The sequence below is a fragment of the Sphingobium sp. B11D3D genome, from assembly GCF_025961755.1.
Classification (GTDB): domain Bacteria; phylum Pseudomonadota; class Alphaproteobacteria; order Sphingomonadales; family Sphingomonadaceae; genus Sphingobium.
Genome location: NZ_JAOQOG010000001.1, coordinates 1 through 223,565 on the forward strand (window position 1 = coordinate 1; position 223,565 = coordinate 223,565).

General features: G+C 65.3%; 221 protein-coding genes and 2 tRNA genes (1 of these 223 running past the window's edge). 99 read left to right on the top strand and 124 right to left on the bottom strand.

Features of this window, described 5'->3' with window-relative positions:
- From M2334_RS00005 to obgE, 6 genes are all read right to left on the bottom strand, one after another.
- Positions 1-868, bottom strand: an 868-nt coding sequence (locus M2334_RS00005) for an LptF/LptG family permease (RefSeq protein WP_264604498.1), incomplete at its 3' end; no start/stop codon positions are given.
- Positions 869-1,080: 212 nt separating this feature from the next.
- On the bottom strand, positions 1,081-2,340 hold the full coding sequence (spt, locus tag M2334_RS00010; protein ID WP_264604499.1) for a serine palmitoyltransferase: 1,260 nt from the start codon (positions 2,338-2,340) through the stop codon (positions 1,081-1,083).
- A 4-nt stretch (positions 2,341-2,344) separates the two neighbouring features.
- Positions 2,345-2,593, bottom strand: a complete 249-nt coding sequence (locus M2334_RS00015; protein WP_181560908.1) for an acyl carrier protein — start codon at positions 2,591-2,593, stop codon at positions 2,345-2,347.
- Positions 2,594-2,694: 101 nt separating this feature from the next.
- Complete coding sequence (locus tag M2334_RS00020) at positions 2,695-3,618, bottom strand: NAD-dependent epimerase/dehydratase family protein (RefSeq protein ID WP_264595325.1); 924 nt, start codon at positions 3,616-3,618, stop codon at positions 2,695-2,697.
- Positions 3,615-4,745: a glutamate 5-kinase gene (gene proB, locus M2334_RS00025; RefSeq protein ID WP_264593459.1), complete on the bottom strand. Its 1,131-nt coding sequence runs from the start codon at positions 4,743-4,745 to the stop codon at positions 3,615-3,617. Before proB ends, M2334_RS00020 begins: the two co-directional genes overlap by 4 nt.
- A 262-nt stretch (positions 4,746-5,007) precedes the next feature.
- Positions 5,008-6,078 carry a GTPase ObgE gene (gene obgE, locus M2334_RS00030; protein ID WP_181560910.1) on the bottom strand — a complete coding sequence of 357 codons (1,071 nt, stop codon included), beginning with the start codon at positions 6,076-6,078 and terminating at the stop codon, positions 5,008-5,010.
- Positions 6,079-6,203: 125 nt separating this feature from the next.
- On the opposite strand from obgE, the gene M2334_RS00035 reads away from it, so the two are divergent.
- Complete coding sequence (locus M2334_RS00035; RefSeq protein ID WP_181560911.1) at positions 6,204-7,172, top strand: magnesium and cobalt transport protein CorA; 969 nt, start codon at positions 6,204-6,206, stop codon at positions 7,170-7,172.
- A 232-nt stretch (positions 7,173-7,404) separates the two neighbouring features.
- Here M2334_RS00035 and M2334_RS00040 read toward each other — a convergent pair whose 3' ends face one another.
- The 3 genes from M2334_RS00040 to rplU all read right to left on the bottom strand — a co-directional run bounded on the left by M2334_RS00040 (position 7,405) and on the right by rplU (position 8,931).
- A complete protein-coding gene (locus M2334_RS00040) occupies positions 7,405-7,977 on the bottom strand; it encodes a GNAT family N-acetyltransferase (protein ID WP_264604500.1) in 573 nt (190 codons plus the stop codon).
- A gap of 231 nt (positions 7,978-8,208) precedes the next feature.
- On the bottom strand, positions 8,209-8,478 hold the full coding sequence (gene rpmA, locus M2334_RS00045) for a 50S ribosomal protein L27 (RefSeq protein WP_181560913.1): 270 nt from the start codon (positions 8,476-8,478) through the stop codon (positions 8,209-8,211).
- Positions 8,479-8,568: 90 nt separating this feature from the next.
- Positions 8,569-8,931: a 50S ribosomal protein L21 gene (gene rplU / locus M2334_RS00050; protein WP_181561558.1), complete on the bottom strand. Its 363-nt coding sequence runs from the start codon at positions 8,929-8,931 to the stop codon at positions 8,569-8,571.
- Positions 8,932-9,158: 227 nt separating this feature from the next.
- On the opposite strand from rplU, the gene M2334_RS00055 reads away from it, so the two are divergent.
- Entirely contained in the window at positions 9,159-9,683 is a 525-nt protein-coding gene (locus tag M2334_RS00055; protein ID WP_264593462.1) for a hypothetical protein, read from the top strand.
- Here the strand turns inward: M2334_RS00055 and M2334_RS00060 are convergent.
- Genes M2334_RS00060 through hemB form a run of 3 tightly spaced genes read right to left on the bottom strand, consistent with a single transcriptional unit; the run spans position 9,658 to position 11,804 of the window.
- Positions 9,658-10,215: a gamma carbonic anhydrase family protein gene (locus M2334_RS00060; protein ID WP_264574117.1), complete on the bottom strand. Its 558-nt coding sequence runs from the start codon at positions 10,213-10,215 to the stop codon at positions 9,658-9,660. The two genes, M2334_RS00055 and M2334_RS00060, sit on opposite strands and share 26 nt — an antisense overlap.
- Positions 10,212-10,787 (bottom strand): GNAT family N-acetyltransferase, encoded by a 576-nt coding sequence (locus tag M2334_RS00065; protein ID WP_264574116.1) that lies wholly within the window; start codon positions 10,785-10,787, stop codon positions 10,212-10,214. Before M2334_RS00065 ends, M2334_RS00060 begins: the two co-directional genes overlap by 4 nt.
- Positions 10,788-10,808: 21 nt before the next feature.
- On the bottom strand, positions 10,809-11,804 hold the full coding sequence (hemB, locus tag M2334_RS00070) for a porphobilinogen synthase (protein WP_264604501.1): 996 nt from the start codon (positions 11,802-11,804) through the stop codon (positions 10,809-10,811).
- Positions 11,805-11,979: 175 nt separating this feature from the next.
- On the opposite strand from hemB, the gene M2334_RS00075 reads away from it, so the two are divergent.
- From M2334_RS00075 to M2334_RS00090, 4 genes are all read left to right on the top strand, one after another.
- Positions 11,980-13,344, top strand: coding sequence for an MFS transporter (locus M2334_RS00075; RefSeq protein WP_264604502.1), 1,365 nt, complete (start codon positions 11,980-11,982; stop codon positions 13,342-13,344).
- A 48-nt stretch (positions 13,345-13,392) separates the two neighbouring features.
- On the top strand, positions 13,393-13,878 hold the full coding sequence (locus M2334_RS00080) for a cyclodeaminase/cyclohydrolase family protein (RefSeq protein ID WP_264576904.1): 486 nt from the start codon (positions 13,393-13,395) through the stop codon (positions 13,876-13,878).
- 41 nt (positions 13,879-13,919) lie between these two features.
- Positions 13,920-16,211 (top strand): DNA topoisomerase IV subunit A, encoded by a 2,292-nt coding sequence (gene parC, locus M2334_RS00085; RefSeq protein ID WP_181560919.1) that lies wholly within the window; start codon positions 13,920-13,922, stop codon positions 16,209-16,211.
- A gap of 205 nt (positions 16,212-16,416) precedes the next feature.
- The gene (locus M2334_RS00090; protein ID WP_264604504.1) at positions 16,417-18,132 is read left to right on the top strand and encodes a putative bifunctional diguanylate cyclase/phosphodiesterase; all 1,716 of its coding nucleotides are present in this window, start codon (positions 16,417-16,419) and stop codon (positions 18,130-18,132) included.
- Here M2334_RS00090 and M2334_RS00095 read toward each other — a convergent pair.
- Genes M2334_RS00095 through M2334_RS00110 form a run of 4 tightly spaced genes read right to left on the bottom strand, consistent with a single transcriptional unit; the run spans position 18,096 to position 21,104 of the window.
- Entirely contained in the window at positions 18,096-19,316 is a 1,221-nt protein-coding gene (locus M2334_RS00095) for a CCA tRNA nucleotidyltransferase (RefSeq protein WP_264604506.1), read from the bottom strand. The two genes, M2334_RS00090 and M2334_RS00095, sit on opposite strands and share 37 nt — an antisense overlap.
- Complete coding sequence (locus tag M2334_RS00100; RefSeq protein WP_264574110.1) at positions 19,313-19,912, bottom strand: CoA pyrophosphatase; 600 nt, start codon at positions 19,910-19,912, stop codon at positions 19,313-19,315. Before M2334_RS00100 ends, M2334_RS00095 begins: the two co-directional genes overlap by 4 nt.
- Positions 19,909-20,535 (bottom strand): DUF1285 domain-containing protein, encoded by a 627-nt coding sequence (locus tag M2334_RS00105; RefSeq protein WP_264604508.1) that lies wholly within the window; start codon positions 20,533-20,535, stop codon positions 19,909-19,911. Before M2334_RS00105 ends, M2334_RS00100 begins: the two co-directional genes overlap by 4 nt.
- A 23-nt stretch (positions 20,536-20,558) precedes the next feature.
- Entirely contained in the window at positions 20,559-21,104 is a 546-nt protein-coding gene (locus M2334_RS00110) for a GNAT family N-acetyltransferase (RefSeq protein ID WP_264604509.1), read from the bottom strand.
- Between the two features lie 165 nt (positions 21,105-21,269).
- Between M2334_RS00110 and M2334_RS00115 the strand changes: the two genes are divergently transcribed.
- A complete protein-coding gene (locus tag M2334_RS00115; RefSeq protein WP_264593468.1) occupies positions 21,270-21,641 on the top strand; it encodes a dihydroneopterin aldolase in 372 nt (123 codons plus the stop codon).
- A 115-nt stretch (positions 21,642-21,756) separates the two neighbouring features.
- Here M2334_RS00115 and M2334_RS00120 read toward each other — a convergent pair whose 3' ends face one another.
- Positions 21,757-22,704 (bottom strand): isopenicillin N synthase family dioxygenase, encoded by a 948-nt coding sequence (locus M2334_RS00120; protein ID WP_264576911.1) that lies wholly within the window; start codon positions 22,702-22,704, stop codon positions 21,757-21,759.
- A gap of 151 nt (positions 22,705-22,855) precedes the next feature.
- Between M2334_RS00120 and M2334_RS00125 the strand changes: the two genes are divergently transcribed.
- Together M2334_RS00125 and M2334_RS00130 are read left to right on the top strand one after the other, a co-directional pair.
- Positions 22,856-23,263 (top strand): EVE domain-containing protein, encoded by a 408-nt coding sequence (locus tag M2334_RS00125; RefSeq protein WP_264593469.1) that lies wholly within the window; start codon positions 22,856-22,858, stop codon positions 23,261-23,263.
- A 67-nt stretch (positions 23,264-23,330) separates the two neighbouring features.
- Positions 23,331-23,483, top strand: coding sequence for a hypothetical protein (locus M2334_RS00130; RefSeq protein ID WP_264604510.1), 153 nt, complete (start codon positions 23,331-23,333; stop codon positions 23,481-23,483).
- Positions 23,484-24,192: 709 nt separating this feature from the next.
- Here M2334_RS00130 and pepF read toward each other — a convergent pair.
- From pepF to groES, 3 genes are all read right to left on the bottom strand, one after another.
- Positions 24,193-26,058 (bottom strand): oligoendopeptidase F, encoded by a 1,866-nt coding sequence (pepF, locus tag M2334_RS00135; RefSeq protein WP_264604511.1) that lies wholly within the window; start codon positions 26,056-26,058, stop codon positions 24,193-24,195.
- A 187-nt stretch (positions 26,059-26,245) separates the two neighbouring features.
- On the bottom strand, positions 26,246-27,892 hold the full coding sequence (gene groL / locus M2334_RS00140; RefSeq protein WP_181560931.1) for a chaperonin GroEL: 1,647 nt from the start codon (positions 27,890-27,892) through the stop codon (positions 26,246-26,248).
- Between the two features lie 38 nt (positions 27,893-27,930).
- Positions 27,931-28,218, bottom strand: a complete 288-nt coding sequence (gene groES, locus M2334_RS00145; protein ID WP_181560932.1) for a co-chaperone GroES — start codon at positions 28,216-28,218, stop codon at positions 27,931-27,933.
- A 451-nt stretch (positions 28,219-28,669) separates the two neighbouring features.
- On the opposite strand from groES, the gene mdh reads away from it, so the two are divergent.
- From mdh to lpdA, 7 genes are all read left to right on the top strand, one after another.
- Positions 28,670-29,632 carry a malate dehydrogenase gene (gene mdh, locus M2334_RS00150; protein WP_181560933.1) on the top strand — a complete coding sequence of 321 codons (963 nt, stop codon included), beginning with the start codon at positions 28,670-28,672 and terminating at the stop codon, positions 29,630-29,632.
- A gap of 70 nt (positions 29,633-29,702) precedes the next feature.
- Positions 29,703-30,044, top strand: coding sequence for a GIY-YIG nuclease family protein (locus tag M2334_RS00155; protein WP_264604512.1), 342 nt, complete (start codon positions 29,703-29,705; stop codon positions 30,042-30,044).
- Positions 30,041-30,925: a succinate--CoA ligase subunit alpha gene (gene sucD, locus M2334_RS00160; protein WP_181560935.1), complete on the top strand. Its 885-nt coding sequence runs from the start codon at positions 30,041-30,043 to the stop codon at positions 30,923-30,925. Before M2334_RS00155 ends, sucD begins: the two co-directional genes overlap by 4 nt.
- A 99-nt stretch (positions 30,926-31,024) precedes the next feature.
- Positions 31,025-33,844, top strand: coding sequence for a 2-oxoglutarate dehydrogenase E1 component (locus M2334_RS00165; RefSeq protein WP_264576918.1), 2,820 nt, complete (start codon positions 31,025-31,027; stop codon positions 33,842-33,844).
- Between the two features lie 33 nt (positions 33,845-33,877).
- A complete protein-coding gene (odhB, locus tag M2334_RS00170; protein WP_264593473.1) occupies positions 33,878-35,152 on the top strand; it encodes a 2-oxoglutarate dehydrogenase complex dihydrolipoyllysine-residue succinyltransferase in 1,275 nt (424 codons plus the stop codon).
- 67 nt (positions 35,153-35,219) lie between these two features.
- Positions 35,220-35,486, top strand: coding sequence for a GIY-YIG nuclease family protein (locus tag M2334_RS00175; RefSeq protein ID WP_264606007.1), 267 nt, complete (start codon positions 35,220-35,222; stop codon positions 35,484-35,486).
- A 50-nt stretch (positions 35,487-35,536) separates the two neighbouring features.
- Positions 35,537-36,940: a dihydrolipoyl dehydrogenase gene (gene lpdA, locus M2334_RS00180; RefSeq protein ID WP_264593474.1), complete on the top strand. Its 1,404-nt coding sequence runs from the start codon at positions 35,537-35,539 to the stop codon at positions 36,938-36,940.
- A gap of 145 nt (positions 36,941-37,085) precedes the next feature.
- Here lpdA and M2334_RS00185 read toward each other — a convergent pair whose 3' ends face one another.
- The 6 genes from M2334_RS00185 to M2334_RS00210 form a co-directional block, all read right to left on the bottom strand.
- A complete protein-coding gene (locus M2334_RS00185; protein ID WP_264604513.1) occupies positions 37,086-39,227 on the bottom strand; it encodes a transglycosylase domain-containing protein in 2,142 nt (713 codons plus the stop codon).
- 91 nt (positions 39,228-39,318) lie between these two features.
- Positions 39,319-39,729, bottom strand: coding sequence for a peptide-methionine (R)-S-oxide reductase MsrB (gene msrB, locus M2334_RS00190; RefSeq protein WP_264572327.1), 411 nt, complete (start codon positions 39,727-39,729; stop codon positions 39,319-39,321).
- Positions 39,730-39,931: 202 nt separating this feature from the next.
- Complete coding sequence (locus M2334_RS00195) at positions 39,932-40,915, bottom strand: DNA polymerase III subunit delta (protein WP_264604514.1); 984 nt, start codon at positions 40,913-40,915, stop codon at positions 39,932-39,934.
- Positions 40,912-41,424: an LPS assembly lipoprotein LptE gene (gene lptE / locus M2334_RS00200; RefSeq protein ID WP_264604515.1), complete on the bottom strand. Its 513-nt coding sequence runs from the start codon at positions 41,422-41,424 to the stop codon at positions 40,912-40,914. The genes M2334_RS00195 and lptE overlap by 4 nt, the downstream gene beginning before the upstream one ends.
- Positions 41,424-43,979: a leucine--tRNA ligase gene (gene leuS, locus M2334_RS00205; protein WP_413716420.1), complete on the bottom strand. Its 2,556-nt coding sequence runs from the start codon at positions 43,977-43,979 to the stop codon at positions 41,424-41,426. The genes lptE and leuS overlap by 1 nt, the downstream gene beginning before the upstream one ends.
- Before the next feature lie 47 nt (positions 43,980-44,026).
- On the bottom strand, positions 44,027-44,476 hold the full coding sequence (locus tag M2334_RS00210) for a DUF3576 domain-containing protein (protein ID WP_264574095.1): 450 nt from the start codon (positions 44,474-44,476) through the stop codon (positions 44,027-44,029).
- Positions 44,477-44,960: 484 nt separating this feature from the next.
- On the opposite strand from M2334_RS00210, the gene M2334_RS00215 reads away from it, so the two are divergent.
- Positions 44,961-45,584, top strand: a complete 624-nt coding sequence (locus tag M2334_RS00215) for a hypothetical protein (RefSeq protein ID WP_264604517.1) — start codon at positions 44,961-44,963, stop codon at positions 45,582-45,584.
- 153 nt (positions 45,585-45,737) lie between these two features.
- On the top strand, positions 45,738-47,033 hold the full coding sequence (locus tag M2334_RS00220) for an SGNH/GDSL hydrolase family protein (protein ID WP_264604518.1): 1,296 nt from the start codon (positions 45,738-45,740) through the stop codon (positions 47,031-47,033).
- Here M2334_RS00220 and M2334_RS00225 read toward each other — a convergent pair.
- Complete coding sequence (locus M2334_RS00225) at positions 47,026-47,562, bottom strand: thiamine phosphate synthase (protein ID WP_264604519.1); 537 nt, start codon at positions 47,560-47,562, stop codon at positions 47,026-47,028. The two genes, M2334_RS00220 and M2334_RS00225, sit on opposite strands and share 8 nt — an antisense overlap.
- Positions 47,563-47,656: 94 nt before the next feature.
- On the opposite strand from M2334_RS00225, the gene M2334_RS00230 reads away from it, so the two are divergent.
- Positions 47,657-48,334 carry a YggS family pyridoxal phosphate-dependent enzyme gene (locus tag M2334_RS00230; RefSeq protein WP_264604520.1) on the top strand — a complete coding sequence of 226 codons (678 nt, stop codon included), beginning with the start codon at positions 47,657-47,659 and terminating at the stop codon, positions 48,332-48,334.
- A gap of 2 nt (positions 48,335-48,336) precedes the next feature.
- Here M2334_RS00230 and M2334_RS00235 read toward each other — a convergent pair whose 3' ends face one another.
- A complete protein-coding gene (locus M2334_RS00235; protein WP_264604521.1) occupies positions 48,337-48,915 on the bottom strand; it encodes an NADPH-dependent FMN reductase in 579 nt (192 codons plus the stop codon).
- A gap of 131 nt (positions 48,916-49,046) precedes the next feature.
- Here M2334_RS00235 and M2334_RS00240 point away from each other — a divergent pair, with 131 nt between their 5' ends.
- On the top strand, positions 49,047-49,712 hold the full coding sequence (locus M2334_RS00240) for a trimeric intracellular cation channel family protein (protein ID WP_264604522.1): 666 nt from the start codon (positions 49,047-49,049) through the stop codon (positions 49,710-49,712).
- Here the strand turns inward: M2334_RS00240 and M2334_RS00245 are convergent.
- Complete coding sequence (locus M2334_RS00245) at positions 49,688-50,086, bottom strand: GFA family protein (RefSeq protein WP_264576930.1); 399 nt, start codon at positions 50,084-50,086, stop codon at positions 49,688-49,690. The two genes, M2334_RS00240 and M2334_RS00245, sit on opposite strands and share 25 nt — an antisense overlap.
- A 2-nt stretch (positions 50,087-50,088) precedes the next feature.
- Positions 50,089-51,984 carry a signal peptide peptidase SppA gene (sppA, locus tag M2334_RS00250; protein WP_413716453.1) on the bottom strand — a complete coding sequence of 632 codons (1,896 nt, stop codon included), beginning with the start codon at positions 51,982-51,984 and terminating at the stop codon, positions 50,089-50,091.
- A gap of 170 nt (positions 51,985-52,154) precedes the next feature.
- Between sppA and M2334_RS00255 the strand changes: the two genes are divergently transcribed.
- A complete protein-coding gene (locus tag M2334_RS00255; RefSeq protein ID WP_264604524.1) occupies positions 52,155-53,618 on the top strand; it encodes a glycosyltransferase family 39 protein in 1,464 nt (487 codons plus the stop codon).
- A 10-nt stretch (positions 53,619-53,628) separates the two neighbouring features.
- On the opposite strand, the gene M2334_RS00260 is transcribed toward M2334_RS00255, so the two are convergent.
- From M2334_RS00260 to M2334_RS00280, 5 genes are all read right to left on the bottom strand, one after another.
- Entirely contained in the window at positions 53,629-54,747 is a 1,119-nt protein-coding gene (locus M2334_RS00260) for a glycosyltransferase (RefSeq protein WP_413716454.1), read from the bottom strand.
- An 11-nt stretch (positions 54,748-54,758) separates the two neighbouring features.
- Positions 54,759-56,369: a hypothetical protein gene (locus tag M2334_RS00265; protein ID WP_264604525.1), complete on the bottom strand. Its 1,611-nt coding sequence runs from the start codon at positions 56,367-56,369 to the stop codon at positions 54,759-54,761.
- A gap of 142 nt (positions 56,370-56,511) precedes the next feature.
- Complete coding sequence (gene zapE / locus M2334_RS00270; protein WP_264604526.1) at positions 56,512-57,630, bottom strand: cell division protein ZapE; 1,119 nt, start codon at positions 57,628-57,630, stop codon at positions 56,512-56,514.
- A complete protein-coding gene (locus tag M2334_RS00275; RefSeq protein ID WP_181560956.1) occupies positions 57,627-58,091 on the bottom strand; it encodes a GFA family protein in 465 nt (154 codons plus the stop codon). The genes zapE and M2334_RS00275 overlap by 4 nt, the downstream gene beginning before the upstream one ends.
- A gap of 41 nt (positions 58,092-58,132) precedes the next feature.
- A complete protein-coding gene (locus M2334_RS00280; protein ID WP_264571563.1) occupies positions 58,133-58,918 on the bottom strand; it encodes a succinate dehydrogenase iron-sulfur subunit in 786 nt (261 codons plus the stop codon).
- A gap of 191 nt (positions 58,919-59,109) precedes the next feature.
- Here M2334_RS00280 and M2334_RS00285 point away from each other — a divergent pair, with 191 nt between their 5' ends.
- A complete protein-coding gene (locus M2334_RS00285; RefSeq protein ID WP_264604527.1) occupies positions 59,110-59,949 on the top strand; it encodes a diacylglycerol/lipid kinase family protein in 840 nt (279 codons plus the stop codon).
- A 94-nt stretch (positions 59,950-60,043) separates the two neighbouring features.
- Complete coding sequence (locus tag M2334_RS00290) at positions 60,044-61,333, top strand: dipeptidase (protein ID WP_264604528.1); 1,290 nt, start codon at positions 60,044-60,046, stop codon at positions 61,331-61,333.
- A gap of 22 nt (positions 61,334-61,355) precedes the next feature.
- Here the strand turns inward: M2334_RS00290 and M2334_RS00295 are convergent, their stop codons facing one another.
- Together M2334_RS00295 and M2334_RS00300 are read right to left on the bottom strand one after the other, a co-directional pair.
- Complete coding sequence (locus tag M2334_RS00295; RefSeq protein WP_264604529.1) at positions 61,356-62,867, bottom strand: YifB family Mg chelatase-like AAA ATPase; 1,512 nt, start codon at positions 62,865-62,867, stop codon at positions 61,356-61,358.
- A gap of 40 nt (positions 62,868-62,907) precedes the next feature.
- On the bottom strand, positions 62,908-63,630 hold the full coding sequence (locus M2334_RS00300) for a winged helix-turn-helix transcriptional regulator (RefSeq protein WP_264604530.1): 723 nt from the start codon (positions 63,628-63,630) through the stop codon (positions 62,908-62,910).
- Positions 63,631-63,715: 85 nt separating this feature from the next.
- Here M2334_RS00300 and M2334_RS00305 point away from each other — a divergent pair, with 85 nt between their 5' ends.
- The 7 genes from M2334_RS00305 to M2334_RS00335 are packed head-to-tail and all read left to right on the top strand — an operon-like array spanning position 63,716 to position 67,423.
- Positions 63,716-64,129 (top strand): VOC family protein, encoded by a 414-nt coding sequence (locus tag M2334_RS00305; RefSeq protein ID WP_264571581.1) that lies wholly within the window; start codon positions 63,716-63,718, stop codon positions 64,127-64,129.
- 23 nt (positions 64,130-64,152) lie between these two features.
- Positions 64,153-64,383, top strand: a complete 231-nt coding sequence (locus M2334_RS00310; RefSeq protein WP_264571582.1) for a DUF4287 domain-containing protein — start codon at positions 64,153-64,155, stop codon at positions 64,381-64,383.
- Between the two features lie 42 nt (positions 64,384-64,425).
- Complete coding sequence (locus M2334_RS00315; RefSeq protein WP_264604531.1) at positions 64,426-65,109, top strand: glutathione S-transferase family protein; 684 nt, start codon at positions 64,426-64,428, stop codon at positions 65,107-65,109.
- A complete protein-coding gene (locus M2334_RS00320) occupies positions 65,106-65,465 on the top strand; it encodes a DUF1428 domain-containing protein (RefSeq protein WP_264604532.1) in 360 nt (119 codons plus the stop codon). The genes M2334_RS00315 and M2334_RS00320 overlap by 4 nt, the downstream gene beginning before the upstream one ends.
- Before the next feature lie 23 nt (positions 65,466-65,488).
- Positions 65,489-66,259 carry a VOC family protein gene (locus tag M2334_RS00325; protein ID WP_264593494.1) on the top strand — a complete coding sequence of 257 codons (771 nt, stop codon included), beginning with the start codon at positions 65,489-65,491 and terminating at the stop codon, positions 66,257-66,259.
- A gap of 11 nt (positions 66,260-66,270) precedes the next feature.
- Entirely contained in the window at positions 66,271-66,762 is a 492-nt protein-coding gene (locus M2334_RS00330) for a VOC family protein (protein WP_264588228.1), read from the top strand.
- A 4-nt stretch (positions 66,763-66,766) separates the two neighbouring features.
- Entirely contained in the window at positions 66,767-67,423 is a 657-nt protein-coding gene (locus M2334_RS00335; RefSeq protein ID WP_264588227.1) for a glutathione S-transferase family protein, read from the top strand.
- A gap of 92 nt (positions 67,424-67,515) precedes the next feature.
- Here the strand turns inward: M2334_RS00335 and M2334_RS00340 are convergent, their stop codons facing one another.
- Together M2334_RS00340 and M2334_RS00345 are read right to left on the bottom strand one after the other, a co-directional pair.
- A complete protein-coding gene (locus M2334_RS00340) occupies positions 67,516-67,815 on the bottom strand; it encodes a hypothetical protein (RefSeq protein WP_181560968.1) in 300 nt (99 codons plus the stop codon).
- Positions 67,816-67,826: 11 nt separating this feature from the next.
- Complete coding sequence (locus M2334_RS00345; RefSeq protein WP_264604533.1) at positions 67,827-68,084, bottom strand: hypothetical protein; 258 nt, start codon at positions 68,082-68,084, stop codon at positions 67,827-67,829.
- Positions 68,085-68,168: 84 nt separating this feature from the next.
- On the opposite strand from M2334_RS00345, the gene M2334_RS00350 reads away from it, so the two are divergent.
- Positions 68,169-69,323, top strand: coding sequence for an L-lactate dehydrogenase (locus tag M2334_RS00350; protein ID WP_264593495.1), 1,155 nt, complete (start codon positions 68,169-68,171; stop codon positions 69,321-69,323).
- A 143-nt stretch (positions 69,324-69,466) separates the two neighbouring features.
- On the opposite strand, the gene M2334_RS00355 is transcribed toward M2334_RS00350, so the two are convergent.
- From M2334_RS00355 to M2334_RS00365, 3 genes are all read right to left on the bottom strand, one after another.
- Positions 69,467-70,330, bottom strand: a complete 864-nt coding sequence (locus M2334_RS00355) for a class III extradiol dioxygenase family protein (protein ID WP_264571590.1) — start codon at positions 70,328-70,330, stop codon at positions 69,467-69,469.
- A 3-nt stretch (positions 70,331-70,333) separates the two neighbouring features.
- Positions 70,334-70,723: a protocatechuate 4,5-dioxygenase subunit alpha gene (locus M2334_RS00360; RefSeq protein WP_181560971.1), complete on the bottom strand. Its 390-nt coding sequence runs from the start codon at positions 70,721-70,723 to the stop codon at positions 70,334-70,336.
- Between the two features lie 132 nt (positions 70,724-70,855).
- Positions 70,856-71,215 (bottom strand): MerC domain-containing protein, encoded by a 360-nt coding sequence (locus M2334_RS00365; protein ID WP_181561562.1) that lies wholly within the window; start codon positions 71,213-71,215, stop codon positions 70,856-70,858.
- Between the two features lie 135 nt (positions 71,216-71,350).
- Between M2334_RS00365 and M2334_RS00370 the strand changes: the two genes are divergently transcribed.
- The 5 genes from M2334_RS00370 (at position 71,351) to M2334_RS00390 (ending at position 74,628) form a co-directional block, all read left to right on the top strand.
- The gene (locus M2334_RS00370; protein ID WP_264604534.1) at positions 71,351-72,484 is read left to right on the top strand and encodes a COX15/CtaA family protein; all 1,134 of its coding nucleotides are present in this window, start codon (positions 71,351-71,353) and stop codon (positions 72,482-72,484) included.
- Complete coding sequence (cutA, locus tag M2334_RS00375) at positions 72,481-72,813, top strand: divalent-cation tolerance protein CutA (protein ID WP_264593497.1); 333 nt, start codon at positions 72,481-72,483, stop codon at positions 72,811-72,813. The genes M2334_RS00370 and cutA overlap by 4 nt, the downstream gene beginning before the upstream one ends.
- 145 nt (positions 72,814-72,958) lie before the next feature.
- The gene (rplM, locus tag M2334_RS00380) at positions 72,959-73,438 is read left to right on the top strand and encodes a 50S ribosomal protein L13 (protein ID WP_181560974.1); all 480 of its coding nucleotides are present in this window, start codon (positions 72,959-72,961) and stop codon (positions 73,436-73,438) included.
- The gene (gene rpsI, locus M2334_RS00385) at positions 73,438-73,962 is read left to right on the top strand and encodes a 30S ribosomal protein S9 (protein ID WP_264571594.1); all 525 of its coding nucleotides are present in this window, start codon (positions 73,438-73,440) and stop codon (positions 73,960-73,962) included. Before rplM ends, rpsI begins: the two co-directional genes overlap by 1 nt.
- Before the next feature lie 333 nt (positions 73,963-74,295).
- On the top strand, positions 74,296-74,628 hold the full coding sequence (locus tag M2334_RS00390; RefSeq protein ID WP_264593498.1) for a zf-TFIIB domain-containing protein: 333 nt from the start codon (positions 74,296-74,298) through the stop codon (positions 74,626-74,628).
- A gap of 15 nt (positions 74,629-74,643) precedes the next feature.
- Here the strand turns inward: M2334_RS00390 and M2334_RS00395 are convergent, their stop codons facing one another.
- Both M2334_RS00395 and M2334_RS00400 read right to left on the bottom strand, forming a co-directional pair.
- Positions 74,644-76,245 (bottom strand): ABC-F family ATP-binding cassette domain-containing protein, encoded by a 1,602-nt coding sequence (locus tag M2334_RS00395; RefSeq protein ID WP_264604535.1) that lies wholly within the window; start codon positions 76,243-76,245, stop codon positions 74,644-74,646.
- Positions 76,246-76,353: 108 nt separating this feature from the next.
- On the bottom strand, positions 76,354-77,085 hold the full coding sequence (locus tag M2334_RS00400; protein ID WP_264593500.1) for a hypothetical protein: 732 nt from the start codon (positions 77,083-77,085) through the stop codon (positions 76,354-76,356).
- A gap of 51 nt (positions 77,086-77,136) precedes the next feature.
- Here M2334_RS00400 and M2334_RS00405 point away from each other — a divergent pair, with 51 nt between their 5' ends.
- From M2334_RS00405 to M2334_RS00415, 3 genes are read left to right on the top strand one after another with little or no spacing between them, the layout of a single operon-like run.
- A complete protein-coding gene (locus M2334_RS00405) occupies positions 77,137-77,367 on the top strand; it encodes a zinc-finger domain-containing protein (RefSeq protein ID WP_181561563.1) in 231 nt (76 codons plus the stop codon).
- A 57-nt stretch (positions 77,368-77,424) separates the two neighbouring features.
- A complete protein-coding gene (locus M2334_RS00410) occupies positions 77,425-78,399 on the top strand; it encodes a TauD/TfdA family dioxygenase (protein ID WP_264604536.1) in 975 nt (324 codons plus the stop codon).
- Positions 78,400-78,429: 30 nt separating this feature from the next.
- Positions 78,430-79,626, top strand: coding sequence for a L,D-transpeptidase family protein (locus M2334_RS00415; RefSeq protein ID WP_264604537.1), 1,197 nt, complete (start codon positions 78,430-78,432; stop codon positions 79,624-79,626).
- 33 nt (positions 79,627-79,659) lie between these two features.
- Here the strand turns inward: M2334_RS00415 and M2334_RS00420 are convergent, their stop codons facing one another.
- The 9 genes from M2334_RS00420 to M2334_RS00460 form a co-directional block, all read right to left on the bottom strand.
- Positions 79,660-80,262 carry a murein L,D-transpeptidase catalytic domain family protein gene (locus M2334_RS00420; RefSeq protein WP_264604538.1) on the bottom strand — a complete coding sequence of 201 codons (603 nt, stop codon included), beginning with the start codon at positions 80,260-80,262 and terminating at the stop codon, positions 79,660-79,662.
- Positions 80,263-80,642: 380 nt separating this feature from the next.
- A complete protein-coding gene (gene dnaA, locus M2334_RS00425) occupies positions 80,643-82,160 on the bottom strand; it encodes a chromosomal replication initiator protein DnaA (RefSeq protein ID WP_264604539.1) in 1,518 nt (505 codons plus the stop codon).
- Between the two features lie 426 nt (positions 82,161-82,586).
- Positions 82,587-84,038, bottom strand: coding sequence for an efflux transporter outer membrane subunit (locus M2334_RS00430; RefSeq protein WP_264593505.1), 1,452 nt, complete (start codon positions 84,036-84,038; stop codon positions 82,587-82,589).
- Positions 84,039-84,043: 5 nt separating this feature from the next.
- On the bottom strand, positions 84,044-85,156 hold the full coding sequence (locus M2334_RS00435; RefSeq protein ID WP_264604540.1) for an ABC transporter permease: 1,113 nt from the start codon (positions 85,154-85,156) through the stop codon (positions 84,044-84,046).
- Positions 85,156-86,340, bottom strand: a complete 1,185-nt coding sequence (locus M2334_RS00440) for an ABC transporter permease (RefSeq protein WP_264593507.1) — start codon at positions 86,338-86,340, stop codon at positions 85,156-85,158. Before M2334_RS00440 ends, M2334_RS00435 begins: the two co-directional genes overlap by 1 nt.
- Positions 86,337-88,091 (bottom strand): ATP-binding cassette domain-containing protein, encoded by a 1,755-nt coding sequence (locus tag M2334_RS00445; protein ID WP_264593508.1) that lies wholly within the window; start codon positions 88,089-88,091, stop codon positions 86,337-86,339. Before M2334_RS00445 ends, M2334_RS00440 begins: the two co-directional genes overlap by 4 nt.
- Positions 88,092-88,140: 49 nt before the next feature.
- Positions 88,141-89,145: an HlyD family efflux transporter periplasmic adaptor subunit gene (locus M2334_RS00450; protein WP_264593509.1), complete on the bottom strand. Its 1,005-nt coding sequence runs from the start codon at positions 89,143-89,145 to the stop codon at positions 88,141-88,143.
- Between the two features lie 4 nt (positions 89,146-89,149).
- The gene (locus M2334_RS00455; protein ID WP_264604541.1) at positions 89,150-89,956 is read right to left on the bottom strand and encodes a CerR family C-terminal domain-containing protein; all 807 of its coding nucleotides are present in this window, start codon (positions 89,954-89,956) and stop codon (positions 89,150-89,152) included.
- Between the two features lie 103 nt (positions 89,957-90,059).
- Positions 90,060-90,227, bottom strand: a complete 168-nt coding sequence (locus M2334_RS00460; RefSeq protein WP_264577787.1) for a hypothetical protein — start codon at positions 90,225-90,227, stop codon at positions 90,060-90,062.
- A 110-nt stretch (positions 90,228-90,337) separates the two neighbouring features.
- Between M2334_RS00460 and M2334_RS00465 the strand changes: the two genes are divergently transcribed.
- Positions 90,338-90,412: transfer RNA gene (locus M2334_RS00465), tRNA-Thr, on the top strand.
- A 204-nt stretch (positions 90,413-90,616) separates the two neighbouring features.
- Entirely contained in the window at positions 90,617-91,057 is a 441-nt protein-coding gene (locus tag M2334_RS00470) for a DUF4168 domain-containing protein (protein WP_264571608.1), read from the top strand.
- Between the two features lie 58 nt (positions 91,058-91,115).
- Here M2334_RS00470 and M2334_RS00475 read toward each other — a convergent pair whose 3' ends face one another.
- Both M2334_RS00475 and M2334_RS00480 read right to left on the bottom strand, forming a co-directional pair.
- Positions 91,116-93,230 (bottom strand): malate synthase G, encoded by a 2,115-nt coding sequence (locus M2334_RS00475; protein WP_264604542.1) that lies wholly within the window; start codon positions 93,228-93,230, stop codon positions 91,116-91,118.
- Between the two features lie 18 nt (positions 93,231-93,248).
- A complete protein-coding gene (locus tag M2334_RS00480; protein ID WP_181560992.1) occupies positions 93,249-93,677 on the bottom strand; it encodes a GlcG/HbpS family heme-binding protein in 429 nt (142 codons plus the stop codon).
- Positions 93,678-93,929: 252 nt separating this feature from the next.
- Here M2334_RS00480 and dapD point away from each other — a divergent pair, with 252 nt between their 5' ends.
- Positions 93,930-94,772 carry a 2,3,4,5-tetrahydropyridine-2,6-dicarboxylate N-succinyltransferase gene (dapD, locus tag M2334_RS00485; protein WP_264593511.1) on the top strand — a complete coding sequence of 281 codons (843 nt, stop codon included), beginning with the start codon at positions 93,930-93,932 and terminating at the stop codon, positions 94,770-94,772.
- A gap of 46 nt (positions 94,773-94,818) precedes the next feature.
- On the opposite strand, the gene M2334_RS00490 is transcribed toward dapD, so the two are convergent.
- The 3 genes from M2334_RS00490 to M2334_RS00500 all read right to left on the bottom strand — a co-directional run bounded on the left by M2334_RS00490 (position 94,819) and on the right by M2334_RS00500 (position 97,289).
- Positions 94,819-96,069, bottom strand: a complete 1,251-nt coding sequence (locus M2334_RS00490; RefSeq protein WP_264593512.1) for a mechanosensitive ion channel family protein — start codon at positions 96,067-96,069, stop codon at positions 94,819-94,821.
- Between the two features lie 136 nt (positions 96,070-96,205).
- Positions 96,206-96,526 (bottom strand): DMT family transporter, encoded by a 321-nt coding sequence (locus tag M2334_RS00495; RefSeq protein WP_264574049.1) that lies wholly within the window; start codon positions 96,524-96,526, stop codon positions 96,206-96,208.
- Positions 96,527-96,656: 130 nt separating this feature from the next.
- Complete coding sequence (locus M2334_RS00500; protein WP_264606009.1) at positions 96,657-97,289, bottom strand: PilZ domain-containing protein; 633 nt, start codon at positions 97,287-97,289, stop codon at positions 96,657-96,659.
- A 236-nt stretch (positions 97,290-97,525) separates the two neighbouring features.
- Here M2334_RS00500 and M2334_RS00505 point away from each other — a divergent pair, with 236 nt between their 5' ends.
- Entirely contained in the window at positions 97,526-99,892 is a 2,367-nt protein-coding gene (locus M2334_RS00505; protein WP_264604543.1) for a ribonuclease R family protein, read from the top strand.
- A gap of 70 nt (positions 99,893-99,962) precedes the next feature.
- Here the strand turns inward: M2334_RS00505 and M2334_RS00510 are convergent, their stop codons facing one another.
- From M2334_RS00510 to hisC, 3 genes are all read right to left on the bottom strand, one after another.
- Positions 99,963-100,631: a hypothetical protein gene (locus tag M2334_RS00510; protein ID WP_264604544.1), complete on the bottom strand. Its 669-nt coding sequence runs from the start codon at positions 100,629-100,631 to the stop codon at positions 99,963-99,965.
- A gap of 112 nt (positions 100,632-100,743) precedes the next feature.
- A complete protein-coding gene (locus tag M2334_RS00515) occupies positions 100,744-101,652 on the bottom strand; it encodes a prephenate/arogenate dehydrogenase family protein (protein WP_264583903.1) in 909 nt (302 codons plus the stop codon).
- On the bottom strand, positions 101,652-102,767 hold the full coding sequence (gene hisC, locus M2334_RS00520) for a histidinol-phosphate transaminase (protein ID WP_264593515.1): 1,116 nt from the start codon (positions 102,765-102,767) through the stop codon (positions 101,652-101,654). The genes M2334_RS00515 and hisC overlap by 1 nt, the downstream gene beginning before the upstream one ends.
- Before the next feature lie 138 nt (positions 102,768-102,905).
- Between hisC and metX the strand changes: the two genes are divergently transcribed.
- The 5 genes from metX to M2334_RS00545 all read left to right on the top strand — a co-directional run bounded on the left by metX (position 102,906) and on the right by M2334_RS00545 (position 107,434).
- The gene (gene metX, locus M2334_RS00525) at positions 102,906-104,045 is read left to right on the top strand and encodes a homoserine O-acetyltransferase MetX (RefSeq protein ID WP_264593516.1); all 1,140 of its coding nucleotides are present in this window, start codon (positions 102,906-102,908) and stop codon (positions 104,043-104,045) included.
- Positions 104,046-104,050: 5 nt separating this feature from the next.
- Positions 104,051-104,506, top strand: coding sequence for a GNAT family N-acetyltransferase (locus tag M2334_RS00530; protein WP_264606010.1), 456 nt, complete (start codon positions 104,051-104,053; stop codon positions 104,504-104,506).
- Positions 104,499-105,092 carry a methionine biosynthesis protein MetW gene (gene metW, locus M2334_RS00535; RefSeq protein WP_181561002.1) on the top strand — a complete coding sequence of 198 codons (594 nt, stop codon included), beginning with the start codon at positions 104,499-104,501 and terminating at the stop codon, positions 105,090-105,092. Before M2334_RS00530 ends, metW begins: the two co-directional genes overlap by 8 nt.
- Before the next feature lie 136 nt (positions 105,093-105,228).
- Entirely contained in the window at positions 105,229-106,452 is a 1,224-nt protein-coding gene (locus tag M2334_RS00540) for a multidrug effflux MFS transporter (RefSeq protein WP_264577776.1), read from the top strand.
- Positions 106,453-106,567: 115 nt separating this feature from the next.
- Positions 106,568-107,434: a pirin family protein gene (locus M2334_RS00545; protein WP_264604545.1), complete on the top strand. Its 867-nt coding sequence runs from the start codon at positions 106,568-106,570 to the stop codon at positions 107,432-107,434.
- 16 nt (positions 107,435-107,450) lie between these two features.
- Here the strand turns inward: M2334_RS00545 and M2334_RS00550 are convergent.
- Positions 107,451-107,526: transfer RNA gene (locus M2334_RS00550), tRNA-Val, on the bottom strand.
- 73 nt (positions 107,527-107,599) lie between these two features.
- The gene (locus M2334_RS00555) at positions 107,600-108,655 is read right to left on the bottom strand and encodes a MarR family transcriptional regulator (RefSeq protein WP_264593518.1); all 1,056 of its coding nucleotides are present in this window, start codon (positions 108,653-108,655) and stop codon (positions 107,600-107,602) included.
- A 296-nt stretch (positions 108,656-108,951) separates the two neighbouring features.
- Here M2334_RS00555 and acnA point away from each other — a divergent pair, with 296 nt between their 5' ends.
- Positions 108,952-111,627: an aconitate hydratase AcnA gene (gene acnA, locus M2334_RS00560; RefSeq protein ID WP_264604546.1), complete on the top strand. Its 2,676-nt coding sequence runs from the start codon at positions 108,952-108,954 to the stop codon at positions 111,625-111,627.
- 166 nt (positions 111,628-111,793) lie between these two features.
- On the top strand, positions 111,794-112,471 hold the full coding sequence (locus tag M2334_RS00565) for a DsbA family oxidoreductase (protein ID WP_264604547.1): 678 nt from the start codon (positions 111,794-111,796) through the stop codon (positions 112,469-112,471).
- Between the two features lie 19 nt (positions 112,472-112,490).
- Here the strand turns inward: M2334_RS00565 and M2334_RS00570 are convergent, their stop codons facing one another.
- From M2334_RS00570 to M2334_RS00680, 23 genes are all read right to left on the bottom strand, one after another.
- Positions 112,491-113,297, bottom strand: a complete 807-nt coding sequence (locus M2334_RS00570) for a class I SAM-dependent methyltransferase (protein ID WP_264604548.1) — start codon at positions 113,295-113,297, stop codon at positions 112,491-112,493.
- 87 nt (positions 113,298-113,384) lie between these two features.
- Positions 113,385-114,881 (bottom strand): CpaF family protein, encoded by a 1,497-nt coding sequence (locus M2334_RS00575; protein WP_264571622.1) that lies wholly within the window; start codon positions 114,879-114,881, stop codon positions 113,385-113,387.
- Between the two features lie 58 nt (positions 114,882-114,939).
- Positions 114,940-116,436 (bottom strand): ArnT family glycosyltransferase, encoded by a 1,497-nt coding sequence (locus tag M2334_RS00580; protein ID WP_264604549.1) that lies wholly within the window; start codon positions 116,434-116,436, stop codon positions 114,940-114,942.
- 227 nt (positions 116,437-116,663) lie between these two features.
- Positions 116,664-116,918 (bottom strand): ATP synthase F1 subunit epsilon, encoded by a 255-nt coding sequence (locus tag M2334_RS00585; RefSeq protein WP_181561055.1) that lies wholly within the window; start codon positions 116,916-116,918, stop codon positions 116,664-116,666.
- A 149-nt stretch (positions 116,919-117,067) separates the two neighbouring features.
- The gene (gene atpD, locus M2334_RS00590) at positions 117,068-118,513 is read right to left on the bottom strand and encodes a F0F1 ATP synthase subunit beta (RefSeq protein WP_264571624.1); all 1,446 of its coding nucleotides are present in this window, start codon (positions 118,511-118,513) and stop codon (positions 117,068-117,070) included.
- 27 nt (positions 118,514-118,540) lie between these two features.
- On the bottom strand, positions 118,541-119,413 hold the full coding sequence (locus M2334_RS00595; protein WP_264577745.1) for a F0F1 ATP synthase subunit gamma: 873 nt from the start codon (positions 119,411-119,413) through the stop codon (positions 118,541-118,543).
- Positions 119,414-119,497: 84 nt separating this feature from the next.
- Positions 119,498-121,027 (bottom strand): F0F1 ATP synthase subunit alpha, encoded by a 1,530-nt coding sequence (gene atpA, locus M2334_RS00600; RefSeq protein WP_264574019.1) that lies wholly within the window; start codon positions 121,025-121,027, stop codon positions 119,498-119,500.
- A 30-nt stretch (positions 121,028-121,057) separates the two neighbouring features.
- Positions 121,058-121,612, bottom strand: coding sequence for a F0F1 ATP synthase subunit delta (locus M2334_RS00605; RefSeq protein WP_264577021.1), 555 nt, complete (start codon positions 121,610-121,612; stop codon positions 121,058-121,060).
- A gap of 152 nt (positions 121,613-121,764) precedes the next feature.
- Positions 121,765-123,540: a hypothetical protein gene (locus tag M2334_RS00610; protein WP_264604550.1), complete on the bottom strand. Its 1,776-nt coding sequence runs from the start codon at positions 123,538-123,540 to the stop codon at positions 121,765-121,767.
- Entirely contained in the window at positions 123,537-123,938 is a 402-nt protein-coding gene (locus M2334_RS00615; RefSeq protein WP_264606011.1) for a GtrA family protein, read from the bottom strand. Before M2334_RS00615 ends, M2334_RS00610 begins: the two co-directional genes overlap by 4 nt.
- 7 nt (positions 123,939-123,945) lie before the next feature.
- Positions 123,946-125,478 carry an NAD(P)/FAD-dependent oxidoreductase gene (locus tag M2334_RS00620; RefSeq protein WP_264604551.1) on the bottom strand — a complete coding sequence of 511 codons (1,533 nt, stop codon included), beginning with the start codon at positions 125,476-125,478 and terminating at the stop codon, positions 123,946-123,948.
- 87 nt (positions 125,479-125,565) lie between these two features.
- Positions 125,566-127,509, bottom strand: a complete 1,944-nt coding sequence (gene acs / locus M2334_RS00625; protein ID WP_264604552.1) for an acetate--CoA ligase — start codon at positions 127,507-127,509, stop codon at positions 125,566-125,568.
- A 105-nt stretch (positions 127,510-127,614) separates the two neighbouring features.
- Entirely contained in the window at positions 127,615-128,136 is a 522-nt protein-coding gene (locus M2334_RS00630; RefSeq protein ID WP_264604553.1) for an MmcB family DNA repair protein, read from the bottom strand.
- Positions 128,137-128,242: 106 nt separating this feature from the next.
- Positions 128,243-128,863, bottom strand: coding sequence for a cell wall hydrolase (locus tag M2334_RS00635; RefSeq protein WP_181561065.1), 621 nt, complete (start codon positions 128,861-128,863; stop codon positions 128,243-128,245).
- A 174-nt stretch (positions 128,864-129,037) separates the two neighbouring features.
- Positions 129,038-129,379, bottom strand: a complete 342-nt coding sequence (locus tag M2334_RS00640; protein WP_264577027.1) for a DUF1491 family protein — start codon at positions 129,377-129,379, stop codon at positions 129,038-129,040.
- Complete coding sequence (locus M2334_RS00645) at positions 129,376-129,888, bottom strand: PaaI family thioesterase (RefSeq protein WP_264574011.1); 513 nt, start codon at positions 129,886-129,888, stop codon at positions 129,376-129,378. Before M2334_RS00645 ends, M2334_RS00640 begins: the two co-directional genes overlap by 4 nt.
- Positions 129,848-130,315, bottom strand: coding sequence for a PTS sugar transporter subunit IIA (locus tag M2334_RS00650; protein WP_181561068.1), 468 nt, complete (start codon positions 130,313-130,315; stop codon positions 129,848-129,850). Before M2334_RS00650 ends, M2334_RS00645 begins: the two co-directional genes overlap by 41 nt.
- A gap of 188 nt (positions 130,316-130,503) precedes the next feature.
- Positions 130,504-131,091, bottom strand: a complete 588-nt coding sequence (hpf, locus tag M2334_RS00655) for a ribosome hibernation-promoting factor, HPF/YfiA family (protein ID WP_181561069.1) — start codon at positions 131,089-131,091, stop codon at positions 130,504-130,506.
- 67 nt (positions 131,092-131,158) lie between these two features.
- Positions 131,159-131,860, bottom strand: a complete 702-nt coding sequence (gene dnaQ, locus M2334_RS00660; RefSeq protein WP_264571633.1) for a DNA polymerase III subunit epsilon — start codon at positions 131,858-131,860, stop codon at positions 131,159-131,161.
- A gap of 27 nt (positions 131,861-131,887) precedes the next feature.
- Positions 131,888-132,448 carry a dephospho-CoA kinase gene (coaE, locus tag M2334_RS00665; protein WP_264604554.1) on the bottom strand — a complete coding sequence of 187 codons (561 nt, stop codon included), beginning with the start codon at positions 132,446-132,448 and terminating at the stop codon, positions 131,888-131,890.
- 67 nt (positions 132,449-132,515) lie between these two features.
- The gene (locus M2334_RS00670) at positions 132,516-133,340 is read right to left on the bottom strand and encodes a shikimate dehydrogenase family protein (protein WP_264604555.1); all 825 of its coding nucleotides are present in this window, start codon (positions 133,338-133,340) and stop codon (positions 132,516-132,518) included.
- Positions 133,337-133,942, bottom strand: a complete 606-nt coding sequence (locus tag M2334_RS00675; protein ID WP_264604556.1) for a Maf family protein — start codon at positions 133,940-133,942, stop codon at positions 133,337-133,339. The genes M2334_RS00670 and M2334_RS00675 overlap by 4 nt, the downstream gene beginning before the upstream one ends.
- Complete coding sequence (locus M2334_RS00680; protein WP_264604557.1) at positions 133,939-134,781, bottom strand: pyruvate, water dikinase regulatory protein; 843 nt, start codon at positions 134,779-134,781, stop codon at positions 133,939-133,941. Before M2334_RS00680 ends, M2334_RS00675 begins: the two co-directional genes overlap by 4 nt.
- A 307-nt stretch (positions 134,782-135,088) precedes the next feature.
- Here M2334_RS00680 and hemE point away from each other — a divergent pair, with 307 nt between their 5' ends.
- From hemE to M2334_RS00730, 10 genes are all read left to right on the top strand, one after another.
- Positions 135,089-136,120: a uroporphyrinogen decarboxylase gene (gene hemE / locus M2334_RS00685; protein WP_264606012.1), complete on the top strand. Its 1,032-nt coding sequence runs from the start codon at positions 135,089-135,091 to the stop codon at positions 136,118-136,120.
- A gap of 140 nt (positions 136,121-136,260) precedes the next feature.
- A complete protein-coding gene (locus tag M2334_RS00690; protein ID WP_264574951.1) occupies positions 136,261-136,701 on the top strand; it encodes a CopD family protein in 441 nt (146 codons plus the stop codon).
- 176 nt (positions 136,702-136,877) lie between these two features.
- Positions 136,878-138,134 carry a transcription termination factor Rho gene (gene rho / locus M2334_RS00695; RefSeq protein WP_181561074.1) on the top strand — a complete coding sequence of 419 codons (1,257 nt, stop codon included), beginning with the start codon at positions 136,878-136,880 and terminating at the stop codon, positions 138,132-138,134.
- Positions 138,135-138,162: 28 nt separating this feature from the next.
- Positions 138,163-138,843 carry a YjbE family putative metal transport protein gene (locus M2334_RS00700; protein ID WP_181561075.1) on the top strand — a complete coding sequence of 227 codons (681 nt, stop codon included), beginning with the start codon at positions 138,163-138,165 and terminating at the stop codon, positions 138,841-138,843.
- A 178-nt stretch (positions 138,844-139,021) separates the two neighbouring features.
- Complete coding sequence (locus M2334_RS00705) at positions 139,022-139,288, top strand: DUF6489 family protein (protein ID WP_264583883.1); 267 nt, start codon at positions 139,022-139,024, stop codon at positions 139,286-139,288.
- 24 nt (positions 139,289-139,312) lie between these two features.
- The gene (mnmE, locus tag M2334_RS00710) at positions 139,313-140,608 is read left to right on the top strand and encodes a tRNA uridine-5-carboxymethylaminomethyl(34) synthesis GTPase MnmE (RefSeq protein ID WP_264604558.1); all 1,296 of its coding nucleotides are present in this window, start codon (positions 139,313-139,315) and stop codon (positions 140,606-140,608) included.
- A gap of 72 nt (positions 140,609-140,680) precedes the next feature.
- Positions 140,681-142,555: a tRNA uridine-5-carboxymethylaminomethyl(34) synthesis enzyme MnmG gene (gene mnmG, locus M2334_RS00715; protein ID WP_264604559.1), complete on the top strand. Its 1,875-nt coding sequence runs from the start codon at positions 140,681-140,683 to the stop codon at positions 142,553-142,555.
- Positions 142,552-143,286, top strand: a complete 735-nt coding sequence (gene rsmG, locus M2334_RS00720; protein WP_264604560.1) for a 16S rRNA (guanine(527)-N(7))-methyltransferase RsmG — start codon at positions 142,552-142,554, stop codon at positions 143,284-143,286. The genes mnmG and rsmG overlap by 4 nt, the downstream gene beginning before the upstream one ends.
- Complete coding sequence (locus M2334_RS00725; RefSeq protein ID WP_181561079.1) at positions 143,283-144,065, top strand: ParA family protein; 783 nt, start codon at positions 143,283-143,285, stop codon at positions 144,063-144,065. Before rsmG ends, M2334_RS00725 begins: the two co-directional genes overlap by 4 nt.
- Entirely contained in the window at positions 144,062-144,994 is a 933-nt protein-coding gene (locus tag M2334_RS00730; protein WP_264604561.1) for a ParB/RepB/Spo0J family partition protein, read from the top strand. The genes M2334_RS00725 and M2334_RS00730 overlap by 4 nt, the downstream gene beginning before the upstream one ends.
- A gap of 16 nt (positions 144,995-145,010) precedes the next feature.
- Here the strand turns inward: M2334_RS00730 and kdsA are convergent, their stop codons facing one another.
- The 4 genes from kdsA to M2334_RS00750 form a co-directional block, all read right to left on the bottom strand.
- Positions 145,011-145,847, bottom strand: coding sequence for a 3-deoxy-8-phosphooctulonate synthase (gene kdsA / locus M2334_RS00735; protein ID WP_264604562.1), 837 nt, complete (start codon positions 145,845-145,847; stop codon positions 145,011-145,013).
- A 77-nt stretch (positions 145,848-145,924) separates the two neighbouring features.
- Positions 145,925-146,719: an SDR family NAD(P)-dependent oxidoreductase gene (locus M2334_RS00740; RefSeq protein ID WP_264604563.1), complete on the bottom strand. Its 795-nt coding sequence runs from the start codon at positions 146,717-146,719 to the stop codon at positions 145,925-145,927.
- A 27-nt stretch (positions 146,720-146,746) separates the two neighbouring features.
- Positions 146,747-149,545 (bottom strand): DNA polymerase I, encoded by a 2,799-nt coding sequence (gene polA, locus M2334_RS00745; protein ID WP_264604564.1) that lies wholly within the window; start codon positions 149,543-149,545, stop codon positions 146,747-146,749.
- Positions 149,546-149,588: 43 nt separating this feature from the next.
- Entirely contained in the window at positions 149,589-150,698 is a 1,110-nt protein-coding gene (locus M2334_RS00750) for a glycerophosphodiester phosphodiesterase (RefSeq protein WP_264604565.1), read from the bottom strand.
- A gap of 178 nt (positions 150,699-150,876) precedes the next feature.
- Between M2334_RS00750 and M2334_RS00755 the strand changes: the two genes are divergently transcribed.
- From M2334_RS00755 to M2334_RS00765, 3 genes are read left to right on the top strand one after another with little or no spacing between them, the layout of a single operon-like run.
- Entirely contained in the window at positions 150,877-151,620 is a 744-nt protein-coding gene (locus M2334_RS00755; protein WP_264604566.1) for a YebC/PmpR family DNA-binding transcriptional regulator, read from the top strand.
- Positions 151,621-151,639: 19 nt separating this feature from the next.
- Positions 151,640-152,131 carry a crossover junction endodeoxyribonuclease RuvC gene (gene ruvC, locus M2334_RS00760; protein ID WP_181561085.1) on the top strand — a complete coding sequence of 164 codons (492 nt, stop codon included), beginning with the start codon at positions 151,640-151,642 and terminating at the stop codon, positions 152,129-152,131.
- Positions 152,132-152,189: 58 nt separating this feature from the next.
- A complete protein-coding gene (locus M2334_RS00765; RefSeq protein WP_264588136.1) occupies positions 152,190-153,095 on the top strand; it encodes a YdiY family protein in 906 nt (301 codons plus the stop codon).
- Positions 153,096-153,118: 23 nt separating this feature from the next.
- On the opposite strand, the gene M2334_RS00770 is transcribed toward M2334_RS00765, so the two are convergent.
- Together M2334_RS00770 and M2334_RS00775 are read right to left on the bottom strand one after the other, a co-directional pair.
- Positions 153,119-153,457 carry a DMT family protein gene (locus M2334_RS00770; protein WP_264577726.1) on the bottom strand — a complete coding sequence of 113 codons (339 nt, stop codon included), beginning with the start codon at positions 153,455-153,457 and terminating at the stop codon, positions 153,119-153,121.
- Positions 153,458-153,537: 80 nt separating this feature from the next.
- Positions 153,538-154,641, bottom strand: coding sequence for a fatty acid desaturase family protein (locus tag M2334_RS00775; RefSeq protein ID WP_413716091.1), 1,104 nt, complete (start codon positions 154,639-154,641; stop codon positions 153,538-153,540).
- A 159-nt stretch (positions 154,642-154,800) separates the two neighbouring features.
- Between M2334_RS00775 and M2334_RS00780 the strand changes: the two genes are divergently transcribed.
- Positions 154,801-155,958, top strand: a complete 1,158-nt coding sequence (locus tag M2334_RS00780) for a GNAT family N-acetyltransferase (RefSeq protein WP_264593538.1) — start codon at positions 154,801-154,803, stop codon at positions 155,956-155,958.
- 91 nt (positions 155,959-156,049) lie between these two features.
- Entirely contained in the window at positions 156,050-156,484 is a 435-nt protein-coding gene (locus M2334_RS00785) for a TIGR01244 family sulfur transferase (protein ID WP_264571649.1), read from the top strand.
- Positions 156,485-156,506: 22 nt separating this feature from the next.
- Here M2334_RS00785 and M2334_RS00790 read toward each other — a convergent pair whose 3' ends face one another.
- From M2334_RS00790 to M2334_RS00805, 4 genes are all read right to left on the bottom strand, one after another.
- Positions 156,507-156,908 (bottom strand): MAPEG family protein, encoded by a 402-nt coding sequence (locus M2334_RS00790; protein WP_264593539.1) that lies wholly within the window; start codon positions 156,906-156,908, stop codon positions 156,507-156,509.
- A 201-nt stretch (positions 156,909-157,109) separates the two neighbouring features.
- Positions 157,110-158,441: an ammonium transporter gene (locus tag M2334_RS00795; RefSeq protein WP_181561092.1), complete on the bottom strand. Its 1,332-nt coding sequence runs from the start codon at positions 158,439-158,441 to the stop codon at positions 157,110-157,112.
- Between the two features lie 17 nt (positions 158,442-158,458).
- Entirely contained in the window at positions 158,459-158,797 is a 339-nt protein-coding gene (locus tag M2334_RS00800) for a P-II family nitrogen regulator (RefSeq protein ID WP_181561093.1), read from the bottom strand.
- A gap of 199 nt (positions 158,798-158,996) precedes the next feature.
- Positions 158,997-159,887, bottom strand: a complete 891-nt coding sequence (locus tag M2334_RS00805; protein ID WP_264593540.1) for a prephenate dehydratase — start codon at positions 159,885-159,887, stop codon at positions 158,997-158,999.
- A 185-nt stretch (positions 159,888-160,072) separates the two neighbouring features.
- On the opposite strand from M2334_RS00805, the gene M2334_RS00810 reads away from it, so the two are divergent.
- Positions 160,073-160,693, top strand: coding sequence for a c-type cytochrome (locus tag M2334_RS00810; RefSeq protein ID WP_264604567.1), 621 nt, complete (start codon positions 160,073-160,075; stop codon positions 160,691-160,693).
- Positions 160,694-160,827: 134 nt separating this feature from the next.
- On the opposite strand, the gene M2334_RS00815 is transcribed toward M2334_RS00810, so the two are convergent.
- Together M2334_RS00815 and M2334_RS00820 are read right to left on the bottom strand one after the other, a co-directional pair.
- Positions 160,828-161,703 carry an LOG family protein gene (locus M2334_RS00815; RefSeq protein ID WP_264593542.1) on the bottom strand — a complete coding sequence of 292 codons (876 nt, stop codon included), beginning with the start codon at positions 161,701-161,703 and terminating at the stop codon, positions 160,828-160,830.
- Between the two features lie 44 nt (positions 161,704-161,747).
- Positions 161,748-162,416, bottom strand: a complete 669-nt coding sequence (locus tag M2334_RS00820; protein ID WP_264593543.1) for an extensin family protein — start codon at positions 162,414-162,416, stop codon at positions 161,748-161,750.
- 262 nt (positions 162,417-162,678) lie between these two features.
- Between M2334_RS00820 and M2334_RS00825 the strand changes: the two genes are divergently transcribed.
- The 4 genes from M2334_RS00825 (at position 162,679) to M2334_RS00840 (ending at position 168,342) form a co-directional block, all read left to right on the top strand.
- Entirely contained in the window at positions 162,679-163,827 is a 1,149-nt protein-coding gene (locus M2334_RS00825; RefSeq protein ID WP_264571655.1) for a phosphoserine transaminase, read from the top strand.
- A gap of 113 nt (positions 163,828-163,940) precedes the next feature.
- On the top strand, positions 163,941-165,524 hold the full coding sequence (gene serA / locus M2334_RS00830; RefSeq protein WP_264571656.1) for a phosphoglycerate dehydrogenase: 1,584 nt from the start codon (positions 163,941-163,943) through the stop codon (positions 165,522-165,524).
- Between the two features lie 92 nt (positions 165,525-165,616).
- Positions 165,617-166,753 carry an ATP phosphoribosyltransferase regulatory subunit gene (locus tag M2334_RS00835; RefSeq protein ID WP_264573987.1) on the top strand — a complete coding sequence of 379 codons (1,137 nt, stop codon included), beginning with the start codon at positions 165,617-165,619 and terminating at the stop codon, positions 166,751-166,753.
- Between the two features lie 98 nt (positions 166,754-166,851).
- Positions 166,852-168,342 carry a DUF389 domain-containing protein gene (locus M2334_RS00840; protein ID WP_264604568.1) on the top strand — a complete coding sequence of 497 codons (1,491 nt, stop codon included), beginning with the start codon at positions 166,852-166,854 and terminating at the stop codon, positions 168,340-168,342.
- Positions 168,343-168,369: 27 nt separating this feature from the next.
- On the opposite strand, the gene M2334_RS16650 is transcribed toward M2334_RS00840, so the two are convergent.
- Entirely contained in the window at positions 168,370-169,485 is a 1,116-nt protein-coding gene (locus tag M2334_RS16650) for a DUF924 family protein (protein WP_319801024.1), read from the bottom strand.
- 67 nt (positions 169,486-169,552) lie between these two features.
- Here M2334_RS16650 and M2334_RS00855 point away from each other — a divergent pair, with 67 nt between their 5' ends.
- Together M2334_RS00855 and M2334_RS00860 are read left to right on the top strand one after the other, a co-directional pair.
- A complete protein-coding gene (locus M2334_RS00855) occupies positions 169,553-169,798 on the top strand; it encodes a type II toxin-antitoxin system CcdA family antitoxin (protein ID WP_181561102.1) in 246 nt (81 codons plus the stop codon).
- Entirely contained in the window at positions 169,798-170,094 is a 297-nt protein-coding gene (locus M2334_RS00860; RefSeq protein WP_181561103.1) for a CcdB family protein, read from the top strand. Before M2334_RS00855 ends, M2334_RS00860 begins: the two co-directional genes overlap by 1 nt.
- A gap of 30 nt (positions 170,095-170,124) precedes the next feature.
- Here M2334_RS00860 and tldD read toward each other — a convergent pair whose 3' ends face one another.
- Complete coding sequence (gene tldD / locus M2334_RS00865) at positions 170,125-171,567, bottom strand: metalloprotease TldD (protein WP_264604569.1); 1,443 nt, start codon at positions 171,565-171,567, stop codon at positions 170,125-170,127.
- A gap of 77 nt (positions 171,568-171,644) precedes the next feature.
- On the opposite strand from tldD, the gene M2334_RS00870 reads away from it, so the two are divergent.
- Both M2334_RS00870 and M2334_RS00875 read left to right on the top strand, forming a co-directional pair.
- On the top strand, positions 171,645-172,646 hold the full coding sequence (locus tag M2334_RS00870; RefSeq protein ID WP_264604570.1) for a ligase-associated DNA damage response exonuclease: 1,002 nt from the start codon (positions 171,645-171,647) through the stop codon (positions 172,644-172,646).
- Complete coding sequence (locus M2334_RS00875; protein ID WP_264604571.1) at positions 172,646-174,277, top strand: cisplatin damage response ATP-dependent DNA ligase; 1,632 nt, start codon at positions 172,646-172,648, stop codon at positions 174,275-174,277. The genes M2334_RS00870 and M2334_RS00875 overlap by 1 nt, the downstream gene beginning before the upstream one ends.
- A gap of 15 nt (positions 174,278-174,292) precedes the next feature.
- Here the strand turns inward: M2334_RS00875 and M2334_RS00880 are convergent, their stop codons facing one another.
- Positions 174,293-174,922, bottom strand: coding sequence for a TlpA family protein disulfide reductase (locus tag M2334_RS00880; protein ID WP_264604572.1), 630 nt, complete (start codon positions 174,920-174,922; stop codon positions 174,293-174,295).
- Between the two features lie 31 nt (positions 174,923-174,953).
- Here M2334_RS00880 and argH point away from each other — a divergent pair, with 31 nt between their 5' ends.
- The 3 genes from argH to pepN all read left to right on the top strand — a co-directional run bounded on the left by argH (position 174,954) and on the right by pepN (position 179,379).
- Positions 174,954-176,336, top strand: a complete 1,383-nt coding sequence (argH, locus tag M2334_RS00885; RefSeq protein ID WP_264606013.1) for an argininosuccinate lyase — start codon at positions 174,954-174,956, stop codon at positions 176,334-176,336.
- The gene (locus tag M2334_RS00890) at positions 176,333-176,623 is read left to right on the top strand and encodes a hypothetical protein (RefSeq protein WP_264604573.1); all 291 of its coding nucleotides are present in this window, start codon (positions 176,333-176,335) and stop codon (positions 176,621-176,623) included. The genes argH and M2334_RS00890 overlap by 4 nt, the downstream gene beginning before the upstream one ends.
- Positions 176,624-176,778: 155 nt before the next feature.
- Positions 176,779-179,379, top strand: a complete 2,601-nt coding sequence (pepN, locus tag M2334_RS00895) for an aminopeptidase N (protein ID WP_264604574.1) — start codon at positions 176,779-176,781, stop codon at positions 179,377-179,379.
- A 24-nt stretch (positions 179,380-179,403) separates the two neighbouring features.
- Here pepN and M2334_RS00900 read toward each other — a convergent pair whose 3' ends face one another.
- From M2334_RS00900 to M2334_RS00915, 4 genes are all read right to left on the bottom strand, one after another.
- Entirely contained in the window at positions 179,404-180,057 is a 654-nt protein-coding gene (locus tag M2334_RS00900; RefSeq protein ID WP_264577707.1) for an ABC-type transport auxiliary lipoprotein family protein, read from the bottom strand.
- Complete coding sequence (locus M2334_RS00905) at positions 180,054-181,016, bottom strand: MlaD family protein (RefSeq protein ID WP_181561110.1); 963 nt, start codon at positions 181,014-181,016, stop codon at positions 180,054-180,056. The genes M2334_RS00900 and M2334_RS00905 overlap by 4 nt, the downstream gene beginning before the upstream one ends.
- 74 nt (positions 181,017-181,090) lie before the next feature.
- Positions 181,091-181,891 carry an ABC transporter ATP-binding protein gene (locus tag M2334_RS00910; RefSeq protein ID WP_264571668.1) on the bottom strand — a complete coding sequence of 267 codons (801 nt, stop codon included), beginning with the start codon at positions 181,889-181,891 and terminating at the stop codon, positions 181,091-181,093.
- Entirely contained in the window at positions 181,888-182,997 is a 1,110-nt protein-coding gene (locus M2334_RS00915) for an ABC transporter permease (protein WP_264593552.1), read from the bottom strand. Before M2334_RS00915 ends, M2334_RS00910 begins: the two co-directional genes overlap by 4 nt.
- Before the next feature lie 116 nt (positions 182,998-183,113).
- Here M2334_RS00915 and M2334_RS00920 point away from each other — a divergent pair, with 116 nt between their 5' ends.
- On the top strand, positions 183,114-183,758 hold the full coding sequence (locus M2334_RS00920; RefSeq protein ID WP_264595336.1) for an HAD family hydrolase: 645 nt from the start codon (positions 183,114-183,116) through the stop codon (positions 183,756-183,758).
- 27 nt (positions 183,759-183,785) lie between these two features.
- On the opposite strand, the gene pgeF is transcribed toward M2334_RS00920, so the two are convergent.
- From pgeF to M2334_RS00940, 4 genes are all read right to left on the bottom strand, one after another.
- Positions 183,786-184,550 carry a peptidoglycan editing factor PgeF gene (gene pgeF / locus M2334_RS00925; RefSeq protein ID WP_264593553.1) on the bottom strand — a complete coding sequence of 255 codons (765 nt, stop codon included), beginning with the start codon at positions 184,548-184,550 and terminating at the stop codon, positions 183,786-183,788.
- Positions 184,547-185,566: a class I SAM-dependent methyltransferase gene (locus tag M2334_RS00930; RefSeq protein WP_319801182.1), complete on the bottom strand. Its 1,020-nt coding sequence runs from the start codon at positions 185,564-185,566 to the stop codon at positions 184,547-184,549. The genes pgeF and M2334_RS00930 overlap by 4 nt, the downstream gene beginning before the upstream one ends.
- Positions 185,556-186,419 carry a prolipoprotein diacylglyceryl transferase gene (lgt, locus tag M2334_RS00935; RefSeq protein ID WP_264593554.1) on the bottom strand — a complete coding sequence of 288 codons (864 nt, stop codon included), beginning with the start codon at positions 186,417-186,419 and terminating at the stop codon, positions 185,556-185,558. Before lgt ends, M2334_RS00930 begins: the two co-directional genes overlap by 11 nt.
- 125 nt (positions 186,420-186,544) lie before the next feature.
- Positions 186,545-187,045: a sterol desaturase family protein gene (locus M2334_RS00940; protein WP_264604575.1), complete on the bottom strand. Its 501-nt coding sequence runs from the start codon at positions 187,043-187,045 to the stop codon at positions 186,545-186,547.
- A gap of 314 nt (positions 187,046-187,359) precedes the next feature.
- On the opposite strand from M2334_RS00940, the gene M2334_RS00945 reads away from it, so the two are divergent.
- A complete protein-coding gene (locus M2334_RS00945) occupies positions 187,360-187,905 on the top strand; it encodes a peptidylprolyl isomerase (protein WP_264606014.1) in 546 nt (181 codons plus the stop codon).
- Positions 187,906-188,032: 127 nt separating this feature from the next.
- Here M2334_RS00945 and M2334_RS00950 read toward each other — a convergent pair whose 3' ends face one another.
- From M2334_RS00950 to sseA, 3 genes are all read right to left on the bottom strand, one after another.
- Positions 188,033-188,770 (bottom strand): TorF family putative porin, encoded by a 738-nt coding sequence (locus tag M2334_RS00950; RefSeq protein WP_264571674.1) that lies wholly within the window; start codon positions 188,768-188,770, stop codon positions 188,033-188,035.
- A gap of 320 nt (positions 188,771-189,090) precedes the next feature.
- Positions 189,091-190,335: a cystathionine beta-lyase gene (gene metC, locus M2334_RS00955; protein WP_264606015.1), complete on the bottom strand. Its 1,245-nt coding sequence runs from the start codon at positions 190,333-190,335 to the stop codon at positions 189,091-189,093.
- The gene (gene sseA, locus M2334_RS00960; RefSeq protein WP_264604576.1) at positions 190,332-191,177 is read right to left on the bottom strand and encodes a 3-mercaptopyruvate sulfurtransferase; all 846 of its coding nucleotides are present in this window, start codon (positions 191,175-191,177) and stop codon (positions 190,332-190,334) included. Before sseA ends, metC begins: the two co-directional genes overlap by 4 nt.
- A 75-nt stretch (positions 191,178-191,252) precedes the next feature.
- Between sseA and queF the strand changes: the two genes are divergently transcribed.
- Entirely contained in the window at positions 191,253-191,699 is a 447-nt protein-coding gene (gene queF, locus M2334_RS00965) for a preQ(1) synthase (protein ID WP_264604577.1), read from the top strand.
- 20 nt (positions 191,700-191,719) lie between these two features.
- Here queF and M2334_RS00970 read toward each other — a convergent pair whose 3' ends face one another.
- From M2334_RS00970 to hflK, 4 genes are all read right to left on the bottom strand, one after another.
- Entirely contained in the window at positions 191,720-193,321 is a 1,602-nt protein-coding gene (locus M2334_RS00970; protein WP_264604578.1) for a DUF853 domain-containing protein, read from the bottom strand.
- 116 nt (positions 193,322-193,437) lie between these two features.
- Positions 193,438-194,937 (bottom strand): DegQ family serine endoprotease, encoded by a 1,500-nt coding sequence (locus tag M2334_RS00975; protein ID WP_264577698.1) that lies wholly within the window; start codon positions 194,935-194,937, stop codon positions 193,438-193,440.
- 151 nt (positions 194,938-195,088) lie between these two features.
- Positions 195,089-195,934 (bottom strand): protease modulator HflC, encoded by an 846-nt coding sequence (gene hflC, locus M2334_RS00980; protein WP_264571680.1) that lies wholly within the window; start codon positions 195,932-195,934, stop codon positions 195,089-195,091.
- Entirely contained in the window at positions 195,931-197,055 is a 1,125-nt protein-coding gene (gene hflK, locus M2334_RS00985; protein WP_264588114.1) for an FtsH protease activity modulator HflK, read from the bottom strand. The genes hflC and hflK overlap by 4 nt, the downstream gene beginning before the upstream one ends.
- A gap of 124 nt (positions 197,056-197,179) precedes the next feature.
- Between hflK and M2334_RS00990 the strand changes: the two genes are divergently transcribed.
- From M2334_RS00990 to M2334_RS01010, 5 genes are read left to right on the top strand one after another with little or no spacing between them, the layout of a single operon-like run.
- Positions 197,180-198,193: an Mrp/NBP35 family ATP-binding protein gene (locus tag M2334_RS00990; RefSeq protein ID WP_319801332.1), complete on the top strand. Its 1,014-nt coding sequence runs from the start codon at positions 197,180-197,182 to the stop codon at positions 198,191-198,193.
- Positions 198,193-200,493 carry a molybdopterin cofactor-binding domain-containing protein gene (locus M2334_RS00995; protein ID WP_413716421.1) on the top strand — a complete coding sequence of 767 codons (2,301 nt, stop codon included), beginning with the start codon at positions 198,193-198,195 and terminating at the stop codon, positions 200,491-200,493. Before M2334_RS00990 ends, M2334_RS00995 begins: the two co-directional genes overlap by 1 nt.
- The gene (gene hemH / locus M2334_RS01000) at positions 200,490-201,512 is read left to right on the top strand and encodes a ferrochelatase (protein WP_264583840.1); all 1,023 of its coding nucleotides are present in this window, start codon (positions 200,490-200,492) and stop codon (positions 201,510-201,512) included. The genes M2334_RS00995 and hemH overlap by 4 nt, the downstream gene beginning before the upstream one ends.
- A gap of 34 nt (positions 201,513-201,546) precedes the next feature.
- Positions 201,547-202,269: an acetoacetyl-CoA reductase gene (phbB, locus tag M2334_RS01005; protein WP_181561125.1), complete on the top strand. Its 723-nt coding sequence runs from the start codon at positions 201,547-201,549 to the stop codon at positions 202,267-202,269.
- A complete protein-coding gene (locus tag M2334_RS01010; protein ID WP_264604579.1) occupies positions 202,266-202,517 on the top strand; it encodes a ribbon-helix-helix domain-containing protein in 252 nt (83 codons plus the stop codon). The genes phbB and M2334_RS01010 overlap by 4 nt, the downstream gene beginning before the upstream one ends.
- Positions 202,518-202,547: 30 nt before the next feature.
- Here M2334_RS01010 and M2334_RS01015 read toward each other — a convergent pair whose 3' ends face one another.
- Complete coding sequence (locus M2334_RS01015) at positions 202,548-203,558, bottom strand: adenosine kinase (RefSeq protein ID WP_413716422.1); 1,011 nt, start codon at positions 203,556-203,558, stop codon at positions 202,548-202,550.
- A 129-nt stretch (positions 203,559-203,687) separates the two neighbouring features.
- Here M2334_RS01015 and M2334_RS01020 point away from each other — a divergent pair, with 129 nt between their 5' ends.
- From M2334_RS01020 to rnk, 3 genes are all read left to right on the top strand, one after another.
- Positions 203,688-204,353 carry an EI24 domain-containing protein gene (locus M2334_RS01020; RefSeq protein WP_264604581.1) on the top strand — a complete coding sequence of 222 codons (666 nt, stop codon included), beginning with the start codon at positions 203,688-203,690 and terminating at the stop codon, positions 204,351-204,353.
- A gap of 4 nt (positions 204,354-204,357) precedes the next feature.
- Complete coding sequence (locus tag M2334_RS01025; protein WP_264604582.1) at positions 204,358-204,723, top strand: hypothetical protein; 366 nt, start codon at positions 204,358-204,360, stop codon at positions 204,721-204,723.
- Between the two features lie 241 nt (positions 204,724-204,964).
- Entirely contained in the window at positions 204,965-205,363 is a 399-nt protein-coding gene (gene rnk / locus M2334_RS01030) for a nucleoside diphosphate kinase regulator (protein ID WP_264604583.1), read from the top strand.
- A gap of 44 nt (positions 205,364-205,407) precedes the next feature.
- On the opposite strand, the gene M2334_RS01035 is transcribed toward rnk, so the two are convergent.
- Positions 205,408-207,012, bottom strand: a complete 1,605-nt coding sequence (locus tag M2334_RS01035) for a S1C family serine protease (protein WP_264604584.1) — start codon at positions 207,010-207,012, stop codon at positions 205,408-205,410.
- Between the two features lie 199 nt (positions 207,013-207,211).
- On the opposite strand from M2334_RS01035, the gene ada reads away from it, so the two are divergent.
- Positions 207,212-208,255 carry a bifunctional DNA-binding transcriptional regulator/O6-methylguanine-DNA methyltransferase Ada gene (ada, locus tag M2334_RS01040; protein WP_264604585.1) on the top strand — a complete coding sequence of 348 codons (1,044 nt, stop codon included), beginning with the start codon at positions 207,212-207,214 and terminating at the stop codon, positions 208,253-208,255.
- 704 nt (positions 208,256-208,959) lie between these two features.
- Positions 208,960-209,520: an LPXTG cell wall anchor domain-containing protein gene (locus M2334_RS01045; RefSeq protein ID WP_264604586.1), complete on the top strand. Its 561-nt coding sequence runs from the start codon at positions 208,960-208,962 to the stop codon at positions 209,518-209,520.
- Positions 209,521-209,596: 76 nt separating this feature from the next.
- Here M2334_RS01045 and M2334_RS01050 read toward each other — a convergent pair whose 3' ends face one another.
- Positions 209,597-211,765 (bottom strand): primosomal protein N', encoded by a 2,169-nt coding sequence (locus M2334_RS01050; protein ID WP_264604587.1) that lies wholly within the window; start codon positions 211,763-211,765, stop codon positions 209,597-209,599.
- A gap of 144 nt (positions 211,766-211,909) precedes the next feature.
- On the opposite strand from M2334_RS01050, the gene fsa reads away from it, so the two are divergent.
- On the top strand, positions 211,910-212,563 hold the full coding sequence (fsa, locus tag M2334_RS01055) for a fructose-6-phosphate aldolase (protein ID WP_181561134.1): 654 nt from the start codon (positions 211,910-211,912) through the stop codon (positions 212,561-212,563).
- A gap of 81 nt (positions 212,564-212,644) precedes the next feature.
- Here the strand turns inward: fsa and M2334_RS01060 are convergent, their stop codons facing one another.
- Entirely contained in the window at positions 212,645-213,859 is a 1,215-nt protein-coding gene (locus M2334_RS01060) for a penicillin-binding protein activator (RefSeq protein ID WP_413716093.1), read from the bottom strand.
- Positions 213,860-213,869: 10 nt separating this feature from the next.
- On the opposite strand from M2334_RS01060, the gene rsmI reads away from it, so the two are divergent.
- The 4 genes from rsmI (at position 213,870) to M2334_RS01080 (ending at position 216,791) form a co-directional block, all read left to right on the top strand.
- A complete protein-coding gene (gene rsmI, locus M2334_RS01065) occupies positions 213,870-214,706 on the top strand; it encodes a 16S rRNA (cytidine(1402)-2'-O)-methyltransferase (protein ID WP_264593569.1) in 837 nt (278 codons plus the stop codon).
- Positions 214,703-215,077 carry a YraN family protein gene (locus M2334_RS01070; protein ID WP_264583829.1) on the top strand — a complete coding sequence of 125 codons (375 nt, stop codon included), beginning with the start codon at positions 214,703-214,705 and terminating at the stop codon, positions 215,075-215,077. The genes rsmI and M2334_RS01070 overlap by 4 nt, the downstream gene beginning before the upstream one ends.
- A gap of 92 nt (positions 215,078-215,169) precedes the next feature.
- Positions 215,170-216,129, top strand: coding sequence for a glutathione synthase (gene gshB, locus M2334_RS01075; RefSeq protein WP_264593570.1), 960 nt, complete (start codon positions 215,170-215,172; stop codon positions 216,127-216,129).
- Positions 216,130-216,179: 50 nt separating this feature from the next.
- Positions 216,180-216,791: a DedA family protein gene (locus M2334_RS01080; protein WP_264593571.1), complete on the top strand. Its 612-nt coding sequence runs from the start codon at positions 216,180-216,182 to the stop codon at positions 216,789-216,791.
- A gap of 7 nt (positions 216,792-216,798) precedes the next feature.
- On the opposite strand, the gene M2334_RS01085 is transcribed toward M2334_RS01080, so the two are convergent.
- The 3 genes from M2334_RS01085 to M2334_RS01095 are packed head-to-tail and all read right to left on the bottom strand — an operon-like array spanning position 216,799 to position 218,440.
- The gene (locus M2334_RS01085; protein WP_264593572.1) at positions 216,799-217,707 is read right to left on the bottom strand and encodes a tyrosine recombinase XerC; all 909 of its coding nucleotides are present in this window, start codon (positions 217,705-217,707) and stop codon (positions 216,799-216,801) included.
- Complete coding sequence (locus tag M2334_RS01090; protein WP_264593573.1) at positions 217,704-218,159, bottom strand: NUDIX hydrolase; 456 nt, start codon at positions 218,157-218,159, stop codon at positions 217,704-217,706. The genes M2334_RS01085 and M2334_RS01090 overlap by 4 nt, the downstream gene beginning before the upstream one ends.
- Positions 218,156-218,440, bottom strand: coding sequence for a BolA family protein (locus M2334_RS01095; RefSeq protein ID WP_181561141.1), 285 nt, complete (start codon positions 218,438-218,440; stop codon positions 218,156-218,158). The genes M2334_RS01090 and M2334_RS01095 overlap by 4 nt, the downstream gene beginning before the upstream one ends.
- Positions 218,441-218,490: 50 nt before the next feature.
- Between M2334_RS01095 and M2334_RS01100 the strand changes: the two genes are divergently transcribed.
- From M2334_RS01100 to cobS, 3 genes are all read left to right on the top strand, one after another.
- The gene (locus M2334_RS01100; protein WP_413716423.1) at positions 218,491-219,114 is read left to right on the top strand and encodes a J domain-containing protein; all 624 of its coding nucleotides are present in this window, start codon (positions 218,491-218,493) and stop codon (positions 219,112-219,114) included.
- 65 nt (positions 219,115-219,179) lie between these two features.
- Positions 219,180-220,490, top strand: a complete 1,311-nt coding sequence (locus M2334_RS01105) for an Hsp70 family protein (RefSeq protein WP_264604588.1) — start codon at positions 219,180-219,182, stop codon at positions 220,488-220,490.
- 84 nt (positions 220,491-220,574) lie between these two features.
- Positions 220,575-221,582 (top strand): cobaltochelatase subunit CobS, encoded by a 1,008-nt coding sequence (gene cobS, locus M2334_RS01110; RefSeq protein ID WP_264571700.1) that lies wholly within the window; start codon positions 220,575-220,577, stop codon positions 221,580-221,582.
- A gap of 45 nt (positions 221,583-221,627) precedes the next feature.
- Here the strand turns inward: cobS and M2334_RS01115 are convergent, their stop codons facing one another.
- Positions 221,628-222,242, bottom strand: coding sequence for a PEPxxWA-CTERM sorting domain-containing protein (locus M2334_RS01115; protein ID WP_264573952.1), 615 nt, complete (start codon positions 222,240-222,242; stop codon positions 221,628-221,630).
- Between the two features lie 242 nt (positions 222,243-222,484).
- Here M2334_RS01115 and cobT point away from each other — a divergent pair, with 242 nt between their 5' ends.
- A protein-coding gene (cobT, locus tag M2334_RS01120; protein WP_264604589.1) for a cobaltochelatase subunit CobT crosses the window boundary here: on the top strand, positions 222,485-223,565 show its 5' portion. It continues 746 nt past the right edge of the window; the window shows 1,081 of its 1,827 coding nt (coding positions 1-1,081); the start codon lies at positions 222,485-222,487; its stop codon lies off the right edge, out of view.

Below are 223,565 nucleotides of genomic sequence, written 5' to 3' on the forward strand. Positions count from 1 at the left end.
TCATCATCGCCACTTCCACGACGCGGAAATTGAAGTTCGACCAAGCCTGCGCCCGGCCGAGCGCCGTATCGCGGCTGAGGCCGGCGCGGAACAGCTCCGGCAGGCTCAGTTCCACATCGCCATCGCCCCGCGTGCGGAACTCCTCGATCTTCGGCAGCGAGATCGGCAGATCGTGGTTGGAGAAGGAGAGGATGCGCGGCTCGGTGAAGCTGGGGGAATTATGCACCAGCACGCCATCGGTAAGGCGCATGATGATCGTATCGGGGTCGTCGGTCGCCAGGAACTGGCCGCGCGCGGCGGTGACCGCCAGCGACTGGCCGCCGTCACTGTCCATGCGCGCGAAGATGCCGCTCAGCTTCTTGCCTTCGTCCTCGCTCTCCTCGATGCGGATGGTGATGCCGTCGCCCAGCTTGGTAAACTCGCCGACCTTGATGGACGCGCCCAGCGCGCCCGATCGCAGCTCGAACCGCAGCCGCTCATAGGCATATTTACTGTCCGGCTGGATGAAGCCAACGATGGTCAGGTTCAGGATCGCCAGCGCGATGGCGTACATATACGGCACTTTGAGCAGTTTCGTATAGGAGAGGCCGACGCCGCGCAGAATATCCAGCTCCGAGGACAGAGCCAGCTTGCGGAACGCCAGCAGGATGCCGAGCATGAGGCCGATGGGGATGCCAAGGCCGAGATATTCGGGCAGGAGATTGGCGAGCATCCGCCACACCACGCTCACCGGACCGCCCTCGGTCGCGACGAACACGAACAGCCGCTGCATCCGGTCCAGCACCAGAAGCATCGCCGCAACGATGAGGCTTGCGAAAAGCGGGACCGCGATCAGCCTCGCCATGTAGCGGTCCAGAGCGGTCAGCATGAGAGTCCGCAGGTTCCTTGAGCCGGTTCAGGTGGCCCGGCCGGAAGGTCCGGACACGGCAAGGCCGTAAGCGGGATGCGCCCGCGCCGCAACCTTAGAGTGTATCAGCGCCCGCCAGATCATAGCGCCACGCGCCAGCCGGAGCCGGGAAGGCGCCCGGTCGTGCGACCAACGGGCGGCTTGACCGGGCTGTGACAGGCCCGGCCGGTCGATCAGCCAGCGATGGTGCCCGTCATCCGGCCCGCCGTGGCGAACATCTCGAGAATCTGGCCGACCTGCTCGCTCGAATGCTCGGCGCAGAGCGAGCAGCGCAGCAGGAAGGTGCCGGCCGGCGTTGCGGGCGGGCGCGCCATGTTCACATAGAGGCCCAGCTCCAGCAGCGCCTGCCACATCGCCACGGCCTGCGTCTGGTCGGTGAGGATGACGGCGATGATCGCCGATTGCGGCGTCTTGGTGCCGAGCGTGAAGCCGAGATCGATCAGCCCCTTGTGCAGGCGGCGGCTGTTCTCCCACAGATGCGCGCGCTTCTCGCTGGCGTGCATCAGCTTGCGGATTGAGGTCGCGGCGGTGGCGACGACGCTCGGCGGCAGCGAGGCGGTGAACACATAAGGCCGGCAGACCAAGCGCATCACATCGAACTTGGGATGATCCGAGACGCAGAAGCCGCCGACCGTGCCGACCGACTTGGAGAAGGTGCCGACGACGAAATCGATCTCCTTCTCGACGCCCTGCTCCTCATAGACGCCACGGCCATTGGGGCCGAAGAAGCCCATGCCATGCGCCTCATCGACGAGAATCATGCAATTGGGGTGCTTGCGGATCGCGGCAACCATGTCCGGCAGCGGCGCGACGTCGCCGAGCATCGAATAGACGCCCTCCAGCACGACCAGCTTGAGCGCATCGGCCGGCAGGCGCCCGAGGCGCTTGTCCAGATCCTCCACGCTGTTGTGGCGGAAGCGCACGATCTCGGCATTGCCGAGTGCGCAGCCATCATAGATGCTGGCATGGCTGTCGGCATCCAGCACGATGTAATCGCCCTTGCCGGCCAGCGTGGAGATCATGCCGAGATTGGCCTGATAGCCGGTCGAGAACACCATGGCATGTTTGGTGCCATAGAAGTCCTTGAGCGCATCCTCGCAGGCCTTGTGGGTCTGGTAGGTCCCGTTGAGCACGCGGCTGCCGGTGGTGCCCGATCCGAACTCGTCCAGCGCCTTCTTGCCCGCCGCGACCACGTCCGGGTCGAAGGTCATGCCCATATAGTTATAGGTGCCGAGCAGGATCGTCTCCTTGCCCTTGATCACCGCAAGCGTGGGCGACTTCACTTCGTCCATCACGATGGCGAAGGGATCGCGCACACCAGTCGCCAGCAGCGCCTCGCGCTCGGCGATCAGGGGGTCGAACTTGGAGAACAGGTCCTTGTCGGCCTCCGCCACGCGCATGGTGGTTTCTGCCCCATCGATCACGCTCGCCATGGCTTCAGCCCTCCGCCTTCAGCTTCATCACCGCATCGACGAGCTGGCCGACCGTCTCGATCTCCGCCTGCATGTTCATGGTGATGATGATCTCGAACTCGTCCTCGATCGCGGCGACGAAATCCATGACGGTGAGGCTGTCCCACTCCAGGTCGCCAGCGAAGGTGGTGCTGTCGCTCAAGGCGACGCCCTTCTTGTTGAAGGGTTCGATCTGCGCTGCGATCTGCGCGTAGACGTCCTGACGGTCCGACATGGCTGCGACTTTCTTTCCGTAATAGCCCGATAAGGCCCTGTTGCGAGCCGAATGCCCGCTTCGCCCTGCCTATGGCAAGCGAATAAGGCGGGATTCGGGCATCAGCGCGGCAGCAGGCCCTTGTCGCGATAGGCCTGCGCGGTCATGGCAAGGCCCGCCTCGGCGGCGATGGCCGGGCGCCAGAGATCGGCTGGCGGATGCAATGCTGCCTTCGACACCCAGTCGGCATGGCAGAAATAAGCGGCGCGGTCGGGCGTCAAGCGCGCCTTGTCGCCGCGCAGCAGCCGGTCGATGCGGGCGCCGAGGCGGACCAGGGCGGACGGCATGGAAATCGTCCGCACCGAGGCACGCCCCACGGCGCGGCCAATGGCCCGGGCGAAATCGACATGGCTCCAGCCTTCGGGCGTGCCATCGTCCACTTCATAGACTTTGCCCTGCGTCTCGCCGCCCTGCCGCGCGCCGAGCCGCACCAGCAGATCGGCCAGATCATCGACATGGATGGCTGAGAGACGCCCGCCCGGCGGCAGCAGCACGAAGCCGCGCGTCGCCATCTGGAACAGCTCCAGCAGTTCGGCATCACCCGGACCGTAGATCGCGGGCGGGCGGATCATCGTCCAGTCGAGCCCGCTTGCCTGCACATGCCGCTCGGCTTCCGCTTTCGACCATCCATAATCGGAGAGCCCCGGCTCGCGCGCCGCGAGGCTGGAGACATGGACGAGCCGCATGACGCCCGCACGCCGCATGGCGGCAATAACAGCCGCAGTGCCGGTGGCATTGCCCGCCTCGAAGCCGGCGCGGGTCGGTGCATTGACTACGCCGGCAATGTGGATGACCGCATCCGCGCCGGCGACCAGCGCATCCAGCGCGGCGGCATCCTCCAGCGAGCCGGCAATCCAGCTCACGCCCTCGCGCGGCGGCTGGGGGCGGCGGGTCAGCGCGCGCACGGCATGGCCGGCGGCCAGCGCCGTCTCCACCGTCGCCTTGCCGACAAAGCCGGTGGCGCCGGTGAGGGCAAGCGTGCTCAGAGCAGCACCATATAGCTGCGATGGACCATCGCGGCGCGCGGGGTACCGCCGAGCAGTCCGGCAACCTCAGCGCTGCGCTTGCCGATGATCCGCTCGGCGTCCTGGCTGTCATATTGCGCGAGACCGCGCGCAATCACCGCGCCATCCGGCCCGACGATATCGATCACATCGCCGCGCGCATAGACGCCGCTCGTGCCGGTGACACCGGCCGGCAGCAGGCTGCGGCCCTTGCGCAGGGCTTCGGTCGCGCCGGCATCGACGCTGAGCTTGCCCTTGACGGTGAGGCGCCCGGCCAGCCAGCCCTTGCGCCCGCCGCGTTTGGCCGAGGCGCGGAACACTGTTCCGCGTCCGCTGCTCTGCCAATGGCCGAGCGGCGCATCGACACGGCCGGAAATGATCGCCAGATGCGCACCGGCGCCGGTCGCGATCTGCGCGGCCTGCAGCTTGGAGATCATGCCGCCCGATCCCATGCCCGAGGCGCTGTTGCCATCGCCCATAGCCAGCACGGCGGCGTCGATCTTCTCGACCAGCGGGATCAATGTGGCATCGGGATTGCTGTGGGGGTTCGCCGTGTAGAGCCCGTCGATATCGGAGAGCAGCACCACCGCATCGGCGCCTGCCGCCTGGCCGATGCGCGCGGCCAGCCGGTCATTGTCGCCGAAACGGATTTCCTCGGTGGCGACGCTGTCATTCTCATTGACCACCGGCACCACGCCGAGGCCCGCGAGCCGGTCCAGCGTGGCGGAGGCATTGAGGTAACGGCGGCGATCCTCAAGGTCGCCCAGCGTCACCAGCATCTGCGCGGCGGGAATATCGTGCCCGGCAAGCAGGTCGGCCCAGACCTGGCTGAGCGCGATCTGGCCGACGGCGGCCGCAGCCTGCGCATCCTCCAGCGTCGCCCGCCCCCCCTTGGCGAGGCCCAGACGGCGCGCGCCAAGCGCAATCGCGCCGGAGGACACGACGATAATCTCCTGCCCATCCGCGCGGCGGGCGGCGATCTCGTCCACAAGGCTGGTCAGCCAGTCGCGCCGCACGGAGCCGTCCGGGGCGACGAGCAGCGCCGAGCCGACCTTGATGACAATGCGCCGAATGGCGGCGGGCGGGAAGCCGGTGAGGGCGTCAGTCATGATGGGTATCCCCAACGCACTCTTCTCTCATGCCCAGAACAAACCCCCCGTTCGTGTCGAGCGAAGTCGAGACACGCGAGACCTGTGCCAGCCGTGTCTCGACTTCGCTCGACACGAACGGCGCGGGGGACGGGGGAAAAGCCCCTCCTCTTCAGAGGAGGGGTTGGGGTGGTGCTGGACGATGGGGCGTGAGCGCTGCGCAGTCGATGCTGGCGCATCACCACCCCCGCTCCCTCCTCTAATGAGGAGGGGAGATAAATCCTCAAATGGGGGACCATGGCTTGTCCTCCACCTCACCTTCCTGCGCGGCCTTCTCCTCGGCCTCGGCGCGGTGAACCTCGCCCAGCATGGGCAGCACGGCGTCGAGCAGCGCCTCCATGCCCTCGCCGGTCGCGCCGGAGATGATGAAGGCCTTGCCCGCGCCGGCCTTCTTCAAGTCCTTGGCGACATCTTCCATCAGCTCCTGCCCAAGCAGATCGCCCTTGTTGAGCGCGAGAAGCTGCGGCTTGTCCTCCAGCCCCTCGCCATAATTCTCCAGCTCGGTCTGCACGATGCGCCAGGCCTCGACCGGATCGTCCCCGGTGGCGTCGATGAGGTGGATGAGCACCCGGCAGCGCTCGATATGCCCGAGGAACCGGTCGCCAATGCCAGCGCCCTCCGAGGCACCCTCGATCAGCCCCGGAATATCGGCCAGCACGAACTCCCGCCCCTTGTGCAGCACCACGCCGAGCTGCGGCTTGGTCGTCGTGAACGGATAGGCGCCGACCTTGGCCTTGGTGTTGGTCACCTGATTGATGAAGGTCGACTTGCCGGCGTTCGGCAGCCCCACCAGCCCCACATCAGCCAGCAGCTTGAGGCGCAGCCACACCCAGCGCTCCTCGCCCGGCCAACCGGTGCCGTGCTGGCGCGGCGCGCGATTCGTGCTGGTCTTGAAGCTGGCATTGCCGCGCCCGCCATCGCCGCCGCGCAGCAGGACGATCCGCTGGCCGGGCTCGGTGAAGTCGGCCAGCACCTCGCTATAGCCTTCTTCATCCGGCTCGGAGATGACCTGCGTGCCCACCGGCACCTTGATGACGAGATCATCGCCGCCCGCACCGGTGCGGTCGCCACCCTCGCCATGGCCGCCGCGCGGCGCCTTGAAATGCTGGGTGTAGCGGAAGTCGATGAGCGTGTTGAGGCCGGGCACCGCCTCGAAGATGATGTCGCCACCCTTGCCGCCATTGCCGCCATTGGGGCCGCCATATTGAATATATTTCTCGCGCCGGAAGCTGACCGCTCCCGGCCCGCCCGCGCCTGAGCGAATGAAAATCTTGGCCTGATCTAGGAAATGCATCGGCCGCCCATAAGGCCTTTGCCCGCAAAGGTGAAGCGCGGCCTCATAAGGTCCGGCCTTCCCATGCTTCCATTTCTCCGGCGAGGCGTTACCTCAGCCGGGTTCGACTGGTGAAAGGCACGCGCGTGACCGTCATAGCAGCACGGCGATATCGCAATGGGGAGGTTGTGGGGGATGTCGACATCCACTGTCCCCGCCATGACCGGCTGCCGGCGGGCGAGTTCGTCTGGATCGGCCTGCATGAGCCGGATGCCGAAGAACTGGCCCAGGTCGGCACCTGTTTCGGCCTGCACCCGCTCGCGCAGGAAGACGCGCGCAAGGGCAAGCAATTGCCCAAGCTCGAGCTGTATGGCGACCAGCTCTTCCTGATCCTGCGCACGGCGCATCTGGAAGGCGATCTCATCGGCTATGGGGAGACCTCCGTCTTCCTCGGCGCGGACTTCATCGTCACCGTGCGCCACGGTTCGGCGCGAGCGCATTCGGAGCTGCGCGCCCGGCTGGAAAGCGCACCAGCCGCCCTGGCCCACGGCCCGGATTATGTGCTGCACGCGATCATGGACTTCATCGTCGACGGCTATTTCCCGGTCGTCGATGCGCTGGAGGAACAGGTGCTGGCGATGGAAGCCGCTGCCGGCGAGGCCTTCCTCGACTCAGACCAGATCCGCCAGATCTTCGCGACCCGCCGGGAGATCGTCCGCTTCCAGCGCATCCTCGGGGTGATGAGCGATGTTGCCGGGCGCATGGTCAATCATGTCCAGCCGAATATCGACGAGAACATGCTGCCCTATTTCCGCGACGTGCTGGATCATGTCCGGCGGGTCGAATATCGCGTCGCCGGGCTGCGCGACTATCTGACCTCCGTCGCGGAAACCAGCAGCCTGCTCGAACAGCGCCGGCAGGGCGACATCACCCGGATGCTCGCCGCCTGGGCCGCGATTCTGGCCGTGCCCACTGCCATTGCCGGCATCTACGGCATGAACTTCAGCAACATGCCCGAATTGCAGTGGCGCTACGGCTATTTCATCGTGCTGGGCGGCATCGCGATCATCTGCGCGCTGCTATATCGGCGCTTCCGCAAGCTCGGCTGGCTATGAGCGGTCCGCGGCCGCGCTCGGGGTGAGCACGGCCACGGACCGCCAAACGCAGCGCCATCACGCGACCAGCCGGCCGATCGATATTCAGATTATGACGTGGCGGAGTCGAAGACGACCGGAGGGCAAAATGGTGGATTTCTGCGACCCGGAGCGCAGCGTACTTCTAGTACGTGAGCACCGGAAGCGCGGAAAGCCGCCCTTTGCAGGCCGTCAGGACTGAATGTCGATTGGCCTAGGCCGCGACGGGCTCGCGATCCGCATAAATTTCCACCGTCACGTCCTCGCGCATGTCGCCTTCGCCGCCCTCTTCATAGAATTGGCAGAGGTCGGCGCGATTGCGGCCACGGCTGTGGCGCGGCTCGGGGCGGCCCGCCGGCCGGAATCCGAGCTTGCGCAGCACCCGGCCGGACGCCGGATTGTCGGTGAAATGGCTGGCGCGAATGTTGCGCACGCCCGTCGCGCGGGCGATCTGCATCACGGCCGAAGCCGCTTCGGTCGCGAAACCCAGGCCCCAGTAAGGGCGCGCGATCCAGTAGCCCAGTTCCAGCGCGCCATCGTCCTGCGTATGGATGCCGCAGGAGCCGATAAGACGCGGTACTCCCTGGGTGCGCTTCATCACCAGGAACTTGGGCTGCAGCGGATCGTGATCGCCGGCGAGAAAATCGACCGCATCGTCCAGCGTATAGGGCCAGGGCGCGCGGGCAAGATTCCGCACGATCGCTTCATCCGCGATGGCGGCATAGAGCGCCTGCGCATCTTCCGGCCAGCCGGGCCGCAGCAGCAAACGGGGGGTACGTGCAAACATGGTCTTGTCTCCGGTTCCGGGGCGCTCTGCCGCAGACAGATGACGCCTGTGAGACAGCCTTGCGAACGCTGCGAGCAACCGTGCTGCTGACGCGCCGAGGTCTATCGAGGGTCCAGGGAGAACAAGAAAAAAGGGAGGAGGGGCGATCCCTTCTCCCTTGGTTTCAGATGAACCGGCATCGGCTCACCAAGGGATCGTCCCGCTGGACGATCCCTGTCATGAATCGTCCGATTATTCCGCGGCTTCCGCCATCACGTCCACGGACACAAATTTGCGACCGAGCTTGCCGTCGTGGAACACCACGCGACCTTCGGTGAGCGCAAACAGGGTGTGGTCCTTGCCGATGCCGACATTGCGGCCCGGGTAGAACTTCGTGCCGCGCTGACGGACAAGAATATTGCCGCCGAGCACGCTCTGGCCGCCGAACTTCTTCACGCCAAGGCGCTTCGATTCTGAATCGCGACCGTTGCGCGATGAACCGCCAGCTTTTTTATGTGCCATGGTCTAAACTCCTCGAAACTTTCAGAGCATTTTCAGCAAAAGTGGAAACCGGTTTTGCGTCCGAAAATGCTCAATCAACCAAATTCAGGCTCAGGCTTCGGCGGCTGCCGGAGCGGCGTCGGCCTTCTTGGCGGCGGCCTTCTTCTTCGGCGCTTCGCCGCCGATCGCCACGATCTTGAGGATCGTGTGCTGCTGGCGATGGCCGTTGCGACGACGGTAATTGTGCCGGCGACGCTTCTTGAAGACGATCACCTTCTCGCCCTTGGCCTGGGCAATGATCTCAGCCGAGACCGTGAGGCCCTTGCTGTCCTTGATTTCCGAGCCGTCACCCGCGAGCAGGACATCGTCCAGCGTGACGGTTTCGCCGGCTTCACCAGCGATCTTCTCGACGACGATCTTGTCTCCGGCGGCGACGCGATATTGCTTGCCGCCCGTACGCACGACAGCGAACATGGGCTTAACTTCCATCAATCAAATGCTTGGCGCGAACGGCATGGCACAGCCATTTGGAGCTGTCCGCGCGGGAATGTGGCCCCTTAGTGAGGGTCGCCGGACCTGTCAACGGAAAGACTCGGATTTTCGCCGCGCAACCTCACGCGCCGCGCCGTCAAACCGACAACAGGCACCGCCTGCGCGCCATGGTTGAAGCGCTTCTCCCGCCACCCTAAATGAAAGGCATCATGCTGCGCCGACTCACCGCCTTTTTCGCCCTGATGATTCTGGGCTCTGCCGTCAACGCGCAGGCCGACCCGCGCGCCTTCCCGTCGCTGGCCAAGCGTCCGGTCGAAAGCCGCGACCGCACGGTGCCCCCGGCCCCGGCGATCAAGCCCGCCGCCCCGGACCCGGCGCTCGCCACCCAGGTGGATCGCTTCACCCGCGATGCGGGCAGCGCCGACACGGCCTTTCAGAGCCTGCTCGCCGGCAGTCGCGCCAGCGTGGCAGCAGGGGCAGGCGCAGCGCCCAACAGCGAATCCTGGGTGACCGCCCAGACGGCAATCAGCGCGCTCGACAGTGCCCGCTATGAAAGCGTCGCCGCGCTCGCCGCGCTCGACACGCTGTTTGTCGAGCGGCAGGATGCCGAGGATGCCGCCCGCGTCGCCGCAGACCTTGCCGTCATCGATCCTGCCCGCCTGCGCGTGCTGGCAATGGTCGACGCGCAGAATGATGCGCTCGACGCCCTCAGGCGCCAGCTTCCGCAGCCTTGAGCGCGGCGGTGTGCAGCGCAGCCTCCTCGACATAGGCCTCCACGCCGCGGCGCATCCCGTGCAGGTCGGCCTCGCCCAGATCGCGCATATATTTGGCCGGTCGCCCGCTCCACAGCTGGCCTGCCGGCATGCGCTTGCCGGGCGTGAGCATCGCGCCTGCCGCGAGCATGGCATCCCCCTCGATCACGCAGCCGTCCATCACGATGGCGCCCATGCCGACGAAGGCGCGATTCTCCAGCATGCAGCCATGGATGATCGCCATATGCCCGATCAGCACATCGTCGCCGATGATCGCCGGATGGCCCCCATCGCCGAAATCGCTCTCGACATGGACGGTGCTGCCATCCTGAATGTTCGAGCGCGCGCCGACCCGAATGGCGTTGATGTCGGCCCGCAGCACGCAATTGTACCACACGCTGGCCTGCGGGCCGATCTCCACGTCGCCGATAATGACGCAGCCCGGCGCCACGAAGGCGGTCTCGTGAATCTTCGGCGTCTTGCCGTTGAAGGGAAGGATAAGAGGCCTGGTCATGACTTGTCCTCGCTGTGCGCCGTCCAGTCCGCGCGCCGCATCTCATAGATGATCGTGGGATTGTCGGCAGCGGGATAACGGCTGTCACCATAGTCCAGATCGGCACGACGCCGCATGCCGAGCTTCTCCATCAGGCCCCAGGAGGGCGGATTGCTGAGCGAGGTCTGCGCGAAGACCGCCGGCAGATCCCACGGCCCGAACGCCCGCGCCAACATCGCCCGCGCAGCCTCCTGCGCATAGCCCTTGCGCCAGCAATCGTGCCGGATGATCCAGCCGATCTCCCACTGCCCGGCCAGCTCGTCGGGGGCTTCCGGCGAATCGATGACGCCAAGCCCGCAATCGCCCAGCAGCAGCCCGTCGGACTTGCGCTCGATCATCGCCAGCGAGATGCCCTTGGTCTCCCAGTCGGCCGCGATCCGGGCGAAATTGTCCGCAATGGCCTCCGCCGGTCTGGGGCCGCCCAGACAGGCCCGCACTTCCGGCGTGTTCATGTGGGCAAGCCAGACCTGCTGATCGCCCGGCCGCTCGGTCCGCAGGATCAGCCGCTCGGTTTCAGCGATCATTCTGGCCATGGCGTTGCCTCACTGGCCCGCTCAGCCGCCCAGCAGCCGGGCGGCATGCAGCGCATGATAGGTCAGCACGCCCGTACAGCCGGCGCGCTTGAAGCTCATCAGCGTTTCCATCACCAGCGCGTCGCGCTCGCCTGCGCCGACGGTCACGGCAGCCTCGATCATCGCATATTCGCCGCTCACCTGATAGGCGAAGACCGGGATGTTGAAGGCATCCTTCACCCGCGCGACGATATCGAGATAGGGCAGGCCGGGCTTGACCATCACGCTGTCCGCGCCCTCGGCAATGTCCATCGCCACTTCGCGCAGCGCCTCGGCGCCATTGGCCGGGTCCATCTGGTAGCTCTTCTTGTCGCCCTTGAGCAGCCCGCCCGAGCCGACTGCATCGCGGAACGGACCATAAAAGGCACTCGCATATTTGGCGGCATAGGCCATGATCTGCACATTGGCGTGGCCATCGGCCTCCAGCGCCTCGCGAATCGCGCCGATGCGCCCGTCCATCATGTCGCTCGGCGCGATGATGTCCGCCCCGGCGGCGGCCTGGTTGAGCGCCTGGCCGATCAGCATCTCCACCGTAGCATCGTTCACGACATAACCGGCTTCATCGAGCAGGCCGTCCTGGCCGTGCGCGGTATAAGGGTCGAGCGCCACGTCGGTCAGCAGGCCGATCTGCGGCACGGCATCCTTGATCGCGCGGATCGCCTCGCACATCAGATTGTCCGGATTGAGCGCCTCCGCGCCATCGTCGCTGCGCCGGTCATGCGGGGTATTGGGAAACAGGGCGAGGCAGGGAATGCCCGCCGCCGCAGCCTCCCGCGCGCGCGCCACGGCCAGATCGACCGACCAGCGCGAGACGCCCGGCAGCGAGCCGACCGGCTCCTCGACCCCACGCCCCGCCGTGATGAACAGCGGCCAGATGAAATCGGCCGGCGTCAGGCGATGCTCGGCATGAAGACGCCGGCTCCAGGCGGCAGCGCGAGTGCGGCGAAGGCGAAGCTCGGGATAGGCAGCGTGCGTCATGCCGGCGGAATAGGCCTCTCGCGCGCCCCGATCAATGGCTGCGGCGCCGCCCGCCCCTGAGAGACGGTGGGGCGCGCCCATCCACGTTCATTCCTTCGACAAATGATATTCAATCCGTTACGCCGTCGCAAACGGCCGATATCCGGCCAACAACAGATCCGAGGGAGAGGCAGGCATGGCATCCACCGCCGCCACCACATTCAGCGCCGCGCTGGCCAGCAGGCCCGTGCGCAGGTTTCAGTGGATCACGGTCGGCATCTGCCTGCTCATCCTCGTCAGCGATGGCATCGACATGCAGCTGCTCGGCATCGTCGCGCCCCTGGTGATCGCCGATTTCGGCGTGGATCGCGGCACATTCGGCATTGCGATGAGCGCGGCGCTGATCGGCTTCGGTCTCGGCGGCTGGCTGGGCGGGATGCTGGGCGACAGGATCGGGCGGCGCTACGCCCTCGCCTTCGCCGCGATCATCTTCGGCCTTGGCACCATTGCGGCGGGCCAGGCCGGCAGCGTGACCAGCATGGCCCTGTGGCGCTTGGTGAGCGGCATCGGCTTTGGCGCAGCCTATTCCAACGCGCTGACCATGGCCAGCGAGTGGCTGCCGGACCGGCTGCGGCCGATCACGGTCAGCTCGCTCTCGGTCGGCACGCCGATTGGCGGCGCCGTGGTCGGCTGGGTCGCCCCGGCCCTGTCCGACCTTTATAGCTGGCGCTGGACCTTCATGGTCTTCGGCATCGCGACGCTTTTCCTCATCGTGCTGATTATCGCCGTGCTGCGCGACAGCCCCTCCTTCCTCATCGCGCGCGGTCGCAAGGCGGAGGCGCAGGCCGTTGCCCGCCGCGTGCTGGATGAAGACATTGACCTCATGCCGGAGCGCCATCGCGCGGATGATGGCGCCGGCGTCGCCATCGGCGTGCTCCATCGCAGCAATCTGCGGATGAACATCGGCGTCTGCACCTCCTTCACCGCCTGCGCCCTCGTCGCCTATGGCATTCTCAACTGGTCCACCACATTCCTGACCGCCGCCGGCTTCACCCTGCCGCAGGCGGGCAATGCCGTCTCGGTGGCGGGCATCACCTCCATGGTCGCGGCGATTGCTGCCGGTTTCCTCAGCCGGCGGCTGGGCACTCGCACGGTGATGAGCGGCATCAGCATTGCGCTGTTCCTCTGCATCGTCACGCTCGGCTTTTTCGTCGAGACGCTCTCCCCGGTGCCGACCGAGACCGAGCGGCTGATCGTGGTCAGCCTGATCGGCGCCTCGGCGGCGGCGTTCAGCGGCGGCATCGCGACCATGTATGTCATCATGACCCATGGCTATCCGCCCTCCTGCCGCTCGTCGGGAATCGGCTTCGGCATCTTCATGAGCCGGGTCGGCGCGGTGTCGGCCAGCGCGTTCGGCGGCGCGCTGCTGGAGCTGGGCAATGGCAGCGTCATCCCCTTCTTCGCGGTGCTGGCGATCGGCGCCATTCTCGTCTCGGCAGCCTCCTTCATTGTCGACCAGCATATGCCGCCGGCCGGGCGCCCCGTCCCGCTGCCGGCCTGAGCGGATCGAGCCACGGGAACCGAATCTGCGCAGGCCCGCTTAAGGCGCATGCTGGCGCGCGCACCATTTGAGGATGTTCTGGAGGAGATCGCCTCGGGCGACCTCTCGTCCGGCTCCGGCACGGCTGCAGCCTGTGCGCTGGCGATGGGCATTGCCTGCCTGCGCAAGGCGATCGCGGTGAGCCTCCACCATCCCCCTGTCGACCCCGCCCTGCACGATTCGGCGGCCCGGCTGTGCGCCCTGCAGGATCGCGCGCTCGCCGCTGCCAAGGCGGACGCCGTCGGCTTTCCGCGCCTCGTCCGCGCCCGCCCGGATGGCGAGAAAGCGCAGGCGGCAGACGATCTGGTGGCGCTGGCCGACCGCTTCACCTGGCTCTGCGCGCAACTCATGGCGGAAGCCGAGCGACTGGCGCCGCTGCTGCGCGCCAACATGGCCAATGACATCCTCGCCGCTCGCCGATTGGCCGACGCAGCCTCCGCGATCATGGAGGCCAACGGCTCGGAGAATGCAGGCGACGCAACCGAAGGCGCATAGCTCCCCTACCCAAGCGCCGCTGCGCTTGCTAATCGCGCGGCATGACAGATTTTCGCGATCCGCTGGACAGCATCAAGGACCACCCCTTCGATTCCGCACTGTCCGAGCGATATCTGGTCTATGCGCTCTCCACGATCACCGCGCGCTCGCTACCGGATCTGCGCGACGGGCTGAAGCCGGTGCATCGCCGCCTGCTGTGGGCAATGCGCCTCTTGCGGCTCGAACCGAGCGGGCCGGCGCCGGATATTCTGGTGGCCAATCCGGAGCGGAACACCACCAGCTACAAGAAATGCGCCCGCGTCGTGGGCGACGTCATCGGCAAATATCACCCGCATGGCGACGCCTCGGTCTATGACGCGATGGTCCGGCTGGCACAGGATTTCTCCCTGCGCACACCGCTGGTCGACGGGCAGGGCAATTTCGGCAATATCGATGGCGATAACGCCGCCGCCATGCGCTACACCGAGGCGCGGCTGACGCAGGCCGCTGCCGATCTGATGGCCGGCCTCGACCACGGCACCGTCGATTTCCGCCCGACCTATAATGGCGAAGAGGAAGAGCCCGAGGTCTTCCCCGGCCTGTTCCCCAATCTGCTCGCCAATGGCGCCAGCGGCATCGCGGTGGGCATGGCGACCAGCATTCCGCCGCACAATGTCGCCGAGGTGATCGACGCGGCCACGCTGCTGATCGACCAGCCGGAGGCCGATCACGCCCAGCTCATGCAGTATATGAGAGGGCCGGACTTCCCGACCGGCGGCGTGCTGGTCGATCCGCCCTCGGTGATCTCGGACGCCTATGCGACCGGCCGGGGCAGCATGCGCCTGCGCGCCCGCTGGCACCGCGAGGATGAAGGGCGAGGCACCTGGATCGCAGTGATCGACGAGATTCCCTATGGCGTTGCCAAGGGCAAGCTGATCGAGCAGATCGCCCAGCTCATCGCCGACAAGAAGCTGCCGATCCTCGCCGACGTGCGCGACGAGTCGGACGAGGTTCTGCGCATCGTGCTGGAGCCCCGCGCGCGCACGGTGGATCAGGACGTGCTGATGGACAGCCTGTTCCGCCTGACCGATCTGGAAAGCCGCTTCCCGCTCAACATGAACGTGCTGGATGCCAGCCACACGCCCCGCGTGATGGGCCTGCGCGATCTGCTGACCGAATGGCTCAAGCACCAGATCGAGGTGCTGGTCCGCCGCGCCCGGCACCGCATCGAGCAGATCGACAACCGGCTGGAGCTGCTCGACGGCTATATCATCGCCTATCTCAACCTCGACCGGGTGATCGAGATCATCCGTAGCGAGGATGAGCCCAAGCCGGTGATGATGGCGGAGTTCCAGCTGACCGACCGGCAGGCCGAGGCGATCCTCAACATGAGGCTGCGCTCGCTGCGCAAGCTGGAGGAGATGGAGCTGCGGCGCGAGCGCGACGACCTCGCCGCCGAACGCGAGGATCTGCACAAACTCGTCGAATCGCCCGCCCGCCAGCGCACCCGCCTCAAGCGCGACCTTGCCGATCTGCGCAAGCGCTACACGCCGGAAAAGGGCATCGGCGCGCGGCGCACGGGGCTCGAGCAGGCCGGGCCGGCGCGCGAGATTCCACTTGAGGCGATGATCGAGCGCGAGCCGATCACCGTCATCATGTCCCAGCGCGGATGGATTCGCGCCATGAAGGGCCATGCCGATCTCACCGCCACCGATGCGCTCAAGTTCAAGGAAGGCGATGGCCCGGCCTATGCCTTCCACGCGCAGACCACCGACAAGCTGCTGCTCGCTGGATCGGACGGGCGCTTTTACACGCTGGGCGCGGACAAGCTGCCGGGCGGGCGCGGCTTTGGCGAGCCGGTGCGGCTGATGATCGACCTCGCCAATGAGACCGACATCGTCGCGCTGTTGCCAGCGAGAGCCGACGGCAAACTGCTGCTCGCCGCCAGCGACGGGCGCGGCTTTATCGCGGCGATGAGCGAGATCATCGCCGAGACACGCAAGGGCCGGCAGGTGGTGAACCTCAAGGCCGGCGCGCAGCTCAAGGTCGTGCGGCCGGTGGCACCGGGGGCCGATTCGGTCGCTGTCATCGGCGAGAATCGCAAGCTGGTCATATTCTCGCTCGCCGAACTGCCGGAAATGGCGCGCGGACAGGGCGTCACCCTGCAGCGCTACAAGGATGGCGGCCTCTCCGACGCGATGACGCTCACGCTGGCGCAGGGCCTCTCCTGGACGATGGGCGGGGACAGCGGGCGGACTCGCACCGAAACCGACCTGCTCTCCTGGCGCGCGGCCCGCGGCGCTGCCGGGCGGATGCCGCCCAACGGCTTCCCCCGCGACAACCGCTTCGACTGACCCATCAGCGCACAAATCCTCCTTTTCCCGTCACGGGACGAGGGGGACTGTTGCAGCATCAACAAAAATAGGGGCTTGCGCCAGACTTTCAGCCTTAATTTACCATGGGCCGTTAACCCGGCGATCCATGACGGCAAGCGCAAAACGCGAGACGGAGCATGTAGAGGCAGCGGCACGCCCGCGGCCTTCGCCCTTTGACGCCTCCATGACAGCGCCCTCGCCGGCAGTCGACGACCTGCGCGGCTACACCGCCTTCCTCAAGGCGCTCCCCTATCCCGCCGCGCTGTTGACCCAATCCCCCTCAGGCCTGCACGTTCTGGTCGGCAATGCGGAGTTTTTCAGCTTCGTCGAGGATCAGGCCGCCAACGAATTGCTCGACAGTGAGGACAGCCAGCGCAGGCAGCGCAACTGGCGGCACCGCGCGCAGGCGATGTTCGATTCGCAGCGCCGCTCCGACCGCTTCGAACTGGAATTCCACGACCGGCTCGGGCTGCGGGCCTACAGCTGCTCGCTGACCTGGGTTGAGGAAGACGATGCGCAGCCCGCCCGGCTGGTGCTCTTCACCGCAACCGACCGCACCAGCGAGCGCAATGCGGAAAGCACATTGCGCAAGGAGCTGATGACGGACAGCCTGACCTCGCTGCCCAACCGTATCGGCTTTGTGGAGCAGATCGAAGGCCTCGCCGAAAACGGCCGCCCGGCCGCCAGCAAGGCGACCTATGCGATCATCGGCTTCGATCTCGTGCGCTTCAGCCGCATCAACGAATCGCTGGGCGCCATGGCGGGCGACGAGCTGATCATCACGGTCGCGCGGCGCGTCAAATCCGTGCTGCGGGCGGGCGACGTGCTGGCCCGAATCGGCGGCAACGAGTTCGCCATCTTCGCCCATGTCGGCCACGGCCTGTCCGAAGTGCTCCAGATCGCCGAGCGCGTGCGCAAGGCGTTCGAGGCACCGATCCGCCTCTCCACCTATCTCATCAACGTCGAGGTCGCGCTGGGCTGTGCGCTGGCGCAGGAAGACAGCGACGATATCGAGCGGCTGCTCCGGCAGGCGCAGGCGGCTGTGAAGCGCGCCAAGAAATCCGGCGCGCTGGAGGTCTACCGCGCCAATGTGCTGCGCGAGGCGCTCAAGCGCTTCACGCTGGAGAACCGCCTGCGCGAGGCGATCGACAATGGCGAGCTGACCATGGTGTTCCAGCCGCTGATCAACCTGCAGACCGGCGCGGTGAAGGGCTTCGAGGCGCTCACCCGCTGGGAAGATTCGGTGCTGGGGCAGGTGTCCCCCAATGAGTTCATCCCGGTCGCCGAGGAATCGGGGCTGATCGTGCCGCTGGGGCGCTGGGCAATGTGCGAGTGCGTGCAGACCCTCGCGGATTGGGACAGGCGGTTCGGCGAAACCCTGCCGATCACCATGAACGTCAACCTCTCACCGGTGCAGATGGTGCGCGACAATGTGCCCCGCGCGGTGGAGGAAGCGCTGCGCTATGCCGGCATTGCCGGCAACCGCCTGATCATCGAGCTGACCGAAAGCGCGCTCATCGCCGACCCTGACAAGACCCGGCAATTGCTGGGCGCACTGCAGGCGATGGACGTGACGGTGGCGATGGACGATTTCGGCACCGGCTTTTCCAACCTCGCCAGCCTCCAGTCGCTCCCCATCGACGTGCTCAAGATCGACCGCAGCTTCGTGACGGACATGATCGGCGATGCTGACAAGATCGCCATCGTGCGCGCCATCGTCAGCCTTGCAGGCGCGCTCGGCATGGAAACCACCGCGGAAGGCATCGAAACGCCGGACATGGCAGATGCCCTGCGCAAGCTCGGCTGCCATTTCGGTCAGGGCTATCATTTCGCGCGCCCCCTGCCGCCGCAGGAGGCCTTCCACTACTGGCTGGAGCGCAGCGCCGCCCCGACCATCTGACGCGCCATCTCGCGCGTCTCATCCGGCGCGGGAAAGCCCCGGTCGATCCACGCTCTCTCCAGCGCCTGAAGCGTCCGCGCCACCAGCGGACCTGCCGTCAGCCCCATCGCAATCAGATCGCCTCCCGAAAGCGGCAGGCGCGGCGCCTGCCAGCCGATCAGCGCGGGCGCGCAATCGGGCGAAAAGGCCCGGCCCAGCAGGATGTGATCGACCGCGCTGTCCTCGCCCAGCGCATAGGCCAGCGCGTGCGGAGTGGCCGCCGAGGTCGGCGTAGCCGCCGCGCGCAAGCGCTGCCGCGCCTTGTTGGAGAGTCGCAGCCGGGCGCCGACCTGATCGGCCAGCGCGCCATCGGGCGGCAGCAGCGCCGCCAGACGACGCAAGCCTGCGGGCGCGATGCCCGTCGCCTGCTCGGCGGCGATCAGCGCGCGCAAGGCAATCACGCCCTGCGCATCGATCTCCGGCAGCACGGACGCCAGCACCCCATCGCCCACCATCGCCGCGATCACGTCCGCCGGGTCGGGCAGACCGAGCAGCTTGAGCATCTCGTCCGCGACGCGCTCGCGAGAGAGCGCCATGAGGCTGGTCGCGTGCGCCACGCAGGCGCGATAATCCGGCGTGTCACGATCCAGCGTGCCGAACCGGGCCGTAAAGCGGAAATAGCGCAGGATGCGCAGATGATCCTCGGCGATTCGCTGATTGGGATCACCGATGAAGCGCACGCGGCGAGCCAGCAGATCGGCGCGCCCGTCGAAATAATCGGACAAGGCGCCACTGGCGGGATCGGCATAAAGCGCGTTCATCGTGAAGTCGCGGCGGGCCGCGTCATCTCGCCAATCCGTGCCGAACGCGACCGTGGCCCGGCGCCCGTCGGTGGAAACATCCCGGCGCAATGTGGTGATCTCAATCGGGCGATGATCGAGAATGGCAGTGATCGTGCCATGCGCAATGCCGGTCGGCACGGCGCGCAGGCCAGCGGCCTTCACCCGGCGGACCACCTCCTCCGGCAGATGGACGGTCGCGATGTCGATATCCTTGACCGCGATGCCCAGCAGCGCGTCCCGCACCGCGCCGCCGACGAAGCGGGCTTCGCCTTGGTCTGCGCCCAGCGCCTCGCAGAGCGCCAGCAGGCCCGGCCAGGCCCGCCATTCGGCATCGGGGAGCCGCTCGGGGAGGGGCGCGCTCATGCGGCCGCCTCGATGCGCCGGGCGAGGTTGACCAGCATCGCTGCCGTCACGCCCCAGATGCGGTGCTCCTGCCACAGAAACTCGTAATAGCTGCGCGTGCCGCCTTCCCAATCCACGGTGCGCAAGGCGCGGTTGGTGGGATCGAGCAGGAAATCGAGCGGCACCTCGAAGATGGCGTCAACCTCCGCCTCGGATGGCCGCAACGCCAGATCGGGCGGGACGATGCCGACAATCGGCTCGATCTCGAACCCCGTGCCGGTGCGGAAGCGATCCGACCGGCCCATCACCTCCACTGCCTCGGGCGGCAGCGCGATTTCCTCATGCGCCTCGCGCAGGGCCGCCTCCACCGCGTCACGGTCGCCCGGGTCCAGCCGGCCACCAGGAAAGGCGACCTGCCCGGCATGGGCGCGCAGCCCCGCGTGGCGCAGGGTGAAGATCATGCCCGGATCAGGGCGGTCGGTCACCGCGATCAGCACCGCCGCGGGGGTGAATGGCCCCTCCGGCTCGGGCCGGTTGCGATACAGGAAGAAATCATGTGTATGCGCCGAGTCGAATTCCGGCCGCAACGAGGCCGTCAGCCGGTCCCGCCAGCTCATGCCGTCGTCTCCAGCGCGTGAAAGACGCCGCCGCTCCACAGGCCCAGGGGATCGTGCCCCTCCGCAATGGCAAGATCGGCCAGCGCATAATAGACCGGGCGGATCAGCCGCGCGCGCAGGCCAGCCTCCAGCCCGAGCGCGGGACGCGGCCCCGCCGCATTCTCTTCCATCCCGAGCGGATGGGCGCCGTCAGCCGTGACCCACTGCCCGGTCGCCCCGATACGGAACTGCAGCGTGCGCGCCTGCCCGTCCCCATCGCTCGCCATTTCCACCGCGAACAAAGGCGCGTCCTCGACCTCAATGTCGAGCATCTCGACCGGCGTCACCAGCACATGCCGCCCGTCCGGCTCGCGCCGCAACAGGCGCGCGAACAGGCTCACCAGTTCGGGGCGGCGGATTTCGCGCTCTTCATGAAACCAGCGGCCCTGCGCATCGATTCGCATGGCGCTGTGCCCGCAGCGCGTGGGCGACCAGTCCATAACCGGATAGGGACGCGCCGGATCGGCATCCTGCGGGACGCCGGCAATGGGCAGATCGGAACCGGGATCGAGAGGCGCAACCATGCGCTGCAGATAGGCAAGGCCAGCCGGCTTGGCAAAGGGCGTCTCGCACCGGTGCCACATGGCGTCCGCCGCGATCAACGCGCTCAGACCGCCGGCGTGGCCGTCGCCCCCGCCACCAGGGCCGTGCCGCGCGGGCCAAGACTGCCGGCGGAGGGCAGCACCACGCCGGGCGCCGCGCGGGTCAGCAAGCGGTGCCGCTCGACCGGACCGGGCACGGCCCAATCCCCCGTTGCATCGGCCGTTAAGCCCCAGAAGCGGCCATAATATTCGGGATCGCCGATCATCACCAGCGGATCGCCCGGATGCAGATCGACGGTTTCGATCAGCCGGTCCATCAGCGCGCGGCCGGTGCCATGGCGCTGCATCGCTGGGACCACCGCGACCGGCCCGACCATGATCAGCGGTGTCTCGCGACCGTCCGGGCCGTGCAGGGCCACCGGCCAGCTTTGCAGCGTGCCGATCAATTGCCCGTCCGAATCGAAGGCGGCGAAGGAGAGGTCCGTGAACCAGGCCATGCCCAGGCGGATGCGATAAGCCGTGCGGCCGTGGCGCGCCGGGCCAAATGCCGCATCGAGCAGCGCGGTGATCGCCGCGTCTCCGGTTCCTGCCAGCTCGCCGATCCGTGTCACCGCTTGCCGTCCGCCTTCCAAGCGGGCAATAGCGCCCGAGGCGGCGGCCTTTAGCGCTTCACGCCCAAATGAAAAGGGTTATTCGAGGCTATGATGGCGGGACGCGAGGCGGGAATGCCAGGAACGGGAGGGCACAGCGCCAATCCGGCAAACGGCGTGAATCCCATGGATGACATGCTGCTGCTTGAGATCGAGGATCTTGAGGTGGATGTGCTGACCGGCATCTATTCCGAGGAAACCCATCTGCCGCAGCCGCTGCGAATCAGCATTCGCGCCCTGCTCGAGCATCGCAGCCATTACGAGCCCAACACGCCGCTCAGCACGTCCAAAAACTATATGGACCTCAAGCATGCGGCGACCACGGCGATCACCCGGGGCCAGCACTTCATGCTGGTCGAGGCCGTGGCCGATCACATCATCGACACCATCTTCCTGCAGGACCGCAAGGCGCGCCACGTGACGGTGAAGATCGTCAAGCTGGCCCTCTCCGAGCGGAACGAGAAGATCGGCGTCACCCTCTCCCGCTGGCGGAAATAGGGTTCGCAGACCCACATTCCTCCGCCCGTTCGTGTCGAGCGAAGTCGAGACACGTTAGAACAGCGCTCGCGTGTCTCGACTCGCTCGACACGAACGGGATGTGCTTGGTGAAAACCTAACCCTTCTTCAGCCCGATCTCGCGCAGCCGCTCATGCAGATAATCATGCGCGCTGATCGGCGGTTCACGCAGCGGATTTTCCGCGCTCACGCATTGCGGCAGCGCCTCGATCATCACGTCCGGCTCGAGATGCAGGAAGAAAGGCATGGAATAGCGCGGGATGTGCCGGCGCTCGGGCGGGGGATTGACGACGCGGTGGCTGGTCGAGGGCAGCACATGATTGGTCAGCCGCTGCAGCATATCGCCGACATTGATGACCAGCGCGCCAGCGGGCGGCGTGGCCGGAATCCACTCGCCCTCGCGCGTCAGCAGCTGCAGCCCGCCTTCCTCGGCGCCGAGCAGCAGGGTGATGAGGTTGATATCCTCATGCGCGCCGGCGCGAATGCCCGGCGCCTGCGCGGAGACGGGCGGATAATGCAGCAGCCGCAGGATGGAATTGCCCTCGTCGATCTTGGCGTCGAACCAGTCCGGCGCCAGGCCGAGATGGCGCGCGACGCCGGAGAGGATGCGCGCGCCCACGGCATCGAACGCCGCGAACAGCGCCGTAAAAGTCTCCTCGAACCCCGCGATCTCGCCCGGCCAGATGTTGGGCGGCATATCGGCGGCGAGCGGATGACCGGCCGGCAGGGCGCGGCCGACATGCCAGAATTCCTTGAGGTCGTTCTCGCTGGCGCCCTTGGCGACCTCTGTCCCGAACGCCGTGTAGCCGCGCTGTCCCGCGCCGCCGGGCACGAGATAGGCGCGCTTGACCGGATCGGGCAGCGCGAAGAATGCCTTTGCCAGCGCCCAGCCGCGCGCCACGAGGTCCGGGTCCATCCCATGATCGGTGACGATGGCGAAGCCATATTCGCGGAAGCTGCTGCCGATCGCATCGGCGAAATCCTGCGGCGAGAGGCGCGCGAGCGAGAGAGTGGGGACATGCCCCAGCGGATCGGATGACGTCATGACGGTCTCACTCGAACGTGAAATGATGATGCCTGACTAGGCGTTCGCGGCGCGGCTGTCACGCCGGGCCTGGCGGACGGAAGGCCCTTGCACGCCGCGTACCGGCATGGAATGGCGCCCGGGCAGGCTGGCAAAGGAGGATCGATCGCCCATGCGCTACTGGCTGATGAAATCGGAGCCCGATGTGTTCTCCTGGGACGATCTGGTCGAGAAGGGTCGCGCCGAGTGGGACGGGGTCCGCAACCATGCCGCCAAGCTGAACATGAAGGCCATGGAGGTCGGTGACCAGGCGCTGTTCTATCACAGCAATATCGGCGTCGAATGCGTTGGCATCATGGAGATCGTCCGCGGGGCCGAGCAGGACAGCACGGATGAAACCGGCAAGTGGTTCGCGGTGGAAGTCGCGCCGGTGCGCAAACTCGCCAAGCCGGTCACGCTCAAGCAGATCAAGGCCGATCCTGCATTTGCGAACATGGCTTTGGTGCGACAATCGCGCCTGTCCGTGTCGTCGGTGAGCGACGTGGAATTCCAGAGGATCGTTGATTTATCGGAGCAATAAGCATTCCCGATTGAATGCGCGGGCCACAACGATTGCAGTTTTTGCATTCGTCGCTCGGCGTTTGCAATTGAACTTTGCTGCGTTGCAACACAAATGGCCTCCAGAGACCCGGGCGCTGCGCCCGATCAATTCCGGGAGCCACGACATGACCATTCTCAAGAAGATTTTTGCTGCCTACATCTCTGCCGCTGCCATGAGCGTTCCGTTCGGCGGCCTGTAAGCAGATGACGCACGGCGCGACCCACTGAGGTCGCTCTGCTGCAAATCAAAAGGCGACGCTGCAAGGCGTCGCCTTTTTTGTGCGCCTTTTTGCTGGCGCATCTGCGGCCGCTTCCCTACAGCGCGGAACAAGGATCGGCCCGGCGCGGATTATCCCCGGACTTATCCACACTCATCCACAGTTTTGATCGCGGTCCCCGCATTGCAGCGGCGGATAATGCTTTGCACGACTCGATTCTCGTGAGACCATCAAGCCATAGAGAGACAGAAATATTCTGTTAAATCAGAATGTTGAGTTGATCTTACGGACCAAGACCTGCGCGCGGTGACGTGCTCAGCGCGTTGGTTCGGCCCGCCGCCGACCGCAGGATCACGCTTCCCCCGGGAACAGGATCGCGAGGCAGCGGGAAGGATGCAGGCTCTGCCGTCTAGGCATGATCCCGCATCCGCAAAGGCCGGCACGGCTTGCCCTTCGGGCGAGCCTCGCGCGGTCGATCCGAAGGCGGCCTGCCGCAGCCGGATCAGCACGTCGGACTTCCGCAAGGAATAGGACGTGAGGCGCACGATCTGACGATCGAGAGCGTCGTGCCAGACGCTGGATGTCCCGGAGACGGGCTGGAAGGCGATGGCATCGTGGGGGCCGGTAGCGATGCCGGCCCCCATTTTCATGAGTCGCGCGCGGTGAAAACCCCCGCACGCCCGGCCTTCGATCAGACCATCAGCGCCTCGGCCTCATCCAGCGTATCCGACAGGAGCTGGACGACGGCACGATAGGGCTCCGGCCCCGCCATGTTCAGCCCCGCGCGCTTGAGGATCTCGACCGGATAATCCGAGCCGCCGGCCTTGAGCACGGCCAGATAATTGTCCCGCGCCTTCGCCCCGCCGCGCTTGATTTCACCGGCGAAATAGACGGCGGCGGAGAAGCAGGTGGCATATTGGTAGACGTAGAAGCTGTTGTAGAAGTGCGGAATATAGGCCCATTCATTGCCATAGGCCGGCTCCATGCCGACCTTCGGCCCATGGTAGCGCGCCAGCAGATCGGTGTAGAGCGTGGTGAAGGCGCCACCCGACAGACCATCGCCCGCCTCGGCCCGGTCATGCGCCACCAGCTCAAACTCGGCAAACATCGTCTGGCGGAAGAAGGTGCCGCGAATATTCTCCATCCGCTGGCCGAGATAGAAGAGCTTCTCCTCGCGCGTCTTGGCCTGCGACTCCATATAATCGAGCAGCAGCAGCTCGTTCAGCGTCGAGGCGATTTCGGCGGTGAAGATCGGATAATCCGCTTTCTCGAAAGGTTGCGCGGCATTGGCGAGCAGGCTGTGCATGGCATGGCCCCACTCATGCGCATAGGTGCTCAGGCTCTCATATTCGTCGCTCAGGTTGAGCAGCAGATAGGGATGCACGTCATAGGCGCTGGACTGCATATAGGCGCCCGGCCGCTTGCCGGGCCGTGGCCACGGGTCCATCCACCGCGCAGCCGTCGCGCGTGAGAGAGAGGCGGCATAATCGGGGCCCAGCGGCTGCACCGCAGCAAGCGTCAGTCGACGCATCTCGTCGAGCGAGAAGCGGCGCCCCGTTTCGACCAGCGGCGGATAGATATCGTAATAATGGAGGTCCGGCAGCTTGAGCATCCGGCGGCGCAGCTCGAAATAACGGTGAAGCTGGGGCAGGCCCTTGTTCGTTTCCGCCACCAAGGTGCGATAGACGCCCTCAGGCACATTCGATCCGGCGAGGGCCGACGCCAGCGCGGTGGGATATTTGCGCGCCTTCGCATCGAAGATATTGCCGCGGACCTGCGCCAGATAGGTCGCACCGAAGCTGTTGCGGAACTCCCCATAGGTCTTCCAGAAGGCATCGAACACCGCCTTGCGATCCGCCCGCTCGGGCGCCGCGCGGTGGACGGTATAGCCCTGATTGTCGAGCTTCACTTTTTCGCCGGTGGACAGGGTGATGCTGGGCCAGGGGATGTCCGAGCTGCGCAACTGGTCCGAAATGTCGCCCGGCGCCGAGAGCACGGATGTTGCGCTCGCCAGCAGCCCTTCGCCTTCCGGCGAGAGGGTATGCGGCGCGCGACGCAGCATGTCGGCCAGCGCATGATCGAACCGATCGCGCAACACGGCATTCCCGGCGATGAACTGCTTGATCTTCGCCTCGCCAATGCTGAGCACTTCCGGCGCGATCCAGGCGCTGGCCTCGCTGAACGCGGTGAACAGGTCAACCGCCTGCCCCTGCTTCTCCTGGTTCGCAGAGACGCGCACATCCTCGTCGGCACGCAGGCTGGCATAGACATAGACGCGCAGAATCTGCCGGTAGAGGTCGGACTGCATGGTGAAGGCCGCCGCGAGCGTCTCGGCACTTTCGCCGAGCCGCCCCTTATAGGCCGCCATGCCCTTGACCGCCTCGAGCGCGGACCGGCGGGCGCTGTCCCATGCGGCATCATCGGCATAAAGCGCGCTGAGATCCCAGGTGAGATCCCGGTTGGAGGCGGTTTGCGCGGCGAGCGAGGCGGGCGCCAGCGCGGCGAGGCCGGCAATGGCGGCGGCGGCCACGGCTTCGCGGCGGGAAAGGTCGGTCATGCGGTCATCCTGATCGGGCGCCGCGGAACAGGCAGCGCCAGGTTGCGATGTCCTACTGTGTCGGCATTGCGCGCCGATGGGAAGATGCTTGTGCGAAACCGGCGGCGCCCGCACGGCCCGCCGTTGCCCAAAGGAAAAGGCCGCCGGTTTCCCGACGGCCTTCCCTGATACCAAAACGGTGAACTTCTTAGAAGTCCATGCCGCCCATGCCACCCATGCCGCCGGGCATGCCAGCCGGAGCCGAGGACTTGTCCTCGGGCAGCTCGGCAATGGTCGCCTCGGTGGTGATGAGCAGACCGGCAACCGAAGCCGCGTCCTGCAGAGCCGCGCGCACAACCTTGGTCGGGTCGATCACGCCGGCTTCCACCAGGTTCTCATAGACGTCGGTCGAAGCGTTGAAGCCCCGGGTCTCGTCATTTTCGCGCAGCAGGTTGCCAGCGACGACGGCACCGTCGAAGCCCGCATTCTGGGCGATCTGACGCAGCGGCGCTTCGATGGCCTTGCGGATTATGTCGATGCCGCGGGTCTGATCGTCATTGACGCCCTTGAGGCCGGCCAGCGCCTTGGTGGCGTACAGCAGGGCCGTACCGCCGCCGGGGACAATGCCTTCCTCGACAGCTGCGCGGGTGGCGTGCAGCGCATCGTCAACGCGATCCTTGCGCTCCTTCACCTCGACCTCGGACGCACCGCCAACCTTGATGACGGCCACGCCGCCAGCCAGCTTGGCCAGACGCTCCTGCAGCTTCTCGCGGTCATAGTCGGACGTGGTCGTCTCGATCTGCGCGCGGATCTGCTCGGTGCGGCCCTTGATGGCATCCGCATCGCCAGCGCCATCGACGATGGTGGTGTTGTCCTTGTCGATGGTGACGCGCTTGGCGGTGCCGAGCATGCCGACCGTGACGTTCTCGAGCTTGATGCCGAGATCTTCGGAGATCACCTCGCCCTTGGTGAGGACGGCGATGTCTTCCAGCATGGCCTTGCGACGGTCACCGAAGCCCGGCGCCTTCACGGCAGCGACCTTCAGGCCACCACGCAGCTTGTTGACGACGAGCGTGGCCAGAGCCTCACCCTCGATGTCCTCGGCGATGATGAGCAGCGGACGGCCCGACTGCACCACAGCCTCCAGGATGGGAAGCAGCGCCTGCAGCGAGGAGAGCTTCTTCTCGTGGATGAGGATGTAGGGGTCAGCCAGCTCGACCTGCATCTTCTCGGGGTTGGTGATGAAGTAGGGCGAGAGGTAGCCGCGGTCGAACTGCATGCCTTCCACGACGTCCAGCTCGAAATCGAGGCCCTTGGCTTCCTCGACCGTGATCACGCCTTCCTTGCCAACCTTTTCCATGGCCTCGGCGATCTTCTCGCCGACTTCGGTGTCGCCATTGGCCGAGATGATGCCGACCTGGGCGATTTCCTTGTTGCCGGAAACGGCCTTGGAGCGGGCCTTGAGGTCCTCGACAACCTTGGTCACAGCGAGGTCGATGCCGCGCTTAAGGTCCATCGGGTTCATGCCGGCCGCAACCGACTTCATGCCCTCGCGCACGATCGCCTGGGCGAGAACGGTCGCGGTGGTGGTGCCGTCACCGGCAATGTCGTTGGTCTTCGAGGCCACTTCGCGCACCATCTGGGCGCCCATGTTCTCGAACTTATCCTTGAGCTCGATTTCCTTGGCGACCGACACACCGTCCTTGGTGATGCGGGGGGCGCCGAAGCTCTTGTCGATCACAACGTTACGGCCCTTGGGACCGAGGGTGACCTTCACTGCATCGGCGAGAATGTCCACGCCGCGCAGGATGCGCTCACGGGCATCGCGGGAAAATTTGACGTCCTTGGCTGCCATGTTGCTAGTCCTTCCTTGAATTCAACGGAGTGCGAAAATCAGGCGATGACGCCCAGAATGTCGCTTTCCTTCATGATGAGCAGGTCTTCACCGTCGACCTTGACCTCGGTGCCGGACCACTTGCCGAACAGCACGCGGTCACCGGCCTTGACGTCGAGCGGCGTCACCTTGCCGTCTTCCGCCTTGGCGCCCGTGCCCACGGAGACGATCTCGCCTTCCTGCGGCTTTTCCTTGGCGCTGTCGGGAATGATGATGCCACCGGCAGTCTTCTCATCGGCTTCGATGCGGCGAACGAGCACGCGATCGTGCAGCGGACGAAATCCCATTATCCAAGTCCTTTCCATAGCGGCGGGCGCTGTCGATGTCCGATGGATCGCCCGGCCGGCCCTTGCCGAAGCCTGTGCGCACCCCGGATACCGACTCCGGCACCCCGCCTGTGAAACACTGTGTTAGCACTGTCAGTGAGTGAGTGCTAACGGCCGCCATATGGGTCGGTCGAACCCCACGTCAAGGCGCGGTGCAGCAAAAAACTATTCGTTCTTTTGCCGGCGCGGTGGACCGTTCGGCCTTCTCGGCCGTTGGACGGTATCGCGTCGAAGGCGTCGCGATCCATCGATGACGGTCACTCATCGGCCCTAAGGACCGGCTGAACGCCCCTAAATGATATTGCGAACTAATCGCAAAGAAAAGCCGGAATCTGGCCCGATCGTCATTGAACGGTAAGGAAATTGGGCCTATGGGCGCCTCATCGACCACCGCGCAAAGAAGGAGACGCGCATGGCCCGGAAGAAGATCGCGCTTATTGGTGCCGGCAATATCGGCGGCACGCTTGCTCACCTCGCGGCTCTCAAAGGGCTTGGCGATATCGTCCTGTTCGACGTGGTAGAAGGGATTCCCCAGGGCAAGGCGCTCGATCTTTCGCAGTGCGGTCCGGTCGAAGGCTTCGACGCCAAGATCACCGGCTCCAACGACTATGCGGACATTGCCGGTGCCGACGTCATCATCGTCACCGCCGGCGTCGCCCGCAAGCCGGGCATGAGCCGTGACGACCTGCTCGGCATCAACCTCAAGGTCATGAAGGCCGTCGGTGAGGGCATTCGCGACAATGCGCCCGACGCGTTCGTGATCTGCATCACCAACCCGCTCGACGCGATGGTCTGGGCGCTGCGCGAATTCTCCGGCCTGCCCCACAACAAGGTCGTCGGCATGGCCGGCGTGCTCGATTCGGCCCGGTTCAGCCACTTCATCGCCGAAGAGTTCGAAGTGTCCGCCAAGGACGTCACGACCTTCGTGCTCGGCGGCCATGGCGATACCATGGTGCCGGTCGTGCAATATTCCACGGTCGCCGGCATTCCCGTGCCCGACCTCATCAAGCAGGGCCGCTCCACCAAGGAGCGTATCGACGCCATCGTGCAGCGCACCCGTTCGGGCGGCGGCGAGATCGTCGGCCTGCTCAAGACCGGCTCGGCTTATTATGCGCCCGCGACCAGCGGAATCGCCATGGCGGAAGCCTATCTGGGCGACCAGAAGCGCCTGCTGCCCTGCGCCGCCTATGTCGAGGGCAAGTACGGCGTCGACGGCCTGTATGTCGGCGTACCGGTGATCATCGGCAAGGACGGCGTCGAGCAGATCGTCGAGATCGAGCTGGATGACGAAGCGAAGGGCAACCTCCAGGTCAGCGTCGATGCGGTCAAGGAACTGCTGGTGGCGTGCAAGGGCATCGATCCGAGCCTGGCCTAAGCGATGACGCGCATCGCTTGCTCTTCCTGTTCCCCGGCGAAGGCCGGGGCCCAGCAGTGCCCGTGATGCAATGAACGCCGCCGGCTATGTCTACATCATGGCAAGTCGGCGGAACGGGACGATTTATACCGGTGTGACGAGTGATCTGGTGAGACGGGTCACTCAGCATCGGACAGGAGAGATCAAGGGCTTCACCACCAAATATGGCTGCAAGCTGCTGGTTTGGTACGAAGCCCATGACGATCTTCAGAGCGCGCGGCAGCGCGAACTGCGGATCAAGGAATGGAAGCGTCAGTGGAAACTGCGCCTCATTGAAGAGATAAACCCGGACTGGAACGATCTGTTCGAGTCCATCTGTCAGAACTGGACCCCGGCCTTCGCCGGGGAACAAGGAAGCGAAGCGAGCCCATGAGCATCCTCGTCGACAAGAACACCAAGGTCATCACGCAGGGCATGACCGGCGCGACCGGCACCTTCCACACCGAACAGGCGCTGGCCTATGGCACGCAGATGGTCGGTGGCGTGACGCCGGGCAAAGGCGGCACCAGCCACATCGGCCTGCCGGTGTTCGACACGGTGGAAGAAGCCGTGGCCAAGACCGGCGCCACCGCGAGCGTCATCTACGTGCCGCCGCCATTCGCCGCCGATTCGATCCTGGAAGCGATCGACGCGGAAGTCCCGCTGATCGTCACGATCACGGAAGGCATTCCGGTGCTCGACATGGTGCGCGTGAAGCGTGCGCTCTCGGGCAGCAAGTCGCGCCTCATCGGCCCGAACTGCCCCGGCGTGCTGACGCCCGACGAGTGCAAGATCGGCATCATGCCCGGCTCCATCTTCCGCAAGGGCAGCGTGGGCGTGGTCTCGCGCTCGGGCACGCTGACCTATGAGGCGGTGTTCCAGACCTCCAATGCCGGCCTTGGCCAGACGACTGCCGTCGGCATCGGCGGCGATCCGGTCAACGGCACCAACTTCATCGACGTGCTGGAGCTGTTCCTCGCCGACGAGGCGACGCAGAGCATCATCATGATCGGCGAGATCGGCGGCGATGCCGAGGAGCAGGCCGCGCAGTTCCTGATCGATGAGGCCAAGAAGGGCCGCAAGAAGCCGATGGCCGGCTTCATCGCGGGCCGCACGGCGCCTCCGGGCCGCCGCATGGGCCATGCCGGTGCGATCGTCTCCGGCGGCAAGGGCGATGCGGAAAGCAAGATCGCGGCGATGGAAGCAGCGGGCATCAAGGTTGCGGCCAGCCCTTCGGAGCTGGGCACGACGCTGCTTGAGGTGCTCAAGGCGTAGGTGGTTAACAGCCGCTTCACCCGGGACGCCTTAAAAGATCGGTCCGGGATGGCGGCACAGGCGTCTTCCGCCCGGCGGAGAGAGGCAAGGATCGAACCGATGGGTTACGAGAATCAGGAATTCAGCGGCGCGCAAGAGGCCGAACAAGGGCCGAGCTGGGCGCGCAAGGGCTGGCCGCTCGACAGCACGGACGATCTGACCGCCGCGCTCGACCCCACGCAGATGCAGGTGGCGATCAAGGCCGCCGCCGCCAAGAGCGGTGCGCCCGCCTCGCAGGCCGATGTCGCCAAGGCAGCCGCCGATTCGATCCGCGCGATGATGCTCATCCGCACCTATCGGGTGCGCGGCCATCTGGCGGCCAATCTCGATCCGCTCGGCCTCAGCCAGCGCGACCTGCCGGCCGATCTGACGCCCGAATATCATGGCTTCTCCGGTGCGGAGCAGGACCGCAAGGTCTATGTCGGCGGCGCGCTCGGCCTTGAGTGGACGACGATCCGCGAGCTGGTGGACATTCTGCGCGCCAATTACTGCGGCAATGTCGGCCTGGAATATATGCACATCTCCGATGTGGAGGAGCGCCGCTTCCTGCAGGACCGCATGGAAGGCAAGGACAAGGAAATCATCTTCACGCCCGAGGGCAAGAAGGCGATCCTCGCCAAGGTCATCCAGGCCGAGCAATATGAGAAGTTCCTGGGCCGCAAATATGTCGGCACCAAGCGCTTCGGCCTCGATGGCGGCGAGTCCATGATTCCGGCGCTGGAAGCCGTCATCAAATATGGCGGCCAATTGGGCGTGCGCGAGATCGTGTACGGCATGGCCCATCGTGGCCGCCTCAATGTGCTGGCCAATGTGATGGCCAAGGGCTTCCGCGTGATCTTCCACGAGTTCTCGGGCGGCACTGCCAATCCCGAGGATGTCGGCGGCTCCGGCGACGTGAAATACCATCTCGGCACATCGACCGACCGTGATTTCGACGGCATCAATGTCCACATGTCGCTGGTGCCCAACCCCTCGCACCTGGAGACGGTCGACCCGATCGTGCTCGGCAAGGTGCGCGCGCAGCAGCTGTTCCGCGACGATATCGGCCCCGGCAAGCACAAGCAGGTGCTGCCCGTGCTCATCCATGGCGATGCGGCCTTCGCCGGCCAGGGCATTGTGTGGGAGTGCTTCGGCTTCTCCGGCGTGCGCGGCTACAATACCGGCGGCTGCATCCACTTCGTCGTCAACAACCAGATCGGCTTCACCACCAGCCCGCAATTCTCGCGCGGCTCGCCTTATCCGAGCGATGTCGCCAAGGGCGTGCAGGCGCCGATCATCCATGTGAATGGCGATGATCCCGAGGCGGTGACCTTCGCCTGCAAGCTGGCGATCGAATATCGCCAGACCTTCCATCGCGACATCGTGATCGACATGTGGTGCTACCGCCGCTTCGGCCACAATGAGGGCGACGAGCCGAGCTTCACCCAGCCGCTCATGTATGCGCGCATCAAGCAGCATCCGCCGGTGAGCGAGGTCTACGCCTCGCGCCTGCGCGAAGAGGGCGTGGTGGACGATTCGTTCCTGTCCGCGCAGGTCGAGGGCTTCGTCGATCATCTCGAGGAAGAATTTGAATCGGCCAAGACCTACAAGGCCAATCATGCCGACTGGTTTGCCGGTCGCTGGTCGGGCCTGCATCAGCCCGCCGACATCGAAACCGCACGCAAGAATGTCGAAACTGCGGTGTCCCCCAAGCTGTTCGAGAGCCTGGGCCGCACGTTGACGACGGTGCCCGAGGGCGTGAACGTCCACCGCACCTTGCGGCGCGTGCTCGATGCCAAGGCGGAGATGTTCAAGACCGGCGAGAATTTCGACTGGGCAACGGGCGAGGCACTGGCCTTCGGCTCGCTGCTGTCGGAAGGCTATGGCGTGCGCCTGTCGGGTCAGGATTCGGGCCGCGGCACGTTCAGCCAGCGTCACGCCGTCTGGGTCGATCAGGACAGCGAGAAGAAGTACATCCCGCTTTCCACCGTGCCGCACGGCCACTTCGAGGTCTATGACAGCCCGCTCTCCGAATATGGCGTGCTGGGTTTTGAATATGGCTATGCCATGGCGGACCCCAAGAGCCTGGTGCTGTGGGAAGCGCAGTTCGGCGATTTCGCCAATGGCGCGCAGATCATCATCGATCAATATATCGCCTCGTCCGAGTCCAAGTGGCTGCGGGCCAACGGCCTCGTGCTGCTGCTGCCGCATGGCTATGAAGGGCAAGGGCCGGAGCACAGCTCCGCACGGCTCGAGCGCTTCCTGCAGCTCTGTGCGGAAGGCAATATCCAGATCGCCAACTGCACCACGCCGGCCAACTATTTCCACATCCTGCGCCGGCAGATGCTGCGCCCGTTCCGCAAGCCACTGATCATCTTCACGCCCAAGTCGCTGCTGCGGCACAAGCTGGCGGTGAGCAAGGCCGAGGATTTCCAGGGCGATCGCCACTTCATGCGCATCCTCTCCGACCCCACACCGGCGGCGGACGAGCAGACGCGCCGGCTGGTGCTGTGTTCCGGCAAGGTCGCCTACGACCTCATGGAAGCGCGCGATGCCGCCGGCGACAAGGACGTGCAGATCGTCCGCATCGAGCAGCTCTATCCCTTCCCGACCGAGGCGCTCGCCACGCGCCTCAAGCGCATGACCGCGCTGGAGGAAGTGGTGTGGTGTCAGGAGGAGCCGCGCAACAATGGTGCGTGGTTCTTCGTGGAGCCCTATATCGAGGAGGCGCTCGATCAGGCCGGCAAGGCGCCGATGCGCGCCCGCTACGCAGGTCGCAAGGCTTCGGCCTCGCCTGCCACCGGCCTTGCCCGCCGTCACCAGGCCGAGCAGGGTGCGCTCATCGCGGACGCGCTCGGTCACAATGTGCGCACCGAGATCAAGCGCCAGAAGAAAGCATAGTCCGCGCAGGCCGCGCCGGGCAGGAGGAAAGACATGGCCACTGAAGTGAAAGTGCCGACTCTGGGTGAATCCGTCACGGAAGCGACGGTGGGCCAGTGGCTGAAGAAGCCCGGCGACGCGGTGAAGGCCGATGAGCCGATCGCCAGCCTGGAGACCGACAAGGTTGCGGTGGAAGTCCCCGCGCCGGTTGCCGGCGTGCTGGGCGAGCTGCTGGTGAAGGAAGGCGACACCGTGAATGTCGGTGCCGTCATCGCCACCGTGCAGGAAGGCGCGGCTGCGGCCAGCAAGCCCGCACCGGCCAAGGCGGAAGCCGCTGCGCCGGCCCCGGCCAAGACCGAGGCAGCGCCTGCACCCACACCCACACCCGCGCCCGCGCAGGCCGCGCATGAAGGCGACAGCACGCTTGGCGCCATCACCCTCTCGCCTGCCGTGCGCCGGCTGGTGCTCGAGCATGGCCTCGACCCCAGCAAGATCAAGGGCACGGGCAAGGACGGGCGCCTGACCAAGGACGACGTGATGGCCGCCATCGCCGATGGCAGCGCCGTCGCGAGCGAGTCCGCCGTGGCCGCCGCCGCGCCGGCACCGGCGACCGGCAGCGCCGGCCCGTCGCGCCATCAGGAGCGCGTGAAGATGACGCGCCTGCGCCAGACTGTCGCGCGGCGCCTCAAGGAAGCGCAGAACAACGCCGCCATTCTGACCACGTTCAACGATGTGGACATGAGCGCCGTCATCGCGGCGCGCGCCAAGTACAAGGATCTGTTCGAGAAGAAGCACGGCGTGCGCCTGGGCTTCATGGGCTTCTTCGTGAAGGCCGCATGCATGGCGCTCAAGGACATCCCCGGCGTCAATGCGCAGATCGAGGGCGACGAGATCGTCTACAATGATTTCTGCGACATCTCGGTCGCGGTGTCGGCGCCCAATGGCCTCGTGGTGCCGGTCATCCGCAATGCCGAGACGATGAGCATCGCCGAGATCGAGAAGACCATCGCCGATTTCGGCAAGCGCGCCAAGGAAGGCACGCTGTCGATGGCGGACATGGCCGGCGGCACCTTCACCATCTCCAACGGCGGCGTGTTCGGCTCGCTCATGTCGACGCCGATCATCAACCCGCCCCAGTCCGGCGTGCTCGGCCTGCACCGCATCGAGGAGCGCGCCGTGGTGGTCGACGGCCAGATCGTCGCGCGCCCGATGATGTATCTGGCGCTGAGCTACGATCACCGCATGGTCGATGGCCGCGAGGCCGTGACCTTCCTCGTCGCCCTCAAAAACGCCATCGAGGACCCGACCCGCCTGCTGATCGATTTGTGAGGTTTAGTGCTCCTGCGAAAGCAGGAGCCCAGGGCGGAGACGCGCGACGAAGCCGGGATATGTCTATATCATGGCCAGCGGGCCGAACGGGACGATCTATACGGGTGTGACGAGCGACCTGGCTGGACGGACCTATCAGCACCGCAACGCCCTGATCGACGGGTTCACGAAAGAGCATCGCTGCACACACCTTGTCTGGTTCGAGCAGCATGACGATCTTCAGGAAGCGCGGGCGCGCGAACTGCGGATCAAGAAATGGAAACGACGCTGGAAGATTGAGTTGATCGAACAGGATAATCCGCAATGGCAGGATCTGTTCGACCGTTTGTTCTGAGCCGCCCTGGGCTCCTGCGTTCGCAGGAGCACTGGAAGGAGATATGAGTAATGGCAGACCAGTTCGACTATGACGTTCTCGTAATCGGCGCCGGGCCGGGCGGTTATGTGGCGGCGATCCGCGCCGCGCAGCTTGGGCTGAAGACCGCCTGCGCGGAAAGCCGGGAGACGCTGGGCGGCACCTGCCTCAATGTCGGCTGCATTCCCTCCAAGACGCTGCTGCACGCCTCGCACCTGTTCCATGAGGCCAAGGATGGCGTGCTGGCCAAGCACGGCATCAAGCTCGGCTCGGTATCGCTCGATCTGCCGGCGATGCTGGCGGACAAGGATGCGGCGGTGAAGGGCCTCACCGGCGGCATCGAGTTCCTGTTCAAGAAGAACAAGGTTGAATGGCTCAAGGGGCTCGCCAACTTCAAGGACGCGCACAGCGTCGAGGTGGCCGGCAAGACGGTGACCGCCAAGAACATCGTCATTGCCACCGGCTCCAGCGTAACGCCGCTGCCCGGTGTCGAGATCGACAATGACAAGGGCGTGGTGGTCGATTCCACCGGCGCGCTGGCGCTCAAGAAGGTGCCGGATCATCTGGTGGTGATCGGCGGCGGCGTCATCGGCCTCGAACTGGGTTCGGTCTGGGGTCGCCTGGGCGCCAAGGTCACCGTGATCGAATATCTCGACCAGATCCTGCCCGGCATGGACGGCGAGGTGCGCAAGGAAGCCGCCAAGCTGTTCGCCAAGCAGGGTTTCGAGATCCGCACCGGCACCAAGGTGACCGGCGTTGCCGTCAAGGGCGGCAAGGCCAGCGTGACGGTCGAGCCGGCTGCTGGTGGCACCGCCGAGACGATCGAGGCCGATACGGTGCTGGTCGCCATCGGCCGCCGCCCGAACACGCAGGGCCTCGGCCTCGACAAGATCGGGCTGGAGCTGAACCAGCGCGGCCAGATCGAGACCGGTCCCGATTTCTCCACCAAGGTCGATGGCGTGTGGGCCGTTGGCGACGTGATTCCCGGCCCCATGCTCGCGCACAAGGCCGAGGATGAAGGCATTGCCGTCGCCGAGAACATCGCCGGCATGACCGGCATCGTCAATCATGACGTCATCCCCAGCGTCGTCTATACCAGCCCGGAGATCGCCGGTGTCGGCCTCACCGAGGAAGCCGCCCGCGAGAAGGGCGAGGTCAAGGTCGGCAAGTTCCCGATGATGGCGAACAGCCGCGCCAAGGCGATCAGCGCCACCGACGGCTTCGTGAAGGTGATCGCCGATGCCGAGACCGACCGGGTGCTGGGCGTGTGGATCGTCGCCGATCCCGCCGGCACGATGATCGCCCAGGCCGCGCAGGCCATGGAGTTCGGCGCGACGTCAGAGGACATCGCCTACACCTGCCACGCCCATCCGACGCACAATGAGTCGGTGAAGGAAGCCGCGATGGCAGTGCTCGGCAAGCCCATCCACATGTGACTTGGCGCCCTGACCGGCCTGTCCGGTCAGGAGCTTCCCCTTTGCCCGCGTGTAAGCTTGTTCGCCAGCGAAGCTGAATGCTGGCGGAAGATTCGCGCACGTCTGGCGCCGCGCTGACGAGTCTTCCGCGGCTGAACCAGCCCCCCTACTGCATCCCCGATGGCAGGATCGACGGCGATTCCCGTTGCGGCTGGGGCTGCGCGGGCGGTGCCTGACGCTGCTGCTGCGGCGGGCGTTGCTGGCCTGGCTGGGCGGGTGCCGGGCGCGCCGGGCGTTCATCGCGGCCGAGCACTTCGTCGATCCAGCGCTGGTCGATCCGGCGCGGCGCTTCGGTGCCGCTGGTGTCGCCCGGTGTCGCGCCTTCGGCACCGCTGCTCTGGCCCTCGGCGGGCGGCAGGGGCAGGCCATTCTCGTCCACCATCATGCCATTGTCGGGCGAACCATAGGCCTCTTCGTCCGGTTCGAGCTGCCATTCGGGCAGCACCACCTCGGTCTCGAAATTCTCGACCGGGCGATTGGCCACGGCGGTGCGCATATAGGCCGCGAAGGCCCGTGCGGGCGCGCGCCCGCCGGCCAGGCCGCCCACGGTGCGATTATCATCGCGGCCCATCCACACGCCGGTGGTGAGGCCGCTGGAGAAGCCGACGAACCAGCCATCCTTGTTGCTGGTGGTCGTGCCGGTCTTGCCCGCAACCGGCCGGCCGATCTGCGCGGCGCGGCCCGTGCCGGTGTTCACCGCCGTCTGCATCAGGTCAGTCATCCCCGCCGCAACCCAGGGCGCCACCAGCACGCGGCTGGTATCGTCCTCATGCTCATACAGCGTGGTGCCATCGGCCGTGGTCACCTTGAGGATGCCATAGGGCCGCACCGCCACGCCCTTGCGGGCAACGGAGGCAAAGGCCTGCGTCATGTCGATGAGGTGGACCTCGGACGTGCCGAGCACCATCGAGGGGTGCGTGTTGATCGTCGTGGAAATGCCGAACCGCCGCGCCATGTCGGCGACGGTCGAGAAGCCCACTTCCATGCCCAGCTTGGCGGCAATGGTGTTGATCGAATAGGCAAAGGCGGTGCGCACGTCGATCTCGCCGACATTGCGGCGATTGTCGTTGCGCGGCGACCAGCCGTTGATCGTCACCGGGCTGTCCACCACCCGCGTCTCGGGCGTGTAACCGGCTTCCAGCGCCGAGAGATAGACGAACAGCTTGAAGGCCGAGCCCGGCTGCCGCTGGGCAACGGTCGCGCGGTTATAGTTGGAGCTGACATAATCCAGCCCGCCAACCAGCGCCCGCACCGCGCCATCGCGGTCGAGGCTGACCAGCGCACCCTGCGCGCCGCCCGGCACATTGCCCTTGAGCGCCGCCACGGCGGCCCGCTGCATCCGGGGATCGAGCGTGGTGTAGACGTCGAGCGGCTGCTCGCGCTCGTCGATCAGCGTATCGAGCTGCGGCAGCACCCAGTCGGTGAAGTAGCGCACGCTGTCCTGCGCCTTCTCGGGCACCAGCCGCACGCTATCGAGATCGGCGGCGGCCCGCTCGGCGCTGGTAAGGTCGCCATTGGCCGCCATCACGTCCAGCACCACACGGGCGCGGCCGGCGGCAGCATCGGCATCGGCCGTGGGCGAATAATGCGAGGGCGCCTTCACCAGCCCGGCGATGATCGCCGCTTCCTCGAGGCTGAGCGTCGTCGCGGGGTGATTGAAGAACTTGCGGCTCGCGGCATCCACGCCATAGGCGCCACCGCCGAAATAGACCTTGTTGAGGTACAGCTCCAGAATCTGGGACTTGCTGAACTTGCGCTCCATCGCCAGCGCCAGGATCATCTCGCGCAGCTTTCGGCCGGCGGAATAGCTGTTGTTGAGGAAGATGTTGCGCGCCAGCTGCTGGGTGATGGTCGACGCGCCCTGCAACCGCCGCCCCTCGCCACGGCGGACATAGCCCACCCAGGCCGCACGGGCGACGCCGATCGGATCGACACCGGGGTGCATGTAGAAGCGCTTGTCTTCCACCGAGACCAAAGCGCGGGTCATCACCTCGGGAATCTGTGAATGGTTGAGCCAGCGCCCATAGCTCGGGCCGAGCGAGACGAGCACGGAGCCATCCGCGGCATGGACGCGGATCATCTGCCCATTGGGCGAGCTTTTGAGCGAGTCGAAGCTCGGCAGTGACTGCATCGCGATGACGACCGCAATCACCAGCGCGATCAGTCCGCCGATGGCGAGTGCGATGCCGACCTTGATCAGCCGGATGGTCCAGAGCCTGATCGAGCTCCCCGATTTTGCCTTGGCCATGCCTTGCCTTGTATCGCTCCGAACCGCTGCGTGCTGCAACTGTGCAGGACGCTACAAGCGTCCAGCGCCTTTACAAGCGCTGAATAGGATATCAATCGTCCTGTGCGGTGCCCTGCGGCTCGAAGTCCAGCGCGACGCTGTTCATGCAGTAGCGCAGGCCTTCCGGCCCCGGCCCATCAGGGAAGACATGGCCCAGATGCCCGTCGCAGCGCGCACAGCGCACCTCGACCCGGCGCATGCCGTGGCTCGTGTCGGTATATTCGCTGACCGCCTCATCTTCCAGCGGAGCGGTGAAGCTCGGCCAGCCTGAGCCGCTGTCATATTTATGGCCGCTGTCGAACAGCGGCAGGCCGCAACCGGCGCAATGATAGATGCCGGCATCCTTGAGCTTGTCATAGGCACCCGCAAAGGCGCGCTCGGTGCCATGCTCGCGCAGCACATGATATTGCTCGGGGGTCAGGCGCTCGCGCCACTCGGCATCGCTGAGGTTCATCTTATCCATGCACGGAATATCGGGTGCCTGCCCGGGCGCGTCAATGGCACCGGGTTTGAGGGCAGAAACGCTTTCGTCAGCCCTTCTTTCGTCATCCCGGACTTGATCCGGGATCCCGCTGCCTTGAAGATCGCTGGCCCAGACAGATTAAGAAACCGGAAGCGCGGAATGCCGCCATTTGCAGGCCGTCAGCGCTGAATGTCGATTGGCCCTAGCGCCCGCGTGCGCCGAGCCGTGCGACGTTGATCAACTCCTGCGCCAGCACCGTCTCGCCGATCTGGTGCGAAAGGCGGCTGGTCCGCTCGGCTTCGGCGAGGCGGTGAATGGCCTTGTCGAGCGCCTCCGCACTCCAGCGGCGCGCCACCTCCTCGTCGCCACGCCCGCCAAAGCGCGGCGCCTGTCCGCCCTGCGCCTGCGCAAAGCCGATGGCGCGTTGCAGGGTGAGGCGGGCAAGCCCCGCCAGCGAGCCGCCACTCTGGCGCAACCGGGCCATCTCATGCTCGGCGGCGCGGACATTGCCGGAGAGCACGACCATCGCCGCCTTGAAGAGCTGCTGGTCGCCCCCCTCCGCGCCCAGCGCATCCAACGCCTCGGGCGTCGCTGCCTTGGGCTCCTCGGGCGAGGCATCCAGATACAGCGCCAGCTTTTCGATCTCGCCAGCCAGCAGTCCCCGCTCGGCGCCGGTCAGCGCCACCAGCCGACGGGCGAGATCGCCCGGCAGTTCCAGACCCAGCTCGCGCGCCATGCTGACCGCCAGCGCATCGGCATTGCGGCCCTCCGGCGCATAGCTGACGATGGCGACCACCGCCTTGTCGCCCTCGCACAGCTTGAGCAGCTTGCTCGTCTTGCGCAGATTGCCCGCGATCATCACCACCGGATTGCCGGTCGCAGGCGCCTGCAGCAGGGCCTCGACGGCGGGCACGACTTCCTCACCCGCCGGCTGCACGCGCACCCAGCGCTTGTCCCCGAACATGGAGATGGCGGCGGCTTCATCCGGCAGGCGCGCCGGGTCACTGCGCAGCGTCGCCCCATCCAGGTCGATCCGCTCGGCGCCCGCCCCCATGGCCTTGCCGACGCGCGCCGACAGCGCTTCGCTGCCGGCTTCATCCGGCCCGTACAGCAGATAGAGGCGGATGTTCGGCGCGGGGTCGTCCAGCGCCTTGAGCGCGGCCTGATTGTCCGCCCGCAGGCTCATTCGCGCGCGGCGAGCGCCACGCTGGCCAGCACGCGGTCGGCGACGATCTCGGTCAGTCGCTCCAGCGCGCTATCCTCGGCCGCAACCGTCGCATATTCGCTGGAGGCGACATCGATGCCCGCGTCCCAACTTGACGTCTCGTCGAGCACGGTCTTGCCATCCTGCGTGTCGACCAGCTGATAGCGCGCGCGCAGGGTCCGGCGTTCGCGCGTCACCGTGTCGTCGGCGCGGACGCCCAGACCCTCGATGCGATCATCGAGCTGCACCTTGAGCAGAAAGCGCGGGGCGGCATCGCCCATGGCGGCCAGCCGGTCGTTGAGCGCATTGCGCATCAGCCAGCCGTTCTTGCCGGGGATCGGCTCCACCTGCACGCTCGCCAGCGCCTGCGCCGCAGCCCCGCTGCGCCCGCCCGCATACATGGGCTTCAACCCGCAGGCCGAGAGGCTGGCGGCAAGGGCGAGGCCCAGAACGAGGCGGGCCAAGGCGGGACGGGGGAAAGCGCTGGTCATCAGACGACCAGATTGACCAGACGATCCGGAACCACAATCACTTTCTTCGGCGCCCGGCCTTCCAGCTGCCGCGCGACATTGGGCGCGGCGAGCGCAAGGCTCTCCAGCGTGGCCTTGTCCGTGCCCTTGGCGACGGTGATCGTATCGCGCAGCTTGCCCATCACCTGAATGGCGATGGTCACTTCGTCATCGACCAGCAAGGCGGGATCGACAGACGGCCACATGGCGTCGGCGATCAGGCCCTCATGGCCCATCTCGGCCCAGGCTTCCTCGGCGATGTGGGGCGTCATCGGCGCCACAAGCAGCGTCAGCGCGCGAATCGCCTCGGCGCGGGTAGCGGACGGCGCCGCCTTCTCGATGGCATTGGCCAGCTCGTAGATCTTGGCGACACCCTTGTTGAAGGCCAGTGCCTCGATGTCCCTGGCGACGCCGTCGACCGTCTGGTGCAGCTTGCGCTTGAGGCCCAAGTCCTCGCTGCCGTCGCCGGTTTCGCCGACCTGCCCGAAGATCCGCCACAAGCGATTGACGAAGCGCCATGAGCCCTCGATGCCAGCCTCGCTCCACGGCAGGTCGCGTTCTGGCGGCGAGTCCGAGAGCATGAACCAGCGCACCGCATCCGCGCCATAGCGCTCGATGATCTCGTCCGGGTCCACGACATTCTTCTTGGACTTGGACATCTTGATGACGCGGCCGATCTCGACCGGCGCGCCATCGGCCAGCAGCGTCGCGCCCTCGGCGGTGCGCGTCACTTCGCTGGGCGCATAATAGAGCGGCGGCAGCCCTTCGCCCTGCTTGCGGGCATAGGTCTCATGCGTGACCATGCCCTGCGTGAACAGGCTCTCGAACGGCTCGGCAACGCTGATCTTGCCGATATGGGCCAGCGCGCGCGTCCAGAAGCGGGCGTAGAGCAGATGCAGGATCGCATGCTCGATACCGCCGATATACTGGCCGACCGGCAGCCAGCTCTCGGCCTCGGCGCGGTCGAACGGCTGGTCATCGGGCTGGCTGGCGAAGCGGATGAAGTACCAGCTCGAATCCACGAAGGTATCGAGCGTGTCGGTCTCGCGCACCGCAGCCTTGCCGCATTTGGGGCAATCGACATGCTTCCACGTCGGGTGCCGGTCGAGCGGATTGCCGGGCACATCGAAGCTCACATCCTCGGGCAGCACCACCGGCAGTTGCGCCTTGGGAACCGGCACCACGCCGCAGTCCGCGCAATGGATGAACGGGATCGGCGTGCCCCAGTAACGCTGGCGCGAAACGCCCCAGTCGCGCAGGCGCCACACCGTCGTGCCCTTGCCCCAGCCCTCGGCCTCGGCGCGGCGGATGACTTCGGCCTTGGCCTCTTCCACCGCCATGCCGTCGAGGAAGCGCGAGTTCACGAGGCGACCGGGGCCAGTATAGGCCTCGTCATGGATCGGCGCCTGCTCCTCGCCCTGCGGCGCGACGACGCGCTCGACCGGCAGCATATATTTGCGCGCGAAGTCGAGGTCGCGCTGGTCGTGCGCCGGGCAGCCGAAGACGGCGCCCGTGCCATAATCCATCAACACGAAATTGGCGACGAACAGGGGCAGCTTCCAGTCCGGATCGAGCGGATGGACGACGCTCAGGCCCGTGTCGAAGCCCTTTTTCTCCTGCGTCTCCAGGTCAGCCGCGGCGGTGCCCGACCGGCGGCATTCCTCGGCGAACGCGGCGAGATCGGCATTGTCCTGAGCGAGCGCCAGCGCAATCGGATGATCGGCGGCAATCGCCGCGAAGCTCGCGCCGAACAGCGTGTCCGGCCGCGTGGAGAAGACCTCCAGCTCCTGGATCTCGCCAACCGGCGTTGCCAGCCGGAACCGGAACTGCATGCCTTGCGACTTGCCGATCCAGTTCTCCTGCATCAGGCGAACCTTCTCGGGCCACTTGTCCAGCGTGCCGAGACCGGCGAGCAGGTCGTCGGCGAAGTCAGTGATGCGCAGGAACCACTGGTTGAGCTTGCGCTTCTCCACCAGCGCGCCCGAGCGCCAGCCGCGCCCGTCGATCACCTGCTCATTGGCGAGCACGGTCATGTCGACCGGGTCCCAGTTCACCGCGCTTTCCTTGCGATAGACCAGGCCGGCTTCATACAGGTCGATGAACAGCGCCTGTTCCTGGCCGTAATAATCCGGCTCGCAGGTCGCCAGCTCGCGGCTCCAGTCGAGCGCGAAGCCGAGGCGCTTCAATTGGGCCTTCATCGAGGCGATATTGTCGCGCGTCCAGCTGCCCGGATGGATCTTCTTTTCCATCGCGGCATTTTCGGCGGGCATGCCAAAGGCGTCCCAGCCCATCGGGTGCAGCACATCATGGCCCTGCATCCGGCGGAAGCGGGCCAGCACGTCACCCATGGAATAGTTGCGCACATGGCCGATGTGGATGCGCCCGGAGGGGTAGGGGAACATCTCCAGCACATAGCTTCTCGGCGCGCCCTGGCGGGTGCCGGCCTTGAAGCTCTCCCTGTCGTCCCACACGGCCTGCCAGCGGGCGTCAGCCTGCGCAGGGTTGAAGCGTCTGTCGCTCACTCTCGCCTCGTTCATCAATAGGGCCGGTCCGGCCCCGTGACGGGCGCCGAGGCCGGGCTTTGTCAGCCGCTGATCGCGCGGCGCCGCAGGTCGCGGGCACGCGTCAGGATGATTTCTTCAAGCTTCTGGGTCGTCGCCGCCTGCACCGGGGCGTCGATCCACTGGCCGTTCTGCAGCATCTGGCGGCTGGCCGCCACGCGCAGAGCATCGGCGCGCAGATCCTGGTCGAGGATCGTCACCGTCAGCTTCATGCGCTCGTTCGTCGCGGCGGGATTGATGTACCAGTCGGTCAGGATCACGCCGCCGTTGGAATCGGTCTGGAGCAGGGGCATGAAGGACAGCGTCTCGAGGCTGGCGCGCCAGAGATAGCCGTTGATGCCGATGCTGGTCACGCGCGAGGCGGCCAGATCGGCCTTGGGGCGATCCTTCCCGCCACCGCAGCCTGCCAGCAGCCCGCAGGAAAGCGCCAGCAGCAGGCCGCCCTTCAAAGTCTTGTGTCCGCTCAGAACCATGCGTTGCCTATCCCGTGATGTCCGGTGGTGACCGGGCTCCCTGTCGATCAGCCTCTATAGTGAGGCAGGGCGGCGGCACAAGTGGCGGATTGCGCGGGCTCTGCCGCTCGCGCCGCTGCCGGCATCGGCCCGGCGCAATTTCAGTTGCGGTGGGTTGATTTTTGCAACCGTGTTGAACAATGGTCGTTTCACGAAGGGATTATAAGGGGATAACCGGCTCGCCGGTGGCCACTGTGGAGAATCGGTCACGCTTTCCAGCGAATCGTCTCTGCTTCTGGTCCGCGCTATCCCCTCATGATATAAGAACACAGACCGGCCCTCAAAATGGAGTCGGCGCAGGGAGCGAACGGTGACGGTGAAGACGGGAAAGATCGCGTTGGCGGGGGCTTTGACAGCCGCCCTTTCGCTCGCCCTCACCCCGGCGCTTTCCGCTGTTCTCGGCGCAGAATCGAGGGGCCTGGATCAAAGCGGCGTGTCGCTGAAGATGCTAGGAAGCATCGGTTCGTTCACGCCGGTCACCCATGATGAGAAGCTGGCCAAGGCCTATGCCCAGGCCGCGCGCGAATCGCAGAGCAAGGGCTTCCGCTTCACGCCGACCAGCGGTTCGGCGGCCGGCAATCGCTCGCTGACCATTCTCGTCCGCACGCCCAACGCCATGGCCTCCGCGCTGGATGGCCGGTCCGAGCGGGTTCTGCCCAATCTCGGCGTCGCGCCTGTCGCATACCGGCTGGGCGTGACCAAGGGTCTCGCGCGGTTCACGCCGGGCACCCGCATCGAATCCTCCAGGCTTGACCCGATCATCGAGAAGTCGATCAGCGAGCCGGTCGCCAGCTTCACGCTGCGCCCGAAGCAGGATCGCTTCTCGGCGAATGTCCAGCTTGAGCACCGCGAAGTCGCGGCCGCCTCCCCGGCGGAAGATACGCCGGCCACGCTCGGCACCGAGCCCAGCTATGCCGTCGATCTGTCGAGCAGCTACTCGCTGACCCGCAACCTGAACCTGAAGGCTGGCGTGCGCTATGCCGGGCCGAACAACCGGCTCGCACCCACGGTGACGGATCAGGCGCAGGACAGCCAGGCCGTCTACGTCGGGACCACCTTCAAGTTCTAAGCCCGCTTGTGCGCTGACCTTTGGTTTGCGAGCGCGATGAGTCGCGTCCCCAAGCGTTGCGGTTCTTCCGTCTCGATGATTGACACAGCGGCGCCCCACAAGGCAGCACCGCGGTGCGGGCCGCCGAACGGCGCCGCAACGGGGAGAGGAACTATGCGCATAAATCAGATCGCCCATCATCGTCGCGATCACGCCGGGAAAAGCCGGCTCGGACGCACGACGGGCATCGTCGCCATGGTCCTCGGCCTGCTTCTCTCGGCCGCCCCCGCGCGGGCGGATTGGATCACCAGCTGGTCCGCCGCGCCGGTCCGCCCCCGCACGGATCTTGGCCCACTGATGGCGCCGAGAAGCTATAAGAATCAGACGCTGGTGCAGACGCTCCGCATCGCGGCCGGTGGCAAGGCACTGCGGCTGCGCCTCACCAATGCCTATGGCGAGAAGCCGCTGGAGATCGGCGGGGCGCGCATCGCCCTGCTCGATCCGCAAGGCGCCGAAGTACCGGGCTCGGCGCGGATGCTGCGCTTCGGCGGCGCGCCGACAGCCCGCATCCCGGCGCGCGCACCCTTGCTGAGCGACACAGTCGACATGCCCGTGCCGGACCTCGCCCGCCTCTCCGTGCAGATCTATGTGCCGGGCGATACCGGCCCCTGCACCTGCCATGAAAGCGGGCTGGATACGCTGCGCGTCTCGCCGCCCGGCAATTATCTCGGCAAGCCCTTCGAGCCTGTGCAGCAAGGTCCGCACCGCCCCTTCCTCGCCGCCGTGGAGGTCGATGCGCAGGACGGTGCCGGGACGATTGCCATGCTCGCCGATTCGATCACCGACGGCATCGGCTCCACGCCCGGCGCGAACCGGCGCTGGCCGGACTTCCTCGCCGCCCGTCTGCTGGCCGCGAATCCCGGCAAGTGGGGCATCGCCAATCAGGGCATCAGCGGCAATCGCGTGCTCAGCGATGGCTTTGGCGATAGCGCGCTGGCCCGGCTGGACCGCGACATTCTCGCCCTGCCCGGCATCCGCTATCTGATCGTGTTCGAGGGCGTGAACGATCTTGGCATCGCCTTTGGCGCCGAGCGCATGGCCCGGCAGGCCGGCCGGCCCAATGTCCTTGCAGATGGCACCAAGGTAACGCTGGAGACGATGCTGGAAGGCTATCGCCAGATCGCAGAGCGCGCACGGGCGCGCGGCATTACCGCGGTCGGCGCGACGATCGCCCCTTATAAGGGCGCGACCTACTGGACGCCGGAGGCCGAGACCGTGCGGCAAGGCATCAATGCCGCCATCCGCTCCGGCACGATCTTCGATGCCTGGCTGGATTTCGACGCAGCCTTTGCGGACCCCGCCAATCCGCAGCAGATGCGGCCCGGCTATCATATGGGCGACTTCCTGCACGGCACCGACGCGGGTTATGAGGCGCTGGCCGCGTCCATCGACCTCGCGCTGTTCAAATAGCGCCGCCGCGCGGACCACGTCTGGGCGTTAACCCGTCGATGGCCGCATAACCCACAGCCCCAAGGCGCCGCACCAAGGCGGCATGGTGCGGGTGGACCCCGCCAAGCGCGATCACCGGCAGAGTCGCCAGTCGTGCAAGCGCCGCAAAGCGCGCCGGGCCAAGCGGTCGCGCGCCGGGGTGCGAGCGCGTACGAAACAGCGGGGACAGCAGGACGACATCCGCACCGGCGCGCTGCGCCGCCCGCATTTCCTTATGGCCGTGCGCCGGCGCGCTATGCAGCCAGCGCGAGTCGCGCGGCCCCCGCGCCGGACCATGATGGCCATCTGCCCCCCAGTGCCGGGCCATGTCCGCATCGCCGGCCAGCAGAATGCGGCAATGGCGCTTGCGCGCTGCCCGCCGCACCTGATTGAACAAGGCCCGCCGTGCGATGGGGTCGAGGCGATAATGGCGCAGCACAATGGCCGAATGGCGCGGCAGACGCGCGATGGCGCGCAGCAGATCGTCCGTCGCAACGCGCTCGTCGCTCATCAGCCACAGGGTTGGCAGGGGAGTGCGCGATTTGCCTTGGCCTGCGTGCATCGCGCCTTTTATAGCGGCGCCGATGAATGGGCAAAATAATCAAATGAGCGCTGAGGGCACGGCCGAGAGCCGGTTGGCGCATGTGCGGGACAGCATCAGCAGGGTCGAGCGCGTCGCGGGTCGTCCTGCGGGGTCGGTGACGCTGATCGCCGTCAGCAAGACGCATCCGGCCGAGGCGGTGCGCCCGCTTATCGAGGCCGGGCAGCGCGTGTTCGGCGAAAACCGCGTGCAGGAAGCGCAGGCCAAATGGCCGGCGCTGCGCGAGGCTTATCCCGACATCCGCCTCCACCTCGTCGGCCAGCTTCAGTCCAACAAGGCGGAGGATGCCGTCGCGCTGTTCGATGCCATTCACGGCGTCGACCGCGCCTCGCTGATCGCGGCGCTGGCCAAGGCCATGGACAAGGCGGGCCGCCGGCCGGACTGCTTCCTGCAGGTCAATATCGGTGAGGAAGAGCAGAAAGGTGGCTGCGCCATCGCCGATGTGCCGGCCCTGCTGGCACAGGCGCGCGCGGCGGACCTGCCGGTCGTCGGGCTGATGTGCGTCCCCCCGGCGAACGTCGAAGCCGCGCCCTATTTCGCCCTGCTCGACAAGCTGGCCCGCGATCATGGATTGCCGGGCCGCTCCATGGGCATGTCCGGCGACTATGAGACGGCAGTGATGCTTGGCGCCACCCATGTGCGCGTGGGCACCGCGTTGTTCGGTGCCCGCGACGCCATGTGACGTCAGCCCGGCCTGCGCTGCGCCTTCACCGCGCCGGCCCACCATTCCAGCTCGTCCGCAAAGCCGGTGAAGCTGCGCACCAGCGCCGCGCCACCCGCGCCGCTCGGTTCGCCGGCCGCATCGAGGCTGTCCGTGATCCCACCGACCGCCACGCTGGCGGGAATCACGGCGATCCCCAGCGTCGTCAGCGTCGGGTGCCAGGCATAGCTGGAGCGCGCGCCCGCCATCCGCCCCGCCGAATAGCTGACAATGCCGGCCGGCCGCCGCCGCCATTCCTGATAATAATGGTCGATGAGGTTCTTGAGGCCCGGCTGCAGACCGGAATTATACTCGCCGGTGACGAACACGAACCCATCGGCCGCGCTGATCTTGTCGGCCAGCGCCGTCATCTCGGCAGGGGCAGTGCCGGGCGCATAATCGGAGAGGCGCTTGTCCAGCATCGGCAGGCCGACCGCCCGCGCATCGATCAGTTCCACTTTATGGCCCCGTTCGGAGAGCGTGCGCACGCAATAGTCCGCAAGCCTGATGCCGGCGCGCGCCTCCCGATAGGATCCATAGAAGACGAGAAGCGAAAGGCTCATATTGTCAGGCTCCGTGGCAATGTCGGCGCGAGCCTAGCAGCCTGTCCCATCCTGCGCGACTGGCGAAACGCCGTATCAGCAGAGGGGGCAGCAGAGATGGAAAGCCCGCCGATCTGCGCTAAGGAAGGCGCATGACACCGCAGGATCTGCCCGTGCCCGTCGACGCGCTGCTCTCCGCCATGGGGCTGGTGGGCATCTTCGTCTTTGCGGCCTCGGGCGCGCTGGCGGCGGCGCGCCTCGGCCAGACCCTCGTCACCTTCGCCTTCTTCGCCATCGCCACCGGCGTTGGCGGCGGCACGGTGCGCGATCTGCTGATCGGCGCGCCGGTCTTCTGGATTCACGATGTGCGCCCGGCGCTCATCTGCCTCGGCGCATCGCTGGTGGTGTGGATGACGCCCGAGCGCTGGTGGAGCGAGCGCGCGCTCGACTGGCTGGACGCCGTGGGGCTGGTCGCCTTCGCCGTGTTCGGCACCGCCAAGGCCATGAGCCTGGACATCCCGCCCTTCATCAGCGCGCTGATGGGCATCATCACGGCCTGTGTGGGCGGCATCATCCGTGATCTGCTGGCCGGCCACCCCTCCATCGTGCTGCGCCCGGAAATCTATGTGACGGCCGCCGCCCTGTCGGCCGGCCTGTATGCCCTGCTGGCCAGCATCGGCATGGCCGCCCCCTGGGCCGCCGTGCTGGCGGTGATCGCCGGCTTCATCCTGCGCGCCGTTGCCATCGTGCGCGGCCTTGCGCTCCCGCATTATCGCACCGGCGACAGCCCGGATCAGGCGGGTGGCCCCTCGGGATAATGCGGCAGATCATCGGCCGATGTCAGCCAGCTCAGCGCGCTTGAGGTCCAGATATGCTCGGTCGGCGGGTAGCGCTCCGGTTCATCCAGACTGCCAATGGCAAGACCGATCACATTGGCCGAGGCGCGCTCCGAGAACAAGGTGGTGCCGCACGCGGTGCAGAAGCCGCGTCGCAACGCCGCCGAGCTGTGATGCCACCCCACCGGGCCTTCAATACGGACGGCATCGAGCGGCACCAGCACCCGCGCATAAAGCGGTGCGCCCGTCGCCTTTTGGCAGAGCCGGCAATGGCAGGCGCGAATGTTGATCGGCGCCGCATCGGTCGCATAGCGGCAGGCACCGCACAGGCAACCGCCGGTGATCGCGTCCGCCATTCTCAGAGCGGCCGCTGCGCAGCGCCAAGGAGGATGCCGAGCCAGCCTGCCTGCTCGCCCGACGTCATGGCGCTGGCGGTCGTAAAGGCGCGGCATTCCAGGCAGTCCGCGCGGATGGACGGCCCCTCGACCAGCCCCTTGAGATCACGCATGATCCGCACGGCAATCTGGCGCTGCTGCCGCGCCGCATAGCTCAGCAGATCGCGCGGCGCGGTGATGGCGGGCGCTCTGGCCTCCCCGCTCATGAACATGCCGAGAAACTGCGCTAGCGAATCCGGCTCGGGGTCGAAATAGCGCGCGCTTGCAGCGTCGCCGCTCAGCTTGGCGCGCCGCGCCGCCTCCGCAACGGCATCCTCGACCCCGCCGAAGCGGTCGACGAGCTTGAGCTGATGCGCCATGCCGCCGGCCCACACCCGGCCCTGCGCGATCTCGTTGACCCGCTGCGGCGTCATCTTGCGGTTGCTGGCAACCAGACCGATGAACTTGCCGTAGATATCCTCCACGCTCGCTTGCGCCAGCGCGTTGAACTCCGGGCTGACCCCGCCGATCACATCCGGCTCGCCGGATAGCGGCGTGGCCTTCACGCCATCGCTGGTGATACCGACCTTGGCGAGCGCATCCTCGAAGCTCGGCAATATGCCGAACACGCCGATCGACCCGGTGATCGTCGCCGGCTCGGCAAAGATCATGTCGCTGGCCGTGCTGACCCAATAGCCGCCGCTGGCCGCGACATTGCCCATCGAGACGATGATCGGCAGGCCCTTGGCCCGCGCCTGCGCCAGGGCGAGGCGGATTTCCTCCGCCGCCGCTGCCGATCCGCCGGGCGAATCGACGCGCAGCACCAGCGCCTTCACCGAATCCTCGGCCACTGCATCATTGATCAGGCTGGCGACGCTGGTCCCGCCGGCTTGGCCGGGCGCCGCTTCGCCATCCACGATTTCTCCGGCGACGGTGACGACGCCGACCTGCCCGCCGCTGCCTTCCTTATGCTTGCGCAAATAGCCCTCGAACGGGATGGCGGCATAATCGCCCGGCCGCGGATCGCTCGCCTCCCCGACGATTTCGGCGACATGATTGCCGAACGTGACCGGATCGCCGAGCTTGTCGACCAGCCCTGCCGCCTGCGCCGCCTTGGCGGTATCGCCGCCATTGGCGCGCAGCAGCGCCAGCGGATCGGCCAGATAATCGCGCACCCGCGCCGCCGGACGCGCCTTGCCGACATGCTCCAGCCAGTCGGACCAGATCGCCGTCACCAGCGCCTCATTGGCGGCGCGCGCCTCGGGCGACTGTTCGGCCTGCGTATAGGGCTCCACCGCGCTCTTGAAGCTGCCGACACGGTAGACATGCGCCTTCACCCCCAGCCGGTCGATCAGGCCCTTGAAGTAGAGATTGCTCCCGCCCGGCCCGGTCACCCCGACCATGCCGAGTGGATCGAGCCACACCTCGCTGGCATGGGCGGCCAGCATATAGCTGGCATCATCATAATAAGAGGCGCGGGTGAGCACCGGCTTGCCCGCGGCGCGCACCTTGTCCAGCGCCTCGCCCACGCGCTGCATCGCGACCTGACCGCCGCCGCCAAAGCCATCCAGATCGAGCACCACGGCCTTGATCGCGCTGTCGCCCGCCGCTGCCTCGATGGCGCGCACCACGTCGCGCAGCCGATACTCGCCCGACCCGCCGGTGCCCGCGACCATCGCATATTGATCGATCGGCCGGGGCTGCTCCACGATCGGCCTGTCCAGCGCAAGATAGAGCGCGCCGCTTGCCGGAAAGCTCTCTTCCATCCGCGCGGCCTTGAGGCCGGCATAGAGCAGCGCGAAGAAGAGGATGAGGAAGAGTAGGACCAGCGCGTCCTTCACCCCCATCATGATTTTCCAGGCAGTTTTCACAAGACTCAGCACGTTGGCGGCTCCTTTGCCGCTTCGCTAGCGCATCTTCCTGCCCGATGCACGTTCCCGTCAGATGCAGCACCTCTGGCGAGCACGCTCACAGGGCGCTCACGGAACAAGGGGTTGTTCTTTGCGGCTTGCGGGAATGTGGATATGCAACAGCCGGGTGGGGGGACGATATGTCAAGTTTTGCTGCATGGATTGGGGATCGGACCTATCGACAGGCGGGCCTTCTGGCCTTTCTAGTTTCTCTCGCGGCCGTGGTCCGACTGTTCTGGATAGAGCATCCGGTTCTTTGGCAAGATGAGATCTTCACCTGGCTCTATACCCGCGAAACTTACGCCCACCACTTCTCGCTTCATCGCACCACGGATGTACATCCGCCGACCTTTACCGTCCTGCTCAAGGCCTGGATATCCGTATTCGGTGACAGCCGCACTGCGATGCGCGCGCTACCGGCGTTCATCGGTGCTCTTTCTGTGCCTGCACTCTTCCTGATTGCGCGGAACTGGCTCGGCCTGCCGGTAGCGATCCTCGCCGGACTGTTTTTCGTTTTTCACCCGCTGAATGTTCATTACACTCGGGAAATCCGCTTTTACGGCGTCATCGCCTTCGCAATGCTGTGGGCGACCTACTTCTATCTCGAGTTGCTCCGACAGCGCGACATGCCGAGGAAGAGACAGTGGCGATGCGCCATTGGCTTTACACTCTTCCTCGCCCTTACATTTTACCTCCAATATGTCTCGCTGCTCTTCATGGTCCTCTTTGGCGCAGCAACGCTTCTGCTGCTGCTTTACGATCGCGACTGGCGACTGTTTTGGCTGCTGAGTGCCTGCATCGCCGTCGCGGCCTTGCTGTGCATTCCACAGTCGGTCCATTTTCTGGGCTACGCGATGACGGAAGGTGCGGTCCGCAACAGCTGGATCGCACCCACGGACGTGAAGGTTTTCTACGAACAGACGATGACGGCCATCGCCTTTCCGGCGCTCGCCAAGATCGTTGTTGTAAGTCTGTATGTCTTCGGGGCCCTGCAACTGTGGAAGCAATCCCCGCGGCTGTTCATCGTCATGATGACCTTTCTGGTGCTGGGGCCACTTCTCTTCGCCTTTGTCGGCGTCTTCAAGCCTATCTACCTCGCACGATCGTTCATGGGCGCTCTTGTGACGTTGCCGATTTTGCTCGCTTTTTCCGTGATGAGCCTGCCGCGCAGCTTGCGCCCGCTCGTGCTTCTCCTCCTCGCGATCGCTCATATCTGGGCGCTTCTGCCTGACTACCCTGCACAGCGCCTGCCCAACCCCGGAGAGGCGATTGCCGCTAAGGCTTCAGGCTGGCGCGGCGCGACCGTCTATTATGATGAGCAGCTCACGCGCGAGCTCGCCGCTTACCGACTCCCTGCCTCGACTTGGCATGTGCTTAGCCGGAGAAGCCCGGAGGCAGATGAAGTCGCAATTGCCAGTCAGCTTAGGCTGTGTGCCGATGCCATCAACAAGTGTCCGCCAACGATCCTGGTTTTTGAACAGCGTCCGCCGTTCGATTCCGATTTGGGCGAGGCTTGGAGCGCCATGGTTACCCGGTTAGCCCGAATTAGCCCGGTCCGGGACGACCGGACCGAGGCTTACCACCGCTTCGTTAGGTTCGAATGATCTGCTGCGTTCAGCCCTTCTTCTTCCAGGTGAAGAAGGCGGACATCACATAATTCCACACCACGCTGACCAGAATGCCTGCCAGAGCGGAGAGTGCCCAGTAGCCATTGTTGACGAACAGCCAGTCTGCCACGCCGACATTCGCCGCAGCACCGAAGGCACAGACGAGATTGAAGGTGATCCAGCCGCGCAGCAATCCCCAGCCCTGCAGGCGCTGGTCGCGGTAGGTGAACATGTTGTTGAGCAGGAAGTTGCTGGTGATGGCGACGAGCGTCGCTGCGGCCTGCGCCACCGCGAAGCTCATGCCCAGCGCCACGAACAGCAGCGTCAGCACGGCAAAGTGGACGACCACGCCGGTGCCGCCAACCATGGCGAAGCTCAGGAAGCGGACGGGCACGATATGGCCCACCGCCTTGTCCATGAGCAGCTGCACATATTCCCACAGCACCAGGCTATCGAGCTTGCTCTCGCCGAACTGGCGCGTGCGGAAGGTGTAGGGCACTTCCGCAACCCGCAGCGGCGTGGGTGCGCTGGCCGCGATATCCAGCAGGATCTTGAAGCCCACGGTCGAGAGATTGGGCAGCGAGCGCATGAAGGCATCCCGCCGCATCATCATGAAGCCGCTCATCGGGTCGGAAATCGGCGTCTTGGTCAGCTTGAGCGCCAGCTTGGTGGCGAACTGGCTCATCCGCTGGCGGCTCTCGCTCCAGTCGCCCATGCCGCCGCCTTCGACATAGCGGCTGCCGACCACCAGATCGACATCGTCCGCCCTGATCCGCTCGAACATGGTCTTGAGCACCGATTCGTCATGCTGAAGATCGGCATCCATGATCGCCACATAAGGGGCGGACGTCGCAAGAATGCCCTCGACGCAGGCGCTCGACAGGCCCCGGCGCCCAAAGCGATGGAGAATGCGCACGCGTGGATCGCGCTGAGCCAGCGCCCGCACCTTGCCAGAGGTATCGTCGGGCGAATTATCGTCCACGAACACCAGTTCCCAGGCGACGCCGGGCAGGGCCTTGTCGACCAGATCGGCGAGCAGGGCCACATTCTGCGCTTCGTTGAAAGTCGGAACGACGATCGCAAGCTCGGCCGGAAGCATCTGCGCCGCGACCGGAGCTTCTGTCATGGTCTGGATGGTCACTCGGAAAGGTCCTCAATGGCTGGCGCGGCGGGTTGACGGGTCGGCGCGGATGCAGGGTCGGGATGATGGTACAGCGTACCGATGAAGGCGAAATTACCGGGACGATCGATTGTTTCCGCCGGGCGCCATCCGGCCGCCGTCAGGGCGGGGACCAAATCCCTCGCCGGCGGGGGCGTCTCCCCCCGCGCCAAGGCGCGCAGGTCGTTGTGGCTTATGAGTTCGACATGGCTGACCAGCAATGTCGCGCGGTCGGCCAGCGCCGTCAGCGGCTGCGGCGGCCCACCCGGATCGCCGCCGCGCGTGATCCGAATCGCGGATTGCCCGTCCGCCGTCAGCAGCCATTGCGGCAGATCGTCGCGATGGGTGCGATAGAGCGGGAAATAGGCCCATGCCCAGGCATCGCCAACATGCAGCACAGCGAGCGGCTTCTCCGCCTTGGCCACCATGGCCTCCAGCGTGCGCGAAGGCCCGTGGATGAACCAGTCGGCCCGCACCAGGAACATGACCAGCGCCGCCGCACTGCCAATGACCAGCAGGGCGGTGCCTGCGTGGCGAACCCAGTCGGCGATCCGCCCGCGCTTCGCAATGGCCCCGTCAGCGGCGAGCGCGAGGATCACCGCGAGCGGCGCCAGCATCCAGATATTATAGCGCGGCGCGAGCGCATCGAATTGCGAGACCAGCAGCGCCGCCGCGATGGTCACGATCATGCCCGCGGCCAACGTCAGGATCAGGCCGATGACCGGATCGTGGCGGATGGCTGTTCCGCGTGTCGCAACCTGCCCACCAAGGCCGACTGCCGCGACGAGCAGAAGGATGGCGCCACCCGCAAAGCACAAGGCGGCCACCGGCAGATCGACCAAGGTTGCGCCACTCACCAGCATCTGCGCCAGAAAGGCCGCGATATCGCCCAGACCGACGCCGCCGGCCGGCGCGGCGGAACCGGGCGCCGGCGAACTCAGATTGGCCGCACCCAGAACGAAGGGCGCCAGTCCTGCCCACAGCAGCAACAGCAGCGCATAGGCCAGCACCACCCGCACGGCGGCGCGCATAGTCCGCGCATCGATGAAGATGGCCAGCGTATAGGCCGATGTCGCAACGATGCCGAAGAAGTGCGTGTAGCCGCTCAGCACACCGAGCAGCACGAACAGGCCCAGCCGCCGCACGCTTTGCGCCACGTCGCCGCGAATCACCATCGCCGCCTGCGCACAACTGATAGCGAGAAGGATGGGATAGGCGCGGATTTCGACGGCCATGGAGACCAGGCGGGGGGAAAGCACCAGCAGCAGCCCGGCAATCAGGGCCGCGCGCAACCCGTAGCGGGATGCCAGCGCGCGCATCAGGATCAGGATGCCGCCGGCCGTGATCGCGGCATGATAAAGCCGGAACGCCAGTTCATTGGCGCCCCACAGGTGCCAGCCGATCATATCGATAAAGTAGCTGAGCGGCGGCATCCGGTCGTCCGGCACGCCGAACCCGGCATCATAGCCGCCGGCCAGCCAGGAGAGCAGCGTGCCGGGCGCGAGGGTGACGCCGGACATCTGGGTCGTCTCGTCGATCCAGATATTCTGGAGGCGCGCGAAGAGGACTGCCGCGATGGCAAAAATCACGAGGACGGGCGTGGCCGCAAGCCAAAGCCGTCCTGCACCGCTGGACCCCTGCTTCATTGATTCCCCACGTCCCACAGGCCCGCCGGCCCGCATATCAGATCATCATTCAGCCAGCCGCTAGCACCGGCAGCCTAATTTTACGTCAACTGGCGTGCGCGCCATGGCCGAGCGCGAGATACTCCAGCGACTGCATTTCCATCAGGCGGGAGACCGTCCGCTCGAACTCGAACTTGCCATCCCCCTGCGGATAGAGATGCTGCGGCAGGGCGTCCGCACCGGCGATCAGCTTGACCTTATGCTCGTACAGGGCGTCGATCAGCGTAACGAAACGCGCGGCCTCGTTGCGGTTTTCCGGGCCGAGCACCGGAATGCCGACGATGATGACGCTGTGGAAGCGCCGCGCAATGGCGAGATAATCCGCCGCGCCCCGCGCTTCTCCGCACAGGCGCTTGAAGGAAAACACCGCCACGCCCTTGAGGCTCTTGGGCACATGCAGGCTGCGCCCGCCGCCGACGCTCAGTTCCTCGCTCGGCACATTGGCGCTGTCTTCGGGCGGATAGTCCGTCAGGCGGAAGAAGATTTCGCGTAGCTTGGCGGTGGTCTCATCGCCATTGGGGACATGCCAGATGTCCATGCCGCCCAGCCGATCCAGCCGATAATCGGTCGGCCCGTTGAGCGGCACCACGTCGAGCCGCGCCTTGAGCAGATCGATAAAGGGCAGGAACAGCTCGCGGTTGAGCCCATCCTTGTAGAGATCGTCGGGCGCGCGGTTGGAGGTGGCAACCAGCGTCACCCCGGCATCGAACAGCGCGGTGAACAGGCGGGACATGATGGCGGCATCCGCCATGTTGTTGACCACCATTTCATCGAACAGCAGCACCTTGGCCTCGGCCGCGAGTTGCGCGGCGACGGGCGCAATCGGGTCGCCGCTCTCGCTCTCGCGCACCGCACGCAGCCGCGCATGCACATCGAGCATGAACTCGTGGAAGTGGATGCGGCGCTTGGCGGGGCCATCCAGGCAATCGCGCATCAGGTCCATCAGCATGGACTTGCCGCGCCCGACGCCACCCCAGAGGTACACGCCGCGGATCGGCTCGGGCGCCTTGCGGAGCATCCGCCAGAGCACCGAGCCTTTCTTCGGCGCGGCTTCCAGCTCCTGCTGCAGCCGGTCGAGCCGGATCGCGGCAGCGCGCTGATCCGGATCGGGTTTCAGCTCTCCAGCGGCGATAAGGTCGTCATAACAGGAGAGCAGGCCACTCATGCGTCGCGCGGGGAGGCCTCCGCCGGGGCGCTGTGCTGCACGCGCGGCTGCATGATCTCATATTTGGGCAGCGCCGGGTCGAAATAGTCCCAGGCCACGGCATCCTTCATGTAGATGACGCTTTGCGGCGAAACGCGGTCGGGCTCATCGAGAGACCCGGCCTGCACCATGATGAACTCGCCCGGCAGCGTGCCGGATGTGAAAATCCGTCCGCCGCATGTTCCGCAGAAATGCCGCGTCACATCCCCGCCGGTATCGCCATGGTTGGTATAGGTCTTGGGCGTGCCCTCGATGGCGAGCTGGCTGTTATGAATGCCGATGATCGTGGTGTGGCCGGTGCCGGTCGCCTTCTGGCAATCCTTGCAGCAGCATTGGGACACCCACAGCGTCGGCCCGGTCAGCTTGTAGCGGAGCTCTCCGCACAAGCAGCCGCCATCCAGAACTTCGCCTTCCTTCACCATCGCCGATCTCCGAATTGTCGTTGTCTCGGTCGACTGTGACGTCAAATCGCGCGTTCGACCATCATCTTTCGCGTCTCGGCAATGGCCTTGGCGGGCGACAGCCCCTTGGGGCACACATTGGCGCAGTTCATGATGGTGTGGCAGCGATAGAGGCGGAAGGGATCTTCCAGATCATCGAGGCGCTCACCGGTCATCTCGTCGCGCGAGTCGGCCAGCCAGCGATAGGCTTGGAGCAGGATCGCCGGGCCAAGGAAGCGATCGGAATTCCACCAATAGCTCGGGCAGCTGGAGGAGCAGCAGGCGCACAGGATGCACTCGTAGAGCCCATCCAGCTTCTCGCGATCCTCAGGGCTCTGCAGCCGCTCCTTGCCGCTCGGCGGCGGGGTGACGGTCTGCAGCCAGGGCTTGATCGAGCTGTATTGCGCATAGAAATGCGTGAAGTCCGGCACCAGGTCCTTGATCACGTCCATATGCGGCAGCGGCGTGATGCGGACCTCGCCCTTGCAGTCCTCGATCGCGGTCGTGCAGGCGAGGCCGTTCTTGCCGTTGATGTTCATCGAGCAGGAGCCGCAAATGCCCTCGCGGCAGGAGCGGCGGAAAGTCAGCGACGAATCCTGCTCGCCCTTCATCTTGATGAGCGCGTCGAGCACCATCGGCCCGCATTTATCGAGATCGATCTCGAACGTGTCGTAGCGGGGGTTCTCGCCGCTATCCGGATCGTAGCGATAGACCTTGAACTTCTTGACGTTCGTGGCGCCGTCCTGCGCCTTGTGCACGGTCCCGTTCTTGCGAACGACGCTGTTTGCGGGGAGGGAGAATTCGGCCATCGTCTGTTTCCTGCCGCCTGCTGGCTGATCGGGCGCTTGATGCCGCGCCGCAATAAAAGCAATGCGGCGTCCTAGCGCGTGTGTCCGCGCGGCTCAAGCACCGAGCGGAGGCCACGCGAAATTGCTTGTCACCGCCGCCACTCTGCATCCAAACACCCCGCCAGACGTTCCCGGCGAGCATGACGGTCACAATGAGCGACTCCCTCTTCATCTATAATGAGCGCAGCGGCACATGCGATCCTGCGCTGGTGTCCGCGATCCAGGCCGCGTTCGCGCAGGCCGGCCGGCCCATCGGCACCGCCCGGCCCATCGACGACGGCCCGCTGCCAGACGCCGCGCAGGCCCGTGAGCGCGGCATCGGCCTCGTCATCATACTTGGCGGGGATGGCTCTCTTGCCTCCACGGCGCAGGCGCTCGCCGGCTGGGATGGCACCCTGCTCGCGCTGCCCGGCGGCACGATGAACCTGCTGGCTCACCGGCTCCACGGCAATCTCGATCCGCTCGCCATCGCCAAGGCCTATCTGGCGAACAAGGGGACCGTGATGGCCGTGCCGGTGATCGAGGCAGACGAGATCACCGCCTATACGGGCATCATCGTCGGCCCCACGGCCGCGTGGGGCAATGTGCGCGAGGCGCTGCGCAATCATGATCTCGCCGCGCTGGCGGAAAAGGTGCCGGAGGCCATCACCGCCACCTTCGAGGCCCCGGCCGTCTCCCTCGTCGGCGATCCGCGCGATTATCCCGCGATCTTCGTCGAGCCGGCCAAGCAAGGCCTGCATGCCTATGGCGTGCTTGCCCGCAACGCCGGCGAACTGTTCGCGCATGGCTGGGCCTGGCTCTCGGGCGATTTCCGCAATGGGCCATCCGAATCGCTCGGCGCCGCCGATCATCTGGAGATAGAAAGCGCCGGCAAGACGCTGGACCTGCTCGTCGATGGCGAGAAGGCGACCACCAAAGCGCCCTTCAACCTCCGCAGCGCCCAATCGGGCGTGCGCTTCTTCGCCGCACAGGGGGACGCAGGCTGGCGCTGAGCCATAGCGCCGCCGCCCGCCGTACGACATTTCTCCCCCTCAAGCCCCGCGCCGGGCTCTTCCCACCAGCCCGCGGACATGCTGAAATGCAGCCATGTCCATGCTCACGCGCCTGCTCACCGCCGCTCTGGCTTTCTCCGCGACCACCGCGCTGGCCGAACCGGCCGACCCCGCCGATCCCAATCTGCCGCGCCTCAAGAAGGTGCTCGCCGCCACGCCGCTGATCGACGGGCATAATGACTGGCCCGGCGCCATCGCCGGCCATGATGGCGATGCGCGCTGGTCGGTGGACCTCACCCGGCTGAACACAGAGGATTTCGATACGGACATCACCCGGCTGCGGCAGGGCATGGTCGGCGGACAATTCTGGTCCGTCTATGTCCCCGCGACGCTGCCGCCGCTGGAACAGGTCAAGAAGACGCTGGAACAGATCGACCTCGTGAAATCCATCGTGCGCCGCTACCCGGCCGAGTTCACGCTCACGCGCACCGCCGCGCAGGTCCGGGCCGCGCACAAGGCCGGGCGGATCGCCTCGCTGATCGGCGCGGAAGGCGGCGGCCAGATCGACGAGAGCTTCTCGGTCCTGCGCGCTTATGCCGAGCTGGGCGTGGGCTACCTCACCCTGACGCACAGCCGCACCATTGCCTGGGCGGACAGCGCCACCGACGATCCGGCCCATGGCGGGCTCACCCCGTTCGGCGTGGCGGTGGTGCGTGAGATGAACCGGCTGAACATGCTGGTCGATCTCAGCCATGTGAACGAGGACACGATGCTGGACGCGATCGCCGCCAGCCGCGCGCCGGTCATCTTCTCCCATTCCAGCGCACGGGCGCTGTGCGATCATCCTCGCAACGTCTCGGACAAGGTGCTCAAGGAGGTCGCGCGCACCGGCGGCATCGTCATGGTCGCCTTCGCGCCCAATTATATTTCGGAGCCGCGCCGGGTGTGGGGCGTGCAGCAGGGCGCCCAGCGCGCGCTCTACAACCAGCCGCCGCTCAACGGCCTCTATATCGGCCAGCCGGACCGGGCGAAGGCCGCCATGGAAGCCTGGCTCGCCGCCAATCCCGAGCCGCGCGTGACGGTGCAGATGGTCGCCGACCATATCGATCATATCGCCAAGGTCGCCGGCTATGATCATGTCGGCCTTGGGGGCGATTATGATGGGCTGCCGGCCCTGCCGGACGGCATGACCGGCGTTGAAAGCTATCCGCCACTGCTGCTGGAGCTGATGAAACGCGGCTGGAGCGATGCCAATATCGCCAAGCTGGCCGGCGGCAACATCCTGCGCGTCATGGAACAGGCCGAGAAGGTCGCCGCCTCCCTGAAGGACGAACCACCCGCCACCGGCACGCGCGAGGCGATGGACGCCGCGCCGAAGGGCTAAGCCATCCCCTCAATTCACCCCCTCAATTCACAGGCGCGCGCCGCCTGTAACTCAGCGCTTCCGCCACATGCGCCCGCCCCACGGTCTCCGCGCCTGCCAGATCGGCAATGGTGCGGGCGACCCTGAGCACGCGGGTATAGCCCCGCGCGCTCAGCTTCATCGCGGCGGCAGCCTGCGCGAGAAGATCGCGGCCCGGCGCGTCCGGCGCGGCATGGGCATCCAGCGCATCGCCAGTCAGTTCCGCATTGGTGCGCGCGCCACCGCTTGATGCCGCGCGCGCCGTCTGGCGGGCACGGGCCTGCGCGACGCGGGCGGCGACCTCCGCCGATCCCTCGACCGGGGGCGGGAGCAGCAGATCCGCCGCGGAAACCGCGCCGACCTCCACATGCAGATCGATCCGGTCCAGCAGCGGTCCCGAAACCTTCGCCTGATAATCCCCCGCACAGCGTGGCGCCCGCGAGCAGGCCAAAGCGGGATCGGCGAGATGCCCGCAGCGGCAAGGATTCATCGCGGCAATCAGCTGGACCCGCGCCGGGAAGGTCACATGCGCATTGGCGCGCGCGACGCTGACCTCGCCCGTCTCCAGCGGCTGCCGCAAACTATCCAGCACCGCGCGCTGAAATTCGGGCAGCTCGTCCAGAAACAGCACGCCCAGATGCGCGAGGCTGACTTCCCCCGGCTTCACCCGCAGCCCGCCCCCGACCAGCGCCGCCATGGAGGCACTGTGATGCGGCGCGCGATAGGGGCGGTTCTGGCTGATCCGCCCGCCCGAGAGCGTACCGGCCACGGAAGCGACCATGGAAACTTCCAGCGCTTCGGCCGGGGTCAGCGGCGGCAATATGCCGGGCAGACAACTCGCCATCAGGGATTTGCCCGCGCCCGGCGGCCCGACCATCACCAGATTATGGCCACCGGCCGCCGCGATCTCCAGCGCTCGCTTAGCGACCTCCTGGCCCTTCACTTGCCGCAGATCCGGCCCCGGCACAGGCGGTTCGACCGTGCCGGGTGCCGGGCGCGGCAGCACCGTCGCGCCCTTGAGATGATTGATGAGACCGAGCAGATCCGGCGCAGCCAGCACGCCTTCGGAGCCTGCCCAGGCAGCCTCCGACCCCTGCGCCGCCGGGCAGATCAGCGTCTTGTCCGCCTGCGCCGCATGGAGCGCGGCCAGCAGCACGCCCGGCACCGGCGCGATGCGCCCGTCCAGCCCCAGCTCACCCACGACGAGATGATCGGCCAGTTGCTCGGCATCGACGACGCCCATCGCCCCCAGCAGGGCCAGCGCGATCGGCAGATCGTAATGCGAGCCTTCCTTGGGCAGGTCCGCCGGTGAGAGATTGACCGTGATGCGCTTGGGAGGCAGCGAGAGGCCGATGGCGGCGATGGCATTGCGCACGCGCTCGCGGCTTTCCGCCACGGCCTTGTCCGCCAGCCCGACGACGATGAAGTTCGGCAAGCCGGAGACAAGCTGGCACTGCACCTCGACCGGCCGTGCCTCCAGCCCGAGAAACGCCACCGTTTCCACCGTCGCAACCAAGACTTGCCCCCTCTTTGTTCCCCTCCCTGTCTATGTCGGGTCAACGGGGCAAAGTCGAGCCGCTTTCGTCGGGCTGGTAGCGCGGCGGCAGGTTGAACAGCGCCGCGAAGCGCGCCTCCAGCGCCGCATCGCCACTCACGCTAAGCTCGCCCGTCTCGGCAAGCTGGTCGACGGGCATCTTGCCGTAGAAGCGCTTGGCAAGGCCGCGCGCGCTGCCCTCATAGGCGAGGTCCGGCGCCGAGACCTCGCCGGCTTCGACATGATAAAGCCCGCGATCCAGACTGGCGCGATAGGGCGTGCCGTCAATGCGAAAGCCGACCTGCAGCACCATCTCCGCCGCCGCTGCCCGATCCAGATTGACCTTGAAAGAGAGCATCATCGCCGTGCCGTTGAGCGGCAGCATCCGGTCATGCGTCGGCGAGCGATAGGCCCATTGCGCCATCGCCAGCACCATCGGCTCGGCCTCCTTGCCCCATGGCGTCAGGCCATAAACCTGCACATTGGCGGGCGGCGGCAGGCGCAGACGCTCGACAATGTGGCGCTCCTCCAGCTCGGTCAGGCGCTGGGTGAGCACATTGGCGCTCAGCCCCGGCAAGGCCGCGCGCAAATCGGAAAAGCGACGCGGCCCAAGCAGCAATTCTCGGACGACAAGCAGCGCCCAGCGCTCGCCGACCAGATCGAGCCCGTGCGCGAGGCCGCAGGCGTCGTCAAACCGGCGCTTTTGCGGCGGCTTCGCCTCGTGAGTTATTTTTTCTAACTCCATGGTTGCAACATTTAAGTCTGTGGGTCAGGATCGTCAAGGCGAACCGAGTCGGTCGGCTCGCTACCGGAGAGGAAACGCGCTGCCCATGGAACGGATGATTTTCGTCAATCTGCCAGTGACCGATCTGTCGAGATCGATGCACTTCTATGAGGCGATCGGCGCCGTCAATGTGCCGGAGTTTACGGATGACAGCGCCGCCATGATGCGCTTTTCGGACGCGATCTGCGTCATGCTGCTCACCCGCCCGCGCTTCTCGAGCTACACCGACCGGGAGATCATCGACGCCCACCGCAGCGCGCAGGCGGCCTTTGCCCTGAGCGAGCAAAGCCGTGAGGCCGTGGACGATATGGTCCAGCGCGGCGCCGGCAGCGGCGGTCTCGCAGATCCCAACCCCATGCAAGACCATGGCTTCATGTACGCGCGCAGCATCGCCGATCCCGATGGGCACATCTGGGAGCCGGTATGGATGGACATGAGCGCAATGCCTGAGCCTGCCTAATTGCCACACGACGGAGACACGCCATGTCCTTTCAGGCCTATCTCGATACCATTCGGACAAAGACCGGCCAGTCGCCGGACGATCTGCGCGCCTATGCCGCCTTTCACGGCTTTCTCGATGACGAGAAGAGACTGAAGCCGGACGTGAAGGCCGCGACGCTGATCGCCAGTCTCAAGCGCGATTTCGATCTTGGCCGGGGCCACGCGATGGCCGTCTACGCCCTGCTCAAGGGCATTCGCAAGGAAGGCGATTGAGCGCGCCCATCGCCTCAGCGCATCCGATGAGAGGAGTTCACCATGCCGCAGAAGACTGATGCGCCGATCGAGGTCACTGCATTTTCATGGGTGCCGCCGTTCGCGCGCGGCCATGTCCGCGATCTGCGGGTGCGCTGGGCGCTGGAGGAGGCAGGCCTCGATTATCGCACCCGCCTGATCAGCGCCATCGACCGGCCGGCGGACTATTATCGCGAGCAGCCCTTCGGCCAGGTGCCGCATTATCGGGAAGGGGATGTCGCCCTGTTCGAGAGTGGCGCCATCGTCCTCCACATCGCCGAGAAGGACGAGCGGCTGATGCCGCGCGATCCCGTCGGGCGGGCGCGGGCGATCACATGGGCCGTCGCCGCACTCAACAGCATCGAGCCGGGCATCATGCATCTGGCCGATATCGACCTGTTCTGCGCCGGGCAGGAGTGGGCGAGGCTGCGCCGCCCGGATGCCGTCAAGCAGGTGGAAGGCCGCCTCGACCGGCTTGCCGCAGCGCTGGGCGACAAACCCTGGCTGGAAGAGCGCTTCACGGTCGGCGACCTTCTGATGGTCGAGGCGCTGCGCAATCTCTCGCCGGATCGCCTCGCCATACCGGACGTGCTGACCGCCTATGTCGCGCGCGGCGAGGCGCGTCCCGCATTCAAGGCCGCCATGGCGGCGCAAATGGCCGACTTCATCTCCGATGATGCGGTCCAATCAGAAGGAGTATCCGCATGACCTATATCGATGGCATTCTCGTGCCGGTGAAGCCGGGCCGCAAGGCGGACTATCTGGAGATCGCCCGCCGGGTCGATCCACTCTTCATCGAATATGGCGCGCTGCGCGTGGTGGAGGGCTGGAATGACGATGTGCAGCCCGGCAAGACCAACGATCTGCGCACCGCCGTCATGGCGGAAGAGGGCGAGGACGTCGTCTTCTCCTGGATCGAGTGGCCGGACAAGGCGACCCGCGATTCCGGCTGGCAGAAGCTGATGGCCGACGAGCGCATGGCGCACGCCCCGGAGGACAATCCAATGGTCGGCCCGCGCATGATCTACGGCGGCTTCACCGTGATTCTGGACGAGCGCAAATAGCATTGGCGGGAGGAGGCGGCCCCATGACCAACAGGCAGGGCGAATTCATCTGGTACGAGCTGATGACCACCGATCTGGAGGCCGCCCGCGCCTTCTACGGGGCCGTGGTCGGCTGGAGCATCGCGGAGCGAAGCGACATGCCGGGCATGGACTATCGCATGATCCGCGCCGCCGATGGCGAGGTCGGGGGCATGATGGCGCTGGATGCCGAGATGATCGCCGGCGGCGGGCGCCCGATCTGGCTCGGCTATATCGGCGTCGATGATGTCGATGCGACAGCGGCGGCGATCCTGGCCATGGGCGGTCGCCTCTACGTGCAACCGCAGGACATCCCCGGTGTCGGCCGCTTCGCCATGGCGGCCGACCCGCATGGCGCGCCCTTCTATATCATGCGCGGCAGCGTCGAGGGTGGCGTCAGCCGCGCTTTCTCGCCGCAAGCGGTGGGCCATTGCGGCTGGAACGAACTATCCTCGCCGGACCAGCCGGCAGCGCTCGCCTTCTATACAGGCCTGTTCGGCTGGACCAACCCCTCCGCCATGCCGATGGGGCCGATGGGCGACTATCGCTTCCTGTCCGTCGGCGATCTGCCCATCGGCGCCAGTCTGGAACAGAAAGACCAGCGGGCCGAATGGCGCTTCTATTTCCGCGTACCGTCCATCGCGACCGCGATGGAAGCCATCACAGCCCATGGCGGCACCATCACCACAGGCCCCCATGAGGTCCCCGGCGGTGACTGGGTCGTCATGGGCACCGATCCGCAGGGCGCGCGTTTTGCGCTTGTGGGCGGTCGATAAGGAGAGCGGAGATGACCAGCGCGATCACGCCCTGCATCTGGATGGACGGGACAGCCGAGGAGGCCGCGACCTTCTACGTCTCGCTCTTCCCGGATTCCCGCATCGACCGGATCGTCCGCTATGTCGATGACTCGCCCTTCCCGCCCAATTTCCCCGCCGGCACGGCCATGCTCGTGCTGTTCACGCTGAGCGGCCGTCCCTTCTCCGCATTGAACGGCGGGCCGATGTTTCCGCAGACCGAAGCCGTGTCCTTCGTCATCCCCGTCGAGGATCAGGCCGAGCTGGACCGCGTCTGGACCGCACTCATCGCGGATGGCGGCGCGGAAAGCATGTGCGGCTGGTGCAAGGATCGCTTCGGCGTCTCCTGGCAGGTCGTGCCGCGCCGGGCGCTGGAGATGCAGGCCAGCGACGACGCAGACGCCGTCCGCCGCATGAGCAGCGCGCTGATGACCATGCACAAGATCGACATCGCCACGCTCGAAACCGCCTTTTCCGGAGACTGACCCCGTGAGTTACATCCTCTTTGCCCATCCCTTCTCCAGCTACAGCTGGAAGGCGATGATCGCGCTGCACGAGAAGGAACTGCCCTACACGCTGCGCAATGTGGAAGACGAAGGCGTGATGGACGCGCTGCGCGACCAGTGGCCGCTCGGCAAGTTCCCGGTGCTGATGGATGAAGACACACCGGTGATCGAGGCGACGACGATCATCGAATATCTGGACCTGCGCCACTATGAGCGCGCGCCCTTGATTCCCGCCACCGCCCATGATGCGCTGGATGTGCGGTTCATGGACCGCGTGTTCGACAATCATGTGATGACGCCCGTTCAGGCGGCGGTGACCGAGGCCCTGCCCCACCTCATCGGCGCGAGCGATCCGGTGCGCACCCAGCGCGCGCGAGACGCGCTCGAGACCATTTATGGCTGGCTGGAAACGCGGCTGACCGGGCATCTCTGGGCCTCGCCGCAAGGGTTCAGCATGGCGGATTGCGCCGCCGCGCCGGCTCTGTTCTATGCCGATTGGGTCCACCCGATCGGCGAGCGCTATCCGGAAGTGCGCGCCTATCGCGGGCGGCTGAACGAGCGCCCGTCGGTTGCCCGCTGCATCGAGGGCGCGAGGCCCTATCGCCATTATTTCCCGCTTGGCGCGCCGGACCGGGATTGAAATCCTCTAACCATCGGCCGGCTGCCGAGGGGTCACGCTCCCACGCTCCCCCCGGCCTGTGGCCCCTGTGTGTCATGCGGAGCGCGTGGCGATCAGCGCTGGCTCGCGATCCGGGTTTCGCCGCCCTTGCTGATCTGCACCGAGTCCCCCGCGCCTTCGATCCGCGCGCCGGCATAGCTCAGCTCCTTCTCGGTCACGCAAACCCGGCGGGACATGCGCGTGCCAGTCGTCGCCTGCTGCTTGAAGCAATAGAAGGTCTGGTCGCCACGCTTCAGCACCTTGGCCGGAATCTGATAGGTGGTTTCCGCAGCAGGCGCGGCCAGCGCCGGCTGGGCCAGCGGCAGGATGGCGATAGCGGCAGCGGCGGCGATCAGATGAAATTTGCTCGACATGTTGGTTCTCCCTACTGAATTTTTTCAGTCCCGAATGACTGACACACAAGGCTTTGCACTTTGCGTGCCAAATCATAAAAACACCTCTTTTCAGTATGTTGAAAATCGGGAGGCTCAGCGCCGTCAAAAGCCCCCTCCCACAGGTTGGTTATTCGTTCAGATAGTTGGCGAAATTCACCATCGCGCACCGAGCGCCGTATCGAGAGCACGCTATTTTGTTTGCGCGTCATCCGCTCTACGCTCACCGCCGCAAACAGAATGGTGGGCACACACCCCGTGAGGAGAGCCAGATGATGAGGATGACGAAGGCGGCGTCGAACGCGCCCGCCAAGGCCCGCGAGGCACGGCGCTGAATGGTCTGGCCGCACAGCTTCACCGATCTTCGAGACGCCGCCCGCCGCCGGCTACCGCGCTTCCTGTTCGATTATGTCGATGGCGGGAGCATCGACGAGCTGGCCCTAGCGCGCAACAGCGCCGCCGTTCGCGCCGTCACCTTGCGCCAGCAGGTGCTGAACGACGTCTCGGCATCCGATCTTTCGACCACCTTGTTCGGGCAAAAGCTCGCCATGCCCCTGATGCTCGCGCCGATCGGCATGGGCGGATTGCTGGCGCGGCGCGGCGAGGCGCAGGCGATCCGTGCCGCCCATGCCAACGGCGTGCCGATGGTCGCCTCGACCGTGACGGTCTGCTCGGCCGAGGAAATCGCCGGCACCGGCCTGCCCTTCTGGTTCCAGCTCTACATGGCGAAGGATCGCGCGTTCATCGCCGACCTGCTGGCCCGGGTGAAGGCTCTGGGCTGCAACACGCTGTTCATGACCGTCGACCTGCCCTTGCCCGGCCCGCGCTGGCGCGACCAGCGCTCGGGCCTCTCGGGACCGCCCGGCCTGCGCGGTCAGGCCCGGCGCTGGCGTGAGATCCTTGCCCATCCCGGCTGGGCCTGGGATGTCGGGCTGCACGGCCGCCCGCATACACTCGGCAATCTGGTGCCGATCATGAACGGCAAGGTGCGCATGGGCGATTTTCTGCGCTGGAGCGGCCAGAACTTCGATCCGTCCGTCACCTGGAAGGATCTGGCATTCATCCGCGAGCATTGGTCCGGCACGCTGGTGCTCAAGGGCATCATGGACCCGGCCGACGCGGTCCGCGCGGCGGAGATCGGCGCGGATGGGATCGTCGTCTCCAACCATGGCGGCCGCCAACTCGATGCCACGGTGGGCACCGCGCAGGCGCTGCCGGACATCGTGGCAGCGGTGGGTGACCGCCTCACCGTGCTGATCGATGGCGGCATCCGCAACGGCCTCGATGTGCTGCGCATGCTGGCGCTGGGTGCCAAGGGCGTCATGATCGGCCGCCCCTGGGCCTTCGCCCTCGCCGCCGGGGGCGAAGCCGCTGTTTCCCGGATGCTCGCGCAATATGCGCTCGAACTGCGCTCCGGCCTCGCGCTCACCGGCTGCGCCCGCGTGGCGGACGCCGGGCCGCATTTGCTCGACAAGCGGGGCGGATACTAGCAACCTTATTAAGCCCCTCCTCTTCAGAGGAGGGGTTGGGGTGGTGCGACGACTTCGCCGTCATTCAAGCCTGCGCGATGCTGGCGCATCGCCACCACCCCCGCCCCCTCCTCTAAAGAGGAGGGGAGAACATAGCCTCCTCGTCAGGCCGCCTGTTCAAGGGCGGTCGAACCGCTTTCGAGCAACATCGTCGCCGCCGCCGTGTTCGAGATGGGGATGTGATAGTTCCGGCTGACCTCGGCCACATCCTCGCCCAAGGCCCCGCGCGCCGCGATCCAGTTGACGATCTCGATGCCCTGGCTGCCGGCTTCCTCAACGATATCCAGCGCGCTGATTTTCGTCAGCGCATCCGGATCGGGGCCGAGATTGTCCATGCAGAACTGGTCGTAGCGCTGGTTGATGAAGCCGGCGCGTTCCCCGTCCAGCTGGTGGGAGAGTCCGCCGGTGCCGAACACCACGATCCGCTCATCGCCCTGCCAGCTGCGCAGCGCCTTGCCGACCGCGCGACCCAGCGCCAGGCAGCGCTTGGGGCTCGGCAGCGGATGCTGCACGGTGTTGATGGCGATGGGCACGATGCGCACCGGCCACTGGCCGCCGCCGGGCCAGGACAGCTGGAACGGCACGACCAGCGCATGATCCACCAGCATCGACTGGCAGGTCGTGACGTCGAATTCGTCCTCCACCAGTCCCTCGATGATGTGCCAGGAGAGGGCAGCGTCGCCCTTGAACCCGTTCTGCACCGGCAGGCCCCAGCCCTCATCGGCATTGTGATAGCTGTCCGCCGCGCCCACCGCGAAGGTCGGCATCTTGTCGAGGAAGAAGTTGAGGCCGTGGTCATTGTAGAAAACTACGGCAACGTCCGGTCTGGCGGTTGCAAGCCAGCGATGGATCGGCTTGAACCCATCGAAGAACGGGCTCCAATAAGGGTCCTGCTCCTGACCGCGCGCAATGGCGCCGCCGATTGCCGGCACGTGGCTGGTGAAGATACCACCGAGAATATGCGCCATGGCTCAGGCCTCCTCTTGCTGATGGGCTGCGTCGAGCAGCATTTGACGGAAAGCCTCGACACTCATGCCGGTCTGCTGCGCCCCCACATCCTGCACGTTGAGGCCATAGATGCCGGCCAGCTTGGCGAGATAATAGATGTTGCCGCCCGCCTCGATCATCTGGAGGACGTTGCGGGCGCGGACCGCCTCGCGCTGCTCTTCGGTCAGATGGAAGCGCTCGAAATAGGCTTCCTCGTCCGCCTGATAGGCGGCGCGATTGGCCGCATCGTTGAACGAAAAGCACATGGCGTTCAGCGCGAAGCCGCGCGCCGCCGCATCACCGTCGAAGACCGGCGTACCGGGAATGATTCGTTTGGCGGTCGTTCCCGCCTCGATCGTTTCGATCGCACCCATTGATCCATGCTCCTGCTTCAGGACTGGATCCGTCACTGCGCTCCCCGCGCTGGGCAGACATTGACCTTGATCAAGCAGGGGATGTTGGGTCGAGCAGTGGTTCGTCGTCACAGCGGCCCTGCCGCTCGGGGGTCACCAGAAAGCGCGGCGATTAAGCTCGTGACCGAAGGCAAGCAGGGCGACGCCGAGCAGCGTATAGGGCGTCTCGCCGGCCCAGCCATGCGGCAGGCTGAGCGCCCCGGCCATGATGCCGAGGCCGAGCGCGCCGACCGCGACCGGCAGCGCCATGCCATGCTTGAGCGCGCCGTGGCCGAGCGCCAGCGCGCCGAGCACCATGGCGATCATCAGGCCGGCTTCGTGGATGATCTCCGCCTCGAAAATGCCCGCAACCGAAGACAGCACGCCCACGGCAATCGCCGTCGTCAGGCAATGCACGGCGCACAGGCCGGACAGGCCGATGGCCAGCCGGTCGAGCTGTGGCATTGTCCACATCCGGGGTGCGGTGAGCGTTCTCATTGCAAGGGCCATACGCCCCCTCGCGGGAAGATACAACATATCCTTTGCCTCCGGGTGAGGCCTTTATGCGGGGGGCTTGCTTCCGCCGATCCCGCGGCGCATGGGGACCGGATGGCTGAACTTGCGCACTCGTCCTCGCCCGGTGCGCCCGCGGTCAGCGGGCGCCATCTTGGCCGTCCCGCCACGCTGGCACGCTGGCTGTTCGTCGTCGCGGGCCTGATTCTCTTCATGGTGGCGGTGGGTGGCATCACCCGCCTGACCGAATCGGGCCTCTCCATCACCGAGTGGAAGCCGGTGACCGGCACCCTGCCGCCCATGAACGAGGCGCAGTGGCAGGAAGAGTTCGACCAGTATCGCACCAGCTCACAATATGCGCTGATGAACAAGGGCATGACGCTCGAAGCGTTCAAACACATCTATTTCTGGGAATATTTCCACCGGCTGGTCGGCCGCATCATCGGCCTTGCCTATGCCGTGCCGCTGGCCTGGTTCGCGCTGCGTCGCGCTATTCCGCGCGGCTTCGGTGTCCGCTTGCTGGTGCTGCTGGCGCTGGGCGGCGCCCAGGGGGCCGTCGGCTGGCTGATGGTGAAGAGCGGCCTTGTCGACCGGGTGAACGTGCAGCCGGCGATGCTCGCCGCGCATCTGGGCATGGCACTGATCCTGCTCGGCGCCGTGGTGTGGACCGCCTGCGACTTCCTGCGCCTGGCCCGGCATGGTGCCGCCAATCCCGCCAGCGCCACCACTCCCGCCAGCCTCGCGCCGCGACGGGCCGTGCCGACATGGGCGGGCACCATCCCCGTGCTCATCCTCTTCATCCAGTTGCTGCTCGGCGCGCTCACCGCCGGTCTGCGCGCCGGCTATGTCTCCAACACATGGCCGATGATGAACGACCGCTTCGTGCCTGACGGAATCGCATGGTGGGGGTCGCTGTGGATGACGCTGACCAGTGACCCGTTCCTCGTCCACTTCCTCCATCGCTGGTGGGCCATGGTCGCGGCGGGCGCCATGCTGTGGATGGCCGGGCGCCTTCATGCCCAGGGCGCGCTTCGCCTCTCTTATGCGCTGACCGGCGCCACGCTGGTGCAGGTGATGCTCGGCATCGGCACTGTGCTGACCGGCGTGTCGCTGCACATTGCCGTCACGCATCAGGTCACCGGCGCGCTGCTCCTCGCCATCGCGGTCGCCGGCGCGCATCGGATCGGCCAGCGGGATCGCGAATCGGATCTCGCGCCTGCGCGCGCATGAGCGAGATCGCTCTGGTCTACGTGCCTTATGGTTCGCGCGCCGAGGCTGAAGCGGCGGGCCGCCAGATGGTGCAAGAGCGACTGGCCGCCTGCGCCAATGTGCTGGGCGAAGGTTGCTCGATCTATCCGTGGGATGGCGTCATCGAGCAGAGCGCCGAAACGGTGGTGCTGTTCAAGACCGCGCCGGACCGCTGCGCGGCGCTCATGACCGCCATTGCGCAGGCCCATGCCTATGATCTCCCCGCGATCCTCACCTGGCCCGCGCACACCACCGCGGCCTATGCGGCCTGGGTGCACGAAAAAACCCGGCCTGACGCCCGTCTGGACTGATAGGGCATCCTGATACCCGTCAGCAAGGGCGTGCTTTTTCTTGACTCTCCGCCCCCTCATCGCCATTGGGGCCGCGCGGGCGGTGCCTTTTCCGGGGCGCCGCTGTTGTTATTTTCTGGATACTCATTCCTGGAGGCAAGAGGCCATGAAGGCGCTCATGAAGACCACCAAGCCGGCAACCCCGGCCACGGTCGAGAAGAAATGGTTGCTGATCGACGCCGAGGGTCTCGTCGTTGGTCGCGTCGCGAGCATCATCGCGAACATCCTGCGCGGCAAGCACAAACCCAGCTTCACCCCCCATGTCGACTGCGGTGACAATGTCATCGTGATCAATGCCGACAAGGTGAAGTTCACCGGCAACAAGCTGACCGACAAGCGCTATTACAAGCACACCGGCTATGCCGGCGGCATCAAGGAGACCTCTCCGCAGAAGGTGCTCGAGGGTCGTTTCCCCGAGCGCGTGCTGGAGAAGGCCGTGGAGCGCATGATTCCGCGCGGCCCTCTCGGTCGTCAGCAGATGCGCAACCTGCGCGTCTTCGCGGGCAGCGAACATCCGCATGAAGCCCAGAACCCCGAAGTGCTCGATGTTGCGGCGATGAACCGCAAGAACAAGGTTGGTGCCTGATGTCCGATACCGTCAACTCGCTGTCCGATCTGCAGGACCTCACCCAGGGTAACGCCGATGCGCCCGCCGCCACCGACGCCGTGCAGGCACCCGTGAAGGTGTCGAACGCGCCGCTGCGCCAGCAGGAGCTGGACAAGCAGGGCCGCGCCTACGCCACCGGCCGTCGTAAGGATGCCGTCGCCCGCGTGTGGGTGAAGCCCGGCACCGGCAAGATCACGGTCAACGGCCGCGATCAGGAAACCTATTTCGCACGTCCCACGCTGCGTCTCGTCATCAACCAGCCCTTCACGGTCACCGACCGCACCGGCCAGTATGACGTGATCTGCACCGTGAAGGGTGGCGGTCTTTCCGGTCAGGCCGGCGCCGTGAAGCACGGCATCGCGCAGGCGCTCAGCAAATATGAGCCCACGCTGCGCGCCGCCGTGAAGGCAGAAGGCTTCCTCACGCGCGACCCGCGCGTCGTCGAGCGCAAGAAGTACGGCCGCGCCAAGGCTCGCCGCAGCTTCCAGTTCTCGAAGCGCTAAGAACGTCGGCGTCGTTTCGCGGAGCAGACCATGGTCCGGCTCCGCGGACGCGCAGAAGCTTCAGAATTTCCCGTCCGGGATCGGAACAAGGGCTGCTCTTCAGGGCGGCCCTTTTCTTTTGGACGCGTTGTGGGCGCAGCGCTCATAGGTTCACGCGCGACGGCTTGACCTGCAACAGGGCTCACCTACTTTGGCCTTGCGGGCCGGGCCCCTCTGGCGATCCCCTATGGATCGTGATGTCGGACCGCATCGAGTGCGCTCGGTGCCGGGTCCAGACCCATTGAAGACCTGCATCAGTCACCCGATCGACAGTCGTTCCATCGGAGGTTTTTCATGTCATCAGCCCAGTCCATGCCCTGCCCCGTCTGCCGCGTGCCGCTCGTGATGAGCGAGCGCCAAGGCGTCGAAATCGATTATTGCCCCCAATGCCGTGGCGTGTGGCTGGACCGGGGCGAGCTGGACAAGATTATCGAGCGCGCCAGTGCCGAATTGGCGCCTGCCGCCCCGCCACAGACCCGCGCCGAGCCCTATCCGCCTCAATCTCAGGCTCAGCAGCCGTACCGCGATGAGCGATATCGCGAGCAGGGCCATCGGGATGACGGCTACCGCTCGCATAAAGGCTATCCTAAGCGAAAGAAGTCGTTCCTCGAAGAGCTGTTCGACTGATCGGGGGTTTAGCTCTCACAAGCCGTCCACGCCCAGCCTCAGCCGCCGCTCGATGCCGATCCGGTCCAGAAACGCGGCATCGTGGCTCACGACGAGCAAGGCGCCATCATAGTCAGCGAGTGCCTGCTCAAGGAGCTCGATGCTCTCGATGTCGAGATGATTGGTCGGCTCATCGAGGATTAAGAGCTGCGGCGGCACCGGCCCGCTTGTGATCACGCACAGGGCGGCGCGCAGCCGCTCGCCGCCGCTCAGCACCGCGACATCCTTCAGGGCATCGCGGTTGCGGAAGGCGAAGCGGGCCAGCGCCTCATGCGCCATGTGCAGGGTCATACCGGGATGCGCGGCCAGCATCGCCCCTTGCAGGGTCTGGCCGGGCCTCAGAAGGTCGGCATGCTGGTCGAGCAGCGCGATCCGGCCCGGCCCGCGATGGATGGTCCCCGCGCTCGGCTCGGCCAAGCCGACCGCCAGGGCCAGCAGGCTGGTCTTGCCACTGCCGTTCGGGCCCGTGATCGCGACGCGCTCCGGCCCGGTGATGGCAAAGGACAGCGGGCCGAACAGCCGGCGCCCGCCCCGTGCCAGCACCACATCCTCAAACCGCAGTAACGTGCGATTATGCGGGAGGCCGGCCGATGGCAGATTGATCTGCATCGGCGTCAAAACCTCCACCTGCGCGCGGGCGGCCTCTAGCGACTGGCTGGCGGCGCCGATCTGGCGCTCAGCCTGATGACGCTCGCGCGCCCCGCTTTGCTCGGCTTGCTCCGCCCGCTTGCCGAGCAGAATGCGCGGCTGATCCCCCCGCGCCCGGGCAGTGCGCCCGGCCTTGTCCCGCCGGGCCTTGCGCTCGGCCTGAGCCTGGGCATCCCGCTGCTGCCGGGCGAGCGTGCGCTGGCTGCGATCCAGCTCGTCCTCGGCCCGTGCGCGCATCGCATCGCGACTCGCCACAAAGGCGCTCCAACCCCCGCCGACGCTGAAGGCCCCGACCGGCGAGAGCTGGACGATCCGGTCCATGCCTTCCAGCAGCGCGCGATCATGGCTGGCGACGAGCGCGCCGCCCGGCCAGCGGCCCAGCAACGCCGCCACCGCGGCCCGGCCGGCTTCATCGAGATTGTTGGTGGGTTCATCGAGCAGCAGCAGTTCGGGCTCTGCAAGCAGCATCGCCGCCAGCCCGACGCGGGTGCGTTCCCCGCCCGACAGCGTCGCGCAATCGCGATCCAAAGCCGTGCCGGTCAATCCGACGTCCGCCAGGGCCCGCTCAAGGCGCTCGGGCAGAGTCCAGTCCGCCTCCGCTGCATCCTCCAGCGATCCTTCGCCCGCGTCCAGGCGCGCGAGTCTCTCCAGCGCATCGGACAAGCCGAGCGCATGTGCAACGCTGCCAGCATCCGGCTGGATCTGCCGCAAGGTGCCGATGCGCCCGGTCCGGTGGATCGTCCCCGCCTGTGGCGCGCCGCCCTCGGCGATCATGGCGAGCAGGCTCGACTTGCCGGCGCCGTTGCGCCCGACAAGGCCGACCCGCTCCCGCCCGATGGCCAGAGTCAGGTCAGAGAAAAGCGCCGTCCCGTCAGGCCGGGCGAGCGTGACGTGATCGAGGGTGAGAAGAGCGGGATTTGGGCCGGGCATGGAACACCTGTGACGAAGGAACAATCGGGCGGATGTCCGGTGCCTTGTCCATGATGATGTGCTCCTGCCGGCGTTGAAGGGGCGATGTAGGCGCGATCGTGCGCGGAATCAAATCCGCCGCACCAAGCGCGCGACGAGAAGCATCGCGGCGGGAAAGCTGAGTGCCCACAAGGCGCCCACCCAAATCAGCCACGGCCAGAACATCTGCAGCGCCAGCGCCGGCATCAGGAGGCCGTTGGCGAGCAGGGCTGCATGAGCCGCGCGACCGCCCCGCCCGGCGGGAAGCGCGAAGGCAGCCAGCAGGGAAGCGAGGCTCATCAGAGCATAGCCCAGTAGATCCACTGCGAAGAGAAAGCTGCGATAAGGCAGGAAGAGAAAGGGCTCGATGCCGGCCGTATGGCCGCTGGCCAGTCTCGGCGCTACGAAGGTGAGCTGAACGAAATAGACGAGGCCCGTGAGCGTGGCATACATGATCGCGAAGCCAAACGCGCTTTGACTGAAGGCCCGACGCCCCGGCGGCGCGAGCCGATGCAGGGCGGCCATGAGGATCACGAAGGCTGGGCCGAGCAACAGCGACGGCGTGAGCAGCAGCGCCAGCCCGCGCGGGGCGCTGGCAGCATTCGGGCCGCCGGCAGAGCCGAGCAGGCCAAGCCATTCGAGCAGTTGCCCGCAGACATAGGCGAGGGCGAACAACGCGCAGGCCAGTGCAGCCGCATAAGCGAGCCGTGCGGCCATCGCGCGGTCCTGCTGCTCTGATGGATTGCCCATCGTCTGCCGCTCGTCTTCCAACATGTGCACAGGATAGGTCAGCCCCCACCGCCAGGCTTTGCGCGGGATCAACCGCATCCTCCATATTGCCCGCTGGCGGCGGGGATGCTAACCGCCAACCTCATGCACACGCCGCCTGAAATCATTCACGTTCATGCTCGCCGAGTCTCCTGCGATGGCTCGGGCCACGGCATCCCCGCTGCGCTGGGGCATCCGCGCATCTTTCTGGAGATCGACGAGCATGGCTATGTCGATTGCGGCTATTGCGACAGGCGCTTCGTGCTGGCGGGTGGCCCGGCCGACACCCCGGACATTGTGAACAAGCCAGACATTTCGTCCGGCGCCAGCCTCTGAACGGCTGACGCCCCACCCGGCGAAGACCGGGCCATCAACGGAGAGGATCGACCGCCCATGCCATTGCATCCCGTGCCGGTCGACGATCCCGCTGTCTGGACCAGTGCCGAAATCGGTGGACGCGAAGGCTTCACCCATCGGCTTTCCCCTGCGCAACGCGACGCTATCGATCGCGCCGTGCTCCGCGTGCGCGGCCGAGTCGCGCAGGACCTCCCGCGCGAGGATTTCTCCTGCCCTGAAATCGACGCGCTGATGAAGGCAGCACGCTGGCAGCTTTTCCATGGCTGCGGCGCGGTCATTCTCTCCGGGATCGATGCGGGCCGTTATGATCTGGCAGATCATGAGCGGCTCTATTGGGGGCTTGGCACCCATATCGGCACCGGCGTCGTGCAAAGCCCACGTGGCGACCATATCGCCCATGTCCAGAAGGAAGAGGGCGGGCCGCCGCGCGGCTACACGTCCGATCTGGAACTGCGCTCCCATACCGATTTTCACGAAGTCCTCTCGCTCTACGGCCTTCGTGCCTCGGCGCAGGGCGGCGAGAGTGGTGCTGTCAGCCTGCTCGCCATCCACAACATCATGGCCCGCGAGCGACCCGATCTTCTCGCCTGTCTCTACGACGGCCATTATATCGACTGGCCGCAGCGGCCGCAGCCTCACGAAGAGGCGCTGCCTTTCTTCTGGACATTGGATGGCAAGACGAGCGGGTTCAACAACCGCGTGTTCCTGCGCCATGGCCGCGAGCCGGAGAAGCTGCCGGCTGCGTTCCGCGAGGCGCTTGCCCTGTTCGATGAGATCGCGCTGCGGCCCGATGTCCGCGCCGATTTCGTGCTGCAGCCCGGCGAGATGTTCTTCTGGCACAATTTCCTCGTGCTGCACTCGCGCCAGCAATTCCATGACACGCCCGATGCGCGCCGCCTGCTGCTGCGCCTGTGGCTAAACATCCCGAACGGACGGCCAATTCATCCCGCCATGCGCAGCCTCACGGCGGAGATTGATGCATATCATGGCGGGGTTGCGGTGCCGGCCTAGGAGGGACCGATCATCTTGGGAGGACGGCCCATGCCTCGTATCTTGCTCGCTCTTCTGTGTTTTCTCATCGCGATGCCCGCGCAGGCCAGCACGCCCTGGTCCCAACCGGCGGCTACCACGCTGCTCGATTATGGCCGGAAGATCGACTCGCACGGCCTCGATCCGCGCGATTATGAGCTGGACCGGCTCACCACTGCACTTGGCGCTGGAGACCAGCGCGGCCTGGACATCGCCGCCACCCGCAGCTTTGCCCTGATGGCCCGCGACCTCGCCAATGGCCGGGTGCCTGCCGACCAGCGCCGCCTCTCCTATTTCCGCACCCCCAATCTCAGCCCGGACGCGGTGCTCGCCCTGATCGACCGTGCGCTGAGCAACGGCGATGTCGCTGCCGAACTGGACCGGCTGGCCCCTGCCCATCCCGATTATCGCAGACTCCGCGCCGCACTGCTGAGCCTGCCCGCCGATGCAGCCGCAGACCGCGCCAGGCTGCGCGCCAATCTCGAACGCTGGCGCTGGCTGCCCCGCAACTTGGGTCCGCGCTATCTGATTGTGAACGTGCCGGAATATGTGGCACAACTGGTCGATCGCGGTGCCGTGCTGGCCACGCACCGGGTGATCGTGGGCAAACCCGGCACGCCAACCCCGCAATTCACCACCACCGCCACAGGCGTCATCCTCAACCCCACATGGACCGTGCCGCAATCGATCGTCCGCGAGAGCGTCGGCGCGCTCATCCGCTCCCGACCGGCGACGGCCCGCGCGCGGGGCTATAGCTGGACCCAGCAGGGCGGCAGCCTGCAGGTCGTGCAGCAGCCTGGGCCGGGCAATGCGCTGGGGCAGATGAAGATCGACATGCCCAACCCGCTCGCCATCTTCCTGCACGATACGCCGAGCAAGAGCCTGTTCGAGAAAGAAGAGCGCACCTTCAGCCATGGCTGCGTCCGCACGGAGCAACCGTTCGACCTCGCCGTGGAAATGCTCACCGGCACGGACTGGACGCGAGCGCGAATCGACGCTGCGGTCGCCGCCGGAACCACCGTGACGGCCAGGTTGTCCGCCCCGATTCCGGTCTACATCGTCTACATGACCGCGCGCGCCGATGCGAAGGGTCGGCTCAACAGGTTCGACGATGTCTATGGGCTGGATAGCGATATTGCCGCGGCCCTCGGCGCCGGCAGCCTCGCCGCAACCCGGCAACTCTCCAGCATGGGATGTCTGGCCGGCTAGGCGCCCCGTAACACGCTCGGCAGTGGCGGCGCCTTACACCTTGTCGGCGTAGAGCATCCGGCCGGGGCCGAGCCAGTCGAGCAAGGGGTTGATCTGCGTTTCGCTGACGGCAAAGCAGCCCTCGCTGCGCCCCAGCTTGCCGAGGCGCTTCACCATGTCGTCATTGCTGTACCAGGCCCCGTGAATCACGATGGCGCGCGATTCGGCATTGTCGTTGCTCGTCTCCAGCCCGATCAGCCGCTGCGAGCGGCCATGCTGGCCGGTATAATGAGCGCCGGTAAGATAGGCCCCGCGCGAGCTGGCGTTGGAGCCGGGCGCATTGCTGAAGCTATGCAGGAAGCCGCTATGCGCCGGATCGGACCCGCGCCCGTGTGCGACGGTGAGGAGCCGGTGAAGGCCGCTCTCACGATCGACCAGCAGCATCCGCGCGGCCGCCGAGGGCAGCGAGAAGTCCACGACGACGAACCGGTCGCGCAACTTGACGCTATATTGGTCCATGGCCGCTTCCGCCTTGGCAACGAGCTTGGCCCATTGCGGCGGCGTGCGCACGGCGGCGCGCACACTGGCAGGCACCAGAGCAGCCGATGCGGCCGCTCCAGCGAGCGTAAGAAACTGACGGCGATGCACTAAGGACATGACGGCTCTTTTCGATCAATCGATGATTGCAACGCGCCCCGCATCCCGTCCCCACGGAGGCTTCGATAGATCGGAAAATAGGGGAAGAGCCTCCATTTGCCAAGGCCCGTGCGGTACATCGTGCGTTTCGCTGGCCGCGCGTTGGGGAAGAAAACCCCGGGATCTGACCAACCTGTGCGCCTGCGAAGGCAGGAGCCTAGGGCGCATGGGACCGCCTAAACCGCCCTGGGCTCCTGCCTTCGCAGGAGCACGTAGTGGGTGGGTGGAGAGCATTTGATCGCCTCAAACGGGCCGACGCGGGACATGATTATCTCGGCTGGCGGCGGCCCGTGACCAGCCGAGCCGGATGCACACCGCACCCAGCCCGCCTCTTCACCCCTTCAGCCCTCGAGCTGCTTCTGCAGCGTGCGGATATCCGCATCCATCTCGGGATTGTCGAGACGCATCGCCTCGATGGTTTTCACGGCGTGGATCACCGTGCTGTGGTCCCGTCCACCGAACACGCGACCGATTTCTGGCAGCGAGCGCGGCGTGAGCTTCTTGGCCAGATACATCGCCACCTGACGCGGCCGGGCAACGGCACGCGCGCGACGCTGTGAGCGCATTTCGGACTGGTCGATCCGGTAATGGGCCGCGCACAGCTTCTGGATCTCATCGATGGTGATGCGCCGGTGGCTCGCGCGCAGCGATTCGGCCAGCATCGACTGCGCCAATTCGGTGGTGATCGCCTTGTCGACGAGCTGGGCATAAGCCACCAGCTTATTAAAGGCGCCCTCCAACTCCCGAATGCTGGTGCGGATGGCCCCGGCGAGCAGGGCGATGACGTCGTCCGGCACGGCGATATCCGCCACTGCTTCGCGCCGCGCTTCCAGAATTTTCATGCGCAGCTCAAGGCCCGCAGGCTGAATGTCGGCGACCAGCCCGCCCGCCAAGCGGGACAGGATGCGCGGATCCACCGAACCAAGCTGCTGGGGCGGACGATCGGCGGCGATCGCGATCCGCGCGCCGGCATCGATGAGATCGTTGAGCGTGTGGAGGAATTCCTCCTGTGTCGGCCCCTTGCCGGCGATGAACTGGATGTCGTCGATCAGCAGCATCCGCGCTTCGCGCAGCCGGGCCTTGAACGAGAAGGTGTCGTTGGCGCGAATCGCGGCCACGAACTCGTTCATGAACCGCTCGGCCGACATATAGAGAATCGCCCCCTCCCGCACCGACGCACCGGTGGTGCCGCCAAGCGTCTCGCCATAGGCCTGCGCAATGGCGTGGAGCAGGTGGGTTTTGCCAAAGCCGGTCGGGCCATGGATGAACAGCGGATTGAAGGCCGGGCGGGTCGCGCCGGCCATGGCCTTGGCAGCCGACGCCGCCAGCACATTGCTCTCGTCCGTCATGAAGCCGGCGAAATCGTGACGCGGCTCGAAGCGTTGCGCAGCGCGCCGCCCCGCCGACTCCCGGTTGGTCGATGCGTCCTGCGAGGACGCGAGCGCCCGCGTGGACTGGCCCGGACGCGCCGTGCTCTCTTGCGGGCGGAAGCCGCGCGGAGTGACCGGCACCGTTTCAGGCGCCTCGCTGGCGCGGACGATGCGCAGGTCACGCACGCCGACGGGCGTCGTGCGCCAGGCCAGAGCAATACGGGTGGCGAAATTGCTGGAAACATAGCTCGCCGCGAATTCCGACGGCGCCTCGATATCGAGCGTGCCGGACTGGGCGCAGAAGCTGCCCAGCCGCAACGACCGAATCCATTGATCGAACAGGCGAACCCCGACGGCCCTGCGCAGCCCCGCGCGGATCTCCGTCCATGCCTGTTCCAGCGCCTCGCGCTCGGGCTGCTCGCCGATGTCGGCTGGCCCGATGCCGTCGGCAACGCTGCTGAAATGTTGCTGATTCACGTGTTGCCCCATGTCTTCCCGATCCCCGATCGTCCTACTCCTCGCAGGTGATCTGCTGTCAGACGCTGGACGCGAAAATCCCTCGCGGGAGTGCCCCTCCCACGTCCAGTGTTCAACTCAGACCGCTGTATGACGTGGCTACGATTCGAGCCCCGCCGAGGGGAAGTTGTGGCAGTGCTCGCCCCCCCGATCAAGCACGCCCTCTGTCAAAAATCTGAAATAAAATGCTTGACCACGGAATCCCGACCGGAAGGACGGTTAAACAGATAAGGCACTGATATCTAGTATATTTTTTAGGCATCGGGAAGCCGGAATTTGCTGCGCCCGCTGCGAATCGTTGGGATTCCGAAGATCAGGTCGCGGCGCTCCTGCACCCCGAAAGTTTAACCGTTCGGACACCATTTGCGCTTGTCCTCTTCTTGTTCTCACGCGGCTCGCTCAGCGCGCTCCATCGGGTTCCATCGAGGCCTGCGACTCGGACGTCCAGCCACCGCCCAATGCCTTGTGGAGTGCAATCGCAGCCTGGACCGCCCCCGCCTGCGCGCGGTTCAGCTGCTGCATCGCGGACTGGCGCGCCAGGGCGGCCCGCGCCAGCGCGAGCCGGTCGTCCTCGCCAGCGGCCTGGCGGCGGGACACCAGCGCATAGGCAGCCTCTTCCCGCGCCAGCGTCTCGCGTGCAGCGGTGAGCCCCTCCACGCTGCGGTCGAATCGATTGATCGAGTCTTCACTGTCCGCCAGCGCGCCGACCACGGCGCCATCATAGCGGGCCACGGCTGCCTGCGCGCGCGCATCGGCCGCACGCACCATCGCCCGCGCCCGCCCGCCGTTAAACAGCGGCCAGAACAGGCCGCCCCCGCCCTGCAGCCGGGTGCTGTCCCCGCTCACCAGATCGCCGATCGCGCGGGCCTGCTGGCCGACAGCCAGGCTGAGCGACAGGCGCGGAAACAGATCGGCCCGCGCCGCGCCGATGTCGGCCGTGGCTGCAGCCAGCTCCCGCTCGGCGCCGAGAATATCCGGCCGACGCCGCAACAGCTCGGACGGCAGGCCCGCCGCAATGGCCGGCGGCGGCGCGGGAATGGCGCCCGGCTGCTCCAGTTGCGGGACCAGCGCCGCGGGTTCCTTGCCGACGAGCCGCGCTACCTGCACCGCTGCGCTCCGCACGCCGGCCTGCGCCTGCGTTACCGCCAGCCGGGCGGTCTCGGCCTCGCCCCGCGCGCGGCCCGCATCGATGGCATTGGCTTCGCCAGCACGCTCCAGCAGCCCCGCCAGATCGGCAAGCTGCGTGCGCGCGGCCAGTATGTCCTGCGCGACCGCAAGATCCGCCTGCGCCTGCCGCAGACCGACATAGGCCCGGGCCAGCTCCGCGATGAGCTGCATCCGCGCCGCTTGCGCCGAGAGCGCCGCCGCCTCGCTACGCGCCTGCGCGGCCTCACTCTGGCGCGCCTGCCGGCCCCACAGATCAAGTTCCCAACTGGCGTCGAAGCCGACATCGAACAGCGGGAAGTCCCGCGCGAAGCCCGGGATCTGGCCCACCGGCATCTGGCCATTCTCGCTCAGCACCACCTGATTGCCGCTGGCGCTCGTCGTCACCTGCGGCAGGCGCCCGCCGCGCACGGCATCGCGATTCGCCCGCGCCTCCGCGACCCGCGCCTGTGCCTCGCGCAGATCGGGATTGCCGGCCAGCATCTGCTCGACCAGTCCGTTTAGCATGGGATCGTGCAACTGCTCCCACCACCGCTCGGCCTTCACAGCGCCCGTCCCAGCCTCGCCCAGCCAGCGATCCGCCAGTTGGGTCTGCGGCGGCGCATAGGCGGGACCGAGCGCACAGGCGGAGAGCAGCAGCGGTACCAGCGCAGCGCCGGCGAGCGGAGGGAGAGGGGTAACACGCATGGACTTCACTCCATTCGGGCACGGAACAGCCAGGCCGCCGCACTCAGAGAGACGAGGGCTATGATGCCAAGCGGCCAGAGTTGATGGAACACGACGGCGGCGGGCATGGCCTTCAAGAACAGGCCCTGCACGATGATGAGGAAATAGCGGACAGGATCGGCGTGCGTAATGATCTGCAACCAGTCCGGCATGTTCTCGATCGGCGCGGCATAGCCGGAGAGCAGGATGAGCGGCACGGTGACGATGAACGAGCCGAGAAACGCCTGCTGCTGCGTCATCGACATGGCCGAAACGAGCAGACCCAGGCCGATGAGAGCAAGCTGGTAGAACAGCATCGCAATGAGGAAGAGCAGGAAGGAGCCGGTGAAAGGCACCCCGAACGCCACCTGCGCCACCACCAGAAACAAGACGCCGTTGACCATGCCGACCAAGAGCGGCGGCACCATCATGCCGATGAGGATCTCATGTACCCGCATGGGCGAGACCATCAGCTGATCGAACGTCCCAAGTTCCCGCTCGCGCGCCACCGCCTGCGAGGTGATGGCGATGCCGGCTATCGAGATGATCAGCGCCACCAGTCCCGGCAGGGTGAACCACATATAATCGAGGCTGGGATTGTACCAATGCGTCACCGCGCTGCCGCCGGCCATGCGCGCACTGATCGGCGCCAGTTCCGCCCCATAGCCCGCCGCGATCTGGCTCACATAGCCCGCGACGATCTGCGCAGCATTGGACCGGCGGCCGTCCAGCACCAGGCCCAGCGCGGCGCTCTGCCCACGCGCGAGGCGCTGATCGAAATCCTCCTGGATGACGAGCGCCGCCAGCACCTTCTGCTCGTCGATCGCCTCTTCCATCGCCGCCATGGAGGGCAGCACGATGACGTCCCGAAAGCGCGGACTGCCCTCGATGCGCTGGAGCAATTCCTGCGCATGGGCGCCGCCGGAACGATCGACGAGGCCGATGTCGACATTCTTGACGTCCAGCGTGGTGGCGAAGGTGAAGATCAGCAACTGAATCAGCGGCGGCAGCACAAGCACGATGCGCGACTTGGGATCGCGCAGCAGCGCCCAGATCTCCTTGACGATCATCGCGCGCAGGCGGGTGAACCGGGCGGCCATCAGTCAAGGCTCCGCCGCGTGGCGCGGAAGCACAGGATGAAGAACAGGAGGCCAAAGCCCAGCATGATCAGGATGTTGGGCAGGATGATCGCCCAGATGTCCCCGGCCATGAACACGGTTTGCAGCGCGGGAATGAGGTAGCGCGCCGGCACGGCATAGGTCAGCGCCTGGATCGGCCAGGGCATCGACCCGATCTCGAAGATGAAGCCGGAGAGCAGGAAGGTCGGCAGGAAGGAGGCGAGCAACGCCACCTGACTGGCCACGAACTGGTTGCGCGTCGTCGCCGAGATGAACAGCCCCAGCCCCAGCGCCGGCAGCAGAAAGGCGGCAGCGATGGCGAACAGGGCGAAGATCGACCCGTGGAAGGGCAGCCCGAAGGTGGTCACGGCGATCACCGTGCACAGCGCCATGGAGACCATGCCGAGCAGGAAATAGGGCAGCACCTTGGAGAGAATGAACTCGGTCATCCGCATCGGCGTGGCCAGCAGCGCCTCCATGGTGCCGCGCTCCCATTCACGCGCGACGACCAGCGCGGTCAACAGCGTCCCGATCATCGTCATCACGATGGCGATGGCGCCGGGCACGAGGAAATAGCGGCTCTGCAGGCCCGGATTGAACCACATGCGCTGGGAGACATCGATGGGCGGCGCAGCCCGGCGCCCGAGGCGCATCCCCTGCTCGTCGGCCATCCATGTCTGGCGCACCCCCTCGGCATAGCTGGCGACGAAGTTCGCCTGATTGGGCTGAGTGCCATCGGTGACAATCTGGATCGGCTGCGGTGTTCCCTGGGCCATGGCCCGGCCGAAATCGGGCGGAATGACGACGAAGCCGCGAATCGCCCCCTGCTGCATCAGCGCGCGGGCGGGCAGCACGGCATTGAGCGGGGTGACCTGGAAATAGGGCGAATGGGCATAGGCCTGCGCCAGCCGCGCGGCCGGCGCGCTGTCATCCTGCACCACCAGCGCGATCTTGGTGTCGCGCGGATCGAGAGAAATCGCATAGCCAAAGAGGAAGAGCAGCAGCAGCGGCATCGCAAAGGCGATGAGGAAGGTCGAAGGGTCGCGCCGGATTTGGGCATATTCCTTGACGATCAGCGCCAGCAGCCGGCGGTGCGAAGAGCCTGCCATGGCGCCGGCACTCGCCTCCACCTGCGCCAGCGTCGGGTCGGGATCGGTCCCACTCATGCCGCGGCCTCCGCGTCCCTGTCGGCGTCGGACGCCTCAATGAGGGCGATGAACGCGTCCTCCATCGTGGGATCATCCTTGCCGGTCAGTTCGCCAGCTTTCGCCTTGAGCGAGTCGGGCGGGCCGCTGGCGATCTGCCGCGCGCGATAGATGAGCGTCACATCGTCGCAATATTCGGCCTCGTCCATGAAATGGGTGGTGACCAGTACCGTGACGCCGCGCCGGACGAGTCCGTTGATATGCGTCCAGAACTCGCGGCGCATCACCGGATCGACACCGGATGTCGGCTCATCGAGGAACAGCACCGGCGGCTCGTGCATCACCGCGCAGGCCAGAGCGAGGCGCTGCTTGAAGCCGAGCGGCAGCGTCCCGGCATTGCGCTTGAGGTTGCCGCCGAGCTCGAAAATGTCCGTCACACGCTCGATCGCCGCGCGCGCCTGTGCGCCAGCCAGATCATAAGCCCCGGCGAAGAAATCGAGATTCTGGGCGACCGACAGATCGCCATAGAGCGAGAATTTCTGCGCCATATAGCCCAGCGATCCGCGGGCCTGTGCGGCGGCCCGGCGCAAATCGTGCCCGGCCACCGATCCGCTGCCCTCACTCGGCGTGAGCAGGCCACACAGCATCTTGAACGTGGTCGATTTGCCAGCACCATTTGGCCCCAGCAGGCCGAAAATCCGGCCACGCGGAACCGTGAAGCTCACATCACGCGCCGCCGTGAAGTCGCCGAATCTTTTGGTCAGCCCCCTGGCTTCGATGGCGGGTGCGTCGCTGGCGGGAATGTCGCGATAGGCCGCCGCCAGCGCGCTGGTCCCCTCCGGCCCGCCCCCCAGCCGCTCGATGAACCCGTCCTCGAAGCGCGCGGGCGCCCGAGACACCTGCGTTTCCGGCCCCATATCGAGCGCATCGGCATCCGGCACCGGATGGCCCTCGCCGATGAGCAGGCGGATCGCGCGGCCCTGCAAGGTGCCGTCGATCACGTCCGGCCGGTCGAGCGCGCGGGTGAGCGCCTGCCGCCGGCGCTCGGCAAAGCCGGTGACCCGGATCACGCGGTCGCTGATCGCATCGGTCAGCGTGGCCGGCGGACCCGTGAACAGCGTCCGCCCCTCGCTCAGCAGATACACCGTGTCGCACATCTCGGCTTCATCGAGATAGGCGGTGGACCAGAGCACGCCGATGCCCTCCTTGGTAAGCTCGGCAACCATGGCCCACAGCTCGCGGCGGCTGATCGGATCGACGCCCACGCCCGGCTCGTCGAGCAACAACAATGGCGGCGTGCTCACCAGCGCGCAAGCCAGACCCAGCTTCTGCTTCATGCCGCCCGAGAGCTTGCCGGCCGGGCGCGCCTGAAAGCGGGCAAGGTCGGTGAATTCGAGGAGGCGCTTAAAGACGCTCTCCTGCGCATCGCGCGGCAGACCCCGCATCTCGGCATAAAGAACGAGATTCTCGCGCACGGTCAGGTCTTCATAGAGGCCGAAGCGCTGCGGCATGTAGCCGATCGAATCAAGGCGGTCGGCAGGCGGCGCGCCGAGAATGGAAACGGTGCCCTCGTCCGCCCGCATCAGCCCGGCCAGCACGCGAATCAACGTTGTCTTGCCGGCGCCATCCGGCCCCACCAGCCCGGTGACCTTGCCCGGCACCACAACCAGATCGACCCCGCCGAGCGCGCGTGTATCGCCGAACGCTTTCACGATCCCCATCGCCGTCGCGACCGGCTGGCCATCGCCAGCAACAGGCGCGAGGTCACTCATATCGGCCTACCGCCGTTATTCCGTCGCGATGGCGACGTCCCGCGCATGGTCAGCGCTTCGCTACAGGAGCGGCATCGGCGATGGAGACGCTCACCGGCTGGCCCTGCCGCAGCTTGCCGTCCGGATGATCCACGACGATCCGCAAGCGATAGACCAAGTCGGTGCGCAGGTCGCTCGTCTCCACCGTCTTGGGGGTGAATTCCGCGCGCGGCGAAATATAGCCGATGATGCCGGAATAGGATTTGGGATTGCCGTCCGCCGTGATCGTGACCGTCATGCCCGGCGCTATCCGGCTGAGCTGGTTCTCCGCGACATAGGCCCGCACGCGCACCGGGCGATCGATGGCCAGCGTGAAGACGGTTTCGCCCGGCGCCACGATCGCGCCGGGTTCGCGCGCGCGCGTGACCACCACGCCATCCACGCTGGCGAGCAGGTGCGCGTCGTCGAGATCGGTGCCGACGCCCTTTCGCGCGGCCTCGGCCGCCTGCAGCGCCGCGCGCGCCGCCTCGATATCTTCACGCCGCGCGCCGGTGCGCACCAGGGTCAGCGCCGCCTGCGCTTCAGCGAGCTGGGCATTAGCGCGATCGCGCATGGCGACGGTCGATTCCCACACATCGCGGCTGATTGCGCCCGGGGCGACCAGCGGCTGCCGGCGTTCATAGTCGCGCTGGGCATCGCGCGCCGCCGCCTGCGCTGCCGCAAAGCGAGCCTGCGCCTGAGCGACATCTTCCGGCCGACTGCCGCGCTGGAGCTTGAGCAGTTCCGCGCGAGCCTGCGCCACGCGCGCATCGGACTGGGCGACGGCGCTATCGATGGAGGCCCGGTCCAGCTCGGCCAGCAGCATGCCCTGCTTGACCCGCTGGCCTTCCTCGACCGGGATCTGCGCGATCCGTCCGCCGACCCGGAAGCCGAGATCCACTTCCCGAATGTCGACATTGCCATAGAGCGTCAGAGGCCCGTCATCCCGCCCCAGCAGCCCGAAGCCGCGCGTGCTCACGGCAGCGATCAGCAGGACGGTGACGATGATGAGCACGATCAGGCGCTGGCGGGTCATGGCGTCATTCCTCGGTGAGCAGGGTTTCGGCGGACTTGAGCAGGCTGGCGACCAGCGCCTCGCCCGTGGCGGAATCGAGATCGGGCACTTGCATGGTCCGCACCACGCAGGCGCGGCCGAGGCGCAAAATCAGCGCCATGCCCATGATATGGAGGATCAGCGGGCGGCGCTCCGCTTCCGCGAGCGAGGGCCGTGCGACCGCGGAGAGAAGAATCGCGGTCTCCACCAGCGGCCCTATCAATCCATCGTAGAGGCGCGTGAAGGCCTCGGTCGGGTGCTGCTGCTCGCGGGCCACGAACTGCGCAAAGGTCGCCGAGCGCGACGAGAGCAGGAAGCGCGCCAGCGTCTCCAGCAGCGCCAGCATCTGTGTGCGGGCCTGCGCGGGCGTCTGCGGTGGCTGCTTCTCGATGATGGCGATCAGCGGCGCGTAGATACTCCCCACGACGGAGGCGATATGGTCGGCGCAGGCGAGGTAGAGCCCTTCCTTGGAGCCGAAGTGATAGGTGATCGAGGACATCGCCGTCCCGCTGGCGCGGGCAATTTCGCGCGTGCTTGCCCCATCGAAGCCGAAGCGGCCGAATTGCTCAAGAGCTGCCTCGATAATCTGCAACGGAAGATCGCTTCTTGCAGGGCTTTCCGTGTCCACGGATGCGGCCCCGATATCCGTCGCGAGCGCTTTCTTGCGCGTGCGGGTTACGGCCTCATGCATTTTTCTTTGCCCGTCATGGCGTGGCGGACGTGCTGGTGGCACGTCCCTGAACCGCTCGATCTCGACATCCTTCGTCGAGTGGCGTTCAACGATGACCAGCACAATGACGATGGAGACCGCATGAAGGATATTTGTTCGATCGAACGAACAATGTCAAATGGTGAGAGTAACCATCCGGAAGGCTAGGTTGAACCGCTGTGACGCCCTAGCGATCCGTAGGAGCCTCCTCCTCGCGCCCCTCGACAGGTTGATCCAGCGTGGCCTTTGAATCCGGCGCATCCGTCTTGGCACGGGCCTGCCCCTTGCGGCGGCGCAGATTGGCCCGCAGCGCTTCGGCGAGCCGGCGTTGGCGGTCGGAGGGCGGGGTACTCATGTTCCTGCTTTACGAATCCGGCTTTTACGCTGCAAGTCGCCTTGACAAGGCTAGACGGTAAGGCCATAGGCGCGGCCTTGCTGACGCGGGGTCCCCCTGCGAACGGCAGTGCTGCCGTAGCTCAGTGGTAGAGCGCATCCTTGGTAAGGCTGAGGTCGCGAGTTCAATCCTCGCCGGCAGCACCATTTTCCCCATTTGCTGTGAAGAACCCAGAGCCAGCCCGTGAAGGGTGGTTGCGGGCCACGAGAAATCATCGACTTACGGTGTATGAGTGGCGCTGCAGACACACCTCACCCCGGTGAGTAAACGTGTAATCGACGTTTATTTGCCCCCTCCCCATCGCTCCCTACCTTTCAAGCACGGTTCAAAACATCTGAAAGGTATCCGTCATGAAGTCATCACTGCTTTACACCGCTGCGTTGCTGCTGAGCGGCGGCATTGCTGTGCCAGCCATGGCGCAGGACACCACAGCGCCGGCCACTGCACAGCCGGCGGCCCCCGCGTCGCCCGCCTCGCCCGCAGCGCCGGCTTCTCCTGCCACGCCGGCCGCACCGGCTACGGCAGCGGCTCCCACGAGCTTTACGGACGCGGAGCTGGTCGGCTTTGCCAAGGCCGCTATCCAAGCGGACAAGATCCAGAAGGACGCAACGGTCGCTGCGGACGCCAAGCAGGAGCAGATGCTCGCCGCCGTGCAGTCCAATGGCCTGACGCCGGCGCGCTACAACGAGATTGCCCAGGCGACCCGGACCAATCCGGATCTCGTGAAGAAGATCCAGGAACTGGCCTCGGCCGACATGGCGACCCAGCAGCCGGCCACCGCGAATCCCTAAGACACGGCGGGCGCAACGCTGAAACGAATTGGGCGGCTCCCTCCGGAGCCGCCCATTTTCATGCCCGGTTGTCCTGCCCCTTCATCCGCAATCGCCACGCATGAAGCAGGGGCTCGGTATAGCCGTTCGGTTGCGCGACGCCCTCGAAGACCAAGGCCCGTGCGGCTTGCAGGGCGAGGCTCTCCGGATGGCCTGCCATCGGTCGATAGAGCGGATCGCCGACATTCTGGGCGTCGACCTTGGCCGCCATCTTCTCGAAGGCCGCATCGACCTGCGCTGGCGTACACACGCCATGGAGCAGCCAATTGGCGATATGCTGGGAGGAAATGCGCAGCGTCGCGCGATCTTCCATCAGGCCGATGTCGTTGATGTCCGGCACCTTCGAACAGCCAACCCCCTGATCGATCCAGCGGACGACATAGCCAAGAATCCCCTGCGCATTATTCTCCAGCTCCTCGACGATCTCCTGCTCGGACCAGTTGGTGCCGGGCGAGAGTGGCACGGTGAGCAGGTCCGAAAGCGGCGCCACCGGCTCGTGTCCGCGCTCCTGCTGGCGCGCCGCGACATCGACGGTGTGATAATGCGTCGCGTGCAGCGTCGCCGCCGTCGGGGAGGGCACCCAGGCCGTGTTCGCCCCGCTCATGGGATGCGCGATCTTCTGCTCAAGCATGTCGGCCATCCGGTCCGGCGCCGCCCACATGCCCTTGCCGATCTGCGCCCGGCCGGAGAACCCACAGGCCAGACCGATCTGCACGTTGCGATCCTCATAGGCCTTGATCCAGGCGGCGCTCTTCATGTCGCCTTTGCGGATCATCGCCCCGGCCCGCATCGATGTGTGAATCTCATCGCCAGTCCGGTCGAGGAAGCCGGTGTTGATGAACACCACCCGATCCTTGACCGCCGAGATGCAGGCCATGAGGTTGGCGGACGTCCTCCGCTCCTCGTCCATCACGCCGACCTTGATCGTGTGCCGGTCCATGCCCAGCAAATCCTCGATCGCATCGAACAGATCGTTGGTGAAGGCGCATTCCTCCGGCCCGTGCATCTTGGGCTTCACGATGTAGACGCTGCCGCCGAGACTGTTGCGCACCGGGCCGGCGCCCTTGAGATCGTGCAGGGCGATCAGGCTGGTGACTATGCCATCGAGAATGCCTTCGGGCGCCTCGGCACCATCGGGCAGCACAATCGCTGGCGTGGTCATCAGATGGCCGACATTGCGGACGAGCAGGAGGCTGCGTCCCTTGAGCGACCATTCCGACCCGTCGCGATCCTTGAAAACCCGGTCCTGGTTGAGCCTGCGCGTCTGCGTTTTGCCGCCTTTCTCGAACGTCGCAGAGAGGTCACCCTGCATCAGCCCAAGCCAGTTGGCATAGGCCGCCACCTTGTCCTCCGCATCCACCGCCGCGACCGAATCCTCCAGATCGACAATGGTCGAGAGCGCTGATTCGATCACTACGTCAGCGATGCCCGAGGGATCATCCTTGCCGATGGGGTGATTGCGATCGAACACCACCTCGATATGCAGGCCGTTCTTGCGGAACAGGCGGCCCTTGGGCGTCTGGCCGACATATTGGGTGCCATCCGCGATCGCGAAGCCCTTGGCGGGATCGCCCATGTCCGCCCAGCTTCCGGACACCAGCGGCACAGCCTGGTCGAGAAAGGCCTTGGCCCAGGCGATGACCTGCGCGCCGCGCTCGGGATCGTATCCGCCCGGCCTGGCCGTTCCCGGCAAGGCATCCGTGCCGTAGAGCGCATCGTACAGGCTACCCCAGCGCGCATTGGCCGCGTTGAGCAGGAAGCGGGCGTTGAGCACCGGCACCACCAATTGCGGACCGGCCAGCGTTGCGAGCTCGGCATCGACCTTTTGCGGATCGATGGTGAAGGGCGCCGGCTCTGGAACGAGATAACCAATCTCGCGCAGGAACGCCTCATAGGACGGCTGATCGATCGGTTGGCCGGCCCGCGCCTCATGCCAGGCATCGATCTGCGCCTGAAGATCGTCGCGCTTCGCCAGCAACGCCCGATTGCGCGGTGCAAAATCGGCGAAGATCGCCGCCGTCCCGGCCCAAAAGGCTTGCGCAGTCAGCCCCGTACCCGGCAGCGCGCGCTGCTCGATGAAATCGGCCAGTTCCTGCGCCACCGAGAGCCCGGCGCGGTCCACCTTGTTCGTCATGCCTTGCATCCCCGCCGTTCAGCCCTGCGCCTTGAGGCCGGCCGCTGCCAGCCCGGCCAGCGCGGCCGCTTCGTCATTGTCCGACGTGTCGCCGGTCACCCCGACCGCGCCGATCGCCACGCCCTCATCGTCGACGATGATGACGCCACCGGCGGCCGGGATCACCGCATGCGGCGCGGAGGCCGCAAAAGCGCCGATGAACCAGGGCCGCTCCTGCGCCATATCCCCCAGCTTGCGCGACGAAACGCCCATGGCGAGCGCCCCGGCCGCCTTGCCCGTCGCCACCTGCGCGCGCGCGAAAGAAGCGCCATCGCCACGCTGAAAGGCGATCAAATGCCCGCCGGCATCCACGACGGCGGCGCTCAGCGGCTTGAACCCTGCGGCCTGCCCTTTCTCGAAGACACCCTCGATGACCGCATTGGCCTGTTGCAAACTGATCCGGCTCATAAATCTGTTCCTTCCGCTCACGTGCGATCATCGGGATTTGGCTGTGCGTGGACATAGCCGGCCCGTTCAGTCGAGACCAGCGAAGTCCGCGTCGAATCAGCCGCGAAGCGCAACGCCTTGCTGGCGACAGGACATCCGTCACAGCAACTGCCGAAATGCCAACGCCCCGGTCACAAAGCGGTTCAGCATCGTGCCAAAACGCATTAAGGGGCGGCCCACACTCCGCACTCGCGATGAATTACGAGGGACGTCATGACCGATACCAAGCTGATCGCCACCATCGATGCCGCGTGGGAGGACCGCGCCAATATCGGCCTGTCCACCACTGGTGACGTCCGTGCGGCGGTGGAGAAGGCGCTGGCGCTGCTGGACAGCGGCGAGGCGCGCGTTGCCGAGGCTACCGGGAATGGCTGGCAGGTCAATCAATGGCTCAAGAAGGCCGTGCTGCTCTCCTTCCGCCTTAACGACAATGCGTTGATCGACAATGGTCCCGGCGCCGGCCACTGGTGGGACAAGGTGCCGTCCAAGTTCGCCAACTGGGGCGAGGCGGATTTCCGCGCCGCGGGCTTCCGCGCTGTGCCGGGTTCCATCGTCCGCGCTGGCAGCTATGTCGGCAAAAACGTCATCCTGATGCCCAGCTTCACCAATATCGGCGCGTTCGTGGGTGACGGCACGATGGTCGACACCTGGGTGACGGTGGGCAGTTGCGCGCAGATCGGCAAGAACGTCCACCTCTCCGGCGGCGTCGGCATTGGCGGCGTGCTGGAGCCGCTGCAGGCCGACCCGGTCATCATCGAGGATGACTGCTTCATCGGCGCGCGCTCGGAAGTCGTCGAGGGCGTGCGCATCGGCCAGGGCTCGGTGCTGTCGATGGGCGTGTTCATCGGCCAGTCGACCAAGATCGTCGATCGCGCCACCGGCAAGGTCTATATGGGCGAGGTGCCGCCCTATTCGGTGGTTGTGCCCGGCTCGCTCCCCGGCAAGCCGCTGCCGGACGGCACGCCCGGCCCAAGCCTCTATTGCGCCGTCATCGTCAAGACCGTCGACGCACAGACCCGCTCCAAGACGGGCATCAACGACCTGCTGCGCGACTGATCCGGAAAGGGGGCGGGGCCAGACCTCGCCCCGCTTTTCAACATTTTCACGCGGCTTTGAGCTGGCGCAGATCCCGTCCGCTTGGCTCCTGGAACACCCGCAGATCGAAGGAGTCCAGCACGGCCAGCATATGGTCGAAGATGTCGGCCTGGATCGCCTCATAGGCCGCCCAAGCCGTGGTGGTGGTGAAGCAGTAGATTTCCAGCGGAATGCCCTGCGGCGTCGGGTCCAGTTGCCGCACCAGCAGCGTCATCTCCTTCGAGATGCGCCCATTGGCCCGCAGATAGGCGGCCATATAGGCCCGGAATGTCCCGAAATTGGTGACGCGCCGGCTGTTCACCGGATCAAGGCCGTCATGGGCGATGCGGCTGTTCCATCGCTCCAGCTCCGCCTGCTTCTCCGCCAGATAGTCGCCCAGCAGCGCAAAGCGGCGCAGGCTCTGCTCTTCCTGATCGGACAGAAACCGCACGCTGGTCTGGTCGATCATCAGCGAGCGCTTGATCCGCCGCCCGCCGGATTCGGACATGCCGCGCCAGTTCTTGAAGCTCTCCTCGATCAGCCGGTGAGTCGGGATGGTGGTGATCGTCTTGTCCCAGTTCTGCACCTTCACCGTGTGCAGCGCGATGTCGATCACGTCGCCATCAGCATTGAGCTGCGGCATCTCGATCCAGTCACCCACGCGCAGCATGTCGTTGGAGGTCAGCTGGACGGAGGCCACCAGCGACAGGATCGTATCCTTGAACACCAGCATGATGACCGCCGCCATGGCGCCAAGGCCGGACAGCAGCAGCAGCGGCGACTTGTCCATCAGCTGGGCGATCATCAGGATCGCCGCCGCCGCGAACAGCACGATCTTGAGAACCTGGATATAGCCCTTGATCGGCCGGTTCACGGCGTGCGGCCGCCGCTGATAGAGATCGTTGACGAAGGTCAGTGCATGGCTGAGCGCCAGCACGATGGTGAGGATCACGAACGCGCCCGCCACATTCTGCACCACCGTCACCAGCGACGGCGGCAGATGCGGTACGGCCGCGATCCCGCGTGAGACGACCATAGCCGGGACGATATTGGTCAGCCGGGCCACCGCGCGGCCGAGCGCGGGCGTATCGTGCGGCAGGACGCGCAGCGCCATGCGCAGCAGGATCGACTTGAAGATGAAGTTCGCGAGCGCCGCGACCGCAATCAGGATCGCCAGCCCGGCGAGGCTTTCAGCCCAGGCCGGCAGACCGGCGAACCACCGATCAAAAAGGGGAATCGAAAAGGAAGGGTCGGTTGCCGTGGGAATAGAATCAATCATGACAAAGGGCGCGGCCGCGAGCGGGCCGGCGATAAGCTCCTGTTTTATCTCAAATTGGGCGGCCAACCTGCCTGCCTTTAGGCATGAAGTCAAACCAGCGGCCGGATTGTGCGGGCCGCTGGCTGGGCCAGACGATCTAGACCGGCGTTGAAATCTTCATGAGGACGAGGCCCGAAACGATCAGCGCAGCAGCGGTCAGCCGCAGCACTGTAAGCGCCTCCCCAAAAAACGCGATGCCGACAGCGAATGCGCCGAGCGCGCCGATGCCCGTCCAGATCGTATAGGCCGTGCCGAGTGGCAAAACCTTCAGCGACCAGGCCAGGCAGGCAAAGCTGAGCAGCATCGCCGCGATCATGACGAGGGTGGGCCATAGCCGGGTGAAGCCATCCGACTGCTTCATGGCCGTTGCCCAGACGACCTCGAACAAACCCGCGATAAAAAGCGCAATCCACGCCATGACAGCCTCCTGAAAGCGCCGGGCCGTCCCGGTCTTGACGTCAGAGGCGGGAACGTGGTCGCCGCAAGGAAAATTTAGGCGCCACACCGCGTGCGATCAAGGGCACTTAGGCCCTAAGTCGATCAAGCCCTCAGCCGCCGCCGAGCAGGCGCTGGCGGAGGCGTTCCATGCCGATGGCGTCAATGGCGGCTGCCCGGTCGGGCGCCTTGAGCACCTCGGCCAGATAGCCAAGCGTCTGCGCGGCAAGATCGAACTGCTGCAAGGCGGTCGCCCGGCTCGTGATATCCACCGTTTCGACCAGTTGCGTGCCGAGGTCTTCGATCAGATGCCGCAGCACATCCAGTTCCTCGGCGATTCGCCGATCCAGCTCCGCAGTCGGGGCCGAGGCGCGGGGCGCCGTCCCAGCCGCAGCGGGCCGTGATGACGGCAGAGGCGCATCGGCGCGGGGCAGCCCGATCTGACTTGCGGCAGCGATCCAATTGCCCTCCCGCCAGCCGGACACCGAAATCGTGCCCTCAAAGCGCACGCCGCAGCGATTCTTGTCCACCCAGATGACCGTGGCGCCCATCTCCAGCTGCAAGCGCCGCAAGACGAGGCCCGCGCCGACCGGCGGCAGCGCGGCGCCTTCCAGCAACGCGCCGTGCTCGGAGAGATTGCGGATGCGCACCGGAGCGGCGATCCCCTCCGCCTCAATAGTCGCGGACAGGAGCAGATTCGTGCGGGAAGGCCGAGCGGCCGCTGGGTTGGACTGGTCTGCCGGCATCGGCACAATCGGCTTCCTATCCAAAAAACATTTTCTAGATCCGTCGCTCGGCCCGGCGTCCGTCCGACCTCCCGGACGTCTGCGGGGCTGAGGAAATCTCCCCGCAAATAGCAGGCTCGCTTGCCGGCGCAAATCCCATCCGTCGACTCGCGCTCCTCGCCGAGTCCCGAAATGCGCCGAACGGGCCGCGTTGCAATTGATTAGCGCCGGCGCCGGCACGTGCCTATATCGACGCTATGGCACCACCCAGAAAGCCCACCCGTCCCCAGCCCGCCGGCCTGCCGACGCGCGAACAGATCCTCGATTTCATCAGCAATGCCGATCAGCCGGCAGGCAAGCGCGAGATCGCCAAGGCCTTTGGCCTGCGCGGCAACGAGAAGATCGCGCTCAAGGCCCTGCTGCGCGACATGGCCGATGAAGGCCTGCTCGAAACCGGCAAGGCGCGGGCCTTCAACCTGATGGGCGGCGTCCCCAAGGTCACCGTGCTGCGCGTGGTCGAGTCCGATGGCGGTCAGGTCATCGCCGTACCGGAGCGCTGGGAAGCCGAGGGCCACCCTATTCCCAAGCTGCGCGTCATCGAGCGCGGCAAGCGCGGCGCGCTGGGCATTGGCGACCGGATCCTGGCGCGCACCGAGCAGGCCGGTCATGGCTGGGTCGCCCATCCCATGAAGAAGCTGGCCGGCGCGACCGAGCAAATGCTCGGTGTGGTGGCCAAGGACGAGCGCGGCAAGCTGATCCTGCGTCCCGTCGACAAGCGCATCCGCTATGAGACGCCGATCAGCGACCAAGGCGATGCGCAGCCGGGCGATCTCGTGCTGGCCGAGAAGAGTGGCCGCCCCCCGCGCATCACTGCGCGGGTGACCGACGTGCTTGGCGACCCCTTCCAGCCGCGTAGCTTCAGCCTGATCGCCATTCACAAATATGGCATTCCCGACGTGTTTCCCGAGGAGGCCGAGGCCGAAGCGGCGAAGGTCCACGACCTGCCCCTCCACGCCGATGCGCGCGAGGACCTGCGCGCTCTGCCCATCGTGGCGATCGATCCGGTCGATGCCCGCGATTTCGATGATGCCGTGTGGGCCGCGCCGGACGATGATCCGGCCAATGAAGGCGGCTTCAAGGCCATCGTTGCCATTGCAGACGTCGCTTATTATGTGCGGCCCGGCTCGGCGCTGGATCGCTCCGCCCGCAAGCGCGGCAACAGCGTCTATTTCCCCGACCGTGTCGTGCCGATGCTGCCGCACGCGCTCTCGTCGGACATGTGCTCGCTCAAGGCGGACGAGGATCGCGCCGTACTGGCCTGTCATCTCGTCATCGGACCGGGCGGTGCGCTCAAATCCTGGCGCTTCACCCGCGCGATCATCCGTGTCGCCGCCAACATTCCCTATGAGATGGCACAAGCCGCCGTGGACCGCGTGGAAGGCAAGCCCGAGCGGACCTTTTCCGACACCCGGCTCGACATCGGGCTAATCGACCGCCTCAAGGGAGATGGGCTGATTGACGACGCACTGGTGCCGCTCTGGGCATGCTGGCGCGCGCTGGCCAAGGCGCGCGATGCCCGTGGTCCGCTCGATCTCGACCTGCCCGAGCGCCGGGTCGTGCTCGACGAGGAAGGCCGCATCGTCAGCATCGCCATCCGCGAACGGCTGGATGCGCACCGGCTGATCGAGGATTTCATGGTCACCGCCAATGTCGCTGCCGCCAAGGCGCTGGAAGCCAAGAAGGCGCCGGTCATGTACCGCGTCCATGAGCCGCCCAGCCGGGAGAAGCTGACGACGCTTAAGGAGTATCTTGAAACCTACGGCATCAGCCTGGCGCTCGGGCAGGTGATCACCACCAAGACCTTCAACCGGCTGATCGAGCAGATTCCGGATGATGCCGCCGCGCGGCCGCAGATCATGGAGCAGATCCTGCGCAGCCAGACGCAGGCCTATTACGGCCCGCGCAATCTCGGCCATTTCGGCCTGTCGCTCGGCTCCTATGCGCACTTCACCTCACCGATCCGGCGCTATTCGGACCTTTTGGTGCATCGCTCGCTGGTCGGCGCCTATGGGCTGGAAATGCCCGCCCCGGCGGACAAGTCGCTCCCGCGCGACACGCGGCTCTCTTCGGAAGACGTGGCCGATCTCGCACCCATCGGCGAGCGGATCAGCCAATATGAGCGTCGGGCGATGGAAGCGGAACGCGAAACGGTCGACCGCTATGTCGCCGCGTTTCTGGCGCAGCATGTCGGCGAAATCATGGCCTGCCGCATCACCGGCGTGCAGAGCTTCGGCTTCTTTGCCACCGTCGTCGAGCTGGGCGGCGATGGACTCGTGCCCGTCTCAACGCTCGGTGGCGAATATTTTCGCTATGACGAGGTGCATCAGGCGCTGATCGGCGAGGATAGCGGCGACCGCTATGCCATGGGCGACCGCATCGACCTGCGCATCGCCGAATCCGACCCGGTGAGCGGCGCGCTGCGCTTCGAGATTCCGCACGGCGCCAGCCACATGCCCGAACGCAAGGACCGTCGCCGTCCCGGCAGTGCGCCCGTCCGCCGCACCGGACGCCCGCCGAACATCCGGCACACCGCGCGCCGCAAGGGGCCGGTCAAACGCCGCTGATCGCGCGGGACATTGGATAAAGGGGCGCTCCATCTAGGCGCGCCCCGTCGTTCATTCCTGCGCTGTCAGGTCAAAAGGCGTAGAACAACGAAAACTGCAGCACAGGGTAAACCTTGTACTTGTTGACCTCGTCGTCGACGTCCGCCTGTTCCTTGAGCAACTGCTCCTGGAAAGCCGCGTTGGTGGCGAGGCTGCCGGTGGCGCGTAGCGCATCCACGCGCGGCGTGCCTTGGAACATGGCGCCGGCGTCCACGCCGAACTTGATGCCGCGCGTCAGGCCACCCGCATAACCCACGGTCAGCAGCGGGGCGAAGTCCTTGGCGCGAATCGTGCCGGAGAGCGTGCCGATCTCGCTCGGGATATAAGTAACATCGCCGATGGTGACAGGCTCGGTCGGCGTCGCCGTAGCGCTGACCCGGTTCTTGGCGATGCGGAAACCACCGGAAAGCCGGAACCCGCCGCCGAACGGATAGACGTCCGCGACGGCGCCATAGGATTCGAGCTTCAGCTTGCCCTCATAGGTCAGGTCGTTGACGTCGATGTCGTGGCTGAAATCGAAGAAGGACGCGCTGGCTCGTACGCCAAACGTCTCATTGATCCTCATCCCCACTTCCGGCCCGGCGCCGAGCGTGCCGGCGGTGACGCCAACCGAGTAGCGCGCATCTTCTGCGAAGGCGGGCGACACCGCCAGAAGCGTGGCGGTGCTCAGTGCGAGACAGGTCTTCATCTTGATAGGCATTTTGCTTTCCCCCAAATGTCATGAGGGCGCGCTCATGCCCGAGCCGGGTACAGGCGTCATATCCTGTCAGGGATATACGCTGCGGAAGCGATCGCTGTGTTTCGGCGGCCGATTATTCGTGCTGCCGGCCGAAGTCAGGCGCGGCGTCGTCCTGCCCTTGCTCGATGATCGAGCGACGGATCGCCCGCGTCTTGCTGAAATGCTCGAACAGCGCGTCGCCATCGCCCCAGCGAATGGCCCGTTGCAGTTGCGAGAGATCCTCCGAGAAGCGCTGAAGCATCTCCAGCACCGCGTCCTTGTTGGTGAGGAAGACATCGCGCCACATGGTGGGATCGGACGCGGCGATGCGGGTGAAGTCGCGAAAGCCGCCGGCCGAATATTTGATGACTTCGCTGCGCGTCACGCTCTCCAGATCATTGGCCGTGCCGACGATCGTATAGGCGATGAGGTGCGGCAAATGGCTTGTGACGGCCAGCACCAGATCATGATGCGCGGCATCCATGATCTCGACATTGGCGCCCAGTCGCTGCCACAGCGCCTCGACCCGCGTGACCGCGACCGGATCGGTCCCGGCCGGCGGCGTCAGGATACACCAGCGGTTGCGGAACAGCGTCGCAAAGCCTGCCTCCGGGCCGCTATTCTCCGTGCCGGCAACCGGATGTGCCGGCACCAGCGTCACATCGGGCAGGACCCTGTGGATTTCGGCGATGATGCTGGCTTGGGAGGAGGCCACCTCCGAGAGGATGACATCGGCTGCCAGATCGTCGCGGATCGCCTCGGCAACCGGCGCCATCGCACCCGGCGGCACGCACAGCACCACCAGATCGGCATCGATCACCGCCGCGCCGGGCGTGTCCGTCACATCATCGCATAGGTCGATCCGCCGCGCGGTCTCTCGCACGTCCGGATTGGCATCATGCCCGACCACCCGCACGGTCGGCGCATAGGCCCGCAGGGCGCGCGCCAGCGACGAGCCGATCAGGCCCAGCCCGATGATGGCAACGCGCGAAAAGGGCAGCATCAGGCGCCGACGATCCGACGGAGTGCAGCGACGAGCCCCTTCATGTCTTCCGGCGTGCCGATGGTGATGCGCAGGGCATTGGGAAGATCCTGCCCCGGCAGCCAGCGCACAATGTAGCCCGCATCCATCAGGCTCTTATAGGCCGTCTCGGCGCTCGTCTCGCCCTCGAACAGTACGAGGCTGAAATTGGCCTTGGACGGCACGGCGCGCAGCCCCTTGTTGCCGAGCGCCCCGATCTCCGTCTCGAACCAGGCGCGCCATTCGCTGTTGTGCGCGCGGCTCTTCTCCACAAAGTCCTGCGCCTCCAGCGCCGCGACCGCTGCGCGGGACGAGGCGATCGGGAAGGAGAAGGGCTGGCGAATACGGTGCATCGCGTCGATCACCGCCGCGCTGGCATAGCCCCAGCCGACCCGGCCGGCAGCAAGGCCGAAGATCTTGGAGAAGGTGCGCGTGACCAGCACATTGGGCGCGGTGCGGGCCAGTTCCAGCCCGCCATCGTCATCCTCGGCGTCGAGATATTCGCTGTAGGCCTGATCCAGCACCAGCAGCACATGCGGCGGCAGTCCGGCATGCAGGCGGGCGATCTCCGCGCGGGGCGTGAACGTGCCGGTCGGGTTGTTCGGATTGGCGAGGAACACCAGCCGGGTGCGGTCCGTGACATGGGCGAGGATGGCATCGACATCCGTCGCATAATCCTTGTCCGCGACCTCGACGGGCACCGCGCCGACGCGCCGCGTCGCGATGGGGTAGACCGAGAAGCCATAGCGCATGAAGATGATCTCATCGCCCGCACCAGCGAAGGTGCCGGCGGCCATGTGCAGCACTTCGTCCGACCCCGTGCCATAGATGATCCGGGCCGGATCAAGCCCGTGCCGCTGTGCAATCGCCTCGCGCAGTTCCACCGCAGCGGAGTCGGGATAGCGCTCCAGGCAATCGGCAGCGGAGCGGAATGCCGCGCGCACCGGTTCGGCCGTGCCGAAGGGATTTTCATTGGACGAAAGCTTCACGACCTCGCGGCCGTCATCCGCCTTCGACTTGCCCGGCACATAAGGCGCGATGGCCATAATCCAGTCTTTGGCGACGGGCGCGGCGGGCTTTTGAAGATCGTCTGTCATGGCGTGGCGCTTTAGCCCCGCTGCGCGCAATTGGCAAAGGCCTGTGCGATTCGCCCAAAGCTCCGCGATGATGCGCTCGACAGCCCCGCCCGGCCGGCCCGATTGACAATATCCGCTCTTCGGCTCAAGCGCTGGATCATGTCCATGGAGAGTGCCATCGCTTCCACAGACCAGCGCTTCGGCCTGCGGCGGTCCATCCGGCTGGCAGGGCCGCTCCGGCTCGATAGCGGCGCTAGCCTGACGCCCGTCGAGATCGCTTACGAAACTTATGGCACGCTGAACGCGCAGGGCAGCAATGCCGTGCTGATCTGCCATGCGCTGACCGGCGATCAGTTCGTGGCGTCGGAACATCCGGTGACAGGCAAGCCGGGCTGGTGGACGCGCGCCGTGGGGCCTGGCAAGCCGATCGACCCCGAGCGGCACTTCATCATCTGCGCCAATGTGTTGGGCAGTTGCCTCGGCTCTTCCGGCCCGGCCAGCATCGATCCTGCCACCGGCGCGCCTTTTGAGATGCGCTTTCCCGTCATCACCATCGCCGACATGGTCCGCGCCCAGGCGATGCTGCTCGATCATCTGGGCGTGGCCCAGCTTGCCGCTGTGGTCGGCGGCTCGATGGGCGGGATGCAGGCGCTGGCGTGGCCGACCCTCTATCCCGAGCGCGTGCGCGCCGTGCTGGCGATTGCCACTACCGCCCGTCACAGCGCGCAAAACATCGCCTTTCACGAAGTGGGGCGCCAGGCGATCATGGCCGACCCGCGCTGGCGCGGCGGCGACTATTATGCGAGCGGCGAGCCCCCGGCGGCGGGTCTGGCGGTGGCACGCATGGCCGCTCACATCACCTATCTCTCCGAAGCCGGGCTGACTGAAAAGTTCGGCCGCAAGCTGCAGGCGCGGGAGGCGAAGACCTTCGGCTTCGATGCCGACTTCCAGGTCGAGAGCTATTTGCGTCACCAAGGCATCAGCTTCGTCGAGCGGTTCGACGCCAACAGCTATCTCTATATCACCCGGGCGACGGATTATTTCGATCTGGCGGAAGATCATGGCGGCAGCCTGGCGAGTGCGTTCGCGCGGACGCAGGCGCGCTTCTGCATCATCAGCTTCGATACCGACTGGCTCTACCCGACGACAGAGTCCCGCAACATCGTGCACGCGCTCCATGCCGCCGGTCGGGCCGCGACCTTCGTCGAGCTTTCGAGCCCCTTCGGGCATGACAGCTTCCTGCTGGATGCGCCGGAGATGAATCGTGTTCTCGACGGCTTCCTAAGGGGCGGCGCGTGACCGGGATGCCCCATGACATCACTTTGAGCGACGATCCGGTCCGGTTGGACCGCGCGCGCATTCATGGTTGGCTAGCCTCGAGCTACTGGTCGCCCGGCATCGCCCGCGCGCTGGTGGACCGGGCCATTGACGGATCGCACTGCCTCGGCGCCTATCGCAATGGCACCCAAATCGGCTTCGCCCGCATGATCACCGACCATGCCACCTTTGCCTGGCTGAGCGACGTGTGGGTCGACGAGGCCGCGCGCGGGGCCGGGCTGGCACGCCGCATGGTCCAGTGGTTTCTCGATCATCCTGATTTCCAGGGCATACGGCGTATCGGACTCACCACGCTCGATGCGCATGGCGTCTATGCCCCGCTCGGATTCCGCAGTCCGCGAAGGCCGGACCGCTATATGGAACGGCTCGACCCCGCCTTCGACACGCTGCTGAATGGCGAAGAGACTTCGCCGCATGACTGACGGCCTGCGTCCGGATCTTGCGCTGATCGCCCGCCATGTCACCACGGGCTCTCGGGTGCTGGACGTGGGTTGCGGCGATGGCGCGCTCATGGCGGCGATGCGCGACGGAGCACACGCGGATGTGCGCGGGCTGGAGATCGATCCGGCCAATGTCGCCGCGGCCGTCGGACGCGGTCTGCCGGTCGTCCAGGGTGATGCCGACACCGACCTTGGCTATTATCCCGACAAGAGCTTCGATTTCGCGATCCTCAGTCAGACGCTCCAGACCACGCGGCGGCCTGACAAGGTGATCGAGCAACTGCTGCGCATCGGCAAACAGGCGTTCGTGTCCTTCCCGAATTTCGCGCACTGGCGCGGGCGCCTCTCGCTGATGTGGGGCGGGCGGATGCCGGTGACGCCGCTGTTGCCCGAGCGCTGGTACGACACGCCCAACATCCACCACCTCACCATCGACGATTTTCGGGCGCTGGTGCGTGAGCGCGGCTGGACCATCGATGCCCAATGGTTCCTCAACCATGGCCGAACGACGGGATCGGCCAATGCCAATCTGTTCGCCGAACACGCCGTCTTCCTGCTGCATGCCTGATAGGCGACACACCATCCTTCCGAACCATGCTGCAGTGCAACAACGGGGTGGCCAGATGGCAACAGGCGGTGCATAGGGCGTGCCACGAACAGAACAGCGAAACGACGACATGACTGCTGCGGCCAAGCCCTTTCCTATGAACGAACGTGAATTTGTCGGCCTGATGGCGTCGATCATGGCGCTCAATGCGCTCGCCATCGATGCGATGCTGCCAGCCTTCCCAGCGATTCGCGCGTCCCTGAACGTGGCCGACCCCAATTCCCTGCAATATATGATCACGGCCTATATGCTGGCCAATGCCGTCGGTTCGCTGGTCGCCGGTCCGCTGGCCGACCGGTTCGGGCGCCGGCCGATGCTGCTGCTCAGCATTACCTTCTCGGCGCTCGGCGGCCTCGCCAGCGCGCTGGCGCCAACCTACGAGATGCTGCTCACGATGCGCGCGGTGCACGGCTTCTTTGCCGCGGGCCTGGGCGTGCTCGCCGTGTCCGTGATCCGCGATCGCTACTCGGGCGACACCATGGCGCGGCTGATGAGCGTGATCTTCATCATCTTCATGCTGGTGCCGGTCATCGCTCCCTCCGTGGGTCAACTGGTGCTGACCGTGGCATCCTGGCGCGAGATCTTCCTCGTCCTCGCAGCTTATGCCAGCATCGTGCTGGTGTGGACATGGCGCCGGCTGCCGGAAACGCTGGATGAAGACCAGCGCCAGCGCATTTCCCTGCCGGTCATCGCCCGCAACTGGGCGGCGGTCGTCAAGGATCGTCAGGGCCTGGGCTATATGCTCGGCGCGGGGATCATGATGGGCGGCATGTTCGGCTTCCTGAACAGCGCGCAGCAAATCTTCTTCGACGTGTTCGATGCCGGGGCTTTCTTCCCGCTCGCCTTCGCCTGCGTGGCGGGGTCGATGGCGGTGGCGAACTTTTCGAACAGCCGCATTGTCGAGCGCTTCGGCGCCCGTAGGGTCTCGCACCTCGCGCTCATCTTCTTCATCGTCGTCAGCGTCGCGCAGCTGCTGGCCAGCCAGATGCATCCCGAGCCGCTGCTGCTGTTCATGGTGCTGATCGCGCTCAACATGGGCATGGTCGGCTTTACCGGGTCGAACTTCGGCTCGATCGCCATGGAGCCCTTCGGTCACATCGCCGGATCAGCCGCCAGCTTCCAGAGCTTTGCGCGCATGGCGATTGCCACGCTGATCGGGGCGGCGACCGGACAACGGTTCGATGGCACCACCCAGCCATTGGCGGAAGGCTTCATGGCCACCGGTCTGGTCGCGCTCGTCTTCATCCTGCTTGCCGAACGCGGACGCCTCTTCACCCGCCCGCGCCGCAACGCCATGCGGCCCCCACTGCCGCCGCGCTGAGCGGTCTCGGGCGAGCGCCGGACGAGCAACTGCGCCGTCCGTCCTTCATTTCCTGAGGCCCTCACCCTATCTGAATAGGGAAAGGCTGGCCCGTGCCCGCCTGCGGAGATCGTTCGTGCGCAAGGCAATTCTCGGCCGTTACGGCAACAATCAGGGTCACTGGGTCGGCGATGGCTTCCCGGTTCGCTCGCTCTTTTCTTATCATGATCTTGGGCAACAGATCAGCCCGTTCCTACTGCTCGATTATGCCGGGCCGCACGCGTTCGAACCGACGCAGGCGAGGCGGGGTGTAGGACAGCATCCCCATCGTGGATTCGAGACGGTCACCATCGTGTATGATGGCGAAGTGGAGCATCGCGATTCCACGGGCAATGGCGGCATCATCGGACCAGGCGATGTGCAATGGATGACGGCCGCTGGCGGCATTCTGCACGAGGAGTTCCACTCGCCCGCCTTCGCGCGCAGCGGCGGTCCGTTCCGGATCGTGCAGCTCTGGGTGAACCTCCCCGGCAAGGACAAGATGGGGCCGGCGGGTTATCAGGCGATTTCGGCCGAAGACATCCCCACCCTCGACCTCGGTGCTGATACGGGTACCGCACGCATCATCGCGGGCGTACTTGGCGACACTCAGGGGCCGGCGCGCACCTTCACGCCAATCAACGTGTGGGATGTGCGGCTGAACGCAGGCGCGGACACGACGCTCGATCTGCCGGAGGGACACATTGCCCTGATCGTCGCGCTGAGCGGCCGCCTCACAATCAATGGCACCCAGCCGCTTGATGAGGCCGAGGTTCTGCTGCTGAGCCAAGATGGCAAGGATGTTCAAATCCAGGCCGCCGGTGAGTCGAGCCTGCTCGTCCTCACCGGCGAACCGATCGACGAACCGATTGTCGGCTACGGGCCTTTCGTGATGAACAGCGAAGCGGAAATCCACGCCGCGATCGATGATTTCAACAGCGGGCGCTTTGGCGCGCCCGTGTGATCGCCGGACAGGATGCTGGTGGGCGATGACGGGCTCGAACCGCCGACATTCTCGGTGTAAACGAGACGCTCTACCAACTGAGCTAATCGCCCCAGCAGCATCGTGACGGTTCGTCCGTCACAGGCGCCCCTTATCGGTCGCTATGGGGGCGGGTCAAGCTGTGCTTCAACGCGGCGGCGCCAGAAGCCCGCCCCTGCGACGCACCTTGTCGACCCATTGCAGGGCCGCGTCCGCCGTCTCGTCGGTCAGGTCGATGAATACCCGCCGTCCATCGGTGGGATCAGCAAGCCGGACCAGGATTTTGCGTTCGGTCAGCTGCGTGATCCAGCGCAGCGCCGTGGTCGGCGGAACGGCAGCGGCAATGCAGAGGCTCGAAACCGAAACGCGCTGGCCGGCAAGGCGGGCCGCCAGCAGGTCCAACAGCATGTCCCAGGCGGGATCGGCGAACAGGTCCGCCGGCAGAAACTCGTCGCGGAGCCGCCGCGCCCGGATGAGGGCGCGGATCTCTGCGGCGCTGGCGCGGCTTTCGATCGGCGACCGCTCCGCCATGGCCGGCTGGGCTGGGAGCGCTGCGGCCTGAGGCTTTTGCGTGGAGGGCGGCGACGAAAGCCCCTGTCCGCTTTGCGATGTCGAACCCTCTAGCGATGAAGCAGGCTTGGCGCTGCCGGACAGTCGCTCGAGCGTCTGGGCGAGCCGGCGGACTTCCTCGCTCAGTCTCTCCAGCCGAACGCCCTCCCCGTCCCCGGCGATATCGCGCATCGTCGCAGGCCCGGACGTCATTGGGCGCAGCCCGGCTGAGACGAGCATCGTGACGATGTCCGCAAGGCTGGGATCGCACAAGACCTCGGCCTCGACGCCTTCGAGAAGCGCAAAAGCGCGCTCGAGGGAAGCCAGATCGACGAGCACACAGACCCGGCGCCCCTTCAGCATGACTTGTGGCGCCAAGGGATGCTCCAGCCAGTCGTGGGCCTCCTCACCCCTTAGATCGAGCAGCAGCAGATCGGGCACGGTCGAGACCGCCGACCAAAGAAGGGCCGTGAGGCTTGTAGACCCGATGCATTGCAGTCCCGCGCGCTCTGCAGCCCGCGCCAAAAAGTCACCTGCCGGGCGATCCCCTCCCACCAGGACCGTGGGCTGCTCCAACGCTTCGCACAGCATCTGGTCGAGCCGGGGCGCAAAGCTTGCATCATAACGCGGGTTGTCATCGAAGCCTGTTAACATTTGGAGCCTCAATTGCTTGATCTGACACCAATATGCGCCATTCGATTAACCTTTTGAACCAGTTTTGTTCCATTTTGGATGAATTGGCTGTCCCGCCACCAATCCAATCCTATCGGCACCGAGCCGGGGCGCCACGTCCGCGCTCTGATTGGCCCGGCCCGCGCTCGCGCTCCCGTTGACAGGTCGCATTGAACCGTTATGGCCCAACCGATCAAAACGCCCTGCGCTGCGACCGCACTGAACGGCTAGAACCATGCGGAGTGCCAGCCACTGATATTTTTCGAGGAGACCCGCTGATGACCGCGATCGGACAGGATACGCTTGGCACGCGCGACACACTGGATGTCGGTGGCAAGCGCTATGGCTATTACTCGCTGGCGAAGGCCGCCGCGAAGCTCGGCGATTGCTCGCGCCTTCCCTTCTCGATGAAGGTGCTGTTGGAGAACATGCTCCGCTTCGAGGATGGCGTCACTGTCACCACCAGCGATGCGCAGGCGGTCATCGACTGGCTCAAGAACCCCACGGCCTCCAGCAACGAGATCCAGTATCGCCCCGCGCGCGTGCTGATGCAGGATTTCACCGGCGTGCCCTGCGTGGTCGACCTCGCCGCGATGCGCGACGCGATGAACGCGCTCGGCGCGGACGCCAGCAAGATCAACCCGCAGGTGCCTGTCCACCTCGTCATCGATCACTCGGTGATGGTCGACGAGTTCGGCACGCCCAAGGCGTTCGAGGACAATGTCGCGCTGGAATATCAGCGCAACGCCGAGCGCTATGACTTCCTCAAATGGGGCTCGAAGAGCCTCGACAACTTCAAGGTCGTTCCTCCCGGCACCGGCATCTGCCACCAGGTCAATCTGGAGCATGTCGCACAGGCCGTGTGGACCTCGGTCGACGCCAATGGCGAAACGGTGGCCTATCCGGACACCTGCGTCGGCACGGACAGCCATACGACGATGATCAATGGCCTTGGCGTGCTCGGCTGGGGCGTCGGCGGCATTGAGGCCGAAGCGGCGATGCTCGGCCAGCCGGTTTCCATGCTCATTCCCGAGGTCGTCGGCTTCAAGCTGACCGGCACGCTGGCCGAGGGCATCACCGCCACCGACCTCGTGCTCACGGTCACGCAGATGCTTCGCGCCAAGGGCGTGGTGGGCCGCTTCGTCGAGTTCTACGGTCCCGGCGTTTCGGCGCTCAGTCTCGCCGACCGTGCGACCATCGCCAACATGGCGCCGGAATATGGCGCGACCTGCGGCTTCTTCCCGATCGACGGCAAGACGCTCGATTACATGCGCCTCACCGGCCGTGACGAAGACCAGATCGCGCTGGTCGAGGCCTATGCCAAGGTGCAGGGCTTCTGGCTCGACCCCGAAGCTGCCGACCCCATCTTCACCGACACGCTGGAGCTGGACATGGGCTCGGTCGTGCCCAGCCTCGCCGGCCCCAAGCGCCCGCAGGACAAGGTGATCCTCACGCAGGTGGACGAGGTCTTCAACGCCGACCTCGCCAAGGTCTACAAGAAGGACGCCGCCGTGCGCGTGCCCGTCGAGGGCGCGGCGCATGACATTGGTGACGGCGACGTTGTGATCGCCGCGATCACCAGTTGCACCAACACCTCCAACCCGAGCGTCCTCGTCGCCGCCGGTCTGGTCGCCAAGAAGGCCACCGAAAAGGGCCTCAAGCCCAAGCCGTGGGTGAAGACCAGCCTCGCACCCGGCTCGCAGGTGGTCACCGACTATCTCGAGAAGGCGGGTCTCCAGAACTATCTGGATGCCGTCGGCTTCAATCTCGTCGGCTATGGCTGTACGACCTGCATCGGCAACAGCGGCCCGCTCGCCGATCCGATCAGCAAGGCGATCAACGGCAACGACATCGTCGCCGCCTCGGTCCTTTCGGGCAACCGCAACTTCGAAGGGCGCGTGAGCCCGGATGTGCGCGCCAACTTCCTCGCGTCCCCGCCCCTCGTGGTGGCTTATGCGCTCAAGGGCACGGTCACGACCGATTTTGTCGAGACGCCGATCGGCCAGGGCAGCGATGGCACGGACGTCTATCTCAAGGACATCTGGCCCTCGAACGAGGAAGTCCGCTCGGTGATGGAAGGCGCGCTCACGCGCGACATGTTCCAGAGCCGCTATGCCGCCGTCTTCACCGGCGATGAGCGCTGGCAGGCGATCGACGTGACCGGCTCGGATACCTATGCGTGGCGCGCCGGCAGCACCTATGTCGCCAACCCGCCCTATTTCGAGGGCATGGAGATGACGCCCGCGCCGGTCGCCGACATCATCGACGCCAAGCCGCTCGCCATCTTCGGCGATTCGATCACCACCGACCACATCTCTCCGGCCGGCTCGATCAAGGCGGCCAGCCCGGCCGGCCAGTGGCTGCAGGAACGGCAGGTCGCACCCGCCGACTTCAACAGCTACGGCTCGCGTCGCGGCCATCATGAAGTGATGATGCGCGGCACCTTCGCCAACATCCGCATCAAGAACCTGATGCTGGACGGCGTGGAAGGCGGCATGACCAGCTATGCCGGCGAAGTGATGCCGATCTATGACGCAGCCATGAAGCATGAGGCCGACGGCACGCCGCTCGTCGTCATCGCCGGCAAGGAATATGGCACCGGCTCCTCGCGTGACTGGGCGGCCAAGGGTACGCGCCTGCTCGGCGTGCGTGCGGTCGTGGCCGAGAGCTTCGAGCGCATCCACCGCTCCAACCTCGTCGGCATGGGCGTACTGCCGCTGCAGTTCCCCGAGGGCACGAACCGCGAGACGCTGGGCCTCACGGGCGACGAGAGCTTCACCATCCGCAACGTCGCCGGCCTTAAGCCGCGCCAGACGGTGACGGTGGAAGCGCGCCGCGCGGACGGCACCAGCTTCACCTTCGAGGCGCTATGCCGCATCGATACGGTGAACGAGCTGGATTACTTCCTCAACGGCGGCATCCTGCCCTACGTGCTGCGCAAGCTGGCGGCCTGAGACGCAGATCGCCGGGCACGCTGACCCGGCCGACGATCAACATGAAGGGGCGATGGACGATAGTCTGTCGCCCCTTCATCATGTCCGGGCGGCAGCGGTAGACAGGCCCTCGCCGGGGTTGTGCTCCCCCTCCCCTCCGCTACATTCGTCGCGATCAGGAGAGACCATGACCCGCACCCTCAGAATAGACTTCGTATCCGATATCGCCTGCCCCTGGTGCGTGCTGGGCCTGCTCGGACTTGAAGAGGCGATCGGTCGCCTGGCAGGGGACGTCGATGTCGATCTGCATTTCCAACCGTTCGAGCTCAGCCCGGATATGGCGCCGGAGGGCCGCACCGTCGTTGATCATCTTGCGCAGGCTTATGGATCGACGCCCGACGAGATCCTCCAGCGCCGCGCCGTGGTGAGCGATCGCGCCGCCGCTTTGGGCTTCAAGATGAAGACCTCGCTGGAGACGCGCGTCTACAACAGCTTCAATGCCCATCGCCTGATGCATTGGGCAGGGCTGCAGGGCCGGCAGCCGGCCCTTGCGCGAGCCTTGTTCGAGGCTTATCACAGCCGCAACGAGAATATCGCGACCGCTGACGTGCTCCTCGACGCCGCCGAGCAAGCCGGGCTGGACCGGGATTCAGCAAGCGCGGTTCTCGGCTCGGACCAATATGCCAATGATGTGCGCCAAGCCGAATATCTCTGGCAGACCCGCGGCGTGACAGGCGTGCCGGCAGCGATCATCGACGGTCGCTACCTGATCTCCGGCGCGCAGCCCGCCGAGGCCTATGAGCAGGCGTTACGCCAGATCGCCGCACAGCCGCAATCGGACGGCAACCCGCCCGCCCCCGCGTAAAAGCGCGGGGCCGTGCCGCTTAGCCGGGCTTGCGGAACCGCAACGTCATGCGGTCGCTTTCGCCCACCGCCAGATATTTGTCCCGATCGACCGCGCCATTGCGCAGGGTCGGCGGCAGCGTCCAGACGCCGGTGGCCCAATCGGCCGTGTCGCGCGGATTGGCGTTCACGTCGGAACTTGCCTCCAGAACGAAGCCGGCATCTTCAGCCAACTTGCGGACCGTCGAGACTTTCAGATAGCCGCTCGTCTTCTCGGCCGCGGTGTCGCGGTCTTCGGGCAGGCGATGATCGACCACGCCCAGCACGCCACCGGGCTTGAGCATCCGGAAGAACTGGCCGAAAATCTCGCCACCATTGCCGCGCATGACCATATTGTGGACATTGCGGAAGGTGAGCACAGTATCCGCCGCGCCATCTGGCACCTCGGTCAGCTCGACCAGCTTCACCCCGCCATAGAGCGCGGAATTGGATGCGATCAGCTTCTCTGTGGACTGGCGCCCCTGCCCGCCGGGCTGGACGCCATAATAGGTGCCGCCACCCTTGGCCGCCAAAGGAGCGAGAATCTCGAGATACCAGCCACCGGAGGGGAAATATTCGACGACTGTCTGATTGCCGCTCACGCCGAAGAAGCTCAGCGTTTCGGCCGGGTGGCGATATGTGTCGCGTGCAACATTGCTGGCTGTGCGGGTCGGCGCAGCCACGGCTGCGGCGATGTCCGGCTTGATGGCGACGGCTGCCTCGGTAGCCGCCAGTACCGGAGCGGTGGCGACGGCACTGCCAGCCAGCAGAAACGCACCGGCGAGCATGAGGGATGTCCTGAAAGGCATGGGGTGTCTCTCCGTGAGGGGCGTTATGCGGCAAGATGTCGGAAGCCCGGACGGAGCGCAACCCAATGACGGACGAACGCGCTGCCCTTAGAGGCAGGCTTCCAGCAGCGCCTGATCGAAGCCGAACCCGCGCGCCTTCTCCAGCGTATAGGGGCGCAGGCCCATCGAGCGATATTCGCCGATGATCCGCCCGTCCGCATCTTCATCCAGATACTCGAACTTGAACAGCTCCTGGGTGACGATCACGTCGCCTTCCATGCCGATCACCTCGGTGACGTTCGTGACGCGCCGCGAGCCGTCGCGCAGGCGCTTCACCTGCACGATCAGGTCCACCGAATCGGCGATCTGCTTGGAAATGGCTTCCTTGGGGATTTTGATGTCGCCCATCAGGATCATGTTCTCCATACGGCCCAGGCATTCGCGCGGGCTGTTGGAGTGGAGCGTACACATGGAGCCGTCATGGCCGGTATTCATGGCCGCGAGCAGATCGAAGCATTCCGCGCCACGAATTTCGCCCAGGATGATGCGGTCCGGCCGCATACGCAGGGCGTTCTTGACCAGATCGCCGATAGTGATCGCCCCCTGCCCTTCCAGATTCGGTGGCCGGGTTTCGAGCGGCAGCCAATGCGGCTGCTGGAGACGCAGTTCCGCCGCGTCCTCGATGGTGATCACGCGCTCGCCCGGATCGATCATCTTGGAGAGGGCATTCAGCATCGTCGTCTTGCCCGAGCCGGTGCCCCCCGAAATCACGATGTTGAACCGGCAGGCCCCGGCGATCTTGAGCGCCGTCGCCATCTTGTCGGACATCGAGTCGCCCCGCGCCATGATGTCCAGCGTGATCGGCTTGGCGGCGAACTTACGAATCGAGATCGCCGTACCGCGCAAGGAGAGCGGCGGCACGATCACGTTGACGCGGCTACCGTCCGGCAAGCGCGCGTCGGCTAGCGGCGTGGTCTGGTCGACCCGGCGGCCGACTTGGTTCACGATGCGCTGGGCGATCTGGAACAGATGCTCCTCATCGCGGAAATGAATCTGCGCGAGCTGCAGCTTGCCCTTCTTCTCGATGTAGGTCTGGGCCGGGCCGTTGACCATGATGTCGCTGATATCCGGGTCGGCCAGCAACTCCTCGAGCGGCCCGAACCCGAGCAGCTCATCAACCAGCACCTTCTCCAGTGCAAACTGCTCGCGCCGGTTGAGCGTGAGCTTGAGCTGCGCCAGCACCTCCATGATGATCGGCCGGAATTCCTCGGCCAGCTCATCCTTGGTCAGCGTCGCCGCCGCCTCCGGATCTACCCGCTCCAGCAAGCGCGGCAGCACCTGCTCCTTGATGCGATGGACGTTGGCCTCGAAACCCTGCGAATGATCGGTCTGCGCATGCTCGGAATTCATCCGCTCATTCAGGCGCCCGAGGGCATCGGCGTGGCGGTCGGGGGTGGAGCCTACGCCAGCAGGGGAAATATCTGGCGCGGCTGGTTCTAGCGGCGCGACGGCTGGACTGGCTGAGGGAACGCCCCCATGCATCGGCCGCGCAACCCCAAAGGACGACTTGGCGCCTAAACCGGTCTTTCGTCCAAATGCATTCATCGACAGGTCTGCTTTCAGCTGTCGTCGGCATGCGCCGACCATTGCGCTTGATTTACGCTCAGAACTGTTTGGAAAATGCTAAGAGGTGGTCGGATTTCGACCCAGGTGCAGTGAAACGGCGGTGCGGCGGGGGGGCGGGCAACGCCCAGACCTCCATTTCATAACGGGGCCGATGGGCCTCGTTCATTGGAAGCCTTGCTATCAAACGATAATTGCGCTGCAAGCCCTGCATGAGAATAGCGCGCGTCGCTTCGTTGTGCGGGCGCACGAGAGGGGTGTGTGACAACGCGATCACCGCCGGGCGACGTGAGAGAATTCGCCGCATTTCCTCGGAAGGATCGAGTCCGATGGCGGGGCTTTCCAGCGAAAAGCTCATATGCTGCGGGAACAGCCTGCTCGTCACGTGACAGGCATCTGTGAGTGCGTACAGAACGGGCGGCCCTTCAAACAGGTAGAAGCAACCTCCATGGCGGGCACCGTCAATTGCCCTCGCAAGCTGCTCGATGTATCCTCTGCGCTCCAAAACACGAGAGCGATCTGGCCACCCGCTTATGAGTGCCGCCCAGATGATAAGGACCAAGAGCCAAAGGAAACCGGTCCCTTTGCGCGCGAATATGGGCGAAGCCAGCACGACCAGAGGTGGCAAGAGGGGCAACGCATAATGATCCCAGAAGTTGGGAATCATGAGAAACCCGCCCAGCGCAGCGAACATCCAACAGACCAGAAAGACAGCAACGGTCTTCTTGTCTGGCGTACGGACGAGGTAATGCGCGCCTGCAACACTCATCAAAATCAACGGACAGAGAATAAGGCCAAGCCATTTGGCAACCTGGATTGTCACGTCGAGAGACTGAGGCGCTTTCAAGCCCACTGAGCGGATGGAGGCAAACCAATAGTCTTCGAATTTCCCGATCGCCGCAAAGCCAAAGAAGATCATGAGCGTTGGCGCAGCGCCGAGAAGCGCGAACTGGACGATCCTTACCCATCGGATTCGGCCCGAGGGGCTGGCCGGCCGGAGCGCATGGTAGGCTGCCACAATGCCCAGAAAAACGCCCTCGACGATCGCCGTCGGTTTCACGGTGATCGCAAGGCCGCACAAAAGCATCGCGATATACGCTCGGCGGATTGGCATTTCATCCGGACCCTGCCGGTCGGCTGAAGGCAGCAACAATGAAACGGCAAGGATAATGAAGAGGTTGTAGAAGACCGGCGATTGGCCTCCTGCTCCGATCAACATCGGCAAGCAAGCGAGGTAAGCCACGCCGGCGAAGCAGGCAGGAATAGCCGGATAGAAGCGGCGGACGATACTGGAAATGGTGAGGGCGGTGCAGAAGGCAAAAAGCCCCGCAACCAGCTGGGTGGCCTCGATGCCATTTCCCGGAAGAAACGCGATCAGCCAGTAGATTATGAAAAGACCGAATGGCTTGCGGTCCCATACATCCACATAGGGAACTGCACCCTGATGCATCGCCTTTGCGAAAACGAGATAATAGTTCTCGTCTTCATGATAAGCGAGGTCGCCAAACCATGGAGCACGGGTCACGACGGTGGCCAAGAGCAAAGCCGCTCCGATCAGTATAGACTGATGCCGTCGGACGAACTGCGATATCTTCTTGGGGTATGTTGCTAAGCGCGATCGTTGCGCTGGAGCTTTTGACTGAACGCGCACATGCTGCATATCGCGAAACCCTGGCGGATTATCGCAACAGGCCGATACACCGCTGCATTGGCCTTGCAGCGAATACGGTTAAAAAACCGTATTGGGACTTTTGTCAGTTACTCTTACCCAGCCTTCTCAGCCAGCACCGTCAGGCCAGCTTCGCTCACTTCCGCAAAGCCCCCTTCGACCATGATCACGCGTGGCTCAGCGCCGTCGCGGTCGTAGACCTTGAGGGCGCCGTCCTTGACGGTGGACATGAAGGGCGCGTGGCCTTCCAGCACGCCGAATTCGCCCTCGGTGCCGGGCACGACGACCATGTGGACGTCCTGCGAGAGGACGAGCTTCTCAGGGGTCACGAGTTCGAAGTGCAGTGCCATGGTCTTCTCTCCCCCCTCACATCGGAGGGGTAAAGGGTGGAATGGTCCCGCCGGCGGAACATGCCCGGCGCCGACCCTGTTTCGATTGCGCCTCGCGAGGGAGCGCCGGCGCCTCCCGCCATTGGCGAAAGGCGCTTCAAGCCGTCAGATCAGGCTGCTTCCGCCGCCAGCTTCTTGCCCTTCTCGATGGCTTCGTCGATGCCGCCGACCATGTAGAAGGCGGCCTCGGGCAGATGGTCATACTCACCGTCGACCACGGCCTTGAAGCTCTTCACCGTGTCTTCGATCTGGACGAACTTGCCCGGAATGCCGGTGAACACCTCGGCGACGTGGAAGGGCTGCGAGAGGAAGCGCTGGATCTTGCGCGCACGGGCAACGGTGAGCTTATCCTCTTCGGACAGTTCGTCCATGCCCAGAATCGCGATGATGTCCTGCAGCGACTTATACTTCTGCAGCGTCTCCTGAACGCGGCGGGCCGTGTCGTAATGCTCCTGGCCCACGACGGCAGCGGTCAGCACGCGGCTGGTCGAGTCGAGCGGGTCGACGGCCGGGTAGATGCCCAGCTCCGAGATCGCGCGGTTGAGCACGGTCGTAGCGTCAAGGTGCGCGAAGCTGGTGGCCGGCGCCGGGTCGGTCAAGTCGTCTGCCGGCACGTAAATAGCCTGCACCGAGGTGATCGAACCCTTGTTGGTGGAGGTGATGCGCTCCTGCAGCGCGCCCATGTCGGTCGCAAGCGTCGGCTGATAGCCCACGGCCGAAGGAATACGGCCGAGCAGAGCGGACACTTCCGAGCCGGCCTGCGTGAAGCGGAAGATGTTGTCGACGAAGAAGAGCACGTCCTGCCCTTCCTGGTCGCGGAAATATTCGGCGATCGTCAGGCCCGAGAGCGCGACGCGCGCACGGGCGCCCGGGGGCTCGTTCATCTGGCCGAACACCAGCGCCACCTTGGAACCTTCCGGCGTCGGGTTGCCGTCGGCATCCTTGGCGATAACGCCGGCATCGAGGAACTCGTGGTAGAGATCGTTGCCTTCGCGCGTGCGCTCGCCAACGCCGGCGAACACCGAGGTGCCGCCATGGCCCTTGGCGATGTTGTTGATCAGCTCCTGGATGAGCACGGTCTTGCCCACGCCGGCGCCGCCAAACAGGCCGATCTTGCCGCCCTTGGCATAAGGTGCGAGCAGATCGATGACCTTGATGCCCGTCGCCAGAATGCTGGTCTCGGTCGACTGGTCGACGAACTCCGGTGCCTTGGCGTGGATCGGCGCGGTGGTCGCGGCATTCACCGGGCCACGCTCGTCGATCGGCTCGCCAATCACGTTGAGAATGCGGCCGAGCGTCATCGGGCCGACCGGCACCGAGATCTGCGCGCCGGTATCCCTCACGTCCTGACCGCGGGTCAGACCGTCGGTCGCGTCCATGGCAATGGTGCGCACGGTGTTCTCGCCCAGATGCTGCGCCACTTCGAGCACCAGCCGCTGGCCGTTATTGTCCGTCTCGAGCGCCGAGAGAATCGCCGGGAGCCGATCCTCGAAGATCACGTCGACGACGGCGCCGATCACCTGGCTGATCTTGCCGACATTGTTGGTGGCTGCCATGTCTCTGCTTCCTTGCCTGCTTGTCCGTTAAAGCGCTTCTGCGCCCGAAATGATTTCCACCAGCTCGGTGGTGATCGCGGCCTGACGGCTGCGGTTGTACTCGATCGTCAGACGATTGATGAGATCGCCAGCGTTGCGCGTCGCATTGTCCATCGCGGTCATCGATGCGCCCTGCTCGCTGGCCATGTTCTCCAGCAACGCCTTGAAGATCTGGATGGTGATGTTGCGCGGAAGAAGATCCGCGAGGATCGCTTCCTCGTCCGGCTCATATTCGACGGCGGCGCCCGAAGAGGCGGGCGCATCCGCCGGCACAGCGACCGGGATGATCTGCTGCTCGGTGGGGATCTGCACCAGCGGCGAGCGGAACGCGGCATAGAAGAGGTGCGCCACGTCGAACTCGCCGGCGAAGAAGCGCTCGGAGATGTCCTGCGCGACGGCCTGCGCCTCGTCGAAACCGGGCGTGCGCACGTCCGTCGTATCGAACTGACCGGCGATGAGGCCGGGGAAGGTGCGCGCGATCACCGCGCGACCCTTGCGGCCGATGAGGTAGAACTTCACCGTCTTGCCCTGTGCGATCAGCACGCGCGCCTTGGCGACAGCCGCCTTGACGATGTTGGCGTTGAAGGCACCCGCCAAACCCTTGTCGCCATTGGCCACAACGAGCAGATGCACGTCGTCCTTGCCCGTGCCCGCAAGCAGGCGCGGTGCGCTGTCGCCGGTCACCTTGCCAGCAAGACTGGCAACGACCTTCTCGAGCCGCTGGGCATAGGGGCGCCCGGCTTCGGCCGCCGCCTGCGCCTTGCGCAGCTTGGCCGCAGCGACCATCTGCTTGGCCTTGGTGATCTTCTGGGTCGACTTGACCGAGGCGATCCGACCCTTGAGTTCCTTGAGCGAAGCCACTGGCTCAACCTACCTTTTCATCGTCGTGCCGGTCATGCCGGCATCAGGTCCCCACCGGCTAGGCCGATGGGGATGCGAACCATCTCAGGCGAACGTCTTGCCGAACGCGTCCAGCACGTCCTTGACCTTGGCCTTCACATCGTCGCCGAGGTCACGGCTGTCGCGAATCGCGGTCAGGATATCCGCATGATGCGCGCGCATATGGGCCAGCATCGCCGCCTCGTAGCGGGTGACGTCGCTGGTCGCGATGCCATCGAGATAGCCATTGGTGCCGGCGAAGATCGACACGGTCTGCTCCTCGAAAGGCAGCGGCGAGAACTGCGGCTGCTTGAGCAGCTCGGTCAGGCGCGCACCGCGATTCAGCAGCTTCTGCGTCGAGGCGTCGAGGTCCGAACCGAACTGGGCGAATGCCGCCATTTCGCGATACTGGGCCAGCTCCAGCTTGATCGAGCCGGACACCTTCTTCATCGCCTTGGTCTGCGCCGCCGAACCCACGCGGGACACCGAGAGACCCACGTTAATGGCGGGACGGATGCCCTGGTAGAACAGGTTCGTTTCGAGGAAGATCTGACCGTCGGTGATCGAGATCACGTTGGTCGGGATGTAGGCGGACACGTCGCCGGCCTGCGTCTCGATGATCGGCAGCGCGGTGAGCGAACCGGCGCCATTGGCGTCGTTCATCTTGGCGGCGCGCTCGAGCAGACGGCTGTGCAGATAGAACACGTCGCCCGGATAGGCTTCGCGGCCCGGAGGACGACGCAGCAGCAGCGACATCTGGCGATAGGCGACGGCCTGCTTGGAAAGGTCGTCGAACACGATCACGGCGTGCATGCCATTGTCGCGGAAATACTCGCCCATCGCGGCGCCGGTATAGGGCGCGAGGAACTGCAGCGGCGCCGGCTCGGAAGCAGTCGCGGCAATGACGATGGAATATTCCATTGCGCCATTCTCTTCGAGCTGACGGACGATCTGCGCAACGGTCGAGCGCTTCTGGCCGACGGCGACATAGATGCAGTAGAGCTTCTTGCTCTCGTCGGTGCCGGCGTTCGGGCCCTTCTGGTTGATGAAGGTATCGATCGCGACAGCGGTCTTGCCGGTCTGGCGGTCACCGATGATCAGCTCGCGCTGACCACGGCCGATCGGCACCAGCGCGTCAATGGCCTTGAGGCCGGTCTGCACCGGCTCATGCACCGACTTGCGGGGAATGATGCCCGGCGCCTTCACCTCGACGCGCGAACGCAGGTCCGACTGGATCGGGCCCTTGCCGTCAATGGGGTTGCCGAGGCCGTCGACCACGCGGCCGAGCAAGCCCTTGCCGACCGGAACGTCCACGATGGTGCCGGTCCGCTTGACGACGTCACCTTCCTTGATCTCGGCGTCCGAGCCGAAGATCACGACGCCGACATTGTCGGCTTCCAGGTTGAGGGCCATACCCTGCACGCCGTTGGAGAACTCGACCATCTCACCGGCCTGAACCTTGTCGAGGCCGTGGATGCGCGCGATGCCGTCACCGACGCTGAGCACGGTGCCGACTTCGCTGACTTCCGCTTCGGCGCCGAAGTTGGCGATCTGGTCCTTGATGACCTTGGAGATTTCTGCGGCGTTGATATCCATGTTCAGCCTTTCATCGGATTCTTTGGCGCGTTAGCCGCGCATCGCCTGGGCGAGCTTGTTCAGTCGGGTACGGAGCGAGCTGTCGATCATCTGGCTGCCCATCTTGACGACGAGGCCACCCATGATTTCGGGATCGACGGTAAGATCAAGAGCCATGTCGCGGCCCGTGCGCGCCTTAAGCTGCCTGGCCAGCGCATTCTGCTGGTCCTGAGTCAGCGGGAAGGCGGAGGTCACTTCCGCGCGCGTCTCGCCACGGTGGGCAGAGAGCAGCGTGGAGAATGCCCGAATCACGGCAGGAATCTGCGAGAGGCGGCGATTCTGCGCCAGTACGCCCAGCGTCCGCTCCGTCAGCGAATCGAGCCCGAGGCTCTGCGCCACGGCCTTGATCGCCTTGGCGGCATTGTCGCGGCCGACCAACGGGCTCTGCGTCAACGCTTTGAGATCGTTCGATTCGGCCAGCGCGGCCTTGAGAGTCTCAAGGCTTGCCGCCACCGAATCGAGCGCCCCCTTGTCCCGCGCCAGCTCAAAAAGCGCGAGCGCATAACGCCCCGCCAAGCTAGCCTGAATACCGCTGGAATGCTCCACGCGCGCCTTGCCTCTTGTCCGAATTGAATCGCGCCAGAAAAGGGGAGGTACGGCTGCACCCCCCTTGACACGGGGGGGCGGTTAGCAGGGGTCGCCCTGCGATGCAAGTCGGGAGGGACAGGCCGGGCACGGATGCGCCGGAAGGCGTGGCGTCAGTGCAAAATGCGGTACAAACGCGCGCCCGGCTGCTGCAGGCGGTCATCGGAGACCAGCCAAGGCGGCACCTGTCCATCCGTCAGACTGGCAGCAAGGCCGTGAGGCGCGGCCTTGAGATAATTGCGCGCTTCCGGTGCGGTCGGGCAGAGCAGCAGATATTGGGCGGGAGTCGCCAGGACGATCGCGCGCGCCTCGTCCGGCTTGGCCGTGAAGGCGCGAATGACCGTCGCCATCGCGGCACTGTTCCGATGATAGCCCGCTGCGACGATCGAGAGATCGGTGCGATAGAGAATCAACGGCCCCATATCGATCGGCGCGAAGATCTGGCCGGATCCCAGAGACTTGAACTTGGGGCTGGCGATGGCGGTCGGGCAGTCGCCATCCGTCCGCGCATCGGTGCTGCCTTTATCCGGCGGGAACAGCATCTGGCCGAGCCCATAGGCCGGGAGTGCCGTCGAGAGGAGAAGGGTGCCCGCCATCGTGAGGCTCCAGCCGATTCGCGGCCGAAAACGATGGCGCTGGCCGGCGAGCAGCATAATGGCGGCGGCCATGCCGGGCAGGGCATAGAGCTCTGCCACCGCTGTCGCCCGCATCACGGTCATGCCGAGCAGCCAGGCAAAGGCGGCCGCCAACGCCAAGCCCAGCCACGTTGTTGCATCATGCGACCGGCGACAAGCCCAGGCCCGCCACATAGCGGCGATGACGCCGGGGAGAGGTGCCAGAATCATCAAGGTCGCGAACGCGCCGCCCTGTCGCCAAAAGGGCAGGCCCTCGCGGACGCTATAATACCAGTAATCGCGCACCAGAGGATCCAGCCCGGCAAATGGCCCGGCCAGACAGGCGGGCGCGATCAGCACGACCGCAGCGGCGGCCCCGGCCCCACCGACAATGAGCGGGACGAGGCGCATCGCTGGATTGGCGGGACGAAGCAGGCTGTCGATCAGGAAGAGCATTGCGCCCGCAATGAACAGCGCGGCGATGTAGGGCGCGGAGATCGCGTCGCAATGGCTCTCCACAATCAGGCCAGCGCCGCGGGTGCCGAGAATCAGCAACAGGCTCGCGCCGATCAGCGCCGCCATGAACAGATGGATGCGCCGATCGCCGGTGCGCACGAACGCCAGGGCATAGAGGCCGGCGAACAGCGCCGCATAAGGCAGGCCCTCGATCGACACATGCATCCAGACCGCACAAGCCAGCGCGCATCCGACCGCAGGCCAGCGGCCGGGCCGGGTCCACGCCAGCAGGGCGCACGCCGCCATCAGCAATTGCCAGCCATGATGATCGACCCGCATCGGCGCGAACTGCAGCCCGACCATGAGGCACGCGGGCAACAGGGCGAGCATCAGCAATGCGACCTCCCGCCCGGCGATATCCCGGAGCAGGCAGCCCATGACGAGCATCAGGGCGAGACAGAGCAGGGCAGGCACCGCCACCAAAGCGACGACGTCCGCCATGGGCTGGCCGACGAGGGGCCGAAGCAGCACGATCACCAAAGCGATCGGCAGGTCCACCAGCCGGGACCAGTGCAGGTCACCACCGGCCGGCAGATTCATGCGATATTGGGTGACGTCGCTCCACGGCTGGCCATTCAGCCAGTCGCGGACCTGGACCATGCGCATGTAATTGTCCGGATCGCCGAGCGAACCCGCCCTTGTCTCGGTCCAATTGGGAATGGCGAGAAGGGCCATGGCGAAGAGCCAGATGAGCGGCACGTACCGGTAAAAGGGCTCAGCGTGCCCGAGGCGCTGGCCCAAAGCATCCCCGGCGGTCATGCGAAAACGATCGCCTTGCGCAGCATATAGGTTGCCTGGAAACTGACAGCGACCGCCAGCGCCTTGGCGAGCAGGGGCATCACCCCGAGCATCGCGCCGAGCGCGACGATACCGATCGTCAGCGCCAGACCGATCAGCGCAGACCCCACGAACAGCGCCTTCTGACGAACGCGATCCGCGCCGCTCGCAGCCACGCCTTGCGCGAAGACCACACGCGAGGAGATCAGCCAGTGCATGAGGATTCCGGCCACATAGCCAAAAGCCGCCGCGGCGGCAGGGGCCATTCCCAGGTGCAGGCCAGCCATGAACAGCCCCACGTCCCCAGCCAGCGCGACGAGGCTGGCAAGACCATAACGCAGATAGGTGTGGCCGAGCAGCCCGGCCAGGAACGCGCCCATCACCCGATCACGCCACCATGCGGCGCCCGGCGGGCACGGCCCGCTGGCTCTCCAGCGCCGCACGCTCTCCCGCGCTCAGGGCGCCCTCATGGCCCGCTTCATGATATTCGGCATCCTCGTTGACGCCCCAGATATCGAATACCCGCTTGCCGGCGATGATGTTGCGCACGGTCAGCATGGCCGTCATCATCGCGTGATCCTGATTGTTATAGCGATGCATCCCGTTCCGCCCGACCAGGTGAAGCGTGGGATATTTGTCTTCCAGCTCGGCGCGAATGGCCGCGACATTCGCCGCATAAGCCTCGTCATAGACGGGATAGGCTTTCTCCTGACGCACCACGGCGCCGCCGACCACCTGATCCGCGCGGATGAGGCCCATCAGCACCATCTCCTCGGTCGCCAGCGCGATCAGCTCGTCATCGCTGGATGACCAGAGCCCGTCGCCCTCGAAGCAGAAATATTCCAGGCCCACGCAAGCGACATCGGGATCGGGCACCATTTCGGGTGACCAGCTACGGAAATTCTGCACCCGGCCCACCTTCACGCGCGGATCGTGGATGTAGATCCAATTGTCCGGAAACAGGTCTTCGGAGCGGATCATCAGCGCGACTGTCAGAAAATCGCGGTAGTTGAGCGCCAGCGCGTGCCCGAGCGTCTTGGGCACCGGATGGATGCGGCTGGCCAGCTCCCGCATCGGCGCGGAGCTGATCACATGGTCGGCACTGACCGCGACTGTATCGCCGGCCGTCCGCGTCGCGGTAACGCGCCACCGGCCTGTCACCTGATCGCGGTGAATCTGCTTGAGGGCGTGGCCCATCAGCACATGATTGCCGCCTTCGACCACGCGGTCGCGCGCGGCATCCCACATCATCCCCGGCCCGAGGCGCGGGTAGCGGAAGTTCTCGAGCAGAGTCTTGGCGCCCATACCGTTGTTTGGCTTTTTGTTGAGGCCAAGGCTGCGCTTGAGGCCATCCAGCACCGCCTTGCCCAGGCTCAGGCCCTTGATGCGCTGCGCCGCCCAGTCGGCGGACATGGTATCGCACGGCATGCCCCACACCTTCTCGGTGTAGGTCTTGAAGAAGATGGAATAGAGCTTGCGACCAAACTGGTTGACCACCCAATCCTCAAAGCTGCGCACCGGCTTGATCGGCGCGATCTTGGCCTTGGCGTAGCTCAGCATGCACAGGGTCGAGCGGATGATGCCGAGATTGCGCAGCGCCTCGAAGGCGCGCAGCGGATAGCTGTAGAATCGGCCCTGATAATAGATGCGGCTCATGCGGGGCCGCTCGATGAAATCATGGGGCAGGATCTCGTTCCACAGATCGACCACCTCCTGCGATTTCGAAAAGAAGCGGTGCCCGCCGATATCGAAGCGGAATCCCTCATGCTCGACCGTGCGGCTGATGCCACCGACCTGCGCGGTATCCTTCTCGATCACCGACACGCGCAGCCCCGCCTTTGTCAGCAGATAGGCGGCAGTCAGCCCGGCCGGGCCAGCACCAATGATGGCCACATCAACGGAATGGGCGGAATTCGACATTCAGGCAGGTCCCCCGGAACCGAATAGGTCGACTCCGGGAGTGAAGGATCTTGCCTAATATTCCATTAATCCACGCCGCTCGGTGCCTCAGCGCGCCGGGCGCTGCCGGTTGGCGACGAGGTGATCCACCACGGCGGGGTCCGCTAGCGTGGAGGTATCGCCAAGCTGATCCACCGCGTCCTCGGCAATCTTGCGGAGAATCCGGCGCATGATCTTGCCCGAGCGGGTCTTGGGCAGGGCAGGAGCGAACTGGATCGCATCGGGCGTGGCGATCGGGCCGATCTCGTGACGCACCCATTGCACCAGCGCCTTGCGTAGTTCGTCATCGCCCTCGATGCCGACATTCAGCGTGACATAGGCGTAGATGCCCTGTCCCTTGATGTCGTGCGGCATACCTACCACGGCCGCCTCGGCCACCTTGGCGTGCGCAACCAGTGCCGATTCGATCTCGGCCGTGCCCATGCGGTGGCCGGAGACGTTGATGACGTCATCGACCCGGCCGGTGATCCAGTAATAGCCATCCTCATCGCGCCGGCAGCCATCGCCGGTGAAATATTTGCCGGGATAGGTGCTGAAATAGGTCTGGAAGAAGCGCTCATGATCGCCCCACACGGTGCGCATCTGGCCCGGCCAACTCTCAGCGATCACCAGATTGCCCTCGCACGGGCCTTCGAGGACCTTGCCTTCGGTATCGACGATCTGCGGCACCACGCCGAAGAAGGGCTTGGTGGCACTGCCGGGCTTGAGGTCGATCGCGCCGGGGAGGGGGGTGATCATGTGGCCGCCGGTTTCGGTCTGCCACCAGGTGTCCATGATCGGGCAGCGCCCGTCGCCGACGACGCGGTGATACCAGTCCCACGCCTCGGGGTTGATCGGCTCGCCGACCGAACCGAGAATCCGCAGGCTCATGCGGCTGGTCTTCTCCACCCAGGCATCGCCCTCGCGCATCAGGGCGCGAATCGCGGTCGGCGCGGCATAGAAGGTGCTCACGTTGAACTGATCGACCACCTGCCAGAATCGGCTGAAATCGGGATAATGCGGCACGCCCTCAAACATCACCGTCGTCGCGCCGTTGGCGAGCGGGCCGTAGACGATATAGCTGTGGCCAGTGACCCAGCCAATATCGGCGGCGCACCAATAGATATCGCCGGGGCGGTAATCGAACACATAATGATGCGTCATCGCCGCCCAGAGCAGATAGCCTGCGCTGGTGTGCAGCACGCCCTTGGGCTTGCCGGTGGAACCGGAGGTGTAGAGGATGAACAGCGGATCCTCGGCGCTGATTTCGTCGGCCGGGCAATCGTCCGAGACGCTGTCGCGCAGCACGTCATACCAATGATCGCGGCCCTCTGTCATCGCAACGGCATTGCCGGTTCGTCGCACCACGATCACCGACTCCACGCAGGTGCAATCGTCCAGCGCTTCATCCACATTGGCCTTAAGCGGGATGGTCTTGCCCCCGCGCACGCCCTCGTCCGCCGTGATCACCACCGAGGAATCGCAATCGGTTATGCGCCCCGCGAGACTGTCGGGCGAGAAGCCACCGAACACCACCGAGTGGATGGCGCCGATGCGGGCACAGGCGAGCATCGCCATCGCCGCTTCCGGGATCATCGGCATGTAGATGGTGACCCGGTCGCCCTTGCGGACGCCTTGCGCCTTCAGCACATTTGCAAAGCGGCAAACTTCCCCGTGCAATTCGCGATAGGTGATCGTGCGGCTCTCATCGGGATTGTCGCCGGCCCAGAGGATCGCCGGGACATCGCCGCGCTCCGTCAGATGCCGGTCGAGGCAATTGGCCGCGATGTTGAGCGTGCCGTCCGCAAACCATTTGATGCCAAAATCGGCTTCATGGAAGCTGGCGTCCTTGACCTGGGTGAAGTCCTTGATCCAGTCGAGCCGCGCCGCCTCCTTGCGCCAGAAGCTGTCCGGCTCTGCAATCGATTGCGCATACAGGCGTGAATAATCGTCACCGGTCACATAGGCGCGCTCGCGCCAATTCGCAGGCACAGGGTAGAGGGGCTGGCTCACGCACTTCTCCAAAGACTGTTATGCGCCAACCTTAGCCGTTTTGCCGGCCATGCCAAGTCTATCGCGAACGGCACGGAACGGCGGTCCCAGAAGCCGGGACCAGTCTCAGGCGTCGTTGCTCCACAGCAACTGGCCGTCCGGATCGGTGATCTGGGTCAGCCGGCGCGCTGCCCGCCGCGCAAGCCGCTGCACTTCGACCTTGCGCCGCGCAGGCGCCAGAGGCTCGCTGGGCGCGGGGCGGAGGATCTCGGCATCATATTGGTCGGCGACGATAAGGCCCGTGCGCCCCGGCCAAAGCGCATCGGACTCGAACAGCGTCAGATCAAAGCCGGCAGGCACGGCCCAAAAGTAGCGATCGCAATAATCGAAATAGTCCGGCCATTTGCCATCTCCGAGCAAATCGGCACGGCTGCATTTGATTTCGACGGCAATGATCTGGCCGCGGGCATCCACGGCCATGATGTCCAGCCGGCGACCATTGGGGAGCGGCACTTCGGAAATCCCGAAAATATCGTGGCGCGCAAAGAGACGCAGCACTCCGCGCGTGACGGCCAGCGCCGTTCCATCGGTCAATGCAGGATCGCAGGCGATCACCGGTTCAGGCACAGGTTCAGGATGTGAGGCCATGTGGAGGGATTAGAACACAATAAGAACAACTGCAAGCCAAGCTCAAACGAGACGGGCCGGCCCAGCGCTCTGCTGACCCGGCCCGGCTGGTGACTGATTGGTTGGCTCAGCGGTAGAAGATATGACCGCCGATGCGCGTGAGGCGATCATGCTTCCAGTTCGGCGACACGCGCGCGGAATGGAAGAACAGGGCGCCTTCGACCGGGTTGTCCCAGCTTCCATCCAGAGCGATCTGGGCGATGGCGCGCGCGGTGCGCCACTGACCGGCATGGGTCGGCGTGGGCAGCTGGCCCTGACGGACGAAACTGAATTGACCCGGCTGCGTGACGACGCCGCACAGGCTGGTGGGGAAACGCCCGGACCGCGCCCGCTCGAGCACGACATTGGCAACGGCGAGCTGGCCGGTCAGGCTCTCGCTGCGCGCTTCATAATAAATGGTGGTGGCGAGACATTTCGCATCAGCGTCGGAAATCTCTTCGACATTGGCCTGCTGGACCAATTCGGCCAGCGAATCGACAGAGTCGGCAGAAGCGGCTTCGTTCGGAGCCGTCTCGGCATCGGGTTCAACCGTTGCGGGGGTCGTCAGGCTTGCAGCGACGACGGCGGGAACCTCGAGCATGGTCGAGAAACCTTGGCGGGCTGTCCCCTCAGGAGCAGCAGCCAGAGCGATTGTGGACGAGAGAAGTCCAACGGTCGCCACGATGGCGACCACGACACGATTGGGCATTCATTCTCAGTACTGTGCGGTGGGTCGGAGATCGGAATGCAGGTCGCATCTATCGTGCGACGCTCAGCGCTCCGGTCCGCCCCCCGTCTGCGTGTTTGCGATGACCTGTCCCCATGACAGCCACACGCAACCTGCGCGAGTTGGTGGGGCCTTTGGCCGCTCAGCCGGGAACTGTCAACTCGTGCACAGTATCTCGGCGGCGAGCCGTTCCCCGTCTGCGACATCCAGTTCCACAAACCAGATATCGGGGTCCACCCGGGTTCTTCTGTCTATATATTGTGATATTTCAGAGTCTTGGGTTAAATCCCGAGGCCCGCAGGGCGTGAGCGAAAGAGTCCCGTCAAGGGACGTAACACGCTCAAAAAGCCCGATTGTCCGGCCGCGATCCACCGCCTGCACGACGATGGTTCCGCTCAACGGCTCCCCCTTGTGAAGCACGGTGCCATGCCCCCCTTGCGCCTGGACACGGCGCAACAGAACCCCGATGAGGATCTGGCTCGTCAGGCGCGCGGTCACCGGTCTCCTGCTTCCGGGCGCACATAACCCGGCAGGCCGACCAGCGGGATGGTGGAGCGCATGAACGTGCCGGTCCCGCGACCGACTTCCTCACCCTCGGCATCGACAAGGCGTGCCTCGGCGACAAAAACGCGCCGCTTGCCGCTCAGCCATTTCCCTTCCGCCACGATCGGCCCAGCCTTGAGCGGGCGGGTGAACAGCAGGTTGAATGCGGTGGTGAGGAGGAAGCGATCCGTGACGAGGCTGTTGGCGGCATAAAAAGCCGCATCGTCCAGCATCTTGAAATACAGCGTGCCATGGGTAGCGCCTGCGGCATGAAAATAGTCCGGCGTCACGTCGATGACGATGCGCGCCTCGCCGGGGGCCGAGATATCCAGCCTTGAGGGGAATAATCCGTTGATCGGCGCCGAGGCATAGAGCCGTTCAAGCGCCCGGAAATGCGCGGCCTCGCCGGATGGCGGCGTGCCGTCAGGCTGCGTCACGCGACTCGCCGCCGGCGAGCAGGGCATAGAGCGCGGCGTCCGAGCCGACGCCCCGAATGCGCGCAAGATGGCGCTCGTTGCGCAGCAGGCGCGAGACACGGGCCAAGGTCTTGAGATGCTCGGCGCCGCTATCCTGTGGGGAGAGCAGCATGAACACGACATCCACCGGCACATCATCGATCGCATCGAACGGGATCGGCTCGGCCAGCAGCACCACGGCGCCATGGACGCTCTCAAGCCCTTCCAGCTTGGCGTGGGGAATCGCGATTCCGCCACCAAAGCCCGTCGAGCCAAGGCGTTCCCGCTCGGTGATGCGCTCGACAACCTCGGCAGCATCGAGCCCATAGGCATCGGCCGCCAACTGACCCAGCTTCAGGAAAAGCTGTTTCTTGTTAGGAAGGGCCACCGCAGACGAAACAGCGTTCGCCGCGAGCAAGTCGCTGAAATTATCCATGTTCAACCCGTGTCCTGCGGCCGACCTGGGGATTTCTGCGCCGGGGTGAAGTCCACCCATCATGGCCGCCTGGAGAAAACTTGGCCGGCTGATAGGCGCAAAGGCCATTCGGGTCAACCGGTTGCCGGGGACGGGGTGGGGAAGGGGAGGGGGGAGGGCTGCGCATCGCGCGCAGCCCTCGAGCGCATTCAGGCGCGAGGCGGCTCCACCCAGCCAATGGTTCCGTCGGTGCGACGATAGACCATGTTGAAGGTGGCCGTGCTGCTGTTGAGGAACATGAGCGCATTGGTGTTGCGCAGATCGAGCATCATCACCGCATCCGAGACGCTGGCGCGCGGAATATCCACGCGCATCTCCGCGATCACCACCGGTGCATCGACGTCCACTTCCTCTTCCGCTTCGCTGGACTGGAAGACGACATAATTGGCATCGTCGATGCCGGGCGCGTCACGCTGAGCTTCGGCGGCGAGCGCCTGGCTGTGGCGATCCTTCAACCGCCGCATGTAGCGGCGCAGCTGCTTTTCGATGCGTTCTGCGGCCTGATCGAAGCAGACATGGGCATCATGGGCCTCGCCCGCGCCCTTGAGGATCAGCCCTGCCATCACATGGCAGACGATGTCGCAGCGAAAGGCGCCATGAGGCGCGTTGCTGAACGTCACGCTGGAGGAGATGGTGCGCGAGAAATACTTGTCGGCGATCGCCTGCATCCGCTCGGCAACATGCGCCTGAAGCGCCTCGCCGGTGTCGACCTGATGACCCGATACGCGGATTTCCATCTGATTTCTCCTTCTTGTTGGACCTGATGGTCTATGAACGTGGCGCGCCGTCCGGTGAGGATAATCCTCAGGCCGGGCGATCGAGCCACAAAGGGTGATCGATCTTTTCCAGAAACGCGGCATGGCGCGCCAGTTCCTGCGCGCTCGGCGAAAACAGACGGGCCGGGCGGAACGGGCGGGCAGCCGGAATGGCCATGGATTGTGTGGTCGTTACGGTGACGGTGATCTGTTCTTCCGCCATCAAGGTGAGGCCGATCTGACGCCCGCCGGTCAGTTCGATATAGAGCTGCGCCAGCAATTCCGCGTCCAGCAACGCGCCATGTTTGATGCGGTGGCTGCGGTCGATCCCGTAGCGGCTGCACAGGGCATCGAGACTGTGCTTGGCGCCGGGGTGCAGGGTCCGGGCAATCGTCAGGCTGTCGATCATCCGCCCCATGTCGACGGTGGGATGGCCGCACCGCTCCAACTCGGCATTGAGAAAGCCGAAATCGAACCGCGCATTGTGCGCGACCAGCATGGAATCGCCGAGAAACTCGAGCAACTCTGCGGCCTTGCTGCCGAACAAAGGCTTGTCGGAGAGAAAGCGCGCGGACAGCCCGTGAACCGCCTCGGCCGAGGCCGGCATATCGCGTTGGGGATTGAAATAGGCGTGGTAGGTTTCGCCGGTCGGGATGCGATTGATCAGCTCGACACAGCCGATTTCGACAAGACGGTCACCGCTGAGCGGATCAAAGCCGGTGGTTTCAGTATCGAAGACGATTTCACGCATCGTGGCATTTCACTCGTTGGGGAGGCATTATCGGACCAGCGCCGTGCGAAGGCAAGCAACGAGACGAAAAATCCGCGCTCTCATCCGCCATTTGGGTTCGGCTGTATCCAGTATCAGATCCGCTCGACGGCGTTTGATATGATCCGCCACCTGACTGGCCTTGATGGCGGCAAAGCGCTTTGCCGTCATGCCGGGACGACGCAGAACACGCCGTTGCTGAAGAAAGGGCGGGGCGGAGACGACGATGACCATGTCCATGCGCCGCTCGCCGTCTGTCTCAAACAGCAGCGGGATATCGAGAACGACCATCGGCCGGCTGCGGTGACGGCGCAGAAACGCTGCGCGCGCCCGGGCAACGGCGGGATGCACGATCCGCTCCAGGGCCCGCATTTCCTCCGCCTGGCCGATCACCCGGGCACCAAGCATCCGGCGATCGACGCCAGCAGCGCTGGTCGTGCCGGGAAAGCGCGCTTCGATCGCGCCGAGCAGGGCGCCACCCGGTCCCTGCAAATGATGGACTGCGGCATCGGCATCGAACACCGGCACGCCCGCTGCGCGAAACATGGCGGCTGCGGTCGATTTGCCCATGCCGATTGATCCGGTCAGTCCGATGCGGAATGGACGATGTCTCAAGCGCAGACCCGACAAGCGGCGGTCAGGCAGGCACGAGCAGGCGTTCGCGCAACTGCGCATCCAGCTCGCGCGGCGGCTGGGCATCGAAGAAGATGTCAAAGGCGAGCGCGGCCTGGCCGATCAGCATCTCCAGCCCATCGATGCACATGAGGTCGCGCTTGCGCGCCGCCGCCAGCAGCGGCGTTTCCAGCGGGGCATAGACGATGTCGTAGACCATTGCCTTGTCCGGCAACGGTGACAGATCGGGCGTCCATGCCGGCTGCCCGACCATGCCGAGCGAGGTCGAATTGGCGAGCAGATCGGCTGCCGGCAGTGCCGCATCGAAATCCTGCACGCGGCCAGCCAGACCCAGTCGATCCAGCAAAGCCTGCCCCTTGACGGCATCGCGTGCCACGATCGTCAGGTCGGTCACGCCCACAGAGCGCAGGGCGAAGCCGATTGCCTGCGCCGCGCCGCCGGTCCCGGCAAGAATAGCGCTGGTGCCGCTCCAGCCGCGTGCCAGCAAAGGCTGCAGAAATCCGCCAGCGTCGGTGTTGGTGCCGATCAGTGGCCCGCCGGTTTCGCAGGCGACCGTGTTGATGGCGCCGATGCGATCACGCACCCCGCCGGGATCATCGACATAATCCAGCGCCGCGATCTTGTGCGGAATGGTGATGTTGCAGCCTAGCCAGTCCGGATCGGCCCGGCGCCTGAGGAAATAGCCGGCCAGGTCCTCCGGCGCGACCCGGGTCTTGCGATACTCCGCGTCGATGCCCAGCTCTTCCAGCCAGAAATTGTGGATGACCGGCGACTTGCTGTGCGCGATGGGGTCGCCGATCACTTCGGCATATGGTTTTCCCTGACTCATGCCGGCAAGATAGAGCGCACGCGCAAATAGTCGAGCAAAGGAAGCATGGGCAGGCCCTGCACGGCAAAGAGGCTGCCGGAAATGCGCGAGAAAAGCTGCGCGCCCGGCCCTTCGATCCGATAGCAGCCGACGCACCAGCGGCACTGCTCCCAGTCGAGGTCCAGATAATGGTCGATGAAGGCCGCGCTGAGCGGACGCATCTGGAGCGTGACGCTTTCGATCTGGCGCCATTGCGCCTGCCCGGCCTGCGCGATCACGGCCGCGCTATGGAGCTTGTGCGCCCGACCGCTCATCCGCGCGAGCAGATCGGCGGCGGCTTCTTGTGTCTCCACCTTGTCGATCAGGGTGCCGTCATCCAGCTCCAGCGTCTGGTCGCAGCCCAGCACGAACGCGTCCGGGTGCCGCATCGATGGGCGACGGCATTTCCATTCCGCCAGCGCGTCGGCCAGATCGCGGGCATTCAGGCCCTCGGCGACCAGGCTGGCCTTGATCGCATCCTCGTCGACACCGGCTGGAACCGTCTCAAAGGGCACGGCAGCGTCGACGAGCAGGCGCCGGCGGCTCTCGCTCTGCGAGGCGAGCAGCAGAGGGGGCGTGCTCATACCGGCCCAAGCCCCGGCAAGCCGCTGCTGCTTTTCAGCCGTTCCTGATACAGGTTGACGATGGCTGCGGCGGTTTCTTCGATGGACCGGCGCGTGACATCGATCACCGGCCAGCCCTGATCGGCAAACATGCGGCGGGCATGCGCCACCTCGCCATTCACGCGCTCAAGATCGACATAGGCCGTTTCCGGCGCCTGATTGAGTGACAGCAGCCGGTTGCGCCGCACCTGCACCAGCCGCTCGGCGCCTGCCGTGAGGCCGACCACCATCGGGTGGCACAATTTGAACAGGCTCGTCGGGGGCGGGGATTCCAGCACCAGCGGAATATTGGCCGTCTTGTAGCCGCGATTGGCGAGATAAATGCTCGTCGGCGTCTTTGACGTGCGGGACACGCCGGCGAGGACGATATCCGCCTCCTCCCAATTCTCCCAGCCGACGCCGTCATCATGGGCGATGGTGAACTGGATGGCGTCGATCCGCGCAAAATAGGCTTCGTCCAGCACATGTTTGCGACCGGGACGATTGCGCATTTCCTGGCCCAACAAATTGGACATGGCGTCTGTCACTGGATCGAGCGGCGCGACATAGGGGATGCCGATAGCCCGGCAGCCATTTTCCAGTCGGCGGCGCAGGGTAGGGTTGGCCAAGGTGAACAGCACCATGCCCGGATTGCGCGCCACTTCTTCCAAGATGCGCTCAAGATGCTGCTCAGAGCGCACCATCGGCCAGAAATGGCGGATCGTCTCGACATTCTCGAACTGGGCGAGTGCCGCCTTGCCGATATGCTCGAGCGTTTCGCCGGTGGAATCCGAAAGCAGATGCAGGTTCAGGCGGTCCATATCCACCGTTCATGTGGAACATTGCGGGATAACACAAGGGACAGAACTGTGGATAACCGCCCCTCCTCATTTCATGCGCACTCACCCTGTCGGAACCCGATCATCTATCCACAGGCCCACCGGCTTGCCCACAGGCTGTGAATCATGGGGATGAGCCTGGTGACTCGTCGCACCTTCATGGATCCCTTCAGGTCAAGCTGTTGGCAAAAGGGTGATGAGCGAATAATGCCCGTTGTCCACTCCCCAACAGAATCCAACAACCTTCTCTTTTATATAAATAGGATATTGGTCTGTGCATGACTCGTCCGTGATCGATACCGGTGTGACGGCACCGCTGCTGAGCGTCCTGCGCGGCGCTGTCCCGGCGCGTCCGCCCCTGTGGCTGATGCGTCAGGCCGGGCGATATCTGCCGGAATATCGGGCTTTGCGTGCCGAGAAGGGCGGTTTCCTCGATCTTTGCTATGACAGTGAGTCCGCGGCAGAGGTCACCTTGCAGCCCATTCGCCGCTTCGGGTTCGATGGCGCGATCCTGTTTTCCGATATTCTGGTGGTCCCCCATGCGCTGGGTCAGGATCTCTGGTTTGAGGCCGGCGAAGGACCGCGCCTTGCCCCGCCGCTGGTCGAGGGCGAGCTGACAAGTCTCGCGCCAGCGCCACAGCGGCTGGCGCCGGTGATCGACACGGTCCGGCGCGTGAAGGCCGCGCTGGCCCCGCAAACGACGTTTCTGGGCTTTGCCGGCAGTCCCTGGACGGTGGCGACCTATATGGTGGCCGGGCAGGGCAGCAAGGATCACGCGGCCGCCCGTCGCATGGCCTATCAGCAGCCGGCGAAGTTCGGCGCCATCATCGATGCCATTATCGAAACGACGGTCGATTATCTCTCGGCCCAGATCGCGGCCGGCGTGGATGCCGTGCAGCTTTTCGATAGCTGGGCCGGTTCGCTTAGCCCGGCACAGTTCCGCCAATGGGTGATCGCGCCCAACGCGCGCATCGTCAAAGCCTTGAAGCTGCGCCATCCCGATACGCCGATCATCGGCTTTCCAAAGGGGGCAGGGGCCAAACTCGTCGACTATGCGCAGGAAACCGGCGTCGATGCGCTGGGTCTCGATGAGACGCTCGATCCGGCCTGGGCGGCGCGAGAATTGCCCGCCCATCTGCCGCTGCAGGGCAATCTCGATCCCTTGGCGCTGATCGCGGGCGGCGAGACGCTGGATCGGGCGGTGGACGCCATTCTCGAGGCTCTGTCCGGCCGGCCGCACATCTTCAACCTGGGTCATGGTATCTTGCCAGACACGCCGATTGCCCATGTCGAGCAACTGGTGGCGCGCGTTCGCGGGTGATCGGCGGGTCTTGGAAAACGCAAGCTAGCGCCTCGCACCCCGTTCCAATTCCTGGTCGGCTGGCCTAGAAGGCTTGGCGATCGCGCGCGGTTGTTGAAGCACGACGAAGAGGTTCAGTCTCCATGTCCATCCTGCCCGGCATCGGCTTTCTCGGCGCTGCTTATCCGTGGGTTCTTGCCGCACATGTGATCTTCGTCATCTTCCTGATGGCCAGCCTGTTCATGATTCCGCGCTACTTCATCTACCATCATCAGACCGAGCCCGGCTCGGCCGAGGATCAGGCGTGGATCGAGCGTGAGACGCGGATGAAGCGCATCATCATGAACCCCTCGATCGTGCTGGTCTGGGTGCTGGGCCTGCTGCTGGCCTTTCAGACCGGGGCCTGGAGCGAGGGCTGGTTCCACGCCAAGCTGCTGCTGGTGATCATCCTGTCGGGCTTTCACGGCTGGATCGTGGGCTATTCCAAGAAGCTCGCGCGCGGCCTGCGCCCCTGGCCGGAAAAGCGCCTGCGCATGATCAACGAGGTGCCGGCGCTGCTCGTCACCCTGATCGTCATTCTGGTGATCGTCCGCCCGTTCTGAACGGCCCGTTGCGAGCGGTGAGAGCGCCATCGCTCTGCGCTTGACTTGGAATCGGCCAGTGCGTAATTCGGGGCGTTCCCTTTACAGGCGCTGACCTATGCGCCTGATTGCCCTCTCCAGGCATTCCGGCACAGTCATATTCCCTTTATTTTCACTCCCGCCGTCGGACCCAATCCATGCATCTTAAAGATTTGAAGCGCAAAGCCCCGGCCGAGCTGGTCGCCATGGCCGAGGAACTCGGCGTCGAGGGTGCCTCGACGCTGCGCAAGCAGGACCTTATGTTCGCCATCCTCAAGGAGCAGGCGGAAAATGGCGAGCAGATCATGGGTCTGGGCACTATCGAGGTGCTGGCCGATGGCTTCGGCTTCCTGCGCAGCCCTGAGGCGAATTATCTGGCCGGCCCGGACGACATCTATGTCTCGCCCAATCAGGTCCGCAAATTCGGCCTGCGCACCGGTGATACGGTCGAAGGCGAGATCCGCGCACCCAAGGATGGCGAGCGCTATTTCGCGCTGACCAAGCTCGTCTCGGTCAATTTCGACGATCCCGATGTGGTCCGTCACCGCGTCAATTTCGACAATCTGACGCCGCTTTATCCCGACGAGAAGCTGCGGCTCGACACGCTTGATCCTACGATCAAGGACAAGTCGGCCCGCGTCATCGACATTATTGCGCCGCAGGGCAAGGGCCAGCGCGCGCTCATTGTGGCGCCGCCGCGGACCGGCAAGACCGTACTGCTGCAGAACATCGCCAAGGCGATCACCGACAATCATCCCGAGGTCTTCCTGCTGGTGCTGCTCATCGACGAGCGGCCGGAGGAAGTCACGGACATGCAGCGCAGCGTGAAGGGCGAGGTGGTTTCCTCCACCTTCGACGAGCCCGCGACGCGCCACGTCCAGGTCGCCGAAATGGTGATCGAGAAGGCCAAGCGCCTTGTCGAGCACAAGAAGGATGTCGTCATCCTGCTCGATTCCATCACGCGCTTGGGCCGCGCCTACAACACCGTCGTTCCCAGCTCCGGCAAGGTGCTGACCGGCGGTGTCGATGCCAACGCCCTGCAGCGCCCGAAGCGCTTTTTCGGCGCAGCGCGGAACATCGAGGAGGGTGGCTCGTTGTCGATCATCGCCACGGCACTCATCGATACGGGTAGCCGCATGGACGAAGTGATCTTCGAGGAGTTCAAGGGTACCGGTAACTCGGAAATCGTCCTGGATCGCAAGGTCTCGGACAAGCGCATCTTCCCGGCGCTGGATGTCGGCAAGTCCGGCACTCGCAAAGAAGAACTGCTGGTCGAGAAGGACAAGCTCTCCAAGATGTGGGTGCTGCGTCGTATTCTCATGCAGATGGGCACGATCGACGCGATGGAATTCCTGCTCGACAAGATGAAGGATTCCAAGACCAACGAAGACTTCTTCGCCACGATGAACCAGTAACGCATTTCAACAGGGGTTACGCGCTGCCATGGCTGAAATCTGGTCCCATATCGTCTCGGACGTCTCCACGCTGTTCTCGGGCGATATCAGCGCCTGGTCCGCGTTCGTCAAAGTTCTGTTGATCGACGTCGTCCTGGCCGGGGACAACGCCATCGTCATCGGCGCGCTCGCGGCGGGATTGCCGGCGCATCAGCGCCGGATGGTCATCTTCATCGGTATCATTGCCGCGCTGGTGCTGCGCATCGCCTTTGCGCTCGTGGTCACGCAGCTCATGCAGATCATCGGGCTGATTTTTGCCGGCGGCATCCTGCTCCTGTGGGTATCCTGGAAGATGTACCGCGAGATCGTGCAGGGGGCGGGGCACAATGCCGGCTCGCCTGAGGTCGAGGGTGACGAGCATTCCGGGCTTCGTCCCGCGAAGAGCTTCATCGGCGCGGCTTGGGCTGTGGCGGTGGCAGACGTCTCCATGAGCCTCGACAATGTGCTGGCGGTGGCCGGTGCAGCCCGCGAGCACCCCGGCATTTTGATGATCGGCCTGGTCTTCGCGGTCGCTCTGATGGGCATCGCTGCGAATATCATCGCGAAGTATATCGAGCGCTATCGTTGGATTGCCTGGATCGGCTTGCTGGTCATTCTCTATGTGGCCGCGACGATGATCTACACCGGCATTACCGACAAGGATATCGGGCTGCTCCAGCTCTTCGCCTGAGCCGAGAGGCAAATCGCTAAGCAGGAACCGGCAGCGCTCAGGAAAGGAGCGCTGCCGGTTTCCTTGTTTCTGGCTGACCGTTGCCGGGAGATATCGCCGGCCGAGGGCAATTTGCTAGCGAAATGAGCTCCGATGCGGCATGTCAGACCCACCCTATCTCGCGCGGAGCCCTGCCATCATGAAGTTCAAGGTCGATGTTGAGTGCACCCCGGAAGAGGCACGGTCGTTTCTCGGTCTGCCTGATCTGAAGCCGATCCATGATCTTTATATTCAGGCGGTGCTCGATACGATGAGCGGCCAGACCAATCTTGAGCAGATGGAGCGGATGTTCCGCAGCATGTCGCCGCTGGGTGATGCAGGCATGAAGCTGTTTTCCAGCCTCATGGATATTGGCATGGGCGCGGCGGGCGGGGGCTCTCCTGCAAAATCCAAGAATGACGGCTGAGTTTTCCACGTGGTTTGACGATCGATGACGGATCGGGATACGATTTTTGCGCTCTCCAGCGGGCAACTGCCCGCCGCCATTGCGATCCTCCGGGTATCTGGACCTCTCGCGCTTGAGGCTGCTCGCCTCATAACAGGTCGGGATGCCCCAGCGGCTCGGCAAGCGGCGTTGCGGCGGTTTTTCGATCCGGCGAACGGCGACTTGCTCGATGAGGGTTTGCTGATTTGCTTTCCCGGCCCCAATACCGAGACCGGCGAAGACATGGCCGAATTCCAATGCCATGGCTCCCATGCGGTGGTGCGGGCGTTGGAAGCCGCTCTGGCTGCGACGCCGGGCTTTCGGCGGGCAGAGGCGGGCGAGTTTACCCGGCGCGCCTTTCTGAACGGCAAGATGGATCTCGCCGGGATCGAAGGCTTAGGCGATTTGATCGCGGCAGAGACGGCGCTGCAACGGCGTGCTGCCATGGCGATGATGGGTGGAGCGTTCTCCCGCAAGATCGACTCCTGGACGACAGACCTTCGACTGCTCGCCGCACAGATCGAGGCTCAGCTCGATTTTTCCGATGAAGGGGACGTATCGGGCGCGGACCTCGCGCGCATCACAGCCGCAGCGATTGAGATCAGCGCAGACATGCGTAAGGAACTGCAGCGTCCCTCCGCGGACCGATTACGCGATGGTATTCGCGTCGCCATCGGCGGTCCGCCCAATGCTGGCAAGTCGTCCCTATTCAACCTGCTGGTTGGTCGTGATGCTGCGATTGTCTCTCCCCATGCGGGAACGACCCGCGATGTGATCGAGGCGTCGGTCGCCCTCAATGGCATCGCATTCGTGCTGTCTGACTCGGCTGGACTGCGCAAAGCCGGTGACGAGATCGAGCAGATCGGCATCGGCCGCGCGGAAGCTCTTTTGGCCGAGGCTGACATCGTACTGTGGCTAGGGCGGCCTGAAGACGCGCCCTCAGGTCAGGGGGCGTTGGTGCAGGTCGCAGCGAAAGCCGATCTTGCTCTAGCAGATCGCGAGGCGTCGAGCCTGTACGTGTCGAGCGTGACAGGTGAGGGGATTGATTCTCTCATTGAGGAACTGTGCGCGCTGACCGGCAGCATGCTGCCGGCGCCCGGCGACTATGCGCTGTCACAGCGGCAACGAGCTGTCATAAAACGAGCGGGTGATGCTTTGGATGCCTGCAATGGTGAGCCAGACGAAATCCTGGTTGCAGAAAATCTTCGTCAGGTGCTGGCCGCTCTGGATGAATTGACCGGGCGCACCACGACTGAGCTTGTGCTGGACGAGGTGTTTCGCGGCTTCTGCATCGGCAAATAGTTGTTCCACGTGGAACGTCGGCCTGTCCGCAATGCTTTGACGCTCTTTGATGTGGCCGCTAGGGGCTGGGACATGAGCAAGCATGCGCAAGCCATGTTCGATGTCATCGTTGTCGGCGGTGGCCATGCCGGCACGGAAGCTGCGGCCGCTGCCGCGCGCCGTGGCGCGCGCGTCGCTTTGGTAACGGCCGATCCGGGCCGCATCGGGGAAATGTCCTGCAATCCTTCCATCGGCGGGTTGGGCAAGGGCCACCTCGTACGTGAAGTGGATGCATTGGATGGGTTGATGGCGCGCGCCGCAGACAGCGCCGCGATCCATCGCCGAATGCTCAATGCCAGCAAGGGCGCCGCTGTTCGCGGCCCGCGTGTCCAGGCCGACCGCCGGAAGTACCGCGCAGCCATTCAGAGTATGATCGCGGCGCAACCGGGCCTCTCGGTCATTGGCGGTGAAGTGGCAGCATTGGATGTCGGCCCTGCCGGGGCTGTGAGCGGGGTCGTGCTCGCGGATGGACAGAAGCTGGGCGGACAGGCCGTTGTCCTCACAACCGGAACATTTCTGGGCGGCCTGATGTTCAGGGGCGCGGAGCGAGTTGTGGGTGGGCGGATCGGTGAGCATGCCGCGAGTGCCTTGGCTCAGCAGTTGCGAGACCTCGATCTACCAATGGGCCGCCTCAAGACGGGGACACCGGCCCGTCTGAATGGACGCACGATTGATTGGGCCCGGCTGGAAGAGCAGCCGTCAGATCTCGACGCCTGGTCGATGTCCTATTTAGGTCTGGTTGAACGCGAACAGCTGCCGCAACTTCGCTGCGCCATCACCCGGACCAACGGCGAAACGCATCGCATCATTCGCGATAACCTCGGCCTCTCACCCTTGTTCTCTGGCGATATTGAGGGGAGGGGACCACGCTATTGTCCCTCAATCGAGGACAAGATTGTCCGCTTCGGAGACCGGGAGGGCCATCAGGTCTTCCTCGAGCCCGAGGGTCTGGATGACCATCTTGTCTATCCCAATGGCCTGAGTTCGTCCCTGCCGACGGACGTGCAGATTGCATTTCTCCGGTCCATGGACGGGCTGGAACAAGTCGAGGTCGCCGTGCCAGGCTACGCGGTCGAGTATGACCATATCGACCCGCGCGCCTTGGACCGGACCCTTTCGCTCCGTGCCATGCCTGCGCTCTTTCTGGCCGGTCAGATCAATGGCACCACCGGCTATGAGGAGGCTGCGGCACAGGGGCTTGTGGCTGGCGCGAACGCTGCCGCTCATGCCTTGGGTCTTGATCCTTTGCTGCTTGACCGGGCAGAAAGCTATATTGGCGTTCTTATCGATGATCTCTGCCTGCAGGGGATCACCGAACCCTACCGAATGCTGACCGCGCGCGCCGAGTTCCGGCTGCGACTGCGTGCGGACAACGCTGCAACGCGCCTCACGCCGACGGCCGTTCGGCTTGGCTTGGCAAGCGCTACCCGAATGACTTGGTGGCACCAGCGAGAACAAGCACGCGTGGCGCTCGCTGGCGTGTTGGAGAAGCAAGTGTCCGGCACTGATTTACGCGCGGCGGGGGCAGATGTTCGCGACGACGGCGTCCGCAGATCCCTCGCTGAGTGGGCTCGTTTCCCGGCAGTGACGCGCGGGCATCTTGCCAAATATGCGCCGGCCCTGAAAACGGGAGAAGACGGCCTTGTTGAGGAGCTTCTGCAGGATGCGATCTATGCGCCTTACGTCGACAGGCAGGACGCGGAAGTGAGGGCGCTCCGGGCCAATGATGCCATCGCGCTGCCCGCCGACCTCGATTTTTCTGCGGTCGGCGGTTTGAGCACAGAGGTGGTCGAACGGTTGACCCTTGCGCGCCCCGAGACGCTTGGTGGTGCCGCCCGGATCAGGGGAATTACGCCGGCAGCTTTGGCCGCGCTGCTCGTCGCAGCGCGGACGGGCCGCGCCGCATGACGGAGGAAGAGGCGCAAGCGTGGCTCTCCGATCAAGGCTGGTGGGATGGTCCAACCGGGGATAGGCTGCGGACTTTTGTGGACCTCGTACTGGAAGAGGCCGACCGGCAGAACCTCATTTCTGTTGGGACCAAGGCATCCATTTGGGCGCGGCATATTGTAGACTCCGCCCAGTTGCTAACTCATGCGGTATCCGCTCAAACGCCCGCCGATGGATTGTGGCTGGACCTCGGAACCGGCGCTGGGTTTCCGGGCCTGGTCATCGGCTGCTTGCGTGAGGCGCCGATTCGTCTCGTAGAGGTCCGTCCCTTACGAGTCACTTTCCTCAAACGCTGTGCCGAGTCTCTCGGCCTCGATCATGTGGAAGTCGTGCAATCCAAGGTGGAATCGGCCCGATTTGATCGGCCCGCTGCCATTATCAGCGCCCGTGCTTATGCGCCTTTGGATCGACTGCTCACCACAGCGCATCATTTGGCGGACGAAAACACCATCTGGCTGCTCCCCAAGGGCCGGAGCAGTGAGAAGGAACTGGAAATTGTCCGACCGGACTGGCAAGCTGTGTTTCACGTGGAACAAAGCGTTACGGACGCTGAAAGCGCCATTCTAACAGTCCGCCAGCTGAAAAAACGTGTCCCGGTCAGAGCGACCGATAAAAAGCCGGTCAGTTCGAGACGGAATGGCAAGAGGCGCAAAGCGGCAGCGACGTCGGCGAGGCCAAAAGGACAGTCATGATCAGCATTGCAATCGCGAACCAGAAAGGCGGCGTTGGCAAAACCACCACGGCGATCAATCTCGCTACTGGCTTGGCTGCCACTGGTCACCGCACCCTGCTGATAGATCTTGATCCGCAGGGCAATGCCTCCACGGGGATGGGGGTCACGACGAAGGATCGCGCGCGGTCGAGCTACGATCTTCTGATGGGGGACTGTGAGCTTGACGATGCGGTGATTCGCACGGTCGTGCCGGGCCTAGACCTCATTCCTGCCACACAGGATCTCTCTGGGGCTGAGATCGAACTGATCGATGTCGAGCAAAGGACCCATCGTCTTGCCAACGCTTTAAACAATACGGAGGCCGGTCGTTGGGAGGTCTGCCTGATTGACTGCCCGCCGTCGCTAGGGCTGTTGACGGTCAATGCCATGGTCGCGGTGCAGTCGATCCTTGTGCCGCTGCAATGCGAGTTCTTTGCCCTTGAGGGCCTGTCGCAGCTGCTGCAGACCTTCGAGCGCATTCGGGCGCGGTTCAATCCGGACCTGTCAATCCTCGGCGTGGCGCTAACGATGTACGATCGCCGGAATCGGCTGACCGATCAGGTCGCGGACGATGTGCGGGCCTGTCTCGGCGACCTCGTGTTCAAGACGGTCATCCCGCGCAACGTGCGCCTCTCGGAAGCCCCCAGCCACGGGCTGCCCGCCCTTATCTACGACATGCGCTGTGCCGGATCGGAAGCCTATATGGCGCTCGCGCGCGAACTGATCGAGAAGCTTCCCAAGGAGACCGTAGCGGCATGAGCGACGCAGATGTATCCGGCAAGCCGCGTCGTTTGGGGCGTGGTCTTTCTGCCCTGCTCGGTGAAGTCGAACGCGACGTATCGGTTTCCGAGGAGGGCCGGGCTGGGGCGGATAGCGGGACAAGCGATGCGGACCGGCCCAAGGCCGTGCGCTTCCTTGAAATCGTCCGCGTGTCGCCTCATCCCGATCAGCCGCGGCGACATTTCGACGAAGGTGCGCTCTCTGAACTCGCAGACAGCATCCGTGAGCGGGGAATCATCCAGCCGATCGTCGTCCGTCCGCTTGGGAATGATCGCTATCAGATCGTCGCGGGTGAGCGGCGCTGGCGCGCCGCGCAGAAGGCGCAGCTTCACCAGATTCCGGCAATCGTCCGCGATTTCACCGAGGCAGAAACGCTCGAGATTGCGCTGGTTGAGAACATCCAGCGAGAGGAGCTGAACCCGATCGAGGAGGCGCAAGCCTATCAGCGCCTGATCAATCAGTTTCACCACACGCAGGACGCGCTGGCCCGGATCGTCGGCAAATCACGCAGTCATATTGCGAACCTGATCAGGCTGCTGGATTTGCCCGAGCCTGTTCAGGAGCTCGTGATGACCGGGGCCCTGTCCATGGGTCACGGGCGCGCCCTTATCGGCTCTGCCGATTGCGCGGAACTGGCAAAAGATGTCGCCTCGAAGGGCCTGTCTGTTCGCGAAACCGAGCGCTTGGTTCGCTTGGCACGTGAAGAAAAATCGGCGCCACGTGCAGAGGTGCGACCCGCATTGGGCCGTGATCCCGATTTGATCGCCATGGAACAGCATCTGTCGGATCTGCTCGGCCTGCGCGTCGGCATTAATCATGAGGGCGGGAAAGGCACGCTGACCCTGCAATATTCCAGCCTCGAACAGCTGGACATGATCTGCCAGAAGCTGACCGGCGGCGGCTTTTAACCGCGTCCTTTGGGCGTCAGCGCTGCTTGGCCAGCGCGTCAAAAGCCTGAAGGTCGCGGAGAAGCGCTGGCAGGTCGCGCAACGGCACCATGTTCGGTCCGTCGCTCGGCGCGCAGTCAGGGTCTTCATGCGTTTCGATGAATACGGCCGCGACGCCGATCGCAACCGCAGCGCGCGCCAGCACGGGCACGAAGCGTCGTTCGCCGCCTGAGCTTTCTCCTCGTCCGCCCGGCTGCTGGACACTGTGGGTGGCATCGAACACGACCGGGCAGCCGGTTTCTGCCAGAATCGGGAGGGCGCGCATGTCGCTGACCAATGTGTTATAGCCAAAGCTCGCGCCGCGTTCGGTGAGCATGACCTGATCGTTTCCGGCGCTGCGCAGCTTGCGCACGACATTCGCCATGTCCCAAGGGGCAAGAAACTGGCCCTTCTTGACGTTGACGACGCGGCCTGTTGCGGCAGCAGCCAGCAAGAGATCGGTCTGGCGGCAGAGGAAGGCCGGAATCTGGAGGACGTCCACGACCTCGGCCACCGGCGCGCATTGGGCTGCGTCATGCACATCGGTGATCACCGGGCAGCCGAACTGCGCTTTCACATCCGCAAATATATCCAGCGCCTGCGCGAGGCCAATGCCGCGCGGCGCATCGACAGAGGTGCGGTTCGCCTTGTCGAAGCTGCTTTTGTAGATGAGTGGCATTCCGATTGCGTTGGTCATCTCGACAAGGGCCTGCGCCGTCTCCAGCGCATGCGCGCGCGATTCCATGGCGCAGGGACCTGCAATCAGGGCAAGTGGGCGGTCATTGGCGATGCGCAGCGGGCCGATGGTGACGCTGTGAGGGGCAATCTCTGTCATGCACCCCGCATAGCCGCCCGACGCGGTCCCGCAAAGCCTGAGCAGCGGGCGCCGGTCGGCATTGTTGGCGCGCTCGCTTACTCTTCCGCCAGGCAGGCGGCGAGGCCACTGCGATAATCTGGAAATCGGGGGTGCCATCCGAGAAGCCGTTTGGCCTTGCCATTCGCGACGCGCCGGTTCTCGCTGTAGAAAGCCCGTGCGGCCGGAGACAGGCCTGCGGCTTCTATGGATTGCAGGGGCGGCGCCGGTCGGTCGAGAAGTGCGCAACCGAAGGCGATGACGTCATTCTGCGAGCAGGGCATGTCGTCGGCGAGATTATAAACGCCTGAGCGCCCGGCCATGCCGGCCAATATGCCAGAAACGATATCCTCCACGTGGATTCGGCTAAATATTTGATCCGGGAGGTCTATTCTGCGGGCCCGGCCTTCGCGAATCCGATCCAGGGCACTGCGCCCCGGGCCATAAATCCCGGGCAACCGAAACACCCGAAGGCGCGCGCCAAGATTCTGCCAGGCTAGATCAGCAGCGGCTCGAGCATTGCGCCGGCCTTTGCCGACGGTTGCACTTTCATCCACCCATGCGCCGCCGGTATCCCCGTAGACTCCGGTCGAGGACAGATAGCCGATCCAACCGGCAGGCGCTTCTTCCAGCAAGGCACCGTAGCGCTGCAGCACTGGATCGCCTTCATCCGTCGGAGGAACAGAGGACAGGATGTGGGTCGCCCGGCGCATGGCGTTCGTGACCGCCGAGTCGTCATCGAATGCGATCGTGCCGGCACGCCCGGTCGCCTCGACCGTCCAACCGCGCGATCGGAGCGCCTCGGCGAGCCGTGTGGCGGTGTAACCCAGTCCAAAAATCAGCATGTGGGGCATCAGGTCGATTTCCGCATATGGCTGCGCCTAATGGGCAGCGCCCCAGCTCGATCCGGTCCCGATTTCCACGCCAAGCGGCACGGTGAGCGTAACGAGTGGCTCTGCGGCGCTGGCCATGACAGACCGGATGATCGGCGTGGCGGCCGCCACATCGTCTTCCGGCAGCTCAAACACCAGCTCGTCATGGACCTGCAGCAGCATCTTCACCCGGTCCAGCCCGGCATCCCGAAGAGCCGGACCCATGCGCACCATTGCGCGCTTGATGATGTCCGCGCTGGTTCCCTGAATAGGGGCGTTGATCGCGGCGCGCTCCGCCCCCTGACGGACGTGCTGCACCGGCGACTTGATCTGGTTGAACCAGGTCTTGCGGCCGAACAGCGTGGTCGTGTGCCCCGTGGAACGCACCTTTTCCAACGTCTCATTGATATAGGCCGAGATGCCGGGGAAGCGGTCGAAATAGCGGCTGATCATGGCCTGTGCTTCGTCCGCGTCGATCTCCAGACGGGCCGCCAACCCCCAGCGTGAGATGCCATAGAGAATGGCGAAGTTGATCGTCTTGGCCCGCGCACGCGTCTCGCGGGTCATCTCGCCGAAGAGCTCCTGGGCAGTCGCCGCGTGAATATCCTCGCCGCGCAGGAAGGCATCCCGCAACTGCGGTACATCGGCCATATGGGCCGCAAGGCGAAGCTCGATCTGGCTGTAGTCCGCAGCCAGGATCACATTGCCCTGTTCGGCAATGAAGGCATCGCGAATCTGGCGACCGGTTTCGGTGCGGATGGGGATGTTCTGCAGGTTCGGGTCGGTCGAGGAGAGGCGGCCGGTCTGCGCGCCAGTCAGCGAGTAGCTGGTGTGGACGCGACCGGTATCGCGGTTGATCTGGGCCTGTAGGGCGTCGGTATACGTCGATTTGAGCTTCGAAAGCTGGCGCCAGTCCAGCACCAGCCCGGCGATCTTGACGCCATCCGCCTTCATGCGCTCGAGCACGGTCACATCCGTGGAATAAGCGCCGGACTTGCCTTTCTTTCCGCCTTTGAGGCCCATTTTCTCGAAGAGGATCGCACCAAGCTGCTGGGTCGATCCAATGGCAAAGGGCTGGCCGGCCTCAGCGTGAATCTCTTCTTCCAGCCGTGCCATTTCCTGCGCGAACCGGCCGGAGAGCCGGGAGAGATGATCGCGATCCACCTTGATGCCGCTGCGCTCCATGCCGGCGACCACCGGAATGAGCGGGCGGTCCACCAGCTCATAGACCCGGGTCGCGCCTTCTTGGGCGAGGCGGGGCTTGAACCGCGTCCACAGCCGCCAGGTCACGTCCGCATCCTCGCCGCCATAGCGTGTGGCGGCATCGAGCGGCACCTGCGCAAAGCTGATCGCCTTCTTACCCGTGCCGGTGACGTCCTTGAAGCTGATGCACGTATGCTCAAGCACGGCATGCGCAACCTCATCCATGCCGTGGCCAGCAAGGGACTGCCCGGCATCGAGATCGAAGCTCATCACCAGCGTGTCGTCGAAGGGCGTGACAGACAGCCCATGCCGGGCCAGCACGTTGAGATCATATTTGATGTTGTGGCCGATCTTCAGCACGCTCGCATCGGCAAACAACGGGCGAAGGCGGGCGAGGGCGTCCGCCATGGGAATCTGTGGCGGCGCTTCGGCGAACATGTCGTCGCCGCTGCGGTGGCCCAGCGGAATATAACAGGCCGTGCCGGGGGCGGTGGCGAGGCAGATGCCCACCAGATTGGCAGCCATGCTGTCGAGGGAATCCGTCTCCGTATCGATGGCGATGATGCCGCTGGCGTAGGACTGCGCAATCCACGCATCCAGTCGCTCCAGCGTCGTCACCGTCTCGTAGCTCTCGCAGTTGATCGGGGGCAGGGGGATGAAATCCGGCGTCGTCGGGTCGAGCGCGGCGTCCACGACCGCCTCGGCGACGGGATCCGCCGTCTGCCGGCCCGGCGCATGGCTGGCCATGCGGGCCAGCAGCGCCTTGAAGCCCTGATCCTCAAGAAAGGCGCGCAGCGGCTCGGCGGGGATGCCATCCAGCTTGAGATCATCGAGCGCGTGCGGCAGCGGCACTTCGCAGTGGAGCGTAACCAGTTCGCGCGAGAGGCGGGCGAGCTCGGCATGCTCGATCAGCCGTTCCTTGAGCTTGGATGGCTTCATGTCCGGCGCTGCGGCGAGCACCGCATCCAGGTCGCCATATTCCCCGATGAGCTTCGCAGCGGTCTTCGCGCCGACGCCGGGCACGCCGGGGACATTGTCGACGCTGTCGCCCATCAGGGCCAGCACATCGCGCAACTGCTCGGGCGCGACGCCGAACTTGTCCTGCACATAATCGGGCCCGCGCCGCTCGTTCTTCATCGTGTCGAGCATGTCCACGCCCGGCTGGATGAGCTGGGCCAGATCCTTGTCGGAGGAGACGATCGTCACGTCCCAGCCCTGCGCCACCGCCTGGCAGGTGTAGGTGGCGATGATATCGTCGGCCTCGAATCCGGCTTCCTCGATGCAAGGCAGCGAAAAGGCGCGGGTCGCCTCACGGATCAGCGGAAACTGGGGGATCAGGTCTTCCGGCGGCGGCGGCCGGTGGGCCTTGTACTGATCGTAAAGATCATTGCGGAAGGTGTGCGAGCCCTTGTCGAGGATCACCGCGAGATGGGTCGGCCCCTCCTCCTTGTCCAGCGCGTCGGCGAGCTTCCAGAGCATCGCCGTATAACCGTATACCGCGCCGGCGGGCGTGCCATGGCGGTTGGTGAGCGGTGGAAGCTGGTGATAGGCGCGAAAGATGTAACTCGAGCCATCGACGAGATAGAGATGATTGCGGGAAGCCATGCGAAGCGGGATAGCGCGGCCACGGGCGGGAGGCCAGCGCCGATCAGGCTCCATCCACGGCGAGGCGCCCCAGAGCCGGGTCATCGGTGAAAAAGCCATCCACCCCAAGCGACAGGTAGCGCCGCATCTCTGCCACTGAGCCGCCCTCGTGCCGGGCATTTTCGCCGCCGGGACCCCGCAGATCGCTCGGCAAGAAGCGGTTCTCGGGGCGGAAGGTGTAAAGGTAGACGCGCAGCCCCGCGGCATGGGCATCAGCGACAAGGCGGGCCGGCTTGGCGAGGCGGCCTTCGGCGTCCAGCGGCATGACCGAGCGCGAGGAGGGGCCGATGGCGTCGGCATAGCCGGCAACGGCGGCGAGCCCGGCTGGTGATGCCATATCGCCATAAGTCGTCTTCCGCCCGGCGAGGGCGGCATCGGCAGGCTGGCGGTCGAACGCCTCGAACAACTGGAGCAGCTGGATGTTCGTCGGCCGACCGATTTTCTGCCGAATGGCGCGCAGATTGGTGGTTTCGAAGGACTGAATCACGATCGGGCAGCGGCGCGTATAATCGTGGCCGGCCAGCGCAGTGAGCAGGGCGTCTTCAAGCGGCAGGCCGATGCTGGCGAAGTAGGTTGAGTGCTTGATTTCCGGAATCAGGCCGATCGTTCTGCCTTGCGCTACCCCTTGCGCCGCGATGAAGGCGATGATCTCATCCAGCGTCGGGATGGGGAACTGGCCGTCGTAGCTTTGGCTTTCCGGGCGGATGGCACCCAATCGCTCGACGGCACGCAGGGTCTTGAGTTCCGCGAGCGAAAAATCCTCGGTGAACCAGCCGGTGACCGCCTCGCCATCGATTTGCTTCGTGGTCCGGCGGTCCGCAAATTCAGCACGCTTTGCCACATCGGTGGTGCCGCCGATCTCGTTTTCATGTCGCGCAACGAGCACGCCGTCGCGCGTCATCACCAGGTCCGGTTCGATGAAATCCGCGCCGTCCGCAATGGCCCGGCCATAAGATTCCAGCGTATGCTCGGGCCGCAGGGCGCTCGCGCCGCGGTGAGCGAATACGAGAGGCTGGTTGCCGTCGAGCGTCTGAGCGCGCCCCGTCTCTCCGCCGAGAGCAGGGGTCGCCAAGGCCGCGACGCCCAGACCGATGGCATCCCTTCGGGTCAACATTCCACCTCCATCGCGAGAGTCAGGACGGGCACGAGCCTATGCGTCGTGCTGGCGCATCTTCGTGACAGGACGATGGCGCTCATTTTGCCTCCTGCCCTCGCGCCCGTTGCCTGATTGGACTTGCCGCGATAGGAGGCCCCCAAGAAAAATCCGGATCACATAATCGAAGGAGCCGGCCGTGGCAGGCCATAGCAAATTCAAGAACATCATGCACCGCAAGGGCGCGCAGGACAAGAAGCGCTCGGCTATGTTCTCCAAGCTCTCGCGCGAGATCACCGTCGCGGCCAAGATGGGCGCGCCGGACCCGGACATGAATCCGCGTCTGCGTCTGGCCATCAACGCGGCCAAGGCGCAGTCCATGCCCAAGGACAACATCCAGCGCGCGATCGACAAGGCGAGCAAGAGTGACGCGGAGAATTACGAGGAAGTGCGCTATGAGGGTTACGGCCCGGGTGGCGTGGCGATCATCGTCGAGGCGCTGACCGACAACCGCAATCGTACTGCGACGAACGTCCGCACGGCCTTCTCCAAGAATGGCGGCAATCTGGGTGCGTCCGGCGCGGTGAGCCATGGGTTCGATCGCATGGGCCTGATCACCTATCCGGCCTCCGTCGGCGATCCGGACGCCATCTTCGAAGCTGCGCTTGAAGCGGGCGCGGACGATGTATCGTCGAACGACGATGAACACGAGATCTGGACGGCCATGGATGCCCTGCACGAGGTCGCCAAGGCGCTGGAGGACAAGCTCGGCGCCGCAGCGAGCGCCAACCTCGCGTGGAAGCCGCAGACCACTGTGGAACTGGACGAGAGCAATGCCGGCACGCTGCTCAAGCTCGTCGACGCGCTGGATGATGACGATGACGTTCAGACCGTCTGGGGCAATTACGAAGTTCCCGACGACGTGATGGAAAAGCTGGGGTGATCGCCCGCATCTTGCGGTCATGATCATTCTGGGTCTCGACCCCGGCCTTGGCACCACGGGCTGGGGCCTGATCCGTGCGCAGGGCAATCGCCTGTCTCATATTGCCAATGGCCAGATCCGCACCGCAGCGAGCGATGCCTTGCCCGCCCGGCTGGTCGCGCTCGATGCGGCGCTGGCGGCCCTCATCGCGGAACATCGGCCGGCGGAAGCGGCGGTCGAAGAGGTGTTCATCAACACCAACCCGCAATCGACCCTCAAGCTGGGGCAGGCGCGGGGTGTTATTTTGCTCGGCGCCGCGCGCACCGGCATACCGGTCGGCGAATATGCGGCCCGGCTCGTCAAAAAAGCCATTGTGGGCGTGGGCAATGCGAGCAAGGATCAGATCCACGCCATGGTGATGCGGTTGCTGCCGGGAACGAGTGTGGTCGGTCCTGATGCAGCAGATGCACTTGCCGTCGCCATCACCCACGCGCATCTTCGCGCCAGTCGGCGGCTCGAACGGGGCGAGTGAGGTCTGGAAGCCGTCCCCGTGCGGGACGGGCGTGCCATCGTTGTAGAAGGAGTTGGGCATGAGGTCGGCCCGAAGGGTTGGTGTGCTGGCAATCATCGCAAGCAGCATCGCGGCTGGACCCGCAGCGGCCGAACTGCCGCCATCGGTCAAGGCCATGCTGGATGCCGCCATCGCAAGCGGGGATGCCGGGGCGCTCGCCACCGTCGCGCGCTTTGCCAAGCAGACGCATCCCGACAATGCCGCGGAGATCGACGAGAAGATTCAGGCGCACAAGGCCGCCATTGATGCCGAGCGGGAAGCCCGGCTGAGGCAGGCGAGCTTCTTTCACGCCTGGTCAGGCAGTGGCGAACTGGGTGGCTTTATCACCACCGGCAATACCGAAAGCTCCGGCATCAGCGCAGGTCTCTCGCTTGAACGGCGTGGGATCGACTGGTTGCACAAGTTCCGCGCCAATGTCGACTATCAGCGCAGCGATGGCGTCACGACGCGCAACCAGTGGCTGGCAAGTTATGAGCCCAACTTCACCCTGAACGACGCGATCTACGCTTATGGGCTCGCGACATACGAGAAAGACCGGTTCCAGGGTTTTTCGGACCGCACCACGGCCTCGGGCGGCGTCGGTGTGCGGCTGGTGCGGCAGGCCGATTTCAGTCTGGACATCAAGGGCGGACCGGCTTGGCGGCACACCGTCGGGATCGACGAGCCCGATACGACTGAACTGAACACGCTCGCCGCCGCCGATCTGCGCTGGCAGATTTCACGCGCCTTCGAGCTCAAGAACAATGCCCAGGCGGTGTGGAGCTCCGGCAATAGCAGCTATGCGAACACCACTGGCCTCACCGGCAAGCTCAACGGTTCGCTCTCCGCGCGGCTCTCCTATGCGGTGCGCCATGAGACGTCGCCGCCCGCAGGCTCGGAGATGACGGATACGATTACGCGCGCGACGCTGGTCTACGATTTCTGACGCGCGCCTCGCTGCTGCCAGCGTCAGGCCTTGCCCCAGAAGAGGAACGCCACCGCGCCGATGAGGCAGGCCAGCGCACCGAAATGGCGCCAGTGGAGCGGTTCACCCAGAAAGGTGACCATGAAGACGCCGAAAACGGTCAGCGCGATGACTTCCTGCGTGATCTTGAGCTGGCCGGCGCTCCAGCCGCTGGCATAGCCGATGCGATTGGCCGGCACCGCAAAGCAATATTCAAAAAAGGCGATGCCCCAGCTGATCAGGATGACCAAGGCGAGCGGTTTGCTCATGCCGCCCTTGAGATGCCAGTACCAGGCCGTGGTCATCAGGATGTTGGAGGCGAGCAGCAGCGCGATCGTGGGCATGAAGCCCAAATGGCAGGTTCGCCGTGGGAAGGCGATGGGGAAAATACGCCGCTCGGGAGCGTGATTTTCCCCGGTGGTGACTATCGCGCGACCATCGTGCTCCGCGCGATCCGAACGACCAGTGGGACCATGCCGGGATAGTTGGCCCGATCATAGGTCGACCCCGCGCCCAGATGCTGCGCGATCCGGCGATGGGCCTCGCCCAGCGCATGATAGGGCATGCTCGGCAGCAAATGGTGAAGCGCGTGATAGCGCAGACCGACCGGTGCCCAGAGCGCGGCCAGTGGCGCGGGTGGCGGCACATTGACGGAATCGAGGAACTGGCCGGTCACCGTCATCGTCTCGCCTTCATTCTCCCAGAGATGGGCGACCAGCGTGCGGAGCTGATTGGCGACCATCGCAACCGAGAGAATCGCGATGTAGGTGAGCAGCGGACGCCAGCCGAGCAGCGGCACGCTGGCGATGAGCGCCATCGACCACAGGCTGGTCCCGGCTTCCTGCCAGGCCCACATCCGCGCAAAGTCACCCTCCGGTGCCCGGCGCCGATAATCTGGATTGATGGACAAGGCCGAGTAGCGCTCCACGATGAACCGGCGCAGCGGGGGAATGACGAGGCTGAGCGGTGCCAGCACGCCGAAGCGCACGATGAACGCCACCGGGGCCAGAGCAGCCACGAGGATGAACAGCGGCAGGCTCCACGGCTTCATCAGCGCAAGCGGCAGATATTCCGGGTCATCGATGGTGCCATAGCGCGTCTTGGCATGATGCTGGGTGTGCACGCCCTCATAGAGAAAGGAGGGGAACAGCAAGGGAATGCCGATCAGCAGGTTCCACGTGAAACGAAAGCCCGGCAGCGCACCCGCCCGGATGTGCGTCAGTTCGTGGATGAAACTCGTCGCCCGATACAGTGCGAGAGCGGAAATCAAGCCAGCGAGGGCCACCACCCAACCTTGCGAGGCCAGCATGGCGAGCGCCATAGCCGCGTAGCCGATCAGCGCGGAGGCCAGGAAATCGGGCCAGTAGATGCCGGGCCGCGCGGTTGCCAGATCGCGCGTCAAATCCACGGCGGCGCGGAGCATCGCCATATCATCGGGCGTGGTTGCCAACGCAGGGCCCGCTGCGGCGGGGGCCTTGCCGGCTGGCGCGGACGGCGCGGCGTCCAGTCTCTGGTCGATTGCGGTCATGCAAAGGGGTCCTATCGGTCGAATGAGCACAGATCATGGCAGCAATGTGATTTTGTTCTGCCGCCACGGCGCGCGGCTTGACAAATCCGCCGCCAGTTCCGCAGTGCTGTGCCCTCTCAGCAGCGCTTCATCGTCGAAGCGCGGGACAGGGGTATCGCCGTGACGTCAGCCGATTTAGTGATCACTCCCGTCTCCGGCAAGGCCGACATGGCGGCGTTCATCGATTTGGCATGGACCATCTATGCCGATGATCCCCATTGGGTGCCGCCGCTGAAGAGCGAAGTGCGCGGCCTGCTGACACCGGGCAAGAACCCGTTTCACGAACATGCCGAGCATCAATATTTCCTCGCGCGGCGCGGTGGCAAGGTCGTCGGGCGCATCAGCGCGCATATCGATCATCTCGCCATTTCCATGCCTGCCGAGCAGGGCATGGGGCCGGGGACAGGCAATTTCGGCATGTTCGAAGCCATGGATGAAGCAACCGCGCACGCGCTGATCGCGACGGCGGAAGGCTGGCTGCGCGAGCGGGGGATGACCCGGGTGCTCGGCCCGATCTCGCTCTCCATCTGGGAGGAGCCAGGCCTTCTCGTGAAGGGCTTCGACCATTCCCCGACGGTGATGATGGGCCACAACAGGCCGGAATATCGCGCCTGGATCGAATCGGCTGGCTATGCCCATGCCAAGCAGCTCGATACTTATGAGCTCGACATCACGCAGGAATTTCCGCCGCTGATCCAGCGGATCGTCCAATCCGGCGAGCGTAACGAGCGCATTCGCATTCGCCATGTCGACAAGAGCGAGTTCGACCGGGATGCGGCAATCATCCTGCACATTCTCAACGATGCCTGGGGCCGCAACTGGGGCTTTGTGCCGATTACCGACCATGAGGTTGCGCATTTCGGCAAGGCGCTCAAGCCGCTGGTGTTCGAGGATCTGATTCGCATCGCTGAGCTGGATGGCGAGCCGGTGGCCTTCATGATGACGCTGCCGGACATGAACGAAGCGCTCGCCCGCCTTAACGGCACGCTCTTCCCCTTCGGCTGGGCAAAGCTGCTCTGGTGGCTGCGCAAGCCCAAGGTCCGCACCATGCGCGTGCCGCTGATGGGCGTGGTCCAGCGGCTCCAATCCTCGCGCATGGCGAGCCAGCTGGCCTTCATGATGATCGAATATATCCGCCGCGATGCCATCACCCATTATGGCGCGACGCGTGGGGAGATCGGCTGGATCCTCGATGATAATCAGGGCATGAAAGCCATTGCCGAGGCGATCGAGAGCCGCATTAACCGCAGCTATGTGATCTACCAGAAGGCGCTTTGACCGCTTCGCAAATCCGTACCGGCAACCCCTCTCTTGCGCGCAGGGGACTGCCGGGCCTAGGGACGGGCAAGGCCCTTATCGGAGACACGCCATGTTGCGGCAACTGACCCCATCCCTATTCGTCGCCCCGCAGATCGATGCGGATGTCGTGGCGCAGGCTGCGGCGATGGGCATCTCGCTCATCGTGAACAACCGACCCGAGGGTGAGTCCGCAGACCAAACCTCCGGCGACACGATCGAGGCGGCGGCGCGGGCGGCGGGGCTCGATTATGTCGCCATTCCCGTCTCGCATAGCGGCTTTGCGCCCTGGCAGCTCGATGCGCTGGATGAGGCACTCGCGAAGAATGGCGAGGGCAAGGCGCTCTGTTATTGCCGCTCCGGCACCCGCAGCACGCTGCTTTGGGCCTTGGCGCGGGCGCGGGCGGGCGATTCGCCCGATGTCCTGGCCGAGCAGGCGGCCGCGGCGGGCTATGATCTCTCGCCTATTCGCGAGATGATGCACGCACTGGCCAACCAGAGGGGCTGACGGCCCCCGCCAGCACTCCTGTTCAGAACGCGAGGCGTAGCGCCGGCCAGAGCAGCATCAGCACGCCGATCATGCTGATGCCGAATACCATCGTCCGCACCACGGGAACCCCTGCAGCATAAAGCGGCAGATACACGATGCGCGCGCCGAGCCAGAGCGCGGCGCCAATGGCCGTCCACCGATCGAACAGGTCGAGCTGCGCATCGATGAGGATGGCGATGGCGACGATCGGAAAGGTCTCGAAATAATTTGCCTGCGCTCGCGCCAGCCGCCCGACGAGGGGCTTGGGCTCGGGCAGCGACTGATCGCGCGCGCCGACATTCCAGGCGGTGCCATATTGCGCGGTCTTGGCCCGCACGGCGGCGAAGATGTGAACGAGGGCCAGCAGGCAGCCCCAGGCCAGAATGATCAGTTCAATCGGCATCGTTCAGTCTCCTCATCGGGCGTCTTTCGCCGGACGAGGAATAGGACGGTCAGGCGCGAAATGAAATTGCCGTGTCCGGGAAGGCAATCGTCAGCTTGCGGGAGCCCGAAAAAAAAAAGGCCGGCGCTTTCACGCCGGCCCAGGGATGTTCGCAGGAGGAACAACGGACGGCGGGGACCTTTCGCCCCCGCCGAATTCGGATCAGTTGTAAGCGCGCTCGCCGTGCTCGCCGAGGTCGAGGCCTTCCTGCTCGACTTCGGTGCTCACCCGCAGGCCGGTGAGGGCCTTGGCGATGAACATGGCGATGACGGTGCCCACGGTGGCGATGACGATCGTGGCAAGCACGGCCGTGATCTGCGTGACCAGCTGGCCGCCCATCGCATAGTCGGCGCCACCAGGGCCGCCGAGGGAGGGCGAATAGACCACTGCGGTGCCGATGGCGCCGATGATGCCGCCCACGCCGTGGATGCCGAAGGCGTCGAGCGAGTCGTCATAACCCAGCGCCGGCTTCACCTTCGCGACGAAGAAGTAGCAGACGATGGAGGCAACGGCGCCGAGAACGATGGCACCGAACGGACCGGAGTTGCCCGCAGCGGGTGTCACGGCGACGAGGCCGGCGATGATGCCCGAGCAGAAGCCGAGAGCCGAACCCTTGTGGCCCATCACGCGCTCGGTGAGCATCCAGAAGAGACCGGCCGAGGCGGTGGCGACGAAGGTGTTGATCATGGCGAGAGCCGCAGAGCCATTGGCCTCAAGCGCGGAACCGGCGTTGAAGCCGAACCAGCCGACCCACAGCAGGCCGGTGCCGACCATGGTCAGCGTCAGGCTGTGCGGGGGCATCGGCTCGCTGGGGAAGCCCTTACGCTTGCCGAGGATGAGGGCGGCGACCAGTGCGGAAACGCCCGCATTGATGTGCACCACCGTACCGCCGGCGAAGTCCAGAGCACCCATGGCGAAGAACACGCCGCGCGCTTCCCAGACCATGTGGGCGACCGGGAAGTAGACGATGGTCAGCCAGACGATGGCAAAGACCATGATGGCCGAGAACTTCATGCGCTCGACGATGCCGCCAAGCACGAGGGCGATGGTGATCGCGGCGAAGGTCATCTGGAAGCTGACGAACACATATTCCGAGATCACTTCAGACGTGAAGGTCGCGGCGGTCGAATCCGGCGTGATGCCAGCAAGGAAGAACTTGCCCCAGCTGATGAACTGATTGCCTTCAGGACCGAAGGCGAGGCCGTAGCCGTACATCACCCAGATGAGCATCGCGAGCGCCGCTACGGCCCCGATCTGCGTCATGGTGGCGATCATGTTCTTGGAACGCGTCAGGCCGCCGTAGAACAGGGCGAGGCCGGGCAGGATCATGAGGAGAACGAGGACGGTGGACGTCATCATCCATGCGTTGTTACCCGGATTGGGAACGGCAGGCGCGGCTTCCGCTGCGGCCTCCTGCGCCCATGCGGGCAAGGCGGCGAAGAGCGAAAGGCCCAGAGCCCCCGCCGCGCCGCAGAATGTCTTGAAAGGTGTCATGCGTTACCCCCTTTAACTTACAGCGCGGTTTCGCCGGTTTCGCCGGTGCGGATGCGGATGGCTTGCCCCACGTCGAGGACGAAGATCTTGCCATCGCCGATGGCGCCGCTGTTGGCGGCCTGCTGCACGGCTTCCACAACACGCGGCGCGAGGGCATCGTCACAGACGACCTCGACCTTGATCTTCGGGACCATGTTGGTGGAATATTCCGCACCGCGGTAGATTTCGGTCTGGCCCTTCTGGCGGCCAAAACCCTTCACTTCACTTACTGTCATGCCAGCCACGCCCAGCGCAGAGAGAGCTTCACGCACCTCGTCCAGCTTGAACGGCTTGATGATTGCCATAATGAGTTTCATCTCTTGCGCCCCCATTGGTTGCAGGGGAATGCTAAGCAAGAGCTGTGCCAAATCATAAACGAGGCGTTAAAGCGGTCGGCAGTCGGGCCTCGTTGAGGCGATTGCCTCAAATTGAGGCGGCATGCGTGGCCACTGCTTAAAAAGTACGCACAGAGCGTTCGCGATTAAAAGCTAGATAGGGCCCCGACGCCCCGCGACGTCAGATCGAGCGGGAGCGGCCCTGCGGATAACTGCCCAGCAGACGGACCCATTTGCTGTGGAACGCCAGTTCTTCCAGCGCGCGATCGACGGCGGGGTCGCCCGGCATCCCCTCGATATCGGCGTAGAATTCCGTCGCCGAGAAGCTGGCGCCGCGCTGATAGCTCTCCAGCTTGGTCATATTGACCCCGTTGGTCGCAAACCCGCCCATTGCCTTGTAGAGCGCGGCGGGGATGTTTTTCACCTCGAAGAGGAAGCTCGTCATCACCGGCCCGTCACGCGAAGGCATGATCGCATCGCGGCCCAGCACGACGAAGCGCGTCATGTTGTCGCTGCTGTCCTCAATCTTCTCATCATGGATCGTGAGGCCATAGAGTCGCGCGGCGAGCGAGGGCGCAATCGCCGCTGCGCCGGGCTCGCGGACCTCGGCGACCAGCGCGGCCGCGCCGGCGGTGTCGGCATAGACGATCGGGCGGATGCCACGGCTGCGCAGATATTTCCGGCACTGCCCCAGCGCCTGCACATGGCTGAGCGCGCTGACCGGCGGCGTATCGTCGGCGCTCATCAGGCTGTGGTGGATGGGGAGGAAATATTCGTCGATGATCGACAGGCCGGACTCGGGCAGCAGGAAGTGCATGTCCGCAACCCTCCCGTGCAGCGAATTCTCGATGGGAATCATCGCGCGGTCGGCGCGGCCATCGCGCACGGCATCCAGCGCGTCTTCGAAGCTGAAGCAGGGCAGGGGCAGGCCGTCCAGCGCAAAATCCATCACAGCCAGATGCGAATTGGCGCCCGGCGCGCCCTGAAAGCTGATCGCACGCTCAGGCGCGCGCGCGGCGGCGTCCGTCATCTCGGCGACAAGGCGCTGCGCGGGGAGCGGATAGGTGTCCATGATGGCCGCTGCGCTTAGGGCTTTGGGCCCTGCCGCGCAAGGCACCGGCGCATGTGTCGCGACACAGGCCTTCCGACAGGCTTGCACCCGCGCAATGCAGTCATTAAGGGGAGCGCCGACGGGCACCGGCAGCGCCGCGATTGAGGAGGTCGCGCGTCGGGTAGATTTCTGGAGATTGAGGGCGCATGAGCGATCGTTTCAATACCATTGCAGGCTGGGCACTGTTTGGCGGCATCATTGCGCTTGGCAGCGGCATTGTGAGCAGCAAGCTGTTTCACGCCGAGCGTCCCGAGCCGATGGGCTACGCGATCGAGGGCGTTGAGGCGGAAGGCGAGGGCGGTGCGTCCGGTCCTTCGCTGAACACGCTGCTCGCCTCGGCGGACGTGGCGGCTGGTGAGAAGGTCTTCGCCAAGTGCGTGGCCTGCCACACGGTCAATCAGGGGGGCGCCAATGGCATCGGCCCCAACCTCTGGGCCATCGTTGGCGACCCGATCGGCCATGGCCGTGGCGGCTTCGCTTTCTCGGATGCGCTCAAGAAGGTGGGCGGCAACTGGACCTTCGAGCAGCTGGATCACTGGCTGACCTCGCCGCGTTCGTTCGCCAACGGCACAAAGATGAGTTTCGCCGGTCTCAGCAAGCCTGAAGATCGGGCCAATCTGATCGCCTATCTCAACACGCAGGGCTCGAACCTGCCTCTCCCGGCTGCCGAGGCTCCTGCGGCAGAGGGCGGTGCCGACAATGCAGGCAATGCGGCGGAAGCGGGCGCTGAGGGCGCTGCCGCCAACGCTGCGACGCCGCACGAATAATCCCGTTAGCCAGAGCCCGGCTTGGGTTCGGGTCAAATATTCAAGCAGGCGCGGGGCAACCCGCGCCTGCTTTTGTTATCCGGCCCGCTGTTATCTGGCCCGCTATTATCAGGGGGGCCGAACGGACGCGCGCCTCAGCAGCCCGGCTGGCTATCCGCATAAAAGCTCTCGACCACGGCCCAGCCTTCTTCTGCGGTTTCGACCCAGCTGATCAGATCGAGATCGCGCGGGCTGATCACGCCTTCCTCGGCCAACGCCTCGAAATTCACGACGCGCGTCCAGAAGTCCTTGCCGAACAGCAGGATGGGGATGCGCTTCATCTTGCCGGTCTGCACGAGGGTGAGCAGCTCGAAAAATTCGTCGAACGTGCCGAAACCGCCGGGAAACACTGCCAGCGCGCGGGCGCGCAGGGTGAAGTGCATCTTGCGCAGCGCGAAATAGTGGAACTGGAAGGATAGATCCGGCGTCACATAGCGGTTGGGCGCCTGTTCGTGGGGCAGCACGATGTTGAGCCCGATGGTTTGCGCGCGGACGTCCGCCGCGCCCCGATTGGCCGCCTCCATGATAGAGGGGCCGCCGCCCGAACATACGACGAAGTGATGGCAGCCAGCTTCGTTCGGCGGACATTGCGCCGCGATTCGCGCCAGCTTGCGGGCTTCCTCATAATAACGCGCCTTTTCGGCGAGACGCTCGGCGACTTTCCGGGCGCGCTCGTCGGGCGCGGCATCGATCAGCGCCTGCGCGGCCTCCGGCTCGGGAATGCGTGCCGAGCCATAGAAGACGAAGGTCGAGGCGATCTTTGCTTCATCGAGCAGCAGCTCCGGCTTCATCAATTCAAGCTGGAAGCGGACCGGCCGCAGGTCTTCCCGCAGCAGAAACTCGTTGTCCTGGAAGGCCAGCTTGTAGGATTTGCTTTCCGTCTGCGGGGTGGGGATGATCCGCTTGGCATCGACGGCTTCTTCGCGGGCACGGCGAAACTTGCTTTCGCGCACTGTAGGCTGGTCTGTCATCCAGTGGCGCTAGACGATTTCGGCGGAGAAGAAAACCGGCGGGTTCAGCGGCAAAAACTGCCCCGCCCGCCCATGTCGAAATGGAAATGGTCGCGGTGGGCGCTGTTATAGTCCGGGCCGAGCACGGTGCGGAATCGCTTGCATGCGCTCTGGTGGAGGACCCGCAGGAACTGGGCGTGGGCGCTCTCGCCCTGCCAATCGTTCACTAGGCTGATTCGGCGCCCGTCGGCCAGCACGAAGGCGGAAATGTCCACGGCATTGGCGTGCGCATGTTCGCTGCGCTTGCCGGCGATAGTCCCGCCAGTGCCACGGACATCGCGGCAGGCATAAGTGCCGAAGGTCTCGACGCGCACCACTTCGCTGCGCAGATAGAGTCGCGCGGCGGGGCGCACCGCATATTGCACCCAGGCCGCGAAATTGGCGGCAAGGGGGCAGGTCATCGGCCCCAGATTGGCCACCGGCGTGCCGATTTCCAGCAGGCGGATGGTATCGATTGTCGTGCAGCCGCCGCCGCGATCCTGATTGGGCAGCGGCTCGAAGCGGACCTTCGCGGTCGAGAGGCGCGCGGCGCACATGCGATAGCTCTCGCTGTTCGGCATTGTGCGTTGTGCGGGCGCTGCGGCCACCGGCGCCCTTATACCCGGGCGCGGGCTGGGGCGGTCGGCGCAGGCGGCAAGACTGGTGACCAGCAGCAGGCCGACCAGCCTGCGCATCCCCGCCCTCAATCCGACCGATGACGCCCAATGGACCATAGCGCCGTTTATCACGCATCGCAGCTGAACAAAACCTAGACAGTGCAAGGGGATGCCTCGACCGCCGCGCGCGGTCTGGCGCCTGTCCGCCGAGGCTCCGTTCACCCCGGGCACGGCACGCCGGTCCCGATCTTACATTGACACCTGTCTGCAAATCTCTATGGCCGCCGGCGGGCCACGCGGTCCCAACGCCGCGCGTGCTCTCTGCAAGGAGACGCATACCATGACTGACGTTACGAAGCCGGCGACCACGCCGGCCCGCCCCCATTTCTCGTCCGGCCCCTGCGCCAAGCCGCCCGGCTATGATCCGGCGAAGCTGGCCACCGAAGTGCTCGGACGCTCCCACCGCTCAAAGCTCGGCAAGGATCGCCTCGCTTATTGCATCGCCCTGATGCGCGAGCTGCTGAACCTGCCCGACACGCACCGCATCGGCATCGTGCCCGGCTCCGATACCGGCGCCTTCGAGATGGCAATGTGGACGATGCTGGGCGCTCGCCCCGTTACAACGCTCGCTTGGGAGAGCTTCGGTGAAGGTTGGGTCACCGATGCCGCCAAGCAGCTCAAGCTCGATCCGACGGTGCTGCGCGCCGATTATGGCCAGATCCCCGATCTGAATGCGGTCGACTGGTCGAATGACGTGCTCTTCACCTGGAATGGCACCACCTCGGGCGTGCGCGTTCCCAATGGCGACTGGATCGCCGACGACCGCGAGGGCCTCTCCTTCGCAGACGCCACCAGCGCAGTGTTCGCCTACGACCTGCCGTGGGACAAGATCGACGTGGCGACCTTCTCCTGGCAGAAGGTGCTGGGCGGTGAGGGCGGCCATGGCGTGCTGATCCTCGGCCCGCGTGCCGTCGAACGGCTTGAGCAGTACACGCCGAGCTGGCCGCTGCCTAAGGTGTTCCGCCTGATGTCCAAGGGCAAGCTGGCCGAGGGCGTGTTCAAGGGCGAGACGATCAACACGCCGTCCATGCTGGCGGTCGAAGATGCGATCTTCGCGCTCGAATGGTCCAAGACCATCGGTGGCGCCAAGGGCCTCATCGCCCGCGCGCAGGCCAATGCCGATGCGCTCAATGCCATTGTGGAATCGCGCGACTGGCTCGGGCACCTTGCCGCCGATCCGGCGACCCGCTCGATCACCAGCGTATGCCTCACCGTCGAGGGCGCCGATGCCGACTTCATCAAGAAGATGGCCTCGCTGCTCGAGAAGGCGGATGCCGCTTATGACGTCGCAGGTTATCGCGACGCCCCGGCTGGCCTGCGCATCTGGTGCGGTGCCACGGTCGACACCGCGGACATCGAGGCGCTCGGCCCCTGGCTCGACTGGGCCTATGCCGAGACCAAGGCCGCGCTGAGCGCGACTGCCGCCTGACCCCACTTTCCGGTGCTCCTGTGAAAACAGGAGCCCAGGGCTCAGCAGCACTGCCATCCCGCCCTGGGCCCCTGCTTTCGCAGGGGCACTGTCTCTCTTTGAAGGACAGTAAAATGACCAAGCCCAAAGTTCTCATTTCCGACAAGATGGACCCGCAGGCCGCGCAGATTTTCCGCGAGCGCGGGTGCGAGGTGGACGAGATCACCGGACTGAAGCCCGACGAGCTCAAGGAAATCATTGGCAAATATGATGGTCTGGCGATCCGCTCGGCCACCAAGGTGACCAAGGAGATCATCGACGCCGCGACCAATCTCAAGGTCATTGGCCGCGCCGGCATCGGCGTTGACAATGTCGATATTCCCTATGCCTCGGCCAAGGGCATCGTGGTGATGAACACGCCCTTCGGCAACTCGATCACCACCGCCGAACACGCCATCGCCCTCATGTTCGCCCTCGCGCGCCAGCTGCCGGAGGCCGATGCCTCCACGCAGGCCGGCAAGTGGGAGAAGAACCGCTTCATGGGTGTCGAGGTCACGGGCAAGACGCTTGGCCTGATCGGTGCCGGCAATATCGGCTCCATCGTCGCCAGCCGCGCGCTGGGCCTCAAGATGAAGGTCGTCGCCTTCGATCCGTTCCTGACTCCTGAGCGCGCCATCGAAATGGGTGTGGAAAAGGCAGATCTGGACACGCTGCTGGCCAAGGCGGATTTCATCACGCTGCACACGCCGCTGACCGACCAGACCCGCAACATCCTCTCGGCTGAGAATCTGGCCAAGACCAAGAAGGGCGTCCGCATCATCAACTGTGCGCGCGGCGGCCTGATCGACGAAGCGGCGCTGAAGGCGGGGCTCGACAGCGGCCACATCGGCGGCGCGGCGCTGGACGTGTTCCAGACCGAGCCGGCGACGGACAGCCCGCTGTTCGGCACGCCCAACTTCATCTCGACCCCGCACCTCGGCGCGTCCACCAGCGAAGCGCAGGTGAACGTGGCGCTGCAGGTCGCCGAGCAGCTCAGCGACTATCTGCTGAGCGGCGGCGTCACCAACGCGCTCAACATGCCGAGCCTGTCGGCTGAGGAAGCGCCCAAGCTCAAGCCCTATATGGCGCTGGCCGAGAAGCTGGGCAGCCTGGTCGGCCAGCTTTCGCGCGACGTCATCCCCCGGATCTCGATCCACAGCGAGGGTGCGGCGGCCGAGCTCAATCAGAAGCCGATCGTCTCGGCCGTTCTCGCCGGTTTCCTGCGCACGCAGACGGACACGGTGAACATGGTCAACGCGCCCTTCCTCGCCCGCGAGCGCGGCATCGAGGTGCGCGAGATCAAGACCGAGCGCGAGGGCGACTACAGCACCCTGATCCGCGTCTCGGTGAAGACCTCGCAGGGCGAGCGGTCGGTGGCCGGCACGCTGTTCGGCAACGGCGCGCCGCGTCTGGTCGAGCTGTTCGGCATCAAGGTCGAGGCCGATCTCGATGGCACCATGCTCTACATCGCCAATGTCGATGCGCCGGGCTTCATCGGTGGCGTGGGTGGCATTCTTGGCGAGGCCAAGATCAACATCGGCACCTTCCACCTCGGCCGTCGCGAGGCCGGTGGCGAGGCGATCCTGCTGCTCTCGGTCGACGAGACCGTGCCGCAGACGCTGGTCGACAAGATCTGCGCCCTGCCGAACGTGCACCGGGTCTGCCCGCTCAAGTTCTAAATCACGGCCCGGCCCGGCGTGTCATCACGTCGGGCCGGTCACGCTTGTAATTTATCCTCGCTTGGCGAGCGGAATCGGCTAAATGCCGCGCCATGACTGAAGCCATCGCTCCCGGATTGCTGCCCGAAGGGCTTGCCGATCGTCTGCCGCCCAAGGCGGAGGCCTCCGCCCGCCTTGTGCGCGAAGTGCTCGATACCGTTGCATCGCATGGCTATCGGCGCGTGATGCCGGCCCTGGCCGAGTTTGAGGAAACGCTGGTCGCGCGCCTGCAGTCGGCCCGCGCCGAAGATCTGCTCCGCGCCGTCGATCCGCTCTCCCAGCGCAGCCTGGCGATCCGGCCGGACATGACCGCCCAGATCGGCCGTATCGCCGCCACCCGCATGGCTGCGACCCCGCGTCCGCTGCGCTTGTGCTATGGCGGGCCGGTGATGAAGCTGCGAGCCGACCAGCTGCGGCCCGAGCGCGAGCGGATGCAGGTCGGCGCCGAGATCATCGGCACAGACAGCGTCGCGGCGGCAGTCGAGATCGTCAATGTCGCCATCGAAGCGCTGCAGCGCGCGGGTGTCAGCGGCATCACCATTGACTTCACCTTGCCCGACCTCGTGACGATGCTTGCCGATGGCCCGATGCCGCTTCCCCAGGGCGACGTCGAGGCGGTCCGCGACAGTCTCGACGCGAAGGATGCAGGTTCGCTGGCGGCGCTGGGCGAAGCGGCGCGGCCCTATCTGGCGCTCATTGAAGCGACCGGGCCATTCCACCCCGCCATGGACCGGCTGCAGGCCTTCAACGCGGGGCCAGCCAAAGGCAGGCTGGATAACCTCATTGCGGCGCTGCGGGCGATTGCCAAGCCGATCGGCTGGGATATCACGCTGACGCTCGATCCCACCGAGCGCCACGGTTTTGAATATCAGAGCTGGTTCGGTTTTTCTGTCTTTGCCGAGGGCTTCATCGGCGAGATCGGCCGGGGCGGCAGCTATGCGGTGGCGGGCGCGGACGGCAAGGCTGAGCCGGCCATGGGCTTCTCGCTCTACCCTGATCCGCTCATCGATGCCGGGTTCGGCACCACGGCCGCGCAGCGGGCTTTTTTGCCCATTGGACATGATGGCGCCCGGGCTGCGGCGCTCAGGGCGGAAGGCTGGGTGACCATCGCCGCGCTGGACGAGGCCGACGACCCACTGGCGCTGGGTTGCGAAGCGATTCTGGACGGCACCGAGCTTCGGCGGTTGTAACATCCGGGCTCGCCCGCAGGGGCAGCGGACTGGAAACGCAGCAATTTTCCCTGCTAGGGCGTCGGTGGAATGACGGACGTAGCAGAGGAGCCAATCGCTTGACCAACAAGACCTACGCGGTTTCGCGCAACCCCCTCTGGGTCAGCTGGCGGGAACGCTCGATTGCGACGGTGGATCACGACGCGATCCTGCGGAGGATCGTCGAGGAATCCGGCTGGTCGCCGCGTTATGTCTTCATGACGGTCATATCCGCCGGCATCGCCATTCTCGGGCTGCTGCTGCCGTCCAGCGCGGTCCTCATCGGCGCCATGCTGCTGTCTCCGTTGATGATGCCGATCATAGGCCTGGGCTTTGCGCTTGCAACGCTGGATTTTGCCGAAATGCGCGCGTCCGGCTTCGCGCTGGCGGTCGGCGCGGTGATTGCGATCGCGTTCACCGCGCTGTTTGTCCTGGTTTCACCGGTGCAGACCGTGACGACGGAAATCGCGGCCCGCACCCGCCCCAACCTCTTCGATCTTCTCGTCGCTTTCTTCTCGGCACTCGCGGGTGGTTATGCACTTATTCGCGGGCGGGGCGAGACGGTCGTGGGCGTTGCCATCGCCATCGCCCTCATGCCGCCGTTGGCCGCCGTCGGCTTCGGCATCGCCACATGGAACTGGACCATTGCCGGCGGTGCTTTCCTGCTCTTCATGACCAACACGGTCACGATCACGCTCACGGCCGCATTCATGGCGCGGCTCTACGGCTTTGGCTCCCACCTCACGCCGGCGCATACCCGACTGCAAAGCATTGTGATGGTGGTCTGCATGACGGCGCTTTCGGTGCCGCTGGCGCTTACCTTGCGGCACATCGCCTGGGAAACGCTGGCCGCCCGCCAGGTGCGGGACGTGATCCAGCGCCAGTTCCCCCAGACGGCACGCATCAGCGATCTGGAAACCGACTTCAACCGCCAGCCCATGCGGGTCGTCGCCACCGTGCTTACGCCCACTTATGCGAAGGATGCCGAGCGGGACACCGCGACCAGCCTGCGCGATGCGCTGCAGCGGGAGTTGGATGTCACCATCGACCAGATCCAGGTGGGGGCGGGCAATAGCGAGGCGGCTCAGGTGGCCGCCGCCCAGTCTCGCGAGCGCACGCAGAGCCTTGAGCGCTTTGCGACGACGGCCGTGGACCGGCTGGCCCTCGTCGCGGGCGTGTCCAGCGATGCGGTGCTGGTGGATCGGGGCCGGCGCCAGGCCACGGTCGCAGCCGAGCCGCTGGCCGGTGCGTCGCTCGATCTCTACCGCCAGCTGGAACGGCGCGCATCCGACGGCCTCGATGGCTGGACGCTGGTGCTGACGCCACCGCCCGCCCCGCTTCCGGTCATCGGCTTTTCGGGCGAGGCATTGACGCAGCAGGGCGCTGCCGACCTCGATCTGGCCGTGTGGGCGGCGCGGCGGGTGCCATTGGGCATCACCATTACGGGGCAGGCCGCACGCGCCGAGATGGTGCGCGAGATTCTGCGCGCCCAACAAATTCCGGACCAGCGCCTGCTCATCGCGCCCAATGGCGATTCAGATGTCCGCCTGAGTTGGCGCCTGCCGGACTGATGCCGATCCGCTGCGAGCGGCGGTGGGTTACCAGTCGCTGCCCTCCGCCACCGCCTCTTGCTCCTCGGGCCGGGTTTCCCGTCCGAGCGCCGAATTGCGATGCGGGAAGCGGCCGAAGCGGGCGATGATCTCGCGGTGGGCCTCGGCGAATTTCAGATTATGCTCGAAGCCCGGCGCGCTGAACAACGCCACGCACAAGTCCTGATCGGACAGGTCCTCGCTGTGCATGAACGGCATGTAGAAGAAGGCGCGGGCGCCCTCGACGAATGCTTTGTCGAAGCCACGCTGCAATGCCGTGCGGGCGATTTCGCGGGCGAGCGGATCGGTCGCGAAGGCGCGAGCCTCGCCCCGGAACATGTTGCGCGGAAACTGGTCGAACAGGATTAGCGCCGCCAGCGCCGTGTCGGCATCGGCCACGAACATATCGGCAGGCTTGTCGCGCTGCGCTTCCCAGAGCGAACGGAAGAGATGCGTCAGTCGCACATCCTCTTCCTCGCTCGAATCGAACCAGCCCTCCGGGCCGATCTCATTGAGCCAGTGATTGAGCACCGCCGGCACCCAGTCGGGATCGACATGCACCTGCGCCGGCTTGCGCTCGGGGAAATGGTCCTGCACGCGTACGGGCAGGCCATCGATGCTTTGCGTCCGGGTGGAAATGCGCGCCAGCCGTTCCGGCGTTTCGTTCTGCTCATGATAACGAGAGAGCGTGTCGCGATCCTTCTCGTGCCGCATGAAGGGCACGCCCCAGCCGCAACTCTCCTGCACGCTCTCCACCGCGATCATGAAAATCTGCCGGGTACCGGGCAGGATTGTGAAGGGCCGCGAGGCGAAATCCCATTCATCATCCTGAGGCAGCACCGCCTTGCCTCGCCCATAGAGTCGCAGGATCAGCGGGGGCTGGTCGAACGCACAGAACATGATGGTGATGCGCCCGTCCGCTGAAAGATGGGCCTGGGTCTCGTTGCCGGATCCCCCCACATCCAGATAGCCGACCAGATTGGGCCCCAGCACGCGGAAGCTGTCCATGCCCTTGGGACTGAGGTTGATCCGCGCGCCGTCCGCAGCGGTGGCGACAAAGAAGACCGGCTGTTTCTCGATGAAACTGCGTTGCTTGTCGGAAATGGCAGTGAAGAATTCAGACATGGGCCTCAGGTCTTGCTGGTCGGATGCGCACATTGACGCGCATGGTTCATGCGCATAGCTTGCGCATATGAAGCTTGATCCTATCGCGTCCGGCAAGCGCAAGCCAGTCAATCTCTCGCTCGATACTGGCGTGGTGGAGGCCGCGCGGGAGGCCGGGATCAATCTCTCCCAGACCTGCGAAGCGGCCCTGCGCGCGGCGGCGAAGGCAGAGCGCGAGCGGCGCTGGCAGGAGGAGAACAAGGAGTGGGTCGAAGCCCACAACGCGTGGGTTGAGAAGAACGGCCTTCCCCTTGCCCGTTACCGCATGTTTTAATGGCCCAATATGATGTCGTTCGGCTGAGGTCGGGGCAGTATGTCGTAGACTGTCAGGCTGAGGTGCTGTCGGGCATCAACACACGGTTTGTCGTTCCGCTGGCTTACCCAAACGACGCGCCGCCGCCCCGGCCGGGCCTCAATCCCCGCTTTCGTATGCAGGGCGAAGACTGGGTGCTTGTCACCCAGTTTGCAGGTGCAGTGTCCGTGTCGGAAATCCAAGAAATCGCCGGCTCCCTCGCGCAAGAAGAATACCGGATCAAGAACGCGCTCGACATGTTGCTCACCGGGGTGTGAGGGCGTCGTCTGGTCGTCCCGACCGGCGCCTCAGCCCCCGGTGCCGCCGACCGTCAGCCCTTCGAGCAGCAGTGTCGGCTGGCCCACGCCCGCGGGCACGCCTTGTCCCGCCTTGCCGCACATGCCGATCCCTTCATCGAGCGCGAGGTCGTTGCCGATGCCGACAATGCGGTGCAGCGCGGCGGGGCCATCGCCGATCAGCGTCGCGCCCTTGATGGGGTCACCGATCCTGCCATTTTCCACCTTGTACGCCTCGGTGCAGGAGAAAACGAACTTGCCCGAGACGATGTCCACCTGCCCACCGCCAAAGCTGCGCGCGAAGATGCCGGTCTTTACGCGGCTGAGCAGCTCGGCGGGATCGTCGTTGCCCGCGCGCGCATAAGTGTTGGTCATGCGTGGCATCGGCGCATGGGCATAGCTTTCGCGCCGGCCGTTGCCCGTGGGTGCCACGCCCATCAACCGCGCGTTGAGCCGGTCCTGCATGTAGCCGCGCAGAATGCCATCCTCGATCAGCACATTCTCCTGAGTCGGGGTGCCCTCATCATCGATGCTGAGCGACCCGCGTCGCGCGTCCATCGCGCCATTGTCGACCACCGTCACGCCCGGCGCCGCCACGCGCTCGCCGATCTTGCCCGAGAAGGCGCTGGTGCCCTTGCGGTTGAAATCGCCCTCCAGGCCATGACCGACGGCCTCATGCAGCATCACGCCCGGCCAGCCAGGACCAAGCAGCACGGTCATCTCGCCCACTGGCGCGGGCATTGAGCGGAGGTTGACCTGCGCCTGTTTAAGCGCCTCGTCGATCGCGCGCTGCCAGGTCGGCTCCTCGAACAGGGAATCGTAGAGATAGCGCCCGCCAATGCCAAAATAGCCGGTTTCGCGCCGCCCATTCTCTTCCATGATGATCGAGACGTTGAGGCGGACGAGGGGACGCACGTCGGTCGCCACGAAGCCGTCCGGCCGCACGATCTCAACGACCGACCAACTACCGGCCAGCACCGCAGAGACCTGCACCACGCGCGGATCGCGGGCCCGCGCCGCGGCGTCAATCTTGGCCATCAGGTCCACTTTCTGCGCGAAGGGGACGAGATCGAGCGGGTTGGCGTCGGTATAAAGATGCCGGTTGGTGCGCTGAGGCGGCGTTGTCATCGGCTCACGCGCCGGGTCGAGCAGCTGGAGCGTCTGCGCTGCCTTGCGGATCGCCCGCTCGCTGATGTCATTGGCGTGCGCGAAGCCGGTCATCTCGCCAGAGACGCCGCGCAGGCCAAATCCGGCATCGGTGGAATAATCCGCTGTCTTCATCCGCCCGTCATCGAAGCCGAAGCTCTCGGTCGCGACATATTGCAGGTAAAGCTCGCCATCTTCGCAGCCGGTTAGCGCCTCGGCGGTGAGCCGACGGGCGCCATCCGGGTCGAGAGACCCATCGCGATACAGGAAGGAACGCACGTCTGTGGTCTGGGGAGCAGCATCTGTCATGGCCGTGATATAGGTCCTTTGGGGCACATCGCAAAGCCGCGCTGGAACCGGGACGTGCCGGTCGCCATTTAGAGGCTATGGCCGACTTCTCCTGGATTCGCGCAGAGGCGCATGGGCTGCATGTCGTGCCGGCCAAGGCGTGGGTCGATCCGGCCGATCCGGTGGAGACAGCCCTCGTCACGCATGGCCATGCCGACCATGCCCGGGGCGGCCATGGCCGCTGCATCGCGACGCCGGAGACGCTGGCCATCATGGACCTGCGTTACGGTCCGCCCGGCGCCGCGCAACCGGTGGCCTATGGCGAGACGATTAGCTTGCCGGGGAGCGTGCAGGCGACATTCCTGCCGGCTGGGCATGTGCTCGGGTCCGCGCAGATCCTGTTTGAACATGCCGGCGAGCGGGTGATCGTCACTGGTGACTATAAGCGCCGGGCCGATCCGACATGCCCGCCTTTTCAGGTTACGCCCTGCGATGTGTTCATCACCGAAGCCACGTTCGGCCTGCCGGTCTTCCGTCACCCGCCCATTGGCGAGGAAATCGGCAAGCTGCTCAAGGCGCGCGAGGCCAATCCCGAGCGCTGCATCCTTGTGGGGGCCTATGCGCTGGGTAAGGCGCAGCGCGTCATCGCGGAGCTGCGCCAGGCAGGTTATGTCGAGCCGATCTATCTGCACGGCGCGCTGGAGCGAATGTGCCGGTTGTATGAAGACCTCGGCGTCGATCTTGGCGCGCTGAGATTGATCGCCGGAATGCCCAAGGGCGCGCTGGCCGGGCAGATCATCCTGTGTCCGCCCTCGGCGCTCAACGATCGCTGGAGCCGCCGCCTGCCCGATCCGGTCACGGCCATGGCAAGCGGCTGGATGCGGGTGCGGCAGCGTGCGCGGCAGCGGAATGTCGAGCTGCCCCTGGTGATCTCGGACCATGCCGACTGGGCGGAACTGACGACCACGATCGCGGAGGTGAATCCGGCGCAGACCTGGATCACTCATGGCCGGGAAGATGCGTTGCTGCGCTGGTGCGAGCTGCACCAGCGCCGTGCCCGCGCGCTCGCCCTTGTCGGCTATGAGGATGAGGACGACTGATGGAGGCCTTCGCCGCCCTGCTGGATGCGCTCGTCTACACCCGCTCGCGCAACGGCAAGCTTGCCCTTATCGCCGCCTATCTGCGCGAGACCCCCGACCCTGGCCGGGGCTGGGCGCTGGCTGCGCTGACGGACGGCCTCGATTTTCCGGCGGTGAAGGCCGGCACGATCCGTGCCTTGCTGATGGACCGTGTGGACCCGGTTCTGTTCAAGCTCAGCCGGGATTTCGTCGGCGATACGGCGGAGACGGCAAGCCTGCTCTGGCCGGACAATCCCGCCGCGCTCGATCCGCCGAGCCTGAGCGAAACGGTGGCCGCGCTGTCCGCCATGACCCGCCAATCCGTGGCGCCCGCGCTGGCAAACCTCATGGATCGGCTCGATGTGAATGGCCGCTATGCGCTCATCAAGATGGCGACGGGTGCGATGCGCATCGGCATTTCGGCGCGGCTCGCCAAGGTTGCCTTCGCGCAGGCGTTCGATGTGCCGGTGGACGATGTCGAGGAATATTGGCACGGCCAGACGCCGCCTTATGGCGCGCTGTTCGATTGGGCCGCCAAGGGTGGCCCTCCGCCGCGCGTCGACCATATCCCCACCTTCCGTCCCTTCATGCTGGCGCATCCGCTGGAGGATGATGTCATCGCGCGCGAAACGCTCGATATGGCCGACTATGGCGCCGAGTGGAAATGGGACGGCATCCGCGTGCAGATCGTCCATGTGCCGGAGTCGGATGGCGCGGGGCCGGGCGGGGACACGCGGCTCTTCTCACGCACCGGGGACGACATCACCGGCAGCTTCCCGGATATCGCGGCGGCATTTCGCGAGCCCGGCGTGCTCGATGGCGAACTGCTGGTGCGGGGCAGCCATCAGGGCGGCGAAGAGGGCGGCGCGGCGAGCTTCAACGCCTTGCAGCAGCGGCTGGGGCGCAAGACCGTCTCAAAGGCGATGCTCACCGATTTTCCCGCCTTCGTCCGCCTCTACGACGTCTTGCTCTCCGACGGCGAGGATCACCGCGCGCTCAGTTGGGAGCAGCGCCGCGCCGTGCTGGAGGCGCTGCTCCCCCGGCTCGACCCCACCCGCTTCGACATTTCGCCGCTGATCGAGGCTGCAAGCCTTGCCGATCTTGCCGCCATTCGCGAGCGCGCACGCGATGATGCCATTGAGGGCGTGATGCTCAAGCGGCGGGATAGCCCTTATGTCGCCGGCCGCCGCACGGGCCTGTGGTACAAGTGGAAGCGCGATCCCCTGCTCGCCGATTGCGTGCTGATGTATGCCCAGCGCGGCAGCGGCAAGCGCTCCTCCTTCTACAGCGATTTCACTTTCGGTTGTTGGGATGGCGATCCCGATGCCGGCGCCGAGCTGCTGCCTGTCGGCAAGGCCTATTTCGGCTTTACCGACGAGGAGCTGAAGTGGCTCGATTCTCATGTCCGCCGCCACACCCTCCATCGCTTCGGACCGGTGCGGGAGACGGATAAGAGCCTGGTCTTCGAAGTCGCGTTCGATTCGATCCATGAGAGCAAGCGCCACAAATCCGGCCTCGCCATGCGCTTCCCGCGCATCAGCCGCATCCGCAATGACAAGCCCGCCCATGAGGCCGACCGGATCGAAAGCTTGCGGGCGATGATCTCCGGCTAGGGGAGTCGGGAGGGCTTACCCGCCAATTTCGGCGATCAGTTTCTGCCCATCTTCCTCATCCCACTCCAGCGCACCGACGATGCGGGCGACTTCCTTGCCCGCGCCATCGTAGAGAATGGTCGTCGGCAGCGTGCCGGTGCCATAATGGAAGCCGAGCGCATTCTCCCGGTCCAGCCAGGTTTGCAGGGTGGAGAGCTTGCGCGCCGACCAGAAGGCGGGAACGCCATCCGGCTCCATGTCCTGAGAAACGGCGATCACTTTAACGCCCTTGCCCTCCGCAGCCTTGGCGGCGCGGTCGAGGGCAGGCAGTTCGGCCACGCAAGGCGCGCACCAGGTCGCCCAAAGATTGACCAGCATCGGCTTGCCCTGCGCAATGGCCTTGAGCGTCGCCGGTTTGCCCTCGATGGTGGTGAAGGGCTTGTCCGGCATCGCCTCGCCCTTGTGGCTGCGGTCAATGACATGGGAGAAGGTCTTGCCCGCGCTCCCCGGTGCGGCTTCGTCCGGGCTCAATTCATCGGGGGAGAGGGCATTGCCCACCGCGGCGGCGTTGCCGGCGCCTTGCGCGTTTTGAGCGGATTGCCTATCGCAGCCGCTCGCGGCCAGTGAGAGGCCGATCAGCATAGCGAGGGCAGAAATAGAGCGCATGGCAGACTCCGCAAGCAAGGGCGCGAACAGCATGTGGGGCGGTCGCTTCGCGGCCGGGCCGGCCGCCGTCATGCGCGAGATAAATGCCTCGCTTTCGTTCGACAAGCGCTTGTGGCGGCAGGACATTGCCGGCTCCATCGCGCACGCCCGGATGCTTGGCGCGCAAGGCATCCTTGCGCAGGACGAGGCGGCGACGATCATTGGCGGGCTGGAGGCGATCCAGGCCGAGTATGAAGCCGGTGATCTGCCCGAGGATCTCGACCTTGAGGACATTCACATGGCCACCGAGGCGCGGCTGGCCGAGAAGATCGGGCCGGTGGCGGGGCGGCTGCACACCGCACGTTCGCGCAACGATCAGGTGGCGACCGATTTCCGCCTCTTCGTGCGCGATGCCATTGATGAGGTGGACGCCAGCCTCAAGGCGCTGCAGCGGGCGCTGATCGGGCGCGCCGGCGAGCACTCAGAGAGCGTGATGCCGGGGTTTACCCATTTGCAGAGCGCCCAGCCGGTGACGCTCGGTCATCACCTCATGGCCTATTATGAGATGATCGCGCGGGATCGCTCGCGCTTCGCCGATGCGCGCGCGCGGCTCAATCTCTCGCCACTCGGTGCGGCGGCGCTGGCGGGCACGGGCTTTCCGACCGATCGGCATATGACCGCGCAAGCGCTCGGCTTTGACGGGCCGACGCGCAACAGCCTCGACAGCGTCTCCGACCGGGATTTCGCGCTCGATTACCTCATGGCCGCCACCCAATGCAGCCTGCACCTCTCGCGGCTGGCGGAAGAATTCGTGATCTGGGCGAGCCAGCCCTTCGGCTTCATTTCGTTGCCCGACGCTTATTCCACCGGCAGCTCGATCATGCCGCAAAAGCGCAATCCCGATGCCGCCGAGCTGGTGCGCGGCCATTCCGGGCGGATCATGGGCTGCATGACGTCGCTGTGCGTCACCATGAAGGGCCTGCCGCTGGCTTACTCCAAGGACATGCAGGACGATAAGCCGCCTTTGTTTGAGGCGCATGATCTGCTCGGCCTCTCTATCACCGCGATGACCGGCATGGTGGAGACCACGACCTTCCGTACCGAGCGGATGCGCGCGCTGGCCGAAAGCGGCTTTGCGACCGCCACGGATCTTGCCGACTGGCTGGTGCGGGAAGGCAATGTGCCGTTCCGTGAAGCGCATCACATCACCGGCCGTGCCGTGAAGGCAGCGGAGGATGCAGGCGTGCAACTCGCGGCGCTGCCGATCGAGACGCTCAAGGCCATCGATGCGCGGATCGACGAGCGCGTCTTTGCGGTGCTGACGGTGGATGCCTCCGTTGCCAGCCGCAAGAGCTACGGGGGCACCGCACCCGATCAGGTGCGCGCGCGGATTGCCGAAGCGCAAGCTGCGCTGGATGGAGAGACCGGTCGATGAAAGCGATGAACCAAGGGATGATCGCGCGCGCCGCTCTGGCGCTGATCGTGGCGGCCGGCCTCGCAGGCTGCGGCTCGGTGAAGGATCTGCGCCCCAAGGAGGGCATGGGTCAGGTGCCCAAGGCCGCCGCCGCGCCTGAGCGGGAGACGCCCAAGCAGCTCATGACGTCATCCACTCAGGCAAAGCCGGATCGGCAGGCGGATCTGCTCGACCGATCCATGGAGCGCGCGGAGGACCCGTTCGATCTGCCGCCCGGGCCGAACAACGGGCGGAGTGGGGCGGAGTAATCTTGGTATTCTGACCTTCCGTTCGTGTCGAGCGAAGTCGAGACACGAAGGACAGTCCTAACGTGTCTCGACTTCGCTCGACACGAACGGATGTTGGGACTTTTACCGCCCGCACCCCGCTTGTGCCCCGCCTGATGCGGGCATAGGACTGGGGCATGGATATTCAGACCACCCAAGCCGCCGCCACGCCGCCTGTCATCCGCCGCGAGGATTATCGCCCGCCGCTCTGGCAGGTGCCGCAGATCAGCCTCGACTTCGATCTCGATGCCCGCGCCACCCGCGTCAAGGCCCGGCTTGAGGTCACCCGCGCCGGTGATCATGCCCAGCCGCTGCGATTGGATGGCGACGGACTGACGCCGCTGCGGGTCACCGTCGACGGCCGCGCGCTCGCCCCCTCCGACTGGCGGCTCGAGGATGGCGCGCTACTGATCCCGCTGACCGGCGACAGCCACGTCGTCGAGACAGAGGTCGAGATCAATCCTGCGGCCAATACGCAGTTGATGGGACTCTACGCCTCTGGGGGCCTGCTCTGCACCCAGTGCGAGCCGGAGGGCTTCCGTCGCATCACCTTCTTCCCCGACCGGCCGGATGTGCTCTCGCGTTATGATGTGACGCTGCGCGCCGACAAGGCGACCCACCCCGTGCTGCTGGCCAATGGCGATCCTGTCGAGGCGGGCGATCTGGAGGGCGGGCGTCATTGGGCGCGCTGGACCGATCCGTTCCCCAAGCCCAGCTATCTGTTCGCGCTGGTCGCGGGCAATCTCGCCTGCAATGCGGACAGTTTCACGACCATGAGCGGCCGGCCGGTGAAGCTCGGCATCTGGGTGGCGGAAAGCGATCTGCCGCGCACGGACCATGCGATGAAGGCGCTCAAGGATTCAATGGCGTGGGACGAGCGCGTCTATGGCCGCGAATATGATCTCGACGTGTTCAACATCGTGGCGGTGGCGGATTTCAACTTCGGCGCGATGGAGAATAAGGGCCTCAACATCTTCAACACGCGCTACATTCTGGCAGACCCGGAGACGGCGACCGACCCGGATTACGACGCCATTGAGGCGGTGGTGGCGCATGAATATTTCCACAACTGGTCTGGCGACCGGGTGACCTGCCGGGACTGGTTCCAGCTCTCCCTCAAGGAGGGCTTCACCGTCTATCGCGATCAGGAATTTTCTGCCGACATGGGCTCGGCGGCGGTCAAGAGGATCGAGGACGTGCGGGTGCTGCGCGCGGCGCAGTTCCAGGAGGATGGCGGTCCGCTCGCCCATCCGGTGCGGCCAGAATCCTACATGGAGATCAGCAACTTCTATACGGCGACCGTTTATAACAAAGGCGCCGAACTGATCCGCATGATGGCGCGGCTGCTGGGGCCGGAGCGGTTCCGCAAGGGCACCGATCTCTATTTCGACCGGCATGACGGGCAGGCGGCGACCTGCGAGGATTTCGTCCGCGCGATGGAAGATGGCGGCGGGATCGATCTCGCGCAGTTCCGGCTCTGGTACAGCCAGGCCGGCACGCCGCGCGTGACGGTCGAGACCGCGCATGATGCGACGAGCGGCACGGTGACGCTCACCTTGCGGCAGACCGTGCCGCCGACGCCGGGGCAGTGCGAGAAGCAGCCCATGGCCATCCCGTTCCTGTTCGCTCTGTTCGACCGGGAAAGGGGCGCCCATGCCGGCGAGGAGTTGGAGGTGCTGACGCAGGCGGAGACGGTCATCACGCGCACCGGCTTCGCGCAGCCGCCGGTGCTGTCGCTCAATCGCAGCTTCTCCGCGCCAATCGTGGTGGAAGCCGAGCAGAGCGCCCAGGATCTGGCTTTCCTCGCCGCACGCGATGACGATGCGTTCAGCCGCTATGAGGCGCTGCAGCAGCTCATGATCAATGGCCTGCTCAGCCACATTGCGGGCAGACCGCTGGAGAGCGGCGTGATCATCGACTCGATCCGCCGGACGATCAGCGACGACACGCTGGACCGGGCACTGATCGCCGAAGCGGTGAAGCTGCCGAGCGAGGCTTATCTTGGCGACCAGATGCAGGTCGTTGATCCGGATGCCATCCATGCGGCGCGTGAGGCGCTGCAGCACGAGATCGGCGCGCAACTGGAGCAGGACTGGCGCAGGCTCCATGCCGATTGCGCGCGTAACGGCTTCTCACTCTCGGCGGACGCGCGCGCGGCCCGCAAGCTGCGCGGGGTTGCGTTGAGCTATCTGGTCGCGTCAGGCGCATCGGATGGCCCGGCGCTTGCCTTCGCCCAGTTCGAGCAGGCGGATAATATGACCGAGCGCCAGGCCGCGCTGGCTGTTCTCGCCAACGGCACGGCGGCAGAGCGGGACGCAGCACTGGCGGCGTTCCACGCGCGCTATGCGGGCAATGCGCTGGTCATCGACAAATGGTTCCAGACCCAGGCTTTGGCCTTCCATCCGGAGACGGTCGATAATGTCGCCGCGCTGAGCAGCCACCCCGATTTCACCCTGGCCAATCCCAACCGCGCTCGCGCGCTTTATGGCGCGTTTGCCGCCAATCAATGGGCGTTCCACCGGGCGGACGGCAAGGGCTATGAGATGGTGGCAGGCGCCATTATCGCGCTCGACAAGCTCAACCCGCAGACCGCCGCGCGGCTCGTGCCGCCACTTGGTCGCTGGCGCCGGTTCGATGCGCAGCGGGGTGCCGCGATGCGTGCGGCGCTGGAGCGGATCATCGCCGAACCCGGCCTCTCGCGGGACGTGATGGAGCAGGCGACGAAGAGCCTCGCCTGAGCGGGGTGGGTCTGCGGTCGGGCGTCAGGTCCGGCTGGAGACCCAGGTCGCCACGGCATTGGCGACATCGTTGGCGGCGGCGCTGATCGCCGGGGCGACGCCATCTGCGTCGATGCGGCTCACCGGCGCGGAGGCGGTGAACCGCTGGCGCGTCACCGTCAGGCCATCGGGCGAGAGCATGGTCGCATCGAACGTGACGACCGCTTCCCGGCGCGTCGCATCGATGCCGAATTCGACCAGATCGCCATTGAGGATGTAGCCGGTGCGGGCGAGATACTGGCCGGGGTCGAGCACCAGGATATTGCTGCGGGACCGGATCGTCTCGGACAGCAGCGACTGGAATTGCCGGGCCGGCGTATCGACCCAGATCGCATCCTTCACATAGGCAAAGCTGGTGCTGTTCTCGCGCACCGCCACGCGCGGTGTCGCGAGGGCTTTGGGCACGTTCGGCACGTCGATGAACAGGGCGGATTCACTGGCACTAGACGCCGATACCCCGGCCGGCACCGTCGCCGTGCTGGCAATGGCGAGCAGCCGGTCGGGCGGCTCGGCACCGAACTTCACGCACCCGGCCGCCGAGATCAGCAGACCCGTGATCAGGGCCGCCCGCGCCGCCTTGCGCATCGCTGCTCCGCTGGTCGCCGGGGCTGTCTGCACGTTCGCTCTGCTGTTGGTCATGGCTTGTAATCCGGCAATTTGGGCGAGCCGATCAAGGCGCCTGCACCCTGTTGTTCAACGGTATCCGTCACAGCCTGAAGCGAACGGGAGACCTGACGCAGATCGCGGACCAGCAAGCCGATTTGCGGCATGGTGTCGCGGGTGAAGGTCCGCATGCCAGGCTGTGCTTCCTTCAGGGTCGCATCCAGCGTTTCCAGCGTCGCGCCGGCATTGCGGATCGTCGTGCGCAGATCGCGGATGAGGGGGCGACCCTCTTCGTTCACCAGCGCATTGGTGTTGTTCGCAGCTTGGGCGAGCGATTCGGCCGCCTTGGAGGCATTTTCGAGCGTCAGCTTGGCTTGTGTGATGGTATCAGCCAGTTCCGGTCCACGCGCGGCGATGTCGCCGGTCAGCTTGTCGAGATTCTGCAGGATGCCGGCGATATGCTTCTGGTTGCGGTCGTCCAGCAGCTCGGTCAATCGCTCGGTGAGCGTCGTCAACCGCTCCAGCAGCATGGGGGCGCTGTTGAGCAGTTCGCCAAGCGCACCGGGTTTGGTCGGGATGACGGGGACGCCTTCGGGGCAGACCGACTGCGCATTGCGCTCCGGGCAGACGATCGGCGGTGCGCCGCGCACCGCGCCCTCAAGCTGAATTTCCGAGACGCCGGTAAAGCCTACGCCATTGATCGTCGCGGTCGTCCCTTGCAGGACAGGCGTCGTCCGGCTGACGACGATGCGCACGCGCACAAACTGGGGGTCGCGCTCCCAAAGCTCGATCGACTGGACCTGTCCCGAGGGCACGCCAGCATAAGTCACTGCCGACCCACGGGCGATGCCGCTCACCGACTGCTTGAAGAAGATGTCGTATTCCTTGCGATCGGATTCGCCGATGCGTGAGAACCAGAAGGCTGCCCCGACCGTCAAGGCCATCAGGAGCAGGACGACCGCGCCCACGAACACATTGTTGGATCGTGTTTCCATCTATTTCCTGCTTTCCCCCAACGGCTTTATGGCGCCGTGGTTCCACCCTGTCCATGTCTGCGGCCGATTGTGCATCACGCGCCTCTCATCTTGGCGCTCTGGCCATGGGCAACGCGCCCGCGCGGCCCGTTGAAATATTCCTGGATCCAGGGATGATCGAGCGCCAGCAACTCGTCGATCGTCCCGACCGCGATGACCTTTTGATCGGCGAGCACGGCAACGCGGTCGCAAATGGCGTGGAGCGTGTCGAGATCGTGGGTAATCAGGAACACGGTCAGGCCCAGCGTCTCCTGCAAGGCCCGCGTCTGCTCGTCGAAAGCCGCAGCACCGATTGGGTCGAGTCCCGCGGTCGGCTCATCGAGGAACAGCAGGGCCGGGTCCAGCGCGAGCGCGCGGGCAAGGCCGGCGCGCTTGCGCATCCCGCCGGAGAGCTCGGAGGGGAATTTCGGCCCCGCATTGTCCGGAAGGCCGGTCATCAGGATCTTGTAGGCGGCGATTTCCTCGCGCAACTGAACCGGCAGATCGGGATAATACTCCCGCAACGGCACCTGCACATTCTCGGAGACAGTCAGCGTGGAGAACAGCGCGCCGTTCTGGAACAGGATACCCCAGCGCTTGCGGATTGCCAGCAATTCCGGGTCCGCAGGGTCGCGGTCCAGCATTTGCTCGCCGAACACCTCGATGGAGCCGGCATAGGGGCTTTGCAGGCCGATGATCGAGCGCATCAGCACCGACTTGCCGGTGCCTGATCCACCCACGACGCCGAGAATCTCGCCGCGCCGCACGTCGAGGTCCAGCCCGTCATGCACGGTCTGGTCGCCGAAGCGATTGACCAGTCCCCGGATGGAGATGACCGGATCGTCGCTAGCGCTCATTTCCACCCCAGCCAGGTGAAGAACACCGCGAAGATGGCATCGAGCACGATGACGATGAAGATCGCCTGCACCACAGCGGCGGTGGTGCGCAGGCCGACTTCCTCGGCATTGCCGCGCACCTGCAGGCCCTGGAAGCAGCCTGCGATCGCGATGATGAGGCCAAAGACCGGCGCCTTGATAAGGCCGATATAAAGGTCGGTCAGCGGCACGACTTCACGCAGCCGCTGGAAGAAGGTGACGGGCGGAATATCGAGCGAGACCGCGCACAGGAAGGCACCGCCGATCACCGCCATGACCGAGGCATAGAAGCCGAGCAGCGGCATCATGATGACCGCGGCCATGATGCGCGGCATCACCAGCGCTTCCATGGGCGAGACGCCGATGGTGCGCATCGCGTCCACTTCTTCATTGAGCTGCATCGTGCCGATCTGCGCGGCAAAGGCCGATCCCGAGCGGCCGGCGACCATGATGGCCGTCATCAGCACGCCCAGTTCGCGAAACGTCAGGCGCCCGACGAGATTGACGGTCAGCACCTCCATACCGAACTGCTCGAGCTGCACCGACCCTTGCTGCGCGATCACGATGCCGACGAGGAAGCTCATCAGCCCGATGATGAAGAGCGCCGAGATTCCGACGACCTCGATACGCTGGACGACGGCGATCAGACGGATGCGAGACGGATGCCGCAGCAGCATGAAGGATGTGATGACCACCGCGCCCAGAAAGCCGAGCAGGCCGATCATCGTGTTGAAGGTCATCCGGGTTGCAACACCCACTTCCTCCAGAATGCGCACGATCGGATGGGGCGGCACATTGCGCGTTTCCAGCGGTTGATCGTTGCGCGAGACGACGTCGATCAGCCGCATTGCGTCGTCACTGGCGCCGGTGATTTCCGCCTGCGTGCGTTTGGCGAGGCTGTGGACGATCCACGCGCCGATTGTGTCGATCTGGGTGACCTGCGTGAGGTCGATCCGGGCGACATCGCCCTCTATCGCCTCGGTGCGATTGGGCAGATCGCCAAGCTGGGCGAGCGCAAGGCTGCCGGCGAAGGCAACCGTCCGGCCTGTTGCATCGTTGCTCTCGATGAGGTCGGCAGATTGCGTCATCTGAGCCACAGTGGGCCAGTTTGCGTTGCACGGCAAGCCGAATTGGACCATCTGGCGGGCCGCAGCCCGAGAGTACAGGGAGACATTGAGCGGTGCAGAGGATCGCGATCTACGACATGGACCGCACGATCACCGTGCGCGGCACCTATGCGGCGTTTCTCACGCACATGGCTCTCTCGCTGGCGCCGTGGCGGCTGATTTTCCTGCCCGTGGCGGGCTTGGTCATGCTCGGCTATGTGCTGAGGCTGGTCGATCGCGGCCGGGCGAAGGAACTCAATCAGGCGCTGCTGATCGGGCGACGGGTCAATCGCGAGAGGATCCGCCCGGCCGTGGAGGCCTATGCCGACAAGGTGATTGCGCGCAACATTCGCGCCGGCGCGCTGGCCCAGATCGCGCAGGATCGCGCCTCCGGCTGCCGGCTGGTGATCGCTTCGGCATCCTTCCGGCTTTATGTGGAACCGATTGCGAAGAGGCTGGGCTTCGATGATGTGATTGCTACCGATCATTTCAGCCAGGGTGTCGACTACATCCGGGCACGCATTGCAGGAGAGAACTGCTATGACGTCGCAAAGTTGCGGATGATCGAGGCGTGGATGTCCCGCGAAGGGATTGCCCGGGCCGATGCGCACGTCCGCGCCTATAGCGATCACGTCACCGATGCACCGCTGTTGGGCTTTGCGGACGAGGGCTATGCGGCGAACCCCCATAGTGCCTTGGCGTCACTGGCGGCGGAAGAAGGCTGGCCCGTTCTGCACTGGTGAAGTTGCGCGGCGCGACGGGAATAGCGCCTACGCCGGTAACCCGATGAGCGAAATCTGCCGCCCATAGCCCGGCTCGCCAGCATGGCAGGCGCGACGGTAGGAGAAGAATCGCGCGGGCTGGCTGTACGTGTCCTCATCCAGCAAGGTGACCGTGCCGATGCCCGCCTGCGCCAGTCGCGCTCCGACATAGCCGGCGATGTCGAACTGCAGATGGCCAGGGCGGCCCTCGGCGAAAAAGCGCTCGTCATCCGGATCGCGTTCGAGGAACGGGCGCTCGAAACCGGCACTCACCTCATAGCTCGCCTTGCCGATGCATGGGCCGATGGCGCAGGCGATGGTGGCGCGTGTCGCGCCCAAGAACGTCATTGCGTCGATGGTCGCTTCCGCCACGGCGTGGAGCGCGCCTTTCCACCCCGCATGGGCCGCCCCCACGACGCCATGGGTGGGATCGGCAAAGAGGATCGGCACGCAATCAGCAGTGAGAACCCCCAGCAGCAGCCCGGGGCGCGCTGTCACCAGCGCATCGGCTTCCGGTCGGGCGTCGCGCGGAAAGGCAGCGTCCGCAATGACAACGCGGGCGGAATGGACCTGATGCAGCGTCACGAGCGTCGATTGCGGTAGCACGGCTTCGCGCGCCAGATCACGATTTGTCAGAACCGCGTCGCGCTCGTCATCCGAACCCAAGCCGACATTGAGTCCGGCGTGAATCCCTATCGAGACGCCGCCGGTGCGCCCAAGAAAGCCGTGGGGTACATCGCCCAGCGCGCCGGCGCGCAGCACTTCGATGCTCATGCGAACCCCGCCGATGCCGGCCAGTCCGGGTGACGCAAGGCGAGGGCCTTGAACAGCGTGCCCATCTGATCGGGCTCGACCAGCCGGTCGCGCGCGGCGCGGATATCCTCGGCACGCGCAGGATTTGCGCGGGTAAGCGTGGCTGCGCGCGCATCAATGCCCAGCGTCGTGAGCAGGGCGCCCTGCCCGATGCATGGTTGCGGCCGCAACCCGTGCGCCCGGCCGACGGCGGCAATCATGCCGAAGTCGACATGGGCGGTCAGGTCGCGGGTGCCCGGCGCATCGAGCGGATCGGCAAAGCGGTGCTGGCTCATCGCTTGCAGCGTATCGCCCGATGCCGGTCCCTCATAGCCATAATCGATGGTCAGCAGCGCACCGCCCTGTCGGCAGAACCGCTCTGCGAGATCGGCGACGATGGCTTCGGCCGCAAAATTGCGCTCGACCATGGATCCCAAAGGCGCATCGCCGAGCGCAAGGGGAATGTGCTGGCCGCAATCCTCACCGCCAAGGATGAAAGCAGCGGGCTCGCGCTGCACGAAACGTTCGCGCCAGCCCGCGCCGGTGCGCTGGAACTGGCGGATCGGCAGGGCATCGAAAAACTCGTTGGCGATGACGATCAGCGGGCGATCATCGGGCAGTGTCGCCACGCTGTCATGCCAGATCGCGCCCGGCACGGCGGCCTGCTGGCGAGCACGCAGCGTAGGGCTGGTTTCGACGAGATGGACCGGCGGTACGAGCCTGGCTTGGCCCATCGCTCGCAGGGCGTCGGCCGCGAGCGTCCCGCGACCCGGTCCCAGCTCGACATAGGCGAAGGAAGGGCCGACGCCGGCGCGCAAGGCAAGATCGGCCATCCAAAGCCCGATCAGCTCGCCGAACATCTGGCTGATCTCCGGCGCTGTGATGAAGTCCCCGCGCGCGCCCAAGGGATCGCGCCCGGCATAATAAGCGGCATTGGCTGCCGCCATGAAGTCGTGGAGCGAAAGAGTGTCGCGGCCCTGCCAGATGTCAGGCGACACTGTCCTGCCCGGCAATCGGCTCGACGCGGGTCCGGCGGCCCTTCGCGGTCACCACCAGATAGAGGCCCAGCACCAGCATCGGCAGGGTCAGCCACTGGCCCATATGCAGGCCGGTGCGTTCCGCGAACTCCATCAACTGGGAATCCGCCTCGCGGTAGAACTCGACGAAGAAGCGGGCAGCGCCGTAGCAGAGCGCGGCAATGCCGAACAGCTTGCCGGGCTCGTAGCGGGCCTTGGTCTTCCAGAAGAAAAAGGCGAGGATCGCGAACATCAGCGGCCCTTCCAGCAGCGCTTCGTAGAGCTGGCTGGGATGCCGGGGCAGGTCGCCTCCGCCGGGGAAAACGATACCCCATGGCACGGTGGTGACCTTACCCCACAGCTCACCATTCACGAAATTGGCGAGCCGGCCGAAGAACAGCCCGAACGGCACGACGCAGGCGATATAGTCCGCCACCCGCAGGAAGGAGAGCTTCTCGCGCCGGGCCATCCACCAGATCGCGGCGATCACGCCGATCGTGCCGCCATGCAGCGACATGCCGCCTTCCCACAGCTTGAAGATGTCGATGGGGTTCTGGAGGATCGACGGCTGATAGAAGAGAATATAACCGAGCCGTCCGCCCACGATGATGCCGAGCGTGGCATTGAAGATGAAATCGTCGGCATGGCGGCGGGCCATGGGTGCGCCGGGCTGGCGGAGTAGCACCGTCAGATACCAGTAGCCGATCAGAATACCGGCGAGATAGGCCAGACTATACCATTTGATCGCGAAGAAGCCGAGATCGAGGGCGACCGGATCGAGCCCGAGATTCTGGAAATAGATGGGCTGAGCAGCGGCCAGGACAGCAAGCGTCAAGTGTTTTCCCCGTCAGTTTTGCGCTGCATAGTGCAAGACGTCAGCAACACCAAGGCCGGAGAATGACAGGCCACGCTGCAAGCCATGTCCTCGGCATGGAAAGCACCCGTGGCGGCGAGAGCCTCCTACCGGCCCCGCGCGTCGCGGATGCGGCCTGTATCCATGCCGGCGAGTTGTCGCTTGAGGTCTTCCGGCGCCGGCGCGATCAGGAAGCCGAAGCTCACATTGCCCTCGCGCGTTTCCACCACATGATGCAGGCGATGCGCCTGCACGATGCGCTTCATGTACGGCGAGCGGGCCACGTAACGATGCTTCACCCGCTGGTGAACGATGATGTCGTGGAAGCCGAGGTAGATGGCGCCATAAGCGGCGATTCCGGCGCCGACAGCGGTCGCCCAGTTGCCCCAGCCCCATTGCACGCCGCCGAGCAACATCAGGATCGAGGGCAGGGCGAAGATCACGAAATAGAGATCGTTGAGCTCCCAATGGCCCTTTCGCGGCCGATGGTGGCTGGCATGCAGAAACCAGCCGGGCCCGTGCATCACCCAGCGGTGCATCACATAGGCAAAACCCTCCATCAACGTGACGGTGAGGATGAAGAGAGCGGCAAGACTGAGGAACGACATGGTGCTCCCGCCTATAGGCTTGCGGGCGCAGGCTGTGAAGCAAAAGGGCTGCCTTGTCTTGCGGGGAGCGGGCGGGTTAGCATGGCGTCATGATGACCCTCGCGTGCCTTCGCCGGCTGACGATGCCCGTCGCCTTGACCCTCCTGTCTGTAGTGGCGCTGGCCCCGGCCCACGCCCAGCGATCCGAAGCCGAGATTCAGGCGAAGATCGACGCCGAGCTGGAAGCGATCAATCGCGCCGAGGCCGCCGCGCGGGCGGCCGAAGCGGCCGCGGCCCAACGCAAGGCTGAGGAGGAGGCTGCCAAGGCGCGGGAGGTGGTCGAGACGCAGGTCTTTGAGACCGTGCCCGTCGTCCTGACGACCAGCGCCGGCACCATCACCCTTGCGATCGAGACAGAGCGTGCACCCGTGACTGCGGCCAATTTCCTCGCCTATGTCGATGGGAAGCGGCTCGATGGCACGTTCTTCTATCGCGCCTTCAAATGGGAGGATGGCACGCCCGGTGGATTCATCCAGGGCGGGACGCAGAACGATCCAAAGCGCATCCTGAAACCCGTGCCGCATGAGCCGACCAGCAAGACCGGGCTGAGCCATATAGAAGGCGTCATTTCCATGGCACAAGGTGCGCCGGGGACGGCGACGGGCGATTTCTTCATCATCGTCGGCGACATGCGTGGCTTCGACGCAAGGCAGGATCAGCCGGGTTTTGCCGCTTTCGGCCGGGTGATCGACGGCATGGATGTCATTCGCAGCATCTGGAACGCGCCGCGCAGCGCGACGAAGGGTGAAGGCGTGATGAAGGGGCAGATGCTCGAGCCTGCCATTCGCATCATCACGGCCCGGCGGGCCAAGGCCGACTGACCTGGTTCAGGATCGGTTTGTAAGAGCGCGGCCGCTCCCTCGTCGCCCATAATAAAAGGGGCCGCGACGGATGTCGCGACCCCTTTGTTCAGCCGTCTCCCCCCGGTGACGGCCGCACTTTATTCGATCAGAACGCTGCGCCGACCGAGAACACGACCGCTGCGTCGCTGCCGCGGATCTGGCCGGGCTCGTCGGTGTCGACATAGCGCACGCCGAAGGTCAGCTGCTTCCAGCTGGCGCTCACGCCAGCCGACCAGTCGAACACTTCGCCGTCAACGCCGCCGAGGAAGCTATCGCTCGTTGCGTAGCCGATGCTGCCGTCAACAGTGAACGGCGTGCCAGGGATGGCGAGCGACGGAGCAGCCTTGATGTAGAAGGCGTCGTTCTTGCCGAGCGCGTCCTGCTTCCAGGCATAGTTGGCGGTGACTGCCAGGCCAACCGGGCCGAGCGTGGTCTTGACGGTGACATAGGGCTCGAAGAAGTCGGTCGCAACGTCGGTGACCGTGTCCTTGGGGTACAGATAGTAGAGCAGACCGGCGTCGACCGTCACGCCCGGAGCCAGCTCCGTGGAGTAGCCGGCGAAGAAGTCGAGCTCAGCGGTCGCGCCATTGCCAGCGCCGTCGAGATCCGGGAAGTCGACGTTCGAACCCCAGGTGCCGAAGTAGAAACCGCTGTCGTGCGTCACGGTGATGCCGGCCTGGATGGCAGCATTCTGCTTCGTCTGCGAGAAGCCGCGGAAGCGGTAATCGGACACAACGGTGGCGGAGCCGGAAACGGTCAGGCCGCTGTCATCGTCCTGCGCGAGAGCAGGGGTGGCAGTGGCAAAAATAGCGAGGGCCGAGAGGCCCAGAATGGACTTACGCATGGGATTCCCCTTAACGAGATAAAAATGCGATCGTCCCTGCCTGCAGCGCCGGGCGATCGCTTCATTTTGGATCCGCATTTTGTTGCGGTTGAGCGGACTTGCCGGCAAGCCGCGATCCTGATGCCTCTGTCTTGTGCGACGCACAAGACAGAAACTGCACATATGTGTTGCGAACTCATGAAGTGTTGCAGCCGCGCCACGCTGGCTATTGACCGAAACCGTAGGGGAAGCAGGCGCATCTGGAGGTTTTGCCAGACTTGCTCAGGCGCGAAGTGCCCCCATGGGCGGTCAGCCAGGGTGCAGTGCAAGCGGCGGGCGACTCAAGGAGCGGCGTGGTGCTCCATCGCAAGCTGCCAACGCTGAAGCCCCTGTTCGAGGTCTGCAATGAGATCGTCAGGCTCTTCCAGCCCGACATTGATCCGCACCAGCAAACCCTTGGCCTCCCACTGTCGCGCCGTGCGCAGGCTGGCGGGATCGACCGGCAGGGCAAGGCTCTCGAACCCGCCCCAGCTATAGCCGATGCCGAACAGCGTCAGCGCGTCGATAAAGGCCGCGCGGGCCGAGTCGTCGTTGCTCGCCAGTTCGAAAGCAAACAGGCCGGCGCTCCCGGCGAAATCGCGGCGCCACGCTTCATGACCGGGGCAGGATTCCAAAGCCGGGTGCAGCACGCGCGCAACTTCGGGCCGCGCCTCCAGCCAGCGGGCCAGCGCCAGCGCGCTTTCGCCCTGATGTTTGAGGCGCACGGCCAGCGTCCGCATGCCGCGCAACACCAGCCAGGCATCGTCCGGACTGACGGTCTGGCCGAGCATGTGGCCGCGCTTGTGGATGGCGGGCCACAGCGCAGCATTTGCGGTGACGGACCCCATCATGACGTCACTATGGCCGCAAAGATACTTTGTGCAGGCGAGGATCGACACATCGACCCCCAGGCCGAGGGCCGGCAGCAGCAAGGGTGTCGCCCAGGTGTTGTCGATCAGCGTGATGATCCCGCGCGCCTTTGCCACCGCGACGATGGCGGGCACGTCCTGCACCTCGAAGGTCAGGCTGCCGGGGCTTTCGAGGAAGATTGCCCGGGTTCGCTCGGTGCAAAGCGCAGCGATATCGGCGCCGATCAGCGGATCGTAATAGATCGTCCGCACGCCGAACTCGCGCAGCATTCCATCGCACATCGCGCGGGTCGGGCCATAGACGCTGTCGACCATCAGCAGTTCGTCGCCGGGCTTCAGCACCGCGAGCAAGGCGCCGGCAATGGCGGCGACGCCCGAGGGGTAGAGCATCGTGCCGGCCGCTTCCGGCTCCAACTGGGTGATGGCCTCAGTCAGCGACCAGCTCGTCGGCGCGCCACGCCGGCCATAATAGAGGCGGTGCGGATCGGCGGTCGTGGCGCTGCGCAGATGCGCTACATCCTCATACAATATGGTGGAAGCGCGCCAGACAGGCGGGTTGACGATCCCGCCAGGCTGCCCGGGCATCCCGGTCCATTCCGGGCGGCGACCAGCTTGGACCAGTCTTGTGCCCAGGCCAAGAGGTTTGCCGGTCTTTCCGTCGTCGCTGGTGCCGCTCATGCCGGACCGACCGCCTTGGGTGTCGCGGGATCGGCCCCCCATTCAGACCAGCTCCCGTCGTAGATCCGTACATCCTCCTTGCCCAGCAGTGCTGCGCCGAACAGCAGATTGCAGGCGGTGACGCCGCTGCCACAGCTCATGATCAGCGGCTTGTCGAGGTCGACGCCTGCATCGTCAAAGGCTTGCCGCAGCGCGTCGCCCTGCTTCCAGCGTCCCTGTTCGTCCAGCAACAGGTTTGACGGCAGATTGGCCGAACCGGGGATATGGCCTTCCGCCATGCCGGGGCGCGGTTCGGCGGCATCGCCCCGGAACCGGTCGGCGCTGCGGGCATCCACGACTTGCGCGGCGCAACTCTCCAGATTGTCGAGCACATCGGCCTTGCTGGCAATGGCGCTGTCGTCGCGGGCGGCGGTGAAGGCACCGTTGTTCGAGCTGGTTGACTCGCCTGCTTCGGTCGGGCGGCCTTCGGCGGTCCAGCGCGCCAACCCGCCATCCAAAATAGCGACCTGACGCGCGCCAAAGATGCGCAGCAGCCACCACGCCCGGCCCGCGCTGCTCAGCGGGCTATTGTCGTAGATGACGATGCGGTCGTCCTGCCCGATGCCGAGGGCAGCCATCCGCTCGGCGAACTGGGCGTTGGTCGGCACCATCGCGGGGCGTGGATCGCCCGTATCGTTGAGCGTCGAGAGATCGAGGAACACAGCGCCGGGAATGTGCTGCGCCAGATATTCCGCCTTCGGGTCGCGCGGGGTGCCCGGCAAGAAGGCCGTGGCATCGAGGACCTTGAGGTCCGGGGCGCCGAGCGCCTTTGCGAGCCAATCGGTGGAAACCAGCATATCCATGGAAGCGCATCCTTGAGGTGGGTTGGTTGGCGCAAGGGGTTCGCGCCGGCCACGAATCATATTAAGGCGCGTGGCATGACACTCAAGCATCTCGGTCAGACAAGCGGACTTCCGGCAAGCCCGGAGGAGGCCGTTCTCGATTATGTGCCCAACCCCCGCAAGGGCCGGCCCTATCTGGTGCGCTTCACCGCGCCCGAGTTCACGTCGCTCTGCCCCGTCACCGGCCAGCCCGATTTTGCGCATCTGGTCATCGATTATGTGCCGGGCGAGACGATTGTGGAATCCAAGTCGCTCAAGCTCTTCCTCGGCAGTTTCCGCAATCATGCCGGTTTCCACGAGGATTGCACGGTCGGCATCGGTGAACGGCTGACGGCCGAAATGCAGCCGCTCTGGCTGCGCATCGGCGGCTATTGGTATCCGCGCGGCGGCATTCCCATCGATGTATTCTGGCAGTCCGGTCCGCCGCTCGACGGCGTATGGCTCCCCGCTCAGGGTGTCCCCGGCTATCGCGGCCGGGGCTAAGCGGGCGCCGGGGCAAGCCCTTATTTAAGCAGTCCGCCCAACACGCCGCGCACGAGACGCCCGACCAGCCCGCCGCTGCTCTTGCGACTCGATCCACCGAGAATCGCCTTGCCGATCTCATTGGCGACCTGCCGGCCTACCGATGAAGCGGCCGAGCGCGTCGCGGACTGAATGGCGCGGTCGAGATTGCTCGGCCTGGCAGCCTCCCGCGCCTGAGCGCGCGCTTCTGCTTCGCGCTGCTTGGCTTCCAGACTGGCCTGCTGTGCAGCGGCCTTGTCAGCCTGGGCTTGTGCCTTGGCTGCATCTGCGGCCGCGGCTGCGGCCTGCGTGCGGGCCAGCAGGATCTCCTCGGCTGATTCGCGGTTGATCGCCTCGTCATATTTGCCGTCGCAGGGCGAAATGGACTGGATGATCGCGCGCTCCTTGGGCTCCAGCACGCCCAGCCGCGAACGCGGTGGCGCGATCAGCGTCCGCTGGACCATCGAGGGCGCACCATCTTCCTGCAGCAGGGAGACGAGTGCCTCGCCCACGCGCAGTTCGATGATCGCGGTTTCGACGTTGAGAGCTGGATTGGCGCGGAACGTCTCGGCGGCGGCCTTGATCGCCTTCTGCTCACGCGGGGTAAAGGCGCGCAGGGCATGTTGCACTCGGTTGCCGAGTTGCCCCGCCACATCCTCCGGCACGTCGATAGGGTTCTGCGTCACGAAATATACGCCCACGCCCTTGGACCGGATCAGGCGCACGACCTGCTCAATCTTGTCGACCAGCGCCTTGGGGGCATCGTCAAACAGCAGATGCGCTTCATCGAAGAAGAAGACGAGCACGGGTTTTGCAGGGTCGCCGACTTCGGGCAGCGTTTCGAAGAGCTCGGATAGCAACCAGAGCAGGAAGGTCGCATACAGCTTCGGGCTACGCATCAGCTTGTCGGCGGCGAGGATGTTGATGAACCCGCGCCCCTTTTCATCGGTGCGGATCAGGTCGCTGATCTCCAGCGCGGGCTCGCCGAAGAATTTGTCGCCACCCTGCGATTCGAGCTGCAAAAGCTGGCGCTGGATGGCGCCGACGCTGGCCTTGGTCACATTGCCATAGCGGCTGGTGAGCATGTCGGCATTATCGGCGCAATAAGCCAGCATCGCCTGCAGATCGCCCAGATCGAGGAGCAGAAGCCCTTCGTCGTCCGCATAACGAAAGGCGATGGTCAGCACGCCTTCCTGCGTTTCATTCAACCCCATCAGTCGGGCGAGCAGCAACGGCCCCATTTCGGAAATGGTGGCGCGGACCGGATGGCCCTGCTCGCCATAGAGATCCCAGAAGATCGCCGGATTATCCGAGAAGGTATAATCGGTCATGCCGATTTCCTGTGCGCGGGCGATCAGCTTGTCGGCGTTCTTGGCGGTCGGCGAGCCGGCCATGGCGATGCCGGACAAGTCGCCCTTCACATCGGCAAGAAAGACCGGAACGCCCTGCGCCGAAAAGCTCTCGGCCAATCCCTGCAGCGTGACCGTCTTGCCGGTTCCAGTTGCGCCGGCAATCAGGCCGTGCCGGTTGGCGCGACGCAGGACCAGACGCTGCGGTTCGCCGTCGAGACTTTGGCCAATGAAGATGCTCGTGTCGTCGCTCATGCCCGTTCTCCAACCACAGGCCAGAGGTAGCTTGGCAAAGGGAGCAAGAAAAGCGGCACAAACAGAAAAGGGCGCGAGGTCATCGCGCCCTTTCACTCCGCCGGGATGCCCCGCGCTTACATGCCGCGCAGGCGGATCGGCACGAAGGCCGGCTGCGATCCGCGGCGGACCACCTGCAGGAGCACGGCGTTGCGGCCGGCATCCTTGGCAGCCTGCGCGGCCTTGCCCAGTTCCGCCTCGCTGGTGACCGGCTGGCCATTGGCCGTGGTAATGACGAAGCCGCGGCGCAGCCCCTTCTGTCCGGCATCGGTCGCGGGGTCGACAGCTGTCACCACCACGCCGCGCGTATCCGCCGGCACGCCAAGCTGGCGGGCGATGGCGGGCGTCAGCGACTGAACGGCGATGCCGAGCAACTGCTGCGAGGCTTCCTTGGTGGCCTGGGCATCCTGGTCCGAGAAATCGTCCTCGGCCGGCTGGCTGAAGTTGGCCAGTTCCTCTTCCGCCGGACGCTCCTCGATCGTCGCGCGAATAGTCATGCGCTTGCCATTGCGGATCAGCTCGATCGGCACGCTGGAGCCGACCGGCAGATTGGCGACGATGTAAGACAGAGTCTCGTCCGGATTCACCTCACGATTGTTGACCTTCACGATCACGTCGCCAGCCTTGATGCCGGCCTTGTCGGCGGCACGCCCCGGCTCGACGCCATGAACGAACTCGCCGCGGTTGCGGGGCAGGCCAAGCGAATCGGCCATGTCTTCGGAAAGCTGTCCGATCTGGATGCCGAGATAGCCGCGCGTGATGGTCTGGCCCTTGCGCAGCGTCTCGATGATCGGGACAGCCTGCTCGGCCGGGATCGCAAAGCCGATGCCGATATTGCCGCCGGTGGGCGAGAGGATCTGGCTGTTGATGCCGATCACATTGCCGTTCATGTCGAACATCGGGCCGCCGCTATTGCCCTGGTTGATCGAAGCGTCGGTCTGGATGAAGCGCTCGCCGCCACCGGTGTTGCGGTGGAGCGCCGAGATGATCCCGGCGGTAACCGTGCTGCCGATGCCGAAGGGATTGCCGATGGCGATCACCCAATCACCGACGCGGGCACGGGTCGAGTCGCCGAACTTCACGAAGGGCAGCGGCTTGGTGGTGGAGATCTTGAGCACGGCAAGGTCAGAGCGCGGATCGGTGCCGATCAGCTTGGCCTCATATTCCGTGCGGTCGGGCAGGGTGACGGTGATCGAGTCGACCCGCGCGCCCCGCGCACCGGGCGCGATCACATGGTTGTTCGTGACCACATAGCCATCTGCTGAGATGATGAAGCCCGAGCCGAGCGACTGCGCCTGGCGGGTCTGAGGCTGGTCGCCCGAGCCGAACAGGGCGCCGAACGGCGTGCCTGCAAACGGGTTCTGCACCTGCACGCGCTGGCGGGTGGAGATATTCACCACGGCCGGCTGCAGGCGCTGCGCCATGTCGGCGAAGCTCATTGGCGCGCCGCGCGGCGCCGCTGCGGCCATGTTTTCGTTCTGCGCGGTCTGCGCGACGACGGTGGATGAATTGGATGTCAGGGCAATGGCGGTGCCGCCGAGGAGGAGGGCTGCGGTAATAGCATAAGCGTAGCGCACGAAGATGTTCCTCTTCTCTTCATCTTTCGCCGGGTGTTCCGGAACGGAAGGCCCGGAGCCGGGGAGTGACCCACCGGCCATGGAATCGCCCGGATGAACGGGCATTGAATGGTCAGGGCGCGACGTAAAGACGCCGCGCCCTCAATCAGCCTTAGCGCCCCCGGAACTGGCGGAGATAGTCGTTGTCCGTGGATAGGACGGCGCTGGTTTCGCCGGGCGCAGTTTCGGCAAAGGTCGTCCGGTAGGACTGCATGGCGCGATAGAAATCGTAGAACTGCGCGTCCTTGCCGAAGCTGGCGGCGTAGACCTTTGCTGCGGCGGCATCGGCATCGGCGCGGATCAGCTGGGCGCGCCGGGCGCCTTCTGCGCGGATGGTCAGAGCCTCCTGCTCGCGCGCGGTGCGCATCCGCTGGAACGCGCTCTGCAGCGGTGTACCGTCGGGCAGGTCGGCGCGCATGATCCGCACGTCGATGATCTCGGCGCCATATTGCCGCGCGACCCGGTTCAGGCTGGCGGTGATGTTGTTCATCACCTCGCTGCGTTCCGGGCTGAGCAACAGGTCGAAGCGGCGGCGGCCCAGCTCGTTACGCAGGGCCGAACCCAGGATCGGGCGCAGCGCGTCCTCAACCCGGGTCTCGCTACCGGCCGAGATGAACATGCGCCGGGGGTCGACGATGCGGTAGCGTGCAAAGGCATCCACCTGCAGGCGCAGCTGATCGGTGGAGAGCACCTGCTGGCGCTCCATGGCGACCGACTGCACGCGCTTGTCGATCCACACGACTTGATCGACGAACGGCAGCCGGACCTTGAGGCCGGCCCCAGTGTTCCCGAACACCTCATTGGGTTTGTAGGCATTGTAGATGCGGACCGGTTCGCCGAAGCGCAGCACGACGGCCTGCTTGGTTTCCGGGACGATCGAGAAGGTGCTGGCCAGCAGGATCAGGCCGACGGTCGCCAGAACGGCCAGCAGGATGGGGTTGCGCAAGGAGAGGTTCATTGTGCGCCTCCCTGCGGCTGGGCTTGCGGCTGTGCAGGCGTCTCCACGCTCACATTCGCGCGGGGGCGAAGGGCTGGTAGCGGCAGATAGGGCGTCACACCGGGGGTTTCGACAATGGTCTTGTTCACGCCGGAGAGCACACTTTCCATGGTTTCATAATACATGCGGCGACGCGTCACGTCGGGTGCGAGGCGATACTCCTCATACACCTTGTCGAACGCGGCGGCCTCACCCTGTGAGCGGGCAGAGAGCTGCTGCGCATAGGCGCGGGCCTGATTGAGATAGGTTTCGGCAGCCTGCTGCGCAGCGCTGACTTCCTTGAAGGCATCGTTCACGGCGGCTGGCGGATCGGCCTGCTTGATGGCGACGCCCTGAATGCGCACGCCCGCGCCGTAGCTGTCGAGAATCTGCTGCATCCGCTCCTGCACCTGTGCCTCGATGGCGTTACGCCCCGCGCCGAGCGCGTCGGTCAGCGAGACCGTCGCCACCACTGCGCGCATGGCGGATTCGGAAACGGCGGTGATCGTTTCCTCAGGATTGGCGATCTGGAAGAGATATTGCTGCGGGTCGCGGATATTCCAGCGGACAGAATAGCCCAGATTGATGATGTTCTGGTCGCCGGTGAGAACCAGCTTCTCGGATTCATCGCCCGCCGAGCCGAGATCGACCGTGCGGATCTCTTCGACGTCGAGGATGGTCACATTTTCGAGCGGGGCGGGCAGCGACCAGTTGATGCCGGGGCCAAGGGTGCGGCTGTAGCTGCCCAGGATGGAGACGATGCCGCGCTCCTGCGGGCCGATCCTGTGAATGCTGGTGGTGGCAATCCACAGCACGACGATGGCGATGGCGGCATAGAACCAGATCGCGCGCCCGCCGGGGCTGCGTGGCGTGCCGCCACCCTGGCCGCCGAAGCTGTCCCGCGCGCGGCGCATCAACTCATCGATTGCGCTCGGGCCGCGCGAATCCGCGCCACCTCTGTCATCCCGGGGCGGTGGGGTCCACGGGTTGCGCGGACCTTCCTTGCCCTTGCCGGAAGACGGCTCCTCGCCCTGCGTGCCCCAAGGACCACCCTCGCTCATTGGCAAAGTCTGGCCGGGATTTTCCATCAATTCCTTACTCATGCCTTGGTTATAGGGACGGTCTTTGCGGAAATACAGGGCCGTGCTGCGATAATTGCCCCTTGGTGAGGGCGTATTCGGGCGCTCTTCGATTCACAAAACAGTCGGCATGTTCTAGAGCGCCCGCATGACTGACTCTCCGATCGATGATGCGTCCGCCCTTCCTCCCGCTCTCACCGCCCGGATCGAAGGCCTAGCCGCGGGCCGCGCCGGCGGACTTCGCCTGCGCGACAATGTCCTCAGCCTGGTGCTGGATGTGAGCGGGCTGGACGCGGAGCAGCGCGATTCCCTCGCCGCGCAGCTCGTCGCGGCGGGAACGAGCGAATTCGGTCTGGAGGATGTCCGGGTCGCGATGACGGCGGAACGCGCCGCGCGCCCCACGATCATTGCGGTGGGGTCGGGCAAGGGCGGCGTCGGCAAGTCGACGCTCTCGGTGAACCTCGCCGTCGCGCTCAAGGCGCTCGGCAAGCGTGTCGGCATGGTGGATGCGGACATTTATGGCCCGTCGCTGCCTCGTTTGCTGGACAGCGAGGATGCCAAACCCAAGGCGGAAGGCAACCGCCTGTTCCCGGTCCAGAACGCCTATGGCATCCCGATGCTGTCCATGGGGCATCTGGCCAAAAAGGGGCAGGCGATTGCCTGGCGTGGGCCGATGGCCGGCAATGCACTCGGGCAGTTGCTGGATGCGGACTGGCAGGGCATCGATCTTCTGGTGGTGGATTTGCCACCGGGCACAGGCGACGTGCAGCTTACCATGATCCAGCGCTACAAGCCGGCCGGGGCGGTGATCATCTCCACGCCGCAGGATCTGGCGCTGATCGACGCGACGCGCGCGGTGAGCTTCTTCGATCAGGCAAAGGTGCCGGTGATCGGCATGGTGGAAAATATGGCAGGCTATGTCTGCCCGCATTGCGGCGAGGTGTCCGATCCGTTCGGGTCCGGCGGAGCAGAAGTGAGCGCCGCGCAAATGGGCTTGCCGTTCCTCGGGCGCGTGCCGCTGGATATCGCAGTCCGCACCGCATCGGATGCCGGCAAACCGCCCGCTGCGGATGAGGGCGTGGCTGGCCAGCCGTTCCGCGCCATTGCCGAGCGCGTCGCCCGCTGGCTCGATCGAAACGGGTCGGGCGCCACGGCCGGTTGATGCAGACGCCGCGCAACAGGATGGGCAGCAGCGGCGGCGCAGAGAAGTCCGGCAAGGGACTTCCTTCATCCATCAACCGCCGAACGCTCCTGATCGGGGCTGCGGCAGGCGGCGGACTGGCCCTGGCCTGGGGGCTCTGGCCGCGCGATTATGCGCAAACCGCCGATGCAACGGAGAGCGAGACCGCGTTCGGCGCGTTCCTGAAGATCGACCGGAATGGGCAGGTCATCGTCATGGTGCCGCAAGCGGAGCTGGGGCAGGGCGTCTTCACGCTGTTCGCGCAACTCGTTGCGGACGAGCTCGGCGCCGACTGGCGCACCGTCGCGGTCCAGCCCGCCCCGCCCGGACCGCTTTACGCCAATCCCACGCTCCTGCGGCAATGGTTCTCCGGGCCGGTCACCGAGCAGTTCGGGGATCTGAGCTTTCGGGCGATCGAGGAATATGCGCGTCGGTATAATCTGGTCCTGACGGGCGGGGCGACCTCGGTTGCCAATTTCCGCAACGCCTTGCGCGAGGCCGGTGCAACCGCGCGGGTGCTGCTCTGCATGGCGGCGGCGGATCGCTGGGGGGTCGGCTGGGAAAGCTGCGATATCGTCGCGGGGATTGTCAGCGATGGGACGAACAAGGCGCGGATCGGCGCGCTGGCCGAAGAGGCCGCCGCTTTCACGCCGCCCGATCCGCTGCCCTTCCGGCCAGAAGGGCGCGAGGATGCCTTGATCGGCACCGAAGCACCCAGGTTGGATGTGCCGGCGAAGATCGACGGATCGGCCAATTATGCGGCCGACATTCGGTTGCCGGACATGATCTACGCCTCGATTCGGCAGGGGCCAGTCAATGCCATCGCGCTCGAATCGATCAACGAGGCGGAGGCGCGTGCTGTGCCCGGCATGATCGACATCGTGCGGGAGACAGGCTGGGTCGCGGTGACCGGCCGCACCTGGTGGGCGGCAAATCAGGCGTTGAGCCGGCTCGATCCCGTATTCCGGCTCGATGGGCCGGAGCTGGACGATGCAGTCATCGATACCGCGCTGGAAGCCGCGTTCGAGAGCGGCCAGGGCGGGCGCTATTTCCACCGTGGCGATCTGGAGCCGGTCTTTGCCGGTGCGCAGGTCGTCAGCGCCGTCTACGATGTGGCGCCGGCGCTGCATCTGGCGCTTGAACCGCTGGCGGCAACGGCGCGCGTGCGGCCGGAGGGCGTGGAGCTGTGGATGCCGACGCAGGCCCCGACACTGGCCCGCGATGCCGTGGCCAAGGCACTGGGCGTGTCAGCCCGCGACGTGACCATTTATCCCTTGTTCGCGGGCGGCTCCTTCGGGCTCAAGATGGAGGTCGATGCTGGCGTTCAGGCGGCGCTCATCGCCCGTGCCGCCAATGCCCCGGTGCAGCTCATGTGGTCCCGTGCGGAGGATATCATCCGCGATTATCCGCGGCCGCCGGCCCGCGCGCGGATGGTTGCCAAGCTGGGGCCGACCGGTCTGATCGAGGGCTGGTCCGCGAAGGTGGCTGCGCCCGCCACGCTGGCCCAGCAGTGGCGGCGAATCGCGCATGGCCGCACTCGGGAGGAGGCGCGGGCCGACACAGCAAACAAGGCCGACGCTCTGGCTGTCTCCGGTATGGACCTGCCCTATGCGATTCCCAATTTCGCGGTGGATCATTTCCCCGCCGACCTCGCGCTGGCGACGGGTCGCTGGCGGGGCAATGCGGATAGTTATGGCTGCTTCTTTTCCGAGAGCTTCATCGACGAGCTGGCGGTGGTGTCGCAGATCGAGCCGCTCTCCTTCCGGATGCAGTTGCTCGGCAACAATCCCCGTCTGGCGCAATGCCTCACCGCCGTCACCGCACTCGGCAACTGGCGGGGCGGCGTGCCGGGCAGCGGCCAGGGCATCGCCTGCCATAGCATGGCTGGCGGCCACATCGCGGTGCTGGTGGAGGCCGGCTTGTCGCAGGGACGGGTCGCGGTGAAGAAAATCTGCGCCGTCGCCGATTGCGGGAAGTTGATCAATCCGGGGATCGCCCGTCAGCAGATTGAGGGGGGGCTGATCTTCGGCCTCGCCATGGCGCTCGGAGGCGCGCCGGCCTATGCCGGATCGTTGCCAGCCGGTCTGCAGCTTGGCGATTATGCCCTGCCACGCATGGCGGATGTGGGGGAGGTGAGCGTGGAATTCATCGACAGCAGCGCGGCCCAGTCCGGCCTTGGGGAAATCGGCGTGCCGGCGATTGCGCCAGCGCTCGCCAGTGCGCTGGCGACGGTCACGGGGCGGCGCTACCGTCGCTTGCCAGTCATGGGAGAGGATGGATGAATGAATCGCAGGTGACGGGCAGCGCCATCGGCGCTCAAGGGGGCCGAGTGGCCGTGCTGGTCGTCAATCTCGGCACCCCTGACGCGCCGACGCCGGCAGCGGTGAAGCGCTATCTGCGCGAGTTCCTGTCCGATCCGCGCGTCGTCGAGATTCCGCAAGCGGTCTGGCAGCCAATCTTGCGGGGTGTCGTGCTCAATGTCCGCCCGCGCAAGTCGGCGCATGCCTATCAGCAGGTGTGGACGGACGACGGCTCTCCGCTGGCGATGCACACGCGGGATACGGCGCGGGGCCTGCGGGTCATCTGGGGAGATGCGATCACGGTCGACTGGGCGATGCGCTATGGCGCGCCATCCATTGCCGACCGGCTGACCGCGCTGAAAGAGAGCGGCCATGAGCGCATTCTGATCGCCCCGCTCTATCCCCAATATTGCGGCGCCACGACCGCGAGCGTGATGGATGCGGTCGGACAGGCGCTGGAAGCGATGCGGTGGCAGCCCGCCATCCGCACCCTGCCGCCCTATTTCGACGATCCCGCCTATATCGAGGCATTGCGCGCCCGCACGCAAAGCCAGTTGGCGGCCCTGCCATTCGCCCCGGATCGCCTGCTGGTGAGCTTCCACGGCATGCCCAAGCGCACCCGCGAACTGGGCGACCCCTATTATGCGCAATGCGTCGAAACGGCCCGCCTGCTCGGCGAGGCACTGGGGCGTGAGATCATCGTCACCTTCCAGTCCCGCTTCGGCCCCGCCAAATGGCTGGAGCCGGCGACGGACACCGTGCTTGAGGGACTGCCCGGCCAGGGCGTGCGCTCAGTGGCGGTGATGACGCCGGGCTTCTCGGCGGACTGCCTGGAGACGCTCGAGGAAATCGCCCTGCGCGGCAAGGAGAGCTTCGTCGCCGCGGGTGGCGAGCATTTCGCCTTTTTGCCCTGTCTTAACGCTCAGGCGGACGCTATTGCCATGTATCGGCAGCTTCTCGGGCGAGAACTTGCCGGCTGGGTCGAGCCGTCCAGCATTTGACCGAACCCTTGATGACGCGCAGGAGAGGCATTGAATGAGCAGAGTAGCGATCGTGACCGGCGGAACCCGCGGCATCGGCGAAGCAATCAGTCTGGCACTGCGCGAGAAGGGGTTTGAGGTCGCTGCCAACTATGCGGGCAATAGCGAGCGCGCCAAGGCCTTCACGGACAAGACCGGCATTCGCTCCTACGCGTGGGACGTGGGCGATCATCAGGCCTGCCTCGACGGCTGCGCCCAGGTCGCGTCCGATCTCGGCCCGATCGACGTCGTCGTCAACAACGCCGGCATCACGCGGGACGGCGTGCTCATGAAGATGAGCTTCGAGGACTGGAACGAGGTGATGCGCATCAACCTCGGCGGCTGCTTCAACATGGCCAAGGCCACCTTCCCCGGCATGCGCGAGCGCGGCTGGGGCCGCATCGTCAACATCGGGTCGATCAATGGGCAGGCTGGCCAATATGGCCAGGTGAACTATGCCGCCGCCAAGTCGGGCATCCACGGCTTCACCAAGGCGCTGGCTCAGGAAGGTGCCAAGTATGGCGTCACCGTCAACGCGATCGCGCCGGGCTATATCGATACCGACATGGTCGCCGCTGTGCCGGCCGCGGTGCTGGAGAAGATCGTCGCCCGCATTCCCGTCGGGCGTCTGGGTCATGCGGAAGAGATCGCGCGCGGCGTTGCCTTCCTGTGCAGCGAGGATGCCGGGTTCGTGACCGGATCGACCCTGTCGATCAACGGCGGCCAGCACATGTATTGAGCCGGGCGGTGGAAGAGACGCCACCGCTTTATGCCGGCCCGGTCAAGCGCAGCATGACCATTGCCGGCCACACGACCTCGATCAGCCTGGAGCCTGTCTTCTGGCGGGCGCTTGAAGACAGCGCTCGCGCGGCAGACCTGCCGCTGAGCGCGCTCGTCGCCCGCATCGATGCCGAGCGGATTCAACAGATCGAGCCGCCCAATCTCGCCAGCGCGCTCAGATGCTGGTTGCTGGTGCGGGCAGGGTAAGCGCCGGGTTGTTCCGGCGCTTGCCAAGCCTCAGGCGAGCAGCGCGCCGGCCAGTTCCTTGAGATCGGCCTCGGGCCGAGCGCCATAATGTGAGATGACCTCTGCAGCGGCGATGGCGCCGAGCGTGAGGCAGGTCGTCGGGTCCTGCCCGCGCACATGGCCGGTCAGGAAGCCGGCGGCAAAGAGATCGCCCGCGCCGGTCGTGTCGATCACCCGCTCGACAGGCGCTGCCGCCACTTCATAGCGCGTGCCGTTCTGGATGGCGATGGCGCCCTTCTCGCTGCGGGTGACGATCAGCGTCGGCAGCTTGTCGGCAAAGCGCGCAATGGCATTTTCGCAGTCCTGCGTTTGCGCCAGCGAGCAGATCTCGGTTTCGTTGGAGAAGAGAATGTCGATCATCCCGCCGTCGATCAGGCTGATGAAGTCCTCGCGATGCCGCTCGATGACGAAGGCGTCGGACAGCGTGAAGGCCACCTCGCGGCCCGCCTCGCGCGCAGCGGCGATGGCATCGCGCATGGCGGCGCGGGGCTGCTCGGGGTCCCACAGATAGCCCTCAAGATAGAGGATGCGGGCCGAGCGGATCATGTCGAGATCGAGCGCGGCCGCGGGCAGAAACTGGGATGCGCCAAGGAAGGTGTTCATCGTGCGCTGGGCGTCGGGCGTCACCATGATGAGGCAGCGCGCGGTGGGCGGGCCATCGCTTGCCACCTCGGTTTCATAGCGAATGCCCAGTGCGCGAATGTCGTGCGCGAAGATGCGGCCGAGCTGGTCGTCGGCGACCTGGCCGATGAAGCCGCATTTGCCACCCAGCGCGGCCATGCCGGCCAGGGTATTGGCCGCCGACCCACCGGAAATCTCAAGTCCGCTCGCCATATCGGCATAGAGCGCCTCGGCCTGCTGGGCATCGATCAGCTGCATCCCGCCCTTGGTGAGCGCGCGGCTGGCGATGAAGGCATCGTTTTCCTGGGAAATCACATCGACAATGGCATTGCCGATGGCGACGACATCAAGAACAGCTTCGGACAAAAGGCATTCCTTCATGAAGGATGAGGCAGGGCGGGAGAAAGCCCGTCCTTATCCGCCTGATCTCGCCCCGGCAAGCAGCGTGGGGCAGCGCATGGGGAGCGCCGGCCGCTTGACCGCCGCGCGTGCTCGGGCAAAACCTGTTCCATGGTGTTTCCCGCGTTGCTGCGCGCCCTTCCGCAAATCCTGTTGCCCGGCATCCGCGCGGTGCTCTGGCAGAGTCTGGCCATCACCGTGGCGATCTTTGCGCTTATCGGCGCGGGCGTCTGGTTCGGCCTGCGCCTGCTGCTGACCCGGACCGGCTGGCTGGATGCAGACGGTTTCGCCGGGGCAGCGCTCGCCGTCGCGATCGCGCTGGTCATCGGCTGGTTGCTGTTTCGCGCCGTGGCGATTGCCATCGTTGGACTTTATGCGGATCGCATCGTAGCGGTGGTCGAGCAGACGGACTATCCCACACGCCATGCGCAGGCGGCGGCCGTGCCTTTCGCCACCGGAATGCGGATCGCCTTGCGTTCGGCCGGCCGTGCGGTCGGCTGGAATCTGGCGGTGCTGCCGCTCTATGTGGCGCTGCTGGTCACCGGCGTTGGCGCGCCCATCCTGTTCCTCGTGCTCAATGCCTATCTGCTCGGCCGCGACCTTGCCGAACTCATCGAGGGGCGGCATCCGGGCTTGGGGGCATTCACGCGGGGCCAGCGCTGGCAGCTCGGCTTCGTTTCGGCGCTTCTATTCCTGCCACCCGTCGTGAACCTGTTGGCGCCGATCTGGAGCGTGGCTATGGCCGCACACATGTTTCATGCGCGGCGGAAGATCTGAACAGATGCTCTTGCGCTTTGGCTTTCCCCTGCTTGCTCTGCTTCTCTCCGGCTGCGGCGCGTCGCTGGTCCCGCAGACTGGCGGCCAGGCGCCCGCGGTCGGCTATGCGCCGGCCAAACGGCCCCAGCCGGGCGGCATCGTCGGGGCGGATGCGCGGGGCCTGCAACGGCTCTTCGGGGAGCCTCGGCTGGACATTCGCGATCCTGCAGTGCGCAAGCTGCAGTTCGCCAACGGCCAGTGCGTGCTAGATGCCTATCTCTATCCCCCGGCCGCGAATCGGGAGCCGGTTGTGACGCATGTCGATGCACGCAACAGCACGGGCGATGACATGGACGCCGCTGCCTGCGCGGGCCTGCTCCGCAGGCGCTAGGATGGCGCGCCGGGGCGCGTCGATTGACTTCCCGATCAGGCAATGACAGCTTGCAGCCATGACGGAGCATGTTGGCCAGCCTCGTTGCCCGTCGGGCAACCGATCTTATCGAGGTCAGATCCTCACGGGACGATAGCCCCGGGAGTCGGCGCAGCTCGCCCCGACTGTCGGGGTGAATTCGCGCATCTTGCCCAGCGTCCCCCATAGGCGGCGCTGGCCCTCCATCTTGAAAGATCCATCCATGACCAGCACACAGGCGGGCCGCAGGCCGGCCATCCATCTGATCGACACCGAAGCCGATCGCCTGACCGAACTGGCGCTCGGCGCCGAAGACCGGTTTCCCGAGGTCAGCGCCTTGTTACTCGACGAAGTGGGGCGAGCGACGGTGAAGACCGCCGGCCAGATCGGCCCCGATGTCGTCAGGATGCAATCCACGGTGTCGTTCATCGACGAAGAAAGCGGCGCCGAACGGTCTGTCCAGCTCGTCTATCCCGGCGAGGCGGACATCAATGCCGGGCGCGTCTCCATCCTCACCCTGATCGGCGCGGCGCTGATCGGCCTGCGCGAGGGTCAGTCGATCAACTGGCCGGATCGCAGCGGCAAGCGGCGGCGGCTGCGCATCCAGTCCGTCAGCCACTGAAGCGCCATGCGGGCAGGCCGGGCGTCGGGACAGGGCGTCGGGACTTAGGGCGCCGTGCCTGGTCCCGCCGTCTTGGGCACCTGCCGCTCGCAGTGATAGACGAGGCGCTCGTTCGGGCTGGATGGCAGCCGCGCCTCGATCTCGCCCTGAATCTGCATCAGCTTGGCGAGCCGCTCTGGGTCGCTCGAGCAGCCGGACCAGCCGATCTTGTCCCGCAGCGCGCGCATCTCGGCGGCGCTCTGCGCGCTCACGAGATAGTTATCGGTGCGGTAGCGGCCGATACCGGGGTCGAAGCGCCGCACCGAAACAGCGGCCTCGTCAGCCGGCACGAGGGCGCGGGACCAGCCGGTCGCTCCGTTCTGGAACTGGGTGCGCCCGTCGAGGCACCCCTGCGGCGTCCAAGCAAAGCTCAGGTCCGCCGTTTCCGAGACGGTCACCCGGCTCAGCCCTGGTTCGAGCCGGCATAGCCAGCGACCGCTTTCGGCCGACGCCGCGCCGTCCATGTCATTGCCGACCGCATTGCCGGCATCCGGCAGCGGCTCGGTCGGTGCGCCGGCGCTGTCGAAACTCGGTCGGAGCGCGAAGGTCAGCACTGCAGCCAGCAGCAGCACGCCTGCCGCCCCGCCAAAGCGCCGGGCGTGGCGGATGTTGCCGCGCGACTGGCCCAACACTGCCGCGCCACCAGTAAGAGCCGCAGCGGCGAGAAGCAGCGCGGCGATGGCAATCATGTTCTCCCGCCGGGCGATGACCTGCTGCTGGGCCTGCTCGCGCGCGGCGATGGCGCGCTCGCGGTCCTTCAGGGCGGCTTCGTTCTGCCGTCGCGCCGCCTCAGCCCGAGCGCGCTCGTCGGCGGCCTGTTGGGCCGCGTCGATTTCCGCCATGGATCGGCAGGTTTCGCTGGATCGGCGCACCTGAACATTGGCCTGCCGCAGAAAGCTCGCAATCTCGCGCGTCGATACCGCAAAGCCATATTCGGCATCGCTGCCGTCCGAGAGCGAGCCAAAGCTGTTGATGCCGATGACGCGGCCGCAATCGTCCACCAGCGGGCCGCCGCTGTTTCCAGCCGCCAGTGGCGCGGTGTGCAGCACGGTGTCGAACTGGCGGGAGGCGCGCCCTGCCGAGACATTGCCAGAGGTGCGCACGGCGCTCATCGGGCGAATGATATCCTCAATGCTCATGCCCTGCGCGCGATCGACCGAGCCGGGATAGCCAATGGCGGTCACCCGCGTGCCGTCTTCCACCGGGCCGGCCAGAAAGGTCGCGATGGGGATCGACGGTGCATCGTCGACCGCCAGCAACGCCAGATCATTGCCCGGCGAATAGGCCAGGATGCGGCCGCCATAACTGTTCGTTCCCTCGGAGGGGATGATGCCGATGACGATGTTGGACTCGCTGCGGGCGAGTTCGACGACATGCGCATTGGTGAGCACGCGCCCCGGCGCGATCATGACGCCGCTGCCATGACCGACGAAATAGGCATTTTGGCCGTCCGTTGCCACCAGCGCCACCCGCACGACGCTGCGCGAGGCGGCGGCGATGTCCTGCACATCTGCCCGTGCCGGCGTCAGGGCAAGAGGCAGCAGCAGCGCAAGGGCGAGGTGGAGGACCGCTTTGAAGGAACCGAACAGTCCGGTACGAGGCTTGATCATGGGGAACCTTTAACGCGCCCTTCGGCCTCTCGACAGAGGTTTTCACGGTCCACGCGCTTTGAACGCAATTTACGGGAAGCTTACCCGCATTGCCGGTGAGACAAGGACCCGCAGCGGAGCCCGCGCCTTGCGTGAGCATGGCCGGCCCGCTTACATCGGATAGCCCCCGCTCGATTGCGGAAGAGACAGGAAAATTGCTATGCCCGCCACCGCGTCGGCCATTGATGAAGAGACGGCATGGGCGGCCTTTGCGGCGCGCGACCGCCGCATGGACGGGCATTTCGTCGTCGCGGTCAAGACGACCGGCATCTATTGTCGACCGAGCTGTCCTGCGCGCCGCCCCCGGCCGGAGCATGTCACAATACTGCCCGATGGCGGCGCGGCACGAGCGGAGGGTTACCGTCCCTGCCTGCGCTGCCGCCCGGACGATGTCGCGCCGGATCGCGCTGCCGTCACCCAAGCGGTGGCGTTGCTAGAAGCTGGTGAGGTCATGCCGCCGCTGGCCGAGCTGGCACGCGCCGTCGGCTACACGCCCCACCATTTCCAGCGCCTGTTCAAGCGGGCCGTCGGAGTCTCGCCCGCGGCCTACTGGCGCGGTTTGCGGGCGGACCGGCTGACGCGCGCGCTCCACCAGACCGAAAGGATCACAGATGCGATCTACGATGCCGGCTATGAAGCACCCAGCCGCGCTTATGCCGACGCGCGAGCGCGACTTGGCATGACACCGTCCGCCTGGCGCAATGGCGGCGCGGACGTGACGATTCGCTTCACGATCACGGCGACCTCTCTGGGCGACATGCTGGTCGCGGCGACCGACAAGGGCCTGTGCCGGATCAGCTTCGACGAGCAGGAAAGCGACCTGCGGCGGCATTTCCCGCGCGCGACGATCGTTGCTGGGGGTGCCGATTTTGCGGCATTGGTGGCGCAGGTCGTGGCTTTGGTGGATGATCCCTCACGCGTGGTCGATCTGCCGGTCGATGTCGCCGGTACGGCATTTCAACAAGCGGTATGGGCGGCGTTACGGGCAATCCCCATTGGTGAAACGCGCACCTACACGCAGATCGCAGCAGCGGTCGGCAAGTCGGCTGCCGTCCGCGCGGCGGGGTCGGCCTGTGGCGATAACAAGCTGGCGGTGCTCATTCCCTGCCACCGGGTTCTTCGCAGCGATGGTGGATTGGGCGGTTATGCCTATGGGACGGATCGCAAGACGGTCCTGCTGGAGAAGGAAAAACGGCAGAAGTAGGACTTTACTGCGGGAACATGAGGATAGAGTCGGTCCCCAATAGATCAGTGCGAAAAAACAACGAAAAATCATTACCTTACGCGCCGGCCGCCAAGTAAATTTTCCGTTCAACTTGTCGCCATTGCCTAACAACTGGCCGGATTCCGTCGGGGGGCGCGAAACCAGCAGACATGTTCAGCGGTTTTTCCCTCACTATGACACGCAACCATAAAACCCCTCGTACAGCGCTGACCGCGATTGCCGCCGTCTTGGCGCTTGGCTCCACCTCGGCTCTGGCGCAGGAGGCCGGAACCGCTTCACCCGCGGTCGATCCCGCAGGTAGTGAGATCGTGATTCCGGATGCGCAGCGTGCACCTACGGCGGTCCCGCTCCCGACAACCGCGCCGCCGCTGACGACCGTGGCTCCGATCGTCACGCAGAGCACGGCAGCGCCTTCATCGAGCGCCTTGACGACCGCCCCCATCGTTGCTCCGGAAGCCACAACCGCGGGTACTGTTGATACCCCTTCCCAAGCGCGTCAGGCTGCCCCGTCATCCTCGGAAACGACCTCAGCGCCTGCCGAGCGCACATCGAGTGCCCGCGCGGAATCGACGCGTCCGACTGCGGCGCGTGAACCTGCTCCGCAGCCGGTCGCCAGCGATACTGTTGCGCCGGCTGAAGCCCAGCCCCAGGCGGTTGAGGCAGCCCCTGCGACTACGGCGCCGATGGTCAGTGAGACGCCGCAACCCGCGCCGCTTGAAACCACCGGTGAGGCTGCTTCTAGCGATAACACCGCGATCATCATCGGTGGTGCTGGTGCGCTCGTGCTTCTCGGGGCCGGCTTCATGGCCTTCCGTCGCCGCAAAACCTATGATCGTGAGATGGAAGCAGATGCGATGGAGCGGGAGGTGATCCGTGACCCCGTCATCACGCCGAAGCAGGATGCGGTCGTGAGCCCAGCCTATGCACCTGCTGGAGCGGCGCGTGCCCCGGTTGATTCTTCTGCTCCGATCATGCAGCGCTCCACTGTGGTCCGCGAGGGCGATCTGGAACAACAGGTGGCGGCGGCGCCGTCGCGGGAAAACCCGTTTCTTACCCGCAAGAATCGTCTGCGTCGCGCCAACTTCCTGATGCGCCAAGGCGCTCTGCCTGAGGCTGCGCCGGCGACGATGGACCGCCAGACCGCGGAAGCGCCCGCAACCCAGCCGCAAGCCCCTGCGCGTCAGACGGTTTATAGCTTCGGCGGGACGACTGTACGCGCGACCCAAAAGCCGCGCACGACCTGATCTCCCGGTCAGTAGATTCAGATGCAGCCGCTCTTCGTAACGAGGAGCGGCTGTTTCATTACAGCGCCGTTCGCAATCAGACGAAGCTGTAGGGATCGATATCCACGCTCACCCGCGTCGTAGACTTCCAATCGATCTGGCCCAGCCATTTGCGGACGATGGCCTGCAGATCCACCCCGCGCCGGGCGTGGACGAGCAGTCGGAAGCGGTGTCGACCGCGCAGCACGGCCAGAGGCGCTTCGGCCGGACCATAAACGTCCAGACCATCCTGATGGGGCGCGATCTTCCCGATTCGATGGGCCGTCTCACGGGCCAGTGCTCCGTCGGTATCGCTGACGATGATTGCCGCGAAGCGCCCGAACGGCGGCGCGTTGGCGATTCGTCGGCTTTCCGTCTCCATCGCGTAGAAACGCGCGCCATCGCCATCGAGCAGGGCGCGGATCACCGGTGCCTCCGCAGCGCGGGTCTGGATGAAGACCCGTCCAGGCTTCTCGCCGCGCCCCGCGCGCCCCGAGACCTGCATGATCTGTTGATAGGTACGTTCAGCGGCGCGCAGGTCGCCGCCATCCAGCCCGAGATCGGCATCGACTACGCCGACGAGCGTCAATTCGGGAAAGTGATAGCCCTTGGTGACCAATTGCGTGCCGATGATGATATCCACGGCCCCGCCGGCCACGTCCCGCACAAAAGCAGCCGCCCGAGCCGGAGACCATAAGGTGTCGGAGGTGACGATGGCGGTGCGTGCCTGCGGGAAGAGCAGCTTCACCTCGTCCGCGATGCGCTCGACGCCGGGGCCGCAGGCGACCAGTGCATCGCTTTCATGGCATTCCGGGCAGGCGTCGGGCGTGGGGATGCTGTGGCCGCAATGATGGCAGGCGAGGCGCCGGGTCAGGCGATGCTCGACCATCCACGCCGTACAGTGCGGGCACTGGAAGCGATGGCCGCAATGGCGGCATAGGGTGAGAGGTGCATAACCGCGCCGGTTGAGGAACAGTAAGGATTGCTCGCCGCGCTCCAGCGTCTCCGCCATGGCCTTGACCAGCGGCGGCGCGAGCCATCGCCCCCGGTCGGGTGGATCGCGCGTCAGGTCGAGGCCGATGATCTCCGGCAGTTCCGCGCCGCCAAACCGGCTGGGCAGGGCAATCTCTTCATAGCGGCCCAAAGCGACCTGATGGCGGGTCTCGATGGCCGGCGTCGCCGAGGCGAGGATGATCGGGCAGCTCTCGAACCTGCCGCGCATCACCGCGACGTCCCGCGCATGGTAGCGCACGCCTTCTTCCTGCTTGAAGCTGGTCTCATGAGCCTCGTCCACGATGATGAGGCCGAGCTTTGGGTAAGGCAGGAACAGCGCCGAGCGCGCGCCCACCACCACCTGCGCCTCGCCGCGCGAGATCGCCCGCCAGGCGCGACGCCGGTCGGATTGCTTGAGGCCGGAATGCCAGGGCACCGGCTCACAGCCAAAGCGGGCCGTGAACCGGTCGAGAAACGGCTCGGTCAGGGCGATTTCGGGCAGCAGCACCAGCGCCTGCTTGCCCTGCCGCAGAGTCTCGGCCAGCGCCTCGAAATACACCTCCGTCTTGCCCGATCCGGTGACGCCATCAAGCAGGACGGTCTGGAAGGCATGGGCGCGAACATGCTCTGTCAGCCTGTCGGCCGCGGCCTGCTGGTCGGCGCTGAGCGTGACGGTCACGAAGTCGGGGTCCGGATCGGGATAGGGCTGATCGGTGGAGACTTCGACAGCCTCCAGCGCGCCCTGCTTTACCAGCCCGCGAATCACCGCGTCGCTGACTTCGCCAATGGCGGCAAGTTCACGCACCAGCCCCTGTCGCTCGCCGATGCGTTCCAGCGCCTGCGCGCGCTGGGGCGTCAGCCGATCCGGCACGGCGCCGGTTGGACGATATTCCACCACTGTCTTCTCGCCATCCAGTGCGGACATGGAGGCGAGCGCCATGCGCAGCACGGCAGCGGGCGGGGCGAGATAATAATCCGCCGTCCACTCGATGAGGCGGCGCAGAGAGGCGGGCAAAGGCGGCGCGTCCAGCACGCCGCTAATGGGGCGCAGACGATTGTCGCCGACTGGCGCGACGTCCGGAAAGCGGTCCGCTTCCCACACCACGCCGATCATCGGGCGCGGACCCAGCGGGGCGACGACGATCTGCCCGGGCTCCACGCTCATGCCATGCGGCACCCGGTAATCGAGCGGGCCAAGCGCGGCGTTGAGCAGAATGATCCGGGCGCGGGTCATGCCCCGGCCTTAGAGACTGTCTGGCTCGGAGGAAATGGCATCGTCGACCTGGCTAGCGCCGCCGCACGGCAGGCGGGCCTTACATCCGGGGGCGTGCGGCGCTATAGGCGGCGCCAATCTCTCCACAACCGGGAACCTCTGGCCATGAAATTCTTCGTCGATACCGCCGACACTGCCGACATTCGCGAGCTTGCCGCCACTGGCCTGCTAGACGGCGTGACGACCAATCCCAGCCTCATCCACAAATCGGGCCGCAAGTTCCTCGAAGTGGTGGAAGAAATCTGCGGGCTGGTCGATGGCCCCGTCTCAGCAGAAGTCGTGGCGCTCGATCATGAGACGATGATGAAGGAAGCCGCCGTGCTCCGGAAGATCGCGGAGAATGTCTGCATCAAGGTGCCCCTCACCATCGATGGCCTCAAGACCTGCAAGGCGCTCACGCAGGATGGCTGCCAGGTCAATGTGACCCTGTGTTTCTCGGCCAATCAGGCCCTGCTGGCTGCCAAGGCCGGCGCGACGTTCATCTCGCCCTTCGTCGGACGGCACGATGACAATGGCTTCGACGGCATGCGGCTGATCGAGGACATCCGGCTGATCTACGACAATTACGCCTTCGAGACGGAAATTCTCGCGGCTTCGCTGCGTCACCCTATCCATGTGCTCGAATGCGCGAAGATCGGCGCGGACGTGATCACGGCGCCGCCGGCGGTCATCAAGTCGCTGGTCAATCATGTGCTGACCGACAAGGGCCTCGCCGCTTTCGCTTCCGACTGGGAGAAGACGGGTCAGTCGATCCTCTGAGCGCTGCTGTGTTGCAATAAGAAGGGCCGCTGTCTCCCGGGAGGCAACGGCCCTTTTCTTTAGCTCAAAGGCTGGCGCGATCTAGCGCCCGAAACCCTTGGGCGCGGCGTCCACCACAGTCGATCCGCTCGGGCCGACCTGCTGGACTTCCAACGCGCGCTCGGCGATCCCATCTCGGCCGAAGCGAAAGGCGCCATCGATGCCAGCGAAGCCCTCGGCGTCACGAAGCCGCGCCGCCGGGAAGGCCGTGCCCGGCTTCCAGTCCTGCGCGATCCGCACGGTGAGTAGAACCGAATCATAGCCCAGCGACGCCAGGCGGTAAGGCGCCGTGCCGTAGGATGAGCGATATTTGGTGGCGAGCGTGCGATAGAGACCATCCGAAACGCCTGCATACCACGCCCCCCGCAGCGCTGTGCTGGCGGAAAGACCGGATTCGGTCGCCCATAGCTCGGTGCCGAGAATACGCGCGTCCTTGGCGCCGGCGGTGCGCACCAGCGGCGCGGCCTGCAACGCGATGCGACCGACATCGGCGATCAGCAGCGCATCATAGCTGGAACTGGCCGACAGGCGCTGGACCGCCGACTGCACCGAATTGGCCGAGCGATCGAATGTCTCCATCGCCACGACCGTGCCGCCGGCGGCTTTCACCTCGCTGAGGAAGGCCTTGCCGGCCCGCTCGCCATATACGCCGCGCGGCACGAGCGCCGCGAAATCGCTGAGGCCCCGCGCCCTCGCAAAGCGCACGACCCGGGAGACCGATTGCTCCGGGCTGTAGCCGAGCAGATAGACGCCATTGCCGGCGACGCTTTCGTCATTGGAATAGCTCAGCACCGGGATGTTGGCTGCGCGGGCGATCGGCGCAACGGCGCGCACCTCGTCCGCCGTCAGCGGGCCGAGGATGAGCTTGTTCCCTTCCGCTACGGCCTTGCGCGCCGCCTCGGCCGCGTTGCGCCCGGTGTCGTAGGTGGTGACGCGCAGCCGCTCGGTCTTGGTATCCAGCAGCGCCATGGTGGTGGCATTGGCCAGCGAGCGCCCGACGCCGGCATTCGTGCCGCTCATCGGCACGAGCAGGGCGATGCGGTGCCGCTCCGTATCGGTCGGCAGGCCCTGCGTCACGTCCGGCTGCTGCGTTTTGGGTGGCGGGGGAGGCGGCGCGGCGGGCGGCACCACGCGGGTACAGGCCGCTAGCAGCATGGCGCCGATCAGCACAATGCCCTGCAGAATGCGACGGGGCGTCGGGGTGCCTCCAGCCGCGATGTCGAACCTCACTTGCCCCGCAAGGCTCCTCTCTGCCATGGCACACCTCATGTCCGCTTCACTTGAGCCTGGCCTATATATCGTTGCGGGACCGATCGGCAACTTGTCCGACCTGTCGCCCCGCGCTGCCGCTGTGCTGCAAGGTGCGGACGTGGTGGCCGTGGAGGACAGCCGCGTGAGCGCCAAATTGCTGCGCCATGCCGGGTCCGACCGGCCCATGATTCCCTACCATGACCACAGCGATGAGCGGGTTCGCGCCCGTCTGGTCGAGCGGATGGCGAGCGAAGCGGTGGCGCTGCTGTCGGACGCAGGAACGCCGCTCATCTCCGATCCGGGATACAAGCTGGTGCGAGACGCCCGTGCGGCAGGCCGATCTGTGAATACGGTCCCCGGGCCCTGCGCGGCCATTGCGGCGATCACGCTCTCCGGCCTGCCTAGCGACCGCTTTCTGTTCATGGGCTTCCTGCCGCCCAAGACCAAGGCGCGCACCGATGCGCTGGCGGAGGTGGCGGGTCTGCGCGCGACGTTGGTCTTCTACGAGAGCGGGCCGCGCTGCGCGGCATCGCTGGCGGACATGGCGGCCGTGCTCGGCGATCGTCCGGCCGCGCTGTGTCGCGAGATCAGCAAGGCCTATGAGGAAACGCTGACGGGCACGTTGAGCGAACTCTCGGCGGCGTGCGCGCAGAAGGAGCCGCGCGGCGAGATCGTGCTGGTCGTCGGTCCGCCGGGCGAGCGCGCCCCACCGAAAGCCGACGAGATCGATGCAGCGCTGCGCGAGGCGCTGGAGCGGCTGACCGTCTCGCAAGCGGCAGGCGAAGTCGCACGCGCGCTGGGCGCGGACCGCAAGGCGCTCTACGCGCGCGCCATGGAGCTCAAAGGAAAGTGAAGGGCAGCCCGCCCACGCCGGCGCGGCTCGCTGCCGAGAAGCGCGGCCGGCAGGGCGAGCGGCTCGCGGGCTGGTGGTTGCGGCTCAAGGGCTGGACGATTCTGGCGCGGCGGGTGCGCACCCGCGCCGGCGAGGTCGACCTGATCGCCCGGCGCGGCAACATCGTCGCCTTCGTGGAGGTGAAGACGCGGGCCAGCGAGGCGCTGCTCGATGAAGCGATCGATGAGCGGCGGCTGGCGCGCGTCGCGGCGGCGGCGGAAGCGGTCGCCCATAACTGGCTGGGGCCGGATGATGACATGCGCATCGACGTGATGCTGCTTGCGCCGGGTCATCGGCCACGCCATCTGGAAAATGTCTGGCACGGCGGCTAGCGCCTGCGGTCCCGGTTGCGTCGCGTGTCAGCGTCTCGGTTCAGAACAAGAGCAGGGCTTGAAGCAGCCCGAACGGTGGAAGGTAAGAACGGATGTCGCTCAAGGTCGCTCTGCAGATGGACCCGATGGAGTCGCTGAACATTGCCGGTGATTCAACCTTCCACATCATGATCGCCGCTCAAGCACGGGGGCACCGCCTCTACCATTATCGGACGGATGATTTGAGCTGGCGCGGCGGACGGCTCTATGCGCAGGCGCGTGAGGTGACGGTGCAGCGCGTCGAGGGCGATCATTATCGCTTCGGTGAGACGGTCCGGCTGGACCTCGGCCGCGATGTCGATGTGGTCTGGATGCGGCAGGACCCGCCGTTCGACCTCAATTATATCACCGCCACACATCTGCTGGAGCGAATCACAGGCGAGACGCTGGTGGTCAACGATCCGGTGGCCGTGCGCAACGCGCCGGAAAAGCTGTTCGTGCTGGATTTCGCGCGGTTCATGCCGCCGACGATGATCACCCGCAGCCTTGAAGAGACCCGCGACTTCCTTGCCGAGCATGGCGAGATCGTCGTGAAGCCGCTGTATGGAAACGCCGGCTCGGCGGTGTTTCGCATCGGCGCAGATGGCGCCAATCTCGCCGCTCTGGTGGAACTTTTCGGCGAGATGTGGGTCGAAAGCTTCATGGTGCAGGCTTTCCTCAAGGACGTGGCGCAAGGCGACAAGCGGATCGTCCTCGTCGATGGTGAAGTGGCCGGCGCGATCAATCGCATTCCGGGTAAGGGCGAGATCCGCTCGAACCTGGCCGCCGGCGGCACCGCCGCCAAGACCGAGCTGACGGCGGAGGAGCAGGAGATCTGCGCCGCCTTGGGGCCCGAGCTCAAGAAGCGCGGCCTGCTGTTCGTCGGTATCGATGTCATCGGCGGCAAATGGCTGACCGAAATCAATGTGACGTCACCGACCGGTATTGTCGCCATCGATGCCTTCAACGGCACGGATACCGGCGGCATGATCTGGGATGCGGTCGAGCGCCGGCTGGCGGAGCGGGCGGCCTGAGGCTGCTGCAACAACCAGATGATCGACAAGTCGATGATAGGTGACGACAGATGAGCGATTGGGTCGTTCATCTGATCGATGCTGGCGGTTATTGGGGCATCGCCCTGCTGATGGTGCTGGAAAATGTGTTTCCGCCCATCCCTTCCGAACTCATCATGGGCATTGGCGGCATTCGCGTTGGCCAGGGGAAGATGGACATGGTGCCCCTGCTGGCAGCGGGGACCATCGGCACCACTGTTGGCAATCTTTTCTGGTATTATCTGGGGCTCTGCCTCGGCTATGCGCGCCTGCGACCCCTGGTCGAGCGCTATGGCCGCTGGGCGACGTTGCGGTGGCGGGAGGTCGAGTGGCTGGAGCGGATTTTTCTGCGCCATGGCGACAAGATCGTCTTCATCTTCCGCTTCATGCCGGTGTTCCGCACGATCGTCTCGCTCCCGGCCGGGCTGTTCGCCATGCCGTTCTGGCGCTTCGTCATCTGGACGACCGGTGGCGCGCTGATCTGGAACGTCATATTGGTGGGCGCGGGCTATTATCTTGGCGTGCGGTTCGAGCGCATCGATGATTATCTTGGCCCGCTGACCAATATCGCGGTGGCGTTTCTGGTCGTCGGCTATCTCTGGCGGCTGTTCACCTGGAAGAGCGAGCCACGCGACCGGTCGTAATCATGTCTTATCCTTCCGCGCGCGGGTGCGCGTTGCGATAGACATCGAGCAGATGCGCCGCATCGACCTGCGTGTAGATTTGCGTCGAGGACAGGCTGGCATGACCGAGCAGTTCCTGCAGTGAGCGCAGGTCCGCGCCGCGCCCGAGCAGATGGGTGGCGAAGCTGTGGCGCAGCGCATGCGGCGTCGTGCGATCGTGCAGGCCAAGGCGCCCGCGTGCCCCCTGAATGGCGCGACGAATCAGCGCCGGGGAAAGGGGGCCGCCGCGCGCGCCCCGGAACAGGGGTGCGTCCTTGCGCGTCGGATAGGGGCAGAGCGCGATATATTCCTCGATCGCGCTGCGCACTTGCGGCAGCAGCGGCACCACCCGCGTCTTGCTCCGCTTGCCCAGCACCCGCAGCGTTTCACCCAGCGGCAAGGCGTCGCCTGTCAGTCCCAAGGCTTCGCTGATGCGCAGGCCCGCGCCGTAGAGCAGCATCAGCACGGCCCAGTCGCGCGCCCCGATCCATCCGTCCCGCGCGGTTTCGGCAATGTCCTCGGCGAGCGCGACGGCTTCATCCGGGCTGATCGGTCGCGGCACGCCGGGCTTAACGCGCGGCCCGCGCATCACCGGAATCGTGGCGCCCTCGCCGCCCACAAACCGCAGAAAGGCGCGCAGGGCAGAGAGCTCCCGCGCCGCCGAACTGTTGCCGATGCCTTCCGCCCGGCGCGCCGCCAGAAAGGCGCGCAGATCGCTTGTCGTCAGCGTGGTGATGGCCGCCGATGTCGGCGCGCGGCCGTCCATGTCCGCCATCCAGTCGAGCAGGCGTTCGGCGGTGGAGACATAGGCGCGCACGGTGTGAAGCGAGCGGCGCCGGCCTTCGGCGAGATGCGCGCGCCAGCCTTCCAGCAGCCCTGCCCGCGTTTCGCCGGTCATGACGGCACGGTGCCGGCGAGCAGCTCCTGCCAGATGTCCAGCAAATCGACCGGATACCAGGCCTCGTCATGGGCCGCCAGTTCCTGTGGCGTCCACCAGCGGTGCGAAAGCATGACGGCCTTCTCGAGATCGGTGTGACCCGCCGTGTCGATTCGCGCCTCCGCGACGGGGACCGCGTAAAAGCGCTCCTCGGCATCGACGGGAATGCCCTCGAGCGTGACGAAGGTGACATCGCGCACCGCCACGAGCGGACCGGGTTCGAGGTCGAGCCCTGTCTCCTCGCGCAGTTCGCGCCGCGCGGCCTGCTCAAAGGTTTCGCCCCGATCGACCGCGCCGCCGGGCGTCACCCAAAAAGGCGGGCGATCATCGGGCGTGAAGCGGAAGAGCAGCAGCCGTCCTTGCGGATCGGTGACCAGCAGACGGGCCGCCGGACGTTTCGCGCGAGGGCTCATTCACCCGGCGCGCGGGCTCGAATGGCGAGGGCATGCACCTTCTCACGCAGCAGATCGGCGAGCGCCGCGTTGACCATGCGCTGCCGCGCAACGCGGGATTGGCCGGTGAAGGAGTCGGCGACGATCTCCACGGTGAAGTGGCTTTCGCCGCTGCCATCATCGCCCATATGGCCGCGATGCTTGGCGCTGTCATTGATGACGGCGAGCTGTTGCGGGGACAGGGCATTTTCCAGCCGCTGTGCGATCTCTTGCCCGACCGGGCCTAGCGAAGCGTCAACCATGCGCCCTATATAAGCGTTTTGGGTCACGCAGCCACAGGGAAGAGACAGTCGTGTCAGGGTCGGGGTTCAATCAGGGTGCATCGCGCCGCCACACGCGCTTTCACGGCCGCGTGGAAGGCGAGGCGCGCCGCTGCTCGCACCCCGGCTGCATGGAAGCGGGCGAATTCCGCGCGCCGCCCGAGGAGCGGCGCGGCGCACCCGATGGTCCGCCGCAATGGCGCTGGTTCTGCCTGGAGCACATCCGCGCGTTCAACACCGAATATAATTACTTCAAGGGCATGAGCCCGGAGGAAATCACGCAGGCGCAGCGCCCTTATGCCGGCTGGGAGCGAGAGACGCGGGCTTTTTCATCCGCTGCGGCCAGTGGCACGCCGCCGCCGCGCTGGGCCGATTTCTCCGATCCGCTCGATGCGATCGGCGCCCGCTTCAAGATGCGGGCGGCGGAAACCGCGCAACGGCAGGATGGCAAGCCGCTATCCGGCGCGGATCGGTCTGCCCTCAAGACGCTCGGCCTTTCGACCGATGCCGACCGGCGCGCCTTGCGCACCCGCTATACCGAGCTGGTCCGCCGCTTTCACCCGGATCATAATGGCGGCGACCGTGCGCATGAGAAAGCGCTGCAGGATGTGATCGCGGCCTATTCCCATCTCCGCAAGGCGCCGGCCTTCGCCTGACGGACCTTGCCGCGCCCGGTCTGCGCTGCCATAGGCGCCGGCCCGCTTTCAGGAAGGTGATTGATATGGCGACCGGCACGCCGGCCCGCGCGATGGGCTTCGACTTCGGCACCACCAACAGCGTTGCCGCGATGGCCCAAGACGGCACGTCGCATGTGCTGGAGTTCTCGGGCGACAAGGCGACAGGCGCCGTCTTCCGGTCCGCGCTCTGCTTCTGGGAAGAGGGGGATCGCCGGGCTGCGCTGGCCCGCGAGGCAGGGCCATGGGCCATCGCGGAATATCTGGATTTTCCGCAGGGCTCGCGCTTCATCCAGTCGTTCAAGTCGGTCGCCGCCAGCCCGCTTTTCGATCATGCCAGCATCTTCGATCAGCGCATGACCTTCGAGCAGTTGGGCGAGGCCTTTCTGGAGCGCATGGTCGCTCATGCCGGTGGCGCGCTCGGTTCCGGGCCGGATGAGCGGCCCGAACGGATCATCGTGGGCCGACCGGTGCGCTATGCTGGCTCGCGACCGGATGAGGCGCTGGCTCGCACCCGCTATGATGCCATGTTCCGCACCTTCGGCACCGATATCCATTATGTCTATGAACCGCTCGGCGCGGCGTTCAGCTTCGCCAGCCGCCTGTCGGAGCCGGCGACGGTTCTGGTCGCGGACTTTGGCGGCGGCACGAGCGATTTCTCCGTCGTGCGGATGCGTCCCGCCGGCGACGGGCGGCGCTGCGAGCCGCTCGGCCATGCCGGCATCGGCATCGCGGGCGACCGGTTCGATTACCGCATCGTCGATCATCTCGTGCTTCCCATGCTCGGCAAGGGCGGCAGCTATCGCTCCTTCGACAAGGTTCTGGAAATTCCCCGGAGCCATTTCGCGGACTTTGCCGATTGGTCGCGGCTCGCCCTGATGCGCAACCGGCGGACCATGGAAGAGCTGGCGCGGCTGCAGCGCGCTGCCGTCGATCCTGCCGCTATCGGCCGGATGATCGCCATCATCGAGCGGGAGCTCGGCTATGCGCTCTACGATGCAGTCGGCCAGCTCAAGCGTGCGCTGTCGAGCGAGGATGGAGCGCATTTCCGCTTCGAGAGCGATGATCTGGTGATCGATGCCAATGTGACGCGCGCCCAGTTCGAGCGCTGGATCGCGCCGGATGTCGCGCGGATCGAGGAGACGGTCGATCAGGCCCTGGCAGACGCCGCATTGGACGCCGGCGCCATCGACCGGGTGTTCCTCACAGGCGGATCGTCGCTGATCCCGGCGATTCGCGCCATATTCGAACGCCGGTTCGGTGCCGAGCGGATCGCGACCGGCGGAGAACTTACGTCCATCGCGCACGGTCTCGCGCTGATCGGGTTGGAGCACGATCCGGCGGAATGGGCGGTCTGATCCGCCTGATGGAACCCTACCTTCTATCGACAGGGCGCGCGGCAATCGGTTAGGGGCTGTGTGACTCGCAGGAAGATGATGACTATGACCGATCTGCCCAACACCAATTCCGACATGCGCAGCGAGGTGCTGCTCGATGCGCCCGATCGCGTCGTGAGCGCGCGCGAGGTGTTCGGGGTCGATATCGACATGGAGATCCCCGCCTTTTCCGAAGCGGACGAGCGCGTTCCGGATACGGACCCCGCCTATGTGTTCGATCCGGACACGACGCTCGCGATCCTGGCCGGCTATGCCTATAATCGCCGGGTGATGGTGCAGGGCTATCACGGCACCGGCAAGTCGACTCACATCGAGCAGATCGCGGCGCGGCTCAACTGGCCCTGCATCCGCATCAACCTCGATGCGCATATCAGCCGCATCGATCTCGTCGGGCGTGACGCCATCGTCCTCAAGGACGGTCAGCAGGTCACCGAGTTCAAGGAAGGCCTGCTGCCTTGGGCCCTGCAGCGCCCGGTGGCGTTGGTGTTCGACGAATATGACGCCGGTCGGCCCGACGTGATGTTCGTCATCCAGCGCGTGCTGGAAGCGGACGGCAAGATGACCCTGCTCGACCAAAACCGGGTGATTCGTCCGAGCCCCTGGTTCCGCATGTTCGCCACCGCCAACACGGTCGGCCTGGGTGACACCACGGGCCTTTATCATGGTACCCAGCAGATCAACCAAGGGCAGATGGACCGCTGGAATCTGGTGGTGACGCTGAATTATCTGCCGGCCGAGACCGAGGCGCAGATCGTGCTCGCCAAGTCCGGCGAATATGATCATCCCGGCGGGCGCGAGGAAGTCGCGAAGATGATCCGCGTCGCCGAACTGACCCGTCAGGGCTTCATCAACGGGGATATTTCCACCGTGATGAGCCCGCGCACCGTGATCTCATGGGCGCAGAACACACTGATTTTCAAGGATGTCGGTTTCGCCTTCCGCCTGTCGTTCCTAAACAAGTGCGACGAGGCGGAGCGGGCGCTGGTGGCGGAATATTACCAGCGCGTGTTCGGCAAGGATCTGCCGGAAAGCGTCGTTGGCAAGAGCGCCTGACGCGGCAAGGCGGCCCGAGCGCGGGCCGCCTTCGCGAATGGGTGATCAGGCGATGCGCGTGCGGGTCACCCGGTAGCGCAGGGCGACGCCGGCCAGCGCGAAGCCGGCAATCATCATGGCCCAGGTCGCCGGCTCCGGAATGGCGGGCGGCGGCGCCATCATCGCGCGCATCAGCGGGCCGGCGGTCTCCGTGTGCGACGCTGCCTGCGGCTCCGCGGCCTCGTCGAAATAGCTGCCCAGCACCGAATGGGTGAACTTGTAGGGTGCGCCTTCGAACACGGTTGGCGTCGGTTCAGTCACGGTCGCCATCGGCGTGGCAGGTGCCGGACTGGTGAAATAGCTGTCGAGCACGGAGTGGGTGAATTTGTACTGGCCGCCCTCGAAAACGCCTTGCGAATCCGCATAGTGGCCCAGCCAATTGTTGAGCTGGGCATAATTGTTGAAGTTGCGCACGCCATCCAGGCCCTTGAAGACCATCTGCTGGCTGCCGCCGCTGTTGATCGCAAAGCTGAAATCGCGCTGCGAGAAGCTGGCCTCGGTGTGCAGAATGCTGGTCAGCAGGGCGATGCGCGCATTGAGATTGACCGCCGCGCTGACGCTCTGGATCGGCAGGAGTGCGCCGCTCGTCAGCATCGCGGCAAGGCAGGCAGTCCGGATCATGGGCAATCGTCCTATCACAAAAAGCTGCGCGGCCTGGCCGCTCCAGCACCGTCCCTTGGGGACGCTGATAGGCAGGCAGGCCGCGTTCGAAAATGGATTTAACCAAGAAATCCTAATAATTTGGGTGCTGTTCCACAGCGGCACAGCTGAGCGCGCAAAGGTTGACGGGCTGAGATGGGCCGCTCTGCCAAAGGGCAGGAGGGTTGACAGGATCGGGGCGCTGGACCAGCCCATTGTACATCATGGCTGACCGTTCCCCCCTCGACCGCTTCAAGGAAGTTCTCACCGGCGCCTCGCGCGCTGTCGCGCATGATGCCGAGGTTGAGCTCGGCTTCACGCCCGATGCACCGCACCTCGCCGGCAAGCAGATTAAGGTGCCCACGCCGACGCGCAATCTGCCGGCGGATCAGGTCGCGCTCGCGCGCGGCTTTGCAGACAGCTTCGCGCTCAAGCTTCGCCACCATGATGCGCGACTCCATTCCGCGCGGGCGCCGAGCGAGCCCGCCGCGCGTGCCGTCTATGATGCCGTCGAGATGGTCCGCTATGAGGCGCTGGGGTCCAAGAACTACGCCGGCATGCGGGCCAATCTCGCCGCCGCGCTGGACATGCGCACCCATTCCGACCCGATCACGCGCGCGCAATCGGCCGACGAAGTGCCGGTTCAGGGCGCCGTTGCCTTGCTGCTGCGCGAAAAGCTGACCGGGGAAGCGCCGCCGCCCGAATCGCTCAAGGGCATCGAATTTCTGCGCGAGTGGATCGACGAGAAGGCCGCTGACGACTTTGAAGGCCTGTCTTTGTGCCTCGACGATCAGCAGGCCTTTCAGGACAAGGTGCTCTCGATGCTCCAGCATCTCGAGCTGGTGCGCGCGGAGGTTCCCCCCGAATCGCCCGATGAGGATGACGAGGACCAGGACGAGCAATCCGAGCAGCAGGATGAGGACAAGGAAGAAGACGAGGGCGATGAGGACGACCAGTCCCGCGCCGACACGCGCGGCGAGGATAAGGGCGAGCCGGGCGAGGAGATGTCCGAAGAGCGCCAAGAGCAGGACGGCGACTCGGATGAGGATGGCGATGGCGACGCGCAGGATGACGATGGCGCCATGCCCGTGCGCCCCAATCGCCCCTTGTCGGACCTGCCGCCGGACTTCGACTACCACGCCTATACGACGAAGTTCGACGAGGTGGTGACGGCGCTCGACCTGTGCGATGCCGATGAACTCGTGCGCCTGCGTGGTTTTCTTGACCAGCAGCTCGCCCCGTTCCAAGGCGCGGTCTCCAAGCTGGCGCACCGTCTGCAGCGGCGCCTGCAGGCCCAGCAGAATC

What these genes read in the sequence shown, in the direction of transcription:
- M2334_RS00630 (WP_264604553.1), bottom strand. Translation starts at nt 128,136, where the DNA reads ATGGCCTCACATCCTGAACCTGTGCCTGAACCGGTGATCGCCTGCGAT.
- M2334_RS00090 (WP_264604504.1), top strand. Translation starts at nt 16,417, where the DNA reads ATGACAGCGCCCTCGCCGGCAGTCGACGACCTGCGCGGCTACACCGCC.
- M2334_RS00880 (WP_264604572.1), bottom strand. Translation starts at nt 174,922, where the DNA reads ATGCGCTCTATTTCTGCCCTCGCTATGCTGATCGGCCTCTCACTGGCC.
- M2334_RS00670 (WP_264604555.1), bottom strand. Translation starts at nt 133,340, where the DNA reads ATGAGTCAGGGAAAACCATATGCCGAAGTGATCGGCGACCCCATCGCG.
- M2334_RS00805 (WP_264593540.1), bottom strand. Translation starts at nt 159,887, where the DNA reads ATGGACACCTATCCGCTCCCCGCGCAGCGCCTTGTCGCCGAGATGACG.
- M2334_RS00800 (WP_181561093.1), bottom strand. Translation starts at nt 158,797, where the DNA reads ATGAAACTCATTATGGCAATCATCAAGCCGTTCAAGCTGGACGAGGTG.
- M2334_RS00480 (WP_181560992.1), bottom strand. Translation starts at nt 93,677, where the DNA reads ATGAGCCGGATCAGTTTGCAACAGGCCAATGCGGTCATCGAGGGTGTC.
- odhB (WP_264593473.1), top strand. Translation starts at nt 33,878, where the DNA reads ATGGCCACTGAAGTGAAAGTGCCGACTCTGGGTGAATCCGTCACGGAA.
- M2334_RS00215 (WP_264604517.1), top strand. Translation starts at nt 44,961, where the DNA reads ATGCTAGGAAGCATCGGTTCGTTCACGCCGGTCACCCATGATGAGAAG.
- M2334_RS00875 (WP_264604571.1), top strand. Translation starts at nt 172,646, where the DNA reads ATGGAGGCCTTCGCCGCCCTGCTGGATGCGCTCGTCTACACCCGCTCG.
- M2334_RS00115 (WP_264593468.1), top strand. Translation starts at nt 21,270, where the DNA reads ATGGATGACATGCTGCTGCTTGAGATCGAGGATCTTGAGGTGGATGTG.
- groES (WP_181560932.1), bottom strand. Translation starts at nt 28,218, where the DNA reads ATGGGATTTCGTCCGCTGCACGATCGCGTGCTCGTTCGCCGCATCGAA.
- M2334_RS00230 (WP_264604520.1), top strand. Translation starts at nt 47,657, where the DNA reads ATGAGCGCTGAGGGCACGGCCGAGAGCCGGTTGGCGCATGTGCGGGAC.
- M2334_RS00825 (WP_264571655.1), top strand. Translation starts at nt 162,679, where the DNA reads ATGACTGACGTTACGAAGCCGGCGACCACGCCGGCCCGCCCCCATTTC.
- gshB (WP_264593570.1), top strand. Translation starts at nt 215,170, where the DNA reads ATGTCGCTCAAGGTCGCTCTGCAGATGGACCCGATGGAGTCGCTGAAC.
- M2334_RS00705 (WP_264583883.1), top strand. Translation starts at nt 139,022, where the DNA reads ATGAAGTTCAAGGTCGATGTTGAGTGCACCCCGGAAGAGGCACGGTCG.
- M2334_RS00635 (WP_181561065.1), bottom strand. Translation starts at nt 128,863, where the DNA reads ATGCCCAATCGTGTCGTGGTCGCCATCGTGGCGACCGTTGGACTTCTC.
- obgE (WP_181560910.1), bottom strand. Translation starts at nt 6,078, where the DNA reads ATGCATTTCCTAGATCAGGCCAAGATTTTCATTCGCTCAGGCGCGGGC.
- M2334_RS00870 (WP_264604570.1), top strand. Translation starts at nt 171,645, where the DNA reads ATGGCCGACTTCTCCTGGATTCGCGCAGAGGCGCATGGGCTGCATGTC.
- M2334_RS01115 (WP_264573952.1), bottom strand. Translation starts at nt 222,242, where the DNA reads ATGATCCGGACTGCCTGCCTTGCCGCGATGCTGACGAGCGGCGCACTC.
- M2334_RS00615 (WP_264606011.1), bottom strand. Translation starts at nt 123,938, where the DNA reads ATGGGCGCGTTCCTGGCCGGGCTGCTCGGCCACACCTATCTGCGTTAT.
- rho (WP_181561074.1), top strand. Translation starts at nt 136,878, where the DNA reads ATGCATCTTAAAGATTTGAAGCGCAAAGCCCCGGCCGAGCTGGTCGCC.
- M2334_RS00890 (WP_264604573.1), top strand. Translation starts at nt 176,333, where the DNA reads ATGAAAGCGATGAACCAAGGGATGATCGCGCGCGCCGCTCTGGCGCTG.
- M2334_RS00445 (WP_264593508.1), bottom strand. Translation starts at nt 88,091, where the DNA reads ATGAGTGACCTCGCGCCTGTTGCTGGCGATGGCCAGCCGGTCGCGACG.
- M2334_RS00790 (WP_264593539.1), bottom strand. Translation starts at nt 156,908, where the DNA reads ATGCCGATTGAACTGATCATTCTGGCCTGGGGCTGCCTGCTGGCCCTC.
- M2334_RS00970 (WP_264604578.1), bottom strand. Translation starts at nt 193,321, where the DNA reads ATGAGCGACGACACGAGCATCTTCATTGGCCAAAGTCTCGACGGCGAA.
- M2334_RS00915 (WP_264593552.1), bottom strand. Translation starts at nt 182,997, where the DNA reads ATGACGCAATCTGCCGACCTCATCGAGAGCAACGATGCAACAGGCCGG.
- M2334_RS00210 (WP_264574095.1), bottom strand. Translation starts at nt 44,476, where the DNA reads ATGGTTCTGAGCGGACACAAGACTTTGAAGGGCGGCCTGCTGCTGGCG.
- M2334_RS00290 (WP_264604528.1), top strand. Translation starts at nt 60,044, where the DNA reads ATGTCCATGCTCACGCGCCTGCTCACCGCCGCTCTGGCTTTCTCCGCG.
- leuS (WP_413716420.1), bottom strand. Translation starts at nt 43,979, where the DNA reads ATGAACGAGGCGAGAGTGAGCGACAGACGCTTCAACCCTGCGCAGGCT.
- M2334_RS01060 (WP_413716093.1), bottom strand. Translation starts at nt 213,859, where the DNA reads ATGGCAGAGAGGAGCCTTGCGGGGCAAGTGAGGTTCGACATCGCGGCT.
- M2334_RS01095 (WP_181561141.1), bottom strand. Translation starts at nt 218,440, where the DNA reads ATGGTTGACGCTTCGCTAGGCCCGGTCGGGCAAGAGATCGCACAGCGG.
- zapE (WP_264604526.1), bottom strand. Translation starts at nt 57,630, where the DNA reads ATGAGTGGCCTGCTCTCCTGTTATGACGACCTTATCGCCGCTGGAGAG.
- kdsA (WP_264604562.1), bottom strand. Translation starts at nt 145,847, where the DNA reads ATGACAGAGATTGCCCCTCACAGCGTCACCATCGGCCCGCTGCGCATC.
- M2334_RS00330 (WP_264588228.1), top strand. Translation starts at nt 66,271, where the DNA reads ATGACCAGCGCGATCACGCCCTGCATCTGGATGGACGGGACAGCCGAG.
- M2334_RS00125 (WP_264593469.1), top strand. Translation starts at nt 22,856, where the DNA reads ATGCGCTACTGGCTGATGAAATCGGAGCCCGATGTGTTCTCCTGGGAC.
- M2334_RS00060 (WP_264574117.1), bottom strand. Translation starts at nt 10,215, where the DNA reads ATGACCAGGCCTCTTATCCTTCCCTTCAACGGCAAGACGCCGAAGATT.
- rsmG (WP_264604560.1), top strand. Translation starts at nt 142,552, where the DNA reads ATGACGGAGGAAGAGGCGCAAGCGTGGCTCTCCGATCAAGGCTGGTGG.
- M2334_RS00500 (WP_264606009.1), bottom strand. Translation starts at nt 97,289, where the DNA reads ATGCCGGCAGACCAGTCCAACCCAGCGGCCGCTCGGCCTTCCCGCACG.
- rplM (WP_181560974.1), top strand. Translation starts at nt 72,959, where the DNA reads ATGAAGGCGCTCATGAAGACCACCAAGCCGGCAACCCCGGCCACGGTC.
- mnmG (WP_264604559.1), top strand. Translation starts at nt 140,681, where the DNA reads ATGAGCAAGCATGCGCAAGCCATGTTCGATGTCATCGTTGTCGGCGGT.
- M2334_RS01085 (WP_264593572.1), bottom strand. Translation starts at nt 217,707, where the DNA reads ATGACCGGCGAAACGCGGGCAGGGCTGCTGGAAGGCTGGCGCGCGCAT.
- rpsI (WP_264571594.1), top strand. Translation starts at nt 73,438, where the DNA reads ATGTCCGATACCGTCAACTCGCTGTCCGATCTGCAGGACCTCACCCAG.
- M2334_RS00565 (WP_264604547.1), top strand. Translation starts at nt 111,794, where the DNA reads ATGACCCGCACCCTCAGAATAGACTTCGTATCCGATATCGCCTGCCCC.
- M2334_RS01050 (WP_264604587.1), bottom strand. Translation starts at nt 211,765, where the DNA reads ATGACCCGCGCCCGGATCATTCTGCTCAACGCCGCGCTTGGCCCGCTC.
- sucD (WP_181560935.1), top strand. Translation starts at nt 30,041, where the DNA reads ATGAGCATCCTCGTCGACAAGAACACCAAGGTCATCACGCAGGGCATG.
- serA (WP_264571656.1), top strand. Translation starts at nt 163,941, where the DNA reads ATGACCAAGCCCAAAGTTCTCATTTCCGACAAGATGGACCCGCAGGCC.
- M2334_RS00420 (WP_264604538.1), bottom strand. Translation starts at nt 80,262, where the DNA reads ATGTCCTTAGTGCATCGCCGTCAGTTTCTTACGCTCGCTGGAGCGGCC.
- M2334_RS00990 (WP_319801332.1), top strand. Translation starts at nt 197,180, where the DNA reads ATGACTGACTCTCCGATCGATGATGCGTCCGCCCTTCCTCCCGCTCTC.
- M2334_RS00835 (WP_264573987.1), top strand. Translation starts at nt 165,617, where the DNA reads ATGACTGAAGCCATCGCTCCCGGATTGCTGCCCGAAGGGCTTGCCGAT.
- M2334_RS01035 (WP_264604584.1), bottom strand. Translation starts at nt 207,012, where the DNA reads ATGATCAAGCCTCGTACCGGACTGTTCGGTTCCTTCAAAGCGGTCCTC.
- M2334_RS01105 (WP_264604588.1), top strand. Translation starts at nt 219,180, where the DNA reads ATGGCGACCGGCACGCCGGCCCGCGCGATGGGCTTCGACTTCGGCACC.
- M2334_RS00770 (WP_264577726.1), bottom strand. Translation starts at nt 153,457, where the DNA reads ATGCCCACGATCGCGCTGCTGCTCGCCTCCAACATCCTGATGACCACG.
- M2334_RS00645 (WP_264574011.1), bottom strand. Translation starts at nt 129,888, where the DNA reads ATGCCCTGCTCGCCGGCGGCGAGTCGCGTGACGCAGCCTGACGGCACG.
- dapD (WP_264593511.1), top strand. Translation starts at nt 93,930, where the DNA reads ATGACCGATACCAAGCTGATCGCCACCATCGATGCCGCGTGGGAGGAC.
- M2334_RS00575 (WP_264571622.1), bottom strand. Translation starts at nt 114,881, where the DNA reads ATGAATGCATTTGGACGAAAGACCGGTTTAGGCGCCAAGTCGTCCTTT.
- M2334_RS00730 (WP_264604561.1), top strand. Translation starts at nt 144,062, where the DNA reads ATGAGCGACGCAGATGTATCCGGCAAGCCGCGTCGTTTGGGGCGTGGT.
- M2334_RS00305 (WP_264571581.1), top strand. Translation starts at nt 63,716, where the DNA reads ATGGAACGGATGATTTTCGTCAATCTGCCAGTGACCGATCTGTCGAGA.
- mdh (WP_181560933.1), top strand. Translation starts at nt 28,670, where the DNA reads ATGGCCCGGAAGAAGATCGCGCTTATTGGTGCCGGCAATATCGGCGGC.
- M2334_RS00785 (WP_264571649.1), top strand. Translation starts at nt 156,050, where the DNA reads ATGTTGCGGCAACTGACCCCATCCCTATTCGTCGCCCCGCAGATCGAT.
- M2334_RS00080 (WP_264576904.1), top strand. Translation starts at nt 13,393, where the DNA reads ATGCTGGCGCGCGCACCATTTGAGGATGTTCTGGAGGAGATCGCCTCG.
- M2334_RS00495 (WP_264574049.1), bottom strand. Translation starts at nt 96,526, where the DNA reads ATGGCGTGGATTGCGCTTTTTATCGCGGGTTTGTTCGAGGTCGTCTGG.
- M2334_RS00995 (WP_413716421.1), top strand. Translation starts at nt 198,193, where the DNA reads ATGCAGACGCCGCGCAACAGGATGGGCAGCAGCGGCGGCGCAGAGAAG.
- M2334_RS00315 (WP_264604531.1), top strand. Translation starts at nt 64,426, where the DNA reads ATGCCGCAGAAGACTGATGCGCCGATCGAGGTCACTGCATTTTCATGG.
- M2334_RS00900 (WP_264577707.1), bottom strand. Translation starts at nt 180,057, where the DNA reads ATGACCAACAGCAGAGCGAACGTGCAGACAGCCCCGGCGACCAGCGGA.
- M2334_RS00610 (WP_264604550.1), bottom strand. Translation starts at nt 123,540, where the DNA reads ATGACCGCCGGGGATGCTTTGGGCCAGCGCCTCGGGCACGCTGAGCCC.
- cobS (WP_264571700.1), top strand. Translation starts at nt 220,575, where the DNA reads ATGACCGATCTGCCCAACACCAATTCCGACATGCGCAGCGAGGTGCTG.
- M2334_RS00530 (WP_264606010.1), top strand. Translation starts at nt 104,051, where the DNA reads ATGCCCCATGACATCACTTTGAGCGACGATCCGGTCCGGTTGGACCGC.
- M2334_RS00910 (WP_264571668.1), bottom strand. Translation starts at nt 181,891, where the DNA reads ATGAGCGCTAGCGACGATCCGGTCATCTCCATCCGGGGACTGGTCAAT.
- M2334_RS00195 (WP_264604514.1), bottom strand. Translation starts at nt 40,915, where the DNA reads ATGAGCCTGCGGGCGGACAATCAGGCCGCGCTCAAGGCGCTGGACGAC.
- ruvC (WP_181561085.1), top strand. Translation starts at nt 151,640, where the DNA reads ATGATCATTCTGGGTCTCGACCCCGGCCTTGGCACCACGGGCTGGGGC.
- M2334_RS00355 (WP_264571590.1), bottom strand. Translation starts at nt 70,330, where the DNA reads ATGGCGCATATTCTCGGTGGTATCTTCACCAGCCACGTGCCGGCAATC.
- lptE (WP_264604515.1), bottom strand. Translation starts at nt 41,424, where the DNA reads ATGACCAGCGCTTTCCCCCGTCCCGCCTTGGCCCGCCTCGTTCTGGGC.
- parC (WP_181560919.1), top strand. Translation starts at nt 13,920, where the DNA reads ATGACAGATTTTCGCGATCCGCTGGACAGCATCAAGGACCACCCCTTC.
- M2334_RS00435 (WP_264604540.1), bottom strand. Translation starts at nt 85,156, where the DNA reads ATGGCCGCCCGGTTCACCCGCCTGCGCGCGATGATCGTCAAGGAGATC.
- M2334_RS00765 (WP_264588136.1), top strand. Translation starts at nt 152,190, where the DNA reads ATGAGGTCGGCCCGAAGGGTTGGTGTGCTGGCAATCATCGCAAGCAGC.
- M2334_RS00440 (WP_264593507.1), bottom strand. Translation starts at nt 86,340, where the DNA reads ATGAGTGGGACCGATCCCGACCCGACGCTGGCGCAGGTGGAGGCGAGT.
- M2334_RS00490 (WP_264593512.1), bottom strand. Translation starts at nt 96,069, where the DNA reads ATGATTGATTCTATTCCCACGGCAACCGACCCTTCCTTTTCGATTCCC.
- M2334_RS01045 (WP_264604586.1), top strand. Translation starts at nt 208,960, where the DNA reads ATGGTCAGTGAGACGCCGCAACCCGCGCCGCTTGAAACCACCGGTGAG.
- hflC (WP_264571680.1), bottom strand. Translation starts at nt 195,934, where the DNA reads ATGAACCTCTCCTTGCGCAACCCCATCCTGCTGGCCGTTCTGGCGACC.
- dnaQ (WP_264571633.1), bottom strand. Translation starts at nt 131,860, where the DNA reads ATGCGTGAAATCGTCTTCGATACTGAAACCACCGGCTTTGATCCGCTC.
- M2334_RS00120 (WP_264576911.1), bottom strand. Translation starts at nt 22,704, where the DNA reads ATGACGTCATCCGATCCGCTGGGGCATGTCCCCACTCTCTCGCTCGCG.
- M2334_RS01025 (WP_264604582.1), top strand. Translation starts at nt 204,358, where the DNA reads ATGCTCTTGCGCTTTGGCTTTCCCCTGCTTGCTCTGCTTCTCTCCGGC.
- M2334_RS00505 (WP_264604543.1), top strand. Translation starts at nt 97,526, where the DNA reads ATGGCACCACCCAGAAAGCCCACCCGTCCCCAGCCCGCCGGCCTGCCG.
- msrB (WP_264572327.1), bottom strand. Translation starts at nt 39,729, where the DNA reads ATGGATAAGATGAACCTCAGCGATGCCGAGTGGCGCGAGCGCCTGACC.
- spt (WP_264604499.1), bottom strand. Translation starts at nt 2,340, where the DNA reads ATGGCGAGCGTGATCGATGGGGCAGAAACCACCATGCGCGTGGCGGAG.
- coaE (WP_264604554.1), bottom strand. Translation starts at nt 132,448, where the DNA reads ATGGGCAAATCGACCGCAGCCGCCATGTTTCGCGCAGCGGGCGTGCCG.
- queF (WP_264604577.1), top strand. Translation starts at nt 191,253, where the DNA reads ATGACACTCAAGCATCTCGGTCAGACAAGCGGACTTCCGGCAAGCCCG.
- M2334_RS00585 (WP_181561055.1), bottom strand. Translation starts at nt 116,918, where the DNA reads ATGGCACTGCACTTCGAACTCGTGACCCCTGAGAAGCTCGTCCTCTCG.
- M2334_RS00555 (WP_264593518.1), bottom strand. Translation starts at nt 108,655, where the DNA reads ATGTTAACAGGCTTCGATGACAACCCGCGTTATGATGCAAGCTTTGCG.
- M2334_RS00280 (WP_264571563.1), bottom strand. Translation starts at nt 58,918, where the DNA reads ATGGCCGAATTCTCCCTCCCCGCAAACAGCGTCGTTCGCAAGAACGGG.
- M2334_RS01080 (WP_264593571.1), top strand. Translation starts at nt 216,180, where the DNA reads ATGAGCGATTGGGTCGTTCATCTGATCGATGCTGGCGGTTATTGGGGC.
- M2334_RS00450 (WP_264593509.1), bottom strand. Translation starts at nt 89,145, where the DNA reads ATGACCCGCCAGCGCCTGATCGTGCTCATCATCGTCACCGTCCTGCTG.
- hisC (WP_264593515.1), bottom strand. Translation starts at nt 102,767, where the DNA reads ATGACAGACGATCTTCAAAAGCCCGCCGCGCCCGTCGCCAAAGACTGG.
- M2334_RS00240 (WP_264604522.1), top strand. Translation starts at nt 49,047, where the DNA reads ATGACACCGCAGGATCTGCCCGTGCCCGTCGACGCGCTGCTCTCCGCC.
- M2334_RS00285 (WP_264604527.1), top strand. Translation starts at nt 59,110, where the DNA reads ATGAGCGACTCCCTCTTCATCTATAATGAGCGCAGCGGCACATGCGAT.
- M2334_RS00095 (WP_264604506.1), bottom strand. Translation starts at nt 19,316, where the DNA reads ATGAGCGCGCCCCTCCCCGAGCGGCTCCCCGATGCCGAATGGCGGGCC.
- M2334_RS00815 (WP_264593542.1), bottom strand. Translation starts at nt 161,703, where the DNA reads ATGACAGACCAGCCTACAGTGCGCGAAAGCAAGTTTCGCCGTGCCCGC.
- M2334_RS00405 (WP_181561563.1), top strand. Translation starts at nt 77,137, where the DNA reads ATGCACACGCCGCCTGAAATCATTCACGTTCATGCTCGCCGAGTCTCC.
- M2334_RS00515 (WP_264583903.1), bottom strand. Translation starts at nt 101,652, where the DNA reads ATGCTGCCCTTTTCGCGCGTTGCCATCATCGGGCTGGGCCTGATCGGC.
- M2334_RS00675 (WP_264604556.1), bottom strand. Translation starts at nt 133,942, where the DNA reads ATGAGCACGCCCCCTCTGCTGCTCGCCTCGCAGAGCGAGAGCCGCCGG.
- M2334_RS00940 (WP_264604575.1), bottom strand. Translation starts at nt 187,045, where the DNA reads ATGTCGTTCCTCAGTCTTGCCGCTCTCTTCATCCTCACCGTCACGTTG.
- M2334_RS16650 (WP_319801024.1), bottom strand. Translation starts at nt 169,485, where the DNA reads ATGTCTGAATTCTTCACTGCCATTTCCGACAAGCAACGCAGTTTCATC.
- M2334_RS00165 (WP_264576918.1), top strand. Translation starts at nt 31,025, where the DNA reads ATGGGTTACGAGAATCAGGAATTCAGCGGCGCGCAAGAGGCCGAACAA.
- M2334_RS01020 (WP_264604581.1), top strand. Translation starts at nt 203,688, where the DNA reads ATGGTGTTTCCCGCGTTGCTGCGCGCCCTTCCGCAAATCCTGTTGCCC.
- fsa (WP_181561134.1), top strand. Translation starts at nt 211,910, where the DNA reads ATGAAATTCTTCGTCGATACCGCCGACACTGCCGACATTCGCGAGCTT.
- pepF (WP_264604511.1), bottom strand. Translation starts at nt 26,058, where the DNA reads ATGACCGACCTTTCCCGCCGCGAAGCCGTGGCCGCCGCCGCCATTGCC.
- M2334_RS00275 (WP_181560956.1), bottom strand. Translation starts at nt 58,091, where the DNA reads ATGGTGAAGGAAGGCGAAGTTCTGGATGGCGGCTGCTTGTGCGGAGAG.
- M2334_RS00510 (WP_264604544.1), bottom strand. Translation starts at nt 100,631, where the DNA reads ATGCCTATCAAGATGAAGACCTGTCTCGCACTGAGCACCGCCACGCTT.
- metW (WP_181561002.1), top strand. Translation starts at nt 104,499, where the DNA reads ATGACTGACGGCCTGCGTCCGGATCTTGCGCTGATCGCCCGCCATGTC.
- M2334_RS00740 (WP_264604563.1), bottom strand. Translation starts at nt 146,719, where the DNA reads ATGCCCCACATGCTGATTTTTGGACTGGGTTACACCGCCACACGGCTC.
- M2334_RS00415 (WP_264604537.1), top strand. Translation starts at nt 78,430, where the DNA reads ATGCCTCGTATCTTGCTCGCTCTTCTGTGTTTTCTCATCGCGATGCCC.
- M2334_RS00075 (WP_264604502.1), top strand. Translation starts at nt 11,980, where the DNA reads ATGGCATCCACCGCCGCCACCACATTCAGCGCCGCGCTGGCCAGCAGG.
- lpdA (WP_264593474.1), top strand. Translation starts at nt 35,537, where the DNA reads ATGGCAGACCAGTTCGACTATGACGTTCTCGTAATCGGCGCCGGGCCG.
- M2334_RS00225 (WP_264604519.1), bottom strand. Translation starts at nt 47,562, where the DNA reads ATGAGCGACGAGCGCGTTGCGACGGACGATCTGCTGCGCGCCATCGCG.
- M2334_RS00620 (WP_264604551.1), bottom strand. Translation starts at nt 125,478, where the DNA reads ATGTCGAATTCCGCCCATTCCGTTGATGTGGCCATCATTGGTGCTGGC.
- M2334_RS00750 (WP_264604565.1), bottom strand. Translation starts at nt 150,698, where the DNA reads ATGTTGACCCGAAGGGATGCCATCGGTCTGGGCGTCGCGGCCTTGGCG.
- M2334_RS00540 (WP_264577776.1), top strand. Translation starts at nt 105,229, where the DNA reads ATGAACGAACGTGAATTTGTCGGCCTGATGGCGTCGATCATGGCGCTC.
- phbB (WP_181561125.1), top strand. Translation starts at nt 201,547, where the DNA reads ATGAGCAGAGTAGCGATCGTGACCGGCGGAACCCGCGGCATCGGCGAA.
- M2334_RS00055 (WP_264593462.1), top strand. Translation starts at nt 9,159, where the DNA reads ATGCTGCGCCGACTCACCGCCTTTTTCGCCCTGATGATTCTGGGCTCT.
- M2334_RS00860 (WP_181561103.1), top strand. Translation starts at nt 169,798, where the DNA reads ATGGCCCAATATGATGTCGTTCGGCTGAGGTCGGGGCAGTATGTCGTA.
- M2334_RS00700 (WP_181561075.1), top strand. Translation starts at nt 138,163, where the DNA reads ATGGCTGAAATCTGGTCCCATATCGTCTCGGACGTCTCCACGCTGTTC.
- hpf (WP_181561069.1), bottom strand. Translation starts at nt 131,091, where the DNA reads ATGGAAATCCGCGTATCGGGTCATCAGGTCGACACCGGCGAGGCGCTT.
- acnA (WP_264604546.1), top strand. Translation starts at nt 108,952, where the DNA reads ATGACCGCGATCGGACAGGATACGCTTGGCACGCGCGACACACTGGAT.
- M2334_RS00950 (WP_264571674.1), bottom strand. Translation starts at nt 188,770, where the DNA reads ATGCGTAAGTCCATTCTGGGCCTCTCGGCCCTCGCTATTTTTGCCACT.
- proB (WP_264593459.1), bottom strand. Translation starts at nt 4,745, where the DNA reads ATGACTGACGCCCTCACCGGCTTCCCGCCCGCCGCCATTCGGCGCATT.
- M2334_RS00155 (WP_264604512.1), top strand. Translation starts at nt 29,703, where the DNA reads ATGAACGCCGCCGGCTATGTCTACATCATGGCAAGTCGGCGGAACGGG.
- M2334_RS00105 (WP_264604508.1), bottom strand. Translation starts at nt 20,535, where the DNA reads ATGTGGCACCGGTGCGAGACGCCCTTTGCCAAGCCGGCTGGCCTTGCC.
- cutA (WP_264593497.1), top strand. Translation starts at nt 72,481, where the DNA reads ATGAGCGAGATCGCTCTGGTCTACGTGCCTTATGGTTCGCGCGCCGAG.
- M2334_RS00820 (WP_264593543.1), bottom strand. Translation starts at nt 162,416, where the DNA reads ATGCGCAGGCTGGTCGGCCTGCTGCTGGTCACCAGTCTTGCCGCCTGC.
- M2334_RS00650 (WP_181561068.1), bottom strand. Translation starts at nt 130,315, where the DNA reads ATGGATAATTTCAGCGACTTGCTCGCGGCGAACGCTGTTTCGTCTGCG.
- polA (WP_264604564.1), bottom strand. Translation starts at nt 149,545, where the DNA reads ATGGCTTCCCGCAATCATCTCTATCTCGTCGATGGCTCGAGTTACATC.
- M2334_RS00470 (WP_264571608.1), top strand. Translation starts at nt 90,617, where the DNA reads ATGAAGTCATCACTGCTTTACACCGCTGCGTTGCTGCTGAGCGGCGGC.
- dnaA (WP_264604539.1), bottom strand. Translation starts at nt 82,160, where the DNA reads ATGGGGCAACACGTGAATCAGCAACATTTCAGCAGCGTTGCCGACGGC.
- metC (WP_264606015.1), bottom strand. Translation starts at nt 190,335, where the DNA reads ATGAGCGGCACCAGCGACGACGGAAAGACCGGCAAACCTCTTGGCCTG.
- M2334_RS00260 (WP_413716454.1), bottom strand. Translation starts at nt 54,747, where the DNA reads ATGACAGAAGCTCCGGTCGCGGCGCAGATGCTTCCGGCCGAGCTTGCG.
- pepN (WP_264604574.1), top strand. Translation starts at nt 176,779, where the DNA reads ATGGATATTCAGACCACCCAAGCCGCCGCCACGCCGCCTGTCATCCGC.
- hflK (WP_264588114.1), bottom strand. Translation starts at nt 197,055, where the DNA reads ATGAGTAAGGAATTGATGGAAAATCCCGGCCAGACTTTGCCAATGAGC.
- M2334_RS00795 (WP_181561092.1), bottom strand. Translation starts at nt 158,441, where the DNA reads ATGACACCTTTCAAGACATTCTGCGGCGCGGCGGGGGCTCTGGGCCTT.
- M2334_RS01015 (WP_413716422.1), bottom strand. Translation starts at nt 203,558, where the DNA reads ATGAAGGAATGCCTTTTGTCCGAAGCTGTTCTTGATGTCGTCGCCATC.
- M2334_RS00340 (WP_181560968.1), bottom strand. Translation starts at nt 67,815, where the DNA reads ATGTCGAGCAAATTTCATCTGATCGCCGCCGCTGCCGCTATCGCCATC.
- M2334_RS00185 (WP_264604513.1), bottom strand. Translation starts at nt 39,227, where the DNA reads ATGGCCAAGGCAAAATCGGGGAGCTCGATCAGGCTCTGGACCATCCGG.
- M2334_RS01090 (WP_264593573.1), bottom strand. Translation starts at nt 218,159, where the DNA reads ATGAGCCCTCGCGCGAAACGTCCGGCGGCCCGTCTGCTGGTCACCGAT.
- M2334_RS00320 (WP_264604532.1), top strand. Translation starts at nt 65,106, where the DNA reads ATGACCTATATCGATGGCATTCTCGTGCCGGTGAAGCCGGGCCGCAAG.
- M2334_RS00680 (WP_264604557.1), bottom strand. Translation starts at nt 134,781, where the DNA reads ATGGACCGCCTGAACCTGCATCTGCTTTCGGATTCCACCGGCGAAACG.
- M2334_RS00235 (WP_264604521.1), bottom strand. Translation starts at nt 48,915, where the DNA reads ATGAGCCTTTCGCTTCTCGTCTTCTATGGATCCTATCGGGAGGCGCGC.
- M2334_RS00245 (WP_264576930.1), bottom strand. Translation starts at nt 50,086, where the DNA reads ATGGCGGACGCGATCACCGGCGGTTGCCTGTGCGGTGCCTGCCGCTAT.
- M2334_RS00725 (WP_181561079.1), top strand. Translation starts at nt 143,283, where the DNA reads ATGATCAGCATTGCAATCGCGAACCAGAAAGGCGGCGTTGGCAAAACC.
- M2334_RS00350 (WP_264593495.1), top strand. Translation starts at nt 68,169, where the DNA reads ATGGTCTGGCCGCACAGCTTCACCGATCTTCGAGACGCCGCCCGCCGC.
- M2334_RS00255 (WP_264604524.1), top strand. Translation starts at nt 52,155, where the DNA reads ATGTCAAGTTTTGCTGCATGGATTGGGGATCGGACCTATCGACAGGCG.
- atpD (WP_264571624.1), bottom strand. Translation starts at nt 118,513, where the DNA reads ATGGCAGCCACCAACAATGTCGGCAAGATCAGCCAGGTGATCGGCGCC.
- M2334_RS00475 (WP_264604542.1), bottom strand. Translation starts at nt 93,230, where the DNA reads ATGACGAACAAGGTGGACCGCGCCGGGCTCTCGGTGGCGCAGGAACTG.
- pgeF (WP_264593553.1), bottom strand. Translation starts at nt 184,550, where the DNA reads ATGAGCATCGAAGTGCTGCGCGCCGGCGCGCTGGGCGATGTACCCCAC.
- rplU (WP_181561558.1), bottom strand. Translation starts at nt 8,931, where the DNA reads ATGTTCGCTGTCGTGCGTACGGGCGGCAAGCAATATCGCGTCGCCGCC.
- M2334_RS00390 (WP_264593498.1), top strand. Translation starts at nt 74,296, where the DNA reads ATGTCATCAGCCCAGTCCATGCCCTGCCCCGTCTGCCGCGTGCCGCTC.
- M2334_RS00905 (WP_181561110.1), bottom strand. Translation starts at nt 181,016, where the DNA reads ATGGAAACACGATCCAACAATGTGTTCGTGGGCGCGGTCGTCCTGCTC.
- M2334_RS00855 (WP_181561102.1), top strand. Translation starts at nt 169,553, where the DNA reads ATGAAGCTTGATCCTATCGCGTCCGGCAAGCGCAAGCCAGTCAATCTC.
- mnmE (WP_264604558.1), top strand. Translation starts at nt 139,313, where the DNA reads ATGACGGATCGGGATACGATTTTTGCGCTCTCCAGCGGGCAACTGCCC.
- M2334_RS00920 (WP_264595336.1), top strand. Translation starts at nt 183,114, where the DNA reads ATGGACCGCACGATCACCGTGCGCGGCACCTATGCGGCGTTTCTCACG.
- M2334_RS00065 (WP_264574116.1), bottom strand. Translation starts at nt 10,787, where the DNA reads ATGGCCAGAATGATCGCTGAAACCGAGCGGCTGATCCTGCGGACCGAG.
- atpA (WP_264574019.1), bottom strand. Translation starts at nt 121,027, where the DNA reads ATGGATATCAACGCCGCAGAAATCTCCAAGGTCATCAAGGACCAGATC.
- M2334_RS00220 (WP_264604518.1), top strand. Translation starts at nt 45,738, where the DNA reads ATGCGCATAAATCAGATCGCCCATCATCGTCGCGATCACGCCGGGAAA.
- M2334_RS00360 (WP_181560971.1), bottom strand. Translation starts at nt 70,723, where the DNA reads ATGGGTGCGATCGAAACGATCGAGGCGGGAACGACCGCCAAACGAATC.
- tldD (WP_264604569.1), bottom strand. Translation starts at nt 171,567, where the DNA reads ATGACAGATGCTGCTCCCCAGACCACAGACGTGCGTTCCTTCCTGTAT.
- hemB (WP_264604501.1), bottom strand. Translation starts at nt 11,804, where the DNA reads ATGACGCACGCTGCCTATCCCGAGCTTCGCCTTCGCCGCACTCGCGCT.
- M2334_RS00300 (WP_264604530.1), bottom strand. Translation starts at nt 63,630, where the DNA reads ATGGAGTTAGAAAAAATAACTCACGAGGCGAAGCCGCCGCAAAAGCGC.
- M2334_RS00395 (WP_264604535.1), bottom strand. Translation starts at nt 76,245, where the DNA reads ATGCCCGGCCCAAATCCCGCTCTTCTCACCCTCGATCACGTCACGCTC.
- metX (WP_264593516.1), top strand. Translation starts at nt 102,906, where the DNA reads ATGTCCATGGAGAGTGCCATCGCTTCCACAGACCAGCGCTTCGGCCTG.
- rpmA (WP_181560913.1), bottom strand. Translation starts at nt 8,478, where the DNA reads ATGGCACATAAAAAAGCTGGCGGTTCATCGCGCAACGGTCGCGATTCA.
- M2334_RS00310 (WP_264571582.1), top strand. Translation starts at nt 64,153, where the DNA reads ATGTCCTTTCAGGCCTATCTCGATACCATTCGGACAAAGACCGGCCAG.
- rnk (WP_264604583.1), top strand. Translation starts at nt 204,965, where the DNA reads ATGACCAGCACACAGGCGGGCCGCAGGCCGGCCATCCATCTGATCGAC.
- M2334_RS00365 (WP_181561562.1), bottom strand. Translation starts at nt 71,215, where the DNA reads ATGTGGACAATGCCACAGCTCGACCGGCTGGCCATCGGCCTGTCCGGC.
- M2334_RS00325 (WP_264593494.1), top strand. Translation starts at nt 65,489, where the DNA reads ATGACCAACAGGCAGGGCGAATTCATCTGGTACGAGCTGATGACCACC.
- groL (WP_181560931.1), bottom strand. Translation starts at nt 27,892, where the DNA reads ATGGCAGCCAAGGACGTCAAATTTTCCCGCGATGCCCGTGAGCGCATC.
- M2334_RS00015 (WP_181560908.1), bottom strand. Translation starts at nt 2,593, where the DNA reads ATGTCGGACCGTCAGGACGTCTACGCGCAGATCGCAGCGCAGATCGAA.
- M2334_RS00100 (WP_264574110.1), bottom strand. Translation starts at nt 19,912, where the DNA reads ATGAGCTGGCGGGACCGGCTGACGGCCTCGTTGCGGCCGGAATTCGAC.
- ada (WP_264604585.1), top strand. Translation starts at nt 207,212, where the DNA reads ATGCCCGCCACCGCGTCGGCCATTGATGAAGAGACGGCATGGGCGGCC.
- M2334_RS00410 (WP_264604536.1), top strand. Translation starts at nt 77,425, where the DNA reads ATGCCATTGCATCCCGTGCCGGTCGACGATCCCGCTGTCTGGACCAGT.
- M2334_RS00775 (WP_413716091.1), bottom strand. Translation starts at nt 154,641, where the DNA reads ATGACCGCAATCGACCAGAGACTGGACGCCGCGCCGTCCGCGCCAGCC.
- M2334_RS00430 (WP_264593505.1), bottom strand. Translation starts at nt 84,038, where the DNA reads ATGCGTGTTACCCCTCTCCCTCCGCTCGCCGGCGCTGCGCTGGTACCG.
- M2334_RS00810 (WP_264604567.1), top strand. Translation starts at nt 160,073, where the DNA reads ATGAGCGATCGTTTCAATACCATTGCAGGCTGGGCACTGTTTGGCGGC.
- M2334_RS00460 (WP_264577787.1), bottom strand. Translation starts at nt 90,227, where the DNA reads ATGAGTACCCCGCCCTCCGACCGCCAACGCCGGCTCGCCGAAGCGCTG.
- M2334_RS00040 (WP_264604500.1), bottom strand. Translation starts at nt 7,977, where the DNA reads ATGTTTGCACGTACCCCCCGTTTGCTGCTGCGGCCCGGCTGGCCGGAA.
- M2334_RS00370 (WP_264604534.1), top strand. Translation starts at nt 71,351, where the DNA reads ATGGCTGAACTTGCGCACTCGTCCTCGCCCGGTGCGCCCGCGGTCAGC.
- argH (WP_264606013.1), top strand. Translation starts at nt 174,954, where the DNA reads ATGTGGGGCGGTCGCTTCGCGGCCGGGCCGGCCGCCGTCATGCGCGAG.
- rsmI (WP_264593569.1), top strand. Translation starts at nt 213,870, where the DNA reads ATGTCCGCTTCACTTGAGCCTGGCCTATATATCGTTGCGGGACCGATC.
- hemH (WP_264583840.1), top strand. Translation starts at nt 200,490, where the DNA reads ATGAATGAATCGCAGGTGACGGGCAGCGCCATCGGCGCTCAAGGGGGC.
- M2334_RS00570 (WP_264604548.1), bottom strand. Translation starts at nt 113,297, where the DNA reads ATGCCTTTCAGGACATCCCTCATGCTCGCCGGTGCGTTTCTGCTGGCT.
- sseA (WP_264604576.1), bottom strand. Translation starts at nt 191,177, where the DNA reads ATGGATATGCTGGTTTCCACCGATTGGCTCGCAAAGGCGCTCGGCGCC.